At 71.6% G+C, this 224,934-nt stretch carries 208 protein-coding genes and 2 pseudogenes (1 of these 210 running past the window's edge); 92 read left to right on the top strand and 118 right to left on the bottom strand.

Annotated features, from left to right (window positions below):
• Positions 1–270 carry the start of a suppressor of fused domain protein gene (locus tag M5362_RS20070; protein WP_260229016.1) on the bottom strand. Its footprint begins 315 nt before the window's first position, so 270 of the gene's 585 nt are visible here — the first part of the coding sequence; the start codon lies at positions 268–270; its stop codon lies beyond the left edge, outside the window.
• Between the two features lie 413 nt (positions 271–683).
• Between M5362_RS20070 and M5362_RS20075 the strand changes: the two genes are divergently transcribed.
• The gene (locus M5362_RS20075) at positions 684–1,820 is read left to right on the top strand and encodes a magnesium and cobalt transport protein CorA (protein WP_260229017.1); all 1,137 of its coding nucleotides are present in this window, start codon (positions 684–686) and stop codon (positions 1,818–1,820) included.
• A 36-nt stretch (positions 1,821–1,856) separates the two neighbouring features.
• On the top strand, positions 1,857–2,363 hold the full coding sequence (locus M5362_RS20080; protein WP_260229018.1) for a hypothetical protein: 507 nt from the start codon (positions 1,857–1,859) through the stop codon (positions 2,361–2,363).
• Positions 2,364–2,420: 57 nt separating this feature from the next.
• On the opposite strand, the gene M5362_RS20085 is transcribed toward M5362_RS20080, so the two are convergent.
• Positions 2,421–3,239: a hypothetical protein gene (locus M5362_RS20085; RefSeq protein WP_260229019.1), complete on the bottom strand. Its 819-nt coding sequence runs from the start codon at positions 3,237–3,239 to the stop codon at positions 2,421–2,423.
• Positions 3,240–3,424: 185 nt separating this feature from the next.
• On the opposite strand from M5362_RS20085, the gene M5362_RS20090 reads away from it, so the two are divergent.
• From M5362_RS20090 to M5362_RS20100, 3 genes are read left to right on the top strand one after another with little or no spacing between them, the layout of a single operon-like run.
• Positions 3,425–4,696: a magnesium transporter MgtE N-terminal domain-containing protein gene (locus M5362_RS20090; RefSeq protein ID WP_260229020.1), complete on the top strand. Its 1,272-nt coding sequence runs from the start codon at positions 3,425–3,427 to the stop codon at positions 4,694–4,696.
• Positions 4,686–5,282 (top strand): DUF1003 domain-containing protein, encoded by a 597-nt coding sequence (locus M5362_RS20095; RefSeq protein ID WP_260229021.1) that lies wholly within the window; start codon positions 4,686–4,688, stop codon positions 5,280–5,282. Before M5362_RS20090 ends, M5362_RS20095 begins: the two co-directional genes overlap by 11 nt.
• Before the next feature lie 42 nt (positions 5,283–5,324).
• On the top strand, positions 5,325–6,458 hold the full coding sequence (locus M5362_RS20100) for an Mrp/NBP35 family ATP-binding protein (RefSeq protein WP_260229022.1): 1,134 nt from the start codon (positions 5,325–5,327) through the stop codon (positions 6,456–6,458).
• Between the two features lie 84 nt (positions 6,459–6,542).
• Here M5362_RS20100 and M5362_RS20105 read toward each other — a convergent pair whose 3' ends face one another.
• The 5 genes from M5362_RS20105 to sigE form a co-directional block, all read right to left on the bottom strand.
• Positions 6,543–7,169 carry a hypothetical protein gene (locus M5362_RS20105; RefSeq protein WP_260229023.1) on the bottom strand — a complete coding sequence of 209 codons (627 nt, stop codon included), beginning with the start codon at positions 7,167–7,169 and terminating at the stop codon, positions 6,543–6,545.
• Positions 7,170–7,262: 93 nt separating this feature from the next.
• Entirely contained in the window at positions 7,263–7,706 is a 444-nt protein-coding gene (locus M5362_RS20110; RefSeq protein WP_260229024.1) for a sec-independent translocase, read from the bottom strand.
• A 91-nt stretch (positions 7,707–7,797) separates the two neighbouring features.
• Entirely contained in the window at positions 7,798–9,528 is a 1,731-nt protein-coding gene (locus M5362_RS20115; protein WP_260229025.1) for a S1C family serine protease, read from the bottom strand.
• 78 nt (positions 9,529–9,606) lie between these two features.
• Complete coding sequence (locus tag M5362_RS20120) at positions 9,607–10,602, bottom strand: anti-sigma factor (protein WP_260229248.1); 996 nt, start codon at positions 10,600–10,602, stop codon at positions 9,607–9,609.
• A gap of 2 nt (positions 10,603–10,604) precedes the next feature.
• Positions 10,605–11,363 carry an RNA polymerase sigma factor SigE gene (sigE, locus tag M5362_RS20125; RefSeq protein ID WP_260229026.1) on the bottom strand — a complete coding sequence of 253 codons (759 nt, stop codon included), beginning with the start codon at positions 11,361–11,363 and terminating at the stop codon, positions 10,605–10,607.
• 141 nt (positions 11,364–11,504) lie between these two features.
• Here sigE and M5362_RS20130 point away from each other — a divergent pair, with 141 nt between their 5' ends.
• Complete coding sequence (locus M5362_RS20130; RefSeq protein WP_260229027.1) at positions 11,505–12,170, top strand: O-methyltransferase; 666 nt, start codon at positions 11,505–11,507, stop codon at positions 12,168–12,170.
• 119 nt (positions 12,171–12,289) lie between these two features.
• Here M5362_RS20130 and M5362_RS20135 read toward each other — a convergent pair whose 3' ends face one another.
• Entirely contained in the window at positions 12,290–12,457 is a 168-nt protein-coding gene (locus M5362_RS20135) for a DUF3117 domain-containing protein (protein WP_006346801.1), read from the bottom strand.
• 324 nt (positions 12,458–12,781) lie between these two features.
• On the opposite strand from M5362_RS20135, the gene M5362_RS20140 reads away from it, so the two are divergent.
• The 3 genes from M5362_RS20140 (at position 12,782) to M5362_RS20150 (ending at position 16,233) form a co-directional block, all read left to right on the top strand.
• On the top strand, positions 12,782–13,585 hold the full coding sequence (locus M5362_RS20140) for an enoyl-CoA hydratase/isomerase family protein (RefSeq protein ID WP_260229028.1): 804 nt from the start codon (positions 12,782–12,784) through the stop codon (positions 13,583–13,585).
• Positions 13,586–13,765: 180 nt separating this feature from the next.
• Positions 13,766–14,965, top strand: coding sequence for an FG-GAP-like repeat-containing protein (locus tag M5362_RS20145; protein ID WP_260229029.1), 1,200 nt, complete (start codon positions 13,766–13,768; stop codon positions 14,963–14,965).
• A gap of 38 nt (positions 14,966–15,003) precedes the next feature.
• Positions 15,004–16,233 carry an FG-GAP-like repeat-containing protein gene (locus M5362_RS20150; protein ID WP_260229030.1) on the top strand — a complete coding sequence of 410 codons (1,230 nt, stop codon included), beginning with the start codon at positions 15,004–15,006 and terminating at the stop codon, positions 16,231–16,233.
• 6 nt (positions 16,234–16,239) lie between these two features.
• Here M5362_RS20150 and M5362_RS20155 read toward each other — a convergent pair whose 3' ends face one another.
• Positions 16,240–16,845, bottom strand: a complete 606-nt coding sequence (locus tag M5362_RS20155) for a DNA-3-methyladenine glycosylase I (protein ID WP_260229031.1) — start codon at positions 16,843–16,845, stop codon at positions 16,240–16,242.
• Entirely contained in the window at positions 16,842–17,195 is a 354-nt protein-coding gene (locus tag M5362_RS20160) for a DivIVA domain-containing protein (RefSeq protein ID WP_260229032.1), read from the bottom strand. Before M5362_RS20160 ends, M5362_RS20155 begins: the two co-directional genes overlap by 4 nt.
• 103 nt (positions 17,196–17,298) lie before the next feature.
• Between M5362_RS20160 and folP the strand changes: the two genes are divergently transcribed.
• The gene (gene folP / locus M5362_RS20165) at positions 17,299–18,159 is read left to right on the top strand and encodes a dihydropteroate synthase (RefSeq protein ID WP_260229033.1); all 861 of its coding nucleotides are present in this window, start codon (positions 17,299–17,301) and stop codon (positions 18,157–18,159) included.
• A gap of 73 nt (positions 18,160–18,232) precedes the next feature.
• Here the strand turns inward: folP and M5362_RS20170 are convergent, their stop codons facing one another.
• Positions 18,233–18,985, bottom strand: coding sequence for a TIGR00730 family Rossman fold protein (locus M5362_RS20170; RefSeq protein ID WP_260229034.1), 753 nt, complete (start codon positions 18,983–18,985; stop codon positions 18,233–18,235).
• Positions 18,986–19,069: 84 nt separating this feature from the next.
• On the bottom strand, positions 19,070–20,152 hold the full coding sequence (gene dapE, locus M5362_RS20175) for a succinyl-diaminopimelate desuccinylase (RefSeq protein WP_260229035.1): 1,083 nt from the start codon (positions 20,150–20,152) through the stop codon (positions 19,070–19,072).
• Positions 20,153–20,190: 38 nt separating this feature from the next.
• Between dapE and M5362_RS20180 the strand changes: the two genes are divergently transcribed.
• Positions 20,191–21,111, top strand: coding sequence for a hypothetical protein (locus M5362_RS20180; RefSeq protein WP_260229036.1), 921 nt, complete (start codon positions 20,191–20,193; stop codon positions 21,109–21,111).
• A gap of 445 nt (positions 21,112–21,556) precedes the next feature.
• Positions 21,557–22,015, top strand: a complete 459-nt coding sequence (locus tag M5362_RS20185; protein ID WP_260229037.1) for an ATP-binding protein — start codon at positions 21,557–21,559, stop codon at positions 22,013–22,015.
• Positions 22,016–22,143: 128 nt separating this feature from the next.
• Here the strand turns inward: M5362_RS20185 and M5362_RS20190 are convergent, their stop codons facing one another.
• On the bottom strand, positions 22,144–23,253 hold the full coding sequence (locus tag M5362_RS20190) for a bifunctional succinyldiaminopimelate transaminase/glutamate-prephenate aminotransferase (RefSeq protein ID WP_260229038.1): 1,110 nt from the start codon (positions 23,251–23,253) through the stop codon (positions 22,144–22,146).
• An 84-nt stretch (positions 23,254–23,337) separates the two neighbouring features.
• Positions 23,338–23,658, bottom strand: coding sequence for a ferredoxin (gene fdxA, locus M5362_RS20195; RefSeq protein WP_003985062.1), 321 nt, complete (start codon positions 23,656–23,658; stop codon positions 23,338–23,340).
• A gap of 112 nt (positions 23,659–23,770) precedes the next feature.
• On the opposite strand from fdxA, the gene M5362_RS20200 reads away from it, so the two are divergent.
• The 5 genes from M5362_RS20200 (at position 23,771) to M5362_RS20220 (ending at position 28,338) form a co-directional block, all read left to right on the top strand.
• Complete coding sequence (locus tag M5362_RS20200) at positions 23,771–24,772, top strand: GNAT family N-acetyltransferase (protein WP_260229039.1); 1,002 nt, start codon at positions 23,771–23,773, stop codon at positions 24,770–24,772.
• On the top strand, positions 24,769–25,605 hold the full coding sequence (locus M5362_RS20205; RefSeq protein WP_260229040.1) for a transglutaminase-like domain-containing protein: 837 nt from the start codon (positions 24,769–24,771) through the stop codon (positions 25,603–25,605). Before M5362_RS20200 ends, M5362_RS20205 begins: the two co-directional genes overlap by 4 nt.
• Before the next feature lie 97 nt (positions 25,606–25,702).
• Positions 25,703–26,212: a DinB family protein gene (locus M5362_RS20210; RefSeq protein ID WP_260229041.1), complete on the top strand. Its 510-nt coding sequence runs from the start codon at positions 25,703–25,705 to the stop codon at positions 26,210–26,212.
• A gap of 143 nt (positions 26,213–26,355) precedes the next feature.
• A complete protein-coding gene (locus M5362_RS20215; protein ID WP_260229249.1) occupies positions 26,356–26,676 on the top strand; it encodes a hypothetical protein in 321 nt (106 codons plus the stop codon).
• 69 nt (positions 26,677–26,745) lie between these two features.
• Complete coding sequence (locus M5362_RS20220; protein WP_260229042.1) at positions 26,746–28,338, top strand: serine/threonine-protein kinase; 1,593 nt, start codon at positions 26,746–26,748, stop codon at positions 28,336–28,338.
• Positions 28,339–28,356: 18 nt separating this feature from the next.
• On the opposite strand, the gene M5362_RS20225 is transcribed toward M5362_RS20220, so the two are convergent.
• Genes M5362_RS20225 through M5362_RS33185 form a run of 3 tightly spaced genes read right to left on the bottom strand, consistent with a single transcriptional unit; the run spans position 28,357 to position 29,454 of the window.
• Positions 28,357–28,644, bottom strand: a complete 288-nt coding sequence (locus M5362_RS20225) for a DUF397 domain-containing protein (RefSeq protein ID WP_260229043.1) — start codon at positions 28,642–28,644, stop codon at positions 28,357–28,359.
• Positions 28,616–29,269 (bottom strand): DUF5753 domain-containing protein, encoded by a 654-nt coding sequence (locus M5362_RS20230; protein WP_308354889.1) that lies wholly within the window; start codon positions 29,267–29,269, stop codon positions 28,616–28,618. Before M5362_RS20230 ends, M5362_RS20225 begins: the two co-directional genes overlap by 29 nt.
• Entirely contained in the window at positions 29,263–29,454 is a 192-nt protein-coding gene (locus M5362_RS33185; RefSeq protein ID WP_308354890.1) for a helix-turn-helix transcriptional regulator, read from the bottom strand. The genes M5362_RS20230 and M5362_RS33185 overlap by 7 nt, the downstream gene beginning before the upstream one ends.
• A 115-nt stretch (positions 29,455–29,569) precedes the next feature.
• On the opposite strand from M5362_RS33185, the gene M5362_RS20235 reads away from it, so the two are divergent.
• The 4 genes from M5362_RS20235 to M5362_RS20250 all read left to right on the top strand — a co-directional run bounded on the left by M5362_RS20235 (position 29,570) and on the right by M5362_RS20250 (position 33,241).
• Complete coding sequence (locus M5362_RS20235) at positions 29,570–29,794, top strand: hypothetical protein (RefSeq protein ID WP_260229044.1); 225 nt, start codon at positions 29,570–29,572, stop codon at positions 29,792–29,794.
• A 250-nt stretch (positions 29,795–30,044) separates the two neighbouring features.
• Positions 30,045–30,971: a hypothetical protein gene (locus M5362_RS20240; protein WP_260229045.1), complete on the top strand. Its 927-nt coding sequence runs from the start codon at positions 30,045–30,047 to the stop codon at positions 30,969–30,971.
• A 120-nt stretch (positions 30,972–31,091) separates the two neighbouring features.
• Positions 31,092–31,670 carry a phosphoesterase gene (locus tag M5362_RS20245; protein WP_260229046.1) on the top strand — a complete coding sequence of 193 codons (579 nt, stop codon included), beginning with the start codon at positions 31,092–31,094 and terminating at the stop codon, positions 31,668–31,670.
• On the top strand, positions 31,667–33,241 hold the full coding sequence (locus M5362_RS20250) for an alkaline phosphatase (protein ID WP_260229047.1): 1,575 nt from the start codon (positions 31,667–31,669) through the stop codon (positions 33,239–33,241). Before M5362_RS20245 ends, M5362_RS20250 begins: the two co-directional genes overlap by 4 nt.
• 76 nt (positions 33,242–33,317) lie before the next feature.
• On the opposite strand, the gene M5362_RS20255 is transcribed toward M5362_RS20250, so the two are convergent.
• From M5362_RS20255 to M5362_RS20270, 4 genes are all read right to left on the bottom strand, one after another.
• Positions 33,318–35,141, bottom strand: a complete 1,824-nt coding sequence (locus M5362_RS20255; protein ID WP_261366240.1) for a hypothetical protein — start codon at positions 35,139–35,141, stop codon at positions 33,318–33,320.
• A 482-nt stretch (positions 35,142–35,623) separates the two neighbouring features.
• Complete coding sequence (locus tag M5362_RS20260; RefSeq protein ID WP_260229049.1) at positions 35,624–35,968, bottom strand: DUF6113 family protein; 345 nt, start codon at positions 35,966–35,968, stop codon at positions 35,624–35,626.
• The gene (mshB, locus tag M5362_RS20265; RefSeq protein WP_260229050.1) at positions 35,965–36,861 is read right to left on the bottom strand and encodes an N-acetyl-1-D-myo-inositol-2-amino-2-deoxy-alpha-D-glucopyranoside deacetylase; all 897 of its coding nucleotides are present in this window, start codon (positions 36,859–36,861) and stop codon (positions 35,965–35,967) included. The genes M5362_RS20260 and mshB overlap by 4 nt, the downstream gene beginning before the upstream one ends.
• 41 nt (positions 36,862–36,902) lie before the next feature.
• A complete protein-coding gene (locus M5362_RS20270) occupies positions 36,903–37,097 on the bottom strand; it encodes a hypothetical protein (protein WP_260229051.1) in 195 nt (64 codons plus the stop codon).
• Between the two features lie 166 nt (positions 37,098–37,263).
• Between M5362_RS20270 and M5362_RS20275 the strand changes: the two genes are divergently transcribed.
• Positions 37,264–39,405, top strand: a complete 2,142-nt coding sequence (locus M5362_RS20275) for a S9 family peptidase (protein WP_260229052.1) — start codon at positions 37,264–37,266, stop codon at positions 39,403–39,405.
• Position 39,406: 1 nt separating this feature from the next.
• Here M5362_RS20275 and M5362_RS20280 read toward each other — a convergent pair whose 3' ends face one another.
• From M5362_RS20280 to M5362_RS20340, 13 genes are all read right to left on the bottom strand, one after another.
• Complete coding sequence (locus M5362_RS20280; protein WP_260229053.1) at positions 39,407–40,336, bottom strand: hypothetical protein; 930 nt, start codon at positions 40,334–40,336, stop codon at positions 39,407–39,409.
• A gap of 355 nt (positions 40,337–40,691) precedes the next feature.
• A complete protein-coding gene (locus M5362_RS20285; RefSeq protein ID WP_260229055.1) occupies positions 40,692–41,732 on the bottom strand; it encodes an ABC transporter ATP-binding protein in 1,041 nt (346 codons plus the stop codon).
• Positions 41,725–42,699 (bottom strand): ABC transporter ATP-binding protein, encoded by a 975-nt coding sequence (locus M5362_RS20290; RefSeq protein WP_260229056.1) that lies wholly within the window; start codon positions 42,697–42,699, stop codon positions 41,725–41,727. Before M5362_RS20290 ends, M5362_RS20285 begins: the two co-directional genes overlap by 8 nt.
• 6 nt (positions 42,700–42,705) lie before the next feature.
• A complete protein-coding gene (locus M5362_RS20295) occupies positions 42,706–43,692 on the bottom strand; it encodes an ABC transporter permease (protein WP_260229057.1) in 987 nt (328 codons plus the stop codon).
• Positions 43,685–44,608: an ABC transporter permease gene (locus M5362_RS20300; protein WP_260229058.1), complete on the bottom strand. Its 924-nt coding sequence runs from the start codon at positions 44,606–44,608 to the stop codon at positions 43,685–43,687. The genes M5362_RS20295 and M5362_RS20300 overlap by 8 nt, the downstream gene beginning before the upstream one ends.
• A gap of 82 nt (positions 44,609–44,690) precedes the next feature.
• Complete coding sequence (locus M5362_RS20305) at positions 44,691–46,316, bottom strand: ABC transporter substrate-binding protein (protein WP_260229059.1); 1,626 nt, start codon at positions 46,314–46,316, stop codon at positions 44,691–44,693.
• A 151-nt stretch (positions 46,317–46,467) separates the two neighbouring features.
• Entirely contained in the window at positions 46,468–47,616 is a 1,149-nt protein-coding gene (locus tag M5362_RS20310) for an ABC transporter ATP-binding protein (protein WP_260229060.1), read from the bottom strand.
• Complete coding sequence (locus tag M5362_RS20315; RefSeq protein ID WP_260229061.1) at positions 47,609–48,667, bottom strand: ABC transporter ATP-binding protein; 1,059 nt, start codon at positions 48,665–48,667, stop codon at positions 47,609–47,611. The genes M5362_RS20310 and M5362_RS20315 overlap by 8 nt, the downstream gene beginning before the upstream one ends.
• A 15-nt stretch (positions 48,668–48,682) precedes the next feature.
• Positions 48,683–49,627, bottom strand: a complete 945-nt coding sequence (locus M5362_RS20320) for an ABC transporter permease (RefSeq protein WP_260229062.1) — start codon at positions 49,625–49,627, stop codon at positions 48,683–48,685.
• Entirely contained in the window at positions 49,620–50,549 is a 930-nt protein-coding gene (locus M5362_RS20325) for an ABC transporter permease (RefSeq protein ID WP_260229063.1), read from the bottom strand. The genes M5362_RS20320 and M5362_RS20325 overlap by 8 nt, the downstream gene beginning before the upstream one ends.
• 128 nt (positions 50,550–50,677) lie before the next feature.
• Positions 50,678–52,300 carry an ABC transporter substrate-binding protein gene (locus M5362_RS20330; protein ID WP_260229064.1) on the bottom strand — a complete coding sequence of 541 codons (1,623 nt, stop codon included), beginning with the start codon at positions 52,298–52,300 and terminating at the stop codon, positions 50,678–50,680.
• A 435-nt stretch (positions 52,301–52,735) separates the two neighbouring features.
• The gene (typA, locus tag M5362_RS20335; protein WP_260229065.1) at positions 52,736–54,637 is read right to left on the bottom strand and encodes a translational GTPase TypA; all 1,902 of its coding nucleotides are present in this window, start codon (positions 54,635–54,637) and stop codon (positions 52,736–52,738) included.
• A gap of 303 nt (positions 54,638–54,940) precedes the next feature.
• A complete protein-coding gene (locus M5362_RS20340; protein ID WP_260229066.1) occupies positions 54,941–57,475 on the bottom strand; it encodes an ABC transporter family substrate-binding protein in 2,535 nt (844 codons plus the stop codon).
• Between the two features lie 259 nt (positions 57,476–57,734).
• Between M5362_RS20340 and M5362_RS20345 the strand changes: the two genes are divergently transcribed.
• The 4 genes from M5362_RS20345 to M5362_RS20360 all read left to right on the top strand — a co-directional run bounded on the left by M5362_RS20345 (position 57,735) and on the right by M5362_RS20360 (position 61,556).
• Positions 57,735–57,962, top strand: a complete 228-nt coding sequence (locus M5362_RS20345; RefSeq protein ID WP_260229067.1) for a hypothetical protein — start codon at positions 57,735–57,737, stop codon at positions 57,960–57,962.
• 105 nt (positions 57,963–58,067) lie between these two features.
• On the top strand, positions 58,068–58,904 hold the full coding sequence (locus tag M5362_RS20350) for a hypothetical protein (protein WP_260229068.1): 837 nt from the start codon (positions 58,068–58,070) through the stop codon (positions 58,902–58,904).
• Position 58,905: 1 nt separating this feature from the next.
• Positions 58,906–60,789: a fumarate reductase/succinate dehydrogenase flavoprotein subunit gene (locus M5362_RS20355; protein WP_260229069.1), complete on the top strand. Its 1,884-nt coding sequence runs from the start codon at positions 58,906–58,908 to the stop codon at positions 60,787–60,789.
• Positions 60,786–61,556 (top strand): succinate dehydrogenase/fumarate reductase iron-sulfur subunit, encoded by a 771-nt coding sequence (locus M5362_RS20360; RefSeq protein WP_260229070.1) that lies wholly within the window; start codon positions 60,786–60,788, stop codon positions 61,554–61,556. The genes M5362_RS20355 and M5362_RS20360 overlap by 4 nt, the downstream gene beginning before the upstream one ends.
• Positions 61,557–61,638: 82 nt before the next feature.
• On the opposite strand, the gene M5362_RS20365 is transcribed toward M5362_RS20360, so the two are convergent.
• On the bottom strand, positions 61,639–62,658 hold the full coding sequence (locus M5362_RS20365) for a hypothetical protein (RefSeq protein ID WP_260229071.1): 1,020 nt from the start codon (positions 62,656–62,658) through the stop codon (positions 61,639–61,641).
• 128 nt (positions 62,659–62,786) lie between these two features.
• Here M5362_RS20365 and M5362_RS20370 point away from each other — a divergent pair, with 128 nt between their 5' ends.
• Together M5362_RS20370 and M5362_RS20375 are read left to right on the top strand one after the other, a co-directional pair.
• Positions 62,787–64,901: a TPM domain-containing protein gene (locus M5362_RS20370; protein WP_260229072.1), complete on the top strand. Its 2,115-nt coding sequence runs from the start codon at positions 62,787–62,789 to the stop codon at positions 64,899–64,901.
• Between the two features lie 79 nt (positions 64,902–64,980).
• Positions 64,981–65,688 carry a PspA/IM30 family protein gene (locus tag M5362_RS20375; RefSeq protein ID WP_260229073.1) on the top strand — a complete coding sequence of 236 codons (708 nt, stop codon included), beginning with the start codon at positions 64,981–64,983 and terminating at the stop codon, positions 65,686–65,688.
• Between the two features lie 83 nt (positions 65,689–65,771).
• On the opposite strand, the gene M5362_RS20380 is transcribed toward M5362_RS20375, so the two are convergent.
• The 5 genes from M5362_RS20380 to M5362_RS20400 all read right to left on the bottom strand — a co-directional run bounded on the left by M5362_RS20380 (position 65,772) and on the right by M5362_RS20400 (position 70,900).
• A complete protein-coding gene (locus M5362_RS20380; protein ID WP_260229074.1) occupies positions 65,772–68,360 on the bottom strand; it encodes a SpoIIE family protein phosphatase in 2,589 nt (862 codons plus the stop codon).
• A 147-nt stretch (positions 68,361–68,507) separates the two neighbouring features.
• Positions 68,508–68,927, bottom strand: coding sequence for an ATP-binding protein (locus M5362_RS20385; RefSeq protein WP_260229075.1), 420 nt, complete (start codon positions 68,925–68,927; stop codon positions 68,508–68,510).
• A gap of 140 nt (positions 68,928–69,067) precedes the next feature.
• Positions 69,068–69,511, bottom strand: coding sequence for a (deoxy)nucleoside triphosphate pyrophosphohydrolase (locus M5362_RS20390; protein ID WP_260229076.1), 444 nt, complete (start codon positions 69,509–69,511; stop codon positions 69,068–69,070).
• A gap of 80 nt (positions 69,512–69,591) precedes the next feature.
• The gene (locus M5362_RS20395) at positions 69,592–69,771 is read right to left on the bottom strand and encodes an SPOR domain-containing protein (RefSeq protein WP_260229077.1); all 180 of its coding nucleotides are present in this window, start codon (positions 69,769–69,771) and stop codon (positions 69,592–69,594) included.
• A 376-nt stretch (positions 69,772–70,147) separates the two neighbouring features.
• Positions 70,148–70,900, bottom strand: coding sequence for a GntR family transcriptional regulator (locus M5362_RS20400; RefSeq protein WP_260229078.1), 753 nt, complete (start codon positions 70,898–70,900; stop codon positions 70,148–70,150).
• Positions 70,901–71,125: 225 nt separating this feature from the next.
• On the opposite strand from M5362_RS20400, the gene M5362_RS20405 reads away from it, so the two are divergent.
• Positions 71,126–72,490, top strand: coding sequence for a glycoside hydrolase family 18 protein (locus tag M5362_RS20405; protein ID WP_260229079.1), 1,365 nt, complete (start codon positions 71,126–71,128; stop codon positions 72,488–72,490).
• Positions 72,491–72,639: 149 nt separating this feature from the next.
• On the opposite strand, the gene M5362_RS20410 is transcribed toward M5362_RS20405, so the two are convergent.
• Positions 72,640–73,875 (bottom strand): DUF4190 domain-containing protein, encoded by a 1,236-nt coding sequence (locus M5362_RS20410; RefSeq protein ID WP_260229080.1) that lies wholly within the window; start codon positions 73,873–73,875, stop codon positions 72,640–72,642.
• A gap of 89 nt (positions 73,876–73,964) precedes the next feature.
• Between M5362_RS20410 and M5362_RS20415 the strand changes: the two genes are divergently transcribed.
• The gene (locus M5362_RS20415) at positions 73,965–75,431 is read left to right on the top strand and encodes a translation initiation factor 2 (protein WP_260229081.1); all 1,467 of its coding nucleotides are present in this window, start codon (positions 73,965–73,967) and stop codon (positions 75,429–75,431) included.
• 103 nt (positions 75,432–75,534) lie between these two features.
• Here M5362_RS20415 and M5362_RS20420 read toward each other — a convergent pair whose 3' ends face one another.
• Positions 75,535–77,109, bottom strand: a complete 1,575-nt coding sequence (locus M5362_RS20420) for a S8 family peptidase (protein WP_260229082.1) — start codon at positions 77,107–77,109, stop codon at positions 75,535–75,537.
• A 178-nt stretch (positions 77,110–77,287) separates the two neighbouring features.
• Between M5362_RS20420 and M5362_RS20425 the strand changes: the two genes are divergently transcribed.
• The gene (locus M5362_RS20425; RefSeq protein WP_260229083.1) at positions 77,288–78,418 is read left to right on the top strand and encodes a threonine synthase; all 1,131 of its coding nucleotides are present in this window, start codon (positions 77,288–77,290) and stop codon (positions 78,416–78,418) included.
• Here the strand turns inward: M5362_RS20425 and M5362_RS20430 are convergent.
• Positions 78,390–78,872, bottom strand: coding sequence for a cupin domain-containing protein (locus tag M5362_RS20430; protein ID WP_260229084.1), 483 nt, complete (start codon positions 78,870–78,872; stop codon positions 78,390–78,392). The two genes, M5362_RS20425 and M5362_RS20430, sit on opposite strands and share 29 nt — an antisense overlap.
• 137 nt (positions 78,873–79,009) lie before the next feature.
• Here M5362_RS20430 and M5362_RS20435 point away from each other — a divergent pair, with 137 nt between their 5' ends.
• Both M5362_RS20435 and M5362_RS20440 read left to right on the top strand, forming a co-directional pair.
• On the top strand, positions 79,010–79,231 hold the full coding sequence (locus tag M5362_RS20435) for a type II toxin-antitoxin system Phd/YefM family antitoxin (protein ID WP_260229250.1): 222 nt from the start codon (positions 79,010–79,012) through the stop codon (positions 79,229–79,231).
• Complete coding sequence (locus M5362_RS20440) at positions 79,224–79,487, top strand: type II toxin-antitoxin system RelE/ParE family toxin (RefSeq protein WP_260229085.1); 264 nt, start codon at positions 79,224–79,226, stop codon at positions 79,485–79,487. The genes M5362_RS20435 and M5362_RS20440 overlap by 8 nt, the downstream gene beginning before the upstream one ends.
• Before the next feature lie 135 nt (positions 79,488–79,622).
• Here the strand turns inward: M5362_RS20440 and ychF are convergent, their stop codons facing one another.
• Entirely contained in the window at positions 79,623–80,711 is a 1,089-nt protein-coding gene (gene ychF / locus M5362_RS20445) for a redox-regulated ATPase YchF (protein ID WP_260229086.1), read from the bottom strand.
• A gap of 173 nt (positions 80,712–80,884) precedes the next feature.
• Here ychF and M5362_RS20450 point away from each other — a divergent pair, with 173 nt between their 5' ends.
• On the top strand, positions 80,885–81,511 hold the full coding sequence (locus M5362_RS20450) for a DUF6542 domain-containing protein (protein WP_374214497.1): 627 nt from the start codon (positions 80,885–80,887) through the stop codon (positions 81,509–81,511).
• Positions 81,512–81,759: 248 nt separating this feature from the next.
• Here the strand turns inward: M5362_RS20450 and ppgK are convergent, their stop codons facing one another.
• Together ppgK and M5362_RS20460 are read right to left on the bottom strand one after the other, a co-directional pair.
• Complete coding sequence (gene ppgK / locus M5362_RS20455) at positions 81,760–82,500, bottom strand: polyphosphate--glucose phosphotransferase (protein WP_260229087.1); 741 nt, start codon at positions 82,498–82,500, stop codon at positions 81,760–81,762.
• Between the two features lie 64 nt (positions 82,501–82,564).
• Entirely contained in the window at positions 82,565–83,593 is a 1,029-nt protein-coding gene (locus M5362_RS20460; protein WP_374214498.1) for a 4-hydroxy-3-methylbut-2-enyl diphosphate reductase, read from the bottom strand.
• A gap of 81 nt (positions 83,594–83,674) precedes the next feature.
• Between M5362_RS20460 and M5362_RS20465 the strand changes: the two genes are divergently transcribed.
• From M5362_RS20465 to M5362_RS20480, 4 genes are all read left to right on the top strand, one after another.
• A complete protein-coding gene (locus M5362_RS20465) occupies positions 83,675–85,018 on the top strand; it encodes an APC family permease (RefSeq protein WP_260229089.1) in 1,344 nt (447 codons plus the stop codon).
• A 217-nt stretch (positions 85,019–85,235) separates the two neighbouring features.
• A complete protein-coding gene (xseA, locus tag M5362_RS20470; protein ID WP_260229090.1) occupies positions 85,236–86,456 on the top strand; it encodes an exodeoxyribonuclease VII large subunit in 1,221 nt (406 codons plus the stop codon).
• 10 nt (positions 86,457–86,466) lie between these two features.
• Positions 86,467–86,700 (top strand): exodeoxyribonuclease VII small subunit, encoded by a 234-nt coding sequence (locus M5362_RS20475; protein ID WP_260229091.1) that lies wholly within the window; start codon positions 86,467–86,469, stop codon positions 86,698–86,700.
• Between the two features lie 148 nt (positions 86,701–86,848).
• Entirely contained in the window at positions 86,849–87,439 is a 591-nt protein-coding gene (locus M5362_RS20480) for a malonic semialdehyde reductase (RefSeq protein ID WP_260229092.1), read from the top strand.
• Between the two features lie 116 nt (positions 87,440–87,555).
• Here M5362_RS20480 and M5362_RS20485 read toward each other — a convergent pair whose 3' ends face one another.
• Positions 87,556–88,089, bottom strand: coding sequence for a DUF4245 domain-containing protein (locus M5362_RS20485; protein WP_260229094.1), 534 nt, complete (start codon positions 88,087–88,089; stop codon positions 87,556–87,558).
• Between the two features lie 117 nt (positions 88,090–88,206).
• On the opposite strand from M5362_RS20485, the gene glpX reads away from it, so the two are divergent.
• Complete coding sequence (gene glpX, locus M5362_RS20490; RefSeq protein ID WP_260229095.1) at positions 88,207–89,238, top strand: class II fructose-bisphosphatase; 1,032 nt, start codon at positions 88,207–88,209, stop codon at positions 89,236–89,238.
• Positions 89,239–89,444: 206 nt separating this feature from the next.
• Here the strand turns inward: glpX and M5362_RS20495 are convergent, their stop codons facing one another.
• Positions 89,445–89,816 carry a WhiB family transcriptional regulator gene (locus M5362_RS20495; RefSeq protein WP_260229096.1) on the bottom strand — a complete coding sequence of 124 codons (372 nt, stop codon included), beginning with the start codon at positions 89,814–89,816 and terminating at the stop codon, positions 89,445–89,447.
• 155 nt (positions 89,817–89,971) lie between these two features.
• Entirely contained in the window at positions 89,972–90,682 is a 711-nt protein-coding gene (locus tag M5362_RS20500; protein ID WP_260229097.1) for a DUF1707 domain-containing protein, read from the bottom strand.
• Positions 90,683–90,822: 140 nt separating this feature from the next.
• Here M5362_RS20500 and M5362_RS20505 point away from each other — a divergent pair.
• From M5362_RS20505 to M5362_RS20520, 4 genes and pseudogenes are all read left to right on the top strand, one after another.
• Positions 90,823–91,170: pseudogene (locus M5362_RS20505) on the top strand (DUF1304 domain-containing protein); the annotation flags it as partial.
• Positions 91,167–91,733: a TetR/AcrR family transcriptional regulator gene (locus M5362_RS20510; protein ID WP_260229098.1), complete on the top strand. Its 567-nt coding sequence runs from the start codon at positions 91,167–91,169 to the stop codon at positions 91,731–91,733. The pseudogene M5362_RS20505 and the gene M5362_RS20510, both read left to right, overlap by 4 nt.
• Positions 91,734–91,918: 185 nt before the next feature.
• Positions 91,919–93,589, top strand: coding sequence for a fumarate hydratase (locus M5362_RS20515; protein WP_260229099.1), 1,671 nt, complete (start codon positions 91,919–91,921; stop codon positions 93,587–93,589).
• 76 nt (positions 93,590–93,665) lie between these two features.
• On the top strand, positions 93,666–94,310 hold the full coding sequence (locus M5362_RS20520) for a lipoprotein (protein ID WP_260229100.1): 645 nt from the start codon (positions 93,666–93,668) through the stop codon (positions 94,308–94,310).
• Between the two features lie 56 nt (positions 94,311–94,366).
• On the opposite strand, the gene M5362_RS20525 is transcribed toward M5362_RS20520, so the two are convergent.
• A complete protein-coding gene (locus M5362_RS20525) occupies positions 94,367–95,893 on the bottom strand; it encodes a ricin-type beta-trefoil lectin domain protein (RefSeq protein ID WP_260229101.1) in 1,527 nt (508 codons plus the stop codon).
• A 105-nt stretch (positions 95,894–95,998) separates the two neighbouring features.
• Between M5362_RS20525 and M5362_RS20530 the strand changes: the two genes are divergently transcribed.
• From M5362_RS20530 to M5362_RS20540, 3 genes are all read left to right on the top strand, one after another.
• Positions 95,999–97,402 (top strand): aspartate ammonia-lyase, encoded by a 1,404-nt coding sequence (locus M5362_RS20530; RefSeq protein WP_260229102.1) that lies wholly within the window; start codon positions 95,999–96,001, stop codon positions 97,400–97,402.
• Positions 97,403–97,446: 44 nt separating this feature from the next.
• Positions 97,447–98,112, top strand: a complete 666-nt coding sequence (locus tag M5362_RS20535) for a DUF402 domain-containing protein (protein ID WP_260229104.1) — start codon at positions 97,447–97,449, stop codon at positions 98,110–98,112.
• A 290-nt stretch (positions 98,113–98,402) separates the two neighbouring features.
• Positions 98,403–100,394: a SpoIIE family protein phosphatase gene (locus tag M5362_RS20540; protein WP_260229105.1), complete on the top strand. Its 1,992-nt coding sequence runs from the start codon at positions 98,403–98,405 to the stop codon at positions 100,392–100,394.
• Between the two features lie 65 nt (positions 100,395–100,459).
• On the opposite strand, the gene M5362_RS20545 is transcribed toward M5362_RS20540, so the two are convergent.
• Positions 100,460–102,649 carry a transglycosylase domain-containing protein gene (locus M5362_RS20545; protein ID WP_260229107.1) on the bottom strand — a complete coding sequence of 730 codons (2,190 nt, stop codon included), beginning with the start codon at positions 102,647–102,649 and terminating at the stop codon, positions 100,460–100,462.
• A gap of 241 nt (positions 102,650–102,890) precedes the next feature.
• Between M5362_RS20545 and M5362_RS20550 the strand changes: the two genes are divergently transcribed.
• From M5362_RS20550 to M5362_RS20560, 3 genes are read left to right on the top strand one after another with little or no spacing between them, the layout of a single operon-like run.
• Positions 102,891–103,415 (top strand): PadR family transcriptional regulator, encoded by a 525-nt coding sequence (locus M5362_RS20550; RefSeq protein WP_260229108.1) that lies wholly within the window; start codon positions 102,891–102,893, stop codon positions 103,413–103,415.
• Positions 103,412–104,095 (top strand): ABC transporter ATP-binding protein, encoded by a 684-nt coding sequence (locus M5362_RS20555; protein ID WP_260229109.1) that lies wholly within the window; start codon positions 103,412–103,414, stop codon positions 104,093–104,095. Before M5362_RS20550 ends, M5362_RS20555 begins: the two co-directional genes overlap by 4 nt.
• Positions 104,092–106,440 carry an ABC transporter permease gene (locus M5362_RS20560; RefSeq protein WP_260229110.1) on the top strand — a complete coding sequence of 783 codons (2,349 nt, stop codon included), beginning with the start codon at positions 104,092–104,094 and terminating at the stop codon, positions 106,438–106,440. Before M5362_RS20555 ends, M5362_RS20560 begins: the two co-directional genes overlap by 4 nt.
• A gap of 53 nt (positions 106,441–106,493) precedes the next feature.
• Here M5362_RS20560 and M5362_RS20565 read toward each other — a convergent pair whose 3' ends face one another.
• Positions 106,494–107,447, bottom strand: coding sequence for a hydrogen peroxide-inducible genes activator (locus M5362_RS20565; RefSeq protein ID WP_260229111.1), 954 nt, complete (start codon positions 107,445–107,447; stop codon positions 106,494–106,496).
• 133 nt (positions 107,448–107,580) lie between these two features.
• On the opposite strand from M5362_RS20565, the gene M5362_RS20570 reads away from it, so the two are divergent.
• Both M5362_RS20570 and M5362_RS20575 read left to right on the top strand, forming a co-directional pair.
• Entirely contained in the window at positions 107,581–108,135 is a 555-nt protein-coding gene (locus tag M5362_RS20570; RefSeq protein WP_260229113.1) for a peroxiredoxin, read from the top strand.
• 6 nt (positions 108,136–108,141) lie between these two features.
• Complete coding sequence (locus tag M5362_RS20575; RefSeq protein ID WP_260229114.1) at positions 108,142–108,675, top strand: alkyl hydroperoxide reductase; 534 nt, start codon at positions 108,142–108,144, stop codon at positions 108,673–108,675.
• A 55-nt stretch (positions 108,676–108,730) separates the two neighbouring features.
• Here M5362_RS20575 and M5362_RS20580 read toward each other — a convergent pair whose 3' ends face one another.
• The 5 genes from M5362_RS20580 to M5362_RS20600 all read right to left on the bottom strand — a co-directional run bounded on the left by M5362_RS20580 (position 108,731) and on the right by M5362_RS20600 (position 114,566).
• A complete protein-coding gene (locus M5362_RS20580) occupies positions 108,731–109,453 on the bottom strand; it encodes a hypothetical protein (RefSeq protein WP_260229115.1) in 723 nt (240 codons plus the stop codon).
• Positions 109,450–110,976 (bottom strand): AI-2E family transporter, encoded by a 1,527-nt coding sequence (locus tag M5362_RS20585; protein WP_260229117.1) that lies wholly within the window; start codon positions 110,974–110,976, stop codon positions 109,450–109,452. The genes M5362_RS20580 and M5362_RS20585 overlap by 4 nt, the downstream gene beginning before the upstream one ends.
• Before the next feature lie 115 nt (positions 110,977–111,091).
• Positions 111,092–111,781, bottom strand: coding sequence for a lytic transglycosylase domain-containing protein (locus M5362_RS20590; RefSeq protein WP_260229120.1), 690 nt, complete (start codon positions 111,779–111,781; stop codon positions 111,092–111,094).
• 394 nt (positions 111,782–112,175) lie between these two features.
• Positions 112,176–113,498, bottom strand: a complete 1,323-nt coding sequence (locus M5362_RS20595; protein ID WP_260229124.1) for a PhoH family protein — start codon at positions 113,496–113,498, stop codon at positions 112,176–112,178.
• 306 nt (positions 113,499–113,804) lie between these two features.
• Positions 113,805–114,566 carry an isoprenyl transferase gene (locus M5362_RS20600; RefSeq protein WP_260229126.1) on the bottom strand — a complete coding sequence of 254 codons (762 nt, stop codon included), beginning with the start codon at positions 114,564–114,566 and terminating at the stop codon, positions 113,805–113,807.
• A 110-nt stretch (positions 114,567–114,676) separates the two neighbouring features.
• Between M5362_RS20600 and mgrA the strand changes: the two genes are divergently transcribed.
• Positions 114,677–115,714 (top strand): L-glyceraldehyde 3-phosphate reductase, encoded by a 1,038-nt coding sequence (mgrA, locus tag M5362_RS20605; protein WP_308354892.1) that lies wholly within the window; start codon positions 114,677–114,679, stop codon positions 115,712–115,714.
• Positions 115,715–115,989: 275 nt separating this feature from the next.
• Here the strand turns inward: mgrA and M5362_RS20610 are convergent, their stop codons facing one another.
• Complete coding sequence (locus M5362_RS20610) at positions 115,990–116,379, bottom strand: helix-turn-helix domain-containing protein (protein WP_260229127.1); 390 nt, start codon at positions 116,377–116,379, stop codon at positions 115,990–115,992.
• Positions 116,380–116,524: 145 nt separating this feature from the next.
• Between M5362_RS20610 and M5362_RS20615 the strand changes: the two genes are divergently transcribed.
• Positions 116,525–117,682, top strand: coding sequence for a winged helix DNA-binding domain-containing protein (locus tag M5362_RS20615; protein ID WP_260229128.1), 1,158 nt, complete (start codon positions 116,525–116,527; stop codon positions 117,680–117,682).
• A 79-nt stretch (positions 117,683–117,761) separates the two neighbouring features.
• On the opposite strand, the gene M5362_RS20620 is transcribed toward M5362_RS20615, so the two are convergent.
• Positions 117,762–119,348 (bottom strand): DUF2079 domain-containing protein, encoded by a 1,587-nt coding sequence (locus M5362_RS20620; RefSeq protein WP_260229130.1) that lies wholly within the window; start codon positions 119,346–119,348, stop codon positions 117,762–117,764.
• Between the two features lie 25 nt (positions 119,349–119,373).
• Positions 119,374–120,369, bottom strand: coding sequence for an A24 family peptidase (locus tag M5362_RS20625; protein WP_260229131.1), 996 nt, complete (start codon positions 120,367–120,369; stop codon positions 119,374–119,376).
• A 40-nt stretch (positions 120,370–120,409) separates the two neighbouring features.
• Between M5362_RS20625 and M5362_RS20630 the strand changes: the two genes are divergently transcribed.
• On the top strand, positions 120,410–120,778 hold the full coding sequence (locus M5362_RS20630) for a DUF192 domain-containing protein (RefSeq protein WP_260229132.1): 369 nt from the start codon (positions 120,410–120,412) through the stop codon (positions 120,776–120,778).
• Here M5362_RS20630 and M5362_RS20635 read toward each other — a convergent pair.
• On the bottom strand, positions 120,750–121,856 hold the full coding sequence (locus M5362_RS20635; protein ID WP_260229133.1) for a hypothetical protein: 1,107 nt from the start codon (positions 121,854–121,856) through the stop codon (positions 120,750–120,752). The genes M5362_RS20630 and M5362_RS20635 overlap by 29 nt on opposite strands.
• An 83-nt stretch (positions 121,857–121,939) precedes the next feature.
• On the bottom strand, positions 121,940–122,305 hold the full coding sequence (locus tag M5362_RS20640; protein WP_260229134.1) for a hypothetical protein: 366 nt from the start codon (positions 122,303–122,305) through the stop codon (positions 121,940–121,942).
• 121 nt (positions 122,306–122,426) lie between these two features.
• Here M5362_RS20640 and M5362_RS20645 point away from each other — a divergent pair, with 121 nt between their 5' ends.
• Positions 122,427–123,362, top strand: a complete 936-nt coding sequence (locus tag M5362_RS20645) for a hypothetical protein (RefSeq protein ID WP_260229135.1) — start codon at positions 122,427–122,429, stop codon at positions 123,360–123,362.
• Here M5362_RS20645 and M5362_RS20650 read toward each other — a convergent pair.
• The 14 genes from M5362_RS20650 to M5362_RS20715 form a co-directional block, all read right to left on the bottom strand.
• Positions 123,359–123,961, bottom strand: coding sequence for an OmpA family protein (locus M5362_RS20650; protein WP_260229136.1), 603 nt, complete (start codon positions 123,959–123,961; stop codon positions 123,359–123,361). The genes M5362_RS20645 and M5362_RS20650 overlap by 4 nt on opposite strands.
• Positions 123,962–123,972: 11 nt before the next feature.
• Positions 123,973–124,509 (bottom strand): hypothetical protein, encoded by a 537-nt coding sequence (locus M5362_RS20655; RefSeq protein ID WP_308354893.1) that lies wholly within the window; start codon positions 124,507–124,509, stop codon positions 123,973–123,975.
• 62 nt (positions 124,510–124,571) lie between these two features.
• Positions 124,572–125,240 (bottom strand): pilus assembly protein TadG-related protein, encoded by a 669-nt coding sequence (locus M5362_RS20660; RefSeq protein WP_260229138.1) that lies wholly within the window; start codon positions 125,238–125,240, stop codon positions 124,572–124,574.
• Positions 125,240–125,455, bottom strand: a complete 216-nt coding sequence (locus tag M5362_RS20665; protein ID WP_260229139.1) for a Flp family type IVb pilin — start codon at positions 125,453–125,455, stop codon at positions 125,240–125,242. Before M5362_RS20665 ends, M5362_RS20660 begins: the two co-directional genes overlap by 1 nt.
• 126 nt (positions 125,456–125,581) lie before the next feature.
• Complete coding sequence (locus M5362_RS20670; protein ID WP_260229140.1) at positions 125,582–126,289, bottom strand: response regulator transcription factor; 708 nt, start codon at positions 126,287–126,289, stop codon at positions 125,582–125,584.
• Positions 126,286–127,470 (bottom strand): sensor histidine kinase, encoded by a 1,185-nt coding sequence (locus M5362_RS20675; RefSeq protein ID WP_374214499.1) that lies wholly within the window; start codon positions 127,468–127,470, stop codon positions 126,286–126,288. The genes M5362_RS20670 and M5362_RS20675 overlap by 4 nt, the downstream gene beginning before the upstream one ends.
• 54 nt (positions 127,471–127,524) lie before the next feature.
• Positions 127,525–128,412 (bottom strand): type II secretion system F family protein, encoded by an 888-nt coding sequence (locus M5362_RS20680; RefSeq protein WP_260229141.1) that lies wholly within the window; start codon positions 128,410–128,412, stop codon positions 127,525–127,527.
• 10 nt (positions 128,413–128,422) lie between these two features.
• Positions 128,423–129,364: a type II secretion system F family protein gene (locus M5362_RS20685; RefSeq protein ID WP_260229142.1), complete on the bottom strand. Its 942-nt coding sequence runs from the start codon at positions 129,362–129,364 to the stop codon at positions 128,423–128,425.
• Between the two features lie 24 nt (positions 129,365–129,388).
• Positions 129,389–130,729, bottom strand: a complete 1,341-nt coding sequence (locus M5362_RS20690; RefSeq protein WP_260229143.1) for a CpaF family protein — start codon at positions 130,727–130,729, stop codon at positions 129,389–129,391.
• On the bottom strand, positions 130,726–131,097 hold the full coding sequence (locus M5362_RS20695; RefSeq protein ID WP_260229144.1) for a TadE family protein: 372 nt from the start codon (positions 131,095–131,097) through the stop codon (positions 130,726–130,728). Before M5362_RS20695 ends, M5362_RS20690 begins: the two co-directional genes overlap by 4 nt.
• Positions 131,094–131,474, bottom strand: a complete 381-nt coding sequence (locus M5362_RS20700; RefSeq protein WP_260229145.1) for a TadE/TadG family type IV pilus assembly protein — start codon at positions 131,472–131,474, stop codon at positions 131,094–131,096. Before M5362_RS20700 ends, M5362_RS20695 begins: the two co-directional genes overlap by 4 nt.
• Positions 131,475–131,477: 3 nt before the next feature.
• The gene (locus M5362_RS20705; RefSeq protein ID WP_260229146.1) at positions 131,478–132,725 is read right to left on the bottom strand and encodes an AAA family ATPase; all 1,248 of its coding nucleotides are present in this window, start codon (positions 132,723–132,725) and stop codon (positions 131,478–131,480) included.
• A 7-nt stretch (positions 132,726–132,732) separates the two neighbouring features.
• Positions 132,733–133,437 carry a Flp pilus assembly protein CpaB gene (gene cpaB / locus M5362_RS20710; protein ID WP_260229147.1) on the bottom strand — a complete coding sequence of 235 codons (705 nt, stop codon included), beginning with the start codon at positions 133,435–133,437 and terminating at the stop codon, positions 132,733–132,735.
• Positions 133,438–133,469: 32 nt separating this feature from the next.
• The gene (locus M5362_RS20715; protein ID WP_260229148.1) at positions 133,470–134,399 is read right to left on the bottom strand and encodes a hypothetical protein; all 930 of its coding nucleotides are present in this window, start codon (positions 134,397–134,399) and stop codon (positions 133,470–133,472) included.
• A gap of 333 nt (positions 134,400–134,732) precedes the next feature.
• Here M5362_RS20715 and M5362_RS20720 point away from each other — a divergent pair, with 333 nt between their 5' ends.
• The gene (locus M5362_RS20720) at positions 134,733–136,433 is read left to right on the top strand and encodes a chitinase (RefSeq protein ID WP_260229149.1); all 1,701 of its coding nucleotides are present in this window, start codon (positions 134,733–134,735) and stop codon (positions 136,431–136,433) included.
• Positions 136,434–136,548: 115 nt separating this feature from the next.
• Here M5362_RS20720 and M5362_RS20725 read toward each other — a convergent pair whose 3' ends face one another.
• Positions 136,549–137,826: an Nramp family divalent metal transporter gene (locus M5362_RS20725; RefSeq protein WP_260229150.1), complete on the bottom strand. Its 1,278-nt coding sequence runs from the start codon at positions 137,824–137,826 to the stop codon at positions 136,549–136,551.
• Between the two features lie 190 nt (positions 137,827–138,016).
• On the opposite strand from M5362_RS20725, the gene M5362_RS20730 reads away from it, so the two are divergent.
• Positions 138,017–139,354: a M14 family metallopeptidase gene (locus M5362_RS20730; RefSeq protein ID WP_260229151.1), complete on the top strand. Its 1,338-nt coding sequence runs from the start codon at positions 138,017–138,019 to the stop codon at positions 139,352–139,354.
• 62 nt (positions 139,355–139,416) lie between these two features.
• Here the strand turns inward: M5362_RS20730 and M5362_RS20735 are convergent, their stop codons facing one another.
• From M5362_RS20735 to M5362_RS20755, 5 genes are read right to left on the bottom strand one after another with little or no spacing between them, the layout of a single operon-like run.
• Positions 139,417–140,982, bottom strand: a complete 1,566-nt coding sequence (locus M5362_RS20735) for an AAA family ATPase (RefSeq protein WP_260229152.1) — start codon at positions 140,980–140,982, stop codon at positions 139,417–139,419.
• 54 nt (positions 140,983–141,036) lie between these two features.
• On the bottom strand, positions 141,037–141,606 hold the full coding sequence (locus tag M5362_RS20740; protein WP_260229153.1) for a hypothetical protein: 570 nt from the start codon (positions 141,604–141,606) through the stop codon (positions 141,037–141,039).
• Positions 141,603–141,893: a hypothetical protein gene (locus M5362_RS20745; protein WP_260229154.1), complete on the bottom strand. Its 291-nt coding sequence runs from the start codon at positions 141,891–141,893 to the stop codon at positions 141,603–141,605. The genes M5362_RS20740 and M5362_RS20745 overlap by 4 nt, the downstream gene beginning before the upstream one ends.
• Entirely contained in the window at positions 141,890–143,659 is a 1,770-nt protein-coding gene (locus M5362_RS20750; protein ID WP_260229155.1) for a hypothetical protein, read from the bottom strand. The genes M5362_RS20745 and M5362_RS20750 overlap by 4 nt, the downstream gene beginning before the upstream one ends.
• Positions 143,660–143,702: 43 nt before the next feature.
• Complete coding sequence (locus M5362_RS20755) at positions 143,703–144,215, bottom strand: hypothetical protein (RefSeq protein WP_260229156.1); 513 nt, start codon at positions 144,213–144,215, stop codon at positions 143,703–143,705.
• Positions 144,216–144,414: 199 nt separating this feature from the next.
• Between M5362_RS20755 and M5362_RS20760 the strand changes: the two genes are divergently transcribed.
• A complete protein-coding gene (locus M5362_RS20760; RefSeq protein ID WP_260229157.1) occupies positions 144,415–146,301 on the top strand; it encodes a caspase domain-containing protein in 1,887 nt (628 codons plus the stop codon).
• Here M5362_RS20760 and M5362_RS20765 read toward each other — a convergent pair.
• The 8 genes from M5362_RS20765 to M5362_RS20800 form a co-directional block, all read right to left on the bottom strand.
• Positions 146,282–150,445 (bottom strand): CHAT domain-containing protein, encoded by a 4,164-nt coding sequence (locus tag M5362_RS20765; RefSeq protein ID WP_260229158.1) that lies wholly within the window; start codon positions 150,443–150,445, stop codon positions 146,282–146,284. The two genes, M5362_RS20760 and M5362_RS20765, sit on opposite strands and share 20 nt — an antisense overlap.
• A 2-nt stretch (positions 150,446–150,447) precedes the next feature.
• Complete coding sequence (locus M5362_RS20770) at positions 150,448–151,101, bottom strand: RES family NAD+ phosphorylase (protein ID WP_260229159.1); 654 nt, start codon at positions 151,099–151,101, stop codon at positions 150,448–150,450.
• A gap of 2 nt (positions 151,102–151,103) precedes the next feature.
• Complete coding sequence (locus tag M5362_RS20775; protein ID WP_260229160.1) at positions 151,104–151,754, bottom strand: hypothetical protein; 651 nt, start codon at positions 151,752–151,754, stop codon at positions 151,104–151,106.
• Positions 151,751–152,860 carry a hypothetical protein gene (locus M5362_RS20780; RefSeq protein ID WP_261366209.1) on the bottom strand — a complete coding sequence of 370 codons (1,110 nt, stop codon included), beginning with the start codon at positions 152,858–152,860 and terminating at the stop codon, positions 151,751–151,753. The genes M5362_RS20775 and M5362_RS20780 overlap by 4 nt, the downstream gene beginning before the upstream one ends.
• Before the next feature lie 148 nt (positions 152,861–153,008).
• Positions 153,009–154,475 carry a GntP family permease gene (locus M5362_RS20785; RefSeq protein ID WP_260229162.1) on the bottom strand — a complete coding sequence of 489 codons (1,467 nt, stop codon included), beginning with the start codon at positions 154,473–154,475 and terminating at the stop codon, positions 153,009–153,011.
• A gap of 96 nt (positions 154,476–154,571) precedes the next feature.
• Positions 154,572–154,982, bottom strand: a complete 411-nt coding sequence (locus M5362_RS20790; protein WP_260229163.1) for a RidA family protein — start codon at positions 154,980–154,982, stop codon at positions 154,572–154,574.
• Positions 154,979–155,740, bottom strand: a complete 762-nt coding sequence (locus tag M5362_RS20795; RefSeq protein ID WP_260229164.1) for an IclR family transcriptional regulator — start codon at positions 155,738–155,740, stop codon at positions 154,979–154,981. Before M5362_RS20795 ends, M5362_RS20790 begins: the two co-directional genes overlap by 4 nt.
• Positions 155,737–156,744: a sugar kinase gene (locus M5362_RS20800; protein WP_260229254.1), complete on the bottom strand. Its 1,008-nt coding sequence runs from the start codon at positions 156,742–156,744 to the stop codon at positions 155,737–155,739. Before M5362_RS20800 ends, M5362_RS20795 begins: the two co-directional genes overlap by 4 nt.
• A 292-nt stretch (positions 156,745–157,036) precedes the next feature.
• On the opposite strand from M5362_RS20800, the gene M5362_RS20810 reads away from it, so the two are divergent.
• A complete protein-coding gene (locus M5362_RS20810; protein ID WP_260229165.1) occupies positions 157,037–158,320 on the top strand; it encodes an amino acid deaminase in 1,284 nt (427 codons plus the stop codon).
• A 14-nt stretch (positions 158,321–158,334) separates the two neighbouring features.
• On the top strand, positions 158,335–159,960 hold the full coding sequence (locus M5362_RS20815; protein ID WP_260229166.1) for an amidohydrolase family protein: 1,626 nt from the start codon (positions 158,335–158,337) through the stop codon (positions 159,958–159,960).
• 13 nt (positions 159,961–159,973) lie between these two features.
• Here the strand turns inward: M5362_RS20815 and mptB are convergent, their stop codons facing one another.
• The gene (mptB, locus tag M5362_RS20820) at positions 159,974–161,500 is read right to left on the bottom strand and encodes a polyprenol phosphomannose-dependent alpha 1,6 mannosyltransferase MptB (protein WP_260229167.1); all 1,527 of its coding nucleotides are present in this window, start codon (positions 161,498–161,500) and stop codon (positions 159,974–159,976) included.
• Between the two features lie 147 nt (positions 161,501–161,647).
• On the opposite strand from mptB, the gene M5362_RS20825 reads away from it, so the two are divergent.
• From M5362_RS20825 to M5362_RS20835, 3 genes are all read left to right on the top strand, one after another.
• A complete protein-coding gene (locus M5362_RS20825) occupies positions 161,648–162,859 on the top strand; it encodes a pyridoxal phosphate-dependent aminotransferase (protein ID WP_260229168.1) in 1,212 nt (403 codons plus the stop codon).
• A gap of 93 nt (positions 162,860–162,952) precedes the next feature.
• Entirely contained in the window at positions 162,953–163,345 is a 393-nt protein-coding gene (locus M5362_RS20830) for a hypothetical protein (RefSeq protein WP_260229169.1), read from the top strand.
• A gap of 178 nt (positions 163,346–163,523) precedes the next feature.
• Positions 163,524–164,429 carry a poly-gamma-glutamate hydrolase family protein gene (locus tag M5362_RS20835; RefSeq protein WP_260229170.1) on the top strand — a complete coding sequence of 302 codons (906 nt, stop codon included), beginning with the start codon at positions 163,524–163,526 and terminating at the stop codon, positions 164,427–164,429.
• 135 nt (positions 164,430–164,564) lie between these two features.
• On the opposite strand, the gene M5362_RS20840 is transcribed toward M5362_RS20835, so the two are convergent.
• Positions 164,565–166,391 (bottom strand): phosphoenolpyruvate carboxykinase (GTP), encoded by a 1,827-nt coding sequence (locus M5362_RS20840; RefSeq protein WP_260229171.1) that lies wholly within the window; start codon positions 166,389–166,391, stop codon positions 164,565–164,567.
• Positions 166,392–166,588: 197 nt separating this feature from the next.
• Here M5362_RS20840 and M5362_RS20845 point away from each other — a divergent pair, with 197 nt between their 5' ends.
• Positions 166,589–167,260, top strand: coding sequence for a hemolysin III family protein (locus tag M5362_RS20845; RefSeq protein ID WP_260229172.1), 672 nt, complete (start codon positions 166,589–166,591; stop codon positions 167,258–167,260).
• Between the two features lie 21 nt (positions 167,261–167,281).
• Here M5362_RS20845 and M5362_RS20850 read toward each other — a convergent pair whose 3' ends face one another.
• From M5362_RS20850 to M5362_RS20860, 3 genes are read right to left on the bottom strand one after another with little or no spacing between them, the layout of a single operon-like run.
• Positions 167,282–168,283, bottom strand: a complete 1,002-nt coding sequence (locus tag M5362_RS20850; RefSeq protein ID WP_260229173.1) for a glycosyl hydrolase — start codon at positions 168,281–168,283, stop codon at positions 167,282–167,284.
• A 1-nt stretch (position 168,284) separates the two neighbouring features.
• Positions 168,285–168,929 (bottom strand): vitamin K epoxide reductase family protein, encoded by a 645-nt coding sequence (locus M5362_RS20855; RefSeq protein WP_260229174.1) that lies wholly within the window; start codon positions 168,927–168,929, stop codon positions 168,285–168,287.
• Between the two features lie 29 nt (positions 168,930–168,958).
• Positions 168,959–169,462, bottom strand: a complete 504-nt coding sequence (locus M5362_RS20860) for a DUF5949 family protein (protein ID WP_260229175.1) — start codon at positions 169,460–169,462, stop codon at positions 168,959–168,961.
• A gap of 150 nt (positions 169,463–169,612) precedes the next feature.
• Here M5362_RS20860 and M5362_RS20865 point away from each other — a divergent pair, with 150 nt between their 5' ends.
• The gene (locus tag M5362_RS20865) at positions 169,613–170,044 is read left to right on the top strand and encodes a tyrosinase cofactor (RefSeq protein ID WP_260229176.1); all 432 of its coding nucleotides are present in this window, start codon (positions 169,613–169,615) and stop codon (positions 170,042–170,044) included.
• Positions 170,028–170,894 (top strand): tyrosinase family protein, encoded by an 867-nt coding sequence (locus M5362_RS20870; protein WP_260229177.1) that lies wholly within the window; start codon positions 170,028–170,030, stop codon positions 170,892–170,894. Before M5362_RS20865 ends, M5362_RS20870 begins: the two co-directional genes overlap by 17 nt.
• A gap of 55 nt (positions 170,895–170,949) precedes the next feature.
• Here the strand turns inward: M5362_RS20870 and M5362_RS20875 are convergent, their stop codons facing one another.
• The 6 genes from M5362_RS20875 to M5362_RS20900 all read right to left on the bottom strand — a co-directional run bounded on the left by M5362_RS20875 (position 170,950) and on the right by M5362_RS20900 (position 174,818).
• On the bottom strand, positions 170,950–171,228 hold the full coding sequence (locus M5362_RS20875) for a chaplin (RefSeq protein WP_260229178.1): 279 nt from the start codon (positions 171,226–171,228) through the stop codon (positions 170,950–170,952).
• A gap of 292 nt (positions 171,229–171,520) precedes the next feature.
• The gene (locus M5362_RS20880; protein WP_260229179.1) at positions 171,521–171,997 is read right to left on the bottom strand and encodes a hypothetical protein; all 477 of its coding nucleotides are present in this window, start codon (positions 171,995–171,997) and stop codon (positions 171,521–171,523) included.
• 201 nt (positions 171,998–172,198) lie between these two features.
• On the bottom strand, positions 172,199–172,858 hold the full coding sequence (locus tag M5362_RS20885; RefSeq protein WP_260229180.1) for an LPXTG cell wall anchor domain-containing protein: 660 nt from the start codon (positions 172,856–172,858) through the stop codon (positions 172,199–172,201).
• Between the two features lie 432 nt (positions 172,859–173,290).
• Positions 173,291–173,557 carry a hypothetical protein gene (locus M5362_RS20890; RefSeq protein ID WP_260229181.1) on the bottom strand — a complete coding sequence of 89 codons (267 nt, stop codon included), beginning with the start codon at positions 173,555–173,557 and terminating at the stop codon, positions 173,291–173,293.
• Positions 173,558–173,805: 248 nt separating this feature from the next.
• Positions 173,806–174,321 (bottom strand): hypothetical protein, encoded by a 516-nt coding sequence (locus M5362_RS20895; RefSeq protein ID WP_260229182.1) that lies wholly within the window; start codon positions 174,319–174,321, stop codon positions 173,806–173,808.
• A gap of 257 nt (positions 174,322–174,578) precedes the next feature.
• Positions 174,579–174,818 carry a chaplin gene (locus tag M5362_RS20900; RefSeq protein WP_260229184.1) on the bottom strand — a complete coding sequence of 80 codons (240 nt, stop codon included), beginning with the start codon at positions 174,816–174,818 and terminating at the stop codon, positions 174,579–174,581.
• Positions 174,819–175,203: 385 nt separating this feature from the next.
• Here M5362_RS20900 and M5362_RS20905 point away from each other — a divergent pair, with 385 nt between their 5' ends.
• From M5362_RS20905 to M5362_RS20945, 9 genes are all read left to right on the top strand, one after another.
• The gene (locus tag M5362_RS20905; protein WP_260229185.1) at positions 175,204–176,271 is read left to right on the top strand and encodes a DUF3344 domain-containing protein; all 1,068 of its coding nucleotides are present in this window, start codon (positions 175,204–175,206) and stop codon (positions 176,269–176,271) included.
• Positions 176,180–177,409, top strand: coding sequence for a glycosyltransferase (locus M5362_RS20910; protein ID WP_261366210.1), 1,230 nt, complete (start codon positions 176,180–176,182; stop codon positions 177,407–177,409). The genes M5362_RS20905 and M5362_RS20910 overlap by 92 nt, the downstream gene beginning before the upstream one ends.
• Positions 177,406–178,851, top strand: coding sequence for an exopolysaccharide biosynthesis polyprenyl glycosylphosphotransferase (locus tag M5362_RS20915; RefSeq protein ID WP_260229187.1), 1,446 nt, complete (start codon positions 177,406–177,408; stop codon positions 178,849–178,851). Before M5362_RS20910 ends, M5362_RS20915 begins: the two co-directional genes overlap by 4 nt.
• On the top strand, positions 178,851–180,155 hold the full coding sequence (locus M5362_RS20920; protein ID WP_374214500.1) for an O-antigen ligase family protein: 1,305 nt from the start codon (positions 178,851–178,853) through the stop codon (positions 180,153–180,155). The genes M5362_RS20915 and M5362_RS20920 overlap by 1 nt, the downstream gene beginning before the upstream one ends.
• A 718-nt stretch (positions 180,156–180,873) precedes the next feature.
• Positions 180,874–182,463, top strand: coding sequence for a lipid II flippase MurJ (locus M5362_RS20925; protein ID WP_308354894.1), 1,590 nt, complete (start codon positions 180,874–180,876; stop codon positions 182,461–182,463).
• The gene (locus M5362_RS20930; RefSeq protein WP_260229189.1) at positions 182,360–183,238 is read left to right on the top strand and encodes a polysaccharide deacetylase family protein; all 879 of its coding nucleotides are present in this window, start codon (positions 182,360–182,362) and stop codon (positions 183,236–183,238) included. Before M5362_RS20925 ends, M5362_RS20930 begins: the two co-directional genes overlap by 104 nt.
• Complete coding sequence (locus M5362_RS20935) at positions 183,235–184,368, top strand: glycosyltransferase (RefSeq protein ID WP_260229190.1); 1,134 nt, start codon at positions 183,235–183,237, stop codon at positions 184,366–184,368. Before M5362_RS20930 ends, M5362_RS20935 begins: the two co-directional genes overlap by 4 nt.
• Positions 184,369–184,375: 7 nt before the next feature.
• Positions 184,376–185,044: a lipopolysaccharide biosynthesis protein gene (locus M5362_RS20940; protein ID WP_260229191.1), complete on the top strand. Its 669-nt coding sequence runs from the start codon at positions 184,376–184,378 to the stop codon at positions 185,042–185,044.
• Positions 185,041–186,198 carry a GNAT family N-acetyltransferase gene (locus M5362_RS20945; RefSeq protein WP_374214501.1) on the top strand — a complete coding sequence of 386 codons (1,158 nt, stop codon included), beginning with the start codon at positions 185,041–185,043 and terminating at the stop codon, positions 186,196–186,198. Before M5362_RS20940 ends, M5362_RS20945 begins: the two co-directional genes overlap by 4 nt.
• A 681-nt stretch (positions 186,199–186,879) precedes the next feature.
• Here the strand turns inward: M5362_RS20945 and M5362_RS33190 are convergent.
• Positions 186,880–187,884, bottom strand: a pseudogene (locus M5362_RS33190) (glycoside hydrolase family 26 protein); the annotation flags it as partial.
• Positions 187,885–188,040: 156 nt separating this feature from the next.
• On the opposite strand from M5362_RS33190, the gene M5362_RS20955 reads away from it, so the two are divergent.
• Complete coding sequence (locus tag M5362_RS20955; protein WP_260229193.1) at positions 188,041–189,333, top strand: ATP-grasp domain-containing protein; 1,293 nt, start codon at positions 188,041–188,043, stop codon at positions 189,331–189,333.
• A gap of 14 nt (positions 189,334–189,347) precedes the next feature.
• Positions 189,348–190,607 (top strand): lysine N(6)-hydroxylase/L-ornithine N(5)-oxygenase family protein, encoded by a 1,260-nt coding sequence (locus tag M5362_RS20960; RefSeq protein WP_260229256.1) that lies wholly within the window; start codon positions 189,348–189,350, stop codon positions 190,605–190,607.
• Between the two features lie 60 nt (positions 190,608–190,667).
• Here the strand turns inward: M5362_RS20960 and M5362_RS20965 are convergent, their stop codons facing one another.
• Positions 190,668–190,901, bottom strand: coding sequence for a chaplin (locus M5362_RS20965; RefSeq protein WP_308354895.1), 234 nt, complete (start codon positions 190,899–190,901; stop codon positions 190,668–190,670).
• A 166-nt stretch (positions 190,902–191,067) separates the two neighbouring features.
• Complete coding sequence (locus M5362_RS20970) at positions 191,068–191,271, bottom strand: hypothetical protein (RefSeq protein WP_260229194.1); 204 nt, start codon at positions 191,269–191,271, stop codon at positions 191,068–191,070.
• A 149-nt stretch (positions 191,272–191,420) separates the two neighbouring features.
• Here M5362_RS20970 and M5362_RS20975 point away from each other — a divergent pair, with 149 nt between their 5' ends.
• Positions 191,421–192,458: an LCP family protein gene (locus M5362_RS20975; RefSeq protein ID WP_260229195.1), complete on the top strand. Its 1,038-nt coding sequence runs from the start codon at positions 191,421–191,423 to the stop codon at positions 192,456–192,458.
• 17 nt (positions 192,459–192,475) lie between these two features.
• Here the strand turns inward: M5362_RS20975 and M5362_RS20980 are convergent, their stop codons facing one another.
• Both M5362_RS20980 and M5362_RS20985 read right to left on the bottom strand, forming a co-directional pair.
• The gene (locus M5362_RS20980) at positions 192,476–194,506 is read right to left on the bottom strand and encodes a thioredoxin domain-containing protein (protein ID WP_260229196.1); all 2,031 of its coding nucleotides are present in this window, start codon (positions 194,504–194,506) and stop codon (positions 192,476–192,478) included.
• A 149-nt stretch (positions 194,507–194,655) separates the two neighbouring features.
• Complete coding sequence (locus M5362_RS20985; protein ID WP_260229198.1) at positions 194,656–195,048, bottom strand: rodlin; 393 nt, start codon at positions 195,046–195,048, stop codon at positions 194,656–194,658.
• Positions 195,049–195,291: 243 nt separating this feature from the next.
• Between M5362_RS20985 and M5362_RS20990 the strand changes: the two genes are divergently transcribed.
• Entirely contained in the window at positions 195,292–198,504 is a 3,213-nt protein-coding gene (locus tag M5362_RS20990) for a tetratricopeptide repeat protein (RefSeq protein ID WP_260229199.1), read from the top strand.
• Positions 198,505–198,671: 167 nt separating this feature from the next.
• On the opposite strand, the gene M5362_RS20995 is transcribed toward M5362_RS20990, so the two are convergent.
• Together M5362_RS20995 and mca are read right to left on the bottom strand one after the other, a co-directional pair.
• Entirely contained in the window at positions 198,672–198,914 is a 243-nt protein-coding gene (locus M5362_RS20995; protein ID WP_260229200.1) for a hypothetical protein, read from the bottom strand.
• Positions 198,907–199,788, bottom strand: a complete 882-nt coding sequence (gene mca / locus M5362_RS21000; protein WP_260229201.1) for a mycothiol conjugate amidase Mca — start codon at positions 199,786–199,788, stop codon at positions 198,907–198,909. Before mca ends, M5362_RS20995 begins: the two co-directional genes overlap by 8 nt.
• Before the next feature lie 95 nt (positions 199,789–199,883).
• Here mca and M5362_RS21005 point away from each other — a divergent pair, with 95 nt between their 5' ends.
• The 4 genes from M5362_RS21005 to M5362_RS21020 all read left to right on the top strand — a co-directional run bounded on the left by M5362_RS21005 (position 199,884) and on the right by M5362_RS21020 (position 205,880).
• Positions 199,884–200,285, top strand: coding sequence for a DUF4307 domain-containing protein (locus M5362_RS21005; protein ID WP_260229202.1), 402 nt, complete (start codon positions 199,884–199,886; stop codon positions 200,283–200,285).
• Positions 200,286–200,474: 189 nt separating this feature from the next.
• Positions 200,475–200,972, top strand: a complete 498-nt coding sequence (gene greA, locus M5362_RS21010) for a transcription elongation factor GreA (RefSeq protein WP_260229203.1) — start codon at positions 200,475–200,477, stop codon at positions 200,970–200,972.
• Between the two features lie 108 nt (positions 200,973–201,080).
• On the top strand, positions 201,081–203,468 hold the full coding sequence (locus tag M5362_RS21015) for a serine/threonine-protein kinase (protein ID WP_260229204.1): 2,388 nt from the start codon (positions 201,081–201,083) through the stop codon (positions 203,466–203,468).
• Positions 203,469–203,552: 84 nt separating this feature from the next.
• Positions 203,553–205,880 carry a protein kinase gene (locus M5362_RS21020; RefSeq protein ID WP_260229205.1) on the top strand — a complete coding sequence of 776 codons (2,328 nt, stop codon included), beginning with the start codon at positions 203,553–203,555 and terminating at the stop codon, positions 205,878–205,880.
• Between the two features lie 28 nt (positions 205,881–205,908).
• Here the strand turns inward: M5362_RS21020 and M5362_RS21025 are convergent, their stop codons facing one another.
• The 3 genes from M5362_RS21025 to ilvA all read right to left on the bottom strand — a co-directional run bounded on the left by M5362_RS21025 (position 205,909) and on the right by ilvA (position 209,207).
• Positions 205,909–206,754, bottom strand: a complete 846-nt coding sequence (locus M5362_RS21025; protein ID WP_260229206.1) for an ABC transporter permease — start codon at positions 206,752–206,754, stop codon at positions 205,909–205,911.
• On the bottom strand, positions 206,751–207,782 hold the full coding sequence (locus tag M5362_RS21030) for an ATP-binding cassette domain-containing protein (protein WP_260229207.1): 1,032 nt from the start codon (positions 207,780–207,782) through the stop codon (positions 206,751–206,753). The genes M5362_RS21025 and M5362_RS21030 overlap by 4 nt, the downstream gene beginning before the upstream one ends.
• 198 nt (positions 207,783–207,980) lie before the next feature.
• Positions 207,981–209,207, bottom strand: a complete 1,227-nt coding sequence (gene ilvA / locus M5362_RS21035) for a threonine ammonia-lyase (RefSeq protein ID WP_260229208.1) — start codon at positions 209,205–209,207, stop codon at positions 207,981–207,983.
• 147 nt (positions 209,208–209,354) lie between these two features.
• Between ilvA and M5362_RS21040 the strand changes: the two genes are divergently transcribed.
• Genes M5362_RS21040 through M5362_RS21055 form a run of 4 tightly spaced genes read left to right on the top strand, consistent with a single transcriptional unit; the run spans position 209,355 to position 210,848 of the window.
• A complete protein-coding gene (locus M5362_RS21040) occupies positions 209,355–209,870 on the top strand; it encodes a MarR family winged helix-turn-helix transcriptional regulator (RefSeq protein WP_260229209.1) in 516 nt (171 codons plus the stop codon).
• A 31-nt stretch (positions 209,871–209,901) separates the two neighbouring features.
• Positions 209,902–210,366 (top strand): sigma factor-like helix-turn-helix DNA-binding protein, encoded by a 465-nt coding sequence (locus tag M5362_RS21045; RefSeq protein ID WP_260229210.1) that lies wholly within the window; start codon positions 209,902–209,904, stop codon positions 210,364–210,366.
• Entirely contained in the window at positions 210,363–210,611 is a 249-nt protein-coding gene (locus M5362_RS21050) for a hypothetical protein (protein ID WP_260229211.1), read from the top strand. The genes M5362_RS21045 and M5362_RS21050 overlap by 4 nt, the downstream gene beginning before the upstream one ends.
• Positions 210,612–210,656: 45 nt before the next feature.
• On the top strand, positions 210,657–210,848 hold the full coding sequence (locus M5362_RS21055; RefSeq protein WP_260229212.1) for a DUF1059 domain-containing protein: 192 nt from the start codon (positions 210,657–210,659) through the stop codon (positions 210,846–210,848).
• Positions 210,849–211,029: 181 nt separating this feature from the next.
• On the opposite strand, the gene M5362_RS21060 is transcribed toward M5362_RS21055, so the two are convergent.
• A complete protein-coding gene (locus M5362_RS21060; protein ID WP_260229213.1) occupies positions 211,030–212,184 on the bottom strand; it encodes a cystathionine gamma-synthase in 1,155 nt (384 codons plus the stop codon).
• Positions 212,185–212,256: 72 nt separating this feature from the next.
• Here M5362_RS21060 and M5362_RS21065 point away from each other — a divergent pair, with 72 nt between their 5' ends.
• The 3 genes from M5362_RS21065 (at position 212,257) to M5362_RS21075 (ending at position 215,784) form a co-directional block, all read left to right on the top strand.
• Entirely contained in the window at positions 212,257–213,366 is a 1,110-nt protein-coding gene (locus M5362_RS21065; protein ID WP_260229214.1) for a hypothetical protein, read from the top strand.
• A gap of 107 nt (positions 213,367–213,473) precedes the next feature.
• Positions 213,474–214,136, top strand: a complete 663-nt coding sequence (gene msrA, locus M5362_RS21070) for a peptide-methionine (S)-S-oxide reductase MsrA (protein WP_260229215.1) — start codon at positions 213,474–213,476, stop codon at positions 214,134–214,136.
• A 1,330-nt stretch (positions 214,137–215,466) separates the two neighbouring features.
• Entirely contained in the window at positions 215,467–215,784 is a 318-nt protein-coding gene (locus M5362_RS21075) for a hypothetical protein (protein ID WP_260229216.1), read from the top strand.
• A 98-nt stretch (positions 215,785–215,882) separates the two neighbouring features.
• Here M5362_RS21075 and M5362_RS21080 read toward each other — a convergent pair whose 3' ends face one another.
• The 3 genes from M5362_RS21080 to M5362_RS21090 are packed head-to-tail and all read right to left on the bottom strand — an operon-like array spanning position 215,883 to position 218,629.
• Positions 215,883–216,785 (bottom strand): hypothetical protein, encoded by a 903-nt coding sequence (locus M5362_RS21080; RefSeq protein ID WP_260229217.1) that lies wholly within the window; start codon positions 216,783–216,785, stop codon positions 215,883–215,885.
• A gap of 22 nt (positions 216,786–216,807) precedes the next feature.
• On the bottom strand, positions 216,808–217,785 hold the full coding sequence (locus M5362_RS21085) for a hypothetical protein (RefSeq protein ID WP_260229218.1): 978 nt from the start codon (positions 217,783–217,785) through the stop codon (positions 216,808–216,810).
• 22 nt (positions 217,786–217,807) lie between these two features.
• Complete coding sequence (locus tag M5362_RS21090) at positions 217,808–218,629, bottom strand: S8/S53 family peptidase (RefSeq protein WP_260229219.1); 822 nt, start codon at positions 218,627–218,629, stop codon at positions 217,808–217,810.
• Between the two features lie 623 nt (positions 218,630–219,252).
• Between M5362_RS21090 and M5362_RS21095 the strand changes: the two genes are divergently transcribed.
• The gene (locus tag M5362_RS21095; protein WP_260229221.1) at positions 219,253–220,974 is read left to right on the top strand and encodes an ABC-F family ATP-binding cassette domain-containing protein; all 1,722 of its coding nucleotides are present in this window, start codon (positions 219,253–219,255) and stop codon (positions 220,972–220,974) included.
• Here M5362_RS21095 and M5362_RS21100 read toward each other — a convergent pair.
• Together M5362_RS21100 and M5362_RS21105 are read right to left on the bottom strand one after the other, a co-directional pair.
• Positions 220,957–221,319, bottom strand: coding sequence for a DUF1330 domain-containing protein (locus tag M5362_RS21100; protein ID WP_260229222.1), 363 nt, complete (start codon positions 221,317–221,319; stop codon positions 220,957–220,959). The genes M5362_RS21095 and M5362_RS21100 overlap by 18 nt on opposite strands.
• A 160-nt stretch (positions 221,320–221,479) precedes the next feature.
• Entirely contained in the window at positions 221,480–222,535 is a 1,056-nt protein-coding gene (locus tag M5362_RS21105) for an NAD(P)-dependent alcohol dehydrogenase (RefSeq protein WP_260229223.1), read from the bottom strand.
• A gap of 129 nt (positions 222,536–222,664) precedes the next feature.
• Here M5362_RS21105 and M5362_RS21110 point away from each other — a divergent pair, with 129 nt between their 5' ends.
• Complete coding sequence (locus M5362_RS21110) at positions 222,665–223,525, top strand: helix-turn-helix domain-containing protein (RefSeq protein ID WP_260229224.1); 861 nt, start codon at positions 222,665–222,667, stop codon at positions 223,523–223,525.
• 139 nt (positions 223,526–223,664) lie between these two features.
• On the opposite strand, the gene M5362_RS21115 is transcribed toward M5362_RS21110, so the two are convergent.
• A complete protein-coding gene (locus tag M5362_RS21115) occupies positions 223,665–224,933 on the bottom strand; it encodes an Ig-like domain-containing protein (RefSeq protein WP_260229225.1) in 1,269 nt (422 codons plus the stop codon).
• Position 224,934 lies beyond the last annotated feature (1 nt).

Consider the following 224,934-nt stretch of genomic DNA (forward strand, 5'->3'; position numbering starts at 1 on the left):
GCGAAGCACCTTGTCGGTGTCGGCGAGCCCGGCCCGTACCGAGAGCACCAGCTCCGCCCGCGGGCCCTTCACCGGATCGGCGAGCGCGGCGGTCGGGTCGGTCATCGGGTGCGCGGACATGCCGAGGGTGGCGTACCGCACCACATCGCCGTCGACGAAGCGGAGCACCTCGATCCGGTCCGTGCCGAGAAACGTCACCGCGGCGCGCGCGTCCGGTTCGCCGAGCGCCGTGAGCAGCCGGGCCTCGACCAGAGCAAGAACTTCTCCCATGTGGTGAGCATAAAGCGCGTGCGGAACGGGCAAAGGAAGGGATTGACCCTCTGTCGGCTGATAGTCTTGGCCGCTGGTCGGTACTCCCGACCACTCGTCATCCCCCACGGGGGACCGGCTGGAGGAGGTGGGGCTGCGTGGATCGAAGTCGATCGGGCAGTACCAACCGCTCTTCCGCCCCGCACCTGAGCCCGGTGCGTTCCTCCCGGTGATCTGAGGCCTTCCGCACCCGGTCCGCCCACCGTCACCCGGCATCGCGCACGACGGAAGAGCACTTCGCCTTTGCCTGTCTGTAGCGAACGCCGTCACCGCGATCCCGCGGTGCCGCCCGCTTTGTGGACGACGTAGCTCCACGTCCCCATTCCGGGCTGTGCCACGCATCGCCGACGGCTTCTCCGTGAAGGAGCATGCCAATGTCGATGATCCGTGACCTGCGCGCCGCGGTCCGCCCCTCCCTGCGTCCCTCCCTGCGCAAGCCCCCCACCGTCACCTCGCCGTACGCGAACTACGACGCGACCCGCGACCCCTCCGCCTCCAGCGCGGTCGTCGACTGCGCGGTCTACCGCGACGGACGCCGCGTGGACGACCGCGCCTGTCTGACGCCGCGCGGCGCGATGCGCCAGGTACAGGAGAGCGGCGGCTTCGCCTGGATCGGTCTGCACGAGCCGACCGAGGCCGAATTCGCCGGTATCGCGGCTGAGTTCGGGCTGCACCCGCTCGCCGTCGAGGACGCCGTCCACGCCCACCAGCGGCCGAAGCTGGAGCGGTACGACGACACCATCTTCACCGTCTTCAAGACGATCCACTACGTCGAGCACGCCGAACTCACCGCCACCAGCGAGGTCGTCGAGACCGGCGAGGTGATGTGCTTCACCGGCCCCGACTTCGTCATCACCGTCCGGCACGGCGGGCAGGGCTCCCTGCGGAACCTCCGCCACCGCCTCCAGGGCGAGCCGGAGCTCCTCGGCAAGGGCCCCTCGGCCGTCCTGCACGCGATCGCCGACCATGTCGTCGACGGCTACATCGCGGTCGCCGACGCCGTCGAACTCGACATCGACCAGATCGAGATCGACGTCTTCTCGCCGCCGGCGAAGGGCTCCACGCGCGGTACCGACACCGGGCGGATCTACCAGCTCAAGCGTGAGGTACTGGAGTTCAAGCGGGCCGTCACCCCGCTGCTGCGCCCGATGCAGCTGCTGAGCGAGCGCCCGATGCGGCTGGTGGACCCGGACATCCAGAAGTACTTCCGCGATGTCGCCGACCACCTCGCGCGCGTGCAGGAGCAGGTCGTCGCCTTCGACGAGCTGCTCAACTCGATCCTCCAGGCCAACCTGGCGCAGGCGACGGTCACGCAGAACGAGGACATGCGCAAGATCACCTCCTGGGCGGCGATCATCGCCGTCCCCACGGCGGTCTGCGGTGTGTACGGCATGAACTTCGACCACATGCCCGAGCTGGAGTGGAAGTACGGCTACCCGATGGTGCTCGTCGGCATCACGGCCATCTGTTTCGCCATCCACCGCACCCTCAAGCGCAACGGCTGGCTCTGAACCGCGCCCGCCCAGGCTCTCGATAAGCTGCGGGGCATGACAGACACGCTCGGGCACGCCCTCGTCGAGGAGGCCACGAAGAAGTCCGGCCTCATCTGGGTCCGGGGCGAGGCCCCCGCGGCCCGTGCGCTCTGGCACGTCTGGCACGAGGGCGCGGCGCACGTCGTCGGCGACGGGCCCGGCGAGCAGCCGCTCCCGGGACTGGTCGCGGGCTCGACGGCCGAGGTCACGGTCCGCAGCAAGGACAAGGGCGGTCGCCTCGTCGCCTGGACCGCGGCGGTGAGCGAGCTGGCTCCCGGTACGCAGGAGTGGGACGCCGCGGTGGCCGAGCTGAAGGGCAAGCGCCTGAACGCGACGGACGGCGAGGCCATGCCGGAGCGCTGGGCGCGGGAGTGCCGGGTGCTCCGGCTGACCCCGCTGGACTCCACGACCGACCTCCCGACCGGCTCGCTGGCGGCGGTCCCGCAGCCCTCCGACGCGCTCACCCGCCGGCCGGTCCCGGCGGCTCTCCCCCGCCTGCTGTTCAAGCGCCGCAAGCGCTGACCCTCGGGCCGGGGCCGCTCGGCCCACGAGCCGCGCTGCCCGCGAGCACCCCGGTCGTCAGGTGCGCGGGAGCTGCTTGCCGTAGTCGAGGGTCTCGCCCGGGGCCGGGGCCTCCAGCGGGAAGTCCTTGTTCCAGTCGGACAGCACCACCACGCCCGCTCCTCCGCCCCGCGCGAACTGGAGCGGGAACGGGGTGCCCTCCAGGGCCACGTCCAGCGTGCCGCCCTCGCCGTCCTCGCCGCCCTTGACCTTGACCGTACGGATGCCGCCGATCTTGTCGCGGTCGCCCTTCACGACCTCCCCGTGCAGGCCGATCAGCCCGTCGAGGAGCAGGTCCATGTCGGTGAAGCCACGCAGCTGCTTGTACGAGGGGTCGTCCTGCGGCACCTTCACGTACTTGTCGTCGAGCTTGTCGGCGGCCTCGCTGTCGGCCTCCGAAGGGCTCGCGGTCGACGAGCCGCCGCCACTGCCGTCACCGCCGCCGCTGTCGCCGCCGCCTTCGTCGTCGTGCGCCCAGAACGCCGCGTCGGCCTTCATGTAGAGCGCGTCGCCGATCCGCAGCAGCTCGAACGTGCTGTTCTTCGTCACCACCGAGCCGGACGCGCCGTCGTCCTTGAGGCGCATGTTCAGCTTGAACGTGCCGCCCTTGCTGACCAGCGTCCCGGCGAGCCGGACCGCCTTCGCCGCGTCCGCCGCCGTCTGCGCCTTCTGCTCGATGGCGCCGGGGTCCAGCTTCCCGACGCCGTTCGTCCCCTCGTCCGGATCCTCCGCACAGGCGGTGAGTCCCGTCGCGAGACCGGCACACAGCGCCAGCGGCAGGACGAGCCTGCGGATGCGCGCCGCGGGGATGCGCGCCGCGATGGGGAGAGCGGTCACCTGCGCTGCCTCTCGTCTGTCGTCGGTGGGGGGACGGCAGATCGCAGCGTACCCGGGCCGCGAGCCGTCCCCGCAGGCAGCCGTACGGGCGCTCTGCCGGGGCGCCACGGATCGGCACGGGCTAGCCTGAACCCGGCATACCTCAGCAATGACCCGAATCGAGCGGCACCGAGGAGGCGTGTGGCATGGCGGCAGGCGCCCCCCGGATCTTCGTCTCCCACCTCGCCGGTGTCCCCGTCTTCGACCCCAACGGCGACCAGGTCGGCCGGCTCCGCGACCTCGTCGCGATGCTGCGGGTCGGCCGCCGCCCGCCCCGGCTGCTCGGCATGGTCGTCGAGGTGCTCAGCCGCCGTCGGGTGTTCGTCCCGATGACCCGGATCACGGGCGTCGAGTCCGGCCAGGTGATCACCACGGGCGTGGTCAACATGCGCCGCTTCGAGCAGCGCCCCACCGAGCGGCTCGTCCTCGGCGAACTCCTCGACCGCCGGGTGCGGCTCGTCGGCACGGACGAGGAGGTCACCGTCCTCGACGTGGCCATCCAGCAGCTTCCCGCCCGCCGCGAGTGGGAGATCGACAAGGTCTTCGTACGGCGCGGCAAGCCCGGGGCGCTGCGCCGCAAGGGCGAGACCCTGACCGTGGAGTGGTCGGCCGTCACGGGCTTCTCCCTGGAGGAGGAGGGCCAGGGCGCGGAGAACCTGGTCGCCACCTTCGAGCGGCTGCGCCCCGCCGACCTGGCGAACGTCCTGCACCACCTCACCCCCAAGCGGCGCGCCGAGGTCGCGGCCGCCCTCGACGACGACCGGCTCGCCGACGTCCTGGAGGAGCTGCCGGACGACGACCAGATCGAGATCCTGGGAAAGCTCAAGGAGGAGCGCGCCGCGGACGTCCTGGAGGCGATGGACCCGGACGACGCGGCCGACCTGCTCTCCGAGCTGCCGGAGGAGGACAAGGAGCGGCTGCTCACCCTGATGCGGCCCGACGACGCCGCGGACGTCCGCCGGCTGCTTGCGTACGAGGAGCGGACCGCGGGCGGTCTGATGACCACGGAGCCGATCGTGCTGCGGCCCGATGCCACGGTGGCGGACGCCCTGGCCCGCGTACGGCAGCAGGACCTCTCGCCGGCGCTGGCGGCGCAGGTCTACGTGTGCCGGCCGCCGGACGAGACGCCGACGGGCAAGTACCTGGGCACGGTGCACTTCCAGCGGCTGCTGCGCGATCCGCCGTTCACCCTGGTCAGCTCGCTGGCCGACAGCGACCTGCCGCCGCTGGCGCCGGACACCGCGCTGCCCGCCGTCACCGCCTATCTCGCCGCGTACAACATGGTCGCGGCGCCGGTGGTGGACGAGAGCGGGTCACTGCTCGGCGCGGTCACCGTCGACGACGTACTCGACCACCTGCTGCCGGAGGACTGGCGGGAGACGGAGTTCCACGGGGAGGAGACCGTGCATGGGGGCTGAGCGCGCACACGAGCGGGAGCGGGAGAGGGAACGGGAACGGGAGCGGTCCATGCCCCGGATCCGGCTCGATCTCCCGCGCGAGCGGCGGGCCAGGCTGCTGCCGCAGTACGACCCGGAGGCCTTCGGCCGGCTCTCGGAGCGGATCGCCCGGTTCCTGGGGACGGGACGGTTCATCGTCTGGATGACGGTGACCATCATCGTCTGGGTGCTGTGGAACATCTTCGCCCCGGCCTCGCTGAAGTTCGACGAGTACCCGTTCATCTTCCTGACGCTCGCCCTGTCGCTCCAGGCGTCGTACGCGGCTCCGCTGATCCTCCTCGCCCAGAACCGCCAGGACGACCGGGACCGGGTCAACCTCGAACAGGACCGCAAGCAGAACGAGCGGTCCATCGCCGACACCGAGTACCTGACCCGGGAGATCGCGGCGCTGCGCATGGGTCTGGGCGAGGTGGCGACCCGCGACTGGATCCGCTCGGAGCTCCAGGATCTGATCAAGGAGATGGACGGACGCCGGGACGGCCACAGGGACCACCGGGATCTATTCCCCTCCGGTGGCGATCGCGGAAGTGACGTACCCGACCGCTGACAGTCTTTCCGGGGGCGGTGGTCGGCGCCGTACCATCTCCATATGGCTACGGAAGACGCGGTGCGCGAAGCACTGGCGACGGTGAACGACCCCGAGATCAACAAACCGATCACCGAGCTGGGCATGGTCAAGTCGGTGGAGATCGGATCCGACGGCAGGGTCGCCGTCACGGTCTACCTCACCGTCTCCGGCTGCCCCATGCGGGACACGATCACCCAGCGCGTCACGGACGCGGTCGCGGGGGTGGAGGGTGTCACCGGCGTCGACGTCACGCTGGACGTGATGAGCGACGAGCAGCGCAAGGAGCTGGCCTCGGCCCTGCGGGGTACGACGGCCGAGCGCGAGGTCCCGTTCGCCAAGCCCGGCTCGCTGACCCGCGTCTACGCGGTCGCCTCCGGCAAGGGCGGCGTCGGCAAGTCCTCCGTGACCGTGAACCTGGCCGCCGCCATGGCCGCGGACGGTCTGAAGGTCGGCGTCGTCGACGCCGACATCTACGGCCACTCGGTCCCGCGCATGCTGGGCGCGGACGGCCGTCCGACCCAGGTCGAGAACATGATCATGCCGCCGTCGGCGAACGGCGTGAAGGTCATCTCCATCGGCATGTTCACCCCGGGCAACGCCCCGGTGGTGTGGCGCGGTCCGATGCTCCACCGCGCGCTCCAGCAGTTCCTCGCGGACGTGTACTGGGGCGACCTGGACGTCCTCCTGCTCGACCTGCCCCCGGGCACGGGCGACATCGCGATCTCCGTGGCGCAGCTCGTGCCGAACGCCGAGATCCTGGTCGTCACGACCCCGCAGCAGGCGGCCGCCGAGGTCGCCGAGCGGGCCGGCTCGATCGCCGTCCAGACCCACCAGAAGATCGTCGGTGTCGTCGAGAACATGGCGGGCCTGCCGTGCCCGCACTGCGACGAGATGGTCGACGTCTTCGGTACGGGCGGCGGCCAGCGGGTCGCGGACGGCCTGACGAAGACCACGGGCGCGACGGTCCCGGTCCTCGGCTCCATCCCGATCGACGTCCGCCTGCGCGAGGGCGGCGACGAGGGCAGGCCGGTCGTCCTGACCGACCCGGAGTCCCCGGCGGGCTCGGCCCTCCGCGCGATCGCCGGCAAGCTCGGCGGCCGCTCGCGGGGCCTCTCGGGCATGAGCCTGGGCATCACCCCGCGCAACAAGTTCTGACGACAGCCCGAAGGGGCGCCGCTCACATCGAGCGGCGCCCCTTCGTCGTATCCGTATCCGTATCCGATACCCGATACCCGGTGCCTAGGCGTACGCGTCCAGGTCCTCCACCCCGGAGAACCCCAGCCCGTACGCGCTCATGCCCCTGCCGTACGCCCCGATGTGCACCTCACCCGCGGACCCCGCCAGCACCCACCCGAACTCCGACTCGCGGTAGTGGAACGGCACTGGCACCCCGTCCACCGGCAGCGACAACGTCGACCACTCGGGTCCCGCCAGGTCGTCCGCCAGCTCGAAGGCCGTCTCCGTCTGCTGGTCCAGCCAGTCGTCCCGGAGCGCGTGGTCCAGCTGCGCGGGCCAGGTGTACGCCAGGAGTCCCGAGCCGGCCAGCCAGGCCGCCGAAGAGACCGTGGTGGCGTCCAGGACCCCCGTACCGTCTCCCGACCTGCGCACCGGGCTCGCCGCCACCGTCACGACGACGGCGAAACGCTCCTTCTCGACACCGCTGGCGTCGGACTTTATCGACGGCTCGTCCCCGTGGCCCATCGAACCGTGCTGGACGGTCCCGTCCGCAGCCGTGCCGACCTGCATCAGCCAGCGAGCTCCGGTGAACGCGTCGTCGAGTCCGTACCAGGTGAAGGGTGCGCGCAGATAGCCTTCGGCCGTACGCCGGGCTGCGGGCACTCCCTCCACCCGACTCGTCGTCTCCATCTCGGCCGCCTCCTCGATCCGTCGTGCCCGCGTCGGCGGACAACAGATGGAGGATAGCCACCGGTTGGCGTCAGGTCGTGTCAGCCCAGGTGGTCAGGTCGCGTCGGCGTCGTACGGCGGCCGCTCGCCGGTGTCCGGCTTGTCCTGCTTCTTCAGCAGGTCCGGGGAGGAGCCGTTGACCGCGGCGGGGACCGCGGGGGGCTCCGTCTCGCGCCCGTTCACCGCGTCCGCGACCTCGTTCATCTCCTTCTTGAGGTCGAAGCTGCCGCGCAGCTCCTTCAGCTCCTTGAAGTCCTCGTTGCCGTCCAGCTGCTTGCGCAAGAACGTCTTCGGGTTGAGGTCCTCGAACTCGAAGTCCTTGAACTCCGGCCCCAGCTCGGAGCGGATGTCCTGCTTCGCGCTCTCGGAGAAGTCGCGGATCTTCCGGATGAAGCGCGAGACGTCCTGGATGACCTTCGGCAGCTTGTCCGGGCCGAAAACGAGTACGGCGAGGACCACGAGCGTCACGAGCTCGAGTATGCCGATGTCGTTGAACACCTTGCTGCTCCTTACGCGGGGTCCGGGGCCCGCTCCACGGTACCCGCCGAAACTGCCGGGCGGGTACCTTGCGGTGTCTCCCACATGGCGCTCAGTCGCCCTGCGAGGAGCCGAGCGTCAACGTCCTGGTCTGTTCCTTGCCGCCGCGCAGCAGCGTCAGCTCCAGCCGGTCGCCGGGGCGGTGGGCGCGGATCTTCACGATCAACTCCTCGCCGCTGTGCACCCGCTGGCCGTCGACCTTGGTGATGACGTCACCGGCGCGGATGCCCGCCTTGGCCGCCGGGCCGCCGGGGGTGACCGAGGCGGAGCCGTCCTTGCCCTTCTCGCCGACGCGCGCGCCGTCGCCGTTGAACTGCATGTCGAGGCTCACCCCGATGACCGGGTGGGTCGCCTTGCCGGTGTTGATGAGCTCCTCGGCGACGCGCTTGCCCTGGTTGATCGGGATGGCGAAACCGAGGCCGATGGAGCCGGACTGGGCGCCGGCGCCGTCGCCCGAACCATCGCCCGCCGCGCGGATCGCGCTGTTGATGCCGATGACCCGGGCCTTGGAGTCGACCAGCGGGCCGCCCGAATTGCCCGGGTTTATCGGGGCGTCGGTCTGGAGGGCGTCGACATAGCTGATGTCGCTGCCGTCGCCCTTCTCCCCGCCGGCGGTGATCGGGCGTTCCTTGGCGCTGATGATGCCGGAGGTGACGGTGTTCTGGAGGTCGAAGGGGGCGCCGATGGCGACGACGGGGTCGCCGACGCGGACGTTGTCCGAGTTGCCGAGCGGCAGGGGCTTGAGGCCCGTGACCCCGGTGACCTTGACGACGGCGAGGTCGTAGCCGCTGTCCTTGCCGACCAGCTTGGCGCTCGCGGTCTCGCCGCTGCTGAAGGTGACGGTGATCTTGCCCGAGGCGGCGGCCGCGTCGACCACGTGGTTGTTGGTCAGGATGTGGCCCTGGGTGTCCAGGACGAAGCCCGTGCCGGTGCCGGAGGAGCCGGTGCCGCTGACATGGAGGGTGACCACGCTCGGCAGGGCGCTGGCGGCGATCCCCGCGACGCTGTCGGGGGCCCGGCCGGAGTCCTCGGTGCCCGCCTGGGGCAGCTCGACGGTGGTGATGCCGCCGTGGCGCTCGACGTACGCGCCGACCGCGCCGCCGACGACGCCGGTGATCAGCGCGAAGGTCAGCGCGCCCGCGAGCGCGACCCCGCGCCGGGAGCGGCGCCGCTCGACGGGCGGCTCGGTCCCGACGGTCAGGGGGGCGCTGGGGGCGCCAGGGGCTCCCCACGGGTCGTACTGCACCCACTGCGCGGGCTGGGACGCGACCGGCTGCGGGGCGACGGGCTGCGGGGCGGCCGGCTGCTGCGGTACGGCGGTCTGCGGGGCGACGGGGGACTGCGGGGCGGCGGGCTGCGGCGGTACGGGGACTCCATGGGCGGGAGTCGCCACGGGCCGCTGCACGGGCGGGGCGGGAGCCCAGGGCCCGGGCCCTCCGTAGGGCGGGGTGCGGTACTCGTCAGGCTCGTGCAAGGGCTGCTGCTGGGGCTGCGGCTCCGGCTGCTCGGCCTGCGCCTGCTGCGGTACGGAGACGGCGACGGTCACGGCCTCCGGAGCCGGGGGCTCCGGGCTCGGGGGCTCCGGGCTCGGGGCTTCCGGGCTCGCGGCCTCCGGGCTCGGGGGCTCCGGGCTCGCGGCCTCCGGGGTGGGCGTCGCGGGAGCGGCCAGGGTGAAGTCACCCTCGTCCGCGGCCGGCGGGTCCGCTGTCTCGCCCGCCGGCGGCGTACTCGCCGGCCGGCTCCACCACTTCGGCTTCTGGCCGGTCGGCTTCCCGTCGTTCATGCTCTCCCCGCAACAGCTGGCCTGTCCGCGCCCGCCTCTCGGCGGGCGCCCGTGCCCTGGATTCAACCAGGTTCGGCGTCAGCAGGGGGAGGTGAGCGGTGCCGGCGTCGGGCCCGCGGCGGCGAACGGGCTCGGGGCCGGAGTGACGGCGGGGCCGCCCGGCGTGGTGAAGCCGGAGGGGAAGGCCAGGCTCAGGGCCGGTCCCGTGGGTCGTACGAACGGGGAGAGTTCGACCGCCGACTGCGCCGACGCCCCCTTGAGCTGGACGGCCACGGCGGGTGTCACACCACAGGGCACCAGCGGTCCGGCCGCCACGATGCCGGTGGTCGAGCCGACGCCGAGCGGGGTCGCCGAGGAGTCCGGCGCCCTGCGTCCCTCCGTACGCCCGCCGCGACCGGTGGTCGCGCCCGCGGTCGTCCCCGTGCCCGTACCGGATCCCGAGCCCGTGCCCGTGATCGATCCGGTGGCCGCGGCGCCCCCGGCGGGGGAACGCAGCGGGGTGACGTTCGAGCCGGTGCCCTCGCCGCGCGCGCCGACGTTCACCGTCGACTCCAGCGGCAGGGCGCCACCGAGCGCTATCGCGGCGAACGAGACCGCGCTGGCGGCGGCGATGCCGAAGCGCCGGCCGCGCCAGGGCGAGCGGTCGTGGTCGGACCGGCCGCCGACGGCGTGGATACGGAAACCGGAGTGCGGGGAGACGGCAGCGGCCGTCGCGAATCCGTCCGACTTCACTCCGCCGAGGCCGCCGGAGCCGCCGGAGCCGCCAGGGCCGGAGCCGCCCAGGCGGAAGAGGTCGTCGAAGGGTCCTCGACGGTCGTCACCCCCCGCGTCGCCAGGGCCCCCGGGCAGCCCCTGAAGGCGTGCGAGGAGCCCTTCCGAGGGGGGAGGGGGTGCGGTGGAGGCGAAGACGCTCTTCAGCCGGCGCTGGGCGTCGGCCTCCGCCTTGCATTTGGGACAGGTCGCGAGGTGCGCGAGAACCCGCTCGCGGGCGTCGTGGCCGAGCTCCCCGTCGACCAGAGCGGCGAGCCGGTCCCCGAGGTGCTGCTCCGCGGGGGTAGGGCCGGCAGGACTGATGCTCACGCCGTTCCGCCCTCCCAGCCGACGGCGGCCAGCGCGCGCTCCGCCCGGGCTTCGGGAGAACGGTGCTTGAGCGCCTTGCGCAGGTGCGAGCGACCGCGGTGGATGCGGCTGCGGACCGTGCCGAGCTTCACGCCGAGCGTGGCGGCGATCTCCTCGTACGAGAGTCCTTCGATGTCACAGAGGACGACCGCGGCCCGGAACTCGGGCGCGAGGGTGTCGAGTGCCTGCTGGACGTCGGCGTCGAAGTGCGTGTCGTTGAACGCCTGCTGCGGCGAGGGCTCGCGGCTGGGCAGCCGCTCGGCCGCGTCGTCGCCGAGCGCGTCGAAACGGATCCGCTGCTTGCGGCGGACCATGTCGAGGAAGAGGTTGGTGGTGATGCGGTGCAGCCAGCCCTCGAAGGTGCCCGGCGTGTACGTCGACAGCGAGCGGAAGACGCGGACGAAGACCTCCTGCGTGAGGTCCTCGGCGTCGTGCTGGTTGCCGGTCAGCCGGTAGGCGAGGCGGTATACCCGGCCACTGTGCGTGCTGACGATCTCCTCCCAGGTGGGCGGAGTCCACGCCTGCGATTCCGCATCCGATGCGAAGGTCGCGGTGGTGGGAGCGGAGTCGGCGGTGCGGATTCGGTCAGCGGTGTCGGTCACGGATTTCGGCTCACCCGCCGACCTGAGAAGACGCCGAAGCACTCCTCCCCGATCCACAGGCGCAGCCGCACCTCCCCTGTCGGCTCTGGTGGTGTCCAGTGGAGCCCCTACCATAGCCACCTCGCCCGTTAGCTCCGGATAAGAATCTTTACGCGAATTTGGGGTCCGGGTCGCCCGCGGCCCTCATCGCCGTCCTCCCCTGGTGAACGCGCGGTCCCATCTGCGGGTTCCCGTGTGCAGCGGATACAGTCACCGTTGCGCCAACTACGGGGACAGGAGAGGGCCATTACCGCCAACCGGCAGACGAGCTGGGCGTTCGCCGACGCCTTTGTCGCCGAGGACGAAGCGCTGCTCTGGGCCCGTGACCGGGCCCAGGAGGCAGGGCTGCCCTCGGTGTCACCGGGCACCGGCGCCGCTCTGCGCCTGCTGGCCGCGACGGCGGACGCGAAAGCGGTGGCCGAAATCGGTACCGGCACGGGCGTCTCCGGCATCTATCTGCTGCACGGGATGCGCCCGGACGGCGTCCTGACGACCGTGGACCTGGAGCCCGAGCGTCAGCAGTTCGCGAAGACGGCCTTCCGGGCGGCGGGTTTCGCCGGGAACCGGGCGCGTTTCATCCCGGGCCGCGCGCTGGACGTCCTGCCGCGGCTCGCGGACGGCGGATACGACCTCGTGTTCTGCGACGGCGACCGGCTGGAGTCCCTGGACTATCTCGCTGAATCGTTGCGCCTGCTGCGACCAGGGGGTCTGGTCTGCTTCGAGGGCGTCTTCGCGGACGGCCGTACGGTCGACTCGGCCGCGCAGCCGGCGGAGGTGCTCCGGATACGGGAGCTGCTGCGGGCGGTCCGGGAGAGCCAGGAGCTGCTGCCGACGCTGCTGCCGGTGGGAGACGGTCTGCTGTGCGCGGTGCGGCGGGGCTGACGGCCCCGGAGCCGCAGAACCTCACGGCCGCCCAGGCCGTGAACCACCCCTGACACACCCCTGCCCCGGCGCGGTGGGTACCGTGCCGGGGCAGGAGTGGACAATCCTGGCTTGTCGCGTCAGCCGACTACCTGCTTCAGGGCGTCGCCGAGGGCTTCGGCCTCGTCCGGGGTCAGCTCGACGACAAGCCGACCGCCGCCTTCGAGCGGAACGCGCATGACAATGCCCCGCCCCTCCTTGGTCACCTCGAGCGGGCCGTCGCCCGTCCGCGGCTTCATGGCCGCCATGCTTGTTCCCCTTCCTGAAACCAGCTCTTCGTCAGCCGACGGCCCCTGATCGGGAGCACACGTCACCGGCATCGAACACATTGCTTCCAGGTCATTATCCCGCATCACAGGACCCGATGACCAACATCAGGTTGCATCGCTTCCGCAACGCGCTTCCGCAAAACAGCCCATTCCGGCGATCGGCCTGCGATACTTCGCCGCTCCTTCGCCGCCCGGCTTTGACGCAGCTCACATGTGCGGGGCGGGTGATCTCCGTCATCCTGGGGGTCCCCGGGCGAAGTCCGGGGGATGGTCAGGACGCAAAAGACGCGAAGGGAAGCCCCGATGGCCGACACCGTGCTGTACGAAGTGACCGACGGACTCGCCACGATCACGCTCAACCGGCCCGAGGCCATGAACGCGATGAACGTCGAGGCGAAGGTCGCCCTGCGGGACGCGGCGGAGGCGGCCGCCGCGGACACCGCCGTACGGGCGGTACTGCTGACGGCGGCGGGCGACCGGGCGTTCTGCGTGGGCCAGGACCTCAAGGAGCACGTTGGCCTGCTGCTGACGGACAAGGAGACCGGCTCGCAGGCGACGATGAACACGGTCCGGGACCACTACAACCCGATCGTCAAGGCGCTGACCGGCATGAGGAAGCCGGTGGTGGCGGGCGTGAACGGGGTCGCGGCGGGGGCCGGCTTCGGCTTCGCGCTGGCGGCGGACTACCGGGTGGTCGCGGAGACGGCCGCGTTCAACACCTCCTTCGCGGGTGTGGCGCTCACCGCCGACTCGGGCATGTCGTGGACGCTGCCCCGGCTGATCGGCGCGAGCCGCGCCTCCGACCTGCTGCTCTTCCCGCGCTCGATCAGCGCCCAGGAGGCGTACGAGCTGGGCATCGCGAACAAGCTGGTCCCGGCCGCCGACCTCGCGCAGGAGGCCCTGAAGGTCGCCCGCACCCTGGCCGAGGGCCCGACGGTGGCGTACGCGGCACTGAAGGCGTCCCTGGCGTACGGGGCGGACCACTCGCTGGCGGAGGCCCTGGAGAAGGAGGACGAGCTCCAGACGGCGGCGGGCGCCTCCGAGGACCACACGATCGCGGTCCAGGCGTTCCTGGCCAAGGAGAAGCCGAAGTACGTCGGCCGCTAGACCCTGCCTGCCGAGCCCCCCGGTAACCCCGTCGATCGAGTGGTGTGCGCGTCTATATGATCCGCACACCACTCGATCTGTTCGAGTGCGTTCTCATCGACTTCACACGCACATCACCTGGGGGGTTCCGTGCGTTCTCCTTCCGCGTCGCGATCCGTTCGCGGCGCACTCACCGGCGCCTTGGCACTCGGCCTGGCGTCAACGGCCCTGGCCACCCCGGCGCAGGCGGCAGACGGCTGGGAACGGTGTCCCTCCGGCAAGGTCTGCGCCTTCAGCAAGCCGCTCTACCAGGGCGACATGCTCGTCGTGACCAAGCCGATGTACTCCCTCGGCGCCTGGGACAACCGCATCCGCTCCTTCATCAACCTGTCCGCCGACGCGGTCTGCTTCTATCCGCAGCCCGGCTTCGCTCCCGAAGGCTCCGTGCACTTCTACACCTCGGAGTCCTTCGACGAGAGCGCGTACCCCGAGCTCGACCGCGCCGCCAGCTCGATCGACGTCGGGCCGGAGGCGGACGACTTCTGCGGGTCCGAGAGCCGGATCCCGACCTGGTACGGCGTCGACTCCGTTCCGAAGCTCCGCCCCGCCTCTTCGTCGACGCTCGGCGCGTTCGGCGACGTCGACAACGACGGCTACGCCGACCTGCTCACCCGTGACGCGGTCGGCGGGCTGTGGACCTCCCACACCTGGGAGAGCGCCGGCACCACGCAGCGCATCGGCGGCGGCTGGAACACGATGACCAAGCTGGTCCGCCACGGCGACCACGACGGCGACGGCATCGAGGACGTCCTCGCCCGCGACTCGGCCGGTGTCCTGTGGTTCTACCCGGGCAACGGCAAGGGCCTCTTCAAGCCCCGCGTCACGATCGGCGGCGGCTGGAACTCCATGCGCGACATCGCCGCCGCGGGCGACCTCACCGGGGACGGCAGGGCCGACCTGCTCGCGGCCGACAGCGCGGGCACCCTCTGGACGTACCCCGGCAACGGCCGTGGCTCCTTCGGCGCGCGCACGAAGGTCGGCGGCGGCTGGAAGGTCATGAACGAGCTCGTCGGCGCGGGCGACATGAACTCCGACAAGCGGGCCGACCTCGTGGCCCGTGACACGGCGGGCAGGCTCTGGCTCTACCCGGGGACCGGCCGGGGCACCTTCGGCGCCCGCAAGCTCATCGGCTCGGGCGGCTGGAACTCCCTGAAGGAGCTGGCCGGCCTGGGCGACCTCACGGGTGACGGACGGCCGGACCTGGTCGCGCACGGCCCGGGCACCGACCCCTGGGACCGGAACAGCGCCACGTACCTCCGGGTCTACCCGGGCAAGGCGGACGGCGGCCTCCAGGCCGCGAAGACGTTCGCCCGGCTCCGCTCCTCCCACTTCGTCTTCTGATGCCGACCCTCACTCCTCCATCGAAGGGAGTCCGATCCATGGTCGGAACCTCTCGGGCGCGGCGCGCCCTCGGCGCGGCCGTGGCCACCCTGGCCTCGCTCGCCACGCTCGTCACCGCGGCTCCGAACGCCGCGGCGGACTCGTCCCGCTGCCCTTCGGGCAAGCTCTGTGTGTTCCAGTACCCGGAGTTCAAGGGCCAGATGAAGATCATCTCGTCCAGCCAGTCCACTCTGGGCGTGTGGGACAACTCGATCTCGTCCCTGGTCAACAACTCCGGCCTGTACGCGAGCGCCTCCACGGGCCCGAACCACACCGGCGAGGACTCGCTGCACATCAGCCCGCACAACGGCGCGATCGACCTGGGCGGCGGCGCGTTCGACGGGCGGCTCGACAACAAGATCAGCTCGATCCGGGTGGCCACGACCGACTACGAGCTCTCCTACGGCGTCCCGTGGATGGACTGGCTGGCGCCCAGCGTGCGCCCCGAGCCCACGCCCGTCACCGCGTTCGGCGACCTGGACGGCAACTGGGTCCCCGACCTGCTGCACCGCGCGGAGGACGGCCGGCTGTGGTTCCTGCCCGGCAACGCCCCCAAGGGCAGCACCAGCGCCCCGAAGGGGCGGCTGATCGGCGGCGGCTGGAACGCGATGACGCTGCTCGTCCGGCACGGCGACCACAACGGCGACGGCAACGAGGACGTCTTCGCCCGTGACAAGGCCGGTGTGCTCTGGTTCTACCCGGGCAGCGGCCTGGGCTCGCTCAAGGCCCGCGTCAAGGTCGGCGGGGGCTGGAACACCATGCGGGAGATCGAGGCCGTCGGCGACATCACCGGGGACGGCCGGCGCGACCTGGTGGCCCGGGACACCGCCGGTGTGCTCTGGACCTACCCCGGTAACGGGCGCGGCTCCTTCTCCGCCCGCAAGCAGGTCGGCGGCGGCTGGAACGCCATGAACCGACTGGTGGCGCCGGGCGACATGAACGGGGACGGCAAGGCCGACCTCGTCGCCCGCGACGGTTCCCGCTCGCTGTGGCTCTACCCGGGCAACGGACGGGGCACCTTCGGGGCCCGTACGAAGCTGCCGTACGCCTGGTCGGCCAACGAGGAGCTGCTGACCGTGGGTGACGTGACCGGGGACGGCCTGTCCGACCTCATGCGGACGATCAACTTCCACGACCTGTACATCGACGCCGGAAACGGCCGGGGCGGCATCGGGGCCCCGTCGTACCAGATGTCCTTCGACTCCGCCGACGGCGTCCAGGTCTTCTGACGGCCGTCAGGCGCGCGCGGCCCGGGGTGCCCCAGCGCCCCGGGCCACGCAGTCCCGGACGTGGTCGTCGACCAGGCCGCACGCCTGCATCAGGGCATAGGCCGTCGTCGGGCCGATGAAGCGCAGGCCCCGCTTCTTCAGGGCCTTGGACAGCGCCGTCGACTCGTCCGTCACCGCCGGGACGTCGGCGGTCGTCAGGGGCGCCGGGCGGGTCGCCGGGTCCGGGGCGTAGGACCAGATCAGGCTGTCCAGCTCACCGGGGGCCCACCCCGCCAGCACCTTCGCGTTCGCCATCGTCGCGTCGATCTTCGCGCGGTTGCGGATGATGCCCTCGTCCACGAGGAGCCGCTCCCGCTCCGCCTCGCCGAACCGTGCGACCGCGGCGATCTCGAAGCCGCCGAACGCCCGCCGGAAGCCCTCGCGACGGCGCAGGATCGTGATCCACGAGAGGCCGGACTGGAACGCCTCCAGGCACAGCCGCTCGAAGAGCGCGTCGTCGCCGTGGACCGGGCGGCCCCACTCCTCGTCGTGGTACGTCACGTAGTCCGCGGTCGACAGGCCCCAGGGGCAGCGGAGTCTCCCGTCCGGACCGGGGACGGCCTCGCCGGTCACAGCCCCGGTCCCTCGTCCTTGCGGAGGGACGGGCCGGACGACGGGCCCTGCCCCCCGCGCCCGCCCGCGAGCGCCGCCTCCAGCTCCGCGATCCGCGCGTCCCGCTCCGCGATCTCGGCGCCCAGGCGCCCCAGGGCGTCGTCCACGTCCGCCATGCGGTACCCCCGCACCGTCACCGGCAGCCGGAGCGCCTCGACGTCGTCACGGTCCACCGGGCGGGCGGCCGGCAGCGGGTCGACCAGCTGCTCGGGCGCCACCTCGGGCAGCACCTCGCTGTCGCCTCCGCCGACCACCGCGAGGGTGACCGCCGCGACCACCACGACCATCGCGATCAGCAAAAACCAGAACACCAGCGCGCCTCTCCCCGAAGTGGAAACCGTCCCGTGCCGATCGTGCCATGCGCCACCGACAGTTAGGGTCGCAGGCGAACGGACGCGAGGGAGGACAAAAGGGATGCTGCGCTTGGGACGGCGTGAATTCGGGCCGCACGAGCCGGTGATCATGGCGATCGTGAACCGGACCCCGGATTCCTTCTACGACCAGGGCGCCACCTTCCGCGACGAGCCGGCGCTCGCCCGCGTCGAGCAGGCGGTGGCCGAGGGCGCCGCCATCATCGACATCGGCGGCGTGAAGGCGGGTCCCGGCGAGGAGGTCTCGGCCGAGGAGGAGGCGCGCCGCACGGTCGGTTTCGTCGCGGAGGTACGACGCCGGCACCCGGATGTCGTCATCAGCGTCGACACCTGGCGCGCCGACGTCGGCGAGGCGGTCTGCGAGGCCGGCGCGGACGTGCTCAACGACGCGTGGGGCGGGGTGGATCCGCGGCTCGCGGAGGTCGCGGCGCGGTACGGCGCCGGGCTCGTCTGCACCCACGCGGGCGGCGCGGAGCCGCGGACCCGGCCGCACCGGATCGCGTACGAGGACGTGATGGCCGACATCCTGCGGGTGACCGTGGGTCTGGCCGAGCGGGCGGTCGGACTCGGCGTGCGGCGGGACGGGATCATGATCGACCCGGGCCACGACTTCGGGAAGAACACCCGCCACAGCCTGGAGGCGACGCGCCGGCTGGGCGAGATGACGGAGACGGGGTGGCCGGTGCTGGTGTCGCTGTCCAACAAGGACTTCGTGGGCGAGACGCTGGACCGGCCGGTGAAGGAGCGGGTCCTGGGGACGCTGGCGACCACCGCCGTGTCGGCCTGGCTCGGGGCGCAGGTGTACCGCGTCCACGAGGTGGCGGAGACGCGCCAGGTACTGGACATGGTGGCGTCCATCGCGGGGCACCGGGCGCCCGCGGTGGCCCGCAGGGGCCTGGCGTAGGGGCACGCGCGCAGGCGCACGCCCGGGCGCGGGTGCGGGTGCCGGGCGGCCCGCGCCCGGCACCCCGGTCCGCCTACCGGGCGGCCGTCTCCTTCGTCACCAGGGCGACCGCCTCGTCCACGTCGTCCGTCACGTGGAAGAGCAGGAGGTCCCGCTCCGAGGCCTTGCCGCCCGCCACCACCGAGTCGCGGAGCCAGTCGACGAGGCCCTTCCAGTACTCCGTGCCGAAGAGCACGATCGGGAAGCGGGTCACCTTGCGCGTCTGGACCAGGGTGAGCGCCTCGAAGAGCTCGTCGAGGGTGCCGAGTCCACCCGGCAGGACGACGAACCCCTGGGCGTACTTCACGAACATCGTCTTCCTGACGAAGAAGTAGCGGAAGTTCACCCCGATGTCGACGTGCGGGTTGAGCCCCTGCTCGAAGGGGAGCTCGATGCCCAGGCCGACCGAGATCCCCTGGGCCTCCCGCGCGCCCTTGTTGGCCGCCTCCATCGCGCCGGGGCCGCCGCCCGTGATCACCGCGAACCCGGCCTCGACCAGCGCGTGGCCGAGCCGCACGCCCGCTTCGTACTCCGGCGAGTCCGGCTTCGTGCGGGCGGAGCCGAAGACGCTGATCGCGCTCGGCAGTTCGGCGAGCGCTCCGAAGCCCTCGACGAACTCGGACTGGATGCGCATGACCCGCCAGGGGTCGGTGTGCACCCACTCCGAGTCGCCCTCGGTGTCCAGCAGACGCTGATCGGTGGTGCCCGGCTGGACCTGATCCCGGCGCCTCAACACCGGTCCCAGCCGCTGCTCCTCCGGCTTCGACGCTCCCTCGGGGATACCCATGGCCTGCTCCCTCCGCCGATCCACTGATCTTCTGATTCGGTCAGGGTAGGTCCACAGACGTGACAAAAAGCAGAATTCCGGTTGTCACGCGGTGAGCCAGTCGCGGAGACGTGTCTCGCACTGGACGATCCGCTCCACGACGACGTGCTCGTCCACCTTGTGCGCGTAGATCGGGTCGCCGGGGCCGTAGTTGACGGCGGGAACGCCGAGGGCGCTGAAACGGGCCACGTCGGTCCAGCCGAACTTGGGGTGGGCCGTGCCGCCGACCGCCTTCATGAACGCCTCGGCGGCCGGGTGGGAGAGGCCGGGCAGGGCGCCTCCGCTGTGGTCGTCGACGACGAACTCGGTGACGCCGCAGTCGGCGAAGACCTCGCGGACGTGCGCCTCGGCCGCCTCAGGGGTGAGGTCGGGGGCGTAGCGGTAGTTGACGACGACGGTGCAGGCGTCCGGGATGACGTTGTTGGCGACGCCGCCCTCGATCCGTACCGCGTTGAGACCCTCGTGGTACTCCAGGCCGTCGATGACCGGCTTGCGCGGCTCGTACGCGGCGAGGCGGGCGAGGATCGGGGCCGCGGAGTGGATGGCGTTGGAGCCCATCCAGGAGCGCGCGGAGTGGGCGCGCTCGCCCTGCGTGTGCAGGAGTACGCGGAGTGTGCCCTGGCAGCCGCCCTCGACCTCGGCGTTCGATCCTTCGAGGAGGATCGCGAAGTCGCCCTCGAGCCAGTCCGGGTGGGCCTCGGCGACCTTCCCGAGGCCGTTGAGGTGGGCGGCGACCTCCTCCTGGTCGTAGAAGACGAAGGTGAGGTCGCGGTTGGGCTCGGGGACGGTGGCGGCGATCCGGAGCTGGACGGCGACTCCCGACTTCATGTCGGAGGTGCCGCAGCCCCACAGGATGCCGTTCTCGTCGAGGCGCGACGGCACGTTGCCCGCGATCGGCACGGTGTCGATGTGCCCGGCGAGGATCACGCGCTCCCCGTGGCCGAGCCGGGTGCGGGCGACGACGTTGTTGCCGTACCGGTCGACGGTGAGGTGCGGGAGGGCGCGCAGGGCGAGCTCGATCGCGTCGGCGAGGGGCTTCTCGGTCCCGCTGACCGAGGGGAAGTCGACGAGCGCGGCGGTGAGCGCGGGTCCGTCCAGCGTGAGGTCGAGGGGAGCATTGTCAGCCATGTGCCGACCCTAACCCGGCCTCCAGTACGGTGGGCCCCGTGTCCGAGCCCACCCGTACCCCCCGCACCCGCCGCTCAGGCCGTCTCGCCAGGTACACGGCGGCCTTCGCCGTGCTCTGCGGCCTGATCGCCTATGTGGCCGTGCACCACCTGACGGGCTCCAAGGGCGCCCCGCGGTGCACGGTGGGCAGTGGCGAGAACACATACGAATTCACCCTGGAGCAGGCGTCCAACGCCGCGACGATCTCCGCCGTGGGCACCACGCGCCGGATGCCGGAGCGGGCGGTCACGATCGCTCTGGCGACTGCGCTCCAGGAGTCGGCGCTGCGCAACATCCGGCACGGCGACCGGGACTCCCTCGGGCTGTTCCAGCAGCGCCCGTCCATGGGCTGGGGGACGCCGGAGCAGATCATGGACCCGGTGTACTCCTCGGGCAGGTTCTACGAAGGTCTCGCGAAGGTTCCGGGCTATTCGCGGCTCCCGCTGACCGTGGCGGCGCAGAAGGTGCAGCGCAGCGGTTTCCCGCAGGCGTACGCGAAGCACGAGCCGGACGCGGCGCTCCTCTCGGCCGCGCTGACCGGCCGCTCGGCCGCCGCCCTGCGCTGCACGACGAGCCCGGCGCAGGACGGTGTGGCGGGCGATCCGGCGAAGGTGCGGGCCGAGCTGGTACGGGCCTTCGGCGAGAAGGCCGCCCCCAGGACGACGGCCGGCGGCAGCGCGCGGACGAACGTGGGCTCCTCCCCCGCCGTGGTCTCCGTGCCGGTCCTCGCGACCACGGGTTCCGACGCGCAGCGCGGCTGGGAGCTCGCGCACTGGGCGGTCGCCCGCGCGGACGATCTGCGGATCGTGGAGGTGGCGTACGCGGACAAGGTCTGGCGTGCGGCCGACACCTCGGGCACGTGGACGAGGACGGCGGACGCCGCCGGCAAGGGAACGGTCCGCATCCGCCTCGCCCGGTAGCCGGACACGCCCGGCGGCGCCCCGCCCGATAGCCGGACAGCCCGGCGGCGCCTTGCCCGGCGGACCGGACGGGCGTGCGCCTCGCCCGGCGAGCCGGGCTCGCCACGGCCTCCCCCGTCGGCGCGACCTGCGCCGTCCGCCCGCCCGTCGGCGTCGCGAACCCGCTCCCGCCCTCGACCGGCGACCGGACGGGCGTGCGGGGTGTCGCCCGACCGGGTATTCGCCGACGCCCACCGGCAACCCCTCCGTCCTCACCCGTCACTCCCCTTGCCCCGCAAGGGAAGTGACGGTTCCGCAGCGGTTGGATCTTCGGCGCGTTCGTCCGCTTTCCTCCCACCCGATAATGCGATGCATTGCGCAGCCTTTACCTTCGACCGCCGCAACCTCCCCCTCCCCCGCCTCGGTTGTCACGGTGACAGAACGTCCTCTCCGTCGAAGGAGCACCATGTCCCTCCCCCTGACCCGTCGGATCGCCCGCGCCGCCCTTCTCGTCGCGGCCGGAGCAGCCCCCGTGGTCGGTGCGGCCGGCTCCGCGAGCGCCATGGACCACAACCTCGCGCCGACCGGCGCCCTCTCCGGCGTCAGCTCGCTCGACACCGCAGGTGTCGGCAACGCCGTCGACGGCGCCTCGCAGACCGCTACCGGTGTCGTCGGCGACACCGGTAGCAAGGCCGTCGGCAAGGCCGTTCCGGCCGCCGGCAAGACCGTGGGCGAGGCGGGCAGGACCGCCACCCCGGCCGCGCAGAAGGTCGCGGGCGACACCGCGGGCAGCGCGGGCGAGGTGCTCGGCGAGACCGCCGGCGCGGCCACCGAGAGCGCCCCGTCCGCGGGCGGCCTCGGCCAGGCCCTGCCCACCGGCGGCGGCGGCGTGCCGTCGCTGGGCGGCCTGCCGCTCGGCGGCTGACCCCTCCGGTCCTCCCGGACCGGTACGGGAGAGGGCCCGGGGAGCGCGATGCTCCCCGGGCCCTCTCCCGTTGCGTACGAACCCGTCGCGCACGAACCCCTCGCGCACGACCCCGTCGCGTACGGCGTTCAGCCCAGGCGCTTGACGGCCGCCTCGACGCGCTCGTCGGTGGCGGTGAAGGCCACCCGGACGAACCGCTCCCCCGCCGTCCCGTAGAAGTCGCCGGGCGCGACCAGGATGCCCTTCTCGGCCAGGTACGCCACCGTGTCCCAGCACGGCTCGTCCCGGGTCGCCCACAGGTAGAGGCTCGCCTCGCTGTGCTCGATCCGGAAGCCGTGCGCCTCCAGCGCCGTCCGCAGCGCCGAGCGCCGGGCCGCGTACCGCTCTCGCTGCTCGGCCACGTGCGCGTCGTCGCCCAGGGCGGCGACCGTGGCGGCCTGCACCGGGGCGGCCGTCATCATGCCGCCGTGCTTGCGGATCTGGAGCAGCTCTCCGAGGACGTCCGCGTCGCCCGCGACGAACGCGGCGCGGTAGCCGGCCAGGTTGGAGCGCTTGGAGAGCGAGTGGACGACGACGATCCCCTCGTACGTACCGCCGGACACGTCCGGGTGCAGCACGGAGACCGGGTCGGCCTCCCAGCCCAGCTCCAGGTAGCACTCGTCGGAGAAGACGAGGATGCCGTGCTCGCGCGCCCAGGCGACGATCCGGGTCAGCTCGTCCTTGCCGAGGACCTTGCCCGTCGGGTTGGAGGGCGAGTTGAGCCACAGCAGCCTGACCCGGGCCGGGTCGAGGTCGGTGGTCGGGTCGTCGTAGACGACGGGCTCCGCGCCGCAGAGCCGCGCGCCGACCTCGTACGTCGGGTAGGCGAGGCGCGGGTAGGCGACCTGGTCCCCGGCGCCGAGACCCAGCTGGGTCGGCAGCCAGGCCACCAGCTCCTTGGAGCCGACGACCGGCAGCACGTTCCTGTGGGTGAGGCCGACCGCGCCGAGTCGCCGCTCGCACCAGCCGGTGAGCGCGTCCCGCAGCTCGGTCGTGCCCCAGACCGTGGGATACCCCGGCGAGTCGGCCGCCGCGACCAGTGCGCGCTGGATCAGCTCCGGCACGGGGTCGACCGGCGTGCCCACGGAGAGGTCCACGATGCCGTCCGGGTGGGCCACCGCCGTCTTCTTGTACGGCTCCAGCTTGTCCCAGGGGAAGACGGGCAGGCGCGAGGAGACTGCGCCCGAGACTGCGCTCACGAGTTGGCTCACTTCGTCGTACGTACGGGGAAACGCGTCGGTCCCGTACAGCGGGCGAGGCCGTACGGGACCGAGGGCGGTGGATCAGCCGTTCTGCGGCGGCAGAGCGGCGATGAAGGGGTGGTCTCGCTCGATCAGGCCGAGCTTGGAGGCACCACCGGGCGAACCGAGCTCGTCGAAGAACTCGACGTTCGCCTTGTAGTAGTCCTTCCACTCCTCCGGGGTGTCGTCCTCGTAGAAGATGGCCTCGACCGGGCAGACCGGCTCACAAGCACCACAGTCGACGCATTCGTCCGGGTGGATGTACAAGGACCGGGAGCCCTCGTAGATGCAGTCGACGGGGCACTCCTCGATGCATGCCTTGTCCTTGACGTCGACACAAGGCTGCGCGATGACGTAGGTCACGCTGTCGTTCCTCCTCGGTAGGGCTGGTCTGCGCGGGAGCGCGGCGTCGTCGATGCCCGCCCCTAGTATCTCCGTTCTTGGGGACGATCCGAACAGGAGGGGCGGAGAAGCTGTGGAATTCACCGCAGGAGGTCGCCTTGAGGTGCGTATTACCCGTGCTGACGTGGGAAAACGTGTCTCAGTTCGGTATGTGACGGTCGGAGGCGACCCGGGCGGGAAGTTCACGGACGCGGTCGGCGTGCTCACATCATGGGACAGCGGTGTGCTCTTGATCACACGCCGGACCGGTGAAGCCGTCCGCATCGCGGAATCCGCGCTGGTCGCGGGCAAGGTCGTGCCCGCCGCCCCGGCCCGCAGGCGCGGCCCCGCGGCCTCCTTCGAGGAGCTGGCCCGGGCGATGGCGCGCGGGTGGCAGCCGGTGGAGAGCGAGGCCCTGGGCGGGTGGACGCTGCGCGCGGCCGCCGGATTCACCCGGCGGGCCAATTCGGTGCTGCCGCTCGGCGACCCCGGGCTGCCGCTCGGCGAGGCGCTCGCGCGGGTGCGCGACTGGTACGCGGAGCGGGACCTCCCCGCCTACGTCCAGACGGCGACCGGCGCCGAGGGCACGCAGGAGCTCCTCTGCGCGGACCTCGAACGGCACGGCTGGCGGTCGGAGGTCACGGCGCAGGTACGGATCGGGGGGCTGGCACCGGTCGCGGACCTGGACGCGGACGTGTCGCGCGTCCGGCTCGCGCGGAGTGTGGACGAAGCGTGGCTACGTCGCTACAACCGGTCCGGTGTGGTCGGACCCCATGTGCTGACCGTCCTGTCCAACGGCCCGAGTGTGTGGTTCGCATCCGTACCGGGCACGGGAGACATACCGGCGGCGATCGGGCGGTGTGTGGTCGACGGCCGCTGGGCCGGATTCATGGCCGTGGAGGTCGACCCCGCGTACCGGCGGCAGGGGCTGGCCACGAGCGTCATGACGGCGCTCGCGCGGCGGGCCCTCGACGAGGGCGCGTCGGCGGCCTGGCTGCAGGTGGAGACCGAGAACGAGGCGGCACGGGCGCTGTACGAGGGGATGGGCTTCGCGGTCCATCACCACTATCACCACTATCGGGCGGCGGAGGCGTGAGCGAGGTGACCGGCGTGACCGACTGGCGGCGGGAGTTCGCGGAGGAGGCCCGTTCGCGGCGCCCCGACCTCGCGCGGCTCTGCCTCCTGATCGGGGCGGTCGCGGACGACGCGGTGACACCGGCGGACCTGGACGCGGCGGAGATCGAGCTGGACCGGCTGGCCGGTGAGCTGCCGTACGGTCTGCGCGACCCGGACGACTGGGTGGCCGCGCTGGCCCGGCTGCTCGGCGGCCGGTATGACTTCCAGGGCGTCCCGGCCGACTACCAGCGGCTGGAGTCCTCGCTGCTGCACGAGGTCCTCGGGCGCAGGCGCGGCCTGCCGATCCTCCTCTCCGTGGTGTGGATGGAGGTCGCCCGCAGGGCGGGGGCGCCGGTGTACGGCCTCGGCCTGCCGGGGCACTTCGTGGTGGGCTTCGGCGACCCGTCGGCCCAGGTCTTCGCGGACCCCTTCGCGGGCGGCCGGCCGATGACGGGCATGGACGCGGAGCTGCTGGTCGCGGGTGCGACGGGCGGGCCCCTCGAACCGTCGATGCTGCGCCCGGCGGACCCGCTGGACATCGTCATGCGGATCCTGAACAACATCCGCGCCTGGGCCTCACCCCGCCCGGAGTGCTCCAGTGTGGCGCTGTGGGCGGTGGAGCTGTCCCTGCTGCTCCCCTCCCACCCGGCCCGGCTGCGCTACGAGCACGCGGAGCTGCTGGTGCAGCGGGGCGAGTTCCTGGCGGGGGCGGCGGAGATGGAGGCGTACGCCTCGGTGGTCGACGTGGTCGAACCGAGCGCGGCGGCCTCGATCCGCAACCGGGCACAGGCGGCACGGGCGCTGCTGAACTAGCCCGTGTCCTGTGCCCGGCGTGGCGGCCCGCCGGGGTCGGCCGCCGCGGCCCGTATTTCGCTGGACACCGCGTCGGGGCTACGGGACGCTGCCCGCGATGACACGACGAACCGATACGCCTCCCTCCTGGGACGAGCGCACGCAGCTGTCCACCTTCCTCGACTACGCGCGCGACGCGGCACGGGCCAAGTGCGAGGGACTCTCCGAGGAGGACGCCCGCAAGGCGCCGCTCCCGACCTCGCCCCTGATGACGATGTGCGGCCTGATCAGCCATCTCCGCTGGGTCGAGCACTACTGGTTCCGGGAGGTGTTCCTCGGCGAGGAGCCCTCGGGTCCCCTTCCGACCGAGGAGGACCCCGACCCGGAGATGCGCCAGGCGCTCGACATCCCGCTCTCCCGCCTTCTCCGGGAGTACGAGGAGCAGAGCGACCGGTTCCGCGTGCTGCTCTCCGAGCACGACCTGGACACCAGGGCGAGCCGCACCTTCAGGGACGGCCGCAACCCGGACCTCCGCTGGATCGTCCTCCACCTCATCGAGGAGACGTCCCGCCACAACGGCCACCTCGACATCGTGCGTGAGCTGCTCGACGGCCGGACGGGCGTCTGACCGACGTCGGCCTCGGTGTCCCCGGCGCGGGGGGAGAGCGGCCGGGGCGCCACGGGCAGAACGCGTTGTGGAGCCCCGGGCGCCCGCATAGGGTCACCCGCATGTCTGTACGTCTCCGTATGCGTCACGCACTGCCCGAAGCGATGCGCGCCCGCGACAAGGCCGCGGTGAGCGCCCTGCGCTCGACGCTCGCCGCGCTGGACAACGCCGAGGCGGTCCCCGCGACCGAGGCCCAGCTCCGCGGCACGGCCCTTGAGGCGTCGCCCGCCGGTGTCGGCGCCACCGAAGCCGCACGCCGTGAGCTGAGCGAGCACACCGTGAGGGAAGTCGTACGCGCCGAGGCCGCCGAACGTCTGGAGGCCGCCGAGCAGTTGACCGCGCCCGCCCACGCCGACCGGGCTGCGCGGCTCCGCGAGGAGGCAGACGTACTGCTGCGCTTTCTCGACGGCCCCGAAAGCGCCTAGAAGCCCTCCTCGCGAGGACCGGCAGCCCTAGGATCTTGTGCATTCAGGGGAGATCCGAGGGGGCCCGGGATGAGACCGCTCGACGCATCCATGCCGACGGAGGCCGGGCCGTACCGTCTGCTCACCGAGCTCGGCAGCGGCGGCATGGGGCGCGTGTTCCTGGGCGCCGCCCCTGACGGCCGTCTCGCGGCGGTGAAGCAGGTGCACCACCGGTTCGCCGCCGAGGACGGTTTCCGGAGCCGGTTCCGGCGCGAGGTCGCCGCCTCGCGCAAGGTCTCGGGCGCCTACACGGCCGCCGTGATGGACGCCGACGCGGACGCGGAGCTCCCCTGGCTGGCCTCGGTCTTCGTGGCCGGCCCCTCCCTGGGCGCGGCCGTGACGGCCGCCGGTCCGCTGCCCGCCGAGACGGTACGCCGACTGGCGCTGGGTCTGGTGACGGCACTGGACGAGATCCACCGGGCGGACCTCATCCACCGCGACCTCAAACCGGAGAACGTCCTGCTCGCCGAGGACGGCGTCCGCGTGATCGACTTCGGCATCGCCCGGGCGGCGGAGCCGGTGGGAGCGACGGCGCTGACCCAGACCGGCTGGGTGATCGGCTCGCCCCCGTTCATGTCGCCCGAGCAGGCGGAGAGCAAGGAACTCACCCCGGCCGGCGACGTGTTCTCGCTCGGCTCCGTCCTCACCTTCGCGGCGACCGGCCACGCGCCGTTCGCCGCCGGCTCGACGTTCAGCACGCTCTCCAACGTCGTCCACGCCGAGCCCGACCTCAGCGGGGTCCCGGACAGCCTGCGCACGGTGGTGGCCCGGTGCCTCGCCAAGGACCCGACGGCCCGCCCCACCCCGGCCGAACTCCGGGGCCTGCTGGGCCCGGTCACCCCCGCCACCCGCCCGTGGCCCCCGGCGGTCCACCGCCTGATCGCCGACCAGAGGGGCCGCCTGGACGTCCTGCTGGGTGGAGGTGACAACGAGGAACGCACATCGGTGCCGCCACCCCGTGAGCCGGAGCCTCAGCCCGAGCCCGCCCATGCCGCCGAGACCGTGACGGCGACCGCTCAGGATCCCCCGCCCGCGCCCGCGCACTCCGCGAGAAGGGGCGGCAGGCTCGTCGCCCTGGTCACCGCGGGCGCGCTCGCCTTGGCAGGCGCCGGAGTCGGTACGTATCTGCTGCTCCGGGAAGGCAGCAATGGCCCACCCGACAAGTACACGAAGGCACCCCTCTGCGCGGACGCGGCCCCGGCTCTGCCGCTGCCGCCCCGGTACCCCCAGCGGGACAACCACGTCTGGAACGACCCGGTCAGGGTGACCGACTGCCGCTGGTACGACGAGGACCCGGTGGCGAACTGGGCGGCCGCTCCGCACGCGATCGTCCGATGGACCGTGCGGCACAGCGCGGGCGCGAACGAGAACGCGGCGACACGCCAGAACCGGGACTTCGACCGCGACGCGGCCCCACCCGGCCTCCGGGACACCACGCTCGACTTCGGTGACGAGGCCTACTGGGACCCGTCCAGCGAGGCCAGGGAGTGCTCGCTGAACGTCCGCGACGGCAACCTCGTGGTGTGGGTCTCACTCAGCGGCGAGCGGCACCCGGACGGCTCGTGCGAGTCCGAGGCGAGGGCGATCGCCAAGACCGCGGTGTCGGAGACGCCGACCGGATGACCCTGCGTCGCAGGCGGGTCAGCGAAGCCCTCCGCCCTTGACCGCGCCGACGAACGACGCCCAGGCGGGAGAGGGGAAGAGGAGGGCGGGCCCGGTGGGGTTCTTGCTGTCCCGGACGGGGACGTGGGCGGGGCAGGCGGCGTCGTTGACTTCGAGGCATGCGCCGCTCTCGCCACCGCTGTAGGAGGACTTGCGCCAGGCGTCGCTGACTTCGAGGCACTCACCGCTGCTGCCGCCGCTGTAGGACGACTTCCGCCAGGCAGGGAGGACCGAGGCGTCAGGGATGCTTGTCGGTGCGTGCTGCATGCTCGTATTCCTCCGCGACGGACCCGATCAGAGCAAGCGACTCGCGATGGGACAGCGCGTCGCCCAGGGCATGATCGTAGACCTCCTGACACTCCCGGACCACGGACGGAGTCTCCCAGACACGGCCGGACTTCAGGCCTTCGACGTACGCGATTGGGGGGAGGTCCAAGAACCACATCAGCGAGACGAAGCCCTCCAACATGGCATGCGCGCCGACCGTGAAGGGGAGGACGTGCACGCGGATACGGCGACTCTCCCCCAGCCTCGCGATGTGACGGAGCTGTTCGCACATCACCGCCGGGCCGCCTATGTGTTGCCTCAGGACGGCCTCGTCCAAGAGCACCCACACCACAGGCGAGTCGAAGTTCTCCAGGATGCGGGCCCGCTCCAGCCTTGTGACAAGGAGCTTGTCACGTGCGCTGTCGCTCTTCGGCGGATGGCCGGAACCGAGCACCGCCCGCGCGTACGCCTCCGTCTGGAGGATGCCCGGAACCAACTTCGGGGCGTACTCCCGAATCACGACAGCCTGGCCCTCGAACTCCAGCGCCTCCGCGAAGTGCTCCGCCACCGCCCTGCCGTCCAGCGTCGGCAGGAACCGTTCGAAGAAGCCCTCCGCATTCAGCACCTGGTCAAGCCGCGCGCGTCCGCCACGTCCGGCCGCCGGCGGCCCGCCTCCATGTGCGCCAGGTGCGTCCGCGAGATGATCGTCAGTTCGCTCAGGCGCTCCTGGGTGAGGCCCGCCGCTTCTCTTCGGCGTTTGAGCTCTTCACCGTATTTTCGGCGTGACTCCGGATTGTCCTCGATTGCCATGACCAACTCCCCGACGTGCTGGTCGCGTTGTCACAAGCGAACCCCTGTCGAGCGTAACGTGATCCACGCCACTGTGTGACTGGAACAACACACAGAGCGAAAGGGCTCGCGAGCAATGCAAACCCCCCACGGTCCCGGCGCCTTCGTCGCCCACACCGGAACCGACGTCTACGGACCCGGCAAGGTCATCGGCGTGGACGGGATCCACCGGCGCGTGCGGTTCACGCACTTCGTGGCCACGATCCGCGCCGACGACCTCCGGCCCGCCTCGCCCCGCGAGACGCGGGAGATCCAGGAGTGGCTGCGCGCGAAGCGGCAGCGGTACGGCGGCGAGTGGTGATGCGGCTGCGCGTCTCGCGCGACGGTGGGCGGACCTGGTCCGCCACCAGGACATACACGCCCCGGCGGGGAGAGGTGCCGCTCGAATCGGTTCTGCGCTTCCCGCCCTGCCGGTGCCCCCGCTGCTTCGTCACATCGAGTGATCAGACGGACACGGGGTTTGCGGTACGGTGAGCACAAAAGCGGCCCCCGAGCTGGTTGCAGCCAGCACCGAGGGCCTTCACTTCGAGTGCCTCAGGAGAGCACCCGGAATGCTTCGTCATGCTAACGCGCCCGCTGGGCGCTTCTCTCAGATCCCCCACGAGATCCTTCGTCACCCCGATCTCCATTCCGACGCCGTACGGCTCCTGTGCTGGCAGCTCTCCCTCCCCGACGGCGTCAACGAGTCGCTCTCCAAGACCGCCGAACGAGCGGGCATCCGCAAGGTCGCCTTTCTGCGCGCCAAGGGGCAGTTGAAGGTCGCCGGCTATCTGCACGAGTGGCGCGAGCAGGGGCCCAGAGGGTGGTGGGCCACCCGGCAGCTCGTCTCCAACGTGCCGCTGAGTGCCGCCGAGGCGGCCGCCCTGCGGTCCGGGCCTCCGACGGACACCCGTCCGGCCGCCGGTGAGCCGACCGGTCGGGCCGTCGGCCGTCATCCAGACGCGACATGCGGGGAGAACACCTCCAACCCTCCCCCGCCCGGGGGCCGTGAGGCCGATCCCGGCGTCTTCGACGCTCCCGGACCCGCCGACGACCTCGACGTTCCCGAGGCCCGGCGCCTCGTGGACGGCCTGCTCGCCCTCGACCCCCGGCTGCGCGTGCCGCGCGCCATGCTCCCCGAGTTGGCGCGCCTCGCGGCCCGTTGGCTGGAGGCGGGGCACATGGCCGAAGCCGTACGGGACTCCATCGCCCGTTGCCTGCCGGGCCGGGGCAGTCCCATCCACCGCCCGGGCGGCCTGCTGCGGTACATCCTCCGCGAGGTACCTCCGGTCGCCCCGCCGCCCCCACCGCCCCGGGTCGCCAACCTCCGCGAGTGCGAGAGCGGGCGACACGTACAGCCGTATCTCTTCCGGCCGTCGGCCGACGAGGACGTCTGCGGGCCCTGCGGCCGCAGTGAACCGACGAGCCCGCTGGAGTGCCCTTCCCCCGCCACCGTCGGCCCGGCCCTGGCCCGCGCCGCCCTCCGGGACGGTCTCTAACGCGCTACCCGGTAGGTGTCTGTACAGCTCGGAGCCGCTGTTCTCCGGCCCGTCTTCACCGGTTCACTCCCGACTGCTGCGATGCACGCGCCATCGAAAGCGCTTGATCGAGGAGGGCGAGTGAATCTCGTAGTCAACGGCGACGCGGAGAGCGGGCCAGGCGGGTCCGCCGAGCCCGTCACCGAGGTGACCGGCTGGAAGGTGCCCGAAGGAGCGCCCGCGCTCATCGCGTACAGCCTGGGCAACGGCTATCCCGGGCCCGCCGACCCCGGTCCCGCCGACCGGGGCAGCCGGTTCTTCTCCGGCGGCGACAGCCCCCGTACCGCTCTCGTCCAGGACATCCTCCTGCCCACGCGCGGCGCCACCGGGCGGCGGGCCGTGGACGCCGGGCGGGTGCGCTACACGCTCGCCGGCTGGCTGGGCGGCTACGCGACGCAGGAGGACGGCGCACGGCTGTCCGTGGAGTTCCGGGACGCCGAGGGCACCCCGGTCGCCCTGTCCGTGCTCGGCCCGGTGACGGCCGCCGAGCGGCTCTCCCGTACCGCGCTCCTGGAGCGCACCGCGACCGCCACGGTGCCGCCCGGCGCACGCACCGCGCGGGTGCTGCTCGTCTTCACCCGCAGCGGCGGCGGGACGTCCAACGACGGTTACGCCGACGCGATATCGCTCACGCTGCACACCACGGGGGGACGCAAGTGACCAGGCTCAACCGCCGCGATCTGCTCAAGGCCGCCGGGGCCGCGGGCGCCCTGAACCTCGTCTGGCCGCTGGCCGCCGGGCTGTCGCCCGCGCAGGCCCTGGAGGCCGCGCAGGCGCTCGGCGCCGACTACGACCCGGCGCCGTTCACCCTCGGCGTCGCCTCCGGGGACCCGCAGCCGAGCAGCGTCCTGCTGTGGACCCGGCTCGCGCCCGAGCCGCTGGCCGCCGAGCAGAAGCTGCCCGAGATCGTGGAGGTCGACTGGGTCGTCGCCGCCGACCCCCGGCTGCGGCGGGTCGTCGCACGCGGCACCGCGCCCGCCTCCGCGACGCTCGGTCACAGCGTGCACGTGCCCGTGTCGGGGCTGCGCCCGAACACCCGCTACTGGTACGCCTTCACGGCGCTGGGCAGGCGCAGCCGTGTCGGCCGCACGAAGACCGCCCCCGTCGGCCGGGTCTCCTCGGTCCGCTTCGCCGCCGCCAACTGCCAGGCCTTCCACGACGGCTTCTACGCGGCCCACCGGGGCATCGCCCGCGAGAACGTCGACTTCGTCGTCCACCTCGGCGACTACATCTACGAGCACGGTCAGGTCGGCGGAGTCCCCGCCGACCACGTCCGCGACCACGAGGGCCCCGGGATCTTCACGGTCGCCGACTACCGCCGCCGTCACGCGCTCTACAAGGGCGACGCCTCCCTGCGCGAGGCGCACGCGGCCCACCCCTGGTTCCTGACGTGGGACGACCACGAGGTCGCCAACGACTACTCCGGTACGGGCGGGGGCGCGCCGTTCATGCAGCGGCGGGCGGCCGCGTACCAGGCCTGGTACGAGAACATGCCGCACCGCGACGGCGGCGCCGGGACCTCGGCCGCGCTGCCGGACCCCGAGATCCACCGGGTCCGCCGCTGGGGCGACCTGTTGGAGCTGACCGTCCTCGACCTGCGGTCGTACCGCTCGGCGCAGAACCTCTCCGACGGCACGATCCTCGGCGCCGGCCAGAAGACCTGGCTGAAGCGGACCATCGACCGGGCCCCGGACTCCTGGCACGTCTGGGCCAACTCGATCATGCTCAGCCAGCTGCGGAGCCGTCCCGGAGGATCGTTCATGTTCACCGACCAGTGGGACGGCTTCCTCGCCGAGCGCAAGGAGGTCCTCGGCCATGTGCACAGCTCCGGCATGGAGGACCTGGTCGTCGTCACGGGCGACTGGCACTCGGCGTTCGTCGACGACATCCGGCCCGACTTCGACGACGTCACCTCGCCGGTGATCGGTACGGAGTTCACGGCGCACTCGGTCACCTCGGGGGCGTACTCGGCGAGCTGGAACGCCACGAACGGGCCGGTCATGGGGGCGGGCAACCCGCACCTGAAGTACTTCGAGGGGAACCGCTACGGCTACGACGTCTACGAGGTCACCCCGGAGCGCTTCAGCGCCCACATGCGGGTCGTCGAGGACCGCCGCGACCCGGCGTCCCCCGTCTCCACGCTGACCACCTTCCACGTGGACCGCGGGCAGGCGGGCTCGTACGAGGACCCGGCGACGAAGAGCTCGCCGGCGCAGTACCGCAGGGACTGACACGCGGAAGGCGCCCGTCCCGCCGGTCGTGACCGGCGGGACGGGCGCCCGTGCGCTGTCGGCTGTGCGGCGGCGGTCAGCCCTGACCGGTGAGGTCGATGGTCTTCGTCCGCTCGGCCGGGGTCTTGCCCAGCAGGGCGTCGCGCATGACGAAGGCGACGTCGTCGGCGGAGACCTGGTGCTTCTTGCCGTCGCCCTTGGTGATCATGATGCCGTCGAAGACGCCGTCGAGGAGCCTGTCGATCGCCTTCTTGTCGTAGACCTCCACCAGGCGGCCGTTGACGGCCTTCATGGAGAGGATCTGCGGGAGCGACCGCGCGGGACCGAACTTGATCTCCTTCGCGCCCGCCTTGATCACGATCACGTCGGACATGGCGGGGCGGGCGAACTCCTTCATGGCCCGGTCCAGCTCCGTCTTGGTGATGGTGGGCTGGCGGGTGATGACGGGGAGTTCGACGGCCTTCGTCTGCCCGGTCTCGACCTGGGCGCGGTAGGCGTCCTTGACGAAGATCATCGAGCGGCCGACGTCCAGGCCCTTGCCCGGCTTGCCCTCCACGGCGGTGACCTTGCCGGGGGAGAACTTGACGGTGCCCTCGGTGGCCGAGCCGGACGCGCCGGCGACGTCGGTCAGGGCGACGGCCAGCTTCTCCTCGTCGACCGGGAGCTTCGGCTCGGCGACGCGCTCGCCTCCGAAGAGGGAGCCGATGACGGAGACGGGGTTGTAGTCGCTGCCCGCGGCGGCGCGGACGGTCTCCTGGCTGTCCAGGGAGAGACCCGCCTTGTCCGGGGCGAGCTCGACCGTCTTTCCGCCGACGTCGAGCTTCAGCGGCGCGTGCGCGCGCTTGCCGAGGGCGGCCTCCAGCTTGTTGACGCCCTCCTCCTTCGTACCGCCGCCGATGTCGACGCCGAGGACGGTCGTGCCCTTGGGGACGTCGGAGTGGTTGAGGAGCAGCCCGGCGCCGTAGGCGACACCGGCCAGGCCGAAGACGCCGACACCGAGGAGGACCAGCTTCGAGCGGCCCTTCTTCGCCGGGGCGGAGCCGCCGCCCGAGGAGGACGGCGCGGGGCGCGGGGCGGCCGGGGCCGGGGCGCCGCCGACGAACTCGGGGGTCGAGAAGCCGCGGTCCGGGAGGCGGGGCGTGAGGTCGGGGCCCGAGGGCACGACGGGAATGCCGCTGGTGAGCGTGTCACCGGAGACATGACCGCCGGGGCCGGGGGGCGGGGTGACGGGGACGGGGCTCTGTGGCGTCAGGACGGCGGTGTCGTCGGACATCCGCGGCGCGCCCGCGAAGGGGTCGCCGCCGAGCGGGCCCGAACCCATGGGGCTGCCGCCCGTCACCGGGCCCGAGCCCACCGGGCTGCTGCCCGTCACCGGGCCCGTGGTCGGACCGGTCGGCGGCTGCGGGGCGCCCTGGGCGTACGGCGCGCCGCCGGGGCCGTAGGCGGCCTCGTCCTGGGGCGGGGTCGCGAGGAACATCGGCGTACCGGACGCGGGGGTGGCCGAGATCGAGGAGCCGCCGACCCTGGGGATGCCGCCGGTCGCGGGGCCGGCGAAACCGGCGGTCTGGCCCGCGCCGGGGGCCGGGGGCCGCACCCCGGCGGGAGGCGTGCGGCCGGGGCCGGACGGGCGGGGGCCGGGAGCACCGGGGGCGCCGGGGCCGGACGGCGTCTCGGTCAGGTCGGAGAGGCCCGACTTCCCGGCCGGGGCGGCGGGCGCGGCGGGGGTGGCCGGAGCGGCGGGCGGGCCCGCCTTGCGCGGGGCGAACCAGTCGCTGGTCGGCTTCTCGTCCGCCTGGGGCGCCTCGGGCTCGGCGGGAGCGGGCGCGGGGGCCGGAGCGGGCGGCGGGGCGGGGGCTTCCGGCGCGGGGGCGGGTGCCTTCGCCGCGGCCGGGGCCTTCATGGGCTCCGAGGCGGCGTCCCCGACCGGCTTGCGGACCACGACGGGCGGGATCGGCCGCGAACCCGGGATGTTGATCCGGATCCGTGTGGTCAGCGTGGTCTCGGTCTTCGGCTCCTCCGGCAGCGGAGAGGACGGCGGCGCGGCGGCGGCCGTCTCGTCGGATCCGTCCTGCGTGGGGTGGAGCGACGGATACTGACGGGATCCGTACGGCGGTGTACCCGAGGGGTACGCGGCTCCACCGCGCCCCTGGGCGCCGGAGGACGAACTGTCAGTCTCTCGACCAGTTTCACGACTCAAAGCAGGTTCTCCCGGTTGGCTCCACCGCCCGCTCTTGCTGGTGCTCGTATACCCGGGCGGCTCGGCGGCGCGCACCACCATACTGGCCGCCGCCGAAACGCACCCGATCGCAGGGGATCCAGTACGGGGCATTCCGGCCGAAGTCGGGACAGCTCTTCACCGAAGCTCCCCTCAAGTCGGCCTGTTCAGGGGGCCGGTCGGGGAAGCCGCCCCACCGTGGCGCACATCACAGCGATTCCCATGCCTCCGAGAAGATAGATCATCTCCCCGACTCCGCCGCCGAAGACCCCGTCGCCCTCCGGGCGTCCGAGGCTGAGGAAGACGACGGCGACGAGCCAGGCCGCCCCCGGCGCCACGATGCCGAGCTGGGTGTCGGTGGCCCGCAGGCCGCCGTAGAAGACGGCGGCGGTGGCGAGCAGGGCGAGGGCCAAGCCGCCGGGGAACCAGGCGGGTTGGGCGATCGAGCCCGCGACGCCGACGAGGGCCCCGAGGACGGCGAGGACGACGTACCAGACGATCCGGATGTTCACGCGTCCGCCTCCAGGCCCGCGAAGAGGTCGTTCTCGCGCGCGCCGGCCGGTGCGCCCGGCGTACCCCGCACCAACTGGTAGTACTCCGTGGTGAGGATCGGCTGCCCGAGGTCGTTCGAGAGCGCGAAGAAGGGGCCCTCGACGGCGATTTGTGTCGCATGGGCCCGCATCGCGGCGGCTTTGCGGTCCGCCCAGACGGTGCCGCCGTCGATCTGGGTGGTGATCAGGGAGTCGTCGACGACACCCGGTACGTCGTCGATGTCCGCGATGCCGGGGAAGCCGGCGCCCTCGGCGCGCAGCCGGCCGAAGGCGGCCTCGGCGACGGGTCGCGGCACCCGGTTCCAGTAGACCTTCGCGATCGTGTGCGCCGGGCCGAGGTCCGGGCGGTACGCGGCGTCGGCGGCCAGCTCGGCGGCGCGCATGGCGACGCGGTGGGCCTGGATGTGGTCGGGGTGGCCGTATCCGCCGTCGGGGTCGTAGGTGACCAGGACCTGGGGACGGGTCTCGCGGACGATCTCGACGAGGTACGCGGCGGCGGTGTCGACGTCCGTGTTCCAGAAGGCGTTGGCGCGCCGGTTCTGCTCGACGCCCATCATTCCGGAGTCACGGAAGCGGCCGGGGCCGCCGAGGAAGCGGTGGTCGGTGACGCCCAGCTCCTTCATCGCGTCGGCGAGCTCGCCGACGCGGTGGGCGCCGAGCCGGTCCTCCCGGTCGGGTGCGAGGTGGGCGAGTCCGGGCGGGATGACCTCGCCCTCCTCGCCGAGCGTGCAGGTCACGAGCGTGACCTGGGCACCCTCGGCCGCGTACCTGGCCATGGTGGCGCCGTTGTTGATCGACTCGTCGTCGGGGTGCGCGTGCACCAGGAGCAGACGACGGGCTGGGAGAACCGTCATGGCCCCACCCTACGAGGCGGGGCCACGGGCGAGCACGGGGCTCAGAACTTGAGGCCGCCGATCATGCCCGCCACGTTCGTGGTGAGCTGGCTGATGGACGGGGCGATGGACGAGCTCGCCAGGTAGAAGCCCAGGAGCGCGCAGACCGCCGCATGTCCAGCCTTCAGCCCGGATTTCCGGATCAGCAGGAAGACGACGATCGCCAGCAGCACCACCGCCGAAATCGAGAGTGCCACGGCGGTTCACCTCCACACTTCTTCGGTCGGATATTCGGACGGTCAGTTCGGCGAGCATGTGCCAGGTGTCCCCTACCCACCTAGCGCTACGGATCATAACTATGTGTGGCACCGCATTGATGGTGTACGGGGGCACAAGGGGGCGCACGCCGCTAGGTTCGATCGCATGACCTCCACGCAACTGCCGTCGTTCCCGCTCTCGTTCCCGCGTCAGTACGCCCGGACCCAGCGCTTCACCCTGGGCGTTCCGCGTGCGTTCACGGTCTCCCCCGACGGTGAACGGGTGGTGTTCGTGCGCTCGTCGTCCGGCACGGAACGCTCGCACGCGCTGTGGGTGCTGGACCTGGCCGGGGAGGCGCGGGAGCGGCTCGCGGCGGACCCGGAGACGCTCCTCGCGGGCGCGGCCGAGGAGTTGTCGGCGGAGGAGCGGGCGCGGCGGGAGCGGAGCCGTGAGGGTTCGGGCGGGATCGTGACGTACGCGGTGGACGGCGCCGTGGAGTTGGCGGCGTTCGCGCTCTCGGGCCGGCTGTTCACGGCGGAGCTGCGGGCGGGGACCGCGCGGGAGCTGAGGGCGCCGGGCCCGGTGATCGACCCGCGGCCGTCGCCGGACGGGCGGCACGTCGCCTATGTGGCGGGCGGCTCGCTACGGGTGACGGGTGCTGACGGGGAGGGCGACCGGGCGCTCGCGGAGCCGGAGGACGCGCACACGACGTACGGGCTGGCGGAGTTCGTCGCCGCCGAGGAGATGGGCCGGTCCCGCGGCTTCTGGTGGTCGCCGGAGTCGGACCGGCTGCTGGTGGCGCGGGCGCACGACCGGGCCGTGCGGCGGTGGTGGATCTCCGATCCCGCGCACCCGGACCGGGAGCCGCAGGTGGTGCCGTACCCGGCGGCGGGCACGGCCAACGCGGAGGTCCGGCTGTACGTGGTGGATCTGGCCGGGGAGCGTACGGAGGTCGAGTGGGACCGGGAGCGGTATCCCTACCTGGCGCGGGTGCACTGGTCGTCGGACGGGGCTCCGCTGCTGCTCGTACAGGCTCGTGACCAGCGCACCCAGCTGTATCTGGCGGTGGACCCGGCGACCGGGGCGACGCGGACGGTGCACGCGGACGAGGACCCGGTGTGGCTGGAGCTGCTGCCGGGGGTGCCGGCCTGGACGCCGGACGGGCGGCTGGTGCGGATCGCCGACGAAGGGGGCGCCAGGGTGCTCGCGGTCGGGGACCGGGCGCTCACCAGTGCGGTGCTCCACCTGCGGGCGGTCCTGGACGTCGGGGAGGACGACGTTCTGGTGTCGGCCTCGGCGGGTGAGGAGCGGGCGGAGCCGGAGACCGGGGAGATCCATGTGTACCGGGTCGCCGAGCGGGGGGTGGAGCGGGTCTCGGAGGGTGCCGGGGTCCACTCGGCGGTGCGGGGCGGGGCGGTGACGGTGCTGGTCTCGGCGCGGCCGGACGCCCCGGGGAGCGTGGCGCGGGTGCTGCGGGACGGTGCCCAGGTGGCGGTGGTCGCCTCGTACGCGGAGACGCCGGTGCTGTCCGCGGGAGTGCGGCTCGTGGAAGGGGGCGCACGGCGGATTCCGTGCGCCGTCCTGCTCCCGTCGGGTTACACGGAAGGGGACGGGCCGCTTCCCGTACTGATGGATCCGTACGGCGGTCCGCACGGGCAGCGGGTGGTCGCCGCACACAACCCTCATCTGACGTCCCAGTGGTTCGCCGACCAGGGCTTCGCCGTGATCGTGGCGGACGGGCGGGGGGCGCCGGGCCGGTCGCCGGGCTGGGAGAAGGCGATCAAGAACGACCTGACGCCGACCCTCGACGACCAGATCGAGGCGCTGCACGCGCTCGCGAAGGACTTCCCGCTGGACCTGGGGCGGGTGGCGATCCGGGGCTGGTCGTACGGCGGCTATCTCGCCGCGCTCGGGGTGCTGCGACGGCCGGACGTCTTCCACGCGGCGGTCGCGGGCGCCCCGCTCTCGGACCTCCGGCTGTACGACACCCACTACACCGAGCGCTATCTGGGGACGCCGCAGGAGAGCCCGGAGGTGTACGCGGCGAACTCGCTGGTCACGGACGACGGCCTGTCGGCGCCGGAGGAGCCCGCGCGGCCGATGATGATCATCCACGGTCTGGCCGACGACAATGTGGTGATGGCCCATACGCTGCGGCTCTCCTCCGCGCTGCTCGCGGCGGGGCGGCCCCATGAGGTGCTGCCGCTGACGGGCGTGACGCATATGACGCCGCAGGAGCAGGTGGCGGAGAACGTGCTGCTGCTCCAGGTGGACTTCCTGAAGCGCGCGCTGGGTCTTGACCGGTAGCTCACCAGCCGGGCGGGCGGGGGTGCGGCGGGGCCGGTGGGAGTGCGGCCACCGGCTCGCGGGGCACGGGGCGGGGTGCGCCGCGCAGCGAGAGCAGGACGAGCACGGCGGCCCCGGCGAGCAGCGCGTAGGCAGAGGTGGCGAGGGTGAGCCGGCCGTCGTCGTCCAGCGCGGCGAAGTGCTCGGCCCAGCCGAGCCGTAACGCGATGGCGACCCCGGAGAGCCCCCAGCCGGCCATGAGCAGCCCGGCGAGCAGGCCAAGGGGACGGGCGTGCGCGGCGCGGGCGAAGGCGCTGCCCGCGGCGGCCAGGAAGAGCGCGCCGAGCATCACGTTCTGCCAGGCCGGGGGGACCGCGAGCGCGGGCAGCAGGAGCGAGCGGCCGCCGGTGAACCGGTCGACGGTCGCCTCCACGGGGAGCTCCCTCGCCCAGCGCACCTCCCAGGCGGCCCAGGCGAACCCGGCCACGGCGCAGAGGACCCCGGCCCCGACGGCGGGGCCCCTGCGGGGGCGGGCGGGTGTCTCGTGCGGCGACTCGGCGGGGCGGCGGCCGGCGGCGGCGGTGACGACGAGCCCGGCGGCCAGGGCGAGCGTGAGAAGGGTCGTGACGAGGGCGTCGACGCCGGTGGACCACAGTCCGGGGAGCCGCAGAGCGAGCGTGACGCCCCCGGTGGCGGCGAGCGCGGGCGCGGCGAGGGAGGAGCGCAGGGCGGCGACGGCGGTGACGGCGTACGCGACGAGGAGGAGCGGGTCGACCAGCGAGGTGGCGGACCGGCGGCGCAGCAGGAAGACGTGCTCCCCGGCCCAGTACCAGGCGAGTTCGGCGGGAGAGCCGAAGGCCGCGAGGTCCCGCAGGAGCCAGACGACGATGACGAGCGCGAGCGCACCGCACAGCGCGGCGCCCGTGAGACGTGCCGGTCGTGTCACTGTCACGAAGCCGATACTCACCGCTACCCACGCACCGAAACAAGCGGTTCCGCATGAACGGACGGCATGGCGCGTGAGCCGAGGGGGCGCCGGCGGGGGAACAGGCCCGAGCGCGCGCAGCCCCCGAGGAACGAGGGGGCGAGCACGTACGGGGCTGTGAGCCCGACTCAAGGCGCCCCGGAGGCGAACGGGCCGAGAAGGGGGGTCGGCCGGCCGGGGCGACGTGGTGCGTCCCGGCCGGCCTACGGCACCCGCACGGCCGTACGCTGTCGAGCGTGCCGCGTTCGTATATCGGATCCGGGTCGGCCAAGTTGCCTGTTCGTTAACGAATGTGACGGTTGCTCCGGCGGGGAGGACCGTGTCACCGCGACTCGTCGTCCGTCGGGACCACGTGCTTCTCCTCCGCGAAGTGGCACGCGGAGTCGTGCTTCGCCGGGCTGTCCGCCAGCCGGAAGACCGCCGGGACCGCCAGCTCCGGGACCTCCAGCTCGCAGCGCTCCTGCGCCTTCCAGCAGCGGGTGCGGAAGCGGCATCCCGAGGGGATGTTGGCCGGGGAGGGCACGTCGCCGGTGAGGATGATGCGCTCGCGGTGCTCCCGCGCGTCCGGGTCCGGGACCGGGACGGCCGACAGCAGCGCCTGGGTGTAGGGGTGCGTGGGGTGCTCGTAGATCTGCGCGTCCGTGCCGATCTCCACGATCCGGCCGAGGTACATGACGCCGACGCGGTCCGAGATGTGCCGGACGATCGACAGGTCGTGGGCGATGAAGACGTACGAGAGGCTGAACTCGTCCTGGAGCCTGGCCAGGAGGTTCACCACCTGGGCCTGGACGGAGACGTCGAGCGCCGAGACCGGCTCGTCCGCGACGATGATCTCCGGCTGGAGCGCGAGGCCGCGGGCGATGCCGATGCGCTGGCGCTGGCCGCCGGAGAACTGGTGCGGATAGCGGTTGATGTACTCCGGGTTCAGGCCGACCACGTCGAGGAGGTCCTGGACCTTCCGGCGCCGGTCCCCCTTGGGGGCGACCTCGGGATGGATCTCGTACGGCTCCCCGATGATGTCGCCGACCGTCATCCGCGGGTTGAGCGAGGTGTACGGGTCCTGGAAGACCATCTGGATGTTGCGGCGGACCGCGCGCAGGGCCTTCGGGGAGAGCTTGGTGATGTCCTCGCCCTTGTAGCGGATCGACCCCGAGGTCGGGCGCTCCAGGTTGACCAGCATCTTGGCGACGGTGGACTTGCCGCAGCCGGACTCGCCGACGATGCCGAGGGTCTCCCCCGCGGTGAGGTCGAAGTCGACGCCGTCGACGGCCTTGACCGCTCCGACGTGCTTCTTGATGAGGACGCCCCGGGTCAGCGGGTAGTGCTTGTACAGGTCGCGGACCTGGAGAATCGGCTCAGCCACGGAGGGCCTCCTGCCAGAAGTGGCACGCGCTGCGGCGTTCCTCCGAGACTTCGTACAACGGCGGCTCGTCCGTCCGGCACACGTCCCTGGCCAGCGGGCAGCGCGGGTTGAAGGCGCAGCCGGGCGGGATGGCCAGCAGGTTCGGAGGCAGGCCCTTGATCGCGTACAGCTCCTGGCCCTTCTGGTCCAGGCGCGGGATCGAGTCGAGCAGGCCCCGGGTGTAGGGGTGGGCGGGCGCCTTGTAGATCTCGTGGACGGGGGCGGTCTCGACGATCCGGCCCGCGTACATGACGGCGATCCTGTCGGCGACGTCGGCGACGACGCCGAGGTCGTGGGTGATGAGGATGAGGCCCATGTCGAGCTCGCGCTGGAGCTCGGCGAGCAGGTCCATGACCTGGGCCTGGACGGTGACGTCGAGGGCGGTGGTGGGCTCGTCCGCGATGATCAGGTCGGGCTCAAGGGCGAGCGCCATCGCGATCATGATGCGCTGGCGCATACCGCCGGAGAACTGGTGCGGGTACTGCCCCACCCGTTCCTTGGCCGCCGGGATGCGGACCCGGTCCATGAGCTCGACCGCCTTGGCCCGGGAGTCCTTGCGGGACATCCCGTGGTGGACCTGGAACATCTCGCCGAGCTGGTCGCCGACGCTGATGACGGGGTTGAGCGAGGACAGCGCGTCCTGGAAGATCATCGCCATCTTCGCGCCGCGGACCTTGCGCCGCTCCTCCTCCTTGAGCTTCAGGAGGTCCTGGCCCTGGAAGAGGATCTCGCCGCCGGTGATCTTTCCCGGCGGGATGTCGAGGATGCCCATGACGGCCTGGGCGGTGACGGACTTTCCGGAGCCGGACTCGCCCAGCACGGCCAGGGTCTCGCCCGCGTCGACCGAGTAGCTGACCCCGTTGACCGCCTTCGCCACGCCGTCCCGGGTGTGGAACTCCACGTGCAGATCGCTCACTTCGAGCAGCATGGGCGCCTACCTCAGCTTCGGGTCGAGGGCGTCGCGCACCGCGTCGCCGAGCATGATGAACGCGAGCACGGTGATGGCGAGCGCGCCCGCCGGCCAGAGCAGCATGTGCGGGGCGTTGCGGATGTACTGCGATGCCGAGGAGATGTCGATGCCCCAGGAGACGGTCGGCGGCTTCAGCCCGACGCCCAGGTAGGAGAGGGTCGCCTCGAGCGAGATGTACGTGCCGAGGGCGATGGTCGCCACGACGATGACCGGCGCGACGGCGTTGGGGGTGATGTGGCGCAGCAGCAGGCGGGAGTTGGAGGCGCCGAGCGCGCGGGCCGCCTGCACGTAGTCGTTCTGTTTGGCGGTGATGACGGAGCCGCGGGCGATGCGGGAGATCTGCGGCCAGCCGAGGAGCACCATGAAGCCGATGACGGGCCAGATCGTGCTGCTGGTGACGACCGACAGCAGGACGAGTCCGCCGAGGACGACCGGGATGGCGAAGAAGACGTCGGTGATCCGGGACAGGACGGCGTCCGAGCCGCCGCCGAAGAAGCCGGCCATGCCGCCGAGGGCGGAGCCGAGGATCGCGACGCCGAGGGTGGCGAGGACGCCGACGCTCACGGAGGTCCGGGCGCCGTAGACCGTACGGGTGTAGACGTCGCAGCCCTGGCCGTTGAAGCCGAAGGGGTGGCCGGGCTGGGAGCCCTCCTGGGCCTTGGAGAGGTCGCACTGGAGGGGGTCTCCGCTGGCGATCAGCTGGGGCCAGATGGAGATGATCACCAGGAAGACGATGATGAGGCCCGAGATGATGAAGACGGGGTTGCGGCGCAGGTCGTGCCAGGCGTCGGACCACAGGGAGCGGGGCTTGCCCGCGGGGCCGGTGCCCAGGGGGCCGCCCGGGGTCTTCTCCAGGGACTCGCCCTCTTCCATGGCGAGGTCCGTGGCGCCGCCCGCCCCCGTGTGGTCGATGGCGCGGCCGTCGTCGAACGGCTCGGGGTGCTCAGGCATAGCGGATCCTCGGGTCAAGGACGGCGTACAGGAGGTCGACGATCAGGTTGGCCACCAGGAAGACGAGGACGAGGACGGTCACGAAGCCGACGACGGTCTGGGTGCTCTGGCGCACGATGCCCTGGTAGAGCTGGTAGCCGACGCCATGGATGTTGAAGATCCGCTCGGTGACGATGGCGCCGCCCATGAGCGCGCCGATGTCGGCGCCGATGAAGGTGATCACCGGGATGAGCGAGTTGCGCAGCAGGTGGCGGGTGATGACCCGGCGGCGCGGCAGGCCCTTGGCGACCGCGGTGCGGACGTAGTCGGCGCGCTTGTTCTCGGCGATCGAGGTCCGGGTGAGCCGGGTGACGTACGCGAGGGAGACGGAGGCGAGGACGAGGCCGGGGACGATCAGCTCGCTGAAGGGGGCCTCGGGCGAGACGGCGGGCTTGATCCACCCCCACTCCACACCCAGCAGCAGCTGGAGCAGCAGACCCGTGACGAAGGTCGGGATCGAGATCACGACCAGCGTCAGCAGCAGCACGGAGGTGTCGACCGGGCGGCCTCGCTTCAGGCCCGTCAGCACGCCGAGGCTGATGCCGATGACGATCTCGAAGAGGATCGCGACGATCGTGAGCCTGATGGTGACGGGGAAGGCGCTCGCCATCAGCTCGGTCACCGGCTGGCCGTTGAAGGCCGTTCCGAAGTCGCCGGTGAAGAGGTTGCCCATGTAGATCAGGTACTGCTGCCAGACGGGCTTGTCGAGGCCGAACTCCTTCTCCAGCTGGGCGGCGGTCGCCGGGTCGCAGGCGCGGTCGCCGCAGAGGCCGGCGATGGGGTCGCCCATCACGTTCACCATCAGGAAGATCAGCAGGGTGGCGCCGATGAAGACCGGGATCATCTGCAGCAGACGCCGGATCACATAACGTCCCATGAGGGGCTCCGGGGGTGTGGGGAAGGCGTACGGCCCGGCTCGCGCGTGATCGCCAGGCCGGGCCGTACGCCGACGAGCTGCGTCAGTTGACCTTGATCTGGTCGTAGACGGGCACGCTGAAGGGGTTCAGGGTCACGTTGGAGACGCGCTCGGAGTAGCCCGCGCTGCCGTTCTGGTACCAGAGCGGGATCGCGCCCATGTCGTCGCGGAGGACTTCCTCGGCGCTCTGGAAGGTCTGGACGGCCTTGGCGATGTCGGACTCGGCGTTGGCCTGGTCGACGAGCTTGTCGAACTCCGGGTCGGTGTACTTCCCGTCGTTCGACGAGGCGTTGGTGTAGTAGAGCGGCTGCAGGAAGTTCTGGATGAGCGGGTAGTCCATCTGCCAGCCGGCCCGGAAGGGGCCCTTCATCTTCTGCGTGCTGACCTGGCTGCGGAAGTCGGCGAAGGTGCCGATCGGGTTGCCGACGCAGGCCCGGTTGTTGCCGAGGGCGTTGTTGATGGAGTTGCAGACGGCGTCCACCCACTCCTTGTGGGAGCCGGTGTCGGCGTTGTACGTGATTGTCATCGTGCCGCCGGGGATGCCGCCGCCCTCGGCGACCAGCTTCTTCGCCTCTTCGGCGTTGTACGTGCAGAAGTCGCCGCAGACGTCCTTGAAGCCGCCCTCCTCGCCGAGGACCGGGGAGGTCCAGTCGACGGCCGGGGTGCGGGTCTTCTGGAAGATCGTGTCGGTGATCTGCTCGCGGTTGATCGCCATGGAGAGGCCCTGGCGGAGCTTCTCCTGGCCCGGCTTGTTCCACGCCGGGTCGTAGAACGGGAAGCCGAGGGTCTGGATGATGCCGGCCGGGACGTTGATGTACCGGTCGCCGAGGTCCGCCTCGACGTTCTTGAGCTGGGAGGCGGGCACGTCGTCGACGAGGTCGAGGTTGCCGGCCGTCAGGTCGGTGTAGGCGGTGTTGTTGTCGGTGTAGACCTTGAGGGTCACGCCGCCGTTCTGCGCCTTGTCCTCTCCGGGGTAGCCGTCCCAGCGCTGGAGCTCCATCTGCGAGCCCTTGGAGTACGAGCCGACGGTGTACGGGCCGTTGCCGACGGGCTTGTCGAGCCAGGCCGCGTGGTCGTCGAAGAAGGCCTGGGGCAGTGGGGAGAAGGCGGCGTAGCCGAGGGTGTCCGGCCAGGTGGAGAACTTCTGGGTGAGCTTGACCGTGAAGGTCTTGTCGTCGACGACCTTGAGACCGGACATGGTCTCGGCGGTCGGCTCGCCCGACTCGGGGTGGACCTGGTCGTAGCCCTCGATCTGGCCGAAGAAGAAGGCGTTCTTCTGATTGTTCTTCAGCGAAGCGCCGTAGTTCCAGGCGTCCACGAAGGACTTCGCGGTGACCGCCTCGCCGTTGGAGAAGGTCCAGCCGTCCTTGAGGGTGACGGTGAAGTTGGTCGAGTCCGTCGTCTCGATGCTCTCGGCGAGCATGTTCTTCGCCTCGCCGGTCTTCGGGTCGTACTGCTTGAGACCCCGGAAGATCATGGAGAGGACCTTGCCGCCCTGCACCTCGTTGGTGTTCGCGGGCTCCAGCGGGTTCTGCGGATCACCCCAGGAGGAGCTCACGATTCCGTCGGCGCCACTGCCTCCGCCGTCGCCTCCGCCGCCGCAGGCCGTCACCGTAAGGGCGACGGCGACGGCCAGTGCGGCCCACTTGGCGTGCGTGGCTCCGCGCATCAGGTGCCTCCTGAGGGTCCCGAGTATTAGATAGGCCCCAATATCACCCCATGGAAACCGCTATGCACCTTTACGACACCCGTTGGGAGAAACGCGCCGAGGGCGCCCCGGCCGTCATGGCCGGAGCGCCCTCGGGGGACGGCTGGGGAGGCTACGCCGCGTGGATGACGTCCTTCTCCTCGGGGAAGTGACACGCCGACTCGTGCGCGGCCGGGGTGTCGTGACCCTGGAAACGCTCCGGGATCGCCAGCAGCGGGATCTCGGTGGAGCACTTGTCCTGCGCCTTCCAGCACCGGGTGCGGAAGCGGCAGCCCGACGGCGGGTTGGCCGGCGAGGGGACGTCACCGGTGAGGATGATCCGCTCGCGGTTCGCGCGGGCCTCCGGGTCCGGGACCGGGACCGCCGACAGCAGCGCCTGGGTGTAGGGGTGCGTCGGGTGGTCGTAGATCTGCGTGTCCGTACCGATCTCGGCCATCTTGCCGAGGTACATGACGCCGACCCGGTCGGAGATGTGCCGGACGATCGACAGGTCGTGCGCGATGAAGACGTAGGAGAGGTTGAACTCGTCCTGCAGCTTCTCCATCAGGTTGATGACCTGCGCCTGGACGGAGACGTCCAGGGCCGAGACCGGCTCGTCGCAGATGATGATCTCCGGGTTGAGCGCGAGGCCGCGGGCGATGCCGATGCGCTGACGCTGACCGCCGGAGAACTGGTGCGGGTAGCGGTTGATGTACTCGGGGTTCAGGCCGACCACATCGAGCAGCTCCTGCACCCGACGCCGCCGGTCGCCCTTCGGGGCCACCTCGGGGTGGATGTCGAAGGGCTCACCGATGATGTCGCCGACCGTCATACGCGGGTTCAGCGAGGTGTACGGGTCCTGGAACACCATCTGGATGTTCCGGCGGACGGCCTTCAGCGCGCGGCCGGACAGCCTGGTGATGTCCTGGCCCTTGTAGAAGACCTCGCCGGCGGTGGCCCGCTCCAGGGTCATCAGCAGCTTGGCGACCGTGGACTTGCCACAGCCGGACTCGCCGACGATGCCGAGGGTCTCGCCCTGGTAGAGGTCGAAGGAGACCCCGTCCACGGCCTTGACCGCGCCGACCTGCTTCTTGAAGAGGATGCCCTGCGTCAGCGGGAAGTGCTTGACCAGGTTGCGCACCTGCAGGATCGGCTCACCGCGCTCGACCGGCGCGTCGAGGGCGGCCACGGCCTCCGCCTCGCCGGCGACCTCGGCCGTGTGCACCTCGGTGACGTTCGGAGTCGCGTCCGCGGCCTCGTCCTTCTTGCTGAGCTCAGCCATGGATCGTCTCCTTCCAGAAGTGGCATGCGCTGCCGCGACCGGGCAGCTCCGTGCCGTCCTGCTCGGTGACCGGCGTGAGCGCCGGGATCTCCGTGCGGCAGATGTCGTCGGCCTTGGGGCAGCGCGGGTTGAAGGCGCAGCCGGTCGGCACGCGGAGCAGGTTGGGCGGCAGGCCCTTGATCGCGTACAGCTCCTGGCCCTTCTGGTCCAGGCGCGGGATCGAGTCGAGCAGACCCCGGGTGTACGGGTGGGCCGGGCGCTTGTACAGCTCGTGCACGGGGGCGGTCTCGACGATCCGGCCCGCGTACATGACCGCGATCTTGTCCGCGACGTCGGCGACGACGCCGAGGTCGTGGGTGATCAGGATCAGACCCATGTTGTATTCCTGCTGGAGCTCCGCGAGGAGGTCCATGACCTGGGCCTGGACGGTCACGTCGAGCGCCGTGGTGGGCTCGTCCGCGATGATCAGGTCGGGCTCCAGGGCGAGCGCCATCGCGATCATGATGCGCTGGCGCATACCGCCGGAGAACTGGTGGGGGTAGTCGTTGACCCGGGCCGCGGCGGCCGGGATCTTGACCTTGTCCATCAGCTCGACGGCCTTGGCCTTGGCCTCCTTCTTGGAGAGGCCGTGGTGCACCCGGAACATCTCGCCGAGCTGGTAGCCGACGCTGAGGACCGGGTTGAGGGAGGAGAGCGCGTCCTGGAAGATCATCGCGATCTTCCGGCCGCGGATCTTCCGGCGCTCCTCGTCGGACATCTTGAGCATGTCCGTGCCGCGGAAGAAGATCTCACCCTTGGGGATCTTGCCGGGCGGCATGTCGAGGATGCCCATGACGGCCTGAGCGGTGACGGACTTGCCGGACCCGGACTCGCCGAGCACGGCGAGCGTCTCGCCCGCGTTCACGCTGTAGTTGACTCCGTTGACCGCCTTGGCCACACCGTCGCGGGTGTGGAACTCCACGTGCAGGTCCCGGACTTCGAGCAGGGGCCCGGTGTACTCGTCGCCGCCACGGGGGGCGGGGACGCTCGCGGTCTTGTCGATGATGCTCACGTTGTTACGCCCTCCTCAGCGCAGCTTGGGGTCGAGGGCGCTGCGTACCGCATCGCCGAGCATGATGAACGCCAGAACGGTGATCGACACCATGACCGACGGGATGATCAGGACGTACGCGGCGTTCCGCAACTGCTCCTGACCGGACGAGATGTCGACGCCCCACGAGACGGTCGGCTCGGCGAGACCGATACCCAGGAAGGAGAGCGTCGCCTCCGCCGAGATGTAGCCGCCGAGTGCGATGGTGGCGACGACGATCACCGGGGCGATGGCGTTCGGCAGGATGTGCCGGAGCAGGATCCGGGTGGTCGAGGCGCCGAGCGCCTTGGCCGCCATCACGTAGTCCGCCTGCTTGATGGTGATCACCGAGCCGCGGGCGACTCGGGCGATCTGGGTCCAGCCGAGGAAGGCCAGGGCCAGGATGACGACCCAGAGCTTGCGCTCCTCGAAGGAGGTCAGGACGACCATCGCGCCGAGGATGAAGGGGACGCCGAAGAAGATGTCCGTGATCCGGGACAGGATGGTGTCCGCCCAGCCGCCGAAGTAGCCGGCGAGCATGCCGACGACCGTACCGAGGACGGTGACGAGCACGGTGACGACGACGGCGACGGCGATCGACGCGCGGGCGCCGTAGATGACACGCGCGTAGATCGAGCGGCCCTGGATGTCGTAGCCGAACCAGTCCTCGTTGAAGAGGCTGCCCCAGTTCGGCTTCTGGAGGTAGTGCTTGGCCAGGTCCGCGTGGCGCGGGTCGGCGCTGGTGAACAGGCCGGGGAAGACGGCCATGGTCAGCAGGACGACGATCAGGACCGCGGAGACCAGGAAGATCGGGTTGCGGCGCAGGTCGTGCCAGGCGTCCGACCACAGGCTGCGCGGCTTCTCGGCCTTCTCGACCGGCTGTACGGCGGTCGCGCCCGCCGAGGGCTGTTCGGCGACAGCTTCCTTGAGTGCCTCAGGCATAACGGATCCTCGGGTCCAGGACCGCGTAGAGCAGGTCGACGAGCAGGCTGGCGACGAGATAGACGACCACGATCAGGGTCACGATGCCCACGACGGTGGCGCCCTCGCGGTGGCGCAGCGCGGAGAAGACGTTGTAGCCGACACCCTGGACGTTGAAGATGCCCTCGGTGACGACCGCGCCGCCCATCAGGGCGCCGATGTCGGTGCCCAGGAAGGTGACGACGGGGATCATCGAGTTGCGCATCAGGTGCACGCCGATGATGCGGCGGCGCGGCAGGCCCTTGGCCACCGCGGTGCGCATGTAGTCGGAGCGCAGGTTCTCGGCGATCGAGGTACGGGTGAGGCGGGCGACGTACGCCAGCGACAGCGAACCGAGCACGACCGCCGGCAGGATCAGTTCGTTCCACTCCGCCAAGGCGCTCACGTTCGGGTCGACCCAGCCGAGCTGGTGGGCGAAGAAGTACTGCGCCAGGAAGCCGAGGACGAACGAGGGGACGGAGATCAGGAGCAGGGTCAGGACCAGCAGACCGCGGTCCCGGAGCGTGTCGGCCTTCAGCCCGGCGAAGACACCGAGGGAGATACCGACGAGCGCGGTGAAGGTGAAGGCGAACAGGGTGAGTCTGATCGTGATGGGGAACGCGTCCGCGATGATGTCCGCGACGGGTTGCCCGCTGGCGATCTGCGTGCCGAAGTCGCCCTGGAAGAGGTTGACGAGGTAGTTCCCGTACTGGACCAGGAGCGGCTGGTCGAGTCCGAGGTCCTTCTTCATCGCAGCGATCTGCGCCGGGTCGACGGTCTGCTCACCCGCGAGCGCGCGCACGGGATCGCCGGGCAGCGCGTACATCATGGAGAAGACCAGCAAGGTTGACCCGATGAAGACCGGGATCATCTGGAGCAGTCGCCGCGCGACATAACGCCCCATGTTTGCCTCCGATATGAATACCTACAGCCCCCGGGGCCGGTCCCTGGTTATGGGATCCGGCCCCGGGGGCCTACCGCCAGTTGCGGTGGCGGGGTGACGGCCGATGTGGGGTGGGCCCGTGGGGCTCGTTACTTGGTGGTGACCTCGGTGATGTTGAAGTCACCGTGGAAGTCGACGGTCACGTTGTCGACAGCCTCGGAGTGACCACCGTTGATCTTGTACTCCCACAGCGGGATCGCCGGCATCTTCGTGAGGACGAGCTTCTCGGCCTCCTGGTAGAGCTTGATCGACTCTTCCAGGCTCTTGGCGTTGTCGCCCTTCTTGAACGCGGCGTCGACCTCGGGGTCCGAGAAGCGACCGTTGTTCGCCTCGGCCGTCGTGCCGTACAGCTCACGCATGAAGTTGACGTTCACCGGGTAGTCGGCGACCCAGCCACCGCGGTACATCGCCTTGACCTTGTTGTTGTCACGCGCTTCCAGGTCGGTCTGGAAGTCCGGCTTGGCGTCCGGGATGCAGTCCACACCGGTGGAGTTGCGGATCGACTCGCAGACAGCGGTGATCCACTCCTTGTGGCCACCGTCGGCGTTGTACTGGATCCAGATCTTGTTGTCCGGAACGCCGCCGCCCTCGGTGACGAGCTGCTTCGCCTTGGCCGGGTTGAACTTGAAGACGTCGCTCTGGAGGTCCTGCTTACCGGCGACACCCTGCGGGATGAAGCTGGTGGCCGGCTGGCGGGTGCCGTTGAGGACGGTCTTCGTGATCGTCTCGCGGTCGATCGCCATCGACAGACCCTGGAGGACCTTCGGGTTGATGCCCTTGAAGGTCTTCGAGTAGAAGGTCGGGACGAGGCTCTGGATGGCCGCGTACGGCTGCTCGATCGCGCGGTCGCCGAGGTCCTGCTTGTACTTCGGCAGGTCCTTCGGGCCGACCTGGCGGATCATGTCCAGGTTGCCGGAGAGGAGGTCCTGGTACGCGGCCTCGACGGTCGCGTAGTTCTTGAAGAGGACACCCTTGTTCTGGGCCTTGTTCGGACCCTGGTAGTCCGGGTTGGCCTTGACCTGGATGAGCTTCTTGTGGTCCCACTTCTCGAAGATGTAGGGACCGTTGCCGACCGGCTTCTGACCGAAGGCCGCGGGGTCCTTGTAGAAGGACGCGGGCAGCGGGGCCCAGGTCGTGTAGCCGAGCTTGTACTCGAAGTACGGGACCGGCTTCGCGAGGTCGATGGTGAAGGTCGTGTCGTCGACGACCTTCAGGCCCGACATCTCCTTCTTCGCCGGGGCGCCCTTCTCCGGGTGGACGTCGGCGTAGCCGGCGATGTCCTCGAACCAGAAGGCGTTCTGCTGCTTGTTCTCGATGTTGGCGTACCAGTTCCACGCGTCAACGTAGGACTTCGACGTGACGGGGGTGCCGTCGTGGAACTTCCAGCCGGCCTTCAGCTTGACCGTCCACGTCTTCGAGTCGGTCGTCTTGATCGACTCGGCGTTGGTGTAGACGATCTTGCCCTGGGCGTCGAAGTCCAGCAGCTGCGTGAAGAGCGACTGGATGACGTAGCTACCGAGCGACTCATTCGTGTCGGCCGGAATCAGCGGCTTCTGCGGCTCGCCGACGTCGATGGAGACGTAGCCCGCGGGCTTGCCCTTCTCCTTCGAGGCGTTGTCCTTGTCACTGCCACTGCCCCCGCCACAGGCGGTCGCTGCCAGGGCGACGACGGTCGCGCCCACTACCCACTTGGCGCTCTTGGCACCGCGCATGGGTTCCTCCTCATGAGTCCACTTGTCACAACAAGAAGGGCACTTCGAGTCCGCCGACACCCCTGACGGCGTTGACCCATGTACCCCGAGTGTGCTCGTGAGTCGGCACTCCCCACAGTGCGTGACCCATTGACCCGAGCTCAATGCAGCCAACTATTAAGTACGGCCGACCCGTAAACCACACTTAAGTGGTCTCGTTTTGACAACATCGCCAGGGGCCTTGAGACCGAAATCCGGACAAAGCGATCACAGACAGACACCCGCGAAACGGACCGTTAACACACGTTCCGGAGAGCGACGGCCGATATCCGGACACCCCGCCCATGAAATGGATTTGACGAAAGGCCCGGACCCCCACAGTCAGTGCGGGGGTCCGGGCCTCGTGTCTGAGCGTGTGTCAGCCGGTCGTCAGCACGACGCGACGCTGATCACAGATCAGCCGTTCTTGGCACGCGACGCGGTGCGGCCGCGCTCCTTCGCGTCCAGGACGACCTTGCGGATGCGCACGGCCTCCGGGGTCACCTCGACGCACTCGTCGTCGCGGCAGAACTCCAGGGACTGCTCCAGGGAGAGCTTGCGCGGCGGCACGATCGCCTCGAAGGAGTCGGCCGAGGAGGAGCGCATGTTGGTGAGCTTCTTCTCCTTGGTGATGTTCACGTCCATGTCGTCGGAGCGCGAGTTCTCGCCGACGATCATGCCCTCGTACACCTCGGTGCCGGGGTCGGTGAACAGGACACCGCGCTCCTGGAGGTTGGTCATCGCGAAGGCGGTGACCGCGCCCGCGCGGTCGGCGACGAGCGAGCCGTTGTTACGGGTCGTCAGCGCGCCGAACCACGGCTCGTGACCCTCGTGGATCGAGTGGGCGATGCCCGTACCGCGGGTGTTGGTCAGGAACTCCGTACGGAAGCCGATGAGGCCACGGGACGGAACGACGAACTCCATGCGGACCCAGCCGGAGCCGTGGTTCGACATGTTGTCCATGCGGCCCTTGCGGATACCCATGAGCTGCGTGACCGCGCCCATGTGCTCCTCGGGCACGTCGACCGTCAGACGCTCGACGGGCTCGTGGACCTTGCCGTCGACCTCCTTGGTGACGACCTGCGGCTTGCCGATGGTCAGCTCGAAGCCCTCGCGGCGCATCTGCTCGACCAGGATGGCGAGCGCGAGCTCACCACGGCCCTGGACCTCCCAGGCGTCGGGACGCTCGGTGTCGAGGACGCGGAGCGAGACGTTGCCGACGAGCTCGCGGTCCAGGCGGTCCTTCACCTGGCGGGCGGTGACCTTGCGGTCCTTGACCGCGGACTTCGCCTCCGCGCCCTTGCCGGTGCCGCCACGGCCGACGAGCGGCGAGGTGTTCGTACCGATGGTCATGGAGATGGCGGGCTGGTCGACCGTGATCAGCGGCAGCGCGATCGGGTTCTCCGGGTCGGCCAGGGTCTCGCCGATCATGATGTCCGGGATACCGGCGACGGCGCAGATGTCACCGGGGCCCGCGACCTCGGCCGGCTTGCGGGTGAGCGCCTCGGTCATCATCAGCTCGGTGATGCGGACGTTGGAGATCGAGCCGTCCCGCTTGATCCACGCGACCGTCTGGCCCTTGCGCAGCTCGCCCTGCTCGACACGGAGCAGCGCGATACGGCCGAGGAAGTTGTCGGCGTCGAGGTTGGTGACGTGGGCCTGGAGGGGCGCGTCCTCGTCGAAGGACGGGGCCGGGACGTGCTCCAGGATGGTGGAGAAGAACGGCTCCAGGCTGTCGCTGTCGGCGGGGACGGTGCCGTCCTCCGGCTTGGTCAGCGAGGCGATGCCGTCACGGCCGCAGGCGTAGACGATCGGGAACTCGATCTGGTCCTCGTCCGCGTCCAGGTCGAGGAAGAGGTCGTACGTCTCGTTGACGACCTCGTCGATCCGGGAGTCCGGGCGGTCCGTCTTGTTGATGCAGAGGATGACGGGCATCCGGGCCTGGAGGGCCTTGCGGAGCACGAAGCGCGTCTGCGGCAGCGGACCCTCGGAGGCGTCGACGAGCAGAACGACCGCGTCGACCATCGACAGACCGCGCTCGACCTCGCCACCGAAGTCGGCGTGACCGGGGGTGTCGATGATGTTGATCGTGATCGGGGCCCCGCCGTCCTTGGGGTGATACTTCACCGCCGTGTTCTTGGCGAGGATCGTGATGCCCTTCTCACGCTCCAGGTCGTTCGAGTCCATCATGCGGTCGTCGAGCTGCTGGTGGGCGGCGAAGGCACCGGCCTGCTTGAGCATGGCGTCGACGATGGTCGTCTTGCCATGGTCGACGTGGGCGACGATGGCGACGTTACGGATGTCGTGGCGCGTGGGCATGGGTGCTTGCGCTTCTCTCGGATCGTGGGATGCGGCGTCAGTTCCTCTTACGCCCGCCGGGCGGACGCGCCACGGCTATGTCCTATGGTACGGGGCCGCCGCGCAAGGGGCTTCCCCGCCTTGATTCGAGAGGGTCTACTGGAGGTTTTGGGTGGCCTCGGTGGTGCGGTGCACTGGGGGTGAGGAGGAGCACTGAGCGTGCGGAACCGGCCGGGTCAAGGGGCCGGACGTGATCCTGCCCGCCGGGGGCACCGACGGGCAAGGAACTTGAGCTGCATCTGAGGTTGTGACCTGCACTTATGGCTACTTCTCGGTGTTGCGCTCCGCACCGTTGGCCGTTTCGGGCTTCTTGAACCCGATGTCCTGGTAGCGCGGGGCGGCGAAGCCCCAGGCACCCGCGTTCACGATCTCGGGCTTGGCCGCCACCAGCTGGGGGCGCTGGTAGAGGGGGATCGATCCCGCGGCGGCCCAGATCCGGGCGTCGGCCTGGCGGACCAGCTCCCGGGCCTCCTCCTCGTCCAGGGTGGCCACCGCCTGGTCGAACAGCTGGTCGATGCGGTCGGTGCCGACGCGGGCGTAGTTCTGCTCGACCAGGAGGGAGCCGTCCGACGCCGCCTCGGGCTTGGCGAAGATCGGCCGGGCGTCGGTCGCCGGGAAGGCGGAGGCGGGCCAGGAGTAGAGGGCCAGGTCGTAGTCGCCGGAGGCGATGTGGTCCTTGAAGAAGCTCTCGTCGGCGACCTTGGTGACCTCGGTGCCGATGCCGATCGCGTCGAGCATCCGGACGATCTTCTCGCCGACGGTACGGAGCGACTCCGAGCCGGGGCCCGAGGGCAGGACGAACCGCAGGCTGAGCGGCTTGCCGTCCTTGCCGAGCGACTGGGAGGCGGCCGCCGGAACGGCGGGGGCGGCGGTGCCGACCGGGGCGTAGGCCCCGGGGGCGCCCCGGTCGGGCCGGGCCGGGTTCTGGGCCTTGGCCTCGGTGGTCCCGGAACCGGCGGCGCCGGAGTCGGCCCGGGCTCCGGCCCCGCTGTCGAGCAGGGCGGCCTGGCGCAGCAGCGCCATGTTCTGCAGGGCCGCGCCGGGGGCGGGGGCGAGGACGGTGGTGCCGTTCTCGGGGCCCGAGGCGCCGAGGTGGGGGGCGGTGTCGCCGGGCTTGCCGTCACCGACGATGTAGAGGCCCTCGTCGGAGACGGCGTCGGCGGCCCCGGGCTTCTTGGCCTTGTCGGCGTCGGGCTCGGTCCCGGTGTCGGTGCTCGTGCCGGACTCGGTGGCGGTCTTCTCCGCGTCGGCCTTCGTCTCGGACCCGGACTCGGACTTCGTACCGGACTCGGACTCCGTAGCAGCCTTGTCCGCGGCCTTGTCCGCGTCGGGCTTCGCGTCGGGCTTCGTGGCCGCCTTCTGCTCGGCCTCGCTGCCCGCCTTCGTCCCCGCGGGCTTCTTGTTCGCGCCGCCCGGCACCCAGCCGGCGTCCGCGAGCAGCGCCCGGGCCTCCTTGGTGTCCTGGTCGCCGAGCGCGTCGCTGCTGTCCGCGTACGCCGCCTGCCCCGCCAGGGCCAGGTGGCTGCCGGGCGGCCGGGCGGGCAGCCCCAGCGGCTTGAGTACGGATTCGGCCAGTTCCTGGCGGTCGAGCGCGCGCGCCACCGCCCGGCGCACCCGCTCGTCGGCGAGCGGACCGCTCTCGCCGTTCAGCGAGAGCTGGGTGTACGCGGGCTCCAGCGACTTGCGGACCACGAACTTCGCGAGCGCCCGCTGCTCGGCCGCGTACCGGTCGATGGACTGCTGGTTCTTCTCGCGCGCGGCCTGGACGGCCTCCGCCTTCTCCTGGTCGGAGCCGTTGGCGAGCGCCCACGACTTCAGGGCCGCCGACGGGGTGATCGCGGCGCCGGGGCCGTGCGCGAGCGCCTGCGCGCCGCCCTTGCCGGAGCGGGCGTCCCGTACGGCGAGCGCGATGCGGTCGGCGGCCGGACGGTCGATCTCGGCCAGATCGAGCTTGCCGTCGGCCAGCGCGGCGACGCGTTCGGCGCGCGGTACGGCCTTGAGGACGAGCCGGTCGAGCTTGGCGGTCTGTCCCCACCAGCGGGGGTTGCGGACGAGCGTGACGGTGGCGGCCTTACGGTCGGACGCCTTCAGCAGGAACGGTCCTGCGGTGGCCTTCAGGGTCGTGCGCGCGCCGTCGTTGAAGGCGTTCGGGGTGCCCATCACCTCCTTCGGATAGAGGGGGGTGAAGAGGGACTGCCAGTCGGCGTACGGCTTGGCGAAGGTGACCCGTACCTCCAGGTCGTCCTTGCCGCGCTCGATCTTCTCGATCCGCTCGTAGCCGGAGTTGCGGGCGGTCCAGTACGCGGTGTCGCGGCCGTTCAGGGCCCGCCACTGCGCGACGAAGTCGGGGGCGCCGATCTCGCGGCCGTCGCTCCAGACCGCCTGCTGGTTGAGCTTGTAGAGGACGACCTGCTTCGGCTCCGTCTCGACCACCTTCGCGGACTCCAGGTAGTCCGCATTGCGCTGGGGCCGGCCGCGGCCGTCGAGGGTGTAGAGGGCGGGGAGCACGGCTTCGGCGACGCGCGAGGTGGCGCCGTCGGCGTCGGCCTGGAAGGCGTTGAGCGTAGTGGGCATCGCGTCCACGGCCCAGTTCAGCGTGCCGCCGTCGGCGACCTTGTCGCGGGCGGCCGGAGCGTGGTCCGGGGCGGCGGCCGGGGTCTCGTCGGCTCCGTCGGAGCTGCAGCCGGCGAGGACGGAGACGGCGAGCACCGCGCTCGTGAGGGTGGCGACGGAGCGGAGCGTGCGGGAGCGGGGGCTCCTGGAGCATGTCCTCCCGCGAGGGGCGCCGACCTGGGACATGACTTGTACCCCTTCGTCCAGTTTTATGGCATTTGGAGATGATCACACCTATTGCTCATACACTGAAAAGGACGGAACGGATCCGGCCACGGCGACACGTCGGCGGGGCGGACAAACCCACCCGTGCGGCCCAACCGTCGGGCGGCGCGGATCACCGGACGAGTGGAATCCCGTACACATGGCTTCACAAGCGGGATGTGACGCGCGACACTCTCAGGCGCGTGTTCGCCACCCGCATTCGCGGAAGTGAGGGCAACCCATGTCCGTTCAGGATGATTTGGCGGCCGTCAAGCGCTGCCTCGAAGACCTGGTCCGCACGGTCGGCCAGCTGGAACGCAGCATCGCGGCGGAGCGGGGCGGCGCCCCGCCACCGGCCCCCGGTCGGCCCGAGAACCTCGTGACGATCCCCGACACGCCGTACGACAGCGGGCTGTGGACGGATTCGGACGACGAGGGCCTGGGAGCACGCGACCGGCACGCGCCCTAGGGGGTGGACCGGTCACCCCCTAGGGGGTGACGGCCTCCAGGAGAGCGGCAGCCGCTGGAGGACCCCGAGGAGACCGACAGCCGAACGCCTCCCAGGAGACCGACCTTGGCCACAGGAACCGAACCGCCGTCCACCGGAAGGGGGGTGCGCGCCACCGGCGTGCAGTCCCCTTCCCGTGCGGCCATCGCCCCCGCCCATCTGCGGACCGACCGCTGGTGGCTGGCGCCGGCCGCCACCGCCGCCGGACTGCTTGCCTTCGTCGCGTACTCCACCTGGCGAGCCTTCGCCAACAGCGACTACTACGCGGCCCCGTACGTCTCGCCCTTCTACTCGCCCTGTCTGGCCGAGAACTGCGTCCCTATGAAGGGCGGCCCCAACTGGGAGATCTTCGGCAGCTGGTGGGGCCTCTCACCCGCCCTGCTGATCCTGGTCTTCCCCCTCGGCTTCCGGCTGACCTGCTACTACTACCGCAAGGCGTACTACCGTGGCTTCTGGGCGTCGCCCCCGGCCTGCGCGGTCGCCGAGCCGCACCGGACGTACACCGGCGAGACCCGCTTCCCGCTGATCCTGCAGAACATCCACCGGTACTTCTTCTACGCCGCGCTCCCGGTCGCCGCGATCCTCACGTACGACACCGTGCTGACCTTCCGGGACTCCTCGTACGACTGGGGCCACGCGGGTCTGGGGACCGTGATCTTCCTGATCAACTCCGTGCTGATCTGGGCGTACACCCTCTCCTGCCACTCCTGCCGGCACATCGTCGGCGGGCGGCTGCGGCACTTCTCCCGGCATCCCGTGCGCTACCGCATGTGGAACCTGGTCGGGAAGCTGAACGCCCGTCACATGCTCCTCGCCTGGACCTCCTTGTTCTCCGTCGCACTCTGCGACCTCTACGTGTACCTGCTCGCCACCGGCACCTTCGACGACCCGAGGATCTTCTGACATGGCGCAAGTCGAGCGGCAGCAGTGGGACGTGGTCGTGGTCGGCGCGGGCGGCGCCGGGCTGCGCGCCGCGATCGAGGCGCGCGAGCGGGGCGCGCGGACGGCCGTCATCTGCAAGTCCCTCTTCGGCAAGGCCCATACGGTGATGGCCGAGGGCGGCATCGCCGCCTCCATGGCCAACGCCAACCCCCACGACACCTGGCAGGTCCACTTCCGCGACACCATGCGCGGCGGGAAGTTCCTCAACCAGTGGCGGATGGCGGAGCTGCACGCGCGCGAGGCACCGGAACGGGTGTGGGAGCTGGAGGCCTGGGGCGCCCTCTTCGACCGCACGCCGGACGGCCGGATCTCCCAGCGCAACTTCGGTGGACACGAGTACCCGCGGCTCGCGCACGTCGGCGACCGGACGGGCCTGGAGCTGATCCGTACGCTCCAGCAGAAGACGGTCGCCCTCCAGCAGGAGGACTTCCGGGAGACCGGGGAGTACGAGTCCCGGCTGAAGGTCTTCCAGGAGTGCACGGTGACCCGCGTCCTGAGGGACGAGTCCGGGCGGGTCGCGGGCGTCTTCTGCTACGAGCGGGAGACCGGCCGCTTCTTCGTCATGGAGGCGCCGGCCGTGGTCCTCGCGACCGGCGGGATCGGCAAGTCCTTCAAGGTGACCTCCAACTCCTGGGAGTACACCGGCGACGGGCACGCGCTCGCACTGCTGGCCGGCGCTCCGCTGGTGAACATGGAGTTCGTGCAGTTCCATCCGACCGGGATGGTCTGGCCGCCGTCGGTGAAGGGGATCCTCGTCACCGAGTCCGTGCGCGGCGACGGCGGAGTGCTGCGCAACTCCGAGGGCAAGCGGTTCATGTTCGACTACATCCCCGACGTCTTCAAGGAGAAGTACGCGCAGACGGAGGACGAGGGCGACCGCTGGTACGAGGACCCGGACAGCAACCGTCGCCCGCCCGAGCTGCTGCCGCGCGACGAGGTCGCGCGGGCCATCAACGCCGAGGTGAAGGCGGGGCGCGGCTCGCCGCACGGCGGGGTGTTCCTGGACGTGTCGACCCGGATGCCGGCCGAGGTGATCAAGCGGCGGCTGCCCTCGATGTACCACCAGTTCAAGGAGCTGGCGGACGTCGACATCACGGCGGAGGCGATGGAGGTCGGCCCGACCTGCCACTACGTGATGGGCGGTGTCGCGGTCGACTCCGACACGGCCGCGACGGTCGGCGTGCCGGGGCTCTTCGCGGCGGGTGAGGTGGCCGGCGGGATGCACGGCTCCAACCGGCTGGGCGGCAACTCGCTCTCCGACCTGCTGGTCTTCGGCCGCCGGGCGGGGTGGCACGCGGCGGAGTACGCGGCGGCGGCCGTGCCGTCCCCCGTCACGGAGGCGGGCATCGAGGCGGCGGCCGCGGAGGCCCTCGCGCCGTTCGGCGCGGCGGAGGAGCCCTCCGCCGAGAATCCGTACACCCTCCACCAGGAGCTCCAGCAGACGATGAACGACCTCGTCGGGATCATCCGGCGGGAGGGCGAGATGGCCGAGGCGCTCGAGCGGATCGCGACGCTGCGCGAACGGGCGCGGCGGGCCGGGGTCGAGGGGCACCGGCAGTTCAACCCCGGCTGGCACCTCGCCCTCGACCTGCGCAACATGCTGCTCGTGAGCGAGTGCGTGGCCCGGGCCGCACTGGAGCGGACCGAGAGCCGGGGCGGCCACACCCGGGAGGACTACCCGTCGATGGACCGGGCGTGGCGGCCGGTGAACCTGCTCTGCCGCCCGGCGGAGGACGGCGTCTCCCTCGAACGCACGCGCACGGAAGCCATCCGTCCGGACCTCCTGGAGCTGTTCGAGAAGGAGGAGCTGGTCAAGTACCTCGCCGAGGAGGAGCTGTACGAGTGAGTACCTATGACGCGCACTTCCGGGTGTGGCGGGGCGACACCGACGGCGGGGACCTGACGGACTTCACGGTCGAGGTGCACGACGGCGAGGTGGTCCTCGACATCATCCACCGGTTGCAGGCCACACAGGCCCCGGATCTCGCCGTGCGCTGGAACTGCAAGGCGGGCAAGTGCGGATCGTGCTCGGCCGAGATCAACGGGCGGCCGCGGCTGCTGTGCATGACCCGGATGTCGACCTTCGACCGCGAGGAGACCGTCACGATCACTCCGCTGCGGGCCTTCCCGGTCGTCCGCGACCTGGTCACGGACGTGTCCTTCAACTACACGAAGGCGCGGGAGATCCCGGCCTTCACACCGCCGGCGGGGCTCGCTCCTGGCGAGTACCGGATGCAGCAGATGGACGTGGAGCGCTCGCAGGAGTTCCGCAAGTGCATCGAGTGCTTCCTGTGCCAGGACACGTGCCATGTGGTCCGGGACCACGAGGAGAACAAGACCGCGTTCGCCGGGCCGCGCTTCCTGATGCGGGTGGCGGAGCTCGACATGCACCCGCTGGACGCGGCGGCGGAGGCGGGCCACGACCGGCGGCGGACGGCGCAGGACGAGCACGGCCTCGGGTACTGCAACATCACCAAGTGCTGCACCGAGGTCTGCCCGGAGGGCATCAAGATCACGGACAACGCCCTGATCCCGCTGAAGGAGCGGGCCGTCGACCGCAAGTACGACCCGCTGGTGTGGCTGGGCGACAAGATCCGGCGACGGGAGGGGTAGGGCTGTCGCTGTCGGGCCGGGGCAGGCGTCAGTGCCGGCCCTCGCGTCAGTGCCGGCCCTCGCGTCAGTGCCGGCCATGGCGTCAGTGCCAGCCCTCGCGGTAGGCCGTCCAGTCCTCCTCCTTCGCCGCGAAGTCGACGTACAGCGCGACGCCGAACCGCTCGCGGTCGCGGTCCGTGCGCCCCAGGCCAAGCCGGGTGCCGCGGATCGCGGCCGCGACGGTCTCGGCCGAGTCGTGGTGGCCGAGGTCGTCCTCGTGGAAGAACGGCAGGCCCATCAGGAGGTCGGTGCCCTCGGGCGTGACCTCCAGGGCGAGGCTGGTCTGCTGGGCCACGTACCCGCCGTACAGGCTCTCCAGCGGCATCCACGTGTCGTACGACATGACGGCGATCTGGTCGACGCGGCGGGCGACCTGGCCGAAGAACTCCTGCGACCACCACTTCTCGCTGCCGCTGACCGCGCCGTTCACCGAGTGCAGGGCGGGCAGCGGGTCGATCTGGTGGGCGGCCACGGAGAGCGGGACCTTTCGGGCCCTGGTCAGCTCGCCGAGGTCGTCGAGGAGGGACAGGTAGTCCGCGTCGTCCGAGAGCAGGGGCTCCAGGTCGAAGTGGACCCCGTCGAATCCGGCGTCGATGATCTGCCGGGCCGAACCCACCACGGCGGTCCGCGAGGCGGCGTCCTCCAGGCGCAGCCCCTCGGGCCCCTCCGTGGCCAGGATGTCTCCCAGCCAGGCGTGCACCCGTATGCCCGGCATCGTGCGGTGCACGCTCTCGATCAGCCAGGCCGCCCGGGGGTAGCGGGCCGCGGGCAGGGTGCCGTCGTGCTCCAGCGGACCGGCGTGGACGTAGAGGTCACGTATCCCCGTCCCCTTGATGCGGGCCGCGAAGTCCGCCAGGTCGGTGTCCTTCTTCCTGCCGTCCACCCAGGCGTGGCCCAGCCAGATCGCGTCCTTGCCGCGGGTCTTCGTCCCCTCCTGGAGGTCGCCCGCGTAGTTGACGCGCAGCGCGAGCGCGCTGCCGGCCAGGGGCAGGACCAGGAGCAGGGCGAGGCCGAGCGCGACCCAGCGCCCCCGCCTCCACCAGCCGCGTACGCGTCCGTTCACCCGAGCCCCCAAGATCGTCGTCCCCTCGTGATCGCCACCGTAGCGGCGGCCACCGACAGTGACGCTCGGGGCAGTGATTCGGGTTCCGCCCGGTCGCGAGTGAACAGATCGGGACATAACCTCCCCATGTGACGCGAACAGCCACCCGAGCCCTCCTCGCGGTGCTGGTGGCGGCGTGGTGGCTGACCGTGCCCGCCGTTCACGGCGCCCGTGCCGACGACCCCGTCGTGCTGTCCCGCGAGGGCCAGATCACCGACACGGTGGGCGCGCTCGGCGACCGCCGCGGCGCGGTCGTCCGGGCCCTCGACAAGCTCTACGACGACCGGCGGGTGCAGCTCTTCGTCGTCTACGTACGGGACTTCTCCGGGCGCTCGGGACAGAGCTGGGCCGACGCCACGGCCGCACGCAACGGCCTGGGCGTCGACGACCTCCTGCTCGCGGTGGCCACCCACGACCGGCAGTACGGCTATTCGGCCGACCCGGACTCCCCCTTCACCCAGGCGCAGCTCGACGACGTCGCCCGGACCGCCGTCGAACCCGCACTCCGGCAGAACGACTGGGCGGGCGCCGCGATCGGCGCGGCCGACGGCTACGACGCGGTACTCGCCGGACAGCCCGTGCCCGCCCCCGCGATCACCCCCGGCGCCCCCGACCCCGGCGGCGCGGCGGCCGACTCCACCTCGGGAACGGACCTGGTGCTGCCGGTCGTCCTCGTCGGCGGGGCCGGGGCCGTCGCGGCGTACGCCTGGACCAGGCGCCGCCGGCGGGCCGGAGCAGGGCCGGGTGCGGGGACGGGCGCGAAGCCGCCGGGCGGACAGGGCTGGGGTGCTCCGAAGGCGCCCGCGCAGATCCCGCTCCCCGAGCTGGACGGCCAGGCCCGGCAGGCGCTGGTCGCCACGGACGACGCCGTCCGCACGAGCCAGGAGGAACTCGGCTTCGCGACCGCCCAGTTCGGCGAGGAGGCGGTCCTGCCCTTCACCGAGGCGATGGCGTTCGCGAAGGACGAGCTGACGGCCGCGTTCCGGCTGCGGCAGAAGCTCGACGACGCCTTCCCCGAGGACGACGCGACTCGCCGGTCGATGCTCGACGAGATCATGCGGCGCTGCGAAGAGGCGAACACGCGCCTGGACGCCGAGTCCGACTCCTTCGACCGGTTGCGGGCCCTGGAGCGCAACGCCCCGGAGGCGCTGACCCACGCCGAGGCCGCGTTCCACGAGCAGACCGGACGCGTCGGCACGGCGGAGGCGACGCTGGTGGCGATGCGGGAGCGGTACGCCGAGTCGGCGGCCTCCCCCGTGGCGAGCGACGTCGAACAGGCCAAGGACCGGCTGGTGTTCGCGACGACCCACCTGAGCCAGGCGCGGCAGGCCGTCGACGCGGGCGAGAACGGCGTCGCGGCCGTCCACATCCGGGCGGCCGAGGGGGCCGTGGACCAGGCGGCCCGGCTGAGCGAGGCCGTGGACCGGCGCGCGCAGGAACTGGCGGAGGCCGTGGGCAAGCTGACGACCGCGCTCACCGAGACCGAGGCCGACCTCGCCGACGCGCGCGGACTGCTCCAGGGCACGGCCGAGGAGGTCTCCACCGCCGACCTCCAGGGCCGTATCGCCCGCGCGGAGGCGGTCGTCGCCGATGTCCGGCGGACGCTCGACGCGGGCCACTACGACCCGATGGACGCGCTGCGCCGGATCGAGGAGGCCGACACGGCGCTCGACGAGGCGCTGGCGGGCGCACGGGAGCGCGAGTCGGGCACGCGGCGCGCCCGCGCGCTCCTCGACCAGGCGATGCTGACCGCCCGTTCCGCGATCGGGGCGGCCGCCGACTACATCACCACCCACCGCGGCGCCGTGGGCAGCGAGGCCCGTACCCGCCTGGCCGAGGCCCAGCGCCGGCTGGAGAAGGCCGGGGCGCTCGCGGCCGCCGACGACCCGCAGGCGGCCCTCACCGAGGCCCAGCAGGCGGACGCGCTGGCCCGGCGGGCGCAGGACCTCGCCGAGCAGGACGTCCGGACGTACGGGAACCCGAACGGCCTGGGCGGTGTAACAGGGGCAGGAGGTGGCGGCGGGCTCGGCGGTGCGGTGCTCGGCGGCATCATCCTCGGCGGACTGTTCGGCGGCGGAAGGGGAGGCGGTGGCCATGGCGGGGGGTTCGGTGGCGGTTTCGGCGGGGGCGGGTTCGGTGGCGGACCCGGCAGCTTCGGCGGCGGTGGAACCCGCGGCCGGCTGGGCGGCGGCGGGCGCTTCTGACCCTCCGAGGCTCACCGCGTCACCGCGCTCATCGCGCTCATCGCGCGCTTTGTGTTCGTCGCGTTCAAGGAGAAGGACCATGACCAAGCAGACCATCCTCGGCCGAGTCACCCAGCTGGCGAAGGCCAACATCAACGCGCTGCTGGACCAGGCCGAGGACCCGCAGAAGATGCTGGACCAGCTGATCCGCGACTACAGCAACAACATCACGGAGGCGGAGGAGGCCGTGGCGACGACGATCGGCAATCTGCGGCTCATGGAGCAGGACCACCGGGAGGACGTGGGCGCGGCGAAGGAGTGGGGCGAGAAGGCCCTGGCCGCGAGCAGGAAGGGCGACGAGCTGCGGGCCGGCGGGCAGACGGCGGAGGCGGACCGGTTCGACAACCTGGCGAAGGTCGCGCTGGGCCGCCAGCTCCAGTCGGAGAAGGAGGCGAGGACCGCCGAGCCGACGATCGCGGCGCAGACCGAGGTGGTGGAGAAACTGCGGACCGGCCTCGACCAGATGAAGGCCAAGCTGGGCGAGCTCCAGGCCAAACGCGACGAGCTGGTTGCCCGGGCCAAGTCCGCGCAGGCGCAGAACCGGATGATGGACGCCGTGAAGAACATCGACGTGCTGGATCCGACGAGCGATCTGAGCCGCTTCGAGGACAAGGTGCGCCGCGAGGAGGCGAGGGCGATGGGCAAGCAGGAGCTGGCCGCCTCCTCGCTGGACGCCCAGTTCGAGCAGTTGGACGCGCTCGGCGACAGCGCCGAGATCGAGGCGCGGCTCGCCGCGCTCAAGGGGTAGCGCGGCCCCCGCGGGCACGGGCGCCGTACGGCCGCGCCCGCAGGGTGGGGGCACGGGCGGCCCGCGGGGTGGTGCGTCGGCGGTCAGAACATGCTCAGCAGCTGTTCCACGGTCGGTTCGGCCACCCCGTCGCCGTCCGGCAGGGGCAGTTCGAACCAGACGGTCTTGCCCCGGGGGGTGCGGCGCGAGCCCCAGGCGGCGCTGAGGAGCCCGACCAGCTGCAGTCCACGCCCGCCTTCGTCGGTGTCCCGGGCGCGGCGCCGTCGCGGCTGGACGAGCCCGGCGTCCCAGACCTCGCAGACCAGCGTGCGGTCGCGCAGGAGCCGGAGCCGGATCTCGCCCTCGCCGTAACGCAGGGCGTTGGTGACCAGTTCGCTGACGAGCAGTTCGACGGTGTCCACCAGGGGTTCGAGGTCCCAGGCGGTGAGCTGGGCGCGGGCCAGTTCGCGGGCCCGGCCGACCGAGCGGGGCTCGCTGGGCAGCCGCCAGTCGCCCACCGCGTCGGACGGCAGTCCCTGGATACGGGCCATCAGGAGGGCGATGTCGTCCTCACCGTGCTCGGTGTCGAGGGTGCTCAGCACCCGGTCGCAGACGTCTTCGAGGGGCAGGGCCGCGTCTGTGAGCGCGTTGCGGAAGGCGCTGAGCCCCTCGTCGAGGGGGTGGTCGCGGGACTCGACGAGTCCGTCGGTGTAGAGGGCGAGCAGAGAGCCCTCGGGGACTTCGACCACCACCTCCTCGAACGGCTCACCGCCGACGCCGAGCGGCATCCCCGGGGGCACGTCGAGCAGCAGGGCCTTCTCGCCCGGTTCGACGAGGACCGGCGGAAGGTGGCCGGCGTTGGCGAAGGTGCAGCGCCGGGTGACGGGGTCGTAGACGGCGTAGACGCAGGTGGCGAGGTAGACCTCGGAGAGCTCCGGTCCACGGGCCTTGTGGGCGCGGGCGCTCTGCTGGGCTCCCGCCGGGGCGCCGAGACCGCGGGCGATCTCGTCGAGGTGGGAGAGGACCTCGGCGGGTTCCAGGTCGAGCTGGGCCAGGGTGCGGACGGCGGTCCGCAGCTCGCCCATGGCGACGGCGGCGCGCAGGCCGCGACCCATGACGTCCCCGATGACCAGGGCGGTGCGATGGCCGGGGAGTTCGATGACGTCGAACCAGTCGCCGCCGACCTCCGTGGCGGCGGTGCCGGGGAGATAGCGGCAGGCGATGTCCAGGCCCGCGGCCTCGGGGTCGCCGGGCGGGAGCAGGCTGCGCTGGAGGATCAGGGCCCGCTCGTGTTCGCGGCGGTAGAGGCGGGCGTTGTCGATGCAGACCGCCGCGCGGGCGGCCAGTTCGACGGCGAGGGCCCGGTCCCGCTCACCGAAGGGCTCGCTGCCCTTGGTACGGGAGAACTGGACGAGCCCGACGACGGTGTCGTGGGCGACCATCGGCACCACGAGCGTGGACTGGACGAGACTTCCGTCGCCACCGGGTACGGCCCTCACCTGTCCGGTGCGGAGCGCCCCGGCGCAGGGCGAGTTGAACGGGTAGCGGTGGACGGAGCCGACCTCGACGGGGCCGGTGCCGCAACAGCCGCCGCTCGCGTCCGTGCCGACGGTCGCTGCGGGGCTCCGGAGGGGCGTGTCGGAGACGGCGCTGGCGAAGGCGACCCGGCGCAGTTCGGCGCTGCCCGCCCCGTAGCCGACGTCGTGGGAGTTCCCCCACCGCCCGGGGGGAGCCTCGTCGCCGGTCAGCAGACCCTGGTAGAGGTCGACGGAGGCGAGGTCGCAGAAGCCGGGCACGGCCACGTCGAGCAGTTCGCGGGCGGTCGCCTCCAGATCGAGGGAGTTGCCGATACGGGCGCCGGCCTCGTTGAGGAGGGCGAGGTTGCGGCGGGCGTTGGCCGCCTCGCGGGCCGCGCTGTGGCGGCGCGTCACGTCGATGCCGAGACCGGCGACACCGACGGGCCGGCCGGAGCCGCTGTGCACCCGGTAGAGGTTGATCGACCAGTGGCGCCGGTCGTGGGAGCCCGGAGGGGCGCCGACGATCTGCAGCTCGGTGACGGACTCACCGGTCTCCAGGACGCGCTGGAGCGCGGCGGTCATACGGTCGGCCTCGGGCCGCGAGAGGTAGTCGTGGACGGTGCGGCCCCGGTGGTCGTCGGCCGAGCCGCCGAAGACGGCGGCGAAGCGCTGGTTGGCGCGCTTCACGGTGAGGTCGGTACCGAAGAGCAGAAACCCGAAAGGGGATTGGCCGAAAATCGCCTGGGAGGCGGCGAGGTCGGTCTCGATGTGCCGCAGTGCCCGCACGTCGACGACGATGCACAGCGCGGCGCGCTCCCCCGTCGGCGTCTGGCTCGGCATGACGTACATCTCGGCGATTCCGTCACGGTGCTCGCGTCGGGTCTGCCCGGGTATCCGAAAGGGAACGAGCCCCGTCCACTCCCTGCCGTCGAGGATCTCCGCGACGCGGCGGCGTCCGCGTTCCCGCAGGTCGGCAGGCATGAAGGCCTCGACCGGATCCTTGCCCATGGCCTCCTCGGCGGGCACGCCGAAGAGGTCCACGGCCCGTCGGCTCCATTGATCGACCAGCCCGTCGGGCCCGATCGAGAAGGAGGCGACCCTGATGTAGTCATAGATCGAGCCGGGCGGGCTGCTCTGCCACACGAAGCCGCTCGCCGTCTCAGGTATCTCGCTCACGCGACCGTCCCCTCCAGCTCACCGCACCGGACCGGCCATGCCCGCAGTATTCAGCACTACGGCCCCCGACGGCACGACGTTCACGATCACAGGGTGGTCTCGTTCATTTCCGGCCGAGCCCTTGGTGATCGTTGTCCCTCCCCTCTCTTAACCCGGCAGGGCCAGCTCGAACCACACTGTCTTGCCCGTTCTGCCTTTTCGCGTGCCCCAGCGACGTGCGGAACAGGCCACGAGCTGGAGACCGCGCCCTCCCTCGTCGTCGGGTCCGGCGGGACGCTCGGTGGGCGGATCCGGAAGTGGATCGGAGACTTCCACGAGCAGGGCGGGGCGGTGGTCGGTGTTCTCGCCGTCCGGCGGCAGGTGGACGATCCGGACGCCGATCGGGCCGGAGGCATAGCGCAGGGAGTTGGTGACGAGTTCGCTCACGAGGAGGACGGTGACGTCACCCACCGCCGGGTCGATCCGCCAGGTCCGCAGCGCGTCGCGTACGGCGTGACGCGCGGTGCGGACGACGTCGGCCTCGGCAGGGAAGTTCCACTCGACACAGTCGCCTTCGGTGTCGATCACGCCCGATCACTTCCCCAGCCCATCACCAGAAGGGAGGCCCACGTCCTATTCGGGGGGTCAATCAGCACATACCCGATATTTGGGGCGGGTATCGCGAGGCGTGTACCAGGGGGCGCACGGTGGTACGAACGGCGTAAGCCTCAGCCGCGCGCTCCGCCGGCGGCGACGGGCGGCAGACGCAGCCCGGCTTCGGCCACGGCGGGCCGGTCCTGGTCGAGCCAGTCGACGGAGTCGAGCTCGTCGCGGGCGAGCCAGCGCAGTTCGTCGTGGTCCTCCAGCGGGCGGGGCTCACCGGAGAGCAGCCGGGCCGTCCACACCTGGAGGACGTATCCGGGCTTCAGCGGCCACTCGCCGGGGATGCGCTCGCCGGGCTCCGTCTCCACGCCGAGTTCCTCGCGCAACTCCCGGACCAGCGCCTCCTCGGCGCTCTCCCCCGGCTCCAGCTTGCCGCCGGGCAGCTCCCAACGGCCCGCCAGCTCGGCGGGGGCGCTGCGGCGGGCGGCGAGCAGACGCCCCCTGTCGTACACGGCTCCGGCGACCACGACCACGTGGTCGGCCACGTGGTCGGCACTGCGTTCAGTCATGGGCCGGAGCGTAACCCGCACGGGTCGCAGTGCGGGTCGGGGTGCGGCCGGATCACGGCCGGAGTGCGCCGCCGCGGGGGTCAGACCGCGGGCTGGCCGATGCGCTCCACCCAGTAGAGCTGCTTGTGCCCCCGGTCATCGAGGCTGTCGGCGACCTTCTGCGCCTCGTCCTGCGTCGCGTACCGCCCGACCCGATAGCGGTTGCCGCTGTCGTCCTGCCGTATGACCAGCCAGGGCAGGACAGGACCACTGTCGGTCATCGGGCATCTCCCTCCGCCGGTCCGAACCTCTCTAAGGATCTCCCTGAAATGGCAATCCGCATATGCCCGACCTTACGCCTGACCTTTACACAGCGGATATGGGATTTCACAAAGAGGTACGGATCCGGCCGGGAACCGACGAAGGGAGGCCGAAGATCAGACCCCGGGGGTGGGGGTGGGGACGGGGGTGGGGACGGGGGCGGGGACGGTCGGCAGGGCAGCCGGGCAGCTTCCCCAGCGCCGCGAACATGCTCCTCAGCGGCGCCGGCCAGGGACATGCCAGCCCGTCGCCGACCGGGACCGCCTCTCGATCACGACAGCTGACCTGCCATCAACTCCCGATCACCCTCAGGTCACCACCCGGGCGCCGCGCCGGTCACCGCACCGGCAGGTGGTAGGCGATGCGGTAGCGGTCGGCCGGGACCACGACGTCGGCCGTCTCCACCGCCCGACCCGACGCGTAGTACGTCCGCTCGACGACCATCACCACATGGCCGGGCACGCCGCCGAGCGCCAGGAGTTCCTCGGCGAGCCCCGGTCGGGCGCCGACCTCCTCCACCACGTTGTCCACGACCACGTCGATCGCCGCCATCCGCTCCACGACCCCGCAGCCGCCGAGCGGCCCCTCCTCGGGCAGCATCACGGGCGTCCGGCCGGTGACCGCGAGCGGCTCCCAGGAGGTGGAGAGCATCATCGGCTCGCCCGCGTCCCGGTACACGTACCGCGTCCGCATCACCCGCTCCCCCGGCTCGATGTCGAGCCGGGCGGCCACCACCGCGCTCGCGTACTCCTGCTCGCTGCTGGACTCCCATGTGCCGCGCGCGCCGTCCGCCGCCTGCTCCTGCCGGAACGGGTTGGCGCCGGACGGCGGGCGGTACCCGGAGCGGGCGATGCGGCGCGGCACCGGCCTCTCCCGGACGTACGTCCCCGAACCCGAGCGCCCCTCGACGAGCCCCTCGGCCATCAGCACCTTGCGGGCCTCCAGAGCCACGGTGTCCGAGACCCCGTACTCCTCACGGATGCGCGCCTGCGAGGGGAGTCGGGTATGCGGCGGAAGCGAGCCGTTGGCGATCTTCTCTCGAAGATCGCTCGCCACGCGAAGATAGGCGGGCTGCTCACCGAACGTCACTGGACACTCCCCTCAGGTTGACGGACAGCTACAGACTGACAACCCTCGGTGTCCACCCGCAAGCATGGGCCAAGGTTTCACCCGAAGTGATGATTCACCTTTACGCCTGCGTTTACCCCGGGTATAGCAGCCGGATCTCCACCGAAGCCTTGACCGCAATGGTCCAGACCAATACTTTCCTGTGAGCACAGCTCCCTTCCGGCACACGCACAGGAAACGAGCCTCATGCGTCGAAGAACTCTCTCCCGACTGACGATCGCCGCCCTCTCCCTCGGTCTCGTGGCCACCCTCGCCCCCGCCGCGGGCGCCGACTCCGCGTCGCACACCGACAGCCGCCCGTCGCACACCGACAGCCGCGCCTCGTACAAGCGCGTCGGCTACTTCACCCAATGGGGCGTCTACGGACGGAACTTCCAGGTCAAGGATCTGGAGACGAGCGGTACGGCGGCCAAGCTCACCCACATCAACTACGCCTTCGGCAACGTGAGTACGGAAGGGAAGTGCTTCACGGGCAATGTGCCCGGAGAGGCCGACGCGTGGGCCGACTACGTACGCCCGCTCGACGCGGCCGGCTCCGTGGACGGCGTCGCCGACACCTCCGACCAGCCCCTCGCCGGCAACTTCAACCAGCTGCGCGAACTCAAGGCGAAGCACCCGGGCCTCAAGGTCCTGATATCGCTGGGAGGTTGGAGCTGGTCCACCCACTTCTCCGACGCGGCCCGCACCCCCGCCTCCCGCAGGGCCCTCGTCTCCTCCTGCATCGATCTCTACATCAAGGGCAACCTGCCCGCCGACGGCGCCCGTGGCGGTGCGGGAGCCGCCACGGGTCTCTTCGACGGCATCGACCTCGACTGGGAGTGGCCCGGCTCGGCCGGCGACGTCGACACCGTCTTCCGCCCCGAGGACAAGCAGAACTTCACGGCGCTCGTACGGGAGTTCCGCACCCAGCTCGACGCGTACGCGAAGTCCGCGCAGCGACACGGCAAGCGCAAGCACTACGAGCTGACCGCCTTCGTCCCCACCGCCCCCGCCAAGATCGACGCCGGCTTCGAAGTCCCCAAGATCATGCGGGACTTCGACTTCGTGAACCTCCAGGGCTACGACTTCCACGGCTCCTGGGAGACCACGACGGCCCAGCAGTCGGCGCTCTTCGCCCAGCGCGGCGACTTCAGCGTCGACCAGACCGTGAACGACTGGCTGCGGCGCGGCGCGCCCGCCCACAAGCTCGTGGTGGGCATGCCGTTCTACGGCCAGGGCTGGACGGGCGTCACGGGCGGCGGCGACGGGCTCGGACAGCCGGCGACCGGCCCCGCCCCGGGCGCCTGGGCGAACGGGAGCGAGGACTACGAGGCGCTGAGGAAGCTCGCGGACTCGGGGACGTACTCCGTGCACCGCGACTGGCGCACCGGCCACGCCTGGCTCTTCGACGGCACGACCCTGTGGACGTACGACGACCCGCTGGTGCTGCTCACCAAGTCGGCGTACGTGCGCGCCAAGGGTCTCGGCGGCGCGATGTTCTGGTCGCTGGACGGGGACACCCCCGACGGCGAGCTGATCACCGCCGTCGACCGCGGCCTCGGCCGCCGCTAGGCCCTACGCACGCACCCGTCACGCGCGCGTGCCCGGGTACATGCCCGCCACGCGCGCGTGGCGCGTGCGCGGGGGCCGGGTCTCCCCCTCGGGAGGCCCGGCGCCCCGTTCGTCTCGCGGGAGGCGTGGCGACGCCCGCCTCACGGCCCTCAGGCCGACGTGCCGGACTCCAGCGTCGCCGCCAGCTCCAGGGCGCCGCGCACCTCGGACTCCGCCTCCCAGAACGTCCCGTCGTAAGCGATGTCGTACTGCTCCCAGAAGGCGTCCTTGTCGGTCGCCTTCGCGAGCTTGTCCCACTCCTTCGCGGAGGCGTCCAGCTCCTTGGCCAGCTCGGCGGCGCGCGGCGCGACGGCCGTCGGCCAGGCATGGCTCCTCAGGCCCCTGCTCGCCGCGGTGAGGGTGCCGTGGACCTTCCGCGCCCATGCCTGGTTGCCGGCCAGGTCCTCGTCCGCGTCCGCCTCCAGCTCCTCGTTCAGCGCGGAGTCGATCGGGTTCATGCTCGTGAGGAAGTGGAGCTGGTGGGCGTCGAGGGTGGTCTTGTCGCTGCGCAGCGAACCCCTCATCGGCTCGCCGCCGTCGACGATGAACGCACAGGTCACGGCGCGGTCCCCGGCGCGCCAGCTGGCCCGGGACGGCATGTAGTAGAAGTCGTACACGTCCTCGGGGAAGGCCCAGGTGTCCAGCGCGTACGTGTTGCCGATGTCCGAGCAGCGCTCGGTCGCGACCTCGTCGATCGCCTTCTCGCCCGGCCACTTGGTGAAGCCGGTGAGCCGGAAGCCGCCGGTGACCTCGCCCTCGTGCTCCTGCTCGCAGTCGACGATCTGGACGGCCGAGGTATCGGCCTCGACCTCGCCGTCGACGTTGTAGCACTGGCCCGTACGCAGCGAGAACGCGGACCTCGAACTCGCCGCCTCGTCCACGCCCTTCCGCAGGCCGTTCCACGCCTCACCGAGGACGCCGGTCGCCAGGCCGACGACCATCAGGACGCAGCTGAGCGAGGACAGCACGATGCCCGCGATCGCCATTCCCTTGCCCGTCTGGTTCCTCTTCCTGATCCGCGGGAGGGCGATCAGGCCGAATATCAGCCCCAGGGGCGGGAGGCAGCAGACGACACCGGAGACCAGGGAGGCGATGGCGAGACCGTTGGTGGTGGTCTGCGAGGTGGCGTAGGGAACGGGAGCCGCGCCGGGCCCGTAGGGGCCGTACGGGGCGTAGGGGTTGGCGTTGTACGGCCCCGGAGCCGCGGGGACGCCCTGAGGGGGCGTGATGCCTTGAGGGGGCGTGATGCCTTGAGCGCCCGGAGCGGCCGTCGGGTGGGACGGCTCGGGGGCCGGCCATTCCTGGCGGGGTGGCTGAGAATCCTGGGGCGGCTGGGAGGACTCCACGAGTACGGTGCTCCTGTGCGGGCGGGCGGTGCGAACGTGCGATCGGGCGCGCGCATCGTACGTGGTCCAGAGGCGGGGACGGTATACGGGTGACATCCACGGCGATCGGGACACCGACGGCTCTGGCGGGCCTCGCGCTCAACCCGGCCGCCCCCGTCGACATCCTCCTGCGGCTGCTCGGACCGGAGTACGCGACGGCCTGGTCCGCCCTGTGCCGGTACCGCCGGGAACTGCCCGATGAGGTCGTGGACGCGATCCTCTCGCATCCGCAGCCACGCGTGCGTGCCGCGCTCGCGCGGAACCCCCATGTGCCCGGGGAGGTGCGTGGGCGGGTCGTCGACGACGAGATCTGGCACGTACACGTGATGCTCGCCGGCGGACCGGGAGAGGACGCGTGGCCCCGGCACCTGCCCGACCACGTCATCGAGCGCATGTACGCCACCTACGACAACCAGGACCTCGATGCGCTGGCCTTCTCCCGCCAGGTCCCCTTCCGCTTCCGCCTGGCGACCGCCACCCACCCCGTCGCCGCGATCCGCAGGTTCGGCACCGGCGTATGGCGACACCTCCCCGAGGAACGCAGAGCGGCCCTGCTCGCCGACCCCGACCCGGACGTACGCGCCTCCGCCGAGCGGATGCTGGCCCATGTGACGGCGGAGGACGACGCCCAGGAGATGGAGCGACGGCTGCGCGCCATGCCCGCGGGCGGGCATGCGTACCACCACATCCTCGTCAACTGCCGGCTCTCCCGAGCCGTCGTCGACGAGCTGCTCCGGGAGCGGGCCGACGACGACCTGTGGTGCCTGGCGCACAACTACAGCACCCCGCCGGACGCCGTCGCGCACGTCGCCCGCGTCGGCGACGCCAAGACCCGGCGGGAGGTCGCCCGGCGCGAGGAACTTCCCCGCGGGCTGGTGGACCTGCTGGCCCGCGATCCCGACCCGGAGGTCCGTACGGCCGTCTCCGTACGCCCCGAGCTCACCGAGGACGAGCGCGCGGCCGTCGACTACGTCGTCCCCCCGCTCGGGGACCTCCAGCTGGGCGAGGACCCGTACCGCGCCCCGCTCGCCCACGCCCGGTCCGCCCACCCCCTGCTGCGGCGTCGGGTCGCGCACAACCCGGAGCTGCCCGCCGATGTCGTCGCACTCCTCGCGGCCGACGACGACCTGGGGGTCCGGGTGCTCCTGGCGCAGTTCCACCCCGCCGCGCCGCCGGAGCTCCTGCTGCGCTGCTATCTGGAGTACACCGGGCGGTACCGCGACCGCCTGCTGGACCTTCCGCAGTTCCCGGCCGTCGGCCTCGGCGCCCGCTTCGGAACCGCCGACGACCCCGCCGTACGCCTGCTGGCCACGCTCGACCCGGAGGCGGACCCGGAGCTCGCCGACGCGCTCACGCGGGACCCCGACGCACGCGTGCGTGCCGGGGCGGCTCGGAATCCCGCCCTCCCCCGGAAGCGGCTTCTTCAACTCCTTGAAGACGAGGCGCTGTCCGGCGAGGCGGCCGCTAACCCGGCCCTCCCCAGGGAGACCATGTACGCGCTGCTCGGCTCCCCCTGACGCGCACGAGAGGGCGGTCGCCGATGCCGGCGACCGCCCCTTGTTCATCGGGACCTATCTGGATCTGTCAAAACTCGGGTCTATCGGGGTTCAGCCGGATCGCTCAGAACTGGAGCGCCCAGGAGTCGATCTTCCCGGTGTCGTAGTTCGCGTTGTCGCTGACCCGCAGCTTCCACGTGCCGTTCGCGACCTCGGAGGAGGCGTTGACCGTGTACGTGGTGTTGATGTTGTCGGAGCTGCCGCCGGTGCCGTACCCCTTCAGCGTGTACGCCGTGCCGTCAGGGGCGATCAGCTGGACCTGGAGGTCACCGATGTAGGTGTGCACGATGTTCACGGGCACCTGCAGGGAGGCGGGCGCGTTGCCCGTGACGCCGCTGACGGTGACGGGGGACTCGACGGTCGCGTTGTCGGCGATGGCATAGTCCGCGGCGTTCTCGAACTTCTTGCCGGGCGGCGGGGTGGTGCCGCCGCCACCGACGAAGAGGAGCCTGTTCGGCGAGCCCGAGCCGGGGTTGCCGACCACGTTCGGCGTGGCGGCGTTGGTCAGCGCCGTCGACACCTGGGCCGGGGTGGCCGAGGGGTTGTCCGCGAGGTGGACGGCGGCAGCGCCGGCGACGTGCGGGGTGGCCATCGACGTGCCGGAGATGGTGTTGGTGGCCGTGTCGTTCGTGTTCCAGGCCGAGGTGATCGACGAGCCCGGGGCGAAGATGTCCAGCACGCTGCCGTAGTTGGAGAAGCTGGAGCGGGCGTCGGTGTTGGTCGTGGAGCCGACCGTGATGGCCTCGGAGACCCGCGCCGGCGAGTAGTTGGAGGCGTTGGAGCTGTCGTTGCCCGCCGCCACGGCGTAGGTGACGCCGGAGGCGATCGAGTTGCGCACGGCGGTGTCGAGCGCGGAGTCGACGCCACCGCCGAGGCTCATGTTGGCGACGGCCGGCTTCACGGCGTTCTGGGTCACCCAGTCGATGCCCGCGACGACCTGCGCGGTGGTGCCGGAGCCCTGGTTGTTGAGGACGCGGACGCCGACGATCTTGGCCTTCTTGGCGACACCGTAGGAGGATCCCGCGACGGTGCCGGCGACGTGCGTGCCGTGGCCGTGGCCGTCCTGGGCGACGTTGTCGTTGTCGATGGCGTCGTAGCCGTTGAAGGCGCGGCCGCCGAAGTCGCTGTGCGAGATCCGCACACCGGTGTCGATGATGTACGCCGTGACGCCCTGGCCCGCGCTGTCCGGGTAGGTGTAGCTCTGGTTCAGCGGGAGGGCCCGCTGGTCGATCCGGTCCAGGCCCCAGGACGGCGGTGAGGGCTGCGTACCGTCGACCGTGAAGACGCGGTTCTGCACGACGGAGGCAACCGAGGGGTCGGCGGCGAGCTTCTTCGCCTGCGCCTCGGAGAGCTCGACGTTGTAACCGTTGAGCGCCGAGGTGTACGTCTTCTTGATCTTGGCGCCGTGCTTGGCCGCGACCGCCCGGCCCTTCGAGGTCTCCGCCGGGGCGGACTCCTTCAGGGTGACGATGTAGCTGCCGTCGATCGTCCCGGGGGCCCCGGCGTTCTGGATCACGCCTTCCGGAGCGGCCTCGGCCGCGGTGGCGGGGAAGGTGGCGGCGGTGCCGAGGGCCAGGGCGGCGACGGCTATGGCGCTGGCCGCGGCGAGTCTGCGCCGCGAATCACGCATCACTGACATGTGAGGGATCCTCCTCATAGGTGGTGCGTTGCTGTGGGGGTACGGCAGGGACATGACAAGACACCGTGAAGTGTCCACACCGTCTCGTACATCCGGCTGCCGAGCGAAAGATTGACGGATCCATAGGAATCTCACAAGGGTCTCGAACGCCTCGTCACACGTGTGCCACACAGCTGACATGCTGGCGCTCATGACCGCCTACGTGTGCCCCCGATGCCGGGTCCACTCCCCCGTCGACGCCCTCACCTGGCGTTGTCCGCGGTGTCACGGACCCTGGGATCTCGAATTCACGAGCGCCCCGGTTTCACTCACGTCCCTGGGGTCACGCGTGAATTCATTGTGGCGTTACGAGGAGGCACTCCCGCTCGCGACCGAAACGCCGCGGGTGACCCTCGGCGAGGGCCGCACCCCGCTCGTGCCGCTCACCGACGGTGTTTCGGCCAAACTCGACTTCCTGATGCCGACGTTGTCCTTCAAGGACCGCGGCGCGGTCATGCTCGCCGAGCTCGCCCGCCGGCTCTCCCCTCGCCGCGTCCTCGCCGACAGCAGCGGAAACGCGGGCACGGCGATCGCCGCCTACTGCGCGCGGGCGGGCCTCGACTGCGTCGTGTACGTACCGGAGGGCACGTCCGCCAAGAAGCTGGAGCAGATCCGGGCGCACGGCGCGCGGCTGACCGTCGTGCCCGGCGACCGCGAGGCCACCGCGCGGGCGGCGCGCGCGGCCGCCGACGAGCCGGGCACGTTCTACGCCTCGCACGTATACAACCCGCACTTCCTGCACGGTACCAAGACGTACGTGTACGAGCTCTGGGAGGACCTCGGCGGCCGCCTCCCGGACACGATCGTCGTCCCCGTCGGCAACGGCACGCTCCTCCTCGGGGCCGCGCTGGCCGTCGAGGAGCTGTACGGGCACGGGCTCGTCGACACGCGCCCCGCCCTGGTCGCCGTACAGGCCGAGGCGGTATCCCCGCTGGCCGCGGCGTTCCACGCGGGCGCGGACGAGATCCTCGCACCCGCGACCGTACGCCCGACCCTCGCCGAGGGCATCGCGATCCCGAACCCGCCGCGCGCCGGCCAGATCCTGCGGGCGGTACGGGCGACGGGCGGGACCTTCCTGACCGTGACGGAGGATCAGCTCCACACCGCGCAGGTGGACCTGGCGCGGCGCGGGCTGTTCGTCGAGTCGACGGGCGTGGCGTGCTGGGCGGCGGTGCGCGCGGCGCCGGGGCGGGAAGGACTGACGGTGCTGCCGCTGTGCGGAGCGGGAGCGAAGACCGGCCTCAGTCCGTCCAGTACGTGTCGTGCTTGAGGAAGAACTCCCTCCGCTCCTCCTCGGTCATCCCGGCGACCGTCCCGACCTTCTCGAAGTACTCCTCGCGGGGCGCGCCGGGCGCGAAGAGGATCAGGAACGACGCGGGTTCGTCCGACTCGTTACGGAAGGCGTGCAGCCCACCGGTCGGCACGTACAGGAAGTCCCCCTTCTCGGCGTCGACCCACCGGTCACCGTCGAAGAGCCGCACCGTCCCGTCGAGGACGAAGAAGCTCTCGGAGATCGTCTTGTGGAAATGGGTGGCGGGACCGCCGGCACGCGGGGTCATGTCGACCCGGTACAGCCCGAACTCACCGCCGGTGGAGGCGGTGGTGGCCAGATAGTGCGTCTGCGTCCCATTGGGGACGGTGAGCTCGGCGGGGGCGCCGACGGGGCGGAAGGAAGCGCTGATCTCGCCCTTCTCACCGTGATAGCGGTCCGGGGGGTACGACATGCTGATCTCCGTTCGTCGAGGACGACTCTCGGCCATGACTCGGTGACGAGAAAATAGAGAAACCGGACAACAGCACACCACGACGACCACAGGTCCAGCCGTCGTGTACACGTGGGTCACGCGGTACGCGTGCTCACCTGGCCGAGGTCGTGGAGCGCGCCGATCGGGACGACGTACCCACGGTGATCACGCGCCGGGGCAAGGAAGTCGCCGCCGTCGTCTCCATCGAGGTGCTGCGCAAGTACCAGGAGTGGGAAGAGCGCGAGATCAACCGGATCATCGACGAGCGCATGGCCAACCCCGCGCCCGGCATCCCGATCGAGGACATCGTGAGGGAGACGCTGGCGCGCGATGAGTGAGCACCGAACCGTCTTCCGCCCCGAGGCGCAGGCCGAGCTTCGGAAGATCCCCCGCGACATGGCGCTGTGCATCCTGGCCAAGCTGACCGAGCTGGAGACCGACCCCCTCTGCTTCGACACCACCGCACTCGTGTCCCAGCCCGAGCGCCGCCGCCTGCGCGTCGGCGACTACCGCGTCGTCTACACCATCGACAACGGCGAGCTGGTGGCCTGGGCCGTTCACGCGGGACACCGGTCCACCGTTTACGACACCTGACGCCGACTGATCTAGCGTCAGGAGGTCCAGCACCCATCCAGCACGGTGACGACGAAGGGGTCGACCTCCTCGGAAGTCGACCCCTTCTGAACTGCAGGTTTACCCACGTCAGCGGCGTGGTGTCATTTCATCCGCTCAGACGTTGAAGCGGAACTCCACCACGTCGCCGTCCTGCATGACGTACTCCTTGCCCTCCATGCGGGCCTTGCCCGCCGCGCGGGCCTCGGCTACCGAGCCCGTTTCCACGAGGTCGGCGAAGGAGATGACCTCGGCCTTGATGAAGCCCTTCTGGAAGTCCGTGTGGATCACGCCGGCCGCCTCCGGGGCCGTCGCGCCCTTCTTGATCGTCCAGGCGCGGGATTCCTTCGGGCCTGCCGTCAGGTAGGTCTGGAGGCCCAGGGTGTCGAAGCCCACGCGGGCCAGGCTCGCCAGGCCCGGCTCCTCCGCGCCGACCGACTGGAGGAGCTCCATGGCGTCCTCCTCGTCCAGCTCCGCCAGGTCCTGCTCCAGCTTGGCGTTGAGGAAGATCGCCTCGGCCGGGGCGACCAGCGCGCGCTGCTCGTCCTTGAAGGTGTCGTCCGTCAGCTCGTCCTCGTCCACGTTGAAGACGTAGAGGAACGGCTTCGTGGTCAGCAGGTGCAGGTCGTGCAGGAGCTCCGCCTTGTCCGAGCCCTGGAGGATGCCCTGCGAGAAGAGCGTGTCGCCGCGCTCCAGGATCTCCTTCGCCGCCTCGACCGCCGCGACCTTGGGGGCCACGTCCTTCTTGATGCGCGCCTCCTTCGCCAGACGCGGCAGGACCTTCTCGATCGTCTGCAGGTCGGCGAGGATCAGCTCGGTGTTGATCGTCTCGATGTCGTCCTTCGGCGAGACCTTGCCGTCGACGTGCACGACGTTCTCGTCCTTGAAGGCGCGGATGACCTGGCAGATCGCGTCCGACTCGCGGATGTTCGCCAGGAACTTGTTGCCCAGGCCCTCACCCTCGCTCGCGCCGCGGACGATGCCCGCGATGTCCACGAAGTCGACCGTCGCCGGGAGGACCCGCTGCGAGCTGAAGATCTCCGCCAGCTTCGTCAGGCGGGGGTCGGGGACACCGACGACGCCGACGTTCGGCTCGATCGTGGCGAACGGGTAGTTGGCCGCCAGGACGTCGTTCTTGGTCAGGGCGTTGAACAGGGTCGACTTGCCGACATTCGGCAGACCGACGATTCCGATCGTGAGCGACACGGTGGCGACTTCCTGGAGTACGGATGGGGGTGCGGTGGGTGGGCCGATCCCCCAGTTTACGGGGGGTCCGAACCGGCCCGTGACGCCGACCTTCGGCCGTTCTCGACGGCAACGTCACCCAAAGGGCGTGTCCTGGGCCGCTCCCCCGGGCCTTCCCGACCTACGTTGGTGTAGTGGAGCAGCACAGGACAAGTCAGCCTCAAGGCCGCCGGCGGCCGCAAACCCCTCTCACGCCGCCCGGCGCGCTCGTGGAAGGCGCCGCCGTCTACCGCGTCGCCGCCCGCCCGGGCCGCCCGGGCCGGGGCCGGGTCGAGCGCGCCACCACGCCCGTACCCCTACGACGGCCGGCACCGCCCGTCGTCCTCGCCCTGCGGCGGCTGCCCAACCCGCGGCTGACCGGCCTGGGCGCAGGGCTCTTCGCCTCCGCCACCATGCTGGTGCTCGGCTTCCTCGACTGGTTGCTCCTCGACAGCTCGCCCGTCGTCTACGGCCTGCTGTTCCTGCCGGTCAGCGCCCTCACCGCGCTCTGGGTGCGCACCGCCGACCTGGTCACCGCCCCGATCAGCGTGCCCATCGCCTTCGCCGTCGGGGTCGTACCCATCTCGGGCGGCACCGGCGGCTTCGGCGGCCAGGCGATGGCCGTCGTCACCGCCCTCGCCGTGCAGGCCGGATGGCTGTACGGCGGCACGCTCGTCGCCGGGCTGATCACCAGCGTCCGGAAGGTCCGCGACATGGGCCGCCGCCAGCGCGCCGCCGCCGCCACTCGACCGGCCGCCCCTCAACGGCGACCGGCCCGCTAGCCCCGGCCCGACAGGCAGGTAAACCGGCCCGACGCCATATGAGGCCTGGTCCCGCGCCGGATGAGGCCTGCGTCCCGCGCCAGGTGGGCCTGGTCCCGCGCCAGATCGACCTGGCCCGCCGCCCATGGTCCGTCAGCCTGGTCCGTCAGCCTTGCCAGCCCCGCCGCGGCCGCCGCGCCCCGTCCGCCCCGGCAGCCCTCGCCGCGCCCGCCGCCCCGTCCGCCCCGGCAGCCCTCGCCGCGCCCCCGCTAGCTCGACCGGGCCGCCATCGCCGCGCCCACGATGCCCGCGTTGTTCTGGAGCTCCGCCGGTACGATCTCCGCCCTGATGTCCTCGATCAGCGGCAGGAACTTCTCCGCCTTGCGGCTCACTCCCCCGCCGATGATGAACAGCTCCGGCGAGAACAGCATCTCCACGTGCGCCAGGTACTTCGTCACCCGCCGCGCCCAGTGCTCCCAGGTGAGGTCCTCGTCCTCCTTGGCCTTCGTCGAGGCCCGCTTCTCCGCGTCGTGGCCCTTCAGCTCCAGATGGCCCAGCTCCGTGTTGGGCACGAGCCTGCCGTCCACGAAGAGCGCCGAGCCGATGCCCGTACCGAGCGTCAGCAGGATCACCGTGCCCTTGCGGCCCCGGCCCGCGCCGAAGGTCATCTCGGCGACCCCGGCCGCGTCCGCGTCGTTCAGGACCGTCACCGGCAGCCCTCCGAGGCGTTCGCCGAGCAGCTTGCCGGCGTCGACGCCGATCCAGCCCTTGTCGACGTTGGCGGCCGTACGGATCGTGGAGCCGGTGACGACACCGGGGAAGGTCACCCCCACCGGGCCCGACCAGCCGAAGTTCTCCACGACCTCGACGACGCATCCCGCCACACCGTCGGGTGTGGCGGGATGCGGGGTCAGTACCTTGTGACGGGGCTCGGCCAGTTCGCCGCGCTCCAGGTCCACGGGAGCGCCCTTGATTCCCGAGCCGCCGATGTCCACTCCGAAGACGTTCATGGACCCCACGGTAAGGGCTGCGGCCGGGAGTTACTCCTTGGACGCCACCCCTCGCAGGGGTGTGCTACTCCCGTCCGAGCTCGGCCGCCTGGGCGCGCAGGTCCTTGTTCCTGAGCTCCTTGGGGAGCGAGAAGGTCAGCGACTCGTCGGCCGTCTTGACGATCTCCACGTCCGCGTAGCCACGCTCGGAGAGCCACTCCAGGACCTCCTGGACGAGGACGTCCGGGACCGAGGCGCCCGAGGACAGACCGACCGAGGTGACGCCCTCCAGCCAGGCCTCGTCGATCTCGCTGGCGAAGTCGACCAGGTACGCTGCCGGCACTCCGGCCTGCTTGGCGACCTCGACCATACGGATCGAGTTCGAGGAGTTCTTCGAGCCGACGACGATCACCAGCTCGGCCTGGCCCGCGAGCTCCTTGATGGCGAGCTGGCGGTTCTGCGTGGCGTAACAGATGTCGTCGGACGGCGGGGAGATCAGCTGCGGGAACTTCTCCTTCAGCGCGTCGACCGTCTCCATCGTCTCGTCGACCGAGAGCGTGGTCTGGGAGAGCCAGACGACCCTGGACGGGTCGCGGACCTCGACCTTGGCGACGTCCTCGGGGCCGTCGACGAGCTGGATGTGGTCGGGGGCCTCGCCGGAGGTACCGATGACCTCCTCGTGGCCCTCGTGGCCGATCAGGAGGATGTCGAAGTCCTCCTGGGCGAACCGCACGGCCTCCTTGTGCACCTTGGTGACGAGCGGGCAGGTCGCGTCGATGGTCTTGAGCCGGCCCTGGCGGGCCTCCTCGTGCACGGCCGGGGCGACGCCGTGGGCGGAGAACATCACGATGTTGCCCGCCGGCACCTCGGTCGCCTGGTCGACGAAGATGGCACCCTTCCGCTCCAGGGTCTGGACGACGTACTTGTTGTGCACGATCTCGTGGCGTACGTAGATCGGCGCGCCGTACTGCTCGAGGGCCTTCTCCACAGCGATCACGGCACGGTCCACGCCCGCGCAGTAGCCGCGGGGAGCGGCGAGCAGGACACGCTTCGGGCGGTTCGTCGTGGTCGCGGTCTCGGGCGTCGACGCGGGCGTAGCAGTCATGCGTCCCATCGTAAGGCCGTGTGATACCACGGCCGGCTACGGCCGCGTCGGTACGGCGAGTGATCGACACCGTGGCCGAGACTGGGGCGCATGGCCGAGGAAGCACAGGTGGCAGCGCACACCGGACTGCGGCGGACCCTGGGGTTCCGCGACCTTGTCGTCTACGGGCTGCTCTTCATCGCGCCCATGGCCCCCGTCGGTGTCTACGGCACCCTGGACGCGAAGTCGCACGGCGCGGTGGCGCTCGTGTACGTCGTCGCCACCGTCGCGATGGCGTTCACCGCTTTCAGCTACGCCCAGATGGTGCGGGTCGTCCCGCTCGCGGGCTCCGTCTTCGCGTACGCCCGCAAGGCCCTCGGCGAGGGGCCGGGATTCATCGCCGGGTGGATGGCGATGCTCGACTACCTGCTGATCCCGGCCGTGGCCTACCTCTTCTCCGGCATCGCGATGGAGGCGCTGGTCCCGGAGGTGGACCGGTGGGTGTGGACGGCGATCGCGGTGGTCGTCACGACGCTCCTCAATCTCTGGGGGGTACGGGCGGCGGCGCGGGTCGGCTTCGCGGTGCTCGCCATGGAGATCGTGGTGCTCCTGGTCTTCGTGGTGTCGGCGGTGGTGGTACTCGTCCAGGACGGGGCGCGGCGCGACTGGTGGTCGCCGCTGGCCGGTGACGGGACGTTCTCGACGGCGGCCGTGGTGGGCGCGGTGTCGGTGGCCGTGCTGTCGTACCTCGGCTTCGACGCGATCGCCTCGTTCGCCGAGGAGGTCACCGGGGGTTCGGAGAAGGTGGCGCGGGCGGTGCTGTTCTGCCTGGCCCTCGCGGGTGTGCTGTTCGTGGCGCAGACGTATCTGGTGGCGCTCCTGGAACCGCTGTCGTCGACGGAGCTCGCGGCGGATCCGGTGAAGCAGGGTTCGGCCTTCTACGACGCGGTGGACGCGTCCGTGGGGACGTGGCTGCACGACCTGGTGGCGGTGTCGAAGGCGATCGGCGCGGCGTTCGCCGCGCTCGCGGGGCAGGCGGCGGCCGGCCGGCTGCTCTTCGCGATGGGCCGGGAGCGGCGGCTGCCGCGGCTGCTCGGCCGTACGGACTCGGGGGTTCCGCGGGTGGCTCTGCTGCTCGCCGCGGCGGTGACGATGGTCGCGGCGGTGTGGGCGGCCCGGCGGGACGACGGCCTCGACCACCTGGTGTCGGTGGTCGACGTCGGGGCGCTGACGGCGTTCGTGCTGCTGCACGCGAGCGTGGTGGGGTGGTTCGCGGTACGCCGCATGGAGGGGCCGCCGCACTGGCTGCGGCACGTGGTGATGCCGGTGGTGGGGGCGGCGATCCTGATCGCGGTGATCGTGGAGGCGTCGGTGACGGCGCAGCTGGTGGGCGTGATCTGGCTGGGCGTGGGCCTGGTGGTCCTTGCGGTACAGGGAGCGGCCCGGGTGCCGTGACCCCCCGAGGCGCCGGGGGTGCCGCTGCCGGGCCTTGGTGCACGGGAGCGTAGGTGCGCGGGAGCGTAGGTGCGCGGGAGCGTAGGTGCCCGGGCAGGCGCCCGGGCGCACGGGCGCCTGCCCGGGGCGCCGGTCGCCCGGGCCGTGCCCGCCCGTCCCGCCCTCGCGCAGGAGACGCCCACTCCGCAATGTCCGTGCGCGCCACTACGCTCGCCGCATGGGTCTCAACACGTCCGCCGAAGCGCCGCTGCCCGTCGGAGAGGTCTCCCGGCTGATCGGGGGGTGGATCGACCGGCTCGGTGCCGTGTGGGTCGAGGGGCAGATCACGCAGTTGTCGCGGCGGCCCGGCGCAGGGGTCGTCTTCCTGACGCTGCGGGATCCGTCGTACGACATCTCCATCGGCGTGACCTGCTACCGCCAGGTCTTCGACGCCGTCGCCGACATCGTCTCCGAGGGCGCTCGCGTCGTCGTGCACGCCAAGCCCGAGTGGTACGCGCCGCGCGGCCAGCTCTCGCTGCGGGCGGTGGAGATCAAGCCGGTCGGCATCGGGGAGCTGCTCGCCCGCCTGGAGCAGCTCAAGCGGAGTCTGGGCGCCGAGGGCCTCTTCGCGCTCGACCGGAAGAAGCCGCTGCCCTTCCTCCCCCAGCTCGTCGGCCTCGTCGTCGGCCGTGCCTCCGCCGCCGAGCGGGACGTCCTGGAGAACGCGCGGCGCCGCTGGCCGGCCGTCCGCTTCGAGGTGCGGAACGTGGCCGTGCAGGGCGTGAAGGCCGTGCCCCAGGTCGTCCAGGCGGTGAAGGAGCTGGACGCGCAGGACGAGGTGGACGTGATCATCGTGGCCCGGGGCGGCGGCAGCGTCGAGGATCTGCTGCCGTTCTCGGACGAGCAGCTGATCAGGACCGTCGCCGACTGCCGTACGCCGGTGGTCTCGGCGATCGGCCACGAACCGGACTCCCCTCTGCTCGACCTCGTCGCCGACCTGCGCGCCTCCACGCCGACCGACGCCGCGAAGAAGGTCGTACCGGACGTCGGTGAGGAGCTGGACCGGGTGCAGGGTCTGCGGGACCGGGCCCTGCGGACCCTGCAGGGGCTGCTCGACCGGGAGGAGCGCGGGCTCGCGCACGCGCTCGCGCGGCCGGTCATGGAGCATCCGCAGCGGATGGTGGAGCTGCGCGAGGACGAGCTCGACGCGCTGCTCGCGCGCAGCCGCCGCACCCTCGGGCATCTGCTCGACCGGGCCGACTCGGAGCTCTCGCACACCCGGGCCCGTGTCCGGGCGCTGTCGCCCGCCGCGACGATGGAGCGCGGGTACGCGGTGCTCCAGCGGACGGACGGCACGGTCGTGCGCTCCCCGGAGGAGGTCGCGGTGGACGAGGAGCTGCGGGCCAGGGTCGCGGCGGGCGAGTTCACGGTGCGGCGCGCTGTCGGACCCGACGCATAGGGTGGTTCCCATGGCAGCCACCACGGAAGAGGCGCTCGGATACGAGCAGGCACGCGACGAGCTGATCGAGGTCGTTCGTCGTCTGGAGACGGGCGGAACGACCCTGGAGGAGTCGCTCGCGCTCTGGGAGCGCGGGGAGGAATTGGCGAAGGTGTGCCGGCGTTGGCTGGAAGGCGCTCGAGCCCGTCTCGACGCCGCGATGTCCACTCCTGAGGAGGGCGACGAGGCCGAAGGGGCCGCGTAGCCGCCTGACGGGGCCGTTCGGAGAACCCCTGGACCAGCGGAGATGTGAACCGGATCACTATCCGGTTCATTTGGTTGAAAGTTAACCAATCTCCGTCGTACGGTGAGGGCATCGCTCGACCCCCGTGCACGTCCGGAAGGTACGCAGAATGACCCTCGCTCTTGACTCCGCCGCCCAGGACCTCCTCTTCCGTGAGGCCCGCACCGCCAACACGTTCACCGACGAGCCGGTGACCGACGAGCAGGTCCAGGCGATCTACGACCTCGTCAAGTACGGGCCGACCGCGTTCAACCAGACCCCGCTGCGCATCACCCTCGTCCGCTCCCCCGAGGCCCGCGAGCGCCTGGTGAAGCACATGGCCGAGGGCAACCAGGCGAAGACCGCCGCCGCCCCGCTGGTCGCGATCCTCTCCGCCGACAACGAGTTCCACGAGGAGCTCCCGTCCCTGCTGCCGCACTTCCCGCAGGCCAAGGACGTCTTCTTCTCCGAGCGCCCGGTCCGTGAGGGCGCCGCGCTCCTGAACGCCGCCCTGCAGGCCGCGTACTTCATCGTCGGCGTCCGCGCCGCCGGCCTGGCCGCCGGCCCGATGACCGGTCTGGACTTCGCCGGCCTCCAGAAGGAGTTCCTGGACGCCGACCACACCCCGCTGATGGTCGTCAACATCGGCAAGCCGGGCGAGGACGCCTGGTTCCCGCGCTCCCCGCGCCTCTCCTACGACGAGGTCGTCACCACCGTCTGATCACCTCGGCCGTGAGGAAGCCCCCGGACTCCAGGAGTCCGGGGGCTTTCACGTAACTCACGGCGTACCCACTGCGTACCCACGGGGCACGCCCGGCAGGATCCGAAGGACGGGCCTCAGACCTTCTTCGACTGCAGGGCGCCCGCCATCTCGGCGAGCCGGTCGAACGACGCCGTCCCGGTCACGACCGTCGTCGCGCCGCCGTCCGTGCGGACCAGGGCGTCGTACTTCGGCCCCTCCCAGCGCTGCCAGACCTGACCGGCGACCGTCTGTGTCTTGCCGGTGTCCTTGGCCCTCTGGGTGACGTCGGGGACGTACTTGTCGGGCTCCTCCGTGGACTGGTGGATCGCGACGTACTGGGTGTCCGGGTCGAGGAAGCCGAGCTGCCAGGCGTTGTGCTGCTCGCGCTTGTACGAGACCACGGTCGCCTTCCAACCCTCCCCGAGCCCCTCGGGGGCCAGCACCGCGTACGGCGCCGCCCGCTGGGCCGTCACCAGCTCGACCCGGTAGTCCTTCGCCTTGACCGGGTCGGCGTTCTCGTCGTGCGGGATGAAGAGATACATCACGCCCGCGGCGACCAAGATCACCCCGAGGGACTGGAACATCCCGCGTACCGTCTGCCTGCCTCGCATACCTGCCACGCCCACCATGGTCGCATCATGGTGTTGTGCTCATACGTGGGCCCCTCTGCTCAATTTGTCGACGTACCGATAGAGTCGCACCACCCTCTTTTTTCCGGCCGTCGCCGTACAGAAAGGTGCGCTCCGATGACCGAGCACTCCCTGCCGTCCGAGCTGGAGGTCTCACCCGAGGCCCCCGACCGCAACCTCGCCCTGGAGCTGGTCCGCGTCACGGAGGCCGCTGCCATGGCCGCCGGCCGCTGGGTCGGCCGCGGCGACAAGATCGGTGCGGACGGCGCCGCGGTCAACGCGATGCGGACGCTGATCTCCACCGTCTCGATGAACGGCGTCGTCGTCATCGGCGAGGGCGAGAAGGACGAAGCCCCGATGCTGTTCAACGGCGAGCGGGTCGGCGACGGCACCGGCGCCGAGGTGGACATCGCCGTGGACCCGATCGACGGCACCACGCTCAACGCCAAGGGCATGCCCAACGCGATCGCCGTCCTCGCCGCCGCCGACCGCGGCACCATGTTCGACCCGTCCGCGGTCTTCTACATGGACAAGCTGGTCACCGGCCCCGAGGCCGCCGACTTCGTCGACATCAACGCGCCCGTCTCGGTCAACATCCGCCGGGTCGCCAGGGCCAAGAGCATGTCCCCCGAGGACGTCACGGTCGTGATCCTGGACCGCCCCCGCCACGAGGGCATCGTCAAGGAGATCCGCGAGACCGGCGCCCGGATCAAGTTCATCACGGACGGTGACGTCGCCGGCTCGATCATGGCCGTCCGCGAGGGCACCGGCGTGGACCTGCTCCTCGGCATCGGCGGCACGCCCGAGGGCATCATCTCGGCCTGCGCCATAAAGTGCCTGGGCGGTGTCATCCAGGGCAAGCTGTGGCCCAAGGACGAGGCCGAGCGCCAGAAGGCGATCGACGCCGGGCACGACCTGGACCGCGTGCTGTCCACGAACGACCTGGTCAGCGGCGACAACGTGTTCTTCGTCGCCACCGGCATCACGGACGGCGAGCTGCTGCGCGGCGTCCGCTACCGCTCGGAGACCGCGACCACGTCGTCGCTCGTGATGCGGTCGAAGTCCGGCACGATCCGCCAGATCGACTCCACGCACCGGCTGTCGAAGCTGCGCGCCTACAGCAAGATCGACTTCGACCGGGCGAAGTGACACCCCGCCGGAAGTGACACCCCGTAGCGGGGCGGTGAGCGACACCCGTAGCGATACGGGAGCGACACCCGTTGCGGTACGGCAAGCGAACACCCCGTAGCAGTACGGCAAGCGACACCCGTAGCGGTACGGGAAGGGGCGCCCCCTGTGCGGTGGGGGCGCCCCTTCCCGTTGCGTACGGCCGGCGTCGCGAGCCGCTCGGCCGGTCAGCCGGCCGCTGCGATCCGGTCCGCGGCCGACGCCTTCTTGAGCTCCACCTCGCGCCGCCTGCGCCGGGCGAGGACGACACGGCGCTCGGCGGCGGTGAGCCCGCCCCACACGCCGTACGGCTCCGGCTGGAGCAGCGCGTGCTCCCGGCACTCGACCATCACGGGGCAGCGGGCACAGACCCGCTTGGCGGCTTCCTCGCGCGAGAGCCGCGAGGCGGTCGGCTCCTTCGAGGGGGCGAAGAACAGTCCGGCCTCGTCCCGACGGCACACCGCCTCCGTGTGCCAGGGACCGGCCTCGTCCTCCCGAGCGGGGGCACGCTGGGGCGGGACGGCGGCGACCTGGAGGGGCTGATGCGGCAGTTGCAGCACGGTCTACTCCTGACGACGGCTTCGCGAGCGAGAGACGATGGAGCAGCCCTACCCGCTGTACGCGCGCCTATGCACTGCGTGCCGCCGAGTTCCGGAGTGCGGAATCCCGTGGGCGGATTCCGGTCACACCGTCACCGCTGGTCAGGGGCGCGTGATCAGTGGCCGAGATGCTTGCGCAGCTTGTCCTGGACCTGGTTCTGGAGGTCCGTGATCCACTTGCCGCGCTTGGGCTTGGCCTCGACGTTGCCGAAGACCGAGTAGCCGTTGATCACGACCACCGGGGCCTGCGGGTCGGCGGCCTCCATGGTCACGACCTCGAAGTTGCCGAAGATCCCCGTGCCGTTGCCCCGCAGGCTGATGTTCTCCGGGACGCGCACCTCGACGTTGCCGAAGATCGAGGTGGCGTTGATGGTGCTCAGCCGCTGGGCGAAGAGCGCCTCGGTCAGGTCGATCTCGATGTTGCCGAAGAGCGAGAAGGCGTTGGTCCTGCGGCCCACGCGCCAGCGGCCCTTGCGGGTGGTGCTGGAGAAGACGGCGACGAGGTTGTCGGCGGGGCCCGAGGTGTCCTCGGGGCCGTACGCGTACGCCGGCTCGGGCGCCTGGCGGGCGCGGTTCCCGGCGGGCAGGTCGCGGACGATCGGCTCCAGCTCGCCCACGGTCTTGGCGCGGTAGACCGCGTCGATCCGATCGGAGTGCTCCTCGGCGTCGATCCGCCCCTCGGCCAGCGCGTCCCTGAGGATGTCCGCGATCCGGTCACGGTCGGCGTCCGAGGCGCGCAGGGAGTCCCCCGGAGCGGCGGGAACGGCCGGGGCGGGGGCGGGCTCGGCGGGGGCGACCGGCTTCTGAGGCTGCTTTTCGAGGTCCACGACCCCAGACTAGCGAAACGCGATAGATCGCGACTAGGGGGCGCGACCGGCCACGTCACTCGCGGGAGTGACCTCACGGAGACTCCGAAGGACACTTCTGGACATCTGTCCAGCTATCCTGGACACATGTCCATCATCACCACGTCGCCGTCGGCCTCGTCGCCGCCCTGCACGCGTACATCCTCGTCCTGGAGATGTTCCTCTGGGAGCGCCGTCCGGGGCGGAAGCTCTCCGGCTTCGACGCGCCGACGGCCCGCGCGACCGCGCCGCTGGCCGCCAACCAGGGCCTGTACAACGGATTCCTCGCGGCCGGTCTGGTCTGGGGCCTGATCGCCGCCGACCCCACCGGCCACCAGGTCCAGGTGTTCTTCCTCTCCTGCGTCGTGATCGCCGGCGTCTACGGAGGCCTGACCGCCAACCGCCGGATCCTGGCCGCCCAGGCCCTGCCCGGAGCCCTCGCCCTCACCGCCGTACTGTGGGCGGGATGACCTCCTCAGCCACGGACCCCCGCGCCGCCCGCACCCGCGCGAGGCTCCGCGCCGCCCTGTGGGAGGAGTGCGCCGAGCGCCCCCTCGACGAGGTCGGGGTCGCCGCGCTCGTCCGCCGCGCGGGCGTCGGCCGGGCCACCTTCTACCTCCACTACCCCGACCTCCAGGCCCTCGCCGTCGACGCCTGCGCCGATGTCGTACGGGACGCGGTCGAGGCCCTCCACGCCTGGCGCGGCACGCCCGACCCGGCCGCGCCGCCGCCCGCCCTGGCCGCCTTCTTCGCCGCGGTCGCCCCGCGGGCGCCGCTCTACCGCGGGCTGCTCCGGCCGGGCGGCGGCGGGCCGCTCGGCGAACTCCTCCACCAGGAGCTGCGCGCCTACAGCGCGCGGGAGCGCGAGCTGGCCGGCGCCCCCGAGCCCGGCCTGGTGGCCTCGGCGGTCGCGGCGGCGTTCGGAGGGCTGCTCGCGGACTGGGTGCACGGCCTGATCGAGGCCTCGTCCGAGCAGATGGCCGGCCGCACCTGGCGACTGCTGATCTCCCTGCACCGCACCCCGCTGCCCTGAGGCCCCGGGCAACCGCGCCCCGCTGCCCCTCCGGCCCGGACGCCCCGCGGGCTGTCGGTGAGGCCCCTCCCCCGGGAAGTGAGCCTTACCTCACAGGCTCCGTCCACCCGCCTCGCTCTACGCTGGAGGAGGCGCCGCCAATGGAGGCGGCGCTGCTGTCTGCCGAGTGAGGAATGGCTGCCGTCATGCCAGAGTTTTCGTACTCCGATCTGCTCCCCCTGGGAGAGGACACCACGCCCTACCGCCTGGTGACCGCCGACGGTGTCTCCACCTTCGAGGCCGACGGCCGTACGTTCCTCACGGTCGAGCCGGAGGCGCTGCGCACGCTCGCCGCCGAGGCGATCCACGACATCCAGCACTACCTGCGCCCGGCCCACCTGGCCCAGCTGCGCCGGATCATCGACGACCCGGAGGCGTCGAGCAACGACAAGTTCGTCGCGCTCGACCTCCTCAAGAACGCGAACATCGCCGCCGCGGGCGTCCTGCCCATGTGCCAGGACACCGGCACCGCGATCGTCATGGGCAAGCGCGGCCAGAACGTGCTGACCTCCGGCCGCGACGAGGAGGCCCTGTCCAAGGGCATCTACGACGCGTACACCAAGCTCAACCTGCGGTACTCGCAGATGGCTCCCGTCACCATGTGGGAGGAGAAGAACACCGGCTCGAACCTGCCCGCGCAGATCGAGCTGTACGCGACGGACGGCGGCGCGTACAAGTTCCTCTTCATGGCCAAGGGCGGCGGCTCGGCCAACAAGTCCTTCCTCTACCAGGAGACGAAGGCCGTGCTCAACGAGGCGAGCATGATGAAGTTCCTGGAGGAGAAGATCCGTTCGCTCGGTACGGCCGCCTGCCCGCCGTACCACCTGGCGATCGTCGTCGGCGGCACCTCCGCCGAGTTCGCGCTGAAGACCGCGAAGTACGCCTCCGCGCACTACCTGGACGAGCTGCCCTCCGAGGGCTCGGCCGAGACCGGCCACGGCTTCCGGGACAAGGAGCTGGAGGAGAAGGTCTTCGAGCTCACGCAGAAGATCGGCATCGGCGCGCAGTTCGGCGGAAAGTACTTCTGCCACGACGTCCGTGTCGTGCGCCTGCCGCGCCACGGCGCCTCGCTGCCCGTCGCGATCGCCGTGTCCTGCTCGGCCGACCGCCAGGCCGTCGCGAAGATCACCGCAGAGGGCGTCTTCCTTGAGCAGCTGGAGACCGACCCGGCGCGCTTCCTGCCGGAGACGACGGAGGAGCACCTCGACGAGTCCTCCGACGTCGTGAAGATCGACCTGAACCAGCCGATGGACGAGATCCTCGCCGAGCTGACCAAGTACCCGGTCAAGACCCGCCTCTCCCTCAACGGCCCGCTGGTCGTGGCCCGTGACATCGCGCACGCCAAGATCAAGGAGCGGCTCGACGCGGGCGAGGAGATGCCGCAGTACCTGAAGGACCACCCGGTCTACTACGCGGGCCCGGCGAAGACGCCCGAGGGGTACGCCTCCGGCTCCTTCGGCCCGACGACGGCCGGCCGTATGGACTCCTACGTCGAGCAGTTCCAGGCGGCGGGCGGCTCCAAGGTCATGCTGGCCAAGGGCAACCGCTCGAAGCAGGTCACCGACGCGTGCGGCAGCCACGGCGGCTTCTACCTGGGCTCGATCGGCGGCCCGGCGGCGCGGCTCGCGCAGGACTGCATCAAGAAGGTCGAGGTCGTCGAGTACGAGGAGCTCGGCATGGAGGCGGTCTGGAAGATCGAGGTCGAGGACTTCCCCGCGTTCATCGTCGTGGACGACAAGGGCAACGACTTCTTCCAGAATCCGGCGCCGGAGCCGACCTTCACCCACATCCCGGTCCGCGGCCCCGGCCTCGGCTGAGCCGGGACCGAGCCTCGACGGCGGCCCGGTGGAAAACCCTGACGGGAGGCCGGGGCGCCCCGGATAGCCTGCGGGCATGAGACATCCGATACGGGTCCTGGTGCCGGCCCTCGCCGTTCTCACGGCCGCCGGCGCGCTGACCGGCTGTGGCGCCACGGCGAAGCCCGACCCCGACGCGGCGCCCGTCAAGAAGCCGACCGCCGGCGCGTCCACCGCGGCGGCCGGGGCCGGCGAGGCCGCCGGGTCCGTCGGGGGGTCCGGGACCGCCTGCGAGCTGCCGGTCTCCTTCGGCCTGGCCGCGGACTGGAAGCCGAAGGCCGTCAAGGCCACCGACGACGAGGTGTTCGCCGCGCTCGGGAAGCAGGGGCCCGCGACGATGACCTGCGAGATCGACGCGAAGCCGGCCGGCAACATCGGCTACCTGCGTGTCTGGGCGGCGGGCGAGGGAGCGGCCCGTACCGCCCTCGAAGGGTTCGTGAAGGCGGAGAAGAACGCCACCGAGGTCTCCTACAGGGAGACGGAGGCCGGAGCGCTGCCGGCCGTGGAGGTGACGTACACCGTCTACAACAAGCTCATGGAGGAGTCGAAGGAGGAGCGCGCCTTCGCCGTCGCCGCCCCGAAGGGGACGGTGATCGTCCATCTCGGCGGTCTGGACACCGAGGAGCACCGCGAGATGCTTCCGGCGTACGAGCTGGCCCGGTCCAGCCTCAAGGCCCTGTAGGCATGACCGTGGCCCCCGTCCCGCACCGGACGGGGGCCACGGCGTCCTGGGCGCGGCTACGCGAACCGCTGGTTCGCCGAGCCGTCGCAGCTCTGCAGACGCACCGGCTGCCTGGCCGCCGCCTGTGTCAGGCAGAGCCCGGTCGCGGCCGCCGGTCGGATCGTCGCCCCGTCGCGTACGAACTTCTGGTTCGCGGCGCCCGCGCAGTTCCAGACGATCAGCGCCTCGCCCGCGCGGTAGCGGGCGCCCGGCACGTCCAGGCACCGGTCCTGGGTGAGTTGCGTGTGGACGGTCTGCCGGGCGGTGTCGTACCACCAGCCCTGGTTGCGGCCGCCGTGGCAGTCCCAGCCGAGGACGGCGGTGCCGTTCCTCGACGTGGCCGCGTCGACGTCCACGCAGTCGCCGGTCGCCTGGTTCTTCAGCGGCTTGTAGACGTCGTCCCAGGCGTACGGGAAGAGGGTCGGCGTGCCACTGGAGTTGACGTCCGCGCAACTGGCCTCACGGAGACCGGAGTTGTACATCTGGGTGAGGCAGGACGCGAAGGCGCGGTGGCCGCTCGCGTTCGGGTGGAAGGACTGCCGGACCGAGTTCTCGTCCGGGGTGCCGGGCTTGGAGAGGTCGATGTAGAGACCGCGGGCCCAGCTGTCCTCCATGCAGACCTCGTGGCCGTGGAAGAGTCGCGAGTTGTCGAGGTAGGTCGCCCCGGTGGTGGCCGCGGCCCTGCGCATGCCGCGCTCGAAGGCGGGGACGGCGGTGTTGCGGCCCCAGACGGTGTCGGAGTCGTAGCCGAGGCCGCCGCAGGCGAGCTTGCCGGGGAAGTTCGGGTTGTCGGGGAAGTCGGGGCCGATGGGGCTCGGGTAGCCCATGAGGACGAGCTTGTAGTCGCCGTCGGCGTACCCGGCGCCCCGCATCACGGTCCGCAGGTCGCGGACGGTCTGTTCGACCTTGGGCACGAGGCCGTCGACGCGGGCCTGCCAGCCGGGGGCGTACTTCGGCTCGCACGCGCCCTGGAAGGTGAGGTAGCGGGTGACGCAGTCGGTCATGACGGGCCCGAACTGGAGGTCGTCGTTGGCTCCGGCGACGAGCAGGACCATCTTGATCCGGGTGTTGCGGGCCTTGATGGCCAGGCTGTCGCTCTGGACCAGTTCGTCGGCGTACTGCTTCGAGCCGCCGATCCTGATGTTGCCCGTGTAGCCGCCGGAACAGGACACGTTGAACGTGAGGTCCGCGGGGATGCCGGTGCGGTGGATGGCGGCTTCGGGCGAGCGGTGGCACCAGTTGCTCGGTCCGTTGGTGGGCGGCTCGTACGTACCGACGCCCTCGCCGGAGATCTCGCTGTCGCCGAGCGAGATCAGGCCCGTCCTGCGCTGTGCGAGCGGGCGTTCCTCGGGGCTGCCGTAGATCCTGGTGGCCTCGGCGGCGCGGACGGCCTCGAGCTCGGGCGGCAGCGGTACGGAGGAAGCGGTGCGGGGAGTGGCCTCGGCCGCGCCGGCGGGGGCGGCGACCGTCATCGATCCGAAGGCCGCGGCGGCCGCGGCGGTGGCGGCGATCGCCCAACGGAGTCTGTACCTGGTGCGCCTCATTGCGCCTCCTGGAAGTGGGGTTACCCACGGTTTTTACTGGCCGGTAAGCGCAATGGGAATAGCCAGAACAAGACAAGTGCTCACCTTTTCATGGAGGTTGACGTCATGAACGACGACACGAGCGAGTACCGGATCGAGCACGACTCGATGGGCGAGGTGCGGGTCCCCGCGCACGCCAAATGGCGTGCCCAGACCCAGCGGGCCCTGGAGAACTTCCCCATCTCGGGCCAGCGTCTGGAGCGCGCCCACATCGCGGCCCTGGCCCGGATCAAGGCCGCCGCCGCCAAGGTCAACGCCGCGCTCGGGGTGATCGACCAGGACCGCGCGGACGCCATCGCGGCCGCCGCCGCCGAGGTCGCCGACGGCCGCTGGGACGAGCACTTCCCGGTCGACGTCTTCCAGACCGGCTCGGGCACCTCCTCCAACATGAACACCAACGAGGTCCTCGCCACCCTGGCCACCGAGCGGCTCCCCGAGGGCCGCGAGGTCCATCCCAACGACCATGTGAACGCCTCACAGTCGTCGAACGACGTCTTCCCGTCCTCCATCCACATCGCCGCCACGGCGGCCGTGACCGACGACCTCGTCCCCGCCCTCGAACATCTGGCCGCCTCGCTGGAGCGGAAATCGGCCGAATTCGCGGAGGTCGTGAAGTCCGGCCGCACCCACCTCATGGACGCCACCCCCGTCACCCTCGGGCAGGAGTTCGGCGGCTACGCGGCCCAGGTCCGGTACGGGGTCGAACGGCTGCGCGCCTCGCTCCCCCGGCTCGCCGAACTCCCCCTCGGCGGTACGGCGGTGGGCACCGGCATCAACACGCCACCCGGCTTCTCCGCCGCCGTCATCGCCGAACTCGCCGACACGACCGGTCTGCCGCTCACCGAGGCCCGTGACCACTTCGAGGCGCAGGGCGCCCGGGACGGCCTGGTGGAGACGTCGGGCCAGCTCAGGACCATCGCCGTCGGCCTCACGAAGATCTCCAACGATCTGCGCTGGATGGCGAGCGGCCCGCGCACCGGACTCGCCGAGATCAACCTCCCCGACCTCCAGCCCGGCTCGTCGATCATGCCGGGCAAGGTGAATCCGGTCATTCCCGAGGCCGTCCTGATGGTGGCCGCGCAGGTGACCGGAAACGACACGACGGTGGCGGTGGCGGGCGCGGCCGGCAACTTCGAGCTCAACGTGATGCTCCCGGTGATGGCCAAGAACCTCCTGGAATCCGTACGACTTCTCACCAATGCCGCGCGCCTGCTGGCCGACCGCACCGTCGACGGGATCACCGCCAACGCCGAACGGGCCCGGGAGTACGCCGAGTCCTCGCCGTCCGTCGTCACCCCGCTGAACAGGTACATCGGCTACGAGGAGGCCGCGAAGGTGGCCAAGCGGTCCCTGGCCGAACGGAAGACGATCCGCCAGGTCGTCCTGGAGGGCGGGTACGTCGAACGGGGGGACCTGACGGTCGAGCAGCTGGACGAGTCGCTCGACGTCCTGCGTATGACTCATCCGTGACCTGCGTCGCAGCGACCACGTGGGCGCGCCCCTAATATCTGCGCATGACAGGATCGGGCGGTTCTCAGCACTGGGCGCCGGGGGAACACATCCTCTGGCGCTACCGCGACAACGGTTCCGGCGACGTGCACATCTGCCGGCCGGTGACCGTCGTGCGCGACACTCCCGAGCTGCTCGCCGTCTGGATGGCGCCGGGCACCGAGTGCGTCAAACCGGTGCTCGCCGACGGGACCCCCGTCCACCAGGAACCGCTCGCCACCCGGTACACCGCCCCGCGCACCACCGTCCGCGCGCGCTGGGCCGGCGAGGGTGTGCTGAAGCTGGCCCGGCCCGGCGACCCCTGGTCGGTCTGGCTCTTCTGGGAGCGCGGCTGGCAGTTCCGCAGCTGGTACGTGAACCTGGAGGAGCCGCGCACCCGGTGGTCCGGCGGCGTCGACTCCGAGGACCACTTCCTCGACATCTCCGTCTACCCCGACCGCAGCTGGCTGTGGCGGGACGAGGACGAGTTCGCGCAGGCCCAGCGGGCGGGCCTGATGGACGCGGCGCAGGCCGAGCGGGTCAGGACGGCGGGCCGCGCCGCCGTGGAGTCCATCCGGGCCTGGGGGGCGCCGTTCCACGAGGGGTGGGAGGACTGGCGGCCCGATCCCGCGTGGACCGTGCCCGAGCTGCCGACGGACTGGGATCGCACTCCGGCGCACACGGCACCGTGAGACCCTTGATGCGCCCCCGGGGTGCAAACGTAGGATCGTCCTCCGCAAGGCGGTGATCCACCGGACGAGGCGTCAACCACAGAGCACAGCGCAGGACCTGACCGTAAGTCATTCTTGAGGGGGAGAGCAGTGCCGGACGTCTGCCCGGGTGTGCCGACCCCTGTCGTAGCCGCTGCTCGCGGGGCATTCACATCCACCGCGCGCCAGGGGTTTATCCCCCGCGAAGGCGCGGCATCGGCGAGAAGAGCGAGTGCATCGCACCACCGGCCCGGACGGACGGAATCCCACGCGTGACGGAGCATCCCACCTCCCACGAAGGCCGGCAGCCGCTGGCTGCCCGGCCGCACGAGCGCACCCGCCCCCGGCAGCAAGCGGCCGAGGCGCCGGTGCCGGCGCAGTCCGGCGGTGATCGTTCCGCCGCCGGGAAGGGTGACGGCACCGGCCGTCCCGTACCCGGTCAGACGACGCCACAGACGACGGCCCCCGCCGTCGGCGGCGCGCCCCTCCAGGCGGGCGCCCCGGCGGCCGCGGTGGCGGTGACCGCCGCCCCGGGCGCCTCCCCGGCGCACCACGCGCAGGACGGCGCCGCGGCCCGGCGGGAGGGCGACCGGCTGCGGTTCGTGGGCGCGGCGACCCGGCGGATCGCACGCGGCATCGACCTCGACGAGATCGTGCTCGGCCTCTGCCGCGCCACGGTCCCGACCTTCTCCGACGCGATCCTGGTCTATCTGCGCGACCCGCTCCCGGTGGGCGACGAGCGGCCGGTCGCGCCCTTCGTGCTGCGGCTGCGCCGCACCGACCGGCTCCGTTTAACCGACGTGGAGGGCGAGGAACTGGTCCTCGTCCCCGACCCCGACCCGACCCCCGCGGCCGAACTCTGCGAGGTTCGTTCCGGCGGGGCCCTGGCCGAGGTGCTGCGCGGGGTGCGGCCGGTCTTCGGCGACTCCGCCGCCGCCCGGGCCGCGCTGCCCGAGCTGCTCGGGCAGGAGCACGTCCTGCCGGGCGGGCACCGGGCGATACTGGCCCCGCTGCGGGGCCGGCGCCGCGTCATCGGCGCCGCCGTCTTCCTGCGCCGCCCCGAGCGGCCCGGCTTCGAGCCCAACGACCTGCTCGTCGCCGCCCAGCTCGCCACCCACACCGCGCTCGGCATCGACAAGGCCGTGCTCTATGGCCGTGAGGCGTACATCGCCGACGAGCTCCAGCGCACGATGCTCCCGGACTCGCTGCCGCAGCCGACCGGCGTGCGGCTCGCCTCCCGCTATCTGCCGGCCGCCGAGACGGCCCGGGTCGGCGGCGACTGGTACGACGCCATCCCGCTGCCCGGCAGCCGGGTGGCGCTGGTCGTCGGCGACGTCATGGGCCACTCCATGACCTCCGCCGCGATCATGGGGCAGCTGCGGACCACCGCGCAGACCCTGGCCGGGCTCGACCTGCCGCCGCAGGAGGTGCTGCACCACCTCGACGAGCAGGCCCAGCGGCTCGGCCAGGACCGGATGGCGACCTGCATGTACGCGGTGTACGACCCGGTCTCGCACCGGATCACCATCGCCAACGCGGGCCATCCGCCGCCGATACTGCTCCACCTCGGGGGCCGGGCGGAGGTCCTGCGCGTCCCGCCGGGGGCGCCGATCGGCGTGGGCGGGGTCGACTTCGAGGCGGTCGAGCTGGACGCCCCGGCGGGCGCCACCCTGCTGCTGTACACGGACGGGCTCGTCGAGTCCCGGCTGCGGGACGTGTGGACCGGGATAGAGCAGCTGCGGGAGCGCCTGGCCGCCACCGCCCAGCTGACCGGACCGGACCACTCGCCGCCGCTGGAGGCGCTCTGCGACGACGTCCTCGACATGCTCGGCCCGGGCGACCGGGACGACGACATCGCGCTGCTCGCCGCCCGTTTCGACGGGATCGCGCCCAGTGACGTGGCGTACTGGTTCCTGGAGCCGGAGGACGCGGCGCCGGGGCGGGCCCGCAGGCTCGCCCGCCGGGCTCTGGCCCGCTGGGACCTGGAGGAGCTGTCGGACTCGGTCGAGCTGCTGATCAGCGAGGTCGTGACCAATGCCGTCCGGTACGCGGAGCGGCCGGTGACCCTGCGGCTGCTCAAGACCGACGTCCTGCGCTGCGAGGTCGGCGACGACTCCCCGCAGCTGCCGCGCCAGCGGCGGGCACGGGACACGGACGAGGGCGGGCGCGGGCTCTTCCTGGTGAACCGGCTGGCCAGGCGGTGGGGAGCGACCCGCCTCTCGGGCGGCAAGGTCGTCTGGTTCGAACTGGCCACACGCCCGTAGCCGGACACGGCGTAAGCCGGACACGACGAAGGCCGGACCCCGTGCGGGGTCCGGCCTTCGTCGTGTCAGCGTTCTCGGCGTCCGTTCGCGTTCTCGCCGTCGAGGTCGGCCGGCGGTTCGATCGTCGGCGGCGTCGGGTCCGTCGTCGACGTGGGCGGCGGGGGCACCGTGATCGTGTCCGTCGGCTGCGGCGGCGTGGTGTCCGTCGCGGTGGGCGGCGGAGTCGGGTCCGGGGAGTCGGTGACGGGCGGCGGGGTGGAGGTCGGGGCCTCGTCGCTCCGCGACGGGGTCGGCTCCGGCTCCACCACGTCGCCGGAGCTGTCGGTCTCCAGGTCGAACCGGGCGTCGGAGCCGCCGTCGAGTGCGGCCTCGGTGTAGTCGCCCCAGATCTGCGCGGGGGTCCGGCCACCGTTGGCGCGGCCCGGGTTGATCGTGTCGGTCAGGGTGACCTGGTTGCCCTTGGTGTCCTCGCCGAAGAGGCCGACGGCGGTGACCAGCTCGGGGGTGTAGCCGACGAACCAGGCGGAGCGGTTGTTCTCCGAGGTGCCGGTCTTGCCCGCCGCCGCGTAGTCGCCCGCGGCACGGAAGCCGGAGCCGCTGCGGACGACGCCGGTCATCGCCTTGGTGACGGTGTCGGCGGCCTCGCGGCTGATGACCCGGTCGCCGATCGACTTCACCGGCTCGGCCTTGCGGTCCTTGTGCTCGGCGGACTTCACGATCGTCGGGGTGACCTTGACGCCGTGGTTGTCGAGGGTGGCGTAGACGCCGGCCATGTCCCAGGTGGAGGCGCCCATGGTGCCGAGCGACATCGCGGGGGTCTCGCCGAAGTCCGCGCCGTCCTTCATGCCGAGGTCGAGGGCGGTCTTCTTGGTGTTGCCCGCGCCGACGTCCACGATCATCTGCGCGTACACGGAGTTGATCGAGCTGTTGGTGGCCTTCTGGACGGTGACCGGGCCGTAGCTGCGGTTGTCCTCGTTCTCCGGGCTGAACGGGACGCTGCTGCCGACCACCTTGCGCTTGCTGGTGCCGTCGTAGACCGTGCCGAGGCCGATCTTCCGGCCGTCCTGGGTCTTGGCCCCGTTGTCGAGGGCGGAGGCCAGGACGATCGGCTTGAACGTCGAGGCGGGCTGGTAGTCACGGCGGGTGGCGTTCGACGTCCAGTGCTCGGTGGCGCCGATGCCGCCGTACATCGCGACGACCTTGCCGGTCTTCGGGTCGACGGAGGTGGCGCCGGCCTGGACGGTGGCGTCCTGCTTGTCGCCCTTGCGGTCGAGCTTCTCCTCCAGCTGCCGCTCGACCGCCTTGACCAGGTCCTTCTGCTTCTGCTCGTCGATGTTGAGGGTGATCGTCCAGCCGCCGGCCTTGATGTCCTCGGCGCTGATGCCCTGGCGCATCAGCTCCTGGTTGGCGGCCTCGACCAGGTAGCCCCGCTGCCCCTCCATGCCGGGGGCGGCCTTCTCCTTCTGCGGGGCGGGGAACTTCAGCGTGGCGCGCTTGGTCGGGTCGAGCCAGCCCTCCTCGACCATGTTGTCGAGGGTGTAGTTCCAGCGGTCCTCGACCAGCTTGCGGCCGGTCGGCGTGGCCGCCGTCCAGTCGTACTGGTTGGGGGCCTGGAGCAGGGAGGCCAGGTAGGCGCCCTGGGCGACGGTCAGCTTGGAGGCGTCGATGCCGTAGTACGACTGGGAGGCGGCCTGGATGCCGTACGCGCTGCGACCGTAGAAGCTCGTGTTCATGTATCCGGCGAGGATCTCGGGCTTCTGCATCTGCTGGTCGACCTTGAGCGCGATCACCATTTCCTTGAGCTTGCGGGTGACCGTCTGGTCCTGGTCCAGGTAGTAGTTCTTCACGTACTGCTGGGTGATGGTCGAACCACCCTGCTTGCCCTTGCCGGTGATCGTGTTCAGGGCGCCGCGCGCGGTGCCCTTGATGTCGATGCCGTTGTCCTTGTAGAAGGTCTTGTTCTCGGCGGCGACGAAGGCGTGCTGCACCTCGAGCGGGATCTTCTCCAGGCCGACGATCTCGCGGTTGATCTCTCCGGTGCGGGCGAGGATCTTGCCGTCCGCGTACTTGTAGACGTTGCTCTGCATGGTCGCCTGGGCGTTGGCCACCGGTACGGGGACCATCACGTAGACCGTGTAGAAGGCGCCCATCAGGAGCAGGCAGCCGACGAAGAACGTGCCCAGGATCTTCTTCCAGGTGAAGAGGCGGCGTATCCGCCCGCCCTTCTTCCCCTGGCCCTTGTCCGCTCGGCCCATGTTCTCCGTCGCTCCGCTCGTCGTGGTGTCGGGCAGGTGTCCGCTCCGAATCAGCTCAGCAAGCTAACACCGCCGATGCTGACAAAGTGCACTCGATCCGGTCTTTTCCGGACGTGAGAATCAGCACCTGCCCCGGTGGAACCGACGCTCCTGGGAGCCGGATGGTTGTGCGGCTCCGGTCACATCACCCTTTCGAGACAGCTATACATCGTGCGTATACACCGGGTGTACAGTGAGCGGCATGTCAATCGGGCACACCCTCCTCGGGCTCCTGGAGTCCGGTCCGCGCCATGGCTACGACCTCAAGCGCGCCTTCGACGAGAAGTTCGGCCACGACCGGCCGCTGCACTACGGGCAGGTCTACTCGACCATGTCCCGGCTGCTCAGGAACGGCCTGGTGGAGGTGGACAGCGTCGAGGCCGGCGACGGCCCCGAGCGCAAGCGCTACGCCATCACCGAGGCCGGTGTCACCGATGTCGACCAGTGGCTGAGCCGGCCCGAGAAGCCGGAGCCGTACCTCCAGTCCACGCTCTACACCAAGGTCGTCCTCGCGCTCCTCACCGGACGCGGGGCGGCCGAGCTGGTGGACGTGCAGCGGAGCGAGCACCTGCGGCTGATGCGTGAGCTGACCCGGCGCAAGAAGGGCGGCGATCTCGCCGACCAGCTGATCTGCGACCACGCCCTGTTCCACCTCGAAGCCGATCTGCGATGGCTGGAACTGGCCGCCGCCCGGCTCGACCGGCTCGCCGAGGAGATCCGCCGATGACCACCACGCCCCTGCTCCGGGCGAGCGGACTGTCCAAGGCCTACGGCCCGACCCCCGCGCTCTCGGGCGCGGATTTCGCCGTCAGGGCCGGCGAGGTCGTCGCCGTGATGGGCCCCTCGGGCTCCGGGAAGTCCACGCTCCTGCACTGCCTCGCCGGAATCGTCCGGCCGGACGACGGCACCATCACCTACGACGGGCGCGAGCTCACCGCCCTCTCGGACGGCGAACGCAGCTCGCTGCGCCGCACCGACTTCGGCTTCGTCTTCCAGTTCGGCCAGCTCGTGCCGGAACTGACCTGCGTCGAGAACGTGGCCCTTCCGCTGCGACTGAACGGCGAGCGGCGCGGAAAGGCCGAGTCCCGGGCGCGGGACTGGCTCGCGCGACTGGAGGTCGGCGACATCGCCGGCAAGCGGCCCGGCGAGATATCCGGCGGCCAGGGCCAGCGCGTCGCGGTGGCCCGCTCGCTGGTCACGGCCCCGCGGGTGCTCTTCGCCGACGAACCGACCGGCGCGCTCGACTCGCTCAACGGCGAGCGCGTGATGGAGCTGCTCACGGACGCGGCCCGGGACACCGGCGCCGCCGTCGTCCTCGTCACCCACGAGGCCCGCGTCGCCGCCTACTCCGACCGCGAGGTCGTCGTCCGCGACGGCGCGGTGCGCGACACGGAGTGGGCGGTATGAGGCCCCGTGACTGGCCCCGCGATCTGGCGCTCGGCGCCCGGTTCGCGGTCACCGGAGGCCGATCGGGCCTGCTCCGTACCCTTCTGACCGCGCTCGGCGTCGGCTTCGGCGTGGCACTGCTGCTCGCCGCCGCCTCACTTCCCGGCATGCTCTTCCAGCGGGAGGTACGGGAGGCGACCCGCTCCGTCGACGGCAGCGAGCAGGAGACCGGCCCCCGCCCCGACACCTTCCTCCACCTCGGACAGACGACGCTCTACCGGGACGACGCCGTCACCGGGCTCCTGCTGCGCCCCGAGGGCACCGAGACCCCTCTCCCGCCCGGCGTGGCGAAGCTGCCCGCGAGCGGGGAGATGCTGGTCTCGCCCGCGCTCCGTGAGCTGCTCGACTCCCCCGACGGCGCCCTCCTCAAGGAGCGGCTCCCCTACGAGCCCGTGGGGACGATCGGCGACGCCGGACTCATCGGCCCGGCCGAGCTGCGCTACATCGCTCACGTCGACTTCCTCACCACCGACAACTACGACGGCCGCGGATCGCGCTACGGCTGGTCGGTGCCCGCCGAGCGGTTCGACGCGTTCCTGATCCTCCTCGTCCTCGTCGCCTCCGTCGTCCTGCTGCTCCCGGTGCTCGTCTTCATCGCGACCGCCGTCCGGTTCGGCGGCGAACAGCGCGACCGGCGGCTCGCGGCGCTCCGCCTCGTCGGAGCGGACACCGCGACGACCCGGCGGATCGCGGCCGGCGAGTCCCTCGCGGGCGCGCTCCTCGGCCTCGCGGTCGGCGTCGGACTCTTCGCCGTGGCACGGCAGTTCGCCGGTACCGTCACCATCTGGGACGTCAACGCCTTCCCGTCCGACGTCGTACCGATGCCCGCCCTCGCCGCGCTCGTTCTCGTCGTGGTGCCGGTCGCCTCGGTCGTCGTCACGCTCTTCGCACTGCGCGGCGTGGCGATCGAGCCGCTCGGCGTCGTCCGGTCCGCCGCGCCGCGCCGCCGCCGGCTGTGGTGGCGGCTGCTGCTCCTCGCGGCCGGCGTGGCCCTGCTCGTCCCGCTCTTCGGGCAGGTCGACCGGGGCCAGACCGCCGTCGACACCGTGGGGATCGGGACCGGCGTCACCATCGCCCTGATCGGCCTCACCACACTGCTGCCGTGGCTCGTCGAAGCCGGTGTGAAGCGGCTGCACAGGGGTCCTGTGTCGTGGCAACTGGCCGTCCGCAGGCTCCAGCTGAGCAGCGGTACGGCGGCCCGTGCCGTCAGCGGCATCGTCGTCGCGGCGGCCGGCGCGATCGCGCTCCAGATGCTCTTCCAGGCCATGGAGAACGACTTCGCGCAGGCCACGGGGGAGGACTCCACGCGGGCCCAGCTCGTGGCCGAGACCGAGGCGAGCGGCGGAGACGAGGCCCGGGAGATGATCGCCCGCTTCTCGAAGACCAAGGGCGTCAGCGGAGTCTCCGGCACGATCACGTCCTACGCGTGGCGCCCCGGCGGCCTGAAGGCGGGCGAGGAGTACGCTCCGCTCACCTCGGTCAAGGTCGGTGACTGCGCCTCCCTCCGCGAGTTCGCCCGTCTGCCCTCCTGCACGGACGGCGACGTCTTCATCGCCCTCGCGCACGGCGCCCAGGGAGGGCCGCCCGACAGCCGGGTCACCGGGATCGCGAGGGCGGGCGCCACGGTCGTCCTGCGGGACCCCGAGGAGCACAAGGGCGCGCTCCCCCGGTGGCGTATCCCCGCCCATGCGCGGACCGTGGACTCCCGCCCCGACCCGACGGGCATGTACGAGTTCGGGATCCTCGCCACCCCGTCGGCGATCGACGCGGCCCGGCTCCACGAACCCGCGGCGCTGGCGATGGTGCGGCTCGATCCGGCCGTGCCTGACGCCGCCGAGTACGTACGGAACACGGCGGTGGCCCTCGACCCGACCTCGTGGGTCCGCACGCTGAAGACCACCGAGCGGAACGCGCAGTTCGCCAGCGTCCGCACCGGGATCCTCGTCGGCTCCACCCTCACGATGCTCCTGGTGGCGGCCTCGCTCCTGGTGACGACGCTCGAACAGCTCAGGGACCGCAAGCGGCTGCTGTCCTCGCTCGTCGCCTTCGGCACCCGGCGCACCACGCTGAGCTGGTCGGTGCTGTGGCAGACGGCGGTGCCGATCGTGCTCGGCCTCGTCCTCGCCGTGGCGGGCGGGCTCGGCCTCGGAGTCGTCCTGCTGAAGATGACGGGGCAACAGGTCCTGGACTGGTGGGTCTTCCTGCCCGTCACCGGGATCGGGATCGCGCTGATCGCGGCCGTGACGCTGCTGAGCATGCCGGTGCTGTGGCGTCTGATGCGGGCGGACGGGCTGAGGACCGAGTAGCCCGTCGAGGGCGTGTACGACGTCCGGGCGCCGGTTCCTGAGACCGGGGGGTTTCAGGAACCGGCGCCCACCACGCGTACCGGAAGCCGCCTCATCGCGCCCCGCAGCGCCCCCGCCAGCTCCTCGAACTCCGCCTGACGGGCCGCCCCCGTGCGCATCGCGAGGGCGACCTGTCGCGAGGGCGCCGGATCGGTGAAGCAGCCGGTGAACAGCGCCGCGTTGCGCGCGGTCTCGACCCTGACGGCCGTACGCGGCAGCAGCGTCACGCCGAGCCCGCCCGCCACCAGCTGCACCAGCGTCGACAGGCCCGCCGCGGTCGTGGTGACCGGCGCCCCCTCCGTGCGTCCGGCCTCCCGGCAGATGTCGAGGGCCTGGTCGCGCAGGCAGTGCCCCTCGTCGAGGAGCAGCAGGTTGAGCTCCTTCAGGGCCTCGCGCGGAATGTCGGCGCGTCCGGCCAGCGGATGGCCCTGTGGGGTGACGAGTACGAAGTCCTCGTCGAAGAGCGGGAGTTCGGTGACGCCGGGCACTCCCAGCGGCACGGCGAGCAGCAGCAGGTCGAGCCGCCCGGCCGCGAGCCCCTCCAGGAGCGAGGAGGTCTGCTCCTCGTGGACCTGGAGGTCGAGCTCGGGATAGCGCTCGTGGACCAGGCTCAGGACGGTGGGCAGCAGATACGGGGCGACGGTCGGGATCACGCCGAGCCGCAGCACTCCGGTGAACGGCGCCTGGGCGGCCTCGGCCTCCTCCATCAGCTCCGACACGGCGTCCAGGACGGCCCGGGCCCGCACCGCGAGCCGCTCACCCGCGGGCGAGAGCAGCACCTTGCGCGTCGTACGCTCAAGGAGCTGGACACCGAGTGCCTCTTCGAGGGCCGAGACCGCGCCGGAAAGCGCCGACTGGCTCATACCGATCGCCGCCGCCGCGTCCCGGAAGTGCAGATGCTCCGCGACCGCCGCGAAGGCTCTGAGCTGGGACAGGCTGGGCTGCTTCACACGTCGTACAGGGATCACTGATAACCACCTTCGATCAACGCGACCCACTCTAGCTATTTCACTGATCAATGCACTCCGTGCCAGGATGAAGCCCGTCCAACCCCTCACGGAAGACCCCAAAAGGGACCCTTCCCCCTTGCAAGGAGAGCGCGTGCTCACTGTCGGTGACCAGTTCCCCACCTACGACCTGACCGCCTGCGTGTCGCTGGAGAGCGGCAAGGAGTTCGAGCAGATCAACCACAAGTCCTACGAGGGCAAGTGGCGCGTGGTGTTCTTCTGGCCCAAGGACTTCACCTTCGTCTGCCCGACCGAGATCGCCGCCTTCGGCAAGCTGAACGACGAGTTCGCGGACCGCGACGCCCAGATCCTCGGCGCCTCCGGCGACTCCGAGTTCGTGCACCACGCCTGGCGCAAGGACCACGCCGACCTGCGTGACCTGCCCTTCCCGATGCTCGCCGACTCCAAGCACGAGCTCATGCGCGACTGCGGCGTCGAGGGCGAGGACGGCTTCGCCCAGCGCGCCGTCTTCATCGTGGACCCGAACAACGAGATCCAGTTCACCATGGTGACCGCCGGCTCCGTGGGCCGTAACCCCAAGGAGGTCCTGCGGGTCCTGGACGCCCTGCAGACCGACGAGCTGTGCCCCTGCAACTGGACCAAGGGCGAGAACACCCTCGACCCGGTCGCGCTCCTGTCGGGCGAGTGATCTGACATGGCTCTCGACGAACTCAAGGCCGCCGTACCGGACTTCGCCAAGGACCTGAAGCTGAACCTCGGCTCGGTCATCGGCAACAGCGAGCTTCCGCAGCAGCAGCTCTGGGGCACGGTCCTCGCCTGCGCGATCGCCTCGCGCTCGCCGAAGGTCCTGGCCGAGCTGGAGCCGGAGGCCAAGGCCAACCTCAAGCCCGAGGCGTACACGGCGGCCAAGTCCGCCGCCGCGATCATGGCCATGAACAACGTCTTCTACCGGACCCGGCACCTGCTGTCGGACCCGGAGTACGGGACGCTGCGCGCCGGTCTGCGGATGAACGTCATCGGCAACCCCGGCGTCGAGAAGGTCGACTTCGAGCTGTGGTCGCTGGCCGTCTCCGCGATCAACGGCTGCGGCCAGTGCCTGGACTCGCACGAGCAGGTCCTGCGCAAGGCCGGTGTCGACCGCGAGACGATCCAGGAGGCCGTCAAGATCGCCTCGGTGATCCAGGCGGTCGGCGTGACGCTGGACGCGGAGGCGCTCATCGCCGAGTAGGGCGAACGCGCTGCCAGAAAGGGCCCCGGGGTTGCACACCCCGGGGCCCTTCCTGTCACTTCTTCAGCGCCGCCATCAGGGCGGTCAGGTCCTGGACGAGCACGGTCTCGATGCCCGAGAGGTCGACCTTCTTGGTCTCGGTGACCGCCTGGCCCTTCTCCGGAGACCAGGTCTGCTGGTCGCTGAACGAGATCTCCAGCTCGGCCTGACCGTCGAGAACACGGATCCAGGCGCCCCCGTCTCCCTCGTCACGGTGGACGTAGGCCTGCTCCCCGAGTCCCTCGACCGGCTCCGCATCCGACGCCCAGACGCTCAGGAGCGGCTCGAACTCCGGGCCGGGGTCGGTCACCTTGTGCAGCTCGTACACCACCTGGACGCTGTAGCCCGTCTCGGGCGAGCCCAGCGTGGCGAAGCAGACCGCCCGGTCAAGGGCGGGGTGCTTCTCCGTCGGGGTCTCCTGGTCCACGGACTTCTTCCCGAGCACCACGGAGAGCGCCTTCAGTTCGGCCCTCTCGCAGAGGTTCTCCACCGTGCGGTACCCCCGCAGGTCGACGCCCTCGTCCCGGCTCCGCTCGTACGCGTAGAGTCCGCCGGCCCACACCGCCGAGGCCACCACCGCGCCGCCGAGCGCCCACAGCCAGGGACGGCGCGGGCGAGGCCTCCTCGGCTCGAGAGGCTCCCGGGACTGCCGGGGATCCCGCGACTCCCGGGAGTCCCGGTCGAGGACCTGCGCGGCCGGGAAGTCCTCGCCGCCGATCAGCTCCGGCTCGGAGATCACTCGTCGCCCCGGTCCCTGGAGCCGGGCGCCTGGACCGGCGCCACGGCGAACGCGGTCGCTCCGCGCGGTTCCGGGGTGCTGAGGAGGGCCTGTTCATGGCTGTACGCGCGGAGGTAGCCGACCACGGTGTTGGTGACGGCGACCAGCGGCACCGCGACCACCGCGCCGCCGATGCCGGCGGTCAGGCCGCCGGCCGCGACCGCGAGGACGACGGCGAGCGGGTGGACCCGTACCGCGCGGCCCAGGATGAACGGCTGGAGCACATGGCCCTCGATCTGCTGCACGGCCAGCACCACGAGCAGGACCATGAGGGCGGTGAACACCCCGTTGGTCACCAGGGCGACGACGACCGCGAGGGCACCGGAGATGACGGCGCCGACGAGCGGGATGAAGGCGAAGAGGAAGATGAAGACGGCGAGCGGGACCGCCATCGGGACGTCGAGGAAGTACAGGCCGAGACCGATGAAGACCGCGTCGATCAGGGCGACGATCACCGTGCCCCGCACATAGGCGGTCAGCGTCCGCCAGGCCCGGGGCCCCGCGCCGGCGACACCGGGCCGCGCCTGGGCGGGCACCAGCTTCAGCGTCCACTGCCAGACCTTCTTCCCGTCGTACAGGAGGAAGAGGGTCGAGAACATGGCGAGCAGTATCCCGGTCAGCGCCTCGACGACCACGGTCACGCCCTGGAGTCCGGCGGAGGTGATCTGCTCGGTGTTGGCGCCGACCGTGTCGCTCAGGTTCTGGGCGATGTCGTTGATCTGCTTCTCGGTCACGTGGAACGGGCTGTCGAGGAGCCACTGCTTGAGCTCCTCGATACCGTCCCGGACCCGGTCCGAGAGGTTGTCGATGTTGTCCATGACCTGCCAGACCACGAACCATCCGACCAGGCCCATGATCACGAAGCCGGAGACGGCGGTGACGGCCGTGGCCAGCCCGCGCGGCAGCCCGGCGTGGCGCAGCCACCTCACCGAGGGCTGGAGCAGCGCGGTGACGAGCAGCGCGGCGACGAAGGCGAGGACGACCAGCTGCACCGAGCTGATCACCTTCATCAGCACCCAGACGGTGCCGGCGAGCACGAGCAGCCGCCAGCCGGCCTCGGCGGCGACCCGCATGCCCCACGGGATCGCGGCGACCGGGTCCGGCCGGGCGGCGACGGCGGGGGCGTAGTCGGGCGGTGCCGGTACGGAGACGGTCGCGGCGGCCGACTGCGGCGCCCGGCGCCCCGGCCACCGCTCGGACGGTTCCGGCGCAGGCGACTTCGCCATGGCCTCGCGTCCGCCGGCCTCCGACTCGGGTGCGCCCTCGGGAGCTCCCTCCGGGCCTCGGCTCGCGGCGGGTTCGCTCCCGGGCTCCGGTCCCGCGTCGGGCGAGCCGCCCGCGCCGGGTCCGTCGCCGGCGGTGGACGCGGCGTCCCCGTCCAGGTCGTGCGCGCGCTCCGCGCGGGCACGGCGTTCGTCCAGGCGTTCACCCATGCGGCTCAGCTCGTCGCCCAGCCGACTCAGCCATCCTGGCAGTCTCGACATCCTCTTCCCTCTTCCCCCCGCTCACTCCCCCCGCGAGCACGTGGGCCCGAACCTACACGCATGGAGCCCCCCACCGTAGGACGGTGAGGGGCTCAGCAGGGTTGAGAGCGCCGGTCTAGTACCAGCGGTTGGCCTGCCAGAAGTTCCACGCGCCGCAGGGGCTGTCGTAGCGGTTGTTCATGTAGTTCAGGCCCCACTTGATCTGGGTTGCCGGGTTCGTCTGCCAGTCGGCGCCGGCCGACGACATCTTCGAACCGGGCAGGGCCTGGACGAGACCGTAGGCGCCCGAGGACGGGTTGGTCGCGCGGTAGTTCCAGCCGGACTCGTGGTCCACGATGTTGCTGAAGCACTGGAACTGCGAGGCCGGAATCATCTGCCGGGCGATCGCCTTGACCTCGGCGATGGAGTAGGAACCCTGGGCCGAGAAGCTCGACGCGTCGCGGACCGAGGAACGCTCGGCGCGCTCGGCGGCCTCCTTGCGCTCCTTCTCCGCCTTGTCGGCAGCCTTCTTCTTCGTCTCGGCGTCCTTGGCGGCCTGAATACGGGCCGCTTCCTCCGCGGACTTCTTCATGGCCGAGTCGGCCGCGGCGGCCTGGACGTCGGCCTGCTCCGAGAGCGAGGAGACCTGTACCTGGGCCTGCTCGCCCGCGGGAATGTCCGCGAGCAGCGTGGTGTCGGCCGCGGTGGCCTCGAAGTTGTCGCCCGAGGGCTGGGTGTCGCCCGAGGCAACACCCACGACGGCGCCGACGGTGGTGACCGCAGTGGCCGAAGCCACCGCGAATCCCCGGACCGAGATCCGGCTCACACGGTTTCCTTCCAGCATCGCCCGCAGAGGTGACCACGCGGGCGAAATCGTGCCCCTGGCGCTGGTCTCCGACGTACTGGGTCACAGAAGACACGGGCCCGTGGTGCTGTGGGCGGCATACGGCGAACGACTGTTGAGTTGTGTGGTGCCGCACCCCTGGGGGTGCACGTGTGCCGTATGCGGGGCCTGACGGAAGCAAGACTCTGCCGGACGGCAACACCGCAAGGCAATTCCGAGTTGCGTGTGAAAGCTCACACCTCTCAAGTCGCAGGAGTTTTGGCCGATTTCCCGGACAGCGCGACGCCGCCCGGCTAAGCTCCTGCGCTCTGCCGGGCGGCGCCAACTCCCGTACCCGTACGGGACGGTGCCAATCATTGCAATCTGCCCAATCGGGTCAGATCTGTCCGTCCTCCAGCATTTCGGTCACGAGCGCGGCGATCTGCGAGCGCTCCGAGCGGGTCAGCGTGACGTGGGCGAAGAGCGGATGCCCCTTCAGCTTCTCGACGACGGCGACCACTCCGTCGTACCGGCCGACCCTGAGGTTGTCGCGCTGGGCGACGTCATGGGTCAGCACCACCCGGGAGTTCGCCCCGATCCGGGACAGAACGGTCAGCAGGACGTTCCGCTCCAGCGACTGTGCCTCGTCCACGATGACGAAGGCGTCGTGGAGGGAGCGGCCGCGGATGTGGGTGAGCGGGAGGACCTCCAGCATCCCGCGCCCGAGCACCTCCTCGATGACCTCACGGCTCGCCACCGCCGAGAGCGTGTCGAAGACCGCCTGCGCCCAGGGGCTCATCTTCTCGGCCTCGCTGCCCGGCAGATAGCCGAGCTCCTGGCCGCCGACCGCGTACAGCGGACGGAACACCATCACCTTCTGGTGCTGACGGCGCTCCAGGACCGCCTCCAGGCCCGCGCACAGGGCGAGCGCGGACTTGCCCGTGCCGGCCCGGCCGCCCATCGAGATGATGCCGACGTCCGGGTCGAGGAGCAGATCGAGCGCGATCCGCTGCTCGGCGCTGCGGCCGCGGATGCCGAACACCTCCCGGTCGCCGCGCACCAGCCGGACGTTGCCCTCCGCCGTGATCCGGCCGAGCGCCTTGCCCCGCTCGGACTGCAGGACCAGGCCCGTGTGCACCGGAAGCTCGGCGGCCTCCGGGACGTACAGCGTCTCCTGGTCGTAGAGGATGTCCACCTGGTCGGCGGAGAGTGCCAGTTCGGACATTCCGGTCCAGCCGGAGTCCGTGATGGCGAGCTCCGCGCGGTACTCCTCGGCGAGGAGCCCGACCGAGGACGCCTTGATACGCAGCGGCAGGTCCTTGGAGACGACCGTGACGTCGTACCCCTCGGCCTGGAGATTGCGCGCGACCGCCAGGATCCGGGAGTCGTTGTCCCCCAGCCGGTAGCCGGCGGGGAGCACTCCGGGGTCGGAATGGTTCAGCTCGACACGCAGGGTGCCGCCCAGCTCCCCGATGGGAAGCGGGGCGTCCAGGCGCCCGTACCGGACCCGGAAGTCGTCCAGGAGGCGCAGGGCCGCCCGGGCGAAGTAGCCGAGCTCGGGGTGGTGCCGCTTGGCCTCCAACTCGGTGACCACGACGATCGGCAGCACGACCTCGTGCTCGTCGAAGCGGGACACGGCGTTGGGGTCGGCCAGCAGAACGCTGGTGTCGAGTACATAGGTGCGCCTGTCGGACAAGCGGCGCTTAGTGCTGGTCACCACGGAAGGACAGACCCCCTTTGACGACCCCTGAGAGGTCGGGGCGCGACGGAAGCGGTGTCGCTGCGGGATGGGACCGGGCTCTGGCCACGATGCGCGGGCCGAGCTCCGGCCCTCCGCTCCGTCCGTACATGTCCTGCACGGTCGTCCTGGTGCAACGGGCCTCCCGGGTGGCGGTCTCCGTGCCGCTCACTCTGCAAGGGGTATTCCCTCGAACACCCTCGGCCATGCCATGGCATATGACGACGTGTTCGTGAACGGAGTCGAACGTCCGGTGATCGCCCCGCGTCCGCGGAGGAAAGGCTTCCGTCAGGTGCCGTAGCGGCGGTGGCGTGCGGCGTAGTCACGCAGCGCCCGCAGGAAGTCGACCTTGCGGAAGGCCGGCCAGTGAACCTCGCAGAAGTAGTACTCCGAATGCGCGCTCTGCCACAGCATGAAGCCCGAGAGGCGCTGCTCGCCACTCGTACGGATCACCAGGTCCGGATCGGGCTGGCCCCGCGTGTAGAGGTGCTCGGAGATGTGCTCGACGTCGACGATCTCGGCGAGCTCCTCGAAGCTCGTCCCCTTCTCCGCGTGCTCCAGGAGCAGCGAGCGGACCGCGTCCGCGATCTCCTGACGGCCTCCGTAGCCCACCGCGACGTTGACGAGTATCCCCGTGTTGTCGTGCGTGGCCTGCTCGGCCTCCTTCAGTACGGACTGGGTGCGGGCGGGCAGCAGGTCGAGCGTGCCCACGTGGTGCACCCGCCAGCGGCCGTCCGAGGCCAGGGCGCGGACCGCGCCCTCGATGATGGCGAGGAGCGGGCGGAGCTGGTCCTCGGGCCGGTTCAGGTTGTCCGTCGAGAGCATCCAGAGCGTGACGACCTCGACGTCCGTCTCGGCACACCAGCCGAGCAGCTCCTGGATCTTGTCCGCGCCGGCCCTGTGGCCCTGCTCGGGGGTCCCACCGGAGGCCTTGGCCCAGCGCCGGTTGCCGTCGAGGATGACACCGATGTGCTTGGGCACCTGGTCATGGTCGAGGCGGCCTTCCACCCGGCGTGCGTAGAGCCCGTACACCAGGTCGCGCAGGTTCACTGTTCTTAACCCCTCCATGCCGCGGCGGTCCCCGAAGCCGCCACATTACTGCGGACGGGTAACAGGCTCCCAGCCCGGGACTGTCACAAGTCCGTGATAAGCAGAGATACGTGACTGACTCCCCCATCTACCACGCTTCCGAGGACCGCTACGAGCAGATGGAGTACCGCCGCACCGGTCGCAGCGGACTCAAGCTGCCCGCCGTCTCCCTGGGCCTCTGGCACAACTTCGGCGACGACCGCGCGCTCGGCTCGCAGCGCGCGATCCTGCGCCGCGCCTTCGACCTCGGCGTCACCCACTTCGACCTGGCGAACAACTACGGGCCGCCGCCGGGATCGGCCGAGCTGAACTTCGGCAAGATCTTCGCCCAGGACTTCGCGCCCTACCGGGACGAGCTGATCGTCTCGACCAAGGCCGGTTACGAGATGCACCCCGGCCCGTACGGCGAGTGGGGCTCCCGCAAGTACCTGATGTCCTCGCTCGACGCCTCCCTGAAGCGGATGGGCCTCGACTACGTCGACATCTTCTACTCGCACCGCTTCGACCCGCACACCCCGCTGGAGGAGACGATGGGGGCGCTCGCCTCCGCCGTCCAGCAGGGCAAGGCGCTGTACGTCGGTGTCTCCTCGTACAACAGCGAGCAGACGGCCGAGGCCGCGCGGATCCTCAGGGAGATGGGTGTCCCGGCGCTCATCCACCAGCCGTCGTACTCGATGATCAACCGCTGGACCGAGGACGACGGCCTCCTCGACACGCTGGAGGCGGCCGGCATGGGCTGCATCTCCTTCGTGCCGCTGGCCCAGGGCCTGCTCACGAACAAGTACCTGAAGGGCATCCCGGAGGGTTCGCGGGCCACGCAGGGCAAGTCCCTCGACCCGAACCTGCTCTCCGACGAGGTGCTGCGGCGGCTGCGCGGTCTGGCCGACATCGCCGAGCGGCGCGGGCAGTCGCTGGCGCAGCTGGCGCTGTCCTGGGTGCTGCGCGACGAGCGGATGACCTCCGCGCTGATCGGCGCGTCCAGCGTCGGGCAGCTGGAGGAGAACGTGGCCGCGCTGGCCGGTCCGCCGCTGACCGCGGAGGAGCTGAAGGAGATCGACTCCTTCGCCGTGGACACCGAGGGCACCAACATCTGGGCCGGACGGGGCTGAGGCGACGCCCCCGGCAAAAGAAAAACGGGCCGGTCCGTGGGGGGGGATACGGACCGGCCCGAGGGGGGGTTTCCACCATAACCCTTCAGAAGCCCTGCTGCGTGCCAACCGGCACGGAGCGCCTGTCCCGGATTCCTCGGAGCCCAGTTGGGACAAGGGGCGTGGCCTCCCCTGGCGGGTTTGCGCCCCGGCGTGGCGGCGGGTTTCGTACCTCCCAAGAGGGACCCCGGTCGAAGGGCTCCGGTTGACGGAACCCGCCGCCCGGCCCCGCGCGGTCAGGCGGCCTCTGCGTCCTTCTGGGCTTCCTCCTGGGATTCCTTCTGGGCTTCCTTGGCGGCGAGGATCTCGGCCATGAAGCGGTCGCCCCACTCCCCCAGCGGTAGCAGCGCCGTGTTCAGCGCCTGACCGAGCGTGGTCAGGGAGTACTCCACCCGGGGCGGGACCTCCGGATAGACCTCCCGGTGGACGATGCCGTCCGCCTCCAGCTCGCGCAGCTGCTGGATCAGCACCTTCTCGCTGACGCCGGTGATCATCCGCCTCAGCTCCCCGAAGCGGGTCGCTCCGTGGGCGTGCAGCGCCCACAGGATCAGCGGTTTCCACTTGCCGCCGACGACGTCGACGGCCGCGTCGAGCCCGCAGTCGTACGTCGTCCTGCCCTTGGCCATGGCCAACTCCTCGTCCCGTCCCGACTCTTCGACCCTCCGGCCGTCGACCCTCCGGCCGTCGACTCGTTGGCCGTCGACTCGTTGGCCGTCGGCTCTTGGGCCAAGGCGGACAGGCCCTGACCTATTCCGGCCCTACGGTCGAAGCATGACGACCGCCACCCCATCACAGGTCACCTGGGAACAGGCCGACGCCCGGAGAATCCGCCGACAGTTTCTGGACGAGCCGACGGACGCACCGCCCGCGGCCGTGGCCGCCGCGATGCTCGGGGCGCATGCACAGGTCCTGTCCGCCGCCGAGCTGTCCCTCGCACTGCGCACCCCCGAGGCGACACGGGCCGACGTACGGGCGGCCCTCTGGGAGGACGGCACGCTGGTCAAGACGTACGGTCCGCGCGGCACGGTCCATCTGCTGCCCGCGGCCGATCTGCCGATGTGGACCGGCGCGCTGTCGGCGATCCCCGGCGAGGTGCACATGATGCCGCCGGACGTACGGATGACGGCGACCCAGACGGACGCGGTGCTGGCGGCGATCGCGGACGCCCTGACGGACACGGAGCTGACCGTGGACGAACTCACGGACGCCATCGTGGAGCGCACCGGCTCCTGGGCGGGCGACCGGGTGATGGAAGCCTTCCAGGACAAGTGGCCCCGCTGGCGCCAGATCACCCATGTGGCGGCGCACCGGGGGGTGCTGTGCTTCGGCCGGGACCGGGGGCGGAAGGTCACGTACACCAACCCGGGGGTGCGTCCGGAAGAGGGGACGGGGGCGCTCGGCGAGCTCGTGGACCGCTATCTGTACGCCTACGGCCCGGCGGCCCCGAGGCACTTCGCGAAGTGGCTGGCGGCGCCACCGGGCTGGGCGACGGGACTCTTCTCCTCGCTGGCGGAGGCGGGGCGTATCGAGGAGGTGTCCTTCGACGGGGCGACAGGCTGGGTCGTCGCCGGGGACACCGATTTCCCGGACGTACGGCCGGCGCGCGGGGTTCGGCTGCTGCCGTACTTCGACGCCTTCACCATCGCCTCGCAGCCGCGCGAACGGCTCTTCCCCGGTGCGGCCCGCGACCGGGCGCTGTCGGGCGGTCAGGCCGGGAACTACCCGGTGCTGCTGGTGGACGGAACGGTGGCGGGGGTCTGGCACCAGCGCCGTTCGGGAAAGCGCATCACGGTGACCGTCGAGCCGCTGAAGCCGCTGGGCGCGGCGCGGCTGAGGCAGGTGGAGGCCCAGGCCGAACGGGTGGCGACCGTCCTGGAGGGCAGGCCGGAGCTCGTGGTCGGCACGGTGGCGGTGGGGCCGCACGCGTAGGGGCCGCCGGGCCGGGGCGGTGTTCGCCCGGCTCCGACGAATTCACGTACACCGAGGGAACGTTGCGCGACGACAGGGCCTAGCCCGCGCGGCGCAGGAGCGTCAGGCCGTCCTTGGCGTCCACCACCTCGTACCCGTGCGACTCCCGCGCCGCCCTCAGCTCCCTCTCCTGCTGCTCCTCCGGGTACGGCCAGGGGCCGCTCTGCTGGGGCCAGGCCTCCGGCGGTACGGCGTCGTGGACGATCCACTCGGCGGTCGGGGCCGGCAGGGGGCCGGTCTCCCGGCGGTCGAGCCGGGTGTCCACGGGGAAGGTCGGGAAGATCACGACCTCGCAGCGCGACGTGAGCTGCGGGGCCAGCCGGTTGGAGGCGGCGACGGTGGCGCCGTCGGGGATGCGGGCGAGCAGCGTGCGCGCGGCCTCGATGTGCGGCGTGGTCCGCCAGGTGGGCCGCTGGGCGAGCTGGGCCAGGGGGAAGGACGGGATCATCACCACGGTCACGGCGAGGACGGTGGCGAGCGACGCACGGACGTTCCGGGCGGACGCGGGGGGCGTGGGGGGTGTAGGGGACGCGGGGGGCGTGAGGGGTGGCGCGGATGCTGCGGACGGCGCGGATGCTGCGGACGACTCGCGGGCGAGGGCGTCGACGAGGCCGGCGAAGACCACCGGCATGAGGATCGCGCTGTAGTGGTACGCCGTGCCCCAGTGGAAGGTGTTCTCCGAGAACATCCGCCAGCCGAGCGTGGGCACCGCGATCAGCGCGAGCGGCGAGCGCAGGGCGAGCAGCGCGGACGGGGCGAAGACCAGGATCAGGGTCATCGCCTTGATGTCGGGGCGCAGGGCGTCGAGCGGGGCGTGGGCGAGGGTGGAGAGCAGCGATCCGTGGCCGTCGGAGAGATGGCCTCCGTGGGCGTAGGCGCCGCCGGGGTTGAACGCGGGCAGCAGGAACTTGATCTCGATCAGCGAGCCGAGCACGCCGACGACCGCCGTGACGATCCCGAGTCGGCGGGGCCCTTTGAGGGCGATGTAGACGCCGACTGCCGCCAGGGTCAGCCCCAGGTCCTCCTTGATCAGCAGGAGGGGCGCGGCCCATGCGACGGCCGCCCCCCAGCGGCGGCGGCCGAGCGCTTCCAGCGCGAACGCGAGCAGCGGTACGGCGAGGGCGACCTCGTGGAAGTCGAAGGCGGCGGCGGAGGCGACGCCCCAGCTGAGCCCGTACCCGGCGGCGACCACATGCGCGGCGCGCGTGCCGATCGCCCGCCGGGCCCAGCGGGCGAGGGGGACCACGGCAAGGGCGAGGAGGGCGGACTGGGCGACGAGCAGACAGAGGGGGGAGGGCCAGACGCGGTACAGGGGGGCGAGGGCGGCGAGCAGGGGGTGGAAGTGGTCGCCGAGGAGATGGAACCCCGGGCCGCGCAAGGGGACGACGGGAGCGCGGAGTTCGGCGTAGGCGCGGACGGCCTGCTCGAAGATGCCCAGGTCGTAGCCGGTGGTCCGCAGGAGCTGGTGGCGGCGCACGGCGACGGTCGCGTAGAGGAGACAGAGGGCGGCGGCCCACGCCCAGGGGAGGGCGGCCGGTCGCCGGTACCAGGGGGTGGGCGCCGGAGGGGCCTTCGCCTCCGCCTCCGCCTGTGACTCAACGGGCAGTTTGTCGGTCATTGTCCGCATGTGTCTGGATGCTAGGCGGCGGACCTCAGGGGGAGGCGGAGAGCGCGCCGAGGAGCAGCCCGAGCAGGGCGCCGCCGATCATGAAGGGCCCGAAGGGGATCGCCGACTTCCGGCTCCCGCGCCGGGCGAGGACGAGACCGAGCCCGTACAGCGAACCGGCGAGGAAGCCCGCGAACGTACCGGCGAAGAGAATGCCCCAGCCGTACCAGCCGAGGGCCGCGCCGAGGGAGAGCGCGAGCTTGACGTCGCCGAAGCCCATGCCGTCCGGCCGGATCAGGAACAGCAGGAGGTAGCCGCCGCCGAGGGCGAGTCCGCCGAGCAGCGCGTGGGGCCAGGAGCCGGCGTCGTACGGCAGGAGTTCGGCGCCGAGGAGCAGCAGCGGGGTGGCGGCGGCGAGCGGGAGCGTGAGGGGGTCGGGCAGCCGGTGGACGCGGACGTCGACGGTGGCGAGGAGCACGGCGAAGGGCGCGAGCAGCAGCCAGACGCCGAGCTCGGGACGGGGCCCGGTGGCGGCGGCGAGCGCGGCACAGACGCAGGCGGTGAGGAGGGGCGCACCGAGAGGACGCTTGGCCGGGGGGAAGGTACGGACGGCGGGGGTGGGGGTGGGGTGCGGGGCGGTGGTGGGGTTCGGGGCGGGGGCTGCTTGTTGCGCGGGGGTCGGCTGCGAGGCGGCGGCCGTGGGCCCGGCAGGGTTCGCGGGGCCGGCGGGGTTCGCGGGCCCGGCGGGGTTCGCGGGCCCGGCGGGGTTCGCGGGCCCGGCGGGGTTCGCGGGTCCGGCGGGGTTCGTGGGCCCGGCGGCGTTCGCGGGCGGAGCCAGGGCGGGCCTGGGCGCGGTCGCGCAGGATGGGCACGCCGGGGGGCCGAGCCAGCCGCGCGCAGGGCCGGACAGGGCGTGGCCCGCCACGCAGCTGTCGCGCCACGGCTCCTCCGGCCCGACGGAGAGCCGGTACGCGGCGCGCGGCACGAGCAGCCCGGTGGCGGCGCCCCACAGCGCGGCTACGGCGATCAGCGTGGCGAACACCCGCCGCACCCTACCCAGCCGCACCGCTACCGTCTCCCCCATGGGGAGACAGGGGACATGGCGCGACGGCACAGGCAGCCTGCTCGTCGGGGAGGCTCCGGTGCCGCTGGAGATCGCGGCCTCCTACCGTGCGCGGCGGCGCGGCCTGCTCGGCCGGGACGGCATCGAGGGCGCGATGCTCATCACCCCGACGAACAGCATCCACACCTTCGGCATGCGCTTCACCATCGACGTGGCCTACCTGGACCGGAACCTCACGGTCCTCGACGTCGTGACCATGCGGCCCGGCCGGCTCGGCATGGTGCGGCCGCGAGGCCGGCACGTCCTGGAGGCGGAGGGCGGGGCGATGGAGGGGTGGGGGCTGCGGAAGGGCGTCCGGGTCACGGTGGCCCCGACCCCAGCAGGGTGAACGCGCCGTAGGCGCCGGACGCCAGCGCGAGCCCGGTGAGCACCAGGACCCGGTTGCGGACGCGGAGCCGTACGAGCGCCGCCGCGGCCGGCAGCAGGAGACCGAACGCGGGCATCATCAGGCGCGGCCGGGAGCCGAAGTACGCGGCGCCGATGAGCGAGACGACCACGACCGCGATCGTGTACACGAGCAGGGGCAGGGGCTGCTTCTGGCGCACGCACAGGACGACGAGCCAGGCGAGCAGGGCGAGCGCGGCGCACAGACCGAGCGCGGCGAGCGGCGGGAGACCCCAGATGAAGCGGGCGAGGGCGACACCGCCGTCGATGGAGTTCCCCCAGGCGGCCTGGACGTCGAAGTAGGCCGTGGCGCTGCCCTCGCGCACACCGACGTAGACGATGTACGCGAGCCAGCCCAGGGGCGCGAGGAGGACACCGGCCACCATGCGGACGGGCAGCTTCCGTTCGCGTACGACGGTGGCCAGGGCCGTGATCCCGATGGCGGCGATCAGCGCGGCGGCCGTCGGCCGCGTGAGCCCCGCGAGCGCGCACAGCGCACCGGCGAGGATCCAGCGGTCGCGCAGGACGGCCAGGACCGACCAGGCGGCGAGGGCGGTGAAGAGCGTCTCGGTGTACGCCATCGACTGGACGAACGCGGTCGGGTACACGCCCCAGAGGACGGCGAGCACGACACCGGTCGGCCGGCCCGCGACGTAGGAGCCGACGGCGTAGATGCCCCAGGCGGCGGCGAGCGAGGCGGCCCAGGAGACGAGGAGGCCGGCGGTGGCGGCGTCGACGGGGAGGACGGTGGACAGGGCCCGTTCGAGCGCCGGGAAGAGGGGGAAGAAGGCCAGGTCGGAGTGGACGCTGCCGTTGGGGAGGGTGGCCTCGTACCCGTAACCGTGCTCGGCGATCCGGACGTACCAGACGGAGTCCCAGCGGCCGGTCAGCCGGTGCAGCCCGTCCTTGCCGGTCGCGACGGCGGCGAGGGCGAGGACCGCGAGGCCGATGACCCGGGTGGCGGCGTAGCCGCCGAGGGCGACGGCGGGCGAATCGGGCGAACGGGACCGGTCTGGGGACATGCGCTCGATTATGTCCGGCGCCCGGAACGGCCCCGGGCGCACCCCCGGAGAGGGCTCACGGCTGGGCGCTCAGCCCCCGGCGCTCACCCCCCGGGGCGGATGCGGCCGAACCTCGCCGCCATGACCGGGCCGAGCTCCTGGACGATGGCGTATCCGGGCTCGTGGGGGTACGGCAGGTCGTTGAGGAACGAGGTGACGATCACCTCGTCGATCCCGAGGTCCCCGCGCGCGCTCTGCTCCTCCAGGAAGTCGAGCGTGCGGCGCCAGTCGGCCGCCGCCTGCTCCTCGCCGAGGAAGGAACGCACGGTGTTCTGGACGACGTCCCAGAAGAAGACGTGCGGCAGCACGCCGCCCTGGCAGAAGACGTGATTGTCGTAGGCGTCCCGGAACTCGGGAATCCTCGTCACGAGGTCGCTGACCAGTCGCACGCTGGGGGATGTCGTGTTCATCGGCAATCCACTTCGGAGCAGTCCCGGCGCCCGTTCCGCCCGTTCCGACCAGGATGCGGCATGAGGGCGCAAGTTATCCACAGGGGATGCGAACGTTCCCCCGTCCGGGGATGGTTGGGGCATGGAGGAGTTGGTGAAGGTCGCCCGGGGCGGGGTGCTTCTCACGGTGTGGGCGTACGGGGTGGGGTGGCCGCCGGGCCGGCTCGGGAGGCGGTTGCGGGCGGAGGGATGGCAGCGGATCTGCCGGGGCGCGTGGGCGGCCCCGGGGAAGGAGGTGGACTGGAAGGTGCGGGCGAGGGCGCTCCAGCTGATACGGCCGGAGTGGGTGTGCAGCCACGGCACGGCGGCGGCGCTGCACCGGATCGAGGTGCTCGGGGAGGCGGGGGCGGCGGGGACGCGGGAGGTCCTGGACTTCACCGTGCGGCGTCCGCTGTCGTCCCGTACGGCAGAGGGGGTGCGGGTCCGCTCCACGGAGTTCCTGGCCGACGGGGACTGCGTCACGCGCGGAGGGCTGCGGGCGACGGGGCCCGCGAGGACGGTCGGAGACCTGATACGGAGCTGCGGCACGCGCGAGCGGGCCGTCGTGGTCGCGGACTCGGCCCTGTCGCGCCGCACGGTCGGGGGCGTCCGCCGTGAGCCGCTGGTCGACCACGGGGAGCTGACGGCGGAGTTGTCCGCGCCCCGGCCCGGCGCGACGCGGGCCCGCCGCTGGCTGCCGCTCGCCGACGCCGCGTCCGGCTCCCCCGCGGAGACGGTCGCGCGCCTCCATATGCGTGACGCGGGCCTCCGCCCCGAGTCGCAGCCGCTCCTCCACACCCGCGCGGGCCGCGCCCTGCGCCCCGACTTCCTCTTCCGGATGCAGGGCCTGGCCGTCGAGATCGAGGGCTACGCCTTCCACGGCACCCGCCAGGCCCACGACCGCGACATCCGCCGCTACAACGACCTCGCCGACTGCCCGTCCGTCCGCCGGGTCCTGCGCTTCACGGCACGGGGCGTCTTCCACCGCCCGGAAGCCGTCGTCGCGACGGTCCGGGCGGTGCTGGGTCAGTTGAGCTAGGAGGTGGTGCGGGGGAAGGAGATCTCGACGCGGCGGTTCTTGGTGCGGCCTTCCTCGGTGGCGTTGTCGGCGATCGGGTAGTCCTCGCTGTACCCGCGGATGTCGAAGGTCTTCCCCGGATCGAGCGTCTTGGCCAGCTCCTGCTGCACGGCGTCGGCCCGCTGCTTGGAGAGCTTGAGCCCGTGCTCGTAGGTCCCGAGGTTGTCGGTGAAGCCGAAGACGCGGACGCGGCTGGAGTTCTGCTTGTTGATCTCCACGGCGATGGCCGCGATACGGGCGGTGGCGGCGGGGCTGAGCTTGGCGCTGTCCTTCCCGAAGAGCACCTCGGCCTGAAGGGCGAAGGTCACGTCGACATTGGTGTCCTCCCGCCGCTGTTCCCCGCCCTCCTCCTCGACGACCTGCTTGATGTCGAGAACCTTGGGCGCGGCGAGGGTGGCCCCGTCGGGAAGCATGAGCTCGGGCGAGTTCGCGTCGATCGCGGGGGGCGGGGAGGCGCTGGAGGTGGAGTTGGGAGGGTCGTCGGCGAGAACGGGGGTGGCGGTACCGACGACGAGAAGAAGGGAGGCGGCGGCGAGGATGACGAGGCGGTGGGGAGTCATGGCGGCGTCCGTCAGGAGAGTTTGATGGTGCCGGGTTCGAAGGTGGGGAGCTGGAAGGTCACTTCGGTGGTGCTGTCGGCGGGGGCGGGGAACTGCATGAAGACCTCGGCCGAATCTCCGGCACCGAGGATGGCCAGACCGGTCGTGGTCAAGGGCCTGCCGTCCGTGTCGCGGAGCACGTAGTAGCGCTTCTTCGCGGCTCCGTCCACCAGGGTCGCGCCCCCGAGGGAGGTGCCGTGCTTCAGCACTTCGGTCTCGTTCCCCCTCAGATCAGGGACGGCTCGCCCCTTGTCCGAGGCGTTCTTCAGTCGTCCCTTGACAGTGAGGAAGCCGCCGGCGTCGCGCTGGGCCGAGGTGACCGTCAGTTCGAAGCCGTCCTGCCCCTTGAGCACAGCCAACGTCTCCTCGGGAGCCTCCGACTGAGGCTTCTCGTTGCCTTCGCCGCTCTTCGGAGCCGAAGAAGTCGTGGACGGCTGGCTCTTCGGAGGCTCGTCGTCACTGCCGCAGCCGGCTACGCCGAGGACCAGGCCGGCCGCGGTGGCGGCCACGACCCACCTCCTGAGGGCCGTCGTTGCGTACCGAACACTCATGAACGGGATTCCTTCGTTTGTCAGTCGGCCAGTCGAACGGTGAAGAGGTCGGCGGCGCTTGGCAGCTCCGGTCGGTCGGGATCGATCGTCCAGGAGACACCGTCGCATGTAAGGCCCTGAATCGGGACGGGTTCCGTCGGCGTGGGGCGCGGATCCGGCTCAGGGTCCGGTTCGGGTTCATCGGTCGGCTCGGGAGGCTGGGTCGGCTCGGGAGCCTCAAAGGTGCACAGCGGCTCGATCACAGCCGTCGCCTTCGCCGTCGCGTGCTGGATCTCCGTGCCCGGGATGACGGATTCGCCGACAGAGTTCAGCGTCCGCACCTCCACGCGGAACCCCAGTTCGCCGGAGGAGAGCGGGTTGCAGCCCTCGCCCGGGACTTCCGCGTGATTCTTGGCCGCGAAGGAGGCCGCACGCTGGCAGGCGGCGTACTCGTCGTACTGCCTGCCCGAGAGGAAATCGCCCCACTGGGCTGGGTCCAGGATGACGGCCACCCAGCCGTCCCGGAGCTGATCACGAGCGTCCTGAGCGGCAGCCAGCGCCGCAGCGTCGGCTGCGGTCTGGGCACCGTTCCGGGTCGCAGCGGCCTGTCCGACCGCGAAGTAGGCGAACGCGAGAAAGAGCAGGCCCGCCATCACCGTGATGTAAATGGGGAACGCCTGCCCTGAATCCTTGTACCTACCGGCCAGCACTAGTCCATGAGTTCGGCGATCTTGTTCGTGATCGCCGTCTTGATCGAGCTGCCGATATCCGTGCCGGTGATCGCCACAACGATCGCCACCACCACCACGATGATCCCCAGATACTCGACCGCCGTCTGCCCCCGGTCGTTCGTCGTCCTCGTGCGGGCCCATGCGCCGAAGTGCACCTTCGCCCTCGTCGCAGCCTTCAGCATGAGGTCGCTCATGGTCGTCCCCTCCGGATTCGTACGTCCCCGTGCCGATGCCGAGCTCGGCAGGCGCACGGTACGCCCCCAACCCCTCCTCCCCACAGGGCCCGTAGGCCCAAACCCGGGCCCACCTCGTGCCGGGGGTCACGATGCCGCCCTCGTGCCCAGCCAGGCCGCTATCGCCTCGCTGCGGGACGTCGCCCGGAGTTTCGCGAAGATGCGGTTGATGTGGTTCTTGACCGTCTTCTCGCTGATGAAGCACGTGTCGGCGATCTGCCGGTTGTTCAGGCCCGACGCGATCAAGTCCATCACCTCCCCCTCCCTCACGCTCAACCCGAACCGTGCCACATCTGGTTGCATCTGCGAAGGCGTTCCGTCAAATCGCAATGAAGTCGAGACGATTGGCTTCCCGTAACCGTGTGCAGTCGCACCCCGATTCCGTACGACCCCGAGCAACGCGTTCGCCGCCGTCGGGGTCAGACGGGCCCGTCCCGCCCGTACGTCGCGGACCGCCGTCACCAGTTCCTCCGCCGTGAACTCGCCGTGGACCAGGTAGCCCCCCGCCCCCAGCCGCAGCGCCTCCTGGACCACCTCGCTCTCCCCGCTGTACGTCAGCATCAGCACCGGGGCCACCCGTGCCAGGTGCGGCAGGGCCGTCAGGCCGTCCACGACCGGCATGCGGACGTCGAGGAGGACCACGTCCGGGCGGTGGCGGCGGGTCTCGTCCATCGCCGCGCGGCCGTCGGGGGCCTCCGCCACGACCCGGATGCCCGTGCCGGCCGCGTCGAGCAGGGCGCGCAGGCCCGCCCGTACCACCGGGTTGTCGTCCGCGACCACCACCGTGAGCGTCATCGTGCGGCCACCCCCTCGACCGGGAGCTCCAGGCGGACCTCCGTGCCCTGTGCCACGCCGCCCCGGCCGATCCGGATCCGCGCCCCGAGCCCCGCCGCCCGCTCCACCATCCCCACCACACCGAAGTGGCCGGTCCTGCGCAGGCCGTCCAGAGTCGTCCCCGGAGGCAGGCCGCGGCCGTCGTCACACACGCTGATGCGCAGGAGACCCGCGACGACGCCGGCCGAGACGTCCACCCGCGTCGGGCAGGCGTGGCGGCCCGCGTTCTCCATCGCCTCCGAGGCGATCGTGAGCAACTGCCGTGCCACCGCGTACGGAACGGGAGGTACGGAACCAGGGCCGACGCCCTGGTAGCGGGCCTCGATGCCCGAACGACGGGTGAAGTCCTCCACCCGCGACGTCAGCTCGCCGGCCAGGTCGACCTCCCCGCCGACGTACGAGGGTCTGCGCAGCTCCCCGAGGAGTTCGCGCGACTCCGCCGCCGCCCGCCGTGCCGAGCGCGCCACCACCCCCGCCTGCTCGCGCGGGTCCGCCGCCGCCTCCAGGGCGTCCGCCGCGAGCGCCAGCCCGTGCAGGGTCTTCGCCACCGAGTCGTGCATGTCGCGGGCGAGGCGGGCCCGTTCCTCCTCACCCGCCTGGGCCGCCGCGAGGGCCCGGGTGGCCGCGCCGAAGCGGAAGAGCAGGTTCCTGAGCGTGACCCCGAGGGCGCCCGTGATCACGCACAGGCCGGGGAGCAGCGTCGGATCGCCCACCCCGGCCGCGTAGACCGCCAGCAGGATCAGCGATTCGAGGCAGGCGAAGAACGCGGCTCCCCGCCAGCCGTAGGCGAGGCCCGCCAGCAGCGGGGTGCAGACGCTGACGTACCCCAGGGTGCTCTGCGGGCCCGCCGTGACCAGGAGCAGCGAGCCGAAGAGGGCGTCCGCAGCGAGGAGCGCGGGGTGGCGCAGGAGCAGCGGGCCGAAGCGCTCCCAGTCCCGGAACATCACGTACGAACCCATGAAGGTGACAAGGACCGCCGCGCCGACCAGCCATGACGCGAGGCCGGGCGCCGCCCCCAGCAGGGCGCTCGGGCTCGCCAGGGCGATCATCGCCAGCCGGAAGCCGAAGATCTGGCGGCACACCGCCTGGAGGGCGTTCGCCTCGACGGAGACCGACGCGAGCATCGACACGGGCCCGGTCACGGGCGTGGACACCGACACGGGCCCGGTCACGGGCGGGGACACCGGCACGGGCGCTCACTCCCCCGTGATCGAGCCGAAGTCCGTCCCCGTACCCAGGAACAGCCCCGCGCCCAGCAGGATCATCGTCGCCGGGACCATCAGCGTCGTGATCACCATTGTCGCCTTCGGGACCGCCTTCGCCGCCTTCCGCCGGGTGTTCTGCGCGTCCGTGCGCCGCATGTCGTTGGCGATCTGTATCAGCGTCTCCACGATCGGCGCGCCCAGCTCCTCGCCCTGCTGGAGCGCCGTGACGAACTGGGCGACCTGCTCGCTGTCGTTGCGCCGGCGCAGTTCGTCGAAGGCCTCCCGCCGGCTCACGCCCATGTCCATCTGGCGCAGCGTGATCCGGAGTTCGTCCGCCCAGGGCCCCTCGTACTTGTCCGCCACCCGGTCCAGCGCCTGCCGGAAGCCGAGCCCGGCCGACACCACCACCGCGAGGACGTCGAGGAAGTCCGGCAGCGTCCGCTCGATCTGGTCCTTGCGGATGCGGATCGCCGACCAGATGCCGACCTCGGTCCAGAACGCGCCGAAGGCGAAGAGGAGCAGCGCGACGAGGAGGTCTCCGTTGGAGAGCATCAGCAGCCCGCCGAGGCCCCCCAGGCAGCCGTAGACCGCGCGCCGGGCTCCGTACCGGTCGACGGTCAGACCGCCCGGGTTTCCCGCCAGGTCGATGCGGCGGCGGACGGAGTTGACCCGCTTCGGTCCCATCGCGCGCAGGACGGCGGGTGAGTAGCGCATGCCGATCCGGTCCACGACGGAGTCGACGGCGCCGGTGCGGGTGGAGCCGACCTCCAGGGCGAGCCGCAGATCGTCGGGGAGCTTGGCGTCGGCCCGGTAGAGGCGGACGCCGTAGAAGATCCCGGCCACCGAGAGGCCGGCGGCCAGCGCGAGGAGAAGTTCCATGTCCAGCCCCTCACACGTCGATCTTCGAGAAGCGGCGGATGATGACGAAGCCGACCACGTACAGCGCGAAGGCGGCGACGACGGCGAACTGGCCGAGGCCCGAGCCGGTCATCCGGTCCAGCGCGCCCGGCTGCATGTTGTCGATGAGGAGCAGCGAGCCGATGCCGATGACCGGGACCGCGTACGCCGTCATGCTCACCTGGGACAGCTGCGTACGGACCTCCCTGCGCGTCTCTTTCCGCTCCTCCAGCGTCTCCGTGAGGTTGCGCAGCGAGGAGACGACGGTGCCGCCCGCCTTGTTGGCGAGGACGAGGGTGGTGACGAGGACGACCAGTTCGCGGGAGGGCAGGCGTTCGGCGAGCTCGCCCAGCGCGTCGTCGACGGAGGTGCCCACGGCGAGCTGCTGGGCGACCTTCTCCAGCTCGTCGCCGGCCGGTGCCTCCAGCTCGTCGGCGGCCATGCTGAGCGCCATCCGCAGGGCGAGTCCGGCCTGCGTGGCGTTGGCGAGGATCCGCGACAGCTCGGGCAGCTGGTTGATGAACTTCTCGATGCGCTTCTGGCGCTGCCAGTTGAGGAAGCCCATGGCCACCCACACGCCGAGGAACCCGCAGATCGGGCCGAAGAACGGGGAGAGCAGGGCCTGACCCGCGAACCACAGCACGGCCACGACCGCCGACATCGCGACGACGAACTCGCCGGGCGTCAGGTCGAGCCCGGTGGCGGAGATCCGCAGCTCCAGCTTCCGGCCGAACGCGGTGCGCCGTACGCGCCGGTCGAGGGAGCGGAAGCGGCGCCTGCGGCGGCCGGTGCCCTCCGGCTCGCCGCTCTGGGTGAGCCGGGCGACCAGGGCGGCGCGCTCGGCGGAGCCCCGTGCGTACACGTGGACGCCGAGTACGCCGAGGACGCAGCAGAGCAGGGCGACGCCGGTCACCAGCCAGGTGAGTGGGTTCATCTCGGCCTCATCTCCGTCCCCCTGCTACTTCGCTTCTCGGATGGCGAGCTGGTCGTCCGACGCGGCGACGCCGAAGGCCTGCGGGATCGGCTGGCCCGCCATGTAGAGCCGGTCGGCCACCCGGCGCGGCAGCGGGTGGTACTCGTACACGCCGTACACCCGCCCGTCCGCCGCGATCGGCCGGGCGCGGAAGGCGCAGACGGTCGCGAGGGTGAACCGTTCGCGGCCGTTCGACGACAGGACGGCGATCTCGGTGACGCGGCGGGTGCCGTCGGCGTGCCGGGTCAGCTGGACGAGGACGTCGACGGCGCTGTTGATCTGGTCCCTGAGCGCCTCGAACGGGACCTTGACCTCGGACATCGACGCCAGGGTCTGGAGGCGCGTCAGGGCGTCCTCGGCGGAGTTGGCGTGGACGGTGGCGAGCGATCCGTCGTGTCCGGTGGACATCGCCTGGAGCATGTCGAGGGTCTCGCCGCCGCGGACCTCGCCGACGATGATGCGGTCGGGGCGCATGCGCAGGGAGTTGCGGACGAGGTCGCGGATGGTGACCTGGCCGCGGCCCTCGATGTTCGGAGGGCGGCTCTCCAGGCGGATGACGTGGGACTGCTGGAGCTGGAGTTCGGCGGAGTCCTCGATGGTGATGACCCGTTCGCCGTCGGGGATCAGTCCGGAGAGCGCGTTGAGGAGCGTGGTCTTCCCGGTGCCGGTGGCGCCGGAGACGATCAGGTTGAACTTGGCCTGGACGAGGCCGGCGAGCAGCAGGAGCATCTGCTCGTCGAGCGAGCCGAGGCCGATCATCTCCCGCAGGGTGTACGCGCGGGGGAAGCGGCGGATCGTCAGGGTCGCCCCGGTCAGGGAGAGCGGCGGGATGATCACGTTGACGCGCTCGCCGGACGGCAGCCGGGCGTCGACCATCGGATTCGACTCGTCCACGCGCCGGTTGACGGTGGAGACGATCCGCTCGATGGTCTGCATCAGCTGCTCGTGGGAGGCGAACCGCAGCGGCAGCAGCTCCACCCGGCCCGCCCGCTCGATGTAGATCTGGTCGGGGCCGTTGACCATGATCTCGGTGATGGACGCGTCTTCGAGGAGCGGTTCCAGGACGCCGAGGCCGAGCGCCTCGTCGACGACCCGTCGGATCAGCTGGGCGCGCTCGGCGGTGGAGAGGACCGGGCCTTCGCGGCTGATGATGTGGCCGAGGACGCGCTCAAGGCGGGCCCGGCGCTCGGCGGCGGCGAGCGCCGACATCTCGGTGAGGTCGATCTCCTCCAGGAGCTTGGCGCGGAAGGAGGCGACGAGATGGCCGTCCTCCCTGCCTCCCGCCCCGCTCTCCTCGGGGGCGCTGATACGGGCCCGCAGACTCATGGTCGCTCGTCCTCCTCGGGCAGGGGCAGGGTGGCGCTCCTGCTGACCTTTTCGAAGTCCCAGAAGGGGACGACGGACGGGATGTCCACGCTGACGGTGTACGTGACCTCGTCGGCCCCCTCCGAGGGGGTGACGACGCTCCGTTCGGCGATCCAGTCGCTCATCGCCGCGAGGCCCGCCTCGCGCCCGCCGACGGTCGCCTCGTCGTGCGTGGCGGCGCGCGCGGCGGCCCGCGCTCCCGTGCCCGCCTGCTGGGCCGCGTACGCGACGATGCCGAGCTGGATGCCCGCGAGGGCGACGAGGAGCAGGATGGGCAGGAAACCGAGGTACTCGACGGCCACCTGACCCCGGTCGCGTGGCTTCCTCATGGCCGGGCCCCCTCGTCTTCCTTCACGGCTCCGGCCTCACCGGTCACGGGGAAGGGGAAGCTGACCACTCCGGGGATGAGGACGGGCACCTTCAGCTTCACCGTCGCCTGCACCATGTCCCCGGACGTCGGGCAGGCCACCTCGGCCCCCGACCATGCCCCTCCCAGGTGCCGCCTCCCGGCTTCCTGGCAGTCGCCGCCCACCGCCCCCGCCCGGGCCGCCTCGTCGGCCGCGTTCCCCGCGAGCGTGAAGGTGTAGCCGACCAGGACGCACTGCCAGAGCACGGCGAGGGTGATCAGGATCAGCGGCACCATGCCGAGGAACTCGATCGCGACCTGCCCCCTGTCGTCCCGCGTCGCACGCCCGTACGCCGGCATGGCTCAGCGCCCGCCCTTGCCGCGGGTCAGCCGCGCGAGCTGCTTCCCCGAGCCGACCGCCGCGGCCGGTCCCTGACCGGGCGGGCCGACGAGTCCCAGTTCGCCGGCGAGCGACCAGAGGGCCTGCTTCACGCTCGACCGGGCGTCGAGTTCGTGCATCCGGCCCGCGTCGACGACGCCCTGGAGCTCCTTGAAGTTGGCGGGGACCACCACGCCCGCGATCCGGGTGCCGGTGATCTTCTGGATGAGGGCGGGCTGGATCTCCGTGGCGCGCGCGTACCGGTTCACCAGTGCGGTGGTCTCCTCCGCCTTGCGGATCTGGAGGCGGTCCCACATCCGTACGGTCCGCTTCGCCGCCCGCACCGCCACCACGTCGGGTGTGGTGACCAGGAGCGCCGTGTCGGCCATCTCGACGGCCGCCGCGTTGGCGCCGTTGAGGTACGACCCGCAGTCGACGACCACGACGTCGTAGCGGGAGCGCAGGACGCTGAGGATCTGGCGGGCGGAGCGGTCGGTGACGTCCTCGGCGCGCTCGCCCTCGCCGGGGGCGAGGAGCAGGGCGATGCCCGTCTCGTGGACGTAGACGGCGTCCTGGAGGACGCGGGGCGAGATGTCGTCGACGGCCGCGAGGTCGGCGACCGAGCGGCGGAACTGGACGTCGAGGTACGAGGCGATGTCGCCGCCCTGGAGGTCCATGTCGACCAGGGCCACGTTCCGGCCGGAGGCCCGGGAGGCGAGGGCGAGCTGCACGGCGGTGACGGTGGTCCCGACGCCGCCCTTCGCGCCGCTGACGGTGACGACGGTGCCGCCGGGGCCGCTGAGGACGTCGGGGCCGCTGCCGAGGTGGCGGCGGACTCCCACGGACCACTGGGCGGCGGCTTGAACGCGGCTGGCCAGCTCCTCGTACCCGAGGGGGAGGGTGACCAGGCCGCGGGCGCCGGAGTCCATGGCGGCCGAGAAGAGCACCGGGCTCGCGTCGGAGGTGATGAGGACGACGCCGACGGCGGGGAAGCGGAGGGCGACCTCGCGGACCAGTTCGAGGGCGGGGACCGGGCCGATCCGCTCGTGGACGAGGACGACTTCGGGGAGCTCGGCGAGGGACTCGGCGGCGAGCCGGGCGAGGGTGTCGACGAGCTGGGTGGAGTCGGCGACGGGCGGGGCGGGCTCGGCGTCGGGGAGCTGGCCGAGCAGGCTGACGACGGCCCGGGCCGCGTCGGGGTCGCCGACGGCCGGCAGGATCCTGGTGGTCATACCGGCCTCACTTGTCCTTGTCGAGCGTGTAGGTGCGGTCGCCGGGGGCGAGGATCGGCTCCTCGCCGGGCGCGACGAGGGCGAGGCGTACGTGCTCGGCGAAGGACTCGGCGTACGCGACGCGCTGGGTGTCGATCGTCGAGAGCGCGAAGGTGATCGGGACGGCTTCGGTGGGGCGCGTGCCGCGGTCGGTGCGGTTGGCGATCGGGGTGAGCCGGCCGACGTCCAGGACGCGGGCGTTGCTGACGATGACCTTGGACTGGGCGGCCTTGCCGCCCTTCTCACCGGCGAACGTGGCGTAGATGTTGACCAGCGCACCCGGGGTGATCTTGCCGGCGACGCCCGTGGCCGCGTCGATCATGATGGCGATCTCCTGCTGGCCGGGCTGGAGCGCGGGCCGCTGCACGATCATGTCCGACTGGAGGAGCGAGCCCGGTTCGAGCGTGGTGACGGCGATCTTCCCCTTGATCCGGCCGAGATCGGTGACGGCGGTCTTCGACAGCCAGCGCTTCGGCATCGAGACCTTCTCGAACTGCGAGGCCTTCAGCGGCGCGTAGGGCTCCACCCTGTCCTTCACGCGGTACGCCGTCACCTCCGGTCCGACCTTGGCGTTCACGTCGCCGATCACCGACAGGACACCGGCGAAGGCGCCGAGCGCGCACAGGACGGACAGCAGCAGCAGGATGACGCCACGACGCTGGCGGGAGTTCATTGCCGGACAACCTCGATCGGGATACGTGTGGCTCAGCGGACGGGGGACGTGAGCGCCCGGGGCGCCCGGCGCGACCGGAGCGCCCGTGGTTCCGCCGGGCCGGACGGGCCGGCCGCGTGGGCTCCGCCGGGCGGCGGCACGGTGGAGAGCAGCGGGGCGGAGCAGAAGCCGCAGCGGTCGCCGATGAGCTCCATGCGGCACCAGTGGCAGGTCTCGCGCCGTACGGAGGAGACCAGTCGGTGGAGGACGGCGATGTCCGGGATGTGGGCGGCGAACTCGACGAGCCGTCCGGTCCCCCACCAGCGGGGCGACTCGGCGGGCAGCGGCGCCTCCTGGACCGCCTGGACCTGCCAGCGCGGGGCGAGGGTGCCGGTGGGCCAGTCGGTCTGCAACTGCCCTCTGGCCAGGACGAGGTGGGTGGCGAACTCGGGTCCCGCGGGCGGTTCGGTGCCCGCCGCGACGCGGACGAGCTGGGGGACGGGCCCGGCGAGCACGGCGAACTGGGTGCCGGGCAGCCACCCCTTGAGGTGGGACTTCAGGCCGACCGGTACGCGGTCGAGCCTGGCGACCGAGCCGAGGACGGCCCCGGCGTAGATGTAGTGGGTGAGCAGCCGCGCCGCCGAGGCCACGACACCCGGGCTGAAGTCGCAGACGGAGAGCTGCCGCAGCTGCCGGGCGAGGACGGCGGTGCCGAGGGGCGGCAGGTCGGACTTGACCAGGGCGATCCGGTCGCTCTCCAGGAGGCCGCGGGCGGCGTGCAGCCGCTGTTCGGCCACGGCCGGCAGGGAGGTCGGGCAGACCACGACCACATGGCCGTACCGGTCGAGGAGGACCTGGAGATCGGCGACGGCCGAGGCGAGCGGGCGGGTCTCGGGTGCGGGCAGGAGGGCCGCGGTGGGTGTCTGCTGGTCGGTCGGTGGCAGCACCAGATCGGCGCTGGTGACCGCGATCGCTGTCGGCACGTCGGGCTCCCCGTCCCCATGTCCCCATGACTCACTGCGTTCGCTGCGTTACTGCACAGCGTTGCTCGTGCACTTTATCCACGACCTGCGGGGTGGTGAACACACAATCCGCCAAGCACAACGAGAAATCTGGGCCCGGATGGGCCTTGCGGTGGGCCCTGCGGTGGGCCCGGAAGCGGGCGTCCGTGGGTCAGGAGGCCCATACCCCCAACTCCCGTTCCCCGCCAGAGGTCTTGACAAGTCGATTGGTCTGGACCAACTTGTTCCCCCAAGCGGTGGCCACCGTTCCCGACACCTCCCCTCCCTCCCCGACTCCCCCACCGGAGGCAGCAAGTGGACCGCACCACCACACGCTCGCGCAGATGGATCGGCAGTGCCCTCGCGCTCGCCGTCGGCTCCGGGCTCGTCCTCGTCGGCGGGGCCGGCACGGCCCAGGCCGCGGACGTCAACGTGGCCAAGAACGCGGGCTTCGAGTCCGGTACCGCCAACTGGACCTGTACGGCGGGCAGCGGCGCCGCCGTCTCCTCGCCGGTACGGACCGGGGCGGGCGCCCTCAGGGCGGCCCCGGCGGGCCAGGACAACGCCCGCTGCAGCCAGGTCGTCACCGTCAAGCCCCAGTCGACGTACACCCTCAGCGCCTGGGTGCAGGGCGGTTACGCCTACCTCGGCGCCACCGGGACCGGAACCACGGACGTCTCCACCTGGACCCCCGACAGCTCCTCCTGGAAGCAGCTGACCACCACCTTCACCACGGGCGCGAACACCACCTCGGTCACCGTCTACACCCACGGCTGGTACGGCCAGGCCGCCTACCACGTCGACGACGTCTCCGTCTTCGGCCCCGACGGGGGCGGCGGCACCGACCCCGACCCGGTCGTCCCGTCCACCCCGGCGGGCCTCGCCGCGGGCACGGTCACGTCGTCCTCGGTCGCGCTCAGCTGGAACGCCGTCTCCGGCGCCACCGGCTACAAGGTGTACCGCGACGGCGCCCTGGCGCAGACCGTCTCCGGCGCCTCGGCGACCGTGACGGGCCTCGCCTCCAACACCACGTACCAGTTCCAGGTCTCCGCGACCAACGCGGCGGGCGAGTCGGCGAAGTCCACCGCCGTCTCGGCACGCACCGGCACCACCAACCCGGGCCCCGGCCCGTCCGTCCCGAAGCACGCCCTGACCGGCTACTGGCAGAACTTCAACAACGGAGCCACCGTCCAGAAGCTGCGGGACGTCCAGGCGCAGTACGACATCGTCGCCGTCTCCTTCGCCGACTCGACCACCACGCCCGGCCAGATCGTCTTCAACCTGGACCCGGCCGTCGGCTACGCCTCCGTCGCCGACTTCAAGGCGGACGTCGCCGCGAAGAAGGCGGCCGGCAAGTCGGTCATCATCTCCGTCGGCGGCGAGAAGGGGAACGTCACCATCAACAGTGACGCCTCCGCGACCGCCTTCGCGAACAGCGCGTACGCCCTGATGCAGGAGTACGGCTTCAACGGGGTCGACATCGACCTGGAGCACGGCATCAACTCCACGTACCTGACCAAGGCGCTGCGCCAGCTCTCCGCCAAGGCCGGTTCGTCGATGGTCCTGACGATGGCCCCGCAGACCATCGACATGCAGAACACGGGCACCGAGTACTTCAAGACCGCCCTGGCCGTGAAGGACATCCTGACGGTAGTCAACATGCAGTACTACAACAGCGGTTCGATGCTCGGCTGCGACGGCAAGGTGTACAGCCAGGGCTCGGTGGACTTCCTCACCGCCCTCGCCTGCATCCAGCTCCAGGGCGGTCTCGACGCCTCCCAGGTCGGGCTCGGCGTGCCGGCCTCGACCCGCGGCGCCGGCAGCGGCTATGTCGACCCGTCGATCGTGAAGAACGCCCTCGACTGCCTGGCCCGCGGCACCGGCTGCGGCTCCTTCAAGCCCTCGCAGACCTGGCCGAACCTGCGCGGCGCGATGACCTGGTCGACCAACTGGGACGCGACGGCCGGCAACGCCTGGTCCAACGCGGTCGGACCGCACGTCCACAACCTCCCGTAACCGGGGATCCGCGTGACGGACAGCGCCGCCGACTTCCCCCGGCGGCGCTGTTCGCGTGTACGGCTCACCCGCGCGTACGGATCAACCGGGTGTCTGGCTCACCCGCGCGTACGGCTCACCAGGGCAGTTCACGCACCTGCTGGACGCACAGCACGACGAAGAGCAGCCCGGCCGCCGCGAGCATCCCGTTGCTCAACGGCCCGTTGCGCCATTCGGCGGGCGTACGGGAGGAGTTGAGCAGCCGGATCAGGGTCAGCGCCAGGAACGGCATGAAGAACGCGCCGATCACGCCGTAGACGATGACCAGGCCGAACGGCTGGTCCAGGAAGAGCAGCGAGATCGGCGGGAAGGTCAGCCAGAGCAGGTACGCGCGGAACGGCAGCGACCGGTCGCGGTCCGTGCCGGCGGGCACGAGGGCGGGCCGGTAGTGGGCCACGAAGTCGGCGAACATCAGGCTGACGCCGTGCCACACGCCGATGAGGGAGGTGAAGGAGGTGGCGAAGAAGCCGATCAGGAAGAGCTTGGCGGTGGCGTCCCCGTACCGCTCGGACAGGATGCCGCTGAGGTCGAGCAGCCCCTTGTCGCCCTTGGCGATCGCCAGCCCGGAGGAGTGCAGCAGCTCCGCGCCGACGAAGAGCATCGCGACGACGAAGATGCCGGTGGTGACGTACGCGACGCGGTTGTCGAGCCGCATCACCTTCATCCAGCCACTGTCCCGCCAGCCCTTGGCGTTGATCCAGTAGCCGTACGCCGCCAGGGTGATGGTGCCGCCGACGCCGCCGACCAGGCCGAGGGTGTAGACGAGCGAGCCCTCCGGGAGGACGGGGACGAGACCGGCGACGGCGTCGCCGAGGTGGGGCGTGACCCGGACCGCCAGATAGACGGTGACCACGAACATCACGCCGACCAGGACGGTCATGACCTTCTCGAAGACGGCGTAGCGGTTGAACCAGACGAAGACCAGGCCGACCAGGCCGCACAGCACCGCCCAGGCCTTGAGGTCCATGAGGCCCGGGAAGAGCGCGCCGAGCGGCAGGGCGCTGGAGGACATCGCCGCCGCTCCGTAGACGAAGCCCCAGACGACGACGTAGCCGACGAAGTAGACGGTGGTCCACGAACCGAGGCTGCGCCAGCCGTCGAAGAGGGTGCGGCCGGTCGCCAGATGCCAGCGGCCGGCGGCCTCGGCGAGCGAGATCTTGACGAGGCATCCGATGACGGCGGCCCAGAGCAGGGTGTAGCCGAACTTCGAGCCCGCCACGAGGGTGGCGACCAGGTCCCCGGCGCCGACCCCGGTGGCCGCGACCACGATGCCGGGCCCTATGTAACGCCAAGCGGCCTTGCGCGGCCGGGCAGCCGCCCCACCGGTGCCCTCCTCCTGAGTGATCTCCGCCATGTCCGACCGCCTTTCGCCCGTCCGGTGTGATCTTCTGTGTGATCCAGGTCACCAAAGCGGGTGCGGCGGGACTGCGCAAGGGGGCGTGGCCGAACCGCACCCTTGACCAGTTCATGTCAGCGTCGGACGATGTGCCCGGACACCCGCACAACCTGTCGCACACCCCCACACTCCCCACCCAGGAGACAGCATGCGACTTCGAACCCGCGGAAGAAGGTCCGCCACCCTCGCGGCCCTTCTGGCGCTCGCCCTCGCGGCGCCGCTCTCCGCAGGCGCGTACCAGGCCGGAGCCGACTCGGAACCGACCGCCACCGCCGAGGAAGTGATCCGCCAGTACGAGATCCACGGCCCGTCCACCGTCGCCGAACGCACCGCGCTCGCCGCGACCGGCGTCTCGATCGACGAGACCGACGACCACAGCGTCGTCGTCAGCGCCAACTCCGCCCAGCTGCGCAAGCTCCGCGCACTGGGCCACCGCCCCGAGGCCCTGCCCGCCCCGCCCGACCGCTCGGTGAAGGGCATGGCCGTCGAACCCTTCGACTTCCCCTCCGCCGACTCCAGGTACCACAACTTCGCCGAGATGAACGCGGAGATCGACCAGCGCCTCGCCCAGTACCCGACCATCATGAACAAGCGGGTCATCGGGAAGACGTACCAGGGCCGGGACATCGTCGCCGTCAAGATCAGCGACAACGTGGGCACGGACGAGGCCGAGCCCGAGGTCCTCTTCACCCACCACCAGCACGCCCGTGAGCACCTCACCGTCGAGATGGCGCTCTACCTGCTGCGCGAGCTCGGCGCGGGCTACGGAAGCGACTCCCGCATCACCGGCCTGGTGAACAGCCGCGAGATCTGGATCGTGCCGGACCTCAACCCGGACGGCGGCGAGTACGACATCGCCTCCGGCTCCTACCGCAGCTGGCGCAAGAACCGGCAGCCCAACTCCGGCTCCTCCTACGTCGGTACGGACATGAACCGGAACTGGGACTACAAGTGGGGCTGCTGCGGCGGCTCCTCCGGCTCCAAGAGCTCCGAGACCTACCGGGGCACGGCCCCCGAGTCCGCCCCCGAGGTGAAGGTCGTCGCCGACTTCGTCCGCTCCCGCGTGGTGGGCGGCAAACAGCAGATCAGGGCAGCGATCGACTTCCACACGTACAGCGAACTGGTGCTCTGGCCCTTCGGCTGGACCACCGCGAACACCGCGCCGGGCATGACCCAGGACGACCGCGACGCGTTCGCCACGGTCGGCCAGAAGATGGCGGCCAGCAACGGCTACACCCCCGAGCAGTCGAGTGACCTCTACATCACGGACGGGTCGATCGACGACTACCTCTGGGGCTCGCAGAAGATCTTCGGCTACACGTTCGAGATGTACCCGGCCTCGTCCTGGAACGGCGGCTTCTACCCGCCGGACGAGGTGATCGAACGCGAGACGAGCCGCAACAAGGACGCCGTCCTCCAGCTCCTGGAGAACGCGGACTGCATGTACCGCTCGATCGGCAAGGCCGCGCAGTACTGCACGAGCTGACGAGACGCCGGGTCCGGCCCGTTCCGACCCATCGGAACGGACCGGCCCCGGCGGCCTCTGCGTCAGTCCTCCCGGAAGACGATCCGGCGGTGACCCGACGCCCCCGGCGTCGCCGCCGCCATGGCCGCCCGGCCTGCCGGGACGGCCCGCTCGCGGCCCCACGCCCTGATCTCCTCGATCTGCTCGGGATTGACCCGGCTCAGCGGAACGGTGTTGGCGAAGGTGTCAAGGATGAGCGAGGGCTTCAGGTTCGCCGCGCCCCCGCTCAGATGCGCCTCGACACCCACGTCGTGCAGGGCCGCCGCAATGTCCGACCCCGCGAAGCCCTCCGACAGGTCGACCAGCCGGTCCAGCTGCTCCTGCTCGGGCTCGTGCTGGAGATAGAGGCGGTGGTACAGCTGGATGATCTCCCTGCGGTCCTGGGCGTCCGGCAGGTCGACGAAGAAGAGCTCGTCGAAGCGGCCCTTGCGCAGCAGCTCCGGCGGAAGGCTGCGGACGTCGTTCGCGGTGGCGACCACGAACGCGCGGGAGTCCGACTCCTGCAGCCAGAAGAGGAACTGCCCGATGATGCGCTGCGGCACGCCCGAGCCGTCGTCCCGGCCCGCGAGACCCTTCTCGATCTCGTCGATCCAGAGGATGCAGGGCGCGACACGGTCGGCCATGGCGAGCGCCTCACGGAACCGGCCCTCGGACTCGCCCAGGTACTTGCCGTGGATGCTGCCCATGTCGAGCCGGTAGAGCGGCAGCTGCCACTCATGGGCGATGGCCTTGGCCGACAGGGACTTGCCGCAGCCCGGGACGCCCACGAGCAGCACCCCCCGGGGCGGGCGCAGCTTCGTCTCCCGCAGGTCCTCGTGCATCAGCTGGTGCTTGACCTGGAGCCACTTGCGGAGGCTGGAGAGGCCGCCGATCGAGTAGTCCTCGTCCTTCAGCTGGACGCGCTCGAGGCCCGTCAGATCGCTGAAGATCCTGTCCTTCGCCTGGGCGAGACCCAGCACGTCCTGCTTCTCGATCGCACCCTTGGCGGCTACCGTGGCCATCAGGTTGATCGCCTCCGCCTCGGTGACCCCGCGCAGAAACTCGGCGGCCCGGCGGGCGTCGCTCTCGTCCCAGCGGACCGGGATGTGCCCCTCGTGGTCGGAGAGGAAGGCGCTGAGGATCTCGTACATCTCCTCCGGGTGGGGCAGGTCGAGGTGCAGGCTCATGCCCAGGCGCTGCAGACCGCTCCAGATCGGGTTGTCGGTGATGACGACGATGCTGCCCATGTTGTTTCCGGCCAGCCGGGCCAGCTCGGACATGTGCCGGGCGATCGGGGTGTCGCCTTCCAGGTCTGCCGGGTCGACGAAGACCACGGTCGCGTTGGCCCGGCTGGTGAACTGGGAGGCGGCGAAGTCCATCGCGCCGGTCAGCGAGCGGTCGTCGATGACCGTCGCGTTGGTGCGCAGGTCCCGCAGTCCGGTGGCCCTGGTGTAGATCCAGAAGGGCAGGCTGCTCCGGCGCGGCTGGGTGGCGGCCTCCCTGAGCAGACGCAGCGCCCGCTCCTGCTCGATGGTGCGCATGCCGATGACCGGCACGCGCGCGGAGATGTAGCTGTCGAGGTGCTGCAGACAATCGGCGTAGTTCGACATGCGGACCTTCGGGGCTCGGAAGGAGAACGGGACGGGAGGGACGGGCCGCCTGGGTCAGTCCCGCAGGATCCGGCGCCGGGGTGTCGCGGCCGGGTCGTAGGACCAGGCGTCCGCGGTGCCGGACCCCGGCGCGGACGCCGGCTGCGACAGGACGGCCGTGAGGGCGTTGTCGCGCAGGGTGCGGCGGCGCTCCTCGACCCAGCGGGCCTCGGGTTCGTCGCGGGCCGCCTGCTCCAGGAGCCGCTCCAGCTGTGCCTGGAGTTCGGGGATCTGCCGGTCCACCATCTCGGTCAGCCGTTCCCGCAGCCGTTCCGGAAGCCCGCGGTGGCCGGCGACGTCCCGGATCGCGCGGAGCCCTGTCCGCGCCTGGGCCAGCTCGCGCCCGGCCGAGAACTCGTCCGTGGCCGCGTCCATGGCGCGGACCAGCGTGTCGGCCCAGGCCTGCAGCCGGGTGCTGACGGCCTCGCTGAGGTGGTCGGCGAGCCGGGCCACCGTGTCACCGTCGTACGTCTCCGCCTCGATCGCGGGAAGCCGCGCCGGATCCACGGGCTCGAACGCGGCCCAGGAACGCAGGAAGGTCACCCACTCCTCGTACGGGCCCCCGTGCCCCCAGAACCCGCTCATCGGCCGACGCCCGGCCGGCGCACCAGCGTCTCCCCGGGCGGTAGCGGCTCCCAGTCGGGGAGGCCCTCGACGACCCGGCGCAGCCGGCTGGTCGACCGGTCCGCCGGAGCCGGCCGCTGGGAGCCCCACGGGGAGTCCACGACGGGCCTGCGCACGGGCGGCGGCGGGCCGGGGACGGCCTGCGGCGGCACGGGGGCGGTGTGCAGCGGCACGGGGGCGGTGTGCGGCGGCACGGGGGCGGCCGACGGCGGCATGGCGGGCTGCCGCGGTACCTGCGGGGTGCTCACCGGTGGTCCTCCTTCAGGACGGTACGGCCCTCGAACGGGGAGGCGCCGTGCTGGGCTGTGGCGAGTGAGGTGATGAGCTCGCGGCACTGGGCCTCGACGGCGTCGGCGGCACGGAACCTGTCGTACCAGTCCGTCAGTTCGGCGGCGGCGCCGCGCAACTGGTGCAGCGAGTCGAGTTTCGCCTGCTCCAGGAGCCTGCGGGCGTTGGCCTGGTGGTTCTGCGCGGCCTTGGCCTGCTTGTGGATGACCAGACCCCAGACGCCGCCCGTGACCAGGGCGGCCACGAGGGCGAAGGGGAGGCTGATCTGGCCGATGAGGAGCAGGATGCCGGCCACCACCAGCACGGGCGGCAGCACCTTCCTCACCATCGGGTAGGCGAGCGCCGCGATGAACGGTGCCATGTGCTGGTCCCAGTGGGCGGCGAGCGAGGCCTCGTTGGCGGCCAGCGGCTGGGTGAAGGAGCCCTGCCACGGGGGCAGCTGGAAGGTCTGCGCGCCGACGGAGTGCGTCGTGCCGAAGACCGCCTGGACGTCCTGCGGAACGGCGCCGCGCGCGTCTCGCGTGAATCCGGTGTGCGCCTGGAAGAACCACTCGTGGCAGGCGGCCACGGCGAGCCGCTGGGTGGCCCCCGAGGTGCCGATGGCCTGGGGGTTGAGCGCGGCGGCGCTCTGCACCGTCAGATAGTCGAGGGTCTCCTCGTACGAGGCGGAGTCGGCGTCGGTGTCCTTGTGGGCGGAGTCGAGGTCGCCGTTGTGTTCGACGACCTTCTTGTTGAACGCGAGGTCGCGGCGGAGCGGCAGCTCGTCGTTGTCGTACTCCGAGACCAGCCGGTCGAGGATGTCGTCGACCGTGTCCTCCAGGCGTCCCGTGGGCTCGGCCTCCCGCTCCATGATCGCCCGGTACTTGTCGAGCACGTGCTGATGCGTCCGGGCGGCGGCGAGGACCGCGTCGAGCTCGGGCCACTGCGGGGAGACGGCCGCGAGCCTCGGGAACTCCGCCCTGGCCGACGGCGCGCGCAGCGACTCGATCTCGTCGCGCCAGCGCTGGGCCTGCCGGGCCCTGGTGTCCGTGTCCGCCGTCAGGAGCTCGCGCCACTCGCTCAGGGCCGTGTCGAGCATCTCGCGCCCCTCCGGGCCGAAGGCGCCCTGCGCGATCGACTCCAGGATGACCGCGAACTCGCGGCCCAGGCGCGCGGGGTCCTGAGCGAGGAGGTAGTGCCTCAGCCAGCGCACCGCCCCCTGCCTCCGGCCCTGCCGGCGCAGGACGAGCGCGAAGAAGAGGGACGTCCGGCCCGGGGAGCGGCGGAACGCCTCGTCGACCGCGCGCTCGCACAGGTCCCGGTCGTCCGAGGACCAGGAGGCGAGCGCGACGAGGGCCGGGGCGAGCCAGTAGCGCGGGGTCTGGAGCATCAGCTGGTCGCTGACCGTGCGGACGGAGTCCTCGGAGACGATGCCCACGTCGAAGGCCTGGAGCATGCCGACCGCGGTGCGGCGCACCGACTTGTGGTGACCGTACTCGTGGTCGAGTTCGTCCTGGATGACGCCGATCCGCGTCTCGGCGCGCTGTACGTTCGCGATGAGCTGGGACGTCTGCATGAAGGCGAGGAAGTCGGCTCGCAGCTGCTGCAGTTCGCTGCTGGTCTGCTGCTGCCTGGCCTCCACGGACTGGACCTGGCCCGACACCGAGCCCACCTGTTCGCTGAGCCGGGCCACGAGGTTGCCGACCTCCCGCACCTTCTGGTGAAGGGCGATGTCCACGTCGACCATTGCGTCGGATCTCCGTTCCGGGATGGGGATGTGCGGGGGTTGTTCAGGGACGTACGACGGTGCCGTCGGCGAGGACGGGAAGGATCAGTCCGTTGTCGTAGATCTCGATGTAGGCGTAGCCGTCCGAACGAGCCAGCATCCGCGCCTTGGCGAAGGGTTCGGGCATCGCCTCGCCCGGCGAGAAGTGCTGGACGATCACATGGAAGAGGTTCAGGATGTGGTCGACGTAGGGCGGGCCGAGGTAGCAGCGGGCTACGAAGCCGAGGGGTACGGCGCCGTGCGAACCGGCGTACTCCTCGCGGGCCCAGTCGGCCAACTGCCCGCGCGCGGACTCGTCGAGACCGGCGTCGAGCCGGGCGACGGCTCCGCGCAGTCCGTCGGACCTTCGCTCGTAGAGCTCGCGCGCGGCCTGTCCGCCGGACGCGGTCCCCGGGCGGGCGACGGGGCCGGCCGGACCGGTGGTGAGCCGCCGGGCCGGGCCGGTCCGGCGCACCTGGCCGGGCGTCTCGGCCTCGCCGGACCGCACGACGCGCCGTGGTCGTTCGATGTGACTCATGTGTCCCCCGCATGACGTCTGTTCTCTCACCACTGGTCACGGAGCCGTCCGTGCTGCGCAGAGGTGTATGACACCTCGTCAATAGTGGTCGTCGAAGGGCACATTGTGTCGGCCGAATCCGGGCTCCGCCCAGAAGACGACCAGTTTCCGGCCGCACCCGGGGATCCTCGCCTCCCGCCCTCCTGGAAGACTCTCCTCCATGGGTTCGATCTACGCACTGCTGGTGGGGGTCGACGACTACCCTCCCCGGACGGTCCCGCCGCTGCGCGGCTGCCTCAACGACATCGCGGAGGCGCGGCGCCTGCTCGGTGAGCGCGCCGGCGACGACATCGACGTCCGCGTCCTGCTCGACCACGAGGCCACGCGCGACGCGGTCGAGGACGCCTTCCGGAACCACCTGGGCCGGGCGGGCGCCGGAGACACCGCGCTCTTCTGGTTCTCGGGGCACGGCACGCAGTCCCTCGCCACCGAGGAGGCCCACCTGCGCATCGAGGCGACGGGACGGAACCAGGCCATCGTCTGCGTCGACGGACCGCTGCTCGACAAGCGCCTGGGCGGGCTCCTGGACGAGGTGGCGGTAGGCGGCGCCCATGTCGCCGCCGTACTGGACTGCTGTTTCTCCGGCGGCGCCACCCGGGGTGACGGACTCACCGCCCGATACGCGCCCCCGGCCCCGGAGTGGGATCTGAACGGTCTCGGTGGGGGGCATGCCGCGCTCCGGGACGCCTCGGCCGCCGACGGGCAGAGCACACGACGCCATGTCCTGCTGGCCGCGGCCCGCCTCAACCAGTACTCGTACGAGGGTGATTACGGCGGCCGGCTCCACGGGGCCTTCACCCACGCCCTGCTGGGCGCGGTGCGTGACGCGGGTCCCGAGGCCTCCTACAGGGAGCTTCTGGCCGCCGCCGACGCCCGGCTGCAGCGCTCGCGAGGGCAGCAGCAGCCGGTGCTGTACCCGGCGGAGCACGGAGGCATCGCGGACGCCCCGTTCCTCGGAGGCGCCACGGCGCGCCCGCCGACCCCGCATCTGCTGCGCTTCGGCGTGCGGGGCTGGGAGGTGGACTGCGGCGCCGTCCACGGTCTCGCGGAGGGATCGGACCTGCCGAGCGCCGAGTTCACCGTCGTGCCCGACGGCGGAACGGATCACGTCCCCCTTCCCGCGCCTGCCCTCCGCGCCCTGGAGGTGCACACCGCGCACACCGTGGTCGAGCCCGTCGGCTGGGCCCCCGTGCCCACCCGCGTCTACCCGGTCGCGCTCTCCGCGCTGCCGCAGCCGCCCGCCACCGTGTCACTCCCCGAGACGGGGCCGGGAGGCCGCCTGCGCGAGGCGGTCCGCGACGCCGTCGCCGCCTCCCCCCTCCTGAGGGCGCTCGACGACCCCCAGGAGGCCGCCGACCTCCACTTCCGGCTCCAGGTCGAGGGCGAGCAGGTTCACGTCCTGCGCCGCGACGGCACCCCGTTCACCGGACCGCTCCCGCTGAGGACCCCCGAGGACGCCAGGCAGGTGGCCGACTGCCTCACCCACCTGGCGCGCTGGCACCAGATCCGCGATCTGACGCCCGGCCCCTCCCCGCTGGACGGCCTGGTACGGGTCGAGATCAGCCCGTGGGACGCCCCGGACGACCAGCCGCTGACCCCCGACGGGAGCGGCGAGATCGTCTGCTCCTACGCGACGGGCCCGGCGGGCCTCCAGGAGCCCCGGGTCTCCATCCGGCTGCACAACCGGTCGGCCGACCGGACCCTGTGGTGCGTCCTGATCGATCTGACCGACAGCTACGCCAGCCATACGGCGCTCTATCCCGGGCACTTCATCGGCCCCGGCCGCACCGGCTACGCGCTCGACGGCGATCCCGTGCAGCTCTCCCTGCCGCCGACCCGTCCCGCCGTACCCGGAGCGAGCGCTCGGGATTGGCTGAAACTCATCGTCACGGAAAGTGAACTCAACACCGCTCCGTACCGGTTGGACGCCTGGGACCCCGATCCACGGACGTCGCGGGTGATGGGGCGGGTGACCGGGCCGCGTGGCCGCTGGACGACGCGCACCATCCCCCTCCGCACGGTCGTGCCTACTGACCGAGGTGCGTGAAGCCCGCCCACGCGCTCAGGTCGTGCGGGTCGACCCGCCGGGCCCACTCGGCGAGCAGCGGCGGGAGCTCGGCGGGCGGCCTGCGCTCCGGGTCCAGCATCCACAGCTGGGCCCGGCGCAGGGCCCTCGCCGGCGTCTCCCCCTCCCTGCGCAGGAAGTGGTGGGTCAGGAACATCAGCACCGACGTCGCGTCGTCGGGCACCGGCCACAACGAGCCGACCACCGAGCGGGCTCCGGCGACGAGGAACGCGGTGGCGAGGCTGTACGCCTCGTTGTGGCCCCGCCCCGACACATGGCTGCGACAGGCCGCCAGCAGGACCAGGCCGAGGCGGCTCCGGCCCGCGCCGATCGCCTCGGTCAGCTCCTCGGCCGCCAACTCGCCCCCGTACAGGTGGAGATGAGCCGTTCTCCGGGCGTCCCGGGCGATCGCGGCATGGCATGCGAGATGGAGCACGCCGCCCTCGTCGGCTCCGCCGTCGGCCAGCCACTCCACCACGTCACCGGGGGTGCCGGGGCCGTCGGCGGTGCCGTCGGCCCGCCGCCCGAGGAAAGTGCCCCTCGGGTAGAAGACCCGCTGCACGGCATCGGCCTCCACACCCGCGTACGGCAGGTCTCCCGTCGGGTTCCCCACGACCAGCGCGCTGCCCGTGTGCTCCGCGGGGGTGCGGGCGGCCACGTCGCACAGCAGCCGGGCCGACGCCGCGTAAGAGATCTCCGCCTCCTGCACCGCGTAGCGACGGCGACCGTCCGCGCCCTCCTCCCAGGCGGCGTGCCACGGGACGAGACCGAGGGCGTCCATCGGTACGAGAACGAGACGCGGGACCCGCCCGGGGTCGCTGGGGGCTGCGAAGGCGTCGAAGAGCGGCCTGATGCCCGCGTACCAGGCCCAGCCGCACAGCCGTTCCAGCTGGTGGCGCAGGGAGGCGGCGCGCAGGGCGGGCCCTCCGCCGGGTACCGGGCCGAGGTCGCGGCCGGCGCCCGCCGGCTCCGGGGCGTAGTCCCGCAGGGGCGCGGCGTCCTCCTTGAGGCGCGGCAGCGGCACCGCGTGGACGTCGCCGCCGGAGGTGACGACCACCGCCGTCCCGCCCGCGTCGTCCGACGCGGGCACCAGGTAGACCAGGGCGTCCTTGCGCAGGGAGCGCAGTGCCGTGGCGATCTCCTGGACCGTCGGGGGGTCGAGCAGGCGGTCCTGGCTGCCCTCCGCTCCGGTGAGCGCCGAGAGCACCCTGCGGCGCAGCGCGCTCGGCAGCGTCAGCGGTGCGCGCGCGGCGCGCAGCGGGTCCGCGGCGGGTTCCGCGGTGACGCCCGTGGCCTGCCATTCCTCGGCCAGTTCCCGGTGGCCCGCCGCGACGAGCCGCTCGGGGACCTGGCGGGAGGTGACGGCCGCGTGCAGCACCAGTCCGCGGCAGGCGTCGAGGGCCTGGACCGCCTCCTCCAGGGCGTTGTCCCGAAGGCACCAGGCGGCGACCTCCCGCGCGGCCGCGGTGGCCTGGAGGGCGGCGTTGGTGGCATGGTCGGTGCCGGACTGCAGCAGCGCGGCCCAGGTGTGGCCGCGCAGGGAGTCGAGGCCGACGTGCCGGCCCGTCGTCCGGTCGTCGAGCCGCAGCTCGTTCCGGGTGCGGTAGGCGCGGGCGAGGGCGAGCCCGGTGGACGCGTACAGGCGGTGCTCGGGGCCTCCGGCACCGCGGAACGCGTTCTCCAGAAGGGCGATCCCCTGGGCGAGTTCACGTGAACGCGCGAACGGGTTCGCCTGTACGGAGGCGAGACCGCAGTGGGCCGCGCCCAGACAGGAGGCGTACCGCAGCCTGCTCTCGGTGCCCTCGTCGACCATGTCGTGGGCTTCCCGAAGCAGGCCCATGGCCTCCTGCAGCGCGAGGGCGTTCCCGTCGTCCACCGCGCGGTGGAAGCGGGTGACGCCGTTGTCGCCGAGCACCCAGGCAGCGTGGTCCCGGGGGAGCCGGCGCGCGGCGCGGCGCAGCTCTGTCACGGTGGGGCGGCCCATGAGCGGCGGGCCGGGCGGTACCCCCAGCCTGCGGGCCAGGTCGTCGCGGCCCGTCCGGGCGTTCTCGATCGCCGTCCACAACTCCACGCGGGCGGGATCGTCGGCGTCGAGATCCGTGTGTGTCCGCAGCATCCGGTCGAGGCACCCGTCCGCCGCACCGAGGTCGCCCGCCTGAACGGCCCGCTGGGCGTCGATGCCCGCCTGGTGGGCGTCCATCATCCGGCGCAGGTACGGCGAGAGGTCCGGGTCCTCGCGCAGCCGCTGCCACGCCTCGCCGGCGGCCTCCACGTCGTCGGCGGCGCCCGCGGTCTGCCCGCGGTGGGTGGTGGCCATCATCCGGGTGAGGTCGATGGCGTTCCCCATGGCCGGAGTCGTGCCGGCGGCGGCCGAGGCGCGGGCGAGGTGGTCCATCACGTCGTCCGTACCCGCGCCGCCGATGCCGGTCATCTCCTCCCACAGCCGCGTATGGGCGACGGCGGCATGCGCGCGGCGCTGCCAGTTCGGGTCGTCGTCGTCGGCCTCCAGGACGCAGGTCGTCAGCGCGGTCTTCTGCTCCGCCGTGATGTGGGTGCCGTGGGGGTCGAAGATCATCACATGGGACAGCAGCCCCAGCGCGATCTCGGCCCTGCCACGGCCTGGTTCCATGGCGGTCCAGCGCGCGTACGCCTCGTCGAAGACGTGCCGCAGCCGGGCCGGGCTGGCCGTCCCCTTGACGAGGCCGGGGAAGTCGTCGTCCGTCTCGCTGTAGTCGAGGAAGCTGCGCCCCTGCCCGATCTCGTCGAAGAGCCGCCAGTAGGACTTGGTCATCTGGGCCATGCCCATCGCGTCGGGCACGGCCTCCGGGGAGTCGGGGAGGACACCGTGCTCCTCCAGCTTGATCCAGGCCCAGCCTCCCATCATCCGGGCCATGTCGAGCCCGTCCTCGGAGAGTTCGTCGTCCTCCAGGACCAGGGTGGACGCCCGGACGACCTCGTGGAGACGCTCCGGGTCCGGGTCGTCCTGGTAGCGGCCCTGCTGGAAGGCCGCGAGGAAGAAGGCGGGCGCGGTGACCTTTCCGTCCCGGGCGGGCTGCCACTCGTCGACCGCCCGTCGCAGCAGGCCGATCGCCCGGTCCTGTCCCGCGCCGTCGCCCCGGACGCTCGCCCGCTCGAAGAGCAGCCGCCCGAAGCCGTCGAGGTAGTGCGGCAGGAGCCGGTCGACGGCCTCCGGCTCGGCGAGCAGACTGTTCAGCTCCGCCTCTGCGGCGGCGCCCTGGGCCTGGTCCTTCCAGGTGGACCAGATCATGGCGCGGATGAAGGTGGCGCGGATCTCGGCCTCCCAGGCCCAGGAGGGACGTCCGCCGGCCCGCCGGGCCTCGTGGACCGCCGCCTCGAACGCCTCCCTCGCCTCCTCCAGCACCTCCCGGCTGGCCGTCGCCCGCCCGTGCACGATCAGGGCCAGGCCCACGCTGTGCCGCACGAGCGGCAGGTCGCTGGTGGGGAGCGCGGCGGCGAGGACCGCGCGGTAGTGCTCGGCGGAGGCCGCGGCGTCGTCCACGTCGCCGCCACCGCCCGAGGCCCGTTGGAGATGGAGCCAGCCCAGGGACGCGTGGAGGTCGATCTCCTCCTCGGTGCCCGGTTCCAGCAACGGCAGAACCCCTTGGTGGAGTTCGACCGACTCCGCGAGGAGCTCGGCGCGGCGGTCGTCACCGTCCTGTTCCGCGAGGCCGACGCGTATCTTCGAGCCGCTCGCCAGGAGCTGGCGCCCCAGCAGGCGCTCCTGGCCCCACTCCTCGCCCTCCGGCAGCTCCGCGAGCCCCTCGCAGACGAGGTCCAGGGCCTCCTCCAGCACCTCCGGGTCCTCGTCCCGGTCGTACTCGCAGGCGCGCACATACCCGTACCGGATGCGCCAGACGGCCCAGAGGGCGGTGTCCCCCGGAGTACGGAAGGCCAGCTCGAACGCCTCGGCGGCCAGGGTCAGGTCCTCCGGCGCGCCCAGACGCGCGAAGAGCACCGCGCTCATGGCGCCGACCCGCGCGCAGTGCTCCGCCGCCTCGGGGTCGTCGGACGACGTTCGGGAGAGGAGGGCGAGGCACTCGTCCCGCTCAGCCGCGAGTTCCTCGTCCGTGGGCTCGTCGGCTCCATGTGATTGCTGTTCGGTCATGGTCAGGTCGCGAGCCTCACGTGGTACGGCTGGAGCACGGAGTCCAGCCACTCCTCGCCCTCGGGGGTGGACAGGTCCACGGCGCCCTCGTGCACGGTCTCGATCGCGTCGGGCGGGCAGCGGTCCCCGAACAGGACGACGGTCCGGTCGCCCGGCTCCCTCTTGGAGGACCAGATCAGCCCCTGGGCCCAGGGCTCCGTGTGCCGTCGGATCCAGTGCGCCCAGTCCCGGGTGTAGGCGTAGTCGTGCGCCTCGGTGTGGACGAGCCAGCTGTCCTGGTGCACGGCGGCCAGATCCCGCGCGGACATCAGGGGGACGACATCCAGGTCCACGGCCAGCCGGAGCCGGGACACCTTCCGCCGCGCGACCGACACCCGCGGCAACAGCCGGGGTCCGCCGGCCGGGTCGAACGGAAGGGAGCGCAGCAGCGTCTCGCAGAGCGCCGCCTCGACGCCGAGACCCGCGTAGAGATAGCCGTACGGGTCGCACGCCGTGCCGTCGAAGCGTCCGCCGCCGTACAGACAGTGGGCCGGTACGGGGTTGAACGCGGCGGCGTCGCGGTGGGCGGCGTGGACGCGGTGGAGGACGGTGCCACGCGACAAGGTGACCTTGCCGGGGGTCCCGGTCATCGTGGCGGGCGGCCGGTAGTGGGGCACGGTTACTCCCCTTCCATCAGGAGCAGGGCCAGGTCGGGCAGTTGGCGTTCCCGTGGCCCCCCGAGGAGCTCGGCGGGCGTCGCGCCCAGCCACGCGTTGGTGGACAGCCACCAGTCCGCGGCGCCCCAGGGGTCACGGTCGGCCTCCAGGAGCCGGTTGACCTCCAGGACGGCCAGCCAGGGCAGGCTCTCGTCGGCGAACTGGAACCGCGGCAGCCGCAGCACGCCGCCCGCGCCCCGCAGCCGGATCAGTTCGCGCGCGTACGGGTCGCCGCCGCGCCGCAGTACGGTGTCGGCGTCCAGCGCCGGCGCCGCGAGCAGCCGGTCGCGTACCGGACCGAGTACGGGCCCGACCATGCGGTGGCCGTCGAGGACCAGGACCGCGAGGTCCTCCGCGCGGAACCCCAGGTAGACGTCGTCGAGGACGTCGGCCGAGAACCGCCCCTGAGCCTCGGCCTCGCCGAACTCCTCCGGCAGCCCCTGCCGCAGCACCGCGACGGCCGCCTCCACCGCCGCGTCTCGGTCGTCCGCGTCCTTCGCGCGGCGTACGGCCGCCAGGTGTCCGGCGAGCCGCTCGCGCAACGGTCCGTGGAGGACGTCCATGAGGCGTTCCCAATGGGCGGCCGCGGCCGCCAGCACGGCGTACGGATTCACGCTGTTCCCCTGTCGTGGGTGGTCGGGGCCGCGAGGGGGGCGAGCAGGCGCTCGATGAGGTCCGCGCGGGCCTGGGCGCGTACGACGAAGTGGATCTCCCAGTGGTGGCGTCGTGCGAGCTCCGCCTCCACGGCCGGCCAGAGCGCGCCGAAGCTCTCCAGCGGAGTGAGCCCTCCCCGGCCGGCGCCGAGCAGCGGCAGGCACACGGAGGTGAGAGGCGGGTCGAACCGGGGCGACTCCTCGGCGAGCACCGCGAAGGCCCGGGCCACGCCGCGGGTGACGTCGGCCGGCTGGACGTCGTAGTCGTTGGTACCGGGCCGGGGCTGGGCGACGGCCACGTGGTAGATCCGCCGTACCCCCTGAGCGGCGAGGGCTCCCGCCGACGTGACGGCGACCGTGCCCGGCAGGGCCGCCCGGCCCCCCGTTCCGCTGCGGGCGACCCAGTGCGCCAACTCGTCGTGGATGTGGTCCTCGACGAGTCCCCCCGCCGGGTCCAGCCGTGCTCCGGCGCGGCGGAGCGTGGCCGATACGGACGACTTGTAGGGCGCGGGGAGGGCGAAGTACGTGTTGGACGGGGAGAGAACCACGTCGACGTCGCGCAGCAGATCGGCGGAGTGCACGTGGATGCGCACGGTCGCCGGTTCGGGCCGCCCGTGGATCCGCAGGTGCAGTGAGCGGTGTACGGGGGCCAGCGGCCGGGCGGTGTCCGGCGCGCCCGGTTCCTGAGCGGTGTGCGGCCGGCCCGCGAGCACGATGATCTGCTCGGTGATCTGCCCGAGCACCATCAGCTCGTGGTGTTTGCGGAAGCGCTCCACGCTGACGCCGTAGACCTGGGCCGCCCGCCGTCGCCGGTCGGAGGCGGGCCAGTCACGCGTACCCTGCGCCAGGCCGAGGCTGTACTCGGCGGCGGTCTGAAGAGACCCTCCCCCGATACGGGAGACCGCTGTCCGTAACAGCCGTTCGACGCCGACGGCGGATAACTCTCCCGCGATGCGGGTGAGTTCGGGCAGGGGCAGGTCGCGCAGCCTGACGACGCCCGCTCGTCTCACCTGTCTCACCTCCGCGAGGACCGATCCGTGTTCCGGCACAAGGGAGTGAGCAGGCATGACGGCAAGCTTCGCACCGCCACCGCCCGGCTCACAAGCCTCCTTCTCTCCCTCTCCATTGCACCGCGCCGTCCGGTCGGGCACCGGCCGGTTCCGGGGCGGAAACGGGTCGGCCGCGGGCGCGCGCGGCCGACCCGGCGGGGACTTCCTAGACCGCCAGGCTCAGCGCGGCGGCGACCGCGAAGCCGGCCAGGGAGAGGACCGACTCCAGGACCGTCCAGGACTTCAGGGTGTCCCGTTCCGAGATGCCGAAGTACTTGGAGACGATCCAGAAGCCGCCGTCGTTGACGTGCGAGGCGAAGATCGAGCCGGCCGAGATCGCCATGATGACCAGGGCCAGGAAGGCCTGCGAGTGGTCGCCGCTCTCGACCAGGGGCAGGACGATGCCCGCCGTCGTCACGATGGCGACCGTCGCCGAGCCCTGGGCGACCCGGAGGACCAGCGAGATCAGGTAGGCGAGGACGATCACCGGCAGTCCGACGTCGTTGAAGGTGTCGGAGAGCGCCTGCGCGACACCGCTCGCCTTGAGGACCGCGCCGAACACACCGCCGGCGCCGACCACCAGCAGGATGTTGCCGACCGGCTTCAGGGACGAGGTCGACACCTGCTCCAGGGACTTGCGGGACCAGCCGCGGCGGATGCCCAGCAGGTAGTACGCGAGGAAGAGCGCGATCGTCAGGGCGACGAACGGGTTGCCGAAGAACTCGATCACGGACCGCGGGGTCGACTCGTCCAGCGCGATGGAGGAGAACGTCGCGGCGAGGATGAGGACCAGCGGCGTACCGATGATGGTGAGCACCGTCGCCAGGGACACGGGCGCCTCGGAGGCGCCCTCCTTGCGCTCGGCGGCGACCTGGGCCCTGGCGTCCTCGGCGGCCTCGACCATGTCCTGCGGGACCTCGACGAAGATGCGCCTGCCGATCCAGGCGGCGTAGGCCCAGGCGGCGAGGACGGCGGGGATGCCGACGACGATGCCCATCAGGATGACCCAGCCGAGCGAGACGTGGAGCAGTCCGGCGGCGGCGACGGGCCCGGGGTGCGGCGGCAGGAAGGCGTGGGTCATGGAGAGACCCGCGAGGAGCGGCATGCAGTAGAGCAGGATCGATTTTCCGGACCGCTTGGCGGCCGCGTAGACGATCGGCGCGAGGACGAAGATGCCGACGTCGAAGAAGACCGGGATGCCGAAGATCAGGCCGGTGAGGCCCATCGCGAGCGGCGCCCGCTTCTCGCCGAAGAGGCCGAGGAGGCGGGAGGACAACACCTCCGCGCCGCCGGAGACCTCGAGGATCGCGCCGAGCATGGTGCCCAGGCCGATGATGATCGCGACATGGCCGAGGATGCCGCCCATGCCGGTCTCGATGACGGAGGTGGCGGCCGACCTCTGCACCGTGCCGAAGAGTTCGGTGACGGAGAGCCCGGCGGCGAGGCCGACGCTGATGGAGACGGCGAGCAGCGCGACGAAAGGCTGCAGCCTGACCTTGATGATCAGGAAGAGGAGGAGGGCGATGCCGAGGGCGGCGACGGTGAGGAGTCCGGCCGTCCCCGGTATGAGGAGGAGCAGTCCTCCGGTGTGGGGTGGTATCTCGGCGGCGGGAGGTGCGGCGGCGAGCAGCAAGGGGGCCTCGTTTTTGGGTAGGGGGGAGCGCGGCACGGCGTCCCGGGGGTGGACGCCGTGCCGTGGAGCGGCGGAATCAGGAAGATCAGCTCAGGTTCAGCCGAGGACCGCGAGGGCGTCGATCTCGATGAGGAGACCCTTGGGGAGGCCGACGTAGACCGTCGTACGGGCCGAGGCGGGCGCCTTGAGGCCCTGCTCCTCGAAGTACGCGTTGTAGATCTCGTTCATCTCGGCGAAGTGGTCGACGTCGGTGAGGTAGACGCGCATCATCATCACGTCGTCCCAGCTCGCGCCGCCCTCCTCCAGGATCGCCTTGACGTTGGCGAAGGTCTGGAGGGTCTGCTCGCGCAGCGTCGGACCGGCCGGCGTCGGAGGCTGGCCCTCCACGGCCGGAAGGAAGCCGACCTGGCCGGCGACCTGGAGGATGTTGCCCTTCCTGACGCCGTGCGAGAACTTCGCGGGCGGGGCGGTGTGGGTGTCGGGGGTGAGCGCGGTCTTCTCGGTCATGTCCGGTCCTTGGTAGGGGTGTTGCCTGAGTAGTCCCGGCTGATGGCGTCGGCGGTGCGGCGCACCAGCGGGAGCAGGGTGAGGAGTTCCTCGGCCGTCACGACCACATTGGGCGCCGAGACCGACATGGCGGCGACGACACGGCCGTCGGCCCCGCGGATGGGGGCGCCGATGCAGTTGATGGACTCCTCGTGGCCACCGAGGTCGGTGGCCCAGCCCTGTTCGCGTACGGTCGCCAGCTCCCTGAGGAACGCGGCGGCGTTGGGGATCGAACGGGGCGTGTACATGGGGTAGTCGAGCCTGGCGGCGACGGCGCGCCGCTCGGGCTCGGGGAGGTCGGCGAGCAGCAGCTTGGCGACGGCGGCGACGGTGATGGCGACGGGCTTGCCGATACGGGAGTACATCCGGACCGGATAGCGGCTCTCGACCTTGTCGATGTAGAGGACCTCGCTCTCCTCGTACACGGCGAGGTGGACGGTGTGCCCGATCTGCTCGTTGAGCGCGGTGAGGTGGGCGTGCGCGATCTCGCGGATGTCGAGGTTCTCGACGGCCTCCTGCGCGAGGGCGAAGAGGCGGGCGCCGAGACGGTAGCGCTGGTCCTGCTGCCGGTAGACGAGTCCGTGCTCGTGCAGGGTGCGGAGCAGCCGCAGGGCGGTGGACTTGTGCACCCCGAGCCGGTCGGCGACCTGTCCGAGGTCGGCGGGCCCCTGGGCGAGCAACGGCAGGATGCTCAGCGCGCGGTCGACGGTCTGACTCATGGCGTAGGTACCTCCTGGTCCTCCCCCGTCCAGCCGGGGCCGAGGTGCAGTCTCCCCCAGGCCTCGTCGTCGAGTCCGACGAGCCGGTCGGCGTGTACGGTCCGGGCGGGCGCGCCCAGGTCACCGGGGACGGTGAGGGTGGCGGCGGCCATGAGGTGCCCGTGCCGGATCCGGTCCCGTACGGGCAGCCCCCGAAGGGTCCCGGAGAGGAACCCGGCGGCGAAGGCGTCCCCGGCCCCGACGGCCGCGACGACGTCGACGCGGGGCGCGCGGACAAGGGTGGCGGTGCCGTCGCCGTCCTCTGTTCCTGCGGCCGCTTCCGGTCTCCGGTCGAGGACGACGGCGCCCCCCTTGCCGAGCTTGACGACGAGCAGCTCGGGCTCGGGGAGCGCGTCGCCGATGGCGCTGACGCTCGACACCCCCCACGCCTCCTCCGCCTCGTCCGCTCCCACGAAGACGATGTCCGCGCCCCGCGCCAGTTCCATCAGCACCCGGCCGCCCGCGGCCGCGTCGCGCCACAGCCCCGGCCGGAAGTTCACGTCGAACGACACCAGCGGCCGGCCCGCGCGGGGCGCGGTCAGCTCCCGTGTCAGGGCCAGGCAGTCGGCCGAGAGCGCGGCGGTGATGCCGGACAGGTGGAGCACCCGACCGTTCGCGACGGAGTCGTACGGCACCGTGGCGGGCGACATCGCCGAGGCCGCCGACCCGGCGCGGTAGTACGCGACCTCGTGCGCCGCGGTCGCGCGGTCGGTGGCGGTGCGGAAGTAGATGCCGGTCGGCCGTGCCGCGTCGCGCCGCACCGCCGACACGTCGACCCCGTACGCCCCGACCGCCTCCACCAGGTGGTCTCCGAAGCCGTCCGCCCCCACCCGGCTCACCCACTTCGCGCGGTGTCCGGCCGCGGCGAGCGCGCAGGCCACGTTGGACTCGGCGCCTCCGATGGCGCGGGCGAAGGAGGGGACGTCGGCGAGGCGGCCCGGCCGGGCGGGCAGAAAGGTGACCATGGACTCGCCGAGGCAGACGACATCCACGGGTGGCGCGTCCACGGGCGGGTTTCCGGTCACGGTCACGTAGGGGCTCCTCGCCGCTCGTCGGTCTCGTCGGGCGTGTCGGCTCGTCGGGCTCGTCGGGCCTGTCGGGCCTGTCGGGCCTGTCGGGCCTGTCGGGCTCGTCCGGCTCGTCCGGCTCGTCTGTCATGCGGGTCCATTGACCCGGCGTTGGCCCGGATGTTAGACACCAGTAAGCGATATGCGCAATGACCGTTGCATATCATGCAACGCCCCTCGAGGAGGCCCCATGCAGCAGCCCACCCCCACGCAGCGGCTGGCGGACGAGCGCGTCGACCACCGCTTCAAGGCCCTGCCCCCGGACGCCGAGGGTCTGACCGTCGGCGAGCTGGCCGCCCAGCGCCGCAACCTCTTCACGGGCGGCTTCACCACCCCCGTCCTCGCCCTCTCCGCCGAGTCCGTCGAGCACAACCTCCGCCTCCTGGAGACCTACGCCGAGCGCCACGGTCTCGCCTTCGCCCCGCACGGCAAGACCTCGATGGCCCCGCAGCTCTTCGACCGCCAGCTGGAGCACGGCGCCTGGGGCATCACCGCCGCCGTCCCGCACCAGGCACGTGTCTACCGCGCCCACGGCATCGCCCGGATCTTCCTCGCCAACGAGCTCGTCGACGCCCCCGCCCTGCGCTGGCTGGCCGCCGAGCTCGACGCGGACCCCGGCTTCCGCTTCATCTGTTACGTCGACTCCGTGCGCGGGGTGGAGCTGATGGACGCGGCGCTCTCCGAGGCGGGGGCCCGGCGCCCCGTGGACGTGGTCGTCGAGCTCGGCGCCGGCGAGGGAGCCCGTACCGGAGCCCGTACGGAGGCCGACTGCACCGCCGTCGCCGAGGCCGTCGCCGCGACGACCACCCTGCGCCTGGTCGGCGTGGCGGGGTACGAGGGCGAGGTCCCCCAGGCCACGGCGGAGCGCGTGCACGCCTGGCTGAACCGCCTCGTCTCCCTCGCCGCGGAGCTCGACAAGGCCGGCCGCTTCTCCCCCGACGTCGAGGAGATCGTGATCAGCGCGGGCGGCAGCGCCTGGTTCGACGCGGTCGCCGACGTCTTCGCGGAGATCCCCGGACTCTCCCTGCCCGTACTGAAGTTGCTGCGCTCGGGCGCGTACGTCTCGCACGACTCCGGCCACTACCGCGACCTGACCCCCTTCAACCGGGTCCCCGAGGAGGGCGCGCTCGAACCCGCGTTCCGGCTCTGGGCCCAGGTCGTCTCGCGCCCGACGCCCGAGCAGGCCTTCACCAACGCGGGCAAGCGCGATGCCGCGTACGACCTCCACCTCCCCGAGGCGCAGGTCCTCCGCGACGCCCGCACGGGCACGGTCCGCCCCGCCGACGGCATCGCGGTCACCGGCCTCTCCGACCAGCACGGCTGGGTCCGCACCGAGCCGGGCGCCGAGATCGAGGTCGGTGACTGGCTGGGCATGGGCCTGTCCCACCCGTGCACGTCCTTCGACAAGTGGCAGCTGATCCCGCTGGTCGAGGCGGACGGCACGGTCGTCGACTACATCCGTACCTTCTTCTAGAGGAGCCGGTCACCATGGACCTCGTCATCCGCGACGTGGACGTCATCGACGGCTCCGGCGGGGACTCGTACCGCGCCGACGTGGCCGTCGACGGCGGCCGGATCGCCGCCATCGTCAAGGAGGCCGCGGCGGCGGGCTGTCAGCGGCCCACCGCCCGCCGCGTCCTGGACGCCGAGGGCCTCGCCCTGTCCCCCGGCTTCATCGACATGCACGCCCACAGCGACCTCGCGCTGCTCCGCGACCCGGAGCACACCGCGAAGGCCGCCCAGGGCGTGACCCTCGAAGTCCTGGGCCAGGACGGACTGTCGTACGCGCCGGCCGACGACCGCACGCTCGCGGAGGTCCGCCGGGCCATCACGGGCTGGAACGGCGACGGTTCGGACATCGACTTCGACTGGCGCACGGTCGGCGGCTATCTGGACCGCCTCGACCGCGCGCACGGGGGCCGGGGCATCGCCGTCAACGCGGCGTACCTGATCCCGCAGGGCACGGTCCGGATGTACGCGGTCGGCTGGGACGACCGGCCCGCCACCGAGGCCGAGCTGAACCGGATGCGGCAGCTCGTCGCCGAGGGCATGGAGCAGGGCGCGGTCGGGATGTCCTCCGGGCTGACGTACACCCCCGGGATGTACGCGAAGGACGCCGAACTCACCGAACTCTGCCGGGTCGTGGCGGAGTACGGCGGCTACTACTGTCCGCACCACCGCTCGTACGGCGCCGGTGCGCTCCAGGCGTACGAGGAGATGGTCGCCCTCACCCGGGACGCGGGCTGCGCGCTGCACCTGGCGCACGCGACGATGAACTTCGGCGTGAACAAGGGCCGGGCGCCGGATCTCCTGGCCCTGCTCGACGAGGCGCTGGCCGACGGCTCCGACATCACCCTCGACACCTACCCGTACACGCCCGGCTGCACGACCCTCGTGGCGATGCTGCCGAGCTGGGCGAGCGAGGGCGGCCCGGAGGCGGTCCTGGCGCGGCTGAAGGACGCGGAGGCCTCGGAACGGATCCGCCACCACCTGGAGGAGATCGGTTCGGACGGCTGTCACGGCGTGCCGATCGAGTGGGACACGATCGAGATCTCGGGGGTGAGCGACCCCGGGCTCGCGTCCTACGTCGGCAGGACGGTCCTGGAGTCGGCCGAGGCGCGCGGCGAGACGCCCTGGGCCACGGCCCGCCGCCTGCTGATCGACGACCGGCTCGGCTCGACGATCCTCCAGCACGTCGGCCACGAGGAGAACGTCCGCGCGATCATGCGGCACCGGGTCCACACGGGCGGCTCGGACGGCATCCTCCAGGGCTTCAAGCCGCACCCGCGGGCGTACGGGACGTTCCCGCAGTACCTGGGCAAGTACGTACGCGAGGAGGGCGTCCTCTCCCTGGAGGAGTGCGTGGCCCACCTGACGTCCCGCCCGGCTGCCCGCCTGCGCCTGCCGGACCGCGGCCTGGTCCGCGAGGGCTATGTGGCGGACCTGGTCCTCTTCGACCCGACGACGGTGTCGGCGGGCTCGACGTACGACTCCCCTCGCACCCTCCCGGTGGGCATCCCGCACGTCCTGATCGACGGCAGGTTCGTCGTGGAGGACGGCGTCCGGACGGACGCCCTGGCCGGCCGGGCGATCCGAAGGACGTCGACCGGCTGACGGAACGACGGCCCTACGGGCGCGCCTCCTCCTGGCCCACCCGCTGCTGGCCCACCCGCTCCTGGCGCGCCACGGCGGCGGGGGCGGCGTCGCCTTCCGCCGTGCCGCCCCCACGGGGGGACGCCCACGCCGCACGCCGCACCCACCAGAGCCCCACCACCAGCACCACCGCCGCCACGGCGAACCCGTACCCCGGCGTCCGTCCCGACGGCGCCGTCTCGTACACCAGCGCGGCCGACACCACGGCGAGCACCTGCCCCCGGCGCGTGTCCCACGCGGCCGGTGCCACCGCGCACACCCCCCACAGCAGGTACCACGGCTGCACCATCGGCGACAGGGCCACCAGCGCCACCAGCGAGAGCCCCAGCGCCGGCACCGGATCGATCCGCCCCTTCCACGCCCGCCACGCGAGCGCCAGGATGATCACCGCCGCCGCGAGCAGCCCGAGCTTCTGCACCACGCCCTTCACCGGATCGGGGTCGTCCGCCAGGAGCAGCCCCAGCCCGAGACCCACGTCACTGGTGGCCGAGAGCGCGGTGTGGATCGCCCCGGCGACGCTCTGCGTACGCAGCCAGCCGAAGCCGGTTCCGGCCACCACCGTGGCCCCCGCGGCCACCGCGCCCGCCACGAGCCCCGGCAGCACGAGCCCCTTCGCCACGCCCCGGACGCCACCGTCCCGCCGCGCGACCATCACCCCGACGAAGAGCAGCGCGACCGCCGCGGGCGACTTGATCATCATCGCGAGCCCCACGAGCACCGCTCCGAGCACCCACCGCCCGCGGGTCGCCAGCAGCACCCCGCTCAGCATGAGCCCGATCATCAGCCCGTCGTTGTGCATCCCGCCGACGACGTGGATCAGCAGCAGCGGATTGAGCGCGGCCAGCCAGAGCGCCCCGCTGCCGCCCCCCAGCCCCCGAACGGCCCAGACGATCAGCGCGAGCGCGCCGAGCGCGATCAGCCGCATCCCGGCCACGGCCGGCACGATCGCGCCGCCGGTCAGCTCGACCACGGCCCGGGCGAGGACGAGGAAGACCGGTCCGTACGGTGCGGGGGTGTCCGTCCAGTGCCCGCCGACGCTCGCCGCCGCGTCCGCCCCGAGGTCCCCGGGGCCGAGGACCGACGGCCCCGCCCCGTACACGTCGTACCCCTCCAGGACCATGGCGCCCTGCGCGATGTAGCTGTAGACGTCGGCGCTGTACAGCGGCGGCGCGAGCACCAGCGGCGCGGTCCACCACGCCAGCGTGCCGAGGACCCGCTCCCGCGCCTCCCGTACCCCGCGCGCCAGCAGTACCCCGTACCGCCACCAGGCCACGACGAGGAGCGTCAGCCCGAGATACGCGAGGAGGGCGCCGGCCACGGCCGTCGCGGACCCCCGGGGTGCCCACAGCCCCCACGGCTCGCGCACGGGCAGGGTCCCGGCCCCGTAGCCGCCCACCGCGACGGCGAGCGAGCCGAACGCACCGAGCCACCGGCATCCGGAGGCACTGCCCGGGCGGCGGCGCCCGGAGGCTTCTGCGGTGCGGTCGTCCTGGTGGCCCATGGCCGCGCATTCTACGGAGCGGGCGCCCCGCCGGGCCCGCGAGGGCGGGCTGCGGACCCCGTCCACCAGCGCGTTCCGCCCCTCCGTTCTGCCCGACGTGTCCCAAAACACGAGGCGTCCCGCCGCTCACCGCCGTAAGCTCTCGACATGCAGGTGATCCAGTCCACGAAGCTCGCCAACGTCTGTTACGAAATCCGGGGTCCGGTGCTCGAAGAGGCGATGCGGCTTGAGGCCGCGGGTCATCGCATCCTCAAGCTCAACACCGGAAACCCGGCCGCCTTCGGCTTCGAGTGCCCGCCGGCGATCCTCGAGGACGTCCTGCGCAACCTCGCCGAGGCGCACGGCTACGGCGACGCGAAGGGCCTGCTCGCGGCCCGCCGCGCGGTGATGAGCCACTACGAGACCAAGGGCATCCCGCTCTCCGTCGAGGACATCTACCTCGGCAACGGCGTCTCCGAGCTGATCCAGATGTCGATGCAGGCGCTGCTCGATGACGGCGACGAGGTGCTCGTCCCCGCCCCGGACTATCCGCTGTGGACCGCCGCGGTCTCCCTGGCCGGCGGTACGGCCGTGCACTACCGCTGCGACGAGCAGTCGGACTGGATGCCGGACCTCGCGGACATCGAGCGGAAGATCACCGACCGCACCAAGGCGATCGTGATCATCAACCCGAACAACCCCACGGGCGCCGTCTACGACGACGAGATGCTCCGCTCCCTCACCGAGATCGCCCGCCGTCACAACCTGGTCGTCTGTTCGGACGAGATCTACGACAAGATCCTCTACGACGGCGCCACGCACACCCCCACCGCCGCCATCGCCCCCGATCTCCTCGTCCTGACCTTCAACGGGATGAGCAAGAACTACCGGGTGGCCGGCTTCCGCTCCGGCTGGCTCGCGGTCTGCGGCCCCAAGACCCACGCCCACTCGTACATCGAGGGTCTGACGATCCTCGCCAACATGCGGCTGTGCGCCAACATGCCGGCGCAGCACGCGGTGGCCGCCGCGCTCCAGGGCAGGCAGTCCATCGAGGACCTGGTACTCCCGGGCGGCCGGCTCCTCGAACAGCGTGACGTGGCGTACGACCTGCTGACGCAGATCCCCGGGGTGACCTGTGTGAAGCCGAAGGGCGCCCTGTACCTCTTCCCCCGACTCGACCCGAGCGTCTACAAGGTCAAGGACGACCGTCAGATGGTCCTCGACCTGCTGAGGGCCGAGAAGATCATGGTGGTCCACGGGACCGGTTTCAACTGGCACGAGCCGGACCACTTCCGGATCGTCACCCTGCCGAACGCCACGGACCTGGCCGACGCGGTGACCCGGATCGGCACCTTCCTGGACGGCTACAGCCAGCACTGACGCGTCCCGCCCGGGCCACACCCCCGGACCACGCTCAACTTTAGATTGAATCCAAGCTAGGATGGATCCAGAGATACCTCAGGAGGCCGTCCCATGTACGAACCGATCCGCACGAAGTCGGTCCACCGGATGGCCGACGACGACCAGGACGCGTATCCGCACCGTTCCCGCGAGGAGGAGCTGGACATCCAGCTCGCCGGACACCTCGCCGCCCTCCTCGCCGTCACGGACGAGCTGGGCGACACGGAGGCGGGCGATCTCATCGCCCGGCAGGTCGCGCGGCTGCGCGGAGCGCCGCCGGCCCGGCACGCGGGACTGAGCGGCTCGAACACCCCTTCGCTGCACCAGCGCGCCCACGCCCTCGCGGGCCGCGCCCTGGTCGTCGCCGCGTCCCGGGCCGACACGGCCGCCGCGATCCTCGCCGCCGAGCGCATGGACGCGCACACCGCCGCCCTGACCTCGCCCGAGCTGGTCAGCGCCCCCTGACGGCCCCGGGCCGCGTGCCGGGGAGGCGCGCGGCCCGGGTGCCACCCCCTACCGACCGCCGGCAGCGGGCCCACCCAGCGCTGTCCGGGGGAACGGGAGAAGTCCTGAAGTGACAGGCTCTTCCGCCTGACGCCGGAAAGATCCACCTCATGGCGTCACCATCGGTTATGTTCCGGCCATGACCACGGATCATGCTTCCGCCCCGCGTCCCGCCTCCCGCCGTACGGTGCTCACGGCCCTGGCCGCGGCGGCCGCGGCCGGTTCCCCGCTGCTCGCCCAACTGGCCACCGCCGCACCGGCGTACGCGGACGAGACCGAGTACCCCTCGAACACCGCGCTCTACCGCGAGCGGGCCGGTCAGGAGGGCACCAGCTTCAGCCGCCGGTTCCGGCGCCACGAGCAGTTCGACACCTCGATGACCACCGTCGCCGCGTTCCGGCGCACGGCGATCCTCGCGCTGCACGGCGGCGGCATCGAGATCGGCACCAGCGAGCTCTGCCTGGGCATCGCCGGATACAGCCCGGGCGACGCCGACGGCGCGCCGGTCCTGCCGACCGTGCACGACTACTGGATGTTCGAGGGCCTGCTCTCCAGCGGCAACAGGGTCCTGCACGTCACCTCGAAGAACTGCGACGACCACGTCGCCCTGGCGACGGCGGCGAGCCATCTCAACGTACTCAGCCTGCACGGCTGCCAGTTCGACCAGCTGAAGCTGCCGACCGGGACCTATCCCCCGACCGGCGACCGTCGCATGGCGGTCGTCGGCGGTCTCAACAAGACCTTCCGCACGGAGCTGGTGAAGGAGCTGAACGCGGCCGGCTTCCCGGCGATCGACTCCCTCGCCCCCGCGTGGGCCACGCTGCTCTCGGAGTTCAACGGCGACCACGCGTCCAACCCGGCCAACCGGACGATGCTCTCCATGGGGGCCCAGCTGGAGCTCACCACCGAGCTGCGCACCAGCCTGTTCGACGACGCCGGCAGCCGCGGCGCCCGGGCGAGCACCTGGAACGGCGAGTTCGTGAAGTTCCGCGACGCCTGCCGCCGGGCGATCGCCACCGTCGAGTCGGGTCAGCCGCTGCTCTGAGGCGGCGAACGCACCGGCCCCCGGAGCCGTGAGGGGGCTCCGGGGGCCGGTATGCATCGTGACGAGCCGTTCGTGACCCCACTGGTCAGGGCGGCGTTTCGGGGCGACCCGCCACGAGTCTTCGGGGGTGCGGGTCTAGCCCAGGCGCTCGACCAGCGCGCGGTACTCGTCCCACAGCTCCTTCGGCGTGTGGTCGCCGAAGGTGTTCAGGTGCTCGGGGACCAGGGCGGCCTCCTCGCGCCAGACGTCACGGTCGACCTTGAGCAGGAACTCCAGGTCCTCCGCGGGAAGGTCCAGGCCCTCGGTGTCGAGCGCGTCGGCGGTCGGCAGGATGCCGATCGGGGTCTCGACGCCCTCGGCCTTGCCCTCCAGGCGCTCCACGATCCACTTCAGGACACGGCTGTTCTCGCCGAAGCCGGGCCAGACGAACTTGCCGGCCTCGTTCTTGCGGAACCAGTTGACGTAGTAGATCTTCGGCAGCTTGGCCTGGTCCGCCTTCGCGCCGACCTTGATCCAGTGCGCCATGTAGTCGCCCATGTTGTAGCCGCAGAACGGCAGCATGGCGAACGGGTCGCGGCGCAGCTCGCCGACCTTGCCCTCGGCGGCGGCGGTCTTCTCGGAGGCGACGTTCGCACCGAGGAAGACGCCGTGCTGCCAGGTGAAGGACTCGGTGACCAGCGGGACGGCGGAGGCGCGGCGGCCGCCGAAGAGGATCGCCGAGATCGGCACGCCCTTCGGGTCCTCCCACTCCGGGGCGATGGTCGGGCACTGGCCGGCCGGGACGGTGAAGCGGGCGTTGGGGTGGGCGGCCGGGGTCTCGGACTCCGGCGTCCAGTCGTTGCCCTTCCAGTCCGTGAGGTGCTTGGGCAGTTCCTCGGTCATGCCCTCCCACCACACGTCGCCGTCGTCGGTGAGCGCGACGTTGGTGAAGACGGAGTTGCCCCAGAGGGTCTTCATGGCGTTGGCGTTGGTGTGCTCGCCGGTGCCGGGCGCGACGCCGAAGAAGCCGGCCTCGGGGTTGATCGCGTAGAGGCGGCCGTCCTCGCCGAAGCGCATCCAGGCGATGTCGTCGCCGATGGTCTCGACCGTCCAGCCGGAGATCGTGGGCTCCAGCATGGCGAGGTTGGTCTTGCCACAGGCGGACGGGAACGCGGCGGCGACGTACTTCGACTCGCCCTGCGGCGGGGTGAGCTTCAGGACCAGCATGTGCTCGGCGAGCCAGCCCTCGTCACGCGCCATGACGGAGGCGATGCGCAGCGCGTAGCACTTCTTGCCGAGCAGGGCGTTGCCGCCGTAGCCGGAGCCGTACGACCAGATCTCACGGCTCTCGGGGAAGTGCGAGATGTACTTGGTGGAGTTGCAGGGCCACGGCACGTCCTCCTGGCCCTCTTCCAGGGGCGCGCCGAGCGTGTGGACGGCCTTGACGAAGAATCCGTCGGTGCCGAGCTCGTCGAGGACGGCCTGTCCCATGCGGGTCATGGTGCGCATGGAGGCGGCGACGTACGCGGAGTCGGTGATCTCGACGCCGATGGCGGAGAGCGGCGAGCCGACGGGGCCCATGCAGAAGGGCACGACGTACATGGTGCGGCCACGCATCGACCCGCGGAAGATCCCTTCCTCACCCGCGAAGATCTCCTTCATCTCCGCCGGGGCCTTCCAGTGGTTGGTCGGGCCCGCGTCCTCCTCCTTCTCGGAGCAGATGAAGGTCCGGTCCTCGACGCGCGCGACGTCGGACGGGTCGGAGGCGGCGTAGTACGAGTTCGGGCGGAGCGTGGGGTCGAGCTTCTTGAACGTGCCCTTGGCGACGAGCTCCTCGCACAGGCGCTCGTACTCGGCCTCGGATCCGTCGCACCAGACGATGCGGTCCGGCTGCGTGATCTCGGCGATCTCGTTCACCCAGGCGACCAGTTCCTGGTGCTGGGTGGGGACGGCGGTGGTGGGAGCCGCGTTGTCGCGCGCCACGATTGCTCCTTGATGAGGGGTTTTGAGAAACGTCTGCCCCGTGGGGGCTGCGACCCGGATGCGTCGTAGCTGCTCATCCGGTGCCGACCACACTCATTTGATCATCCGACGCATACGCCCATATGTCCAGAGGGCCGCACACGTGAGCATCGCCACTCCTATCCGGGACCTACGGGTACGTAGGTAGCATTCGGCTCATGACTTCTGCCATGCCCTCGGTGAACGAGATCGAGCAGTTCGTGAAGCCCCGGCTCAGGGGCTGGCTGCACGCCGGGATGTTTCCCGCCGTGATCATCGCGGGGCTGGTGCTCGTCGCCCTCTCGGACTCACCCCGGGCACGGATCGCCTGTGGGGTGTACGTCCTCACCGCCTGCCTGCTCTTCGGCATCAGCGCGCTCTACCACCGGGGCAACTGGGGACCGCGCGGCGAGGCGATCCTGCGGCGGCTGGACCACGCCAACATCTTCCTGATCATCGCGGGCACCTACACGCCGCTGACGCTGCTGCTCCTCCCCGACTCCACCGGCCGGCCGCTCATGTGGGCGGTGTGGGTCGCCGCCACGGCCGGCATCGCCTTCCGGGTCTTCTGGGTCGGCGCCCCGCGCTGGCTGTACACGCCCTGCTACATCGCGATGGGCTGGGCCGCCGTCTTCTTCCTGCCCGACTTCATGCGAGCCGGCGGTGTCGCCGTCCTCGTGCTGGTGGTCGTCGGCGGGCTGCTCTACAGCGCGGGCGGGATCATCTACGGCATGAAGCGTCCGAACCCGTCCCCCCGCTGGTTCGGCTTCCACGAGGTCTTCCACTCGCTGACCCTCGCGGCCTTCATCGTCCACTACGTCGGCATCTCGCTGGTCGCCTACAACGCGTGAGCGCCCGGAGCGCCGAGGCCCTCAGGGGCCGCCCGGCGCCCCGAGCGCACCCCTGACGACCTGGCCCGACTCCGGATTGTCCGCACACCCCCACACGCCGTGCGGGCAGTAGTCGGTGAACGTCTGGTACACCGGCCGGTGCCGCGCGAACCAGTCGAGCATCCCCCGTACGTACGCCGGATTGTCCCCGTTGCGGAAGAGGCCCCACTCCGGGTACGAGACGGGCTTGCCGTGCGCCGCCGCGAACCGCACATGGTGCGCCAGCCCGAACTCCTCGGTCACCTGCTCCTCGAACCCGAGCCCCTCCGGCTGGTCGTACGCGTCGAGGCCGATGATGTCGACGTACGCGTCGCCCGGGTAGCAGGTCGGCCACGCGACGGCGTCCCGCCCCCTGCTCGCCGTGAAGTCGAAGCGGAACCGCTGCCCCGGCACCTCCCGCAGCACCCCCACGACCCGCTTCCAGTACGCCTTCCAGGCCTCGGGATCCGGCCCGCAGCGATGGCTGTAGGTGGTGCCGTTCATCTCCCAGCCCAGCACCAGGACGGCGTCGGAGAGCCGGTGCGCGACGAGCCGCTCCCCCAGCGTGCGGAAGTGACCGTCGTACGCGCCCGCCACCCCGCGCCGGAGACCGGCCCTGACCTCCTCGTCCGGCAGCCCCTCCTCGCTGCGGTCGAGCAGCGGCACGTTCAGGACGAAGAGCCGCCCCGGCTCCTCCTCCTTCCACCGCGCCCAGGGCTCGAAGAGCGCGGGGTGTCCCTCGATGTTGGACCAGCGGTCGCCCGGCAGGTAGGTGTGCCCGACGGTCAGCGAACCGCCGCCGAGCCAGCGCTGCACCTCGGCGATCCGCCGCACCCCGGTCGCGTCGGAGCCGGTGAAGAACCCCGACGGCACGGTCAGCCGCTCCGGTACGGGATCGGGTGCGCGGCCCCCGGGCGCGAGCCGGCCGGCGGGCAGGAGCACGAGCGCGAGAACGGCCGCGAGCAGCACGGTCGGTGCGGCCCGCGGCCAGGAGAGGAGGGTCACGTCAGCTGGTCCAGAAGTCCCACCACCGGGTCAGGATCAGCATCCCGATGATCCCGATGTGCAGCACCGGCAGGGCGAAGGTGAACTCCTCGAAGAACCCCTTCACGGCGGCGGGCGCCGGCAGCACGCCCGTACGGACGTTGTGCGAGGTCACGTACCAGAACATGAGGAGCGTCGCGGTCCAGGCCAGGCAGCACCAGAGGCAGAGCGCGTTGATCTCGTACAGCGACTGGTACATCAGCCAGGTGCAGAAGCCGACGCCGAAGAGCATTCCGGCGTTCAGCCCGAGCCAGAACCAGCCGCGGTAGCGGGCCCCGGCGAGCAGCCCGGCCCCGATCGCGACGACCATCCCGTACGTCACGAGACCGAGCATCGGGTTCGGGAAGCCGAACACCGCCGCCTGCTCGCTCTTCATGATGTTGCCGCAGGACACGACCGGGTTGAGGCTGCACCCCGGCTGGAAGTGCGGGTCCTCCAGGAGCTTGAACTTGTCGATCGTGATGACCCAGCCGGCCAGCACCCCGGCCGCTCCGGTGATCACGAGCAGTAGGCCGAGCGCCCGGCTCGCGCCGATCGTCCCGGCGCTCGCACCGGACTCCTCCTGCCGCTGTTCCGGCACCCCGCCCCGTACGTTCACCGTCGCCATGCCGCGACCCCCTCTCCGCCGTTCTCGGCTCAGCCCTGCAGTCGCCGTACCGGCAGCATGACGTGCGCGGCCGCCGCCACGACCTCGTCGTCGGTGACGAAGCTCTTCAGCCGCTCCTCCGTGACCGCCTCGCCGGGCACGGCGTCGGGCCAGGGGCGCGCCGAACAGATCAGGTAGGCGTGCCCGTTCTCCTTGACGGCCGCCTCCCACTCCGCGGGCACCGGGCACTGCACCTTCATGAACGGCAGTGTGAGCACGGCCCGCTGGGCCTCGACGAGCAGGTGGGCGCCGGTCCCGCGCTCCTGGGAGGCGTCGACGACCCGGCCCCCCAGCGGCAGACCCATGCCCTCCAGGGCGGCCCGCATGGCTTCCTCGCCGGCCTCGGGGCCGTCACGGCCGTCCCCGAGGGAATACACCATCAGAAACGGGGTGACGGGGGTGTCGGCGGTGGGACCGATCGTCCACGGAACGACGGTGAGCGTTCCCAGCGGATTCTCGCTGCGCGCCGAGGAAACGACGTTGGAAGAAGTCATGGATCCGGATGCTAGTGGCCGAACGGCCGCTTCCCCGCGCCGAATTCACTCGAACGGCCGACATTCCACCCTCTGGCATTTCCCTCGCAACGAAGTCGGGTTTCCATCGTTGTGCCCTGAGGGCATTCTCCGACCACTTGGAGATCACTCATGATCGTCCCGCGCCGCGTCGCACTGCGGTCCCTTTTCACCCTGGCCGTCGCCGCCTTCACGGGCGGCGCCCTGGCCCGCATCGCCGCCACCCCACGCGAGCGGCACCCCCGCCCCTCGGACGAGAACCCCGAGGGGGCGTCCGCGGGAGCCCCCGGGGAGAGCTTCGACGAGATGTACCGCGGACGGCACATCCGCGGCCTCGCCGGTCCCACGGGCGAGACCCTGGTCCTCGTCGACGGCCGCCCGCTCCACGTGATGCGCCGCGCCGACGGCGGCTTCCTCACTCCCATCGACCACTACGAGTCCCATGCCACGCCACTGGCGGCCACCCGCGCGGCCGTGGACGAACTGGGGTCCGCCCCCCTGACCCGCTACGCCGCGTCCCACGGCGTCCACCCCGGAGGGAGCCCGCGTGGCGTACACACGTAAGAACCAGCGCGACCTGACGAGCGCCGAGCGGAAGAAGTTCGTCGCCGCCGTCCTGGAGCTCAAGCGCTCGGGCACGTACGACGACTTCGTCCGTACCCACATCGACTACTACGTCGCCGACGGCGACAACCGCCTGCGCGTGGCCCACATGACCCCCAGCTTCCTTCCCTGGCACCGCAAGTTCCTGCTGGAGTTCGAGCGGGCGCTGCGCCGGATCGACCCGACCGTCACCGTGCCGTACTGGGACTGGACGAAGGACAACACCCCGGCCGCCTCCCTCTGGGGCGAGGACTTCATGGGCGGCAACGGGCGCCGCTCCGACCTCCAGGTGATGACCGGCCCCTTCGCCTACGCGGGCGGACGCTGGACGGTGAAGCACGGCATGACCGAAGGCCGCTTCCTGACCAGGGACTTCGGCCGCCCCCAGGACCCGATCGCACTGCCGACGAAGGCACAGCTGGACGACGTGATGCGGGAGACCGTGTACGACGTCGAGCCCTGGAACTCCACGAGCCGGTCGGGGTTCCGGAACACGCTGGAGGGGTGGGCCCCGGGCCGGGGCAGCGAGCGGTTCCGCATCCACAACCGCGTGCACCGCTGGGTCGGCGGCCTCATGCTCGGCGGCGCCTCGGTCAACGATCCGGTCTTCTGGCTCCACCACTCCTTCGTCGACCTGCTCTGGTCACGCTGGCAGCAGCGCAACCCGCGGGCCGGCTATCTCCCCACGCGCCCGCCGCAGCTGGGCGAGTCGCAGTACCGCCGGATCGCCGCCCGCGACGAGAAGATGGGCCCCTGGGGGGTCACCCCCGCCCAGATGCTCGACCACAGCGCGATCTACCGGTACGCATGACAGAACGTCCCCCCGGCCGGCCGGCCGGGGGGACGTCAGGACGACGAGCGGAACGTCAGCCGCCGTAGCCGCCGTCGCGGTGGTCACCCTGACCGTCGACGTTCGCGCACTGGTTGCCGAACGCCGGGTTGATGAGGCCGATGACCGTGACGGTGTTGCCGCACAGGTTGACCGGCACGTGGACGGGGACCTGGACGACGTTGCCCGAGGCGACACCGGGCGAGTGGGCGGCGACGGCCTCGGCGCCCGAGTCGGCGACGGCCATGCCGGCTCCACTGAGGGCAACGGCACCCGTGCCGGCGAGGACAGCGGCAGCCTTCGCGATGCGAGACATCAAGAACTCCTTGGACGTGGAAGGGTGACCGCGAGAATCACGGCCGACATTCCCGTTCAACGCCGAAATGGCGTACGGGTCACGGCCTTTAGGCCGCACGGGACCGAAAAGCGAGGGAAGGCCCGCAGAACCGGTGGCCCGCCCGCCGCCGGATACGGCGGTACGGAACTCCGGGATCTGCGGGCCACGGCCATGCGACCAGCCTTCTGTTGTAACGAGCAACGACCCCTCGGGTGGCGGGGAAGAATCGTGCCTTCACCTGCCGGGCCATTCGTCGCACAAAAGAACGTCGTCAGGCCGTCGGCCGCGCCAGACCCAGCTGGGAGCCCAGCGCTCCACGCAGCGCGGGGGCGACGACGCCGACCTCCGGCACGGCGAGGTCCGGCAGCCCGAGCCGGTCGCCGCGCGGCGCGACGACCGGGTTGCCGACCGTGGCGCCGGGGGTGGCGCCCACCATCTCCGAACGGGGAGTGGCGAACAGGGCCTCGCCCGGCTCGCTGCCCTCGACGACCTCGGGCAGCGGGGCGGCGAGGACGGTCTCCGGGAGCGTGCTCGTGAACGGCACCCGCGGCAGACTGACGTCCGGCAGCGTGCCGGACCCACCCTCCTGGAAGCCGGTGGGGCCTCCCGGCACCGGCAGCGGCACTCCGGACGCCACCGTGGGGGCGTCCATCGGAATCACCGGCTCCAGTCCCTGGAGCGGAACGACGACGGGCGCGTCGGCGGCGACGGCGGGGGAGGCCATGGCCGCGGAGGCGAGAGCGGTCATGAGGATTCCCATGCCGGCGTGAGAGCGCAGATTCATGACTGCGTAGGCCCTTCGGAGCAGGTGTCGACGGTACTGAGGTACTGCGCCCTGAGAACGAGCCCCCGTGCGGATCCGTCGCGAAATTCCCCTGAGTGCAGCAACGCCGAAGACCCCCACGGGCGAAGGTGGGGGTCTTGGTTGACGCTCTGTTCGTACGTGACGTCAGTGCCGGCGCTCGCTCCGTCCGGCGCGCCCGGCCCGCGCGATACGCCCGGCGCGAAGGTAGATGACGGCACCGCCGATCACGAGGGCGGCGCTGACGGCGGCCGCACCCATCGTCGCGGAGTCACCGCCGGTGTCGGGGAGATGCGGCTTCCCCGGGCCACCCGGCCCACCGGGCCAGCTGGAACTCGGCGACGGGGACGCCGGAGGCGTGGTCGGAGGCGTGGTCGGAGGCTTAGTCGGAGGCGTGGTCGGCGGCTTCGTGGGCGGAGTCGTCGGCGGCTTCGTCGGAGGCGTCGTCGGCGGCTTCGTGGGCGGAGTCGTCGGCGGCTTCGTCGGAGGCGTCGTCGGCGGCTTCGTGGGCGGAGTCGTCGGCGGCTTCGTCGGAGGGTTGTCGTCGTCGCCGTAGCCGCCGGGCTCCTCCTCGTCCGACGGAGCACACAGGTCACCCAGCGCCCCGGCGGGAGCATGGTCGAGATGCGCGTGGTCGCCGCACAGGCTCTCGGGAAGGGGGACCTCGAGGTGGTGACCGGCGCCGGGGTCGGGCGTACCACTGGTGCCGCCCATGGAGTTCGCCGCCACGGCGAACCCTCCGGTCAGCGACAGGATGCCCGTCGCGGCCACGGCGGTGAACAGCTTCCGGCTGATGATGGATCGCATACCGCTCTTCCTCTGGAGAAAGGGAGAGACCGGCGGGGACCCCCCTCGCTCCGACCGGCCTGTCCGCGCACTCAGTGCGTCAACCGACTGACGGACTGGTTACGGAACGTCAGGCTCAGGGACACCGGGCAGCTGCGCCGCGTACCGCGGCGCGGGGTCGAGCGCTGCCTTCCTCGGTCTCTCCATGGGCCGACCTTCCGTGAGGGGTCGGCGAGAGCCTAGGGAGCGGCACACTGCGGGAGCCGTGACCACACGGCGGCCGATCCGAAAATCATTCGATCAGCCGATCACATTGGACGACGGCATACACCCGATGGGAGAGCGTCCGCCGGGGCCAGGCGGAGCGAGGGTTCCATCCAGAGGGGTCTGGACCGCGTGCGCGGTCCGCCGCGCCAGGGAAGTGCGCGGTGGGGGTCTGTCACTGAGGGGGCGTCAGCCGCCGAGGGGGAGGCCACCGATCAGCGGGGCGTTCTGGGTCGTCTCGTTGAGCTGGTTCGCGGTGTCCCCCACGGTCTTGACCACGGAGCCGTCCGTGGTGCTGCTCAGCGCGTCCGTCTTCAGGCCCTCGCTGGCGAGGGTACCGAGACCACCGTTCAGGCTGGTGGGCACCGCCATCGGCTCGGCGGCCATGGCGGGCGCGGCGGCACCCAGGGCCATCACAGAACCGGCGACGATCGCGGCAACCTTGGTGGGCTTCATGAATCGAGTCCTTCCTCTTTCACGTCACAGTGCAGGCAAGTCGCTTGCTGTACAGGCCTCTTGGCCGACTCCTGTACGTCGTTCTGCCTTCTGTAACGAGAGGTGCGCTCGCCGGAAACTCCGGGAGGAGGGTTTTCTCTCCACTGCACCCGAATGACTGGACCCGGTCGTATCTACGGATCGGATACCCGGACGCCGTGCCGTCCGGCAGGAAGCCGGGCGGCACGGCGCGGGGTGGTGAGGCGTGACTACCTGACGGGCAGCGGCAGCGTCACCGGGAGCTGGGGCACCTCAGGCACCTCGGGTACCTCAGGCACCTCCGGCACCTCCGGCAGCTCGGGCACCTCCGGCAGCTCGGGGTCTTCCAGCACGGCGGCGGGGAGTGTCGGTGCTGTCGGCACCCCCGACAGGTCCGGCACCGGCAGCCCGCTGCCGAGCAGCGAGGTGACCAGCGAGTTGACCAGCGAGGTCACGGTCGTGGTGACCTGCGGCACGGCACCGAGGGCGTTGCCCGAGGCGACCGCTGCGAGCAGATCGGCGACCACCTTGTCGACGGCGGCGAGGGCGTCGGAGACGACGTCGGTGGGGGCGGCCTTCGCGGACTTCGTCTCGCCGGAGGCGGCCGGGAGGGCCGGCGCCTGCGCGGTCGTGACGGACTCGCGGGACGGTGGGTGTACGTCGGCGACAGCGGTGCCCGCCGCGCCGAGGGTGAGGGCGGCGGATATCGCCAGGGCGGTGAGGCGGCTGGTAACCAGGAGACGCATATGTGTTCCTTTTCCTTATGCGTCGGACAACATCTCCGCCACCGTGCCTGCGCTTATAGCGCTCCGCAACGGGAGAACTACGTAGCGCCACCCCCTCCGTTCGGGTGAATCTGCCCCTCTGACCTGCCCCTCCGAGGGGCGTGCGCCGTTGCACCCGACGGCGCACGTGGGTGCGTCCGAACGAGCAGAAGGCCGGCGCGCCACCCCTGGAAGGGGGGCGCGCCGGCCTCGGAAGGACCACGATCCGGCGTGCGAGATCAGAAGTTGGCGCAGGTGTTGCCGAAGGCGGGGTTCAGGGCGCCGATGACGCTGACCGTGTTGCCGCAGAGGTTGACCGGCACGTGGACCGGGACCTGGACGACGTTGCCGGACAGGACGCCGGGAGACTTCACGGCCGCGCCCTCGGCCAGGGAGTCGGCAGCGGCGACACCGGTGGCACCCGCGACGGACGCGGCGACACCCACGGACAGGACTACAGCCTTCGCGATACGGGACATGGAGAAGCGCTCCTCGATTGTTGACACATCATTGAGACGGCGCGGACGGTTTCGCCCGGCTCCTTCAACAACGCCCCCGCAATTCATCGGTTGCTCTCCCGAACGGGTGACGTTCAACCGATCTTTGGGCCATAAGAGGGTCGTTCGAGCGTGTGGTCGAGGAATGGCGCAACACGCACAACGAGGAAACTGCCGAACAGGTACGGGAGTTAGGGTTTGTGAGCATCTAATGCTTACTATCGCCCGACGTCGGGGTTATAACGTTCCCGAACGTCACCTACGGTCCAGCCGCGCGGACATCCTTTTCGCACGGTCGACATCTTCTTCTTCTCTCCCGGTCATCACGGGTGTTCCCTTGCTTCTCTCATCAAAGCGGAGAACCTGTATGCGGAATTCAGCGGTTCGTGCTGTGCGCCGCGGTCTGTTGTGCGCCCTGTCGTGTGCGGCCCTGTCCGCCGCGCTGCCGGCCGCCTCCCTCGCCGCGCCCCACCCCAAGGAAGCCCCCCGCGTCCCCTTCGCCCCGCGGTACCAGACGGTCCAGCACGGGGGGATCGTGCGTGCCGCCAACACCTCGGCCACCGCCGGCAAGGACGCCAAGGGTGCCGGAACGCGCAACGACGGCTTCGCCATCGGGTACGTCGACGTCGACAGCGACCCCAACACGTACAACTCCAGCAGCGCCGAAGTCCGTGTCCCCGAGGGCTCCCGCGTCAGCTACGCCCGTCTCTACTGGGGCGGGAACCTGAAGGTCGGCGAGCAGAAGCCGCACAAGGACAACGGCCGGGTCCTGGTCTCCGAACCCGGGGGCCGGTACAAGGCGGTCCTCGCCGACTCCACGATCGGCCACCGGACGGCGGACGGCGCCGACGCCTTCCAGGCCTCCGCGGACGTCACCGAACTCGTCCGCCACGCCCGGAACGGGCTGTGGACGGTGGCCCAGGTCAATGTGGCGATGGGCCGTTCGGCGGTGGGTGGATGGGGCGGCTGGACGCTGGTCGTCGCGTACGAGAACACCGCCGAGCCACTGCGCCGACTGGCCCTCTGGGACGGCTTCGAAACCGTCGGTCCGCGCAGCGGTGAGCTGCGGGTCCCGCTGGGGGAAACGGCGCTTCCGGAGGGTGCTTCGGGACAACTCGGAGTGGTCGCCTACGACGGTGACCTCGGAACTCGCGGGGATTACCTCGCGGCGGAGACGGGCCGGTCGGAGAGTTTCCCGATCTCGGATTCCGCCAATTCCGCGGACGACGTGATGAACTCCAGCATCACCGATTTCGGCGCCGGTCGTATCGAACGACTTCCGGCTCATCAGAACACCCTGGGGTACGACTCCGACGTCTTCGATCTGGGGGGTGCCCTGCGCCATGGAGCCGACCGATTCCACGTCCGCTTCGGCTCCCGGCAGGACACCGTCTGGCTCGGAGCGCTCTTCCTCCAGGCGGACGTCCGGCGCTGACGTGCGTTCCTTCTCCGTTCTCCACGCGGTCCAGCCCGGTGACGGCGGGGTCGCGCGGGTCGTCGTCGACCTCGTGCGCGCCCAGCTCGACGCCGGGCTGCGGGTCGCCGTCGCGTGCCCGCCCGGCACGTCACTGGCCGCGGCCGTCCACGCCGAGGGCGCGGACCTGTTCGCCTGGCGGGCCGGGCGCGACCCGGGCCCCCGCCTGGTCCGCGAGACCCGCGACCTCGCGCGGGTGATCCGTACGGTCCGCCCCGCGCTGGTCCACGCGCACAGCGCCAAGGCCGGGCTGTGCGCCCGGCTCGCCCTGCGCGGGCGGGTCCCGACGGTCTACCAGCCGCACGCCTGGTCGTTCGAGGCGGTCGACGGCACGGTCGCCGCGCTGGCGCGCCGCTGGGAGGCATGGGCGGCGCGCTGGACGCACCGGATCGTCTGCGTCAGCGAGGCGGAACGCCGTACCGGCGAGGCCGCCGGTGTCCGGGCGCCCTGGTCGGTCATCCACAACGGTGTGGACGTGGCGCGGTTCGCGGGGCCGGCGACGGCCGGGGCGGAGCCCGTCGCCGACGGCTCCGCCGCCGGACCCACCGTCGTCTGCGTCGGGCGGCTCTGCCGGCAGAAGGGGCAGGACGTCCTGCTCGCCGCCTGGCCCGCCGTACTCGATCTCGTTCCCACCGCCCGGCTCGTGCTGGTCGGCGACGGGCCCGACGGGGAGCGGCTGCGGGCCGCGGCTCCGCCGTCCGTGCGTCTCACCGGTGCCGTCGACGACACCGCGCCCTGGTACCGGGCTGCCGATCTCGTCGTCCTGCCGTCCCGTTGGGAGGGCATGGCGCTCGCGCCCCTGGAGGCGATGGCGAGCGGACGCCCGGTCGTGGTCAGTGACGTGGACGGAGCGCGCGAGAGCCTGCCGCCCGGCCACGAACCCCTGTGCCTGGTCCCGCCCGAGGACCCGGCCGCCCTCGCCGCCGCCGTCGGCCGCCTGCTCGGCCGGCCGGAGCTGCGGCGAACCCTGGGCCGCGAGGCCCACGAACACGTACTCAGCAGATTCGATGTGCGGCGCACCGGCGCGGCCGTCGCGGATGTGTACCGCGAGCTGGCCGGAGTGCGGTGCACCGAGCACAGAGAGCCGATTTCGCCGTGACTACGGAAAGCACCAGCGTTCCTCCTGCACCGGGCCCCTGGCCCTCGGCGGGCCAGGGCCATTCCCCCGGACTCGCCTCCCTCGCGCCGCAGCGCGGCCGGTCGGACCGGCTCGCGCTGCCGCCGCGCCGGCCCGCGCCACTGCGGCTCGCCGCCGTACCGCTGATCGCGGCCGACGGTCTCGCCGTCCTGGCTGCGGCCGCGCTGCTGCCCGAACCACAGCGCGGCCTCCGGCTGTTCCTGCTGGTCGTCGTGTGCGTGCTCGTGCTAGATGCCCACGCGGGGCTGCACCGCCCGGCCCGGGCCGGCGCCCTCACGTCCGTACTGGACGAACTGCCCGCGCTCGCCGCGCGCGCCGGGGTCGCCTGGTGCGTGTCGGCGGCGGCCGTCGCCGCGTTCGCCCCCGCGCTGGCCATCGGCCCGGGCGCGCTCTGCTCGGCGTACGCGACACAGCTCGCCGTCGTCTGCCTGGCCCGCGCCGCGGTGCACGGGCTCAGGCGGCGCAGGGCGAGGGCGCATCCGCGCTCCGCGCTGGTCGTCGGCGGTCCGGCCGCCGCGCGCAGGTTCGCGGCGGCGCTCGCGCAGCACCCGGAGTACGGCATCCGGCCGGTCGGGATCGTCGGTTCGCGGCCGGACGGGGAGCCCGGGCTTCCGGTCCTCTCCTCGGCCGAGGAGATCCACCGGGCGGTCATCCAGAACACCGTCCGCGACGCCGTGTTCCTGACCGACGACAGCAGTCTGGTGACGCTCTTCCAGCACTACGGCTGCACCACCTGGCGGGTGGGCGACCGGGACCAGGGCGGACCGATGGGCGACCACCTGTGGGGGTACGCCTGCCGCCGGATGGTCCCGCTCGGCGAGCGCCGCGGGCAGGCCGCGAAGCGCGCGCTGGACGTGGCCCTGGCCGGTCCCGCGCTCGCCCTCGCCCTGCCCGTACTCCTGCTGTGCGCGCTGGCGGTGCGGCTCTCCGACGGGCCCGGGGTGCTCTTCCGGCAGGAGCGGGTGGGGCAGAACGGGCGGCTGTTCACGCTGCTGAAGTTCCGTACGCTGCGCCCGGCCGACGAGACCGAGTCGGCGACCCGGTGGAGCGTCGCCCACGACCGGCGGATGAGCGCGGTCGGCGGCTTCCTGCGGAAGTCCTCGCTGGACGAGCTGCCGCAGCTGTGGAACGTACTGCGCGGGGACATGAGCCTGGTCGGGCCGAGGCCCGAACGGCCGTACTTCGTCACGCAGTTCAGCCGGATCCACACCGGTTACGCGGACCGCCACCGGATGCCGGTCGGGCTGACCGGTCTGGCGCAGGTGCACGGGCTGCGCGGCGACACGTCCATCGAGGACCGCTGCCGCTTCGACAACCACTACATCGACCACTGGTCGCTCTGGCAGGACGTCCGGATCCTGCTGCGGACCGCGGCCGGGCTGGTCCGACCGGCGGGGAGCTGATGATGGCGACAGCGGCTGCGGTGCTGCCCGGGGCGGGGTCCGGAACCGGCGTACGGGACTGGGCGCGGCGGGCCGGGGCGCTGTCCCCGGTCCTGGCGGTGATCGCGCTGCTGCTCGTCCCGGGCGGCGGCGGCGCGGAGGGCGGCACCGGCGGTACGGGAACGGTCGCGGACGCGGCCTCGGGGCTGCTCGTGCTGGTCTGCCTGGTGCGGGTGGTCCGCAGCGGGGCCCGGCCGTTGAGCCGCGCGGCGGCGGTCGTGATCGGGCTGCCGGTGCTCGGCATCTGTCTGGCGGCGATCACCTCGAACGATCCCGCGGCGAGCCTGCCGGGCGTGGCCCGCTACGTCCAGGTCTTCGTGCTCGTCCCGGCGGCCGTGCTGCTGATGATCCGCGACCGGCGGGACTTCGCGGTGGTCGCGTGGGCGCTCGTGGGGCTGGCGCTGCTCCAGGGCGCGGTCGGGGTCACGCAGTACCTGACCGGGACGGGCGCGTCGTACCAGGGCGAGGACATCCGGGCGGTGGGGACCTTCGGGCCGACGGACGTGATGGGGATGGCGACGGTCGTCTCGTACGGCCTGGTCATCGTCGTCGGGATCGCGCTGGGGAGCGGGCGGGGACGGACGCGGAGCGCCGCGCTGGTCTGCGCGGGTCTGCTCTTCCTGCCGTTGGTCCTCTCCTTCAGCCGGGGCGCCTGGATCGCGACGGTACTGGCGGTCGCGATCCAGCTGGCCCTGTCGGGGCTGCGGCGGGCGGGGCGGGTGGCGCTCGTGGTGGGTGCGCTCGCCGTGGTCCTGGTCGGCGGGCTCGGGGTGGGCTCGGCGATGGTGAAGGAGCGGGTCAGCAGCATCACGCAGGTGGCCGGGGCGCCGGACCAGTCGGTGACGGACCGGTACACGATGTGGGCGGCGGCCGGGCGGATGTGGCGGTCGGACCCGCTGACGGGGGTGGGGCTGAAGGGCTTCCCGGCCTACCGCGACTCGCACGCCTCGGTGGCGCTGTCGTCCGGGAGCGACACGGCGGGCGCGGGGGCGGCGTTCCGCCGCCAGCCGCTGCTCTCGCCGCACAACATGTACCTGCTGGTCCTCAGCGAGCAGGGCCTGCTGGGGCTGCTGGCCCTGGCGGGCAGCTGGGCGGCGCTGCTGGTGGGGGCGGTGCGGCGGCTCGGTCTTGTCGCGATCGGCCTGCTGTCGTGGCAGCTCATCGACTTCTTCTACGCGGACATCGGGGGCCCTTCGACGGTCCTGATGTCGGTCGTCCTCGGTCTCGCGGCCTGGTGGTCGCTGACGGAGGTGAAACGTGCGTGACCCGTGGGGCGGGGAGCCCGAGTCCACGGACCGGGTCCCGTCTCCGGAGGGCCCCGGGGCCGCGGGCAGGCCTGTATGGGCGGACCCGTGGCCCATGCCCGACCTTCCCGCGGGTGGCCGACGCTGGGCGGGAACGACGTCCCCGGTCCCGAACCCCCCGGTGCGCCGCTTGCCGGGAGCCCAGGGCCCACCGCCGTACGGCGGACCCGTCGTGTCCGGCGCGCCGGGAGCCCAGGCCCCCCCGCCGTACGGCGGACCCGTCGCGCCCCGCACACCGGGGCCCCAGGGCCCCCCGCCGTACGGCGGACCCGTCGCGTCCGGCGCGCCGGGGGTCGACGGGCATCTCCCCCCGTCCGTCCCCCCGGTGCCGCCCCGCCCGCCCTACGGCGAAGCCGGCGGCTCGGCGTGGACCGACGCCCGGGCCGGACTGACGGACACGGACGAGCAGCTTCTCCGCCACCGGCCGCAGGCCGGGCCCCGGGCCCGCGGGCCGTACGCCGAGGCCGGGGGCCCGGCGGCACGCCCCGGCGGCCACCCGGCCGCGACGGCGGTCCAACCGGCCGCTCACCGCGCGGCCGACGGTCCGGCTGCGGCGGAGCACCCCGGCGACCGGAGGCCCCGCCCGTCACGTGACCAGGGCGCCCCGGCCCCGCGGCGCGCTCGGCACAGGGCGCCGAAGTCCGCCGGCTCGGGCGGGTTCCTCAGGCGAGCCGCCGCAGTGACCGCCGGACTCACCGCCGCGGGGGCCGTGCTCGGACTCGTACGGGACCAGAGCCTGGCGCACTATTTCGGCGCCGGGGCCGAGACCGACGCGTTCCTCGTCGCCTGGACCGTGCCCGAGTTCGCGTCCACGCTCCTCATCGAGGACGCGATGGCCCTCATCCTCGTGCCCGCGTTCAGCCGCGCCCTCACCCGGCGCGGCGCCGTCCGCGCGCTCGTCCGCTCCACCCTGCCCCGACTCGCCCTCGCCATGTCCGCCCTCGCCGGGATCCTGGTGCTCGCCGCGCCGCTCCTCGTCTCCGCCCTCGCGCCCGGACTTCCCGACCCCCGGCTCGCCGTCGACTGCACCCGGCTGACCGCGACCTGCGTGCTGACCTTCGCGCTCGCCGGCTACTGCTCCGCCGCCCTGCGCGCCCACGGCTCCTTCCTCCCTCCGGCCGCCATCTACGTCGCGTACAACGTCGGCATCATCGGCACGATCGTGGTGCTGCGGGAGCCCTTCGGCGTACGGGCCGCAGCCGCCGGAGTCGCCGTCGGCGGCGTGCTGATGGTGGCGGTCCAGGCGCCGTACCTCGTCCGGGAGCTACGCGGCCGGAAGCACGTGCCGAACGGCGAACCGGCCGGCGACTCCCGCCTGCTCGTCCTCGGCCTCATCGCACCCGTGATCGCCTTCACCGTCTCCCGCCAGTCCCAGATCCTCATCGAGCGCTTCCTCGCCGCGCCGCTCCCCTCCGGCGCCATCTCGCATCTGAACTACGCGCAGAAGGTCGCGCAGATGCCGATGATCCTCTCGCTGATGCTGTGCACGGTCAGCTTCCCCGTCGTCGCCCGGGCCATGGCGTCGGGCGACGCGGACGGCGCGCGCCGCCGTGTCGAGCGGGACCTGCTGCTCGCCGCCGTCGTCGTCCTCATCGGCACCTCGATCGTCATCGCCGCCGCCCCGCAGATCGTCGAAGTCCTCTTCCAGCGCGGGGCCTTCGACCGCGACGACACCGCCGCGACCGCCGCCGTGATGCGCGTCTACGCCCTCGGCCTGCTCGGCCAGACGACGGTCGGGACACTGGTCCGCTGCTACTTCTCCGCCTCCCGCCCCCTCTGGTACCCGGCCGCCGCCATGGCCGCCGGTCTCGCCGTGACCGCCGTCGCCGGAGTCGTCGGCGCCGGGCTGTGGGGCGCCGTCGGCATCGCCGCCGCCAACGCCCTCGGGATCACGCTCACCGCCGTGCTGATGCTGCTCGGCGCCCACCGCCAGGCCATCCCGGTCCGGGTCCGCCACCTCGGCGAGGGGTTGCTGCGGCTGGCCACCGCGGCCGCCTGGGCCACCGCCGCCGGCTGGCTCTGCTCGGTCCTGATCGACTCCGCGCTCCTCTCCCTCGCCGTCGCGGCCGTGGTCTGCGTCTCCGTCTTCCTGGTCTTCATCGCCTGCGCCGCCCGTGCGCCCGACATCCCACCCCTCACCCGCACCGCATCACGGAGGCTCGCCCATGCCCGCTGCCACGGCGCCCCGCACCGCCGCGATCCGTCGACTGCTGCCGAAGCCGCCCCCGTGGGTGGTGATGTACCACTCGATCGCCGACACCACGGATGATCCCTACCGGGTGACCGTCTCCCCCGTACGCTTCGCCCGGCAACTGCACTGGCTGAACGACCGGGGGCTGCGCGGTGTCTCCGTGCGCGAGCTGCTCGCCGCGAGAGCCGCGGGCCGCGCGAAGGGGCTCGTCGGCCTCACCTTCGACGACGGGTACGCCGACTTCGTCGAATCGGCCCTCCCCCTGCTGCGCCGCCACGGCTTCACCGCCACCGTCTACGTCCTACCCGGCCGCATCGGCGGCGAGAACGCCTGGGACGGCGACGGCCCGCGCAAGCCGCTGCTGACGGAGGACGGGATCCTGCGCGTCTCCGAGGCCGGCATGGAGATCGGTTCGCACGGTCTGCGGCACGTCTCGCTGCCCACGGTCGACGCCGAGACGCTCGCCGAGGAGACCCGGCGCAGCCGTGAGCTCCTGGAGGAGATCACGGGCGGCCCGGTGGACGGTTTCTGCTACCCGTACGGGGACGTGGACGCCCGAGCGGTGCGGTCCGTACGCAACGCCGGGTACCGCTACGGCTGTGCCATCGCCCCGGGCCCGCTGACCTGCGCACACGCGCTGCCCCGGATCCACATCGACGAGCGGGACACCTCCTGGCGCCTGACCGCCAAGCGCCTCCTGCACCCGCTGCGCCGCCGTCACCCGGGCGACCTCGACAGCGACCTCGACCGCGCCCGCGACCTCGACCTCGACCGCGCCCGCGGCCTCGACCGCGCCCGCACCGGCACCGGGGTGCGCGCGGCGGGCCGCGACGTCGTCCGGGAGGCGCCATGAAGGTCCTCCACATCATCACCGGCCTGGGCATCGGCGGCGCCGAGCAGCAGCTCCGGCTGATGTTGCGTCACCTTCCGGTCCAGAGCGAGGTCGTCACGCTCACCAACCCGGGCCCGGTCGCCCGCGGCATCGAGTCCGACGGCACGCCCGTCACGGATCTCCGCATGGCCGGCAACCGTGACCTCGGCGCACTCCCCCGCCTGGCGCGCCACATCCGCCGGGGCGGTTACGACCTCGTTCACACCCACCTGTACCGGGCGTGCGTGTACGGCAGGATCGCCGCCCGCCTCGGCGGAGTCCGTACCGTCCTCGCGACCGAGCACTCCCTCGGCGACACCCAGATCGAGGGCAGGCCCCTGTCGGCCGGCACCCGCGCGCTCTATCTGGCCACGGAGCGGCTGGGTACGGCGACCGTCGCCGTCTCGCCCAGCGTCGCCCGCCGACTGGAGGCGTGGGGTGTGGCCCCGTCCCGTATCCAGGTCGTCCCCAACGGCATCGAGCGGGCGCGCTTCACCTTCGACGAGGACGCGCGCCGGATCACCAGGAAGCTTCTCGACCTGCCGGAGGACGCGTTCGTCGTCGGCGGCGTGGGCCGCCTCGCGCCGGGCAAGCGCTTCGACCGTCTCGTACGGGCGGTGGCGTCGGTGCCGGAGGCCCGGCTGCTGCTGGTCGGGGAGGGCGAGGAGCGCGCGCGGCTGCTCGCCGTGGCCCGCGAGTGCGGGGCGGCCGACCGGGTGCTCCTCGCGGGCGCCTGCGAGGACCCGCCGCCCGCGACCTCCGCCGAGCCCGGTCTCCCGTCGCTGCTCGCGGCGATGGACGTCTTCGTCTCCACCTCTCCCGACGAGACCTTCGGGCTCGCGGTCGTCGAGGCGCTGGCCGCCGGACTGCCGGCGCTGTACGTGGCCTGCCCGGCGGTCGACGACCTGCCGCCGGACGCGGCCCCGGGGGCCCGGCGGGTCGGCGAGGCCGTACCCGAACTCGTCTCGGCGCTCTGTGGCATCCGCGACGCCCGGCTCGCCCGGCTGCCGCAGCCCGCGGCGGCGTACCGCTACGACATCGCGCACAGCGCCCGGCAGTTGATGTCCCTCTACGAACAGGCCGTCCACGGCACCCCTCCCCTCGCGAAGTGAGTCACCGATGAGCTCCCTCAGTCCCCAGCGCTCCCGTCTCGTGACGGCCCTGCGCACCCCCCGCCGTTGGTGGGTACTGCCCGCGTCCGTGCTGATCGGCGCGACGCTCGGCGGCGGTTACGGGGCCGTGAAGACCCCGCAGTACGCGGCCACGAGTTACGTCATCGTGGTCCCCGGCGAGAAGTCCGACCCGGCCGCCGCGCTCGGCTTCGCCCAGGCCTACGGCAGGGTGGCCGGCGACATCGCCGTGACCGGCGACGCGCAGGTGTGGGCGGGGGTCTCCGCCGCGACCCTGCGCGAGAGCGTGCAGACGGCGACCTCCCCCGACGCGCCGATGATCTCCATCACCGCGCGCTCCGCCACCCCCGGCAAGGCCGTCTCCATGGCGGACGGCGTCGCGCGCGCCCTGATCCTCAACAGCACGCACGTCTCGGGGAGCACGGGCGTGAAGGTCGTGCAGTTCTCCCGGGCGACCAAGCCCGTACAGCCCGTCTCGCCCTCGGCCCCCCTCTCGGCGCTGGTCGGCGGCTGCGCGGGCGGTCTCCTCGGCGGCCTGGCCCTGCTCGTACGGCCTCAGCGCGCGGCGCGCCCGGAGGCCCGGCACTCCCGGCAGACCACCGCGGCCGTCCCCGGCCCGGCCGGCGCGCAGCACCAGCCGGAACCGGAGGCGGTGTGACAGGCGGCGGTGCGTCGGGGGACGGCTGGAGAAGCGAGGTCTGCCGGGCCGGCGCCGAGTTCGGCCGGCTCGGCGAGCGGTGGGCTTCGCTGTACGCCCGCTGCTCCACCGCCACCCCCTTCCAGTCGCACTCCTGGCTGCACTCCTGGTGGGTGTCGTACGGCACTCCGGGCGCGCTGCGCGTCGTGCTGGTACGGCGGGAGGACGGCGAACTGGTCGCGGCGGCGCCCCTGATGCGTGCCCGCGGTCCGCTCCCGGTCCTCACCCAGCTCGGCGGCGCGATCACCGACTTCACCGACGTCCTCCTCGACGACGCGTGCCCGCAGGCGGCTCCCGCGCTGGCCCGCGCGATCGCCCGGGCGGCGCGCGGAGCGGTGGTCGACCTGCGGGAGGTCCGTCCCGGGGCCTCGGCGGAGCAGGTGTTCGCCCGCTGGCGGGGGCCGCGCCGGCGGCTGCCGGACTCGCTCTGCCTGGAGCTGCCCGCGGTGCCGATGGACGCCCTCCTCGAACGGATGCCGTCCGCCAAGGCGCAGCAGCGGGTGCGGGCGAAGCTCCGCAAGCTGGACGCGCTCGGGATCGACGAGCGGATCGTGACCGGCGACGAGGTGCCGGACGCGCTGGACCGGCTCCTGAGGCTGCATCAGCTCCAGTGGCAGGGGCGGGGTGTCACCGTCGAGCACACCAGCGACCGGTTCGCCCAGCACCTCGCACGGGCCGTGCGGCCGATGGTCGAGCGCGGGGACGCGCGGGTGACCGAGTTCCGGCTCGGCGAGGACGTCGTCGCGGCCGACCTGACCCTGATGTCGCCGCGCCTCGCGGGCGGGTACCTGTACGGCGCGGATCCCGTGCTGCGCGCGCGGAAGATCGACGTGGCGACGATGCTGCTGCGGCACGGGGCCCGGGAGACCAGCGCGAGCGGGCGGGCCACGCTGAGCATGCTGCGGGGCACCGAACCGTACAAGCAGCACTGGCGGCCGGAGACCGTACGCAACCAGCGGCTGATGCTGACGGGGCGGGGTACGGCTCCGCTGCTGTGGCTGCGCGCGGGGGCGGCGGACGGCAGGCGATGGGCGGCGCGGCAGGCGCGGGAACGGGCGTGGGTGGGGCGGGTTGTGGGGAGGCTTCAGGGACGTGCGAACGGCGGCGGAGGATGATCTCCTCCGCCGCCGTGGGGGAAGGCGTCAGAAGGGCCAGACGCCGTTCAGCATCCCCTTCAGGCTGCCGCTGCCGCCGAGGCCGCCGAGGTCGCCCAGGCCAAGGCCGTCGTTGTCCTTCCAGCTGTCCTTGGGGACGCAGACGGGTCCGCCGATCCAGCTCTCGACCCACGAACCGAGATTCACGGTCCAGCAGTTCGGGGCCGGCTGAGGCAGGGGCTGAGGCAGAGGCTCGGGCTTCGGCTCGGGCTTCGGCTCGGGCTTGGGTTCCGGCTTGGGCTCGGGCTTCGGCTCGGGCTTCGGCTCCGGCTTCGGCTCGGGCTTCGGCTCCGGCTTCGGCTCGGGCTTCGGCTCCGGCTTGGGTTCCGGCTTCGGCTCGGGCTTCGGTTCCGGCTTCGGCTCGGGCTTCGGCTCCGGCTTCGGCTCCGGCTTGGGCTCGGGCTTCGGCTCCGGCTTCGGCGCAGGGACCGTCGGTACTTCGGGACGCTCGGGCCCGGTCGGTACCTCGGGAAGCTCGGGCTCCGTCGGAAGCTCGGGCGTCTCGGGCGTCTCGGGCTCCGTCGGGAGCTCGGGAGTCTCCGGGACCTCCGGCAGCTCGGGCTCCGTCGGAATCTCCGGTACCTCAGGCACCTCGGGTACCTCGGGCACCTCAGGCACCTCGGGTACCTCCGGGATCTCCGGCTCGGCGCCCGTCAGCATCTGCCGGAACACCTGCGAGGACCGCGGATTGTCGTCGCACTGCCAGACGCCGTGCGGGCAGTAGTCCGTGATCGTGTGGTACAGCGGCTTGTGCTCGGAAATCCATTCGAGCATCCGACGCATGTACTCGGGATTGTCACCGTTCCGGAAGAGACCCCATTCCGGGAACGAGATCTCCTTGCCGTGCGCGGCCGCGAAGTCCACGTGCTTCTGCAGCCCGTACGGCTCGCTCACGTGCCGGTCGAAGTCCGAACCGGACGGCTGGTCGTACGAGTCCATTCCGATGATGTCGACCACGTCGTCGCCCGGATAGCATTCCGTCCACGGAATGGCATCCGTGCCCCGGCTCGGATTGAAGTCGAAGCGGAACTTCTGACCGGGGACGGACCGCATGGCGGTGACGATCCGGGTCCAGTACTTCTTCCACGACGTGGGGTCGGGCGCGCACCGGTGCGTGTACGTCGTGCCGTTCATCTCCCAGCCGAGGACGATGACGGTGTCGGTGGCCTCCAGGGCGACGAGCCGCTCGGCCAGCGTCTTGAAGTGGTGGTCGAAGTACCCTGCCGCGCCGAGCTGGAGCTGGCGGCGGACCTCGCGGTCGGAGACGCCGGCCTCGTTCCGCTCCAGCATGGGCACGTTCAGCACGAACAGCCGGTCGGCCCGCTCGTTGCGCCAGTCCGCCCACGCGTCCAGGAAGCCGGGAGGGCTCTCGATGTTCGACCAGAGGTCGCCGGGGAGGTAGGTGTGGCCGACGCGGAGCTCCCGGCCGCCGAGCCATCGCTGCAGCTGGCCGATCCGGCCCACACCGACCGGTCCCGATTCGAGGAACGCGCCCAGTGCGGTGGAGAGAGTCGGTTCGGGGTCCCGTGTCGTTACGGATTCGGCGGCGTGAACGGGAGAGGACAGCACGACGGAACCTGAGGCAAGGAGACCTGCGGTGAACACCCCCAGCCACACACTCGATGTTTTCCGCTTCCGGTTCGCCATGGCCACTCCTTCACGACACTGCGCCGCCTGATGATCCATCAGTCCGATACTCAGAAAGTATTCCTAATGAGCCGACCGTGAACGCGGCTCCGATCTGATCAGTAGCCCATTGGTGTATTTCATCGCCCAGTTGGGGCATCGAGATGAAGGAATGGCGTGCCGAGTTTTGACACCCGTGTCCCCGCTGTCCTCGTGCGGCTCGACCGGAACCCCTTTCATCACGGCACACTGGGCGCCGCCCGCTCGCTGGGACGAGCCGGCGTACCGGTCCACGCGGTGCTGGAATCGCCCACCAGCCCCGCCGCCCGCTCCCGCTACGTCCACACCCGCCCCACGCCCGCCTCCCCCACGGCCCTCCCCGCCGCACTCACCGACCTCCTGCTGCGGCTCTCCGGCCGCCACGCCACCCCCGCGCTCCTCGTCCCCCTCGACGATCTGAGCGCCCTCGCCCTGGCCGAGCACCGCGCCGAGTTGACGGACCGCTACCTCCTGCCCGACCAGTCGGCCGAGCAGCTCGCGCGCGTCGCCGACAAGGCGGCCCTCGCCGAGACCTGCCGCGCCCTGGCCCTCCCCCACCCCCCGACCGGGCTTCCGGAGAGCGCCGAGGAGGCAGCCACCATGGCGTGGTCGCTCGGGCTGCCGGTGGTCGCCAAGTGGAGCCGGCCGTGGCTGCTCCCGCCCGGCAGCGGACTGCGCAGCACCTCGATCGTGCGGTCGCTCGCCGATGTCCGTGCGCTGTACGCCCGTACGGCAGAAGCCGGCAGCCGGCTGCTGCTCCAGCAGCTGCTGCCCCCGGGCCGCGAACTGGACTGGTTCGTCCACGGCTACGCGGACTCCGCCGGGCGCTGCGCCGCCGGAGCCACCGGGCGGAAGGAGCGTTCGTGGCCGGGCGGGGCGGGGCTCACGGCCGTCGGCCGCTGGGCCGCGAACCCCGCGATCGAGCGGGCGGCCGGAGAGCTGCTCTCCGCGCTCGGCTACCGGGGCGTGTTCGACCTGGACTTCCGGCTCGACCGCTCCACCGGCGCGTACCACCTGCTCGACTTCAACCCGCGGCCCGGCGCCCAGTTCCGGCTCTTCGCCGACGCGGACGGGCTCGACGTCGTGCGCGCGATGCACCTCGACCTGACCGGCCGACCGGTGCCGGCGCACTCCCCTTCGTACGGACGCCGGTTCGTGGTCGAGAACTACGCCGCGCTGTCCGTGCTCACCTCACCCCGCCGCAGGTACGCCCCCGAGCCCGCCGACACGCCGCGCGGGCGGACGGAGACCGCCTGGTTCGCCGCCGACGACCTCACGCCCGCGTTCGCGATGGCCGGCGCCTGGTTCCTCCACTCCTTGCGCAAGGCAGTGGTGACGCTCCGTCGACTATTGTGGCCCGATCACCCACGGAGGGTGACTACCGTGTCGCCGCCGGCCCGTACCGCCTCCGACCGTATGACCCGACGATGAAGACGGAAGGCACGATGTACGACCTGGTGATTGTGGGAGCCGGACCCTACGGTCTCTCCGTGGCCGCCCACGCCGCGGCCCACGGCCTGAACCTGCGGACCTTCGGCCGTCCCATGGAGTCCTGGCGCGCCATGCCCTCGGGCATGTTCCTGAAGTCCGAGCCCTGGGCCTCCCATCTCTCCGACCCGCGCGGCGCGTTCGGGCTCGACACCTACGCGCGGACGCGCGGCGTCCGCGCCGAGCACGGCGTCCCGCTCCCGGTCGGCTTCTTCGCCGACTACGGCGACTGGTTCGCCCGCCAGACCGTCCCCCCGCTCGACGAACGCCTGATCCGCTCGGTCACCCCGCACGCGGGCGGCTTCGAGGTGGTCACGGGGGACGGCGAGATCTTCCGTACGCGCACGGTGGCGCTGGCCGTCGGCGTCCTTCCCTTCATGGAGATCCCCGGGCCGCTGCGCGGACTGCCGCGCGGGTACGTCACCCACAGCAGCCACCACGGCGAACTGGACGGCTTCACCGGGCGGGACGTCACCGTCGTCGGCGCCGGACAGGCGGCCCTGGAGACTGCGGCGATCCTCACCGAACAGGGCGCACGCGCCCGGATCCTGGCCCGCTCGGACCGGCTGAACTGGAACACCCTCCCGCCGGCCCTCGACCGAGGCCTGTGGCAGTCGCTCCGCGCCCCGCACACCGGTCTGGGGTGCGGCTGGCACAACCGGCTGTACGCGGACACCCCCGGGCTCTTCCGGCGGCTGCCCGCGCCCACCCGCGAGCGGATCTTCGGCTCGGCGCTCGGCCCCGCGGGCGCCTGGTGGCTGCGCGAACGGTTCGCCGCCGTCGCCGACGTACGCCTCGCCACGCACCTCGTCTCGGCGGAGCCGACCGACGACGGGCGGCTGTGGCTCGACGTGTCCGGGCCGGACGGTCCGTCGGCCCTGGAGACCGACCATGTCATCGCCGCGACCGGGTTCACTCCCCGACTCGACCGCGCCGCCGTCCTCGCCCCCGGGCTCCGGAAGTCACTGCGCACGGTGGGCCCCGGCGGGGCGCCGGAGGTGGGCGCGCTGTTCGAGTCCTCCTGGCCGGGCCTGTTCCTCGCGGGACTGCTCACGGCCCCTTCGTACGGCCCGTCGATGCGGTTCGTCTTCGGCGCGGGCTACACGGCCGGGCGTCTGGTGCGCGGGGTCAGGCAGCATCTGCGGGCGACGGCGGGCCGGGGCGGGCTCGGCCGGCCACGCTCGGGCGACACGCGGACGCCGGCCTCACGGGCATGACGAAGGGCCGGTCCCTCAGCGCGTCCAAGGAAGCGCCGCGGGACCGGCCCTGAGCGTGCGTCAGGCGTTGACGCAGGTGTTGAAGGCGGCCGGGTTCAGGATCCCGATCACGTTCACGGAGTTGCCGCAGACGTTGATCGGAGCGTGGATCGGAACCTGGACGACGTTCCCGGACAGCACGCCCGGCGAACCGATGGCCGCACCGTACGCGTCGGCATCCGCCATCGCGGGGGTGGCGGCACCCAGGGCCATGAACAGTCCGGCGACGACGACCGCGGCCTTCTTGCACTTCATTTCTCTGACGTCCCTTCCGCGGCGGACGGAATTTCACGGATTTCGCGAATCGCCGGTGAACACTGAAGCCCCCCGGCCTCCGCCGCACACATCACAACGACCATTTCCCGCAAAGGAAACCGGCTTATCGCGGACCGGTCGGTATTCACTCCGTTGAGCCCCACGGTCAACGCGGCCAGACCGGCATCGAGACGAGTCGCTCCCACTCGCGGTCCGGCATCCCCGGCACGGTGCGTCCGGCCAGGGCCCACTGCTGGACCAGCGAGGAATAGACGGGGAAGGGTCCCCTGTCGGCAGGTGGCGGGTCCACCCCATAACGGCTCTTCGGAATGAAGGCCATCCGCTCCCATTTCCCGGGATCGGGTGCCATCTTCCCTCCCATCCACGGCTGTTCCCGCATCATTACACACCCCCCGCAGCGGAGTGATTCGACCGCACCACGTCGCGTCGCGAACCTGTGTGCGACGCATATCGACCTATCGTGCGCTCATCCCATTTCCGAACCTGGGTGGTGTGCCCGTGACCGTCAGGAAATTCTCCCGCCCCAGCCTGCTCGTCCTCGCCTCCGCGGCGCTCGTCGCCCTCGGATCCGGGACGATCGCCGGTGCCGGGGCCCCGGCCCTGCCGTCCCCCCGGCACGGGCTCAACATCCTGGTCGCCGGAGTGGACAGCAGGCAGGGGCTCACGGCCGCCGAGCTGAACCGGTACTACGCCGGCGGCAAGGGGTGCGACTGCACCGACGTGATGATGCTGGTCCACATCTCGGCCGCGAACGACCGGGTCAGCGTGGTGAGTCTGCCCCGCGACTCGCTCACCGAGTTCCCCGGGGACCACGTCGACCGGCGGACGGGCAAGGTCCACGGACGGCATCCGGCGAAGATCAACGCGGCCCACACGGAGGGCGGACCCGCGTTCACCGTCGAGGCCGTCGAGCGGATGACGGGCACACCCGTCCACCGCTATCTGGAGATCGACTTCCGGCGCTTCATCGACGGCGTGGACCGCGTCGAGGGCGGGGTGCCGATCTGCACCGAGACGCAGCTCAAGGACCCGGTCACCGGGATCGACCTGGCGCCGGGGACCCGGCACGTCAAGGGCGGCGAGGCGCTCCAGTACGTACGGTCACGGCGCGCGGACGGGAAGATGGACTTCGGGCGGATCCAGAAGCAGCAGCGGTTCGTCGTCAACACGCTGAAGACGATCCGGGCCGACCTGACCGCCCCCACCCGGCTGCGGCTGCTGGCGTCGACCCTGCGCGGCACGGCGCACGTCGAACGCTCCCTGACCGTGACCGAGATGCTGATCCTCGGCGCCAGGCTGCGGGATCTCACCCCTGAGCGTACGGAGTTCGCCATGGTGCCCATCCGCCGCTTCAACCCGCTCATCGCCGGCGTGGGCTCCTCGGTCGCGGTGGACGAGGAGCAGGCGGCGGAGGTCTTCGAGGCGCTGCGCTCCGACCGGCCGCTGCCGGCGGCCCGCCCCGGCCCCACGAGTGAGATCCCGCGAGGCCTGGGCGAGTACCGGCCGGCAGCCGGGGACAGCCTCGTATGCCCGTAGCGTCCCCGGCGCGCGGCTCAGTGGGCGAGCGTGCGGGCCAGTTCGGCCGGGTCCGTCGTCGGCGCGTCGCAGGTGAAGTGACGGCAGACGTACGCGGCCGCTCCCCCGCCCACCAGCGGACGGTCCTTGAGCAGCGGGAACTCCTCGCCGTCCGGGGCGCCGAAGGCGACCACGGCACCGGGCGCGGGGGCGAGCAGCGCGGTGCGGTGCAGCGCCCGGGCCGGGCCGTCGTCACCGCCGGGGCCGACCACCGCGATCTCGCGGGGACCGTCCAGCAGGGCCTCCGCCGTGGCCAGACCCCAGCCGATGAACCGGGGCGCGCGCGGACCGAGCGCCTTGACCACGCCGAGCGCGCCCTCGGCGGCGGTGCGGTGCGCCTCGGAGCCGGTGTGCGCGGCGTACGAGAGGAGCGCGCCGGCGGCGGCCGTCCAGCCGGAGGGGGTCGCGTTGTCGGTCGGGTCCTGCGGGCGGCGGATCAGCGTCTCGGCGTCATGGGCCGTGTCGTACAGGGCGCCGCCCTCGGCGACGAACTGGTCCAGGACGATGTCGAGCAGGAAACCCGCGAACTCCAGCCAGACGCCCTCGCCGGTCACCCCGGCGAGCGTGAGGAAGCCCTCGGCGACGTCCGCGTAGTCCTCCAGGACCCCGGCGTTGGCCCCGGCCTTGCCGTCCTTGGAGGTACGGAAGAGCCGCGCGCCCTCGCCCATGTGGATCCGTACGAGCAGGTCGGCGGCCTCCGTGGCGCGCTCGACCAGGTCGGGCCGGTCGAAGAAGGCACCGGTCTCGGCGAGGGCCGCGATCGCGAGGCCGTTCCAGGCGGCGACGATCTTGTCGTCGCGGCCGGGGCGCTCGCGCCGGTCGCGGGCGGCGAGCAGCCGCTCCTTGACCGAGGCGGTCACCTCCGCGTCGGCGCCGCCCGCGTCCCGGGGAAGCTGGAGGACGGAGGCGCCCTCCTCGAAGGTGCCCTCCTCGGTGACGCCGAAGTGCCGCGCGGCGAAGGCGGCGTCCTCCTCGCCGAGGACGTCGGCCAGCTGCGCCGGGGTCCACACGTAGTAGGCGCCCTCGACGTGCCTGCCCGTGCTGTCGGCGCTGTCCGCGTCGAGCGCGGAGGCGAAACCGCCCTCCGGGGTGCGCAGTTCGCGGACCATGAAGTCGGCCGTCTCCAGGGCGACCCGGCGGGCCAGGTCGCTGCCGGTGGCCCGCCACAGATGCGCGTACACCCGGCACAGCAGGGCGTTGTCGTAGAGCATCTTCTCGAAGTGCGGGACGACCCAGTCGCGGTCCACCGCGTAGCGGGCGAAACCGCCGCCGAGCTGGTCGTAGATCCCGCCGCGCGCCATCGCCTCGCAGGTGTCGGCGGCCATCTGGAGGGCGCCCTCGGCTCCCGTACGGACGTGGTGGCGCAGCAGGAACTCCAGCGCCATCGACGGCGGGAACTTGGGCGCACCGCCGAAGCCGCCGCTGCGGCTGTCGTACTCGCGGGTCAGACCCAGCAGCGCCTGGGAGAGCTCCGGCTCGCCGGGCACGCCGTCGCCGCCGAAGGCGAGGGAGCGGGCGGAGAGGTCCTCGACGATCTTCCCGGCGACCTCGCCGACCTCCTCGCGACGGTCGGTCCAGGCCCGGGCGACGCCGTCGAGGACGTCACCGAAGGAGGGCATGCCGTGCTTGGACTCCGGCGGGAAGTACGTACCGAAGTAGAACGGCTCCGCGTCCGGGGTGAGGAAGACGGTCATCGGCCAGCCGCCCTGGCCGGTCGCCGCCTGCACGGCCTCCATGTAGACGGCGTCGACGTCGGGCCGCTCCTCGCGGTCGACCTTGACGGCGACGAAGTGCTCGTTGACATAGGCGGCGGTCGTCTCGTCCTCGAAGGACTCGTGGGCCATCACATGGCACCAGTGACAACTGCTGTAGCCAACGCTGAGCAGCACGGGAACCTCGCGCCGGCGCGCCTCCTCGAACGCCTCGGCCGACCACGGCCACCAGTCGACCGGGTTGTCGGCATGCTGCAGCAGATACGGGGACGTCTCATGGGCCAGTCTGTTCGGCATGTCTCCATCCTCGCGCACACGACAAGGCCCCGGTCGTACGCCACGGGTGGCGGGGCGCGAACGGGGCAGTGATAGTGGTACGGAAAGCGGCCCCGTTCCTCGCAGGTCGAATGCGAGGAACGGGGCCGTTTTCAGCGGTCCGGTCGGACTCAGCCGCCGACGTTCCCGTTCTGGGACAGAACCTCACCCAGGATGTGCGAGAGGGCGTTGTCGCCGTTCTGCTCCACCGAGTTCTGGGTGCAGGTCTGGTTCTGCGCCGGGTTGCCGAGGACGTCCTGGACCGCGACCGGGACCGCGATGACACCGATCGGAACCTGCGCCTGGAGCTTCTGGACGTCGAAGCAGTGCAGCACGCCACCGTTGACGAGACCGAAGTTCGGGCTCATGTAGCCACCGGTGGAGTTGCTGCCGATCGACTGCTTCGACGTGTTGCCGATGATGTTGGCGCTGCCGCCGTCGTTGCCGGCCGCCGACGCAGCGGTCGCGGAAACGCCGACGACCGAGGCCGCAACTGCCGCCGTAGCAAGAACCTTCTTGATCACGAGTCTTCCTTCTTGAGCTCGAGGGCCCTGGATTGCTCCGTTAGCCGAAGCACGCTGATCAACTGCCGGAGAGGGGATTGGTTCCGGGGCGTCACTCGGACGCGGTATTCGGCAGATGAACGCCATCGGACGCCGTGTCGAGGGGCAGGCGTTCGGGACGCCGGTCGGCCCGCTCCCTCGCGCCCACGCGCGTCCCGCAGCACACTTGTGGCCGCAAGCGGAAGCTCTCGGAGGGGGACGCACATGCGGGACAGCCACCAGGCCGAAGCCGAACGGCTGTTGGCACGCGCCGTGGAGGAGGAGGTGCGGCGCTCCGGCGGCCGCCTCGACGCCACGGCGCTGCTGGCACGCGGCCGGGCCGCGCTGGACACCATGGCGGCGGGTGCGGGTGAGGAGTACGGGGTCTATCTGCGGGCGCTGGAGGAGGCGGAGGCGGAACAGCGCTCGCTGGGCGACCGGTTCAGCGGAGCCGCCGTGGGAGCACCCGCGCTGGTCACCGCCGTCGCGGCGGTCGCGGCCTTCGGCGCGGACCTGGCGCTGGGCACGGCGGCCGGGACGGCGCTGGGAGCCGCGGCCGTCGTGGCGGCCGCGGGCGCGGCGACGACGGTCCTGAAGGTGACCGCCGGGCACTGGCCGGCCGCGCACCGCCGGGCGGGCGCCCTCGGCCAGCCGGGCGGCACCGAGCAGCTGCGGCTCCAGTGGCTGACGGCCCTCGACGTCCGGGGCGTACGGCCCTTCATCGACCAGCAGCGCGTCCTGCTCGCCACCACGCAGCAGCCCGCGCAGAAGGTCGTGTCGCAGCTGCGGGGCTCCGACCGCAGCGCGGCGGCCCGGCGGCGGACGGTCCTGGAGCAGTCCTTCGGTCATCTCCCCGACTCGGGAGGACCGTTCACCGGGCGGCGGACGGAGCTGGCCCAGATCACCCAGTGGGTGCAGGCCGGGCGGGCGTCGACGCAGACCCGGCCGACGGTCGTGATGCTCCACGGAGAGCAGGGCTCGGGCCGGACGACGCTCGCGGTACGGGCGGCGCACGCGCTGCGGGACCAGTTCCGCGGGGCGTGCGTGGTGGACCTGCGGGGCGGGACGCACGGCGAGAAGCCGCTGACGACCCGGGAGGCGCTGCTGCATCTGCTGAACCGGCTGGGCGCGCCCCGCGAGCAGCTGCTGTTCCGCGAGCGGTCCTCCGCGGAGCAGCAGGTGCGCAGGCTGGCCGAGCTGTACCACCAGCATCTGACCGGGCTGCCGGTGACGGTGATCCTGGACGACGCGGTGGAGGCGGAGCAGGTCCGCACGCTCCTGCCCGAGCGCTCCGACAGCCTGGTCCTGGTCACCTGCCGGGAGCCGCTGGAGCTGGGCGCGGACGTGCCGGCTTCCGTGCACCGGCTGCCGGTGGCAGCGCTGGACGCGGCGGGAGCGGAGGAGCTGCTGCGGGAGGCAGCGTGGGCGCCGGACCCGGGGCCGTACGACTCCGAGGCCTTCGAGGCGATCCGGGAGCTGTGCGGTGGGCTGCCGCTGGCGCTGCGGGTCGCCGGTTCGTCGCTGGGCCGCCGCTCGATGAGCGATCTGGCGCAGCTCCTCGCGCGACCGGGCTGGAACCCGACGCCGCTCGAACGGGCCCTTTCCATACGGTACTTCACCGATCTCGACGAGGACGGCAGGCTGCTGCTCCGGCGCCTGGCGCTCGCCGGGCGGGCCTCGCTCGGTGCGGCGGCCGCGGGGGCGCTGCTCGGCGGGAGCGGGCAGGAGGGGGCCCGGCTGCTCGCGGAACTGGCCCGGGCCGGTCTCCTCGACCATGTCCGTGGGGAGCGGTACCGGCTGCACGACGCGGTGCGCGCGTTCGCGGCGGCCCGGCTCAGGGACGAGGAGGACGCGGCGGCGATCGCGGCGGCGCAGGAGCGGCTGATCCAGAACTACGCCGAGCTCGCGGACGCGGTGATCCGGATGGTCGACGGCAAGATGTCGACCCGCGCCGACCGGTTCGACGGGCACGGCTTCGGGTCTCTGGAGGCGGCGCTGCGCTGGCTGGACGACGAGTCGAGCTTCATCACGTCGGCGCTGCGTCACGCCGAGGGCGTGGACCAGCAGGCGGTACTGAATCTGCTCGGCGCGCTCTGCGACTACTGCCTGCTGCGCGGCGACCTCTACCGGCTGGGTGAGATCAACGAGCTGACCGACGCGGTCGGGCAGGGACTCCTGTCCCGGTCGGTGCAGTGGCGGACCGGTATCGCGGCCCGGCAGCTCGGCGAGCTCGACAAGGCGCGCACCACGCTGACCTCGGTGGTCTCCCTCTACCAGGAAGCGCACCAGGACGCGGGGGCGGCGCTCGCGCTCTGCTCGCTCGGGATCACGCTGCACCACCAGGGCAATCTGACGGAGGCGTCCGCGAAGCTGCGGGAGGCCCTGGTGCTCCAGGAGCCGGAGTCGCTCGCCGCCGACCGGGGCTGGACGCTGCACGCCCTCGCCGCGGTCGAGCGGGACCGGGCGAACCTGGCCGAGGCGCTGACCCTGCTGCGCGCGGCCCTGGAGCTGCACCGGGAGAACGAGTCCGTGCACGGCGAGGCCTGGGCGCACTTCCAGCTGGGCCAGGTGTGTCTGCGCATGGGCGACGTGGAGCGGGCCGACGCCGAGCTGCGCGCGGCGCTCGACCGGTACGGACGGACCCGTGACGGGCGGGGCGAGGCGTGGGCGCTGACCCAGCTGGCCCGCGCCCGGCTCGTCGAGGGCGAGGTCACGCCGGCGGTCGACGGCCTGCGCCAGGCCCTCTCCCGCCACCGTGACCAGGAGGACGCCCGTGGCGAGGCCTGGACGCTGTACTACCTGGGGCACGCGCTCGAAGAGCGCGGGGACCTCGATCAGGCGGTGCGGGAGCTGGAGCGGGCCCGCACGATGTTCTCCCGGATGCGGGACGTGTACGGGCTCGCCTGCGCCCGGCACCACTCGGGGCGGGTCACCCGCGACCAGCGGGCGGCCCAGACCGGCAACCTGCGCAATTCCGGCTTCGCCCGGCAGCTCCTGGTGGACGCCCGGGCGGACTTCCACCGCATCGGCGTGGCCCACGGAGAGGCCTGGACCTGCCTGGAGCTGGCGATCGTGGACGCCGGGAACGGGAAGGCGGCGCAGGCCCTGGAGCTGTGCGCGGAGTCGGAGCGGCTCTTCCTGTCGTACGACGACCGCCGGGGCGCCGACTGGGCCCGCTTCCTGCGCTGCACGCTGCTGCCGTACGCCTCACCGGGCGGCGTCGAGGTGGGCACGGCGGTGGCCCAGGAGGAGCTGAGCCTGCTGGCCCGGGACCGTCATCCGACGCGGGACGGAAAGCTGGAGGACTGCGCGGAGGCGTACGCCCTGGTCCTGGAGCGGGGCGTCCAGCTGGAGGCGGGCTGGCAGGCCTGGGACCTGGGGATGGTGCCGAACCGCCACGCGCGGGAGGTGATGGGCGTCCCGGTGGAGGCGGCGTAGGCGGGGGCCCGGGGTAGACCGGCGCCGGCGGACGCCGCGGGCCCCGGGAACGGCGCGCTGGCCCCCGGGGACGGCTCGGTGCGGGCTCTCCTCGGGCGGTGCGGCGCTCCGGGGACGGCTCGGTGCGGGCTCTCCTCGGGGGAGGCCCGCACCGCGGCGGTCGGCCGCTACTCCCGGGCCGTCGCCTTGCCGCCCTGCGCGGCGGCGGCCGCCTTCGGGTCGGGGGTCTCCTCGAAGGAGACCTTGCCCATGTGGCGGTTCATCGACTTCATCAGCATCCAGACGGCCACGGCCATCACGGCGAAGACCACGAACCCGAGGACGCCGGGGGTCACCTTGTTCTCGTCCAGCTCTTTCGCGGCGAGGGGGACGAGCTGGGTCAGTGCCAGGTGTGCGCTCATGTCAGGCATTGTCGCGGATGCCCGCGAAGAGGTCGTCCTCGGGGAGGGAGGTGGGCACCAGCGACTTGCTGAGCTCGTACTCCTCCGTCGGCCAGACCTCCTTCTGGATCTCCATCGGCACCCGGAACCAGCCGCCGTCCGGATCGATCTGCGTACGGTGGGCGATCAGCGCCTTGTCGCGGATCTCGAAGAAGTCCGCGCACGGCACGTGCGTGGTCAGGATCCGCTCCGTGCGCTCGAACTCGTTCCAGCGCTTCAGCCAGTCGCCGTACGGCGACTCCAGGCCCCGGTCCAGGAGCGCCTGGTGCAGGGCCATGGTGCGCGGCTTGTTGAAGCCCTGGTTGTAGTAGACCTTCTGGGGCTGGTACGCCGGGCCGAACTCGGCCTCCGGGTACTTCGCGGTGTCCGCGGCGCCCTCGAAGGCCACCATCGTGATCTTGTGGGTCATGATGTGGTCGGGGTGGGGGTACCCGCCGTTCTCGTCGTAGGTCGTGATGACCTGCGGACGGAAGGCGCGGATCTTGCGGACCAGCGCGCCGGCGGCCGTGTCCACGTCCTCCAGGGCGAAGCAGCCCTCGGGCAGCGGGGGCAGCGGGTCGCCCTCGGGCAGGCCGGAGTCGACGAAGCCCAGCCACTCCTGCCTGACGCCCAGGATCTCCCGGGCCTCGTCCATCTCCTTGCGGCGGACCTCGTGGATGTTCGCCTCGATGTAGGCGTCACCCTGGAGCTTGGGGTTGAGGATGGAGCCGCGCTCGCCGCCCGTGCACGTGACCACGAGCACGTCCACCCCCTCGGACACATACTTGGCCATCGTCGCCGCGCCCTTGCTCGACTCGTCGTCGGGGTGGGCGTGAACGGCCATCAGTCGCAGCTGCTCAGTCAAGACTCGATCCTCTGTGATTCGTCGCTGAGGGAGGTCTCTATAGTGACGGAACCGGGGGGCTGAAAATTCCCACCCCCGCGGCGAGAGGAACGATCATGAGCGCGGTGCGAGAGCGGCTGCCGGAGGGGCGCTACGGGCGTTCCGCGGACGAGCGCGCCGACCACAAGCTCAAGATCACCGGGGCCGTGCTCGGGGTGCTGTTCCTCGGCCTGCTGGGCTGGTTCGGCTGGTACTACGTCGTCGACAGCAGGATCAGCGCGGAGACGATCAAGTTCGAGGTGGTGAGCGACACCGAGGTGCAGGTGCACCTGGAGGTGCGCAAGGACACCGCCGCCCACGGCGTCTGCACCCTGCGCTCGCGCTCCGAGGACGGGGCCGAGGTCGGGCGGAAGGACGTCCGCTTCGACGAGGCGAGCGACCGCATCGACCGCGTCGTGACCCTCCGCACGACCGCGCGGGCGACCAGCGCCGAGCTCATCGGGTGTACCGCCGGTTAGCCACGGGTAGGCACCGGATGACGCGCCGGGCCCGGATCCGGCGCTGACCAGGGATGACGCCATCTTGATGGTTTATGTCCTCCCCCTTTTCGCCACTAATTGTTAGGCTCGTGGTTTCGCCCACTCAGGAAGGACAATCCTTCTGGGTAGGGCGATGCTTTGTATTCCCAGTACCTACGAGGAGCACCTGTGACCCAGACCAGCGACAACGTCACCTGGCTCACCCAGGAGGCGTACAACCAGCTCAGGGCCGAGCTGGAGTACCTGTCTGGTCCCGCGCGAACCGAGATCGCCGCCAAGATCGCCGCGGCGCGCGAGGAGGGCGACCTGCGGGAGAACGGCGGGTACCACGCGGCCAAGGAGGAGCAGGGCAAGCAGGAGCTCCGGGTTCGCCAGCTGACCCAGCTCCTTGAGCACGCCAAGGTGGGCGAGGCCCCGGCGGACGAGGGCGTCGTCGCCCCGGGCATGGTCGTCACGATCGCCTTCGACGGCGACGAGGACGACACGATGACCTTCCTGCTCGCCTCGCGCGAGTACGCGAGCAGCGACATCGAGACGTACTCGCCGCAGTCCCCGCTCGGCGTGGGTGTCAACGGCAAGAAGGCCGGCGAGGACGCCGAGTACGAGCTGCCGAACGGCAACAAGGCCGCGGTGAAGATCCTCAGCGCGACGCCGTACACCGGCTGAGCCCACATTCCGGATCAAGGGCCGGACCCCCGAGGGGGTCCGGCCCTTCGCTGTGCATGCACATGTAATGATGCGGGCTGACGTCACGTCACAAGGGGGAGATGAGGCGTGCTGGGACCGCTGCGCGAGGGCGCACCACGGCAGATCGGCCCGTACGACGTGCTGGCGCGGCTCGGCGCCGGCGGCATGGGCGAGGTGTTCCTGGGCCGGTCGCACGGGGAGGGCGCCGTCGAGGGGTCCTACGTCGCCGTGAAGACCGTACGGCGGGACGTGGCGAACGAACCCGCCTTCCGCGACCGCTTCCGCCGCGAGATCAAGGTCGCGGGCCTGGTGCGGAGCGTGTACGCGGCCGCTCCGGAGGGCGGGGACGCGGACGCCGAGGTGCCCTGGCTCGCGACGGCGTACGTGCCTGGGCCGAGCCTGTCGCAGGCCGTACGGAGGGGCGGCGCGCTGCCCGTGGCCACGGTGCGGGAGCTGGGAGCCGGGATCGCCCGCGCGCTGGCCGACCTGCACGCGGCCGGGGTCCTGCACCGCGACCTGAAGCCCGGCAACGTCATGCTCTCCGTCGACGGGCCGCGGCTGATCGACTTCGGCATCGCGCGCAGCAACGGCGCGACGACCATGACGGCGACCGGGATGATGGTCGGCACCCCGTCGTTCATGTCGCCCGAGCACGTGGCGGGCGCGCGCCATGTCACGGGGGCCTCGGACGTCTTCTGCCTGGGTTCGCTGCTCTGCTACGCGGCGACCGGCGAGGACCCCTTCGGGGACGGGCCCCTGGCGGCCGTCCTCTACCGCGTCTCCCGGGCCGAGGCGGACCTGAGCCGCGTGCCGGACGAACTCCGTACGGTGATCGCCGCCTGCCTGCGCCTCGCCCCGGCCGAGCGGCCGTCGCCGGCCGAGCTGGTGGAGCTCCTGGGCGGGGAGCGGCGGCCGGCGTGGCCGGAGAGCGTACGGGAGCACATCGGGGAGTACGGGCGGGAGCTCGCGCAGCTGGTGGCGTCGGGCGGCCCGCTGGTGGAGGTGGCGGCGGCGCCGGCCGCGGCTCCGGGGACGGACCAGCTGCCGACGATGCCGCCGATGGCGCCGACGGCTCGGCCGGCGGCTCCGCCCCGGAGGCGGCGGGGGACGGTGATCGCGGTCGCGGTGGCTCTCGCGGTGCTCGGCGCCGGGGTGGGCACGTACCTGCTGTGGCCCGAGAACCAGAAGAAGCAGACGCCGCCGAAAGCGGCTCCGCCCGCCGCAGCCGAGGGACCGAAGATCACCGGGGTCGACTTCAAGGGCGTCGCGGACTCCTCCGGGATCGTGCCGCAGAACCCCGCGCAGCGCCCCGCCGGCTGGAAGCCCTGGACGGCGAAGCTCCCCGCACCCGCCTTCGGCTGCGCGGCGGGCACGACGGTGCTGGTCTGCCGGATGACGGACGGGCGGTACGAGGCGCTGGACCCGGCGAACGGGAAGAAGCTGTGGTCGGCGGAACCGGCCGAGACGAAGGTCGACGACAGCTGGACCAGTCCCAGCGGTGGGGTCTTCATCGTGGACAACGCGGCCCGGCCGACCGTCCACGACGACGCCGTCGTCCTCGCAGCCGACGACCGTCTACAGGTGCGGGACGCCCGCACCGGCAAGGTCCGCTGGGAGAAGCCCGCCTGGGGTGCGCAGGGCACGAGCTCACGCCCGATCGTCGCCGACGGCATCGTCTTCGCCGCCATGGAGACGACGGCGGAGCCCACCATGGAACGGGTCGGCATGGCCGCCTACTCCCTCGCCGACGGCACCGAACTGTGGAAGAAGGAGCTGACCAACGCCACGACCCCGCGCAGTGAAACCCGCCCCTACGAGCCGGTGGCCTTCGCCAAGGGGCAGGTGTACGCGCTGGGCGACGGTGGACTCGTCGCGTACGACGCGAAGACGGGCGAGGTGCGCGGCCAGGTCGACAAGGACGCCGAGGGCTGCCTTGAGGTGAAGATCGTCGGAGCGGTCGCCTACTGCCCGGACGTCGTCCTCCGGCGGAGCGCGGACGAGCGGCTGCGGGTCCTGGACTCCGCCACCCTCGCCTCCGCGGGAAGTCTGCACGCACCGGTCGAGACCCGGTATCCGGCGGTGATCACCCCCACGGCGTTCGTCACGTTCGACGGCGGGCTCCGGATCCACGATCCGCGCGACGGGAAGCTGCTCGGGACCTACGCGGCGAAGGCCGCCCCGAAGGGCATGGAGCAGAACTGGTCCACCCCGCTGATCGCGGGGGACCAGGTCGTCTACGCCGACTACAGCGCGCTGTACACCGTGCGCCTCGGCAAGGGCGGCAAGCCCGCCGGACTCACGACCACGGCCGTCCCCGGCGCGCCCGGACCGCGAGCCCGCGAAGAGGCGTACGACCCGGACTGGGGCGTCAGCTTCGCGAAGACCACCCGGGAGCCGGAGGTCCTGCCGATCGGCGGGATCGCGCACGTCGTCTTCGACAAGGGTGTCGTCGCCTCCGTCGCGCTGCCCGAGTGACGCACATGACGCACATGACGTACGTGGTGTACGTGGTGTACGTGACCTTCGTGACCTACGTGACGTACTGAAAGGACGTGTTCGGTGCTGGAAGCACTGCCCGCCGGGCAGCCCCCGCGACTCGTCGGGCCCTACCGGCTGCTCGCCCGGCTCGGGGCGGGCGGCATGGGCGAGGTCCATCTGGCGTGCCGGGCGGACGCGCCGACGGCCGATCCGTACCGCATGGTCGCGGTGAAGACCGTCCGGGAGGACCTGGAGGTCGACGGGGACTTCCGGACCCGGTTCCGGCGGGAGATCGTGGCTGCGCGGGCGGTCGGCAGCCCGTACGCGGCGCTGCTCGTCGACGCCGACGCGGACGCGGCCGTGCCGTGGCTGGCGACCGAGTACGTCCCCGGCCCCTCGCTCGCGGAGGCGGTCACGCGGGCGGGTGCGCTGCCGGTCGACGCCGTACGGGCGCTGGGCGCGGCCCTCGCTCGGGCGCTGGACTCGGTGCACGCGGCGAAGGTGCTGCACCGGGATCTGAAGCCCGCGAACGTGCTGCTCGGGGCCTCCGGGCCGAAGCTCATCGACTTCGGCATCGCGCAGGCCTTCGAGGCGACGGCGCTGACCTCGACCGGTCTCGTCGTGGGTTCGCCGGGGTTCATGTCGCCGGAGCATCTGACCGGCAGCCGGGCCGTCGTACCCGCGTCGGACGTGTTCTGCCTGGGCGCGGTGCTGGCGTTCGCGGCGAGCGGGCGTGGCCCGTTCCACGACGACGAGATGGCCTCGGTGATCTTCCGGATCAGCCGGGCCGACGCCGAACTCGAAGGCGTGCCGGCGGAGTTGCGGCCGGTCGTGGAGCGCTGCCTGCGGCTCGACCCGGCCGCGCGGCCCTCGGCCGCTGAGCTGGTGGAGCTGTTGGGGTCCGAGGTGCCCTCGGCCTTCCCGTGGCCGGGCGGGGTGCTCTCGCTGCTGGCCGAGTACGGCGACTCCGCGCGGCGGATCGGTGAGGCGGCGGCGTCCGGTGCGGGGGTGGCCGACCTGCCGACGCTGGGCCCCCAGGTGCCGTACTCGCCCACGGCGATGACGGCCAGGCCCGACACGGCTTCGGCTTCGGCCGCGGCTTCGGTTCCGGCGGGGGTGAAGCGCCGCCGGCCGTGGGCGGCGGTCGCGGCAGGAGCCGTCGCGGTCGCCGTGCTGGCGACCGTGGGCGTCGTGATGTCCCGCGACGGGGAGGGCGAGAACGGGGGGACCGGCGGAAGCGTCACCGGCGGGGGCTCCGGTCCGGGCGGCGCCACGTCGACCCCGCCGGGCGCGGCCGGGCCGCGCACGCTCGACCACGTCGTCCACCCCCACGGCGGCGAGGGGCACACCAACGACTTCGGCGAGGAGGGCGCGGACCGCACCACCCGCCCGGCCGGCTGGTCGCCCTGGTCGGTGAAGGTGGACGAGGCGGTCGGTCCGTGCGCCCTCTCCCCCGAGGTTCTGGTCTGCTCGGGAGACGGTGGCGGGGTCGTCGCGCTCAAGGCGGCCGACGGCTCGAAGCTGTGGTCGCGGCCGGGGAGCGGCGAGCTGCCACGGCCACCGGCGCAGCATCCGGCCGTCGTCGGCGACCGGGTGTACGTGACGGGACCGGACGGCCTCACGGAGTACGGACTGAAGGACGGCGAGGAGCGCCGCCGGACGGCCGTGCCCGAGGGCGGCTGGGCGGTGAAGGGCACCGACGCGTTGGACGGGGTCCTCTACACGACGTACCTGAACGTGGCCGACGAGAAGTCCGGACTGGTGACGGCGGTCAAGCTGGGCGACGGCGGCAAGGAGCTGTGGCGCACGGCGCTGACATCGATTCCGGAAGGGCCGGTGGCGGCGGGCGGGCAGGTGTACGTACCGGCGGGAGGGATGCCGGTCGCGCTGGACGCCCGCACCGGCAGGGAGACCGCGCGCGGGGCGGGGGCGAAGGGCTGTTTCTCGCTCGTCGTCCACCGGGAGTCGGTCCTCTGCCAGGCCGGGGACGGCCGCGGGATCGCCGTCTTCGACGGGAGGACGCTGAAGAACGTGCGGACGTTCGCCCGGGACGTCCAGGGCTGGGGAGGCTTCGCGGTCGACGCGCAGGGGGTCGTGGCCCTCAGCGACCGGGAGACCTTCCGCCTCTACGACCTGGCGACCGGGAAGGAGCGGTGGAAGGACATCGACCACGCGACCGCGGAGCAGCTGGTCTTCGCCGGCGACCGTCTCCTGGTGACGACGGGGACGCGGGTCGAGTCGATGCCGCTGGACGACCCCGAGGCGTCGGCCGACCCCGGCAACAGAATCACCTTCGAGACGACGGAAGGCAGCGACGCGGACCAGGGCGCGAGCAGCGTTCTGGCCGCCGGAGGGGCGCTCTTCGTCACCACCTTCGACGGCCAGATCGTGTCCGGCTACGCGCCCTGACCACTCCCGGCCGGGGCGCCCCGAGCCGTCAGACGGTCGCCGAGCGGTACTTCCGTACCGCCAGCGTCCGGAAGACCACGATGATCAGCACCGACCAGGTGATCGAGGCCCACACCGGATGGACCATCGGCCAGGCGTCGGACGTCGAGACGCCCGGGTTGCCGAACAGGACACGGCACGCCTGGACCGTCGCGCTGAACGGGTTCCACTCGGCGATCGGCTGGAGCCAGGACGCCATCTGGGCCGAGTCCACGAACGCGATCGAGATGAACGTGACCGGGAAGAGCCAGATCAGGCCGCCCGAGGTCGCCGCCTCCGGGGTGCGGACCGAGAGGCCGATGAGGGCGCCGATCCAGGAGAAGGCGTAGCCGAGGAGGAGCAGCAGGGCGAAGGCGGCCAGCGCCTTCGGAACGCCCTCGTGGATGCGCCAGCCGACCAGCAGGGCGACGATCGCGAGGACGACGACCGTGAGGGCGGTCTGCACCAGGTCGGCCAGGGTGCGGCCGGTGAGGACGGCGCCGCGGGCCATCGGCAGGGAGCGGAAGCGGTCGATGAGGCCCTTGTGCATGTCGTCGGCGATGCCGGCGCCCGCGCCGGCCGTGGCGAAGGTGACGGTCTGGGCGAAGATGCCGGCCATCAGGAACTCGCGGTACACGACGGGGTCCGTCGTGCCCCCGATGGTCATGGAGCCGCCGAAGACGAAGCTGAACAGCACCACGAACATGATCGGCTGGATGAGCCCGAAGATGACCATCTCGGGGATGCGGGACATCCGGATCAGGTTGCGTCTGGCGACGACGAGCGAGTCGCCGATGGACTGGGCGATCCCGCCGCGCGGCCTGGGGGCCGCCACGGCGTCGTTCACTGCGGTCACTTCGCCGCCTCCTTCCGGGCCTGGTTCCGCGCGGTGCCGTCCTGCGCCGCTCCGCCGTTCTCCTCGTCCCCCAGCTCGGCCGCGTGGCCGGTCAGCGAGATGAAGACGTCGTCGAGGGTGGGCCGGCGCAGCCCGATGTCGTCGATCTCGACGCCGACGGTGTCGAGGTCGCGGATGACCTCGGCGAGCAGCTTGGCGCCGCCGGTGACCGGAACGGTGAGCTTGCGGGTGTGGTTCTCGACGGAGACCTCGCCGTGGCCGATGCCCGCCACGCCGTAGCGGGCGAGGACGTCACGGGCCGGGGCGATCATGTCGGGTTCGTGGACGACGACCTCGACGCGCTCGCCGCCCGTCTGGGCCTTGAGCTGGTCCGAGGTGCCGCGGGCGATGACCTTGCCGTGGTCGATGACGCAGATGTCGTGGGCCAGGTGGTCGGCCTCCTCCAGGTACTGCGTCGTCAGGAGCAGGGTCGTGCCCCCCGCGACGAGTTCCTGGATGACCTCCCAGAGCGCCTGCCGGTTGCGCGGGTCGAGGCCGGTCGTCGGCTCGTCCATGAACATCACGGGCGGGGAGACGACGAGTGCGGCGGCGAGGTCGAGACGGCGGCGCATGCCGCCGGAGTACGTCTTGGCGGTGCGGTCGGCCGCGTCGGCGAGGCTGAAGCGTTCGAGCAGCTCGGCCGCCCGGGCCTTCGCCCGCTTGGCGCTCAACTGATAGAGCTGGCCGACCATCTGGAGGTTCTCACGGCCGGTCAGATACTCGTCGACGGCCGCGAACTGCCCGGACAGACCGATCGAGCGCCGGACCTCGTTCGGGTGCTTGAGGACGTCGATTCCGGCGACGACGGCCCGTCCGCTGTCCGGCTGGAGCAGCGTCGTCAGCACGCGCACGGCCGTCGTCTTTCCCGCTCCGTTCGGGCCGAGCAGGCCCAGGACCGTGCCCTCGGGTACGTCGAGGTCGACGCCGTCCAGAGCTCGTACGTCGCCGAAGGTCTTCACCAGACCTTCGGCGTAGATCGCGCCTGGCATGTGGGTTCTCCGGTTCTTTCCCAGGAATTCGGGCGTTTCCGCCCAAGTTTAGGTTTGAACAGCGGCCACCGCCCAGTGAATCAGTGACCGGACTCACATACGCTATCGCGATACATCGCGACTCACAACCATCATGTACGTCCCACCACTTCGGCGGGACTACAGGTACTCCCCGTCCCGCCACTGCGTGCCCCGCGGCTACAGCACCACGTACCCCGCCTCCCGCAGCGCCGCCTCGACCTCCTGGCAGTGCTCCGGACCCTTCGTCTCCAGGTGGAGCTCCACCTCCGCCTCCGTCAGACCCAGCCGGGGATCGGTGCGCACATGCATCACGTCCAGCACGTTCGCGTCCACCACCGTCAGCACCGCGAGCAGCGTCGCCAGCGCGCCCGGCCGGTCCGTCACCCGCAGCCGCAGACTCAGATAGCGGCCCCCGGCCGCCATGCCGTGACGCAGGATCCGCTGCATCAGCAGCGGATCCACGTTCCCGCCCGACAGCACCGCGACCACCGGCCCCTGGAACGCCTTCGGATCGCTCAGCAGCGCCGCGACCGGGCTCGCGCCGGCCGGCTCGACCACCAGCTTCGCGCGCTCCAGACAGAGCAGCAGCGCCGAGGAGAGCGCGTCCTCGGAGACGGTACGGACCTCGTCCACGTACTCCCGCACGATCGCGAACGGCACGTCGCCCGGCCGCCCGACCTTGATCCCGTCCGCCATCGTCACCGGCGAATCGACCGCCACCGGATGCCCGGCGGCCAGCGACGGCGGATACGCGGCCGCGCCCTCCGCCTGCACACCGATCACCTTCACGTCGGGGCGCACGGACTTCACCGCGAGCCCGATACCGGCCGCGAGCCCTCCCCCGCCGACCCCGACCACGATCGTGCGGACCTCCGGGCACTGCTCCAGGATCTCCAGGCCGACCGTCCCCTGCCCGGCGATGATGTCCGGATGGTCGAAGGGATGGATGAAGACCGCGCCGGTCTCCGCCGCGTACTCCTCCGCCGCCGCGAGCGTCTCGTCCACGACATGGCCGTGCAGCCGCACCTCCGCGCCGTACTCACGGGTCGCCGCGACCTTCGGCAGCGGGGCACCGACCGGCATGAAGACCGTGGAGCGCACCCCGAGGAGCGACGAGGCCAGCGCGACCCCCTGCGCGTGGTTGCCCGCCGACGCGGCGACCACACCGGCCGCCCGCTGCTCGGGCCGCAGCCCCGCGATCCGTACGTACGCACCGCGCAGCTTGAACGAACCGGTTCGTTGAAGGTTCTCGCACTTGAGGTGGACCGGGGCCCCCACCAGCGACGACAGATGGCGGCTGCCCTCCATCGGGGTCGCCCTGGCCACCCCTGACAGCATCTTCTGCGCCCCACGGACATCGTCGAGGATCAGCGGGTGCAAGGGGTGTGGCCTACGGAAGCTCATGACAGCAAGTCTCGCAGCTCAAGGGCCTGATGGCCGCCCGGGGAGCAGCCGTCCCGGCCGGTTTGCGCAGCGCAGGTACGGACCCTCGCAGCTCCGCGTACTCTGTCCCCCACCAACCGACCGCCGCACGAGAGAGCCCCCACAGCCATGCCCACATCTCAGGACATGACGACTGAGCTTGACCCCGGTCTCCTCGATGCCCTCCAGCACCAGGTGGCCGTCTTCGCCCGCCGGGCCGAACAGACCCGCCTCGGCGGCACCGGACAGCTCCGCAACTCCATGGACCGAGCGGCGTACCTGCTCCTGAACCGGCTCGACCAGGAAGGTCCGATGGGCGTCAAGGCGCTCGCGGCGGGCATGGGCATCGACTCCTCCACCGTCACCCGCCAGGTCGCCCCGCTCGTCGACACCGGCCTGGTCAAGCGCACCTCGCACCCGGAGGACGGGCGCGCGGTCGTGCTCCAGCTCTCCCCGCGCGGCCTGGCCCGCCTGGAGGAGGTCCGCGCCTCGCGCCGCGAGCTGATGGCGCAGGTGACGGAGGGCTGGACGGCGGCGGAGCGCGAATCCTTCTGCACGCTGCTCACCCGCTTCAACTCCGCGCTCTCCGCCCGCCAGTCGGGCCTGCCGCCCGCCACCGACACGGAGTCCGCCGCAACCTCTTGACCCCGGCCGCGCCCTGTCCTCATATGAGGACGTGCGAGACCGACAGGACGGCCGGCCGGGCGAGACCCGCTTCCGCACCCGGCAGTTCGAGGCATTCGTGGCGGGGGCGGCGGGACGGCTGCTGCATGCCGCGACGCTGCTCACCGCCGAGACGCGGGCCGTCAACCCGCGCGCCCAGGCGCTGTTGACCGCCTCCCTCGCCCACACCTACGCCCACTGGGACCGGATGCGCGGCGAGGACCCGTACGACCGCACGCGCGCCGACCTCGCCGCCCGCTTCGCACGCACCGCCTGGCGGCACCACCGCGGCCGGGGCGGCATCCTCGCCGCGCTCACCCCGCAGGAACGTCTCGTCGTGGTGCTGCGGCTGTACGAAGGGGTGGCGGAGGAACAGACCGCGGCCCTGCTCGGACTGCCCGAGGACCGGGTACGGGCCGTCTGCGCCCGGTCCGTCTACGCCCTGCGCGACCGGCGCCGCGGGAGACTCGCCTCGTGAGCCGGCACGAGGACAAGGAGGACGAGGTCCGGCGGATGCTGGAAGCCCCGCACCCACAGGTCCCCGCCGACCTCGCCGCCCGCGCCGTGGAGCGCGGCGCCCGGCTGCTGCACCGCGACCGGGCCGTACGCCGGGCCCTGTGGGCGCTGCTCGTCGTGGCCGCGCTCGCGTTCGCGGTCTGGGCCTCGGTGACCGAGCCCTGGCACGTACCGCCGGAGACGACGCCACCGCTCGAAGGCTGGTGACGGGAGACCTAGCCTGGAAGGAGCAGTGCGAGCCGAGGAGGTCTCATGGCCAGGAAAGTCGCCGACTGCCGCAAGACGCCCAGCGTGATGGGCTGCACACTCACCATCACCGGTGAGGAGGAGGAAGTCGTCCGGGCCGCCGCGGAACACGCGGTCTCCGTGCACGGGCACGAGGACAGCCCCGAGCTGCGCGCGATGGTCCGCGATTCGCTGGAGGACGAGAAGGTCGCCGCCTGAGCGCTCGCCCGGCCGGACGCCCCTCGGAGGGACGCCCGGTCGGGGCGGGGAACGGCGTGCGCCGGGCGCGAGGCCCGCGCCGCGCGGGACGGGCCGGTGCCGGGCGGGACGGGCCGGTGCCGTGCGGGAGGCCCGTGCCGTGCGGGAGTCCCTCCGACCGGCCCGTACCCGCGTCGGCGGTCTAGCCCAGGGCCTGGCGGAGGTCCGCCAGCAGGTCGTCCGCGTTCTCGATGCCCACCGAGAGCCGGACCAGGTCCGCCGGGACCTCCAGGGCCGAGCCGGCAACGCTCGCGTGCGTCATACGGCCCGGGTGCTCGGTCAGCGACTCGACGCCGCCCAGGGACTCGCCCAGGGTGAAGAGCTTCGCGCGGTTGCAGACCTCGACGGCCGCCTCCTCGCCACCCTCCACGCGGAACGAGATCATCCCGCCGAAGGACTTCATCTGCTTGGCGGCGATCTCGTGGCCCGGGTGCTCCGGCAGGCCCGGATACAGGACCTGGGTGACCTTCGGGTGCTGGACCAGCATCTCGACGATCCGGCCCGCGTTCTCGCTGTGCCGGTCCATGCGGACCGCCAGCGTCTTGATGCCGCGCAGCACGATCCACGAGTCGAACGGACCCGCGACCGCACCCATCGCGTTCTGGTGGTACGCCAGCTCCTCGCCGAGCGCCTCGTCGGCCGTCACCAGCGCGCCGCCCACGACGTCCGAGTGGCCGCCCATGTACTTCGTCAGCGAGTGCACGACGACATCCGCGCCGAGCGCCAGCGGCTGCTGGAGGTAGGGCGAGGCGAAGGTGTTGTCGACGACCAGCTTCGCGCCCGCCGAGCGGGCCACGGCGGCGACCGCCTCGATGTCGGTGATGCCGAGCAGCGGGTTCGAGGGCGTCTCGACCCAGATCACCTTCGTGCGCTCGTTGAGCGCGCCCCGCACCGACGCGATGTCGGAGGTGTCGGCCACCGAGAAGTCCACGCCCCAGCGCTGGACGACCTTGGCGAAGAGCCGGAAGGTGCCGCCGTAGGCATCGTTGGGGATCACCACGTGGTCGCCGGGCGCGAGCAGCGTCCGCAGCAGGCAGTCCTCGGCGGCCAGACCGGACGCGAAGGCCAGTCCGCGGCGGCCGCCTTCGAGGGCCGCGAGGTTCTCCTCGAGCGCGGTGCGCGTGGGGTTGGCGCTCCGGCTGTACTCGTAACCGCCGCGCAGCCCGCCCACGCCGTCCTGCTTGTAGGTGGACACCTGGTAGATCGGCGGGACGACCGCGCCGGTCAGCGGGTCGGCGGTGTTGCCCGCGTGGATCGCGCGGGTCTCGAAGCTCTGGTGGATGTGCTCGTCGCTCATGGGTCAGGAGCGTAGTCCCGAGCACGGTCGACCGCCGCCCGTGTCTCACCGGGTGTCCTGGACAATGGACACATGGAGATTCTCTGGTTCCTGCTCGCGATGGGGCTGCTGTTCGCGGTCCTGGCCCCGTACCTGAGGCGCCGCCGGTCCGGTCTCGGCATCCGGCAGGTCGCGCCCGGCTCGCCGGACGCCGCCGACCCCGAGGCCTACGGCTTCCTGCGCCAGGAGGAGCAGGACGTACGGATGCCCGGGCCGGACCGGGACCTGCTCGACGTGCTCGACGTGGTCCAGGCGACCCAGGACTGGCGGGCCGCCTCGCAGCTCCTCGCCGGCACCGAGAAGGAGGGCGAGGTCCGCTGGCAGCGCGTCCAGGCGTTCGCGGGCGCGGCCTCCCTGGAGCTCCAGCAGAAGCCCGGCGTGGGCGGCGCGTGGCTGCGCGCCTGGCGCTCGGACTCCCCCAAGGACCCGGGCGGGGCCGCCGTGCACGCCGAGTTCCTGGTGCAGCAGGCGTGGCGCTCGTCCTCGGCGGGCACCGACGACTTCAGGATCATCCTCGAAGAGGCGAAGAAGGTGAGCGAGGAGGCGGCGCTGCTCGCCCCCGGCGACCCCGTGCCGTACATCGTGCAGCTCGCCGTCGCGCGTGGACTCGGGTACAGCCACGAGGAGTTCGACCAGGTCTGGGCGAAGATCATCGACCGCGCGCCGCAGCACATGGGCGCGCATCTGGCCGCGCTGCACTACTGGTGCGAGAAGTGGCACGGCTCGCGCGACGACGCCGACCGCTTCGCGACGGCGGCCGCGGCCCGCGCCCCGCAGGGCTCGCTGCTCGCCGCGCTGCCGCTGTTCGCGGTGTACGAGCACCTGCCCGAGATCGTGCTCGTCCAGGACTTCTTCCGTACCGAAGTGGTGCGCAAGGCGATGGAGGGCGCGCTGTACGCGGTCCACTCGGCCCGCGCCGACGACCCGATGCTCGCGCACGTCCGGCACCTGCTCGTGCTCTTCCTGGTCCGCGGGGAGCGCTGGGCGGAGGCCATGCACCAGCTCGTACGCGTGGACGGTCATGTCGGCGCCCTGCCGTGGACGCTGAGCGGCGACCCGGCGGCGGAGTACACGGTGTACCGGAACCTGGCGGTGGCGGGGTTCGAGGCGAACGGCGGAAGCCCGGCGACACTGCCGCACTGACGTGCCGCTCCCGTACCGTCCGGCCTGAGCGGGGCCCGGGGGCCGGGGGGAATCCCTCCCCGCCCCCGGGCGTTGTGCGTAACGCCCACCCGTCGAGGAGATGCCGCATGTTCCTGTCACGCACCCCTGTCCTCCCCACGTCCGAGCAGGCACTGAAGGGCCGCGCCGAGCCCGAGTTCACGGTGCCCGAGCGCCACACGGTCCTGGGCACCGCGCTGCTCGGCCCGTACCCCGAGGGTCTGGAGGTGGCCGACTTCGCCCTCGGCTGTTTCTGGGGCGCCGAGCGCAAGTTCTGGCAGACCGAGGGCGTCTGGACGACCCTGGTCGGCTACCAGGGCGGCCTCACCCCGAACCCGGTGTACGAGGAGGTCTGCTCCGGCCTCACGGGCCACACCGAGGTCGTCCGGGTGGTCTTCGACCCGGCGAAGGTCTCGTACGAGCGGCTGCTGAAGCTCTTCTGGGAGTCCCACGACCCGACCCAGGGCTTCCGCCAGGGCAACGACGTCGGCACGCAGTACCGCTCGGCGGTCTACACCCACTCCCCCGCCCAGGCCACGGCCGCCGAGAGCTCCCGCGTCGCGTACCAGAAGGTCCTGACGGGCTCCGGCTACGCCACGATCACCACGGAGATCCTCCCGGCCGACGGCCGCACCTTCTACCCGGCCGAGGGATACCACCAGCAGTATTTGGACAAGAACCCGGCCGGTTACTGCGGCATCGGCGGCACCGGCGTCTCCTGTCCGATCGGCGTCGCCAAGGCCGACGGCTGACGACCCCGTCCCCCGCTCCTCCCGCGTTCGTCACGCGCGGGGGACACAGCGGTACGTGCCGGAGCCGAGGGCGTCGAATTCGGCATGCTCCCCGGGCCGGCAGCAGATGCCCTGGTCGCAGTGGGTCCCCTGGGGACAGGGGACCCCGTTCTCGCAGCACCGGCCAGGGGGGCAGCAGGCCTCTGAGGCGCACGACCAGCCCGTCGGGCAGCACTTCTCCACGATGACGACCGTCGGCTCACCCCCGGGCTCGCCGCCCGGCTCACCCTGCGGCGGTCCCTCGGTCCGTACCTTGCAGGCCACCTGGCCTTCCGGGCAGCAGCCGGTCGACAGCACCCGGTCCGGCGGGCAGCACACCTGCCCCTTACACAGCTCGTCGCCGCGGCAGCAGTGGTCCCCGCACGCCCGGCCAGGCGCACAGCACCCTTCCGCCTTGCACGTCTCGTTGCCACGGCAGCAGCGACCGCGGCAGAGCCGAGTCTCCACACACGGCCCGTCGTCGCTGCAGACCATCCCCGGCGGCATGGTGAAGCAGCGACCGTGGCAGCATCTCTGTCCGGGCGCGCAGCACTCGTTCTCGTAGTGGAGCGTCTGCGGGTCGGTCCGTCGGCAGCACTCGTGCGTTTCGGGGCAGCAGACGGCGCGCAGTCCGACGTGGTAGCACAGCTTCTCCCCCGTCGGACAGTATTCGTGGATCGGGTTCACCCCGCAGGTGACCTTGCACATCGGCCGGCACTCGACCTTCGCCAGCGCGGCCGACAGACCCGCTTCGGCACTTGCCGCGACGCAGTCGCTCATGCATGCGTCGACGCACGACGCCGCCTGCCGGACGACCCCCGGCAGGCCCACGGACCGGTACGACCGACGTGTGCGGTACAGCGAGGACGCCGCTGTCGCGGTGGGTCCTGGCATCTCGTCCCACTCCTCAACGCGGTCTTCCTCTGCCGGAGAAGACAAGCCAGCGGTTCAGCGCGGCGGCACGTTGTTCACACCCTCGGCAGGGCCGGGGCATCGCCACATGAGTGACCCGCTTGACCATGTCGCCCAAGCCGACCTCGTCGTCGACGAATCCCGGCAGTCGTACGCGCAGTGGTTTCGGCGCCGCGTCGCGCGGTCGCGTTCCGTCGTCAGCCACTTCCTGCCTCCGGAAAAAGGGGTGTCTCCCTCTCAGAATATCGCTGGGTGATTTGCCTGGCGCGCGGCATGCAACTACCGGTGAAAGGTCAATAATTGACGGTTCATCCGGACTCTCTGGGGGGGGTTGCGATCCCTTTGAATTCGCAGGACCATATATACGAGATATTCCTCCGACGCAAGAAGGGCCGTGGCCATGGCGACGGTGACTATCAATCAGGTGAATTGCCTCGAGACCACCGATGGCCTGGGCGCCGATGACCTGTACATCAACATCGACGGCAACCGGGTCTTCGGCGTTCAGCAGATCGACACCGGCGAAGAAGCCGCAGTCGGCGCCTCCAAGACCTTCGGGACCAAGGCGAAGGTCAGCCTGTGGGAGTACGACAGCGGCTCCGAAGACGATCTCATCGGCAGCTTCTTCGCCCACTCGAGCCAGGCGGGCGAAGGCGAGCACGCGGTGGCCCTGACAGGGGACGGCTCGCGCTACGACGTCTTCTACACGGTCGACTGACGGGACGAGAAGGGCCGCCCCACGAGGTGACCACCCCACGAGGTTCAGCCAGGCGAACGGCTCCGGACGGAAGTCCGGAGCCGTTCGCGTTCCCCGCTTCACACGCACTCGACCTTTCCGGACTGGGCGTTGAACTTGGCCCGTTGGCCGTACGCGCAGCAGACGCCCTTGTCGCAGTGCTTCCCCTGCGCGGCACAGTGGGTGTTGTCCTTGCAGCACTCGCCCGGCGGGCAGCACGTCTCGTCGACGCACAGCCAGCCCGGAGGGCAGCACTTCTCGACGATGACGATCGTCGGCTCGCCGCCTCCCTCGCCACCCGGCTCGCCTTGCGACGGTCCCTCGGTCCTTACCTTGCAGGCGACCTGGCCCTCCGGGCAGCAGCCCGTCGTCATGGTCCTGTCGGCGGGGCAGCAGCCCCCGCCCGGCGGGCATGTCTGGCCCTCGCAGCAGCGCCGGTCACCGCACATCGGTCCCGGCCGGCAGCACCTTCCACCGACGCACACCTCGCCCGGCGGGCAGCACCGTCCCTCACAGACCCGGTCCGCGGGGCAGGTCCCGTCGATGGTGCACTCCACCCCCGGCGTGGGGGTGTAGCACACTCCGTCGCAGCAAGCCTGCCCGGTCGGGCAGCACTTGCCGTTGCAGCAGGTCGTTCCGGGCGGGCAGCAGTTGATGATCTGGCGGTAGCTCGGATACTCGTAGCCGTTGCAGCACGTATGGCTCGACGGGCAGCAGCGCCGTTGCGGTCCGAAGAGGCAGACCTGTTCGCCGATGCAGGGGTCCGGGCCGTGACAGTCCTGTTGGCAGTGCACCCTGCACTCCCGGGCGAGGAGCTGGCCAGGAAGGTCTCCGCCCTCCGCGACACACTTGCGCACGCATTCGTCGACGCAGTCGTCGGCCAGGGCGACCTCGCCGGCCCGGCCGCCGCGACCGCCGATCGAGCGGTAGGACAGGCTCGTCCTGTACAGCGAAGCCGCTGCCGAGACACTCGGCGCTGACATCACGCCACACCTCCCGGCCTTCTCACCGGTCGTAATACGGAGACAGCTTGGTCACCAGGAACGGGAACTCCTCCGTGACGTCGACCCGGACGAAGTACTTCTCCGTCACGTCGGTCGTCCGGTTGGTGTAGGAGAACAGCACGTCCTGGATGTTCCGGCTGCCGCTGAGCCGGGAGGGGCGCGTCTCGATGCCCGTGAGCGACAGGCCCGAGACGAACGAGTCCGCGGTCTTCGCGTAGATCGCCGCGTATCTCACGGCCACGTAGTTGAGTGCGCGGTGCTCGTCGGACGCGCCGGCGTTGTCGGCGATCTGCATGACGCTCTCGAAGAGCTCCCGGGAGGCGGACCGGAACGCGTCGTCGTCGATCGCGTCCGGCTTGGGAAGGCCGGCGATGAGCGATTCCGCGTCGAAGGCGTAGATCTGGTCGAAGGCCACCACCGGAAGCATCAGCCCGTTGCAGAGGTCCGGCGGAGCGAAAGGCCCCCGCAGGCCGATCACCACATGGAGATCGCTCGCCCGGGGTGCGGCGCCCAGGGCCTCCACGAGCAGGCTGTAGTCCACGGGGTCGCGCGGCCGCACGATGTAGGTCTCGATCCCCTGGATCATCAGTACGAAGCACAGTTGCTTCGCGAGATAGCGGTTCTGGGGTTCCGACAGCACAGCGTGCAGGGCCTGCCTGTCCGTCATGTTGGTGGTCTCGGCCCGTCCCGTCGCCTGGGCGAACTCCTTCTCCACGCCGAGGCTCGGCAGACGGGGCTCGATCCGGCCCACCGCGTAGACGTACGGCGGGTACGGCGCGCTGCCGTGCCCCGCCGCCCCGTCGGCCGGGGAGACCGCCTGCCCGCAGCCACCGCCGCACCCGCAGGACGACTTCCCCGCGGGGGGCGGATGTGCGGCAGGGGCCGACGCCGTGACGACCTCCCCGCGCGCCGGGGGCTCGGCCGCGGGTACGGGCTCGACGGCTTCCGACTCCTGGGGGGACCCTGTGCGCTCTTCCATGAGATCACCGTTCCGTTCCTGATCAGCGCCATGCAGTGAGCAACGACTCGAACGCCCGCCTGGCGTCCATGACCGGTGGCAGGACGGACGTCCTGCGGGATGCGGAACCCGTCACCGCGCGAGCCAGTTCGCCGGGCCCGGTGTCCGGGAGCTCGGACCAGAGGAGCGCGACGGCGCCGGTGACGATCGCCGCGGCGGCGCTGGTCCCGCCGAACGGCCGCATGCCTCCGTGCGCTCCCAGACTGACCAGGCCGTCCGCCACGGCGCCCACGCCCCGCCTGCCGATCGACGGACCCACGGTGGACATCCGGCCCGGCCGTCCGTGCCTGCTGTAGGCCACCACCGGAATGACGGCGCGGTGCCGGGTGACGACATTGCCGTCCAGGGCGCCTTCGTTGCCCGCCGCGGCCACCACGATCACGCCCCGGCGGGACGCGTGGTCGAGCGCCTGCTGCATGGCCCGGTGGCCGCCCCGTGGTGCCGACGCCAGGGACAGGCTCATGTTGACCAACCGGACGCCCGCGTCGGTGAGGTCCACGAGGGCCTGCGCCAGCTCTTCCTGTGTCGCGCTCCCCGAGGAGCGTGCCGCCGGGGACGAGAAGACGGAACGGGTCACGAGCGTGACTCCGGGGCAGATGCCCGGCGCGCGCGACGCTCGACGCGCCACGAGGACGCCGGCCGTGGAGGTGGCGTGGAGCGCGGCGTCGTCGTCGGCGCGCGCATCCGCCACATCCTGGGCGCGGAGAGACTCGATGTGCGAACCGGCGAATTCCTGGTGACCGACGATGACCGGCCCGTCGACCAGGCCGACCCGCACGTCCGTCCTTCCGGCGGTTCTGTCCATGAGGACGTCAAGACCCGTCAAAAGAATGGAGGAGGATTTCGAGGATGGATGAGCGTCAGGAATCACAGGGTCCACCACCCGCCCATATGCCCGGCTCTCGCCATCAGAATACTCCGCACGGATGCGGCCTGCGCATCGTGAACAGGGGAGCCCGATGGTTGGGAATTCACCTATGTCGCGTCAGGGCGTCATACCGCATCGGGTGTGTGGGAAAGGGAGATTCGGCACGGCCTGGATTCTTGAGCCTGCGTCAACTCGGCGGGCGGCTCGTCGACGGAACGGCGGAACCGGCGCGCTCGGCGCGTACCCGGCGCGTATCCGGCGCGCACCCGGCGCAGCGGCTCGCGCGTGCCGCTGTGACGCCTCGCCCCTGCCGCGCCGTGACGCCCCGCGCGCGCCGCTGTGCCGCGCGCGGGCCGAAGCCTCCCGCCGTGCGATATCGGCTTGCGCCGGCGGCGGGCGGCCTGGTTACACTCGATCGCATGATGGGTTCGTTCCACTTCTTTCTCTGATTCCGGCCGCGAGCACGGTCCGATCCGCTGATCCGGCGCCCCACGGCGTGACGGTGGTGGTCCCGTGTTCCTTCTCCGGCCCGAACGCACCCCACTCCCAGGGAAAGACCCATGCGCGACCGCGCCCAGTTGACCTTGAAAGACGTCTCCAAGTCCTACGGGGACCGCTCCGTCCTCGAACAGCTCACCCTCACCGTCCGCCCCGGTGAGAAGGCCGCCGTCATCGGCGAGAACGGCTCCGGGAAGTCCACGCTGCTCCGGCTGCTCGCCGGGGCCGAAGCACCCGACGGCGGGGAGGTGACGGTCCGCTTCCCCGGCGGCGTCGCGCATCTCGCGCAGACGCTCGCCGAGACCTTCGGCCTCGGGCCCGAGCACACCGTGCGGGACGCCGTCGACGCGGCGCTCGCCGAACTCCGCGCCTTGGAGCGGGAGATACGGGCCGCCGAAGAGAGTCTCGGCTCCGCCACGGCCGAGGAGCTCGTCGCGTACGGCGAGCTGGCCGCCCGCTACGAGGAGCGGGGCGGCTACCAGGCCGACGCCCGGGTGGACGCCGCGCTGCACGGGCTCGGCCTCGGCCGGGTCCGGTACGAGCGGCGCCTCGGCACGCTCTCCGGCGGCGAGCAGTCACGGCTCGCGCTCGCCTGTGTCCTCGCCTCGGGCGCCGAGCTGCTGCTGCTCGACGAGCCGACGAACCATCTCGACCGGGCCGCCGCCCGCTGGCTGGAGGAACGGCTGCGCGCCCACCGCGGCACGGTGGTCGCCGTCACCCACGACCGGGGCTTCCTGGAAGGGATGGCGACGACGATCCTGGAGGTCGACCGGGACACCCGCGCGGTGACCCGGTACGGCGACGGCTGGACCGGCTACCGCGCGGCGAAGGCCGCGGCCCGCCGCCGCTGGGCGCAGGAGCACGAGGAGTGGCGGGAGGAGCTGGCCCGTACGGAAGAGCTGGTGGCGGCGGCCGGGCAGCGGCTCGCGGGGTCGGGCAAGGACCCCGGGCAGGGCTTCGGCAAGCATCGCCGCTCGCACGAGAACAAGCTGTCCGGGCAGGTCAGGGCGGCTCGGGTACGGCTCGAACAGCTGCGGAGGGCGCCGGTAGCGGCCCCGCCGGAGCCGCTCAGGTTCACCGTCCGGCTCCCCACGGCGGGCTCCGGCGCTCCGCGAGGCACCGACGGCGTGCTCGTATCCGGTCCGGCCGTCGCCGTAGCCGGGTCAGCCGTCGCCGTGGCCGGTCCATCCGTCGCCGAAGCCGGTCCGGCCGTCGCCGTGGCCGAGCTCGCCGACGTCGTGGTCGGCGAGCGGCTGCGGATCGACAGGCTGCGGATCTCGCCCGGCGACCGGTTGCTCGTCTCCGGGCCCAACGGCGCGGGCAAGACGACCCTGCTCCGGGTACTCGCCGGTGACCTGCGCCCCGACAGCGGGACCGTCGGCCGTCCGGCCGGGGTCGGCTACCTGCGCCAGGAGCTGCCCGCCGTACCGTCCGTGGAACCGCTGCTCACGGCGTACGCGGCAGGCCGGCCCGGCCTGCCCGAGGAGCACGCCGAGGAGCTGCTCGCCCTCGGGCTCTTCCGGGAGGAGGACCTGACGGTGCCCGTGGCCCGGCTCTCCGTGGGGCAGCAGCGCCGGCTGGAGCTTGCCCGGCTGGTGACCCGGCCGGCCGACCTGCTCGTCCTGGACGAGCCGACCAACCATGTCGCACTCTCCCTGGTCGAGGAGTTGGAGGCGGCCCTCGCCGCCTTCGAGGGCGCGGTGGTCGCGGTCTCCCACGACCACCGTTTCCGCGCGGGCTTCGGCGGCACCCGGCTCGAACTGCGCTCAGGCCGGGTCGCCTGAGGCCGCCGCCCGCCAGCCTGCCGCGGTCGCAGCCGGGTCGTAGCCGGGGGCGACGCCGTCGATCAGGAGCACGTCGCCCGGGATGTGGCGGGCGCGCAGCGGGATCAGCTCCTGGTAGGCGGCGGAGTCGTACCAGGCGCGGGCGTCGTCCATCGAGGGGAAGGCGATCATGACGAGGTCACCGGGCCACTCGCCCTCCCGGACCTCCCGCTCGGGAGCGCCGTGCACGAGGAAGCGGCCGCCGAAGGGGTCGAGCGTGGACTGGATGCGCTCGATGTACACGAAGACCTCCTCGTGGAGGACGACGGCCTGAGGGCTGAGGTTCGCGAGGGCGTATGCGGTCATGACGCCAGACTGCCGGGACATGCCGTGCGGGGTCGATTACCCCGGACGTCATGCCCCGGCAGCAGCCCTGGACGCCAGGGCGGGCCGTCACGCGCCGGACGCCATGCGCGGGCGCCGGAGGCCAGGCATGGGCGTCACGCACCGGACGCCCCATGCGGGTTCAGATCGTCGACGCGTCGATCACGAAGCGGTACCGCACGTCGCTCGCGAGCACCCGCTCGTACGCCTCGTTGATCCGGTCGGCGGAGATCAGCTCGATCTCCGCGCCCAGGCCGTGCTCCGCGCAGAAATCGAGCATCTCCTGCGTCTCGGCGATGCCGCCGATCATCGAGCCGGCGAGCGTCTTGCGGCCGCCGATCAGCGTGAACAGGTTGAGCGCGATCGGCTCCTCGGGGGCGCCGACGTTGACCAGCGCGCCGTCCGTCTTGAGCAGACCCAGGTAGGCGCCGAAGTCGATCGGGGCCGAGACGGTGGAGACGATCAGGTCGAAGGTACCGGCGAGCTCCGTGAAGGTCTGCGGGTCGCTGGTGGCGTAGTAGTGGTCGGCGCCCAGCTTGAGGCCGTCCTCCTGCTTCTTCAGCGACTGGCTGAGCACGGTCACCTCGGCGCCGAGCGCGTGGGCGATCTTGACGCCCATGTGACCGAGGCCGCCGAGGCCGACGATCGCGACCTTCTTGCCGGGGCCGGCGTTCCAGTGGGCGAGCGGCGAGTAGAGGGTGATGCCGGCGCAGAGCAGCGGGGCGGCCTGGTCGAGGGCGATGCCCTCGGGGATGCGCAGGGTGTAGTTCTCGTCGACGACGATGTGGGTGGAGTAGCCGCCGTAGGTGGGCTCCCCGCTCTTGTCGAGCGCATTGTACGTGCCGACCATGCCGCCGCCCGTGCAGTACTGCTCCAGACCCTGGAGGCAGTACTCGCACTCCCGGCAGGACTCGACGAAGCAGCCGACGCCGACGCGGTCGCCGACCTTGTGCCGGGTGACACCGGGGCCGACCTCGGTGACCACGCCGGCGATCTCGTGACCGGGCACCATCGGGAAGATGCCCTCTCCCCAGCCGTCGCGGGCCTGGTGGATGTCGGAGTGGCAGATGCCGGCGTACTTGATCTCGATGAGGACGTCGTGCTCGCCGACCGGGCGGCGCGGCACGGTGGTGCGCTCCAGGGGGGCGTTGGCGGCGGGGGCGGCGTAGGCGGGGACGTGGGAGGCGTTCGTGGTCATGGCGACCAGCCTGCCGGAGCATCGGCGTCCCACCCAGGCCTCTGTTCTGCCTACGTCCAGCGTGCCTACCACTGGCAGGGTCAGGAACGTCCGTCCGTCCGGTCGTACGACCTGGGATAATCGGGACGCATGGATCTCAGTGCCGAACTCAGCGAATTCCTGCGCTCGCGCCGGGCCCGGCTGAAGCCGGAGGACGTGGGACTGCCGGAGTTCGGGCGCCATCGTCGCGTACCGGGGCTGCGCCGGGAGGAGCTCGCGCAGCTGGCCGGGGTCTCCGTCGCGTACTACACCCGCCTGGAACAGGGCAACGGACGCAATGTGTCCATGGAGGTCCTGGACTCGATCGCGCGGGCGCTGCGGCTGAGCGACACCGAACGGGCGCATCTGACGCACCTGGCCAAGCCGACGGCGAAGAAGAAGCAGCAGCGGGCGGCGATCGCCCGGCCCCAGCTGGTGCGGCCCGGTCTGCAGCACCTGCTGGACGCGATGGACGGCGTCCCCGCCTTCCTCATCGGCCGGCGGCTCGACATCCTCGCCTGGAACCGGATGGCGCGGGCGCTGCTCGGCGACTTCCTGACCATGGAGCCGGAGGAGCGCAACATGGCCCGGATGGTCTTCCTCGGGCCCAACGCGCGCGATCTCTACCTGGACTGGGAGTGCAAGGCGACCGAGGTGGTGAGCGTGCTGCGGCTGTACGCGGGCTGCTACCCGGACGACCCGGCGCTGCTCGCGCTGGTCGGCGAGCTGTCGGTGCGGAGCGAGGAGTTCCGCTCGCTGTGGGCGGCGCACACCGTCGCGGACAAGGGGCACGGGACGAAGCGGCTGCGGCATCCGCTGGTGGGCGAGATGACGCTGGCGTACGAGAGCCTGAAGGTGGCGGGCGGCGACCCCGACCTGGTGCTCGTGACCTACCAGGCGGAGCCGGGGACGGCCTCGGCGGACGCGCTGCGGCTGCTCGCGCAGTGGGGCGTGGAAGAGGTCGTCGGGTAGGCCGTACGCGAGACGTACGGCCCTACGGGACCTCCTGTGGCACCTCCGCGGCCCCTGCTGCACCTCCTGCGGCAGCGAGAACGGCGGCCCCCTCCCGGTCTCGGGAGGGGGCCGCCGTTCTCGTCCGCGTACCGGGGCGTCAGACCGCCGAGCCGGCCTTCCACGCCGACCAGCTCATGTTCCAGCCGTTGAGGCCGTTGTCCGGGGCGATCGTCTTGTCCTTGGAGTTCTTGACGATCACGACGTCACCGACGATCGAGTGGTCGTAGAGCCAGGCGGCCTGCTGCTTCGGGTCGCCGGCGCCCTTGACGTCGTTCAGGCCCACGCAGCCGTGGCTGGTGTTGGCGGAGCCGAAGATCGAGTCCGGGCCCCAGTAGTTGCCGTGGATGAACGTGCCCGAGGTGGACAGGCGCATGGCGTGCGGCACGTCCTTGATGTCGTACTCGCCCTTGCCGTCGTCGTCCGTGAAGCCGACGGTGGCACCGTTCATCCGGGTCTCCTTGAACTTCTCGGAGATCACCATCTGGCCGTTGTAGGTCGGGTTCTCCGGGGAGCCGGCGGAGATCGGGATCGTCTTGACCGTCTTGCCGTCCTGCTTGACCGTCATGGTCTTGGTGGCCACGTCGACGGTGGAGACCTGGTTGCGGCCGATCTTGAAGGTGACGGTCTTCTGCTGGACGCCGTAGACGCCCTCGGCGCCCTCGACGCCGTCGAGGTCCAGCTTCAGCGTGACCGTGGAGCCCTCGGTCCAGTAGTCCTCGGGGCGGAAGTCCAGGCGCTGGGAGTTGAACCAGTGCCCGACGACCTCCTGGCCGGTGCTGGAGGTCACCTTGACGCCGCCCTGGACGGCGGCCTTGTCGGTGATGGCCTTGTTGAACTTGAGCGAGACCGGCATGCCCACGCCGACGGTGGAGCCGTCCTCGGGCGTGAAGTTGCCGATGAAGCTGTTGGCCTGGGAGACGGTGGTGAAGGAGGAGTTCTCGTGCGCCTCCAGGCCGTCCGCGTCCTTGGCCGTCGCGGAGATCTTGTAGACGGTGGCGCGCTTCAGCTGCTCGGTGGGCTTCCAGCTCAGCTTGTCCGCGGACAGCTCGCCCTTGACGCTCGCGCCCTCCTGGGTGGTCATCGTGACCTCGGTGAGCGTGCCCTCGGTGACGGTGACCTTGGCGTCGTTGTTGATCGACGCGTTGGAGGCGCCGTTCTTGGGCGAGATGGATATCTGGGCCTTCGACGTCTTCTGCGCCGCGGCCTCGTCGACCTGAGCCTGTGACTGTGGCGACGTGGAGCTGTCGGCCGCGCCGCCCTTGTCCCCGTCGCTGCACGCCGAGAGCACCAATACGCCGCCGAGCACCGCGGCAGCCGCCGCCAGGCCCTTGCGACGCTTGCTGTCCGTCATCACACGCTTCTCCATC

The organism is Streptomyces sp. Je 1-79, assembly GCF_025195125.1.
Taxonomy (GTDB): domain Bacteria; phylum Actinomycetota; class Actinomycetes; order Streptomycetales; family Streptomycetaceae; genus Streptomyces.

What these genes read in the sequence shown, in the direction of transcription:
- M5362_RS20670 (WP_260229140.1), bottom strand. Translation starts at nt 126,289, where the DNA reads ATGACGCTCACGGTGGTGGTCGCGGACGACAACCCGGTGGTACGGGCG.
- M5362_RS20930 (WP_260229189.1), top strand. Translation starts at nt 182,360, where the DNA reads ATGCCCGCTGCCACGGCGCCCCGCACCGCCGCGATCCGTCGACTGCTG.
- M5362_RS20970 (WP_260229194.1), bottom strand. Translation starts at nt 191,271, where the DNA reads ATGGCACCCGATCCCGGGAAATGGGAGCGGATGGCCTTCATTCCGAAG.
- ilvA (WP_260229208.1), bottom strand. Translation starts at nt 209,207, where the DNA reads ATGAGCTTCCGTAGGCCACACCCCTTGCACCCGCTGATCCTCGACGAT.
- M5362_RS20100 (WP_260229022.1), top strand. Translation starts at nt 5,325, where the DNA reads ATGGCTACGGAAGACGCGGTGCGCGAAGCACTGGCGACGGTGAACGAC.
- glpX (WP_260229095.1), top strand. Translation starts at nt 88,207, where the DNA reads ATGACCGAGCACTCCCTGCCGTCCGAGCTGGAGGTCTCACCCGAGGCC.
- M5362_RS20090 (WP_260229020.1), top strand. Translation starts at nt 3,425, where the DNA reads ATGGCGGCAGGCGCCCCCCGGATCTTCGTCTCCCACCTCGCCGGTGTC.
- M5362_RS20210 (WP_260229041.1), top strand. Translation starts at nt 25,703, where the DNA reads ATGACACGACGAACCGATACGCCTCCCTCCTGGGACGAGCGCACGCAG.
- M5362_RS20800 (WP_260229254.1), bottom strand. Translation starts at nt 156,744, where the DNA reads ATGGTCACCTTTCTGCCCGCCCGGCCGGGCCGCCTCGCCGACGTCCCC.
- M5362_RS21030 (WP_260229207.1), bottom strand. Translation starts at nt 207,782, where the DNA reads ATGCCAGGCGCGATCTACGCCGAAGGTCTGGTGAAGACCTTCGGCGAC.
- M5362_RS20185 (WP_260229037.1), top strand. Translation starts at nt 21,557, where the DNA reads ATGTCCCTCCCCCTGACCCGTCGGATCGCCCGCGCCGCCCTTCTCGTC.
- M5362_RS21085 (WP_260229218.1), bottom strand. Translation starts at nt 217,785, where the DNA reads ATGGAAGAGCGCACAGGGTCCCCCCAGGAGTCGGAAGCCGTCGAGCCC.
- M5362_RS20635 (WP_260229133.1), bottom strand. Translation starts at nt 121,856, where the DNA reads ATGTCCCCAGACCGGTCCCGTTCGCCCGATTCGCCCGCCGTCGCCCTC.
- M5362_RS20865 (WP_260229176.1), top strand. Translation starts at nt 169,613, where the DNA reads ATGATCGTCCCGCGCCGCGTCGCACTGCGGTCCCTTTTCACCCTGGCC.
- M5362_RS20235 (WP_260229044.1), top strand. Translation starts at nt 29,570, where the DNA reads ATGCAAACCCCCCACGGTCCCGGCGCCTTCGTCGCCCACACCGGAACC.
- M5362_RS20695 (WP_260229144.1), bottom strand. Translation starts at nt 131,097, where the DNA reads ATGAGGAAGCCACGCGACCGGGGTCAGGTGGCCGTCGAGTACCTCGGT.
- M5362_RS20150 (WP_260229030.1), top strand. Translation starts at nt 15,004, where the DNA reads ATGGTCGGAACCTCTCGGGCGCGGCGCGCCCTCGGCGCGGCCGTGGCC.
- M5362_RS20920 (WP_374214500.1), top strand. Translation starts at nt 178,851, where the DNA reads ATGATGGCGACAGCGGCTGCGGTGCTGCCCGGGGCGGGGTCCGGAACC.
- M5362_RS20705 (WP_260229146.1), bottom strand. Translation starts at nt 132,725, where the DNA reads ATGACCACCAGGATCCTGCCGGCCGTCGGCGACCCCGACGCGGCCCGG.
- M5362_RS20755 (WP_260229156.1), bottom strand. Translation starts at nt 144,215, where the DNA reads ATGAGTCACATCGAACGACCACGGCGCGTCGTGCGGTCCGGCGAGGCC.
- M5362_RS20860 (WP_260229175.1), bottom strand. Translation starts at nt 169,462, where the DNA reads ATGACTTCTTCCAACGTCGTTTCCTCGGCGCGCAGCGAGAATCCGCTG.
- M5362_RS20750 (WP_260229155.1), bottom strand. Translation starts at nt 143,659, where the DNA reads ATGGTCGACGTGGACATCGCCCTTCACCAGAAGGTGCGGGAGGTCGGC.
- M5362_RS20325 (WP_260229063.1), bottom strand. Translation starts at nt 50,549, where the DNA reads ATGGGGCGTTATGTCGCGCGGCGACTGCTCCAGATGATCCCGGTCTTC.
- M5362_RS20730 (WP_260229151.1), top strand. Translation starts at nt 138,017, where the DNA reads ATGCGACTTCGAACCCGCGGAAGAAGGTCCGCCACCCTCGCGGCCCTT.
- M5362_RS20790 (WP_260229163.1), bottom strand. Translation starts at nt 154,982, where the DNA reads ATGACCGAGAAGACCGCGCTCACCCCCGACACCCACACCGCCCCGCCC.
- M5362_RS20215 (WP_260229249.1), top strand. Translation starts at nt 26,356, where the DNA reads ATGCGCGCCCGCGACAAGGCCGCGGTGAGCGCCCTGCGCTCGACGCTC.
- M5362_RS20095 (WP_260229021.1), top strand. Translation starts at nt 4,686, where the DNA reads ATGGGGGCTGAGCGCGCACACGAGCGGGAGCGGGAGAGGGAACGGGAA.
- M5362_RS20940 (WP_260229191.1), top strand. Translation starts at nt 184,376, where the DNA reads ATGAGCTCCCTCAGTCCCCAGCGCTCCCGTCTCGTGACGGCCCTGCGC.
- M5362_RS20960 (WP_260229256.1), top strand. Translation starts at nt 189,348, where the DNA reads ATGTACGACCTGGTGATTGTGGGAGCCGGACCCTACGGTCTCTCCGTG.
- M5362_RS20740 (WP_260229153.1), bottom strand. Translation starts at nt 141,606, where the DNA reads ATGAGCGGGTTCTGGGGGCACGGGGGCCCGTACGAGGAGTGGGTGACC.
- M5362_RS20240 (WP_260229045.1), top strand. Translation starts at nt 30,045, where the DNA reads ATGCTTCGTCATGCTAACGCGCCCGCTGGGCGCTTCTCTCAGATCCCC.
- msrA (WP_260229215.1), top strand. Translation starts at nt 213,474, where the DNA reads ATGTTCCTGTCACGCACCCCTGTCCTCCCCACGTCCGAGCAGGCACTG.
- M5362_RS20305 (WP_260229059.1), bottom strand. Translation starts at nt 46,316, where the DNA reads ATGCGCGGAGCCACGCACGCCAAGTGGGCCGCACTGGCCGTCGCCGTC.
- M5362_RS20885 (WP_260229180.1), bottom strand. Translation starts at nt 172,858, where the DNA reads ATGCGATCCATCATCAGCCGGAAGCTGTTCACCGCCGTGGCCGCGACG.
- M5362_RS21040 (WP_260229209.1), top strand. Translation starts at nt 209,355, where the DNA reads ATGCCCACATCTCAGGACATGACGACTGAGCTTGACCCCGGTCTCCTC.
- M5362_RS20935 (WP_260229190.1), top strand. Translation starts at nt 183,235, where the DNA reads ATGAAGGTCCTCCACATCATCACCGGCCTGGGCATCGGCGGCGCCGAG.
- M5362_RS21115 (WP_260229225.1), bottom strand. Translation starts at nt 224,933, where the DNA reads ATGGAGAAGCGTGTGATGACGGACAGCAAGCGTCGCAAGGGCCTGGCG.
- M5362_RS20355 (WP_260229069.1), top strand. Translation starts at nt 58,906, where the DNA reads ATGGCGCAAGTCGAGCGGCAGCAGTGGGACGTGGTCGTGGTCGGCGCG.
- xseA (WP_260229090.1), top strand. Translation starts at nt 85,236, where the DNA reads ATGGGTCTCAACACGTCCGCCGAAGCGCCGCTGCCCGTCGGAGAGGTC.
- M5362_RS20135 (WP_006346801.1), bottom strand. Translation starts at nt 12,457, where the DNA reads ATGGCGGCCATGAAGCCGCGGACGGGCGACGGCCCGCTCGAGGTGACC.
- M5362_RS20405 (WP_260229079.1), top strand. Translation starts at nt 71,126, where the DNA reads ATGCGTCGAAGAACTCTCTCCCGACTGACGATCGCCGCCCTCTCCCTC.
- M5362_RS20725 (WP_260229150.1), bottom strand. Translation starts at nt 137,826, where the DNA reads ATGGCGGAGATCACTCAGGAGGAGGGCACCGGTGGGGCGGCTGCCCGG.
- M5362_RS20545 (WP_260229107.1), bottom strand. Translation starts at nt 102,649, where the DNA reads ATGGGCCGAGCGGACAAGGGCCAGGGGAAGAAGGGCGGGCGGATACGC.
- M5362_RS21060 (WP_260229213.1), bottom strand. Translation starts at nt 212,184, where the DNA reads ATGAGCGACGAGCACATCCACCAGAGCTTCGAGACCCGCGCGATCCAC.
- ppgK (WP_260229087.1), bottom strand. Translation starts at nt 82,500, where the DNA reads ATGAACGTCTTCGGAGTGGACATCGGCGGCTCGGGAATCAAGGGCGCT.
- M5362_RS20905 (WP_260229185.1), top strand. Translation starts at nt 175,204, where the DNA reads ATGCGGAATTCAGCGGTTCGTGCTGTGCGCCGCGGTCTGTTGTGCGCC.
- M5362_RS20990 (WP_260229199.1), top strand. Translation starts at nt 195,292, where the DNA reads ATGCGGGACAGCCACCAGGCCGAAGCCGAACGGCTGTTGGCACGCGCC.
- M5362_RS21105 (WP_260229223.1), bottom strand. Translation starts at nt 222,535, where the DNA reads ATGACCACGAACGCCTCCCACGTCCCCGCCTACGCCGCCCCCGCCGCC.
- M5362_RS20620 (WP_260229130.1), bottom strand. Translation starts at nt 119,348, where the DNA reads ATGCGGACAATGACCGACAAACTGCCCGTTGAGTCACAGGCGGAGGCG.
- M5362_RS20830 (WP_260229169.1), top strand. Translation starts at nt 162,953, where the DNA reads ATGTACGAACCGATCCGCACGAAGTCGGTCCACCGGATGGCCGACGAC.
- M5362_RS20390 (WP_260229076.1), bottom strand. Translation starts at nt 69,511, where the DNA reads ATGACTGAACGCAGTGCCGACCACGTGGCCGACCACGTGGTCGTGGTC.
- cpaB (WP_260229147.1), bottom strand. Translation starts at nt 133,437, where the DNA reads ATGAACTCCCGCCAGCGTCGTGGCGTCATCCTGCTGCTGCTGTCCGTC.
- M5362_RS20220 (WP_260229042.1), top strand. Translation starts at nt 26,746, where the DNA reads ATGAGACCGCTCGACGCATCCATGCCGACGGAGGCCGGGCCGTACCGT.
- M5362_RS20310 (WP_260229060.1), bottom strand. Translation starts at nt 47,616, where the DNA reads ATGGCTGAGCTCAGCAAGAAGGACGAGGCCGCGGACGCGACTCCGAAC.
- M5362_RS20980 (WP_260229196.1), bottom strand. Translation starts at nt 194,506, where the DNA reads ATGCCGAACAGACTGGCCCATGAGACGTCCCCGTATCTGCTGCAGCAT.
- M5362_RS21095 (WP_260229221.1), top strand. Translation starts at nt 219,253, where the DNA reads ATGCGCGACCGCGCCCAGTTGACCTTGAAAGACGTCTCCAAGTCCTAC.
- M5362_RS20615 (WP_260229128.1), top strand. Translation starts at nt 116,525, where the DNA reads ATGACGACCGCCACCCCATCACAGGTCACCTGGGAACAGGCCGACGCC.
- M5362_RS33185 (WP_308354890.1), bottom strand. Translation starts at nt 29,454, where the DNA reads ATGGCAATCGAGGACAATCCGGAGTCACGCCGAAAATACGGTGAAGAG.
- M5362_RS20910 (WP_261366210.1), top strand. Translation starts at nt 176,180, where the DNA reads ATGGAGCCGACCGATTCCACGTCCGCTTCGGCTCCCGGCAGGACACCG.
- M5362_RS20875 (WP_260229178.1), bottom strand. Translation starts at nt 171,228, where the DNA reads ATGTCTCGCATCGCGAAGGCTGCCGCTGTCCTCGCCGGCACGGGTGCC.
- mptB (WP_260229167.1), bottom strand. Translation starts at nt 161,500, where the DNA reads ATGGGCCACCAGGACGACCGCACCGCAGAAGCCTCCGGGCGCCGCCGC.
- M5362_RS20515 (WP_260229099.1), top strand. Translation starts at nt 91,919, where the DNA reads ATGCCAGAGTTTTCGTACTCCGATCTGCTCCCCCTGGGAGAGGACACC.
- M5362_RS20300 (WP_260229058.1), bottom strand. Translation starts at nt 44,608, where the DNA reads ATGGGACGTTATGTGATCCGGCGTCTGCTGCAGATGATCCCGGTCTTC.
- typA (WP_260229065.1), bottom strand. Translation starts at nt 54,637, where the DNA reads ATGCCCACGCGCCACGACATCCGTAACGTCGCCATCGTCGCCCACGTC.
- M5362_RS20685 (WP_260229142.1), bottom strand. Translation starts at nt 129,364, where the DNA reads ATGAACCCACTCACCTGGCTGGTGACCGGCGTCGCCCTGCTCTGCTGC.
- M5362_RS20585 (WP_260229117.1), bottom strand. Translation starts at nt 110,976, where the DNA reads ATGTCGAGACTGCCAGGATGGCTGAGTCGGCTGGGCGACGAGCTGAGC.
- M5362_RS20810 (WP_260229165.1), top strand. Translation starts at nt 157,037, where the DNA reads ATGCAGCAGCCCACCCCCACGCAGCGGCTGGCGGACGAGCGCGTCGAC.
- M5362_RS20855 (WP_260229174.1), bottom strand. Translation starts at nt 168,929, where the DNA reads ATGGCGACGGTGAACGTACGGGGCGGGGTGCCGGAACAGCGGCAGGAG.
- M5362_RS20640 (WP_260229134.1), bottom strand. Translation starts at nt 122,305, where the DNA reads ATGAACACGACATCCCCCAGCGTGCGACTGGTCAGCGACCTCGTGACG.
- sigE (WP_260229026.1), bottom strand. Translation starts at nt 11,363, where the DNA reads ATGGTAGGGGCTCCACTGGACACCACCAGAGCCGACAGGGGAGGTGCG.
- M5362_RS20460 (WP_374214498.1), bottom strand. Translation starts at nt 83,593, where the DNA reads ATGGGACGCATGACTGCTACGCCCGCGTCGACGCCCGAGACCGCGACC.
- M5362_RS20765 (WP_260229158.1), bottom strand. Translation starts at nt 150,445, where the DNA reads ATGACCGAACAGCAATCACATGGAGCCGACGAGCCCACGGACGAGGAA.
- M5362_RS20075 (WP_260229017.1), top strand. Translation starts at nt 684, where the DNA reads ATGTCGATGATCCGTGACCTGCGCGCCGCGGTCCGCCCCTCCCTGCGT.
- M5362_RS20700 (WP_260229145.1), bottom strand. Translation starts at nt 131,474, where the DNA reads ATGCCGGCGTACGGGCGTGCGACGCGGGACGACAGGGGGCAGGTCGCG.
- M5362_RS20610 (WP_260229127.1), bottom strand. Translation starts at nt 116,379, where the DNA reads ATGGCCAAGGGCAGGACGACGTACGACTGCGGGCTCGACGCGGCCGTC.
- M5362_RS20665 (WP_260229139.1), bottom strand. Translation starts at nt 125,455, where the DNA reads ATGAGCGACCTCATGCTGAAGGCTGCGACGAGGGCGAAGGTGCACTTC.
- M5362_RS20105 (WP_260229023.1), bottom strand. Translation starts at nt 7,169, where the DNA reads ATGGAGACGACGAGTCGGGTGGAGGGAGTGCCCGCAGCCCGGCGTACG.
- M5362_RS20440 (WP_260229085.1), top strand. Translation starts at nt 79,224, where the DNA reads ATGAGTGAGCACCGAACCGTCTTCCGCCCCGAGGCGCAGGCCGAGCTT.
- M5362_RS20835 (WP_260229170.1), top strand. Translation starts at nt 163,524, where the DNA reads ATGACCACGGATCATGCTTCCGCCCCGCGTCCCGCCTCCCGCCGTACG.
- M5362_RS20465 (WP_260229089.1), top strand. Translation starts at nt 83,675, where the DNA reads ATGGCCGAGGAAGCACAGGTGGCAGCGCACACCGGACTGCGGCGGACC.
- M5362_RS20520 (WP_260229100.1), top strand. Translation starts at nt 93,666, where the DNA reads ATGAGACATCCGATACGGGTCCTGGTGCCGGCCCTCGCCGTTCTCACG.
- M5362_RS20825 (WP_260229168.1), top strand. Translation starts at nt 161,648, where the DNA reads ATGCAGGTGATCCAGTCCACGAAGCTCGCCAACGTCTGTTACGAAATC.
- M5362_RS20560 (WP_260229110.1), top strand. Translation starts at nt 104,092, where the DNA reads ATGAGGCCCCGTGACTGGCCCCGCGATCTGGCGCTCGGCGCCCGGTTC.
- M5362_RS20290 (WP_260229056.1), bottom strand. Translation starts at nt 42,699, where the DNA reads ATGCTGCTCGAAGTGAGCGATCTGCACGTGGAGTTCCACACCCGGGAC.
- M5362_RS21110 (WP_260229224.1), top strand. Translation starts at nt 222,665, where the DNA reads ATGGATCTCAGTGCCGAACTCAGCGAATTCCTGCGCTCGCGCCGGGCC.
- M5362_RS20345 (WP_260229067.1), top strand. Translation starts at nt 57,735, where the DNA reads ATGTCCGTTCAGGATGATTTGGCGGCCGTCAAGCGCTGCCTCGAAGAC.
- M5362_RS20690 (WP_260229143.1), bottom strand. Translation starts at nt 130,729, where the DNA reads ATGAGTCTGCGGGCCCGTATCAGCGCCCCCGAGGAGAGCGGGGCGGGA.
- M5362_RS20420 (WP_260229082.1), bottom strand. Translation starts at nt 77,109, where the DNA reads ATGTCAGTGATGCGTGATTCGCGGCGCAGACTCGCCGCGGCCAGCGCC.
- M5362_RS20115 (WP_260229025.1), bottom strand. Translation starts at nt 9,528, where the DNA reads ATGAACGACGGGAAGCCGACCGGCCAGAAGCCGAAGTGGTGGAGCCGG.
- M5362_RS20140 (WP_260229028.1), top strand. Translation starts at nt 12,782, where the DNA reads ATGGCCGACACCGTGCTGTACGAAGTGACCGACGGACTCGCCACGATC.
- M5362_RS20525 (WP_260229101.1), bottom strand. Translation starts at nt 95,893, where the DNA reads ATGAGGCGCACCAGGTACAGACTCCGTTGGGCGATCGCCGCCACCGCC.
- M5362_RS21005 (WP_260229202.1), top strand. Translation starts at nt 199,884, where the DNA reads ATGAGCGCGGTGCGAGAGCGGCTGCCGGAGGGGCGCTACGGGCGTTCC.
- M5362_RS20225 (WP_260229043.1), bottom strand. Translation starts at nt 28,644, where the DNA reads ATGCAGCACGCACCGACAAGCATCCCTGACGCCTCGGTCCTCCCTGCC.
- mshB (WP_260229050.1), bottom strand. Translation starts at nt 36,861, where the DNA reads ATGACGGTTCTCCCAGCCCGTCGTCTGCTCCTGGTGCACGCGCACCCC.
- M5362_RS20555 (WP_260229109.1), top strand. Translation starts at nt 103,412, where the DNA reads ATGACCACCACGCCCCTGCTCCGGGCGAGCGGACTGTCCAAGGCCTAC.
- M5362_RS20900 (WP_260229184.1), bottom strand. Translation starts at nt 174,818, where the DNA reads ATGTCCCGTATCGCGAAGGCTGTAGTCCTGTCCGTGGGTGTCGCCGCG.
- M5362_RS20330 (WP_260229064.1), bottom strand. Translation starts at nt 52,300, where the DNA reads ATGCGCGGTGCCAAGAGCGCCAAGTGGGTAGTGGGCGCGACCGTCGTC.
- M5362_RS20995 (WP_260229200.1), bottom strand. Translation starts at nt 198,914, where the DNA reads ATGCCTGACATGAGCGCACACCTGGCACTGACCCAGCTCGTCCCCCTC.
- M5362_RS20815 (WP_260229166.1), top strand. Translation starts at nt 158,335, where the DNA reads ATGGACCTCGTCATCCGCGACGTGGACGTCATCGACGGCTCCGGCGGG.
- M5362_RS20535 (WP_260229104.1), top strand. Translation starts at nt 97,447, where the DNA reads ATGACAGGATCGGGCGGTTCTCAGCACTGGGCGCCGGGGGAACACATC.
- M5362_RS20890 (WP_260229181.1), bottom strand. Translation starts at nt 173,557, where the DNA reads ATGAAGCCCACCAAGGTTGCCGCGATCGTCGCCGGTTCTGTGATGGCC.
- M5362_RS20795 (WP_260229164.1), bottom strand. Translation starts at nt 155,740, where the DNA reads ATGAGTCAGACCGTCGACCGCGCGCTGAGCATCCTGCCGTTGCTCGCC.
- M5362_RS20485 (WP_260229094.1), bottom strand. Translation starts at nt 88,089, where the DNA reads ATGGTGGGCGTGGCAGGTATGCGAGGCAGGCAGACGGTACGCGGGATG.
- M5362_RS20550 (WP_260229108.1), top strand. Translation starts at nt 102,891, where the DNA reads ATGTCAATCGGGCACACCCTCCTCGGGCTCCTGGAGTCCGGTCCGCGC.
- M5362_RS20510 (WP_260229098.1), top strand. Translation starts at nt 91,167, where the DNA reads ATGACCTCCTCAGCCACGGACCCCCGCGCCGCCCGCACCCGCGCGAGG.
- M5362_RS20735 (WP_260229152.1), bottom strand. Translation starts at nt 140,982, where the DNA reads ATGTCGAACTACGCCGATTGTCTGCAGCACCTCGACAGCTACATCTCC.
- M5362_RS20340 (WP_260229066.1), bottom strand. Translation starts at nt 57,475, where the DNA reads ATGTCCCAGGTCGGCGCCCCTCGCGGGAGGACATGCTCCAGGAGCCCC.
- M5362_RS20760 (WP_260229157.1), top strand. Translation starts at nt 144,415, where the DNA reads ATGGGTTCGATCTACGCACTGCTGGTGGGGGTCGACGACTACCCTCCC.
- M5362_RS21075 (WP_260229216.1), top strand. Translation starts at nt 215,467, where the DNA reads ATGGCGACGGTGACTATCAATCAGGTGAATTGCCTCGAGACCACCGAT.
- M5362_RS20080 (WP_260229018.1), top strand. Translation starts at nt 1,857, where the DNA reads ATGACAGACACGCTCGGGCACGCCCTCGTCGAGGAGGCCACGAAGAAG.
- M5362_RS21055 (WP_260229212.1), top strand. Translation starts at nt 210,657, where the DNA reads ATGGCCAGGAAAGTCGCCGACTGCCGCAAGACGCCCAGCGTGATGGGC.
- M5362_RS20645 (WP_260229135.1), top strand. Translation starts at nt 122,427, where the DNA reads ATGGAGGAGTTGGTGAAGGTCGCCCGGGGCGGGGTGCTTCTCACGGTG.
- M5362_RS20255 (WP_261366240.1), bottom strand. Translation starts at nt 35,141, where the DNA reads ATGAAGGCCCCGGCCGCGGCGAAGGCACCCGCCCCCGCGCCGGAAGCC.
- M5362_RS20475 (WP_260229091.1), top strand. Translation starts at nt 86,467, where the DNA reads ATGGCAGCCACCACGGAAGAGGCGCTCGGATACGAGCAGGCACGCGAC.
- M5362_RS21090 (WP_260229219.1), bottom strand. Translation starts at nt 218,629, where the DNA reads ATGGACAGAACCGCCGGAAGGACGGACGTGCGGGTCGGCCTGGTCGAC.
- M5362_RS20395 (WP_260229077.1), bottom strand. Translation starts at nt 69,771, where the DNA reads ATGACCGACAGTGGTCCTGTCCTGCCCTGGCTGGTCATACGGCAGGAC.
- M5362_RS20780 (WP_261366209.1), bottom strand. Translation starts at nt 152,860, where the DNA reads ATGCCTGCTCACTCCCTTGTGCCGGAACACGGATCGGTCCTCGCGGAG.
- M5362_RS20630 (WP_260229132.1), top strand. Translation starts at nt 120,410, where the DNA reads ATGGGGAGACAGGGGACATGGCGCGACGGCACAGGCAGCCTGCTCGTC.
- M5362_RS20680 (WP_260229141.1), bottom strand. Translation starts at nt 128,412, where the DNA reads ATGGAACTTCTCCTCGCGCTGGCCGCCGGCCTCTCGGTGGCCGGGATC.
- M5362_RS20895 (WP_260229182.1), bottom strand. Translation starts at nt 174,321, where the DNA reads ATGCGTCTCCTGGTTACCAGCCGCCTCACCGCCCTGGCGATATCCGCC.
- M5362_RS20480 (WP_260229092.1), top strand. Translation starts at nt 86,849, where the DNA reads ATGACCCTCGCTCTTGACTCCGCCGCCCAGGACCTCCTCTTCCGTGAG.
- M5362_RS20275 (WP_260229052.1), top strand. Translation starts at nt 37,264, where the DNA reads ATGACCTCCACGCAACTGCCGTCGTTCCCGCTCTCGTTCCCGCGTCAG.
- M5362_RS20845 (WP_260229172.1), top strand. Translation starts at nt 166,589, where the DNA reads ATGACTTCTGCCATGCCCTCGGTGAACGAGATCGAGCAGTTCGTGAAG.
- M5362_RS20880 (WP_260229179.1), bottom strand. Translation starts at nt 171,997, where the DNA reads ATGACCGCTCTCGCCTCCGCGGCCATGGCCTCCCCCGCCGTCGCCGCC.
- M5362_RS20425 (WP_260229083.1), top strand. Translation starts at nt 77,288, where the DNA reads ATGCTGGCGCTCATGACCGCCTACGTGTGCCCCCGATGCCGGGTCCAC.
- M5362_RS20375 (WP_260229073.1), top strand. Translation starts at nt 64,981, where the DNA reads ATGACCAAGCAGACCATCCTCGGCCGAGTCACCCAGCTGGCGAAGGCC.
- folP (WP_260229033.1), top strand. Translation starts at nt 17,299, where the DNA reads ATGCTGCGCTTGGGACGGCGTGAATTCGGGCCGCACGAGCCGGTGATC.
- dapE (WP_260229035.1), bottom strand. Translation starts at nt 20,152, where the DNA reads ATGGCTGACAATGCTCCCCTCGACCTCACGCTGGACGGACCCGCGCTC.
- M5362_RS20965 (WP_308354895.1), bottom strand. Translation starts at nt 190,901, where the DNA reads ATGAAGTGCAAGAAGGCCGCGGTCGTCGTCGCCGGACTGTTCATGGCC.
- M5362_RS20170 (WP_260229034.1), bottom strand. Translation starts at nt 18,985, where the DNA reads ATGGGTATCCCCGAGGGAGCGTCGAAGCCGGAGGAGCAGCGGCTGGGA.
- M5362_RS21065 (WP_260229214.1), top strand. Translation starts at nt 212,257, where the DNA reads ATGGAGATTCTCTGGTTCCTGCTCGCGATGGGGCTGCTGTTCGCGGTC.
- M5362_RS20430 (WP_260229084.1), bottom strand. Translation starts at nt 78,872, where the DNA reads ATGTCGTACCCCCCGGACCGCTATCACGGTGAGAAGGGCGAGATCAGC.
- M5362_RS21100 (WP_260229222.1), bottom strand. Translation starts at nt 221,319, where the DNA reads ATGACCGCATACGCCCTCGCGAACCTCAGCCCTCAGGCCGTCGTCCTC.
- M5362_RS20530 (WP_260229102.1), top strand. Translation starts at nt 95,999, where the DNA reads ATGAACGACGACACGAGCGAGTACCGGATCGAGCACGACTCGATGGGC.
- M5362_RS20575 (WP_260229114.1), top strand. Translation starts at nt 108,142, where the DNA reads ATGGCTCTCGACGAACTCAAGGCCGCCGTACCGGACTTCGCCAAGGAC.
- M5362_RS20295 (WP_260229057.1), bottom strand. Translation starts at nt 43,692, where the DNA reads ATGCCTGAGCACCCCGAGCCGTTCGACGACGGCCGCGCCATCGACCAC.
- M5362_RS20650 (WP_260229136.1), bottom strand. Translation starts at nt 123,961, where the DNA reads ATGACTCCCCACCGCCTCGTCATCCTCGCCGCCGCCTCCCTTCTTCTC.
- M5362_RS21080 (WP_260229217.1), bottom strand. Translation starts at nt 216,785, where the DNA reads ATGTCAGCGCCGAGTGTCTCGGCAGCGGCTTCGCTGTACAGGACGAGC.
- M5362_RS20320 (WP_260229062.1), bottom strand. Translation starts at nt 49,627, where the DNA reads ATGCCTGAGGCACTCAAGGAAGCTGTCGCCGAACAGCCCTCGGCGGGC.